Origin of the sequence: Emticicia sp. TH156 (assembly GCF_002855535.1) — a bacterium.
Lineage (GTDB): Bacteria > Bacteroidota > Bacteroidia > Cytophagales > Spirosomataceae > Emticicia > Emticicia fluvialis.
Map to the genome: position 1 here is coordinate 57,672 of NZ_PKRS01000004.1, position 230,686 is coordinate 288,357.

The following is a 230,686-nucleotide window of genomic DNA, read 5'->3' on the forward strand; positions in this document are numbered from 1 at the left end:
GTAGCAGCGATAAGACGGCCCGCTTTTTTCTGCACGCAAAGGTAGAAACTCCTCTGCTGGCATACAATATTTTTAAAAATTATTCTTATATCGGTGGGTGGGTCATTAACGGTTTCACGACGCATTAAACTTCGCCAAAAATAAACTAATCAATTTTTATGCGATACGCCACCTTACATTCCGTCTACCTTCAATTCTACTTTTCCTTTAGCAACAACCACTGCAACAATGCTTGACGGTGTCAGATAAACTTTATCTGGCGTTACGCTTTCAATCTTGCCGGCCAGCTTCACTCCTTTTTTGTACTCGGTATTCATGGCAGACTCAACGTTTTGTTTGGCATAAGCAAGCAGCTCATCTATTGGCAGGCCATATTGTTCTTCAATCATTTTCACCATTTTGCCTTCTAACAGCCATGATGCCGCCTTGGCCAATATATTCTTGGTTTTGATATCAAACTGGGTATTGCTCAACACTATGCTTTTTCTGGCCGGGCTGTAAACCGGGATACCCTTTATATATATAGTGCCTTTCAGTTTGCCTTTTATCATGGCCTTTATAACCAGATATTCTTCACTGCCGTAAATATCAAGATCGGTTACTTCTATTTTATATTTACCGTCTTTGAAATCATACACCTGGCCTACAAACATTTTTTTGGCAATGGCGGCGGCTTCTGTAAATGGCACGTCACTCATTAACCCCACCTGAAAATCGTTTGGTATGCTCTGCACCAGTTTCAGATTAGGTATAGTACTTACAGAAAACGGAGCGAATGGCTTTTCGCCGGTAATGGTTTCGGTGTAAGCCTTTAAACCAAGCACCGACCTTACGTTTCTTCCGGAGGTTACCAGTGGGGTCATCAGCACCTCAAGCGGCGTTATTTTAACCCAGGTTCTGTATTCTGCAGATACCTGATACGGTTGCAGGGCGGCGTTCCATGCCTGTATAACATACGGCTTGATTGACAGATTTTTGGCTACGGCATCATCTATTGAGCGCGCAAAACCTGACTGATTGTTATCTATGATTTTACCAATAATGAAGTCTACCGGAATATCTATGCCCAGATTAACTTTAGGCTTGGTAATCCACTGGTAACCGTTGGGCGATGTTGAGGTCTGAACAGCCCAGTCTGGCCTGATGGTAAATCTTGTTGAGAATTTCATGTTGATTTCAAACTCAACAGGAATATACTTTTTGAAACCAAAGGCGCCAATACCCTGCTCTGCCCATACTTTAAGCGGAACCGTGAAATCAAAAACATCATTGGTGGCTGCGGTAATAATAATGTTAGATTTTTTCCAGACCTTACATTTAAAGTCGTCATTATTATTATCGGTATAGCTGTTATCTTCGTAAATAAGCCCGGCGATACTGGCATTGATTTGCTTTTCGATGTCGGCCATCGAAATATTAAAAGGTATGCTAATATTTGATAAGACTTTTTCCACTTTTACTGAATCTTGCAGGTATTTTTCTACCGGGGCTTCGGGTTCTGCCGTTTTTTGGGCAACGGCTTCATGATTTGAATACAAAAGTGCGCTTACAAACAAACAACAGACAATTGTTAGCTTCTTCATAGGGTATTGTTAATTGTACTTTTTTGAGCAAAACGTTTTTGACAACGAAAAAATTATGAGGTTTAAATCTATTTTATCTTGATACGGGTGGCACCATAACCAAATTTTTCTTTCTGGGCGTCTTCAAACCAGGCTACATTCTTATGGCCTGACAACCGGCGTTGGATTTCCTGCCTTAAAACACCGTTGCCCACACCATGTATAAACGTAATATCGTCCATACCGCTGGCTATGGCTTGTTCAAACTTGCTCAGAAAAGTATTCATCTGTAGCTCAAGCATCTCGGCGTTGTTGAGTGTCCTATGGTTTTTGGTAAGCTGCTCTATGTGTAAATCTACCATTGGCGCAGGCTTTTCGTAGGTTTTAGGCAATGTATCAACCGACTTCTGGGCCATCATGCTTTCTTTCAGTTTGTTGGCATCTATTACCAGTTTTGGCTGAGGTTCTGCTTTTTCTGTGGGTATGGCTTCTGCGTCGTCGCTGTCAAGCTGGTACAAATACGATTCTCTTTCAAGAATGGGTGTTTTACTTTTATGATTAGGCCAGGTGTTGGCTCTGATTCTGAGCTTTTTAAACAAAGGCGCGCGCTCATCAAACGGCCCATTGTTAAAATAAAGCACACTGAAAGTGAAACTTCCCCAGGTTTCCATATCTTTAATCAACAAATCAAGGCTTGATTTCTGATAACTTTTTGCTTTAATTAAGCCGCCTGCAAGGCCTACATGAATGCGGTCTGTAGTTAATGTAAGCGCAAAGGGCAGGTCCCAGTCTGTATTATTAACAATATTAACTGAGACTTCTTTTTCATTAACCGGCACAAATGCCAGAAAAATACCTTTGTCGGCCTTAATGGTGGGTTTGGTTTCTTTGGGTTTGTTATCTGCCGCAACGGGTGCAGGTTTAAAAAACTGTGTTTCTGTTTTTGATACAACGGCCAGTTCTCTCTTTAAAACCGGCAATTTAAAGCCGGCTTCAATTTCTACCTCAACTACGTTATCTTTTAAAAATCTGGTTATGATGCCTTCTTCTTTCGAATGTAATAATCTTACCTTGTCTCCTATATTCATACTTGCTTATAATTAATGAAACGCCATGCTGATTGCAAAATAACACGACAAACTCTATAACAGCATTATTAAAGAAAAAATTTCACAAAGTTTACATAATTGAGCGCATTTCTCGCGGAAAAATGCTATTTCCTTCAAGCTTGATATCTTTTAATTATACAAAAAAATACCTGCCGGAAACGCAGTTAAAAAAACTGATTCCTGGCATAAAACTACAAGAAAAAGTACCGAATAATGAAAATATAAAATTTGATAGCAATCTAAACGAAACTTCGTTTTATAATTTCCTATTTCATGAAAGAAGAAATTAATCTGATAAAGGTCAACAAATAACTCATTTAAAAAAATGAAGCGGTTGTCATGCCTGATAAAGATATTTGAAGGCTGCATTTAAAGGCTGTGCTGAAGCCATTAATGCCAGACCGATAGTACCGGAATTGAATAGGTTGAACTGCCATTAGACTAAAAAAAATACAATACACCAAGCAAGACTGGTATAAATAAAATACAACAACTTATTAAAAACTTAAAAACAGGAGATTTTTCTCCTGTTTTTAAAATTCAATTTTCGCTAATAAAAAATAAAAATAATTTATTACGAATAAACGAGATTTTCAGTAAGTACCCAGATACTTGCGCGACACCCATTCTACACTGGCCAGAACCAGCAGCACAAAGAACACCCATTTTAGATTAATGAACTCATTCATTTCTTCAATACTGCTTATTTTATCGGGGCTTTGGTTAGTTGATAAATACTCAGTCAGGTTGTTTAGGCGGCCTGCCTCATAAAATTTACCCTTGTTTTGCTGCGCCAGCGTGCGCAGTAAATTGAAGTCGGCGGTATGGGTGAGGTCTTCTAAGTCGGTATTTTGTACTACAAACTGGCCGCTTGCTTCTTCGCTTTTGCCTAGTACCTGCGTTGCCGCCTTGTACCGGTAAACGCCCTCGCCCAGGCCTGAAATTTCAAATCGGGTATTGTCTTGGCTGATGGTATAGTTATAGTTTTTGGTAGTACCTTTTTCGTCGGTTATTTCCAGTGTGATGCTCTGGTTATATATCCGCTCGTAGATATCATTATAGGCTTCATTTTCAAAAACAATTTTTTCATCTACCGAAAACTCTCTTGACACCGGATACACCCTTAGTTTACGTTTATCGTCTTTTATAGAAATCAATTGCAGGGTTTTCATAAATACCTCGTCTACAATTTCCTGCTTTTCGGTCAGGGCAAACTCTTCCAAACGCCATTGCCAGATGCCCTCAGCCGTTAAAACAGCCGATTTACGCGCATTAGCAGTATTGGCAATCAGCAACGGTTTAGGTGTAACCACAGCGCCTACACGTTGGTAAAGAATAATTTCACTGCCGGTTCCTGCCCGGTATTCGCCAAATGGCGCCAGCAGAGGCGGTAATTTTTCAAGAATACTTAGTTTATCGCCATCCAGATTAAAAAGGTTAAAGCTACTGTTGAATTTTGCGTTCACTTTATCTGCCCTGCCAGCCTGCGCCAGAATGCTAAGCGTTTGTTGCATGCCATTAAAACCAGCAATATTGGATTGATTACCCAGAATAAACAAAGTGGGCTTTGCCTGCGCCATCAGGCGGTTCAGCAGGTTACCGCCTGCACCGTAGAGGTCTGGTAGCTGGTGGAGAATGAGCACATCAAATGGCTGGGTGCCAATTTCATTAATATTATCGCTCTGAAGTACCTTTACTGTTAGTTCATACAGCTCATTTTTCTCAATTATGGCCCTGATAGCCTTAATATCGGGGTGCGGAGCCAATGCCACCATAAGAATTTTCTCTTTGCCGTCTACTACATCTAGGTACACATCGCGGGCGTTGTTTCTGGTAGTAAATTCTCCATTAAGCGGCACCACTTCAATTGTATAGCGCTGCAAGCCCTTTTGTTCTGCATTGCCATAAAAAGTTATCTGTTTCAGGTCGGTGTCCTTATCAAAACTTACGGTTTGGCGGTCTATTATTTTTCCACCCTGTTTCAGCAGAACCGAGGTTGTTTTACCTATATACCCATAACTTGAAATTTCGGCCTGTACAGGAAACTTATTGCCAAGATAAGCTATCCGGTTGGCATAGATGGCGTTCAGCTTTACATCTCTTCTCAGGGTGGTATCACCCAGGCCAATGGTATGTACGTTAAAACTATACTTGCCATAGGTAGGCGAAACACCCGAATTGGCTATGCCATCAGACACCAGTATTACATCTGTCAGGTTTCGGCCTTCATAATTATTCTTTATACCGGCCAGTAAGCCAGATAAATCGGTAGTTTTTTCATTAAATTTTAAAGAATTGATGTCGCCGTTTACATCAGTTTCACTCAATGTTTTAATCTCTACATTATTACCCTTGCTTTCAATTGCCTTTATCAGTTTCTGCAGATTCGCTTTCAGTACATTTATTTTTTCTTCGCCACCTTTAGCCATTGAGGCAGAGTTATCAATTGCCAGCACCACGGTAGGTTTCTCGATACTTGTTTTATTGCTTCTCAACAGCGGGTTTACAAGTAAAAAAGCAAGCAGGGCAACCAGAATACCCCTGGCAACGGCCAAAAGCCGGTTTTGAAGCGTTGTAAAGTTTGATTTTTTCTGATAAAGTAGAAAGCTGTATACACCACCTGCCAGTAAGCAAAGTAAGATAAACCAAGGAGAAGACTGAAAGATTAGTTCGGATTTCATAAACCCCGGCCCATTCATAAACGGGAAATTCTTGTTAAAAAATGTTACTACTAAAACAACACCATTGGTGGATAATTATTTTGCCAAGATACAAAAAAATATCGTCAGGGACTATGTAAAACATCCCTGACGATACAAACTATAATTGATTATAAATGCGGCTTACATTAGCATACCGCCATCGACCTGTAATACCTGGCCTGTAACGTATTTTGACATGTCAGACGCCAGAAACACGCAGGCATTGGCCACTTCTTCACCCTGGCCGGCACGTTTTAATGGTATATTTTTTAACCAGTCTTCCAATGCTTTTTCGTTCAGTTCGCCGGTCATTTCGGTTTCAATAAAACCAGGGGCAATGGCATTTGAACGGATATTTCTTGAACCCAGCTCTTTAGCTATTGATTTCGTAAAACCAATGATACCTGCTTTTGAGGCAGCGTAATTAGACTGACCAGCGTTACCCATTAAGCCAACTACTGAAGTTACGTTGATAATTGAACCCTGTTTGGCACGCATCATAGGCTTGGTTGCAGCTTTGGTAAGGTTAAAAACCGACTTCAGGTTTACACGCAGCACTTCATCCCATTGGTCTTCAGACATTCGCATTAAAAGTGTATCACGCGTAATACCCGCATTATTTACTACAATATCTAGTGTTCCGAAGTCGGCCACCACATCGTTAACCAGTTGCTCAGCTGCCTGGTAGTCTGAGGCATCAGAGCGGTACCCTTTGGCCTTTATTCCATAAGCTGCCAGTTCGGCTTCTAAAGCCTGGCCTTTCTCAACGCTAGACAAGTAAGTAAAGGCTATATTTGCACCTTGTTCTGCGAACTTTTTGGCGATTTCTCTCCCAATTCCTCGCGAAGCACCGGTTATCAGGGCTATTTTGTTCTCAAGTAATTTCATGTATGATTAGATAATTAATGAATTAAGTGTTCTGTGTCTTTTCTTTTTCAAGATCTGCTCTTAGTTCCTTACTGGTTTTGGTGCTGCCGTCATGCGACCAACCCGGGGGCTTATACATATATTTGAGCTTTGTTGTAAAATTAAGTGGTTTTCTGAGGTCTTTAAAAAGTTTTACCCACTCATGAAAAACAATATTGACGGCATTCCGGTTTTCTAAAGGTGAAACCAGACCATATTTAATAGGCAAATCGTCTATTTCTTCTTGAAAAGTACCAAACATTCTGTCCCAGATGGTTAGACACATACCCATGTTTTTGTCAAGATACTCTATATTAGAAGCATGATGAACCCGGTGCTGAGAAGGTGTTACAATTACGTATTCTAATAATATCCAGGGCATTTTACGAAATTTTGGTATATAACTGGTATGAACCAGAATACCGTAAATCTGGGTGATTGAATACATAACGGCGATGTCGGCCACCTTGAATCCGAATAGCGACAACGGTAAAAAATAAATAAACCTGTAAAGCGGCTGAAACACTGATGAACGGAAACCCACCGTTAAATTAAACTGCTCTGACGAGTGGTGTGTAACATGAGCCGCCCAGAAAAACCTTGAGTGATGATCAACATAGTGTAACACATAAAACACAAAATCTTCAGCAATAAAAAGTAAGCCCCAGTAAAGAACCGGATTCTGGATTTCAAAAAAACGGTATTGAAACGCCCAGGCCAATATGAGCCAGGTAATACCCCTTGACAGTAAATCTATACCTCCGTTCAATAACATGAGGTAAATATTAGTTAGCGTATCTTTAACAGTATAAAACCTGCGGTCCTGAATATTGCTGAGAATGATTTCCCCAAGAATCAAAACTGTATATAAAGGGGTAGAAAAGATGATAATTATCTGCTCAACAGTAAACGCTTTAAGACTCTCGAACATAAAACAAACAATTAAAACTAAATAAATAGAAGCCGCAGGCTTCATAAATTGGTATTAGCTGCAACCCTGCACTACAATTACTATCTCTCCTTTAATGCTTCGGGTTGCAAAATTAGCAATAATTTCCGACAAAGTACCTCTCACGGTTTCTTCATACATCTTCGTGATTTCTCTGGAAACACTGGCCTGGCGCTCTGCGCCAAAATATTCAACGAAGTTTTCCAAGGTTTTAAGCAACCTGAACGGCGACTCATAAAAAATCATGGTCCTTTCTTCTGAAACGAGCGATTTGAGGCGTGTCTGCCGACCTTTCTTTACTGGAAGAAAGCCCTCAAAGGTGAATCTGTCGCAAGGTAAACCAGAATTTACCAGTGCAGGTACAAAAGCGGTGGCGCCTGGCAGGCAATCTACCTCAATTCCGTTACGGATACATTCTCTTACCAACAAAAAGCCCGGGTCTGAAATGGCGGGAGTTCCGGCATCAGAAACCAGCACTATTTTTTCGCCTTTTTTTAATCTTTCTACAATTTTACCTATCGTCTGGTGCTCATTAAAGGCATGATGGCTCTGCAGTGGTTTGGAGATACTCAGATGCTTCAGCAAAAAACCAGTATTTCTGGTATCTTCTGATAATATTAAATCAGCGTCTTTCAGTACATTAATGGCTCTTAATGTAATATCTTCAAGGTTTCCTATCGGTGTTGGAACAAGAACGAGCTTCACTATACTTTTTTTCACAAAAGTAAGCAATTAGGTACTGAACTGGAAGCGTATTGATAATTAAAAGCGCATTAATACAAATCTGCACCAGCATTAAGAATAAAAAGTGATGATACCTGAATCATTCACTTAATATCTTTCTTTCAAAAATTTCTGAAAATACTTGACATATAATATTTATATACATATATTTGAGAAACAATAAACCTAAAGTCCATGATTCTAGCAGCCATAGCATTTGCAGTCGGAGGTTTAATGATGACAAAAATGCGCGAAACTAACGAGCTTTACGCCCCAAAAGGATATATGATGAGCCTTCAGTCACGTCCGAGAAGTGTTTTTTCGTATTGATCAATAGCCTATAAAAATAAGATATTGTGCAAGTTTAATTATCAACTCACCTGTCTTTTTTGAATATTTTTGCTTTTTTTAACTAAAATCTACTGCAATTGGCATTATTTCGGGATAAAATTATCCGAAAGCCGACCGAAGTTTTTTTTAGTTCTTGTATTGTTGAAGTATTTTGAGAAATTTGAACTGACTAAACGTGCTAAAACTATGTTACTACTTACTATCGCATCGCTGGCATTTGGCGGTTTCTTAATGACCCGAATGAATGAAGAGAAAGAAATGTATGCTCCTAAAGGTTACTTAGCAAGCTTACAGAGTCGTCCTCGTACTTATTCAACAGCGTGGTAATTTCTTTTTTTTATTGATTTCCGTTGCTTCAAATGTGTTAATATACATTTGTTGATATTGATATGACATATCGGTTACATAAATTTTCTTGCCTTTTGTAAGATACGCTTTTTTTATGTGCCTCAATATACAGCACCTGCTTTGTTTACAGAGTTGCTTGTTTTGTATTGTGCATAATAAAACTTAAAGAATCAATTCATTTCTGATAGCGGTTTTGCTTGTTTTAAGCAATTCGCTTTTGGCTCTTTTTCTGTTGTCTGCTGTTTACTCTATACTTCTATTTCGACTTTCTTTCAATCATAAAAATCATGACGGCCTTTTGAGCAATGATGGTCTTCAGATTTCTGTGCCTATTCTCTCCTGCCAGCCCGATACCATTTGAAGCTTAATTTTAATTACAAAATGGTTTAAAAATACTCTAAAGCATTTACTTCAAACTATAATAAACAACAAACCTCAAATATTCACTTTCAGGATTTTTTTATCCTATTTTATACCTTTTAATAGTCTTAATTGAATCAGAAGGTTAAAAGCCATTTATATAGAAGGCTTAAAATTGAGGATACCGACTATTTTCTGCATTTGTAATCGATTTTTATTGAGGCTGAGAATTAAATATACTGCACTATATATCAACTCAGTGCCAAATATTCAATTCTCAGGCGGTATCAGTTTTAATATTAGCCCCTACTTTTTCTCAAAAAAACAAGCATTCTATAAAAGCGAATAGGTGCGTTATAAGCACCTATGAAACTATCATTATCTATTTACTTACCAATTCGTCAATGCCTTTGGCCAGGTCGTAGTCTTTTCCTGTTACTATATTTCCGGCATCATGGGTTAATAGCGAAATGCTTACTTTGTTCCAGGAATTTGACCAGTCGGGGTGATGCCCGTGCACTTCAGCCAGCATGGCTACTCGTGTCATAAAAGCAAAGGCCTCTGAAAAATCTTTGAACTGAAAAGTTTTGGTCAGTTTATTGTTTTCTTCTTTCCACATAGCTTTAGGTGTTTTGGTACGAAATTTAATAACAAAAAAGCCGAATCAAATGATTCGGCTTCCGCAGAGAGAGAGGGATTCGAACCCCCGGACCTTTAACAGTCAACGGTTTTCAAGACCGCCGCATTCGACCACTCTGCCATCTCTCTGTGTCTCTCAATTGTTTTGCAAAGATACGGCTTTAAGATATAAATGTCAATGCCTGACGAAATAATTTTTCATTTTTTTTTCCTTTCACAAGCCCCCGAAAAAACGTAAATTTGTAAAAAATATACGAATCTTCTTTTTGTGGAAACAATCGAACAACTTCCAACTTTCGAAACCGCCAAGAAACTTGGCCTATTGCCCGAAGAATTTGAAAAAATAAAACAAATTTTAGGACGCACTCCCAACTTCACTGAGCTATCAATTTTCTCGGTTATGTGGTCAGAGCACTGTTCATACAAAAATTCAATTGTATGGTTGAAAACTCTTCCGCGCGATTCTGACCGTATGCTGGCAAAAGCCGGTGAAGAAAATGCAGGCCTTGTTGATATTGGTGATGGCCTGGCTTGTAGTTTCAAAATTGAATCTCATAATCACCCATCTGCGCTTGAACCTTATCAGGGAGCAGCAACCGGAGTTGGTGGTATCAATCGCGACATCTTTACTATGGGTGCCCGTCCGATTGCGCAGCTTAACTCACTACGGTTTGGCAATATCAATTCGCCCAAAACGCAACGCTTGTTGAAGGGTGTAGTAAAAGGTATTGGTGATTACGGTAACGCTTTCGGGATTCCGACCGTAGGTGGTGAAATCTACTTTGATGATTGCTACAATACCAATCCATTGGTAAATGCTTTCTCTGCAGGTATAGTTGAAGTGGGCAAACAGGCATCGGCCACCTCTTATGGTGTAGGTAACCCTGTTTTCATTGTTGGTTCTGCCACTGGTAAGGATGGAATACACGGAGCCACTTTTGCTTCTGAAGATATTACTGATAAATCAACCGAGAAACTTCCGGCTGTTCAGGTAGGAGACCCATTCATGGAAAAACTTCTTTTAGAAGCTACACTTGAAATCATCAACACTGGATATGTAATTGGTATACAGGATATGGGTGCTGCGGGTATCATCTGCTCAACTTCTGAAATGAGCGCCAAAGGTGAACACGGCATGATTATAGATCTTGACAAAGTACCAACCCGCCAGGCCAATATGCACGGATGGGAAATTCTACTTTCAGAGTCACAGGAGCGTATGCTGGTTGTGGTTGAGAAAGGCAAAGAAGATTTAATAAAAGGCATATTTGATAAATGGGATTTGCACTGCGCACAAATTGGTGAAGTAACAGATACCCAGCGCTTGCATTTCTACCAACACGGTAAATTAATTGCAGATGTACCGGCAGAAGATTTAGTGTTAGGTGGCGGCGCGCCTCAATATCATAGAGAGTATCGCGAACCGGCCTATTACCAGGAGTTCAAAAAATTTGATATCCAATCAGTGGCTGATATTCAGGATAAAGCTGAACTGGTTAAAGTGGCTGAGCATTTGTTGTCTCACCCGAACATCTGTTCAAGAAAATGGATAACCGAGCAATATGACTCAACCGTTGGTACCGCAAACCGCAGCACCAATCGTCCGTCTGATGCCGCAGTGGTAAGATTGCGGAATCCGGAAAAAGGAGAATTGAGTAAATCAATTGTTATTACGGTAGACTGTAACGGAAGATACGTAAATGCAGACCCGGAAGTTGGTTGCCAGATTGCCGTTTCTGAAGCAGCCCGGAATATTGTCTGCACCGGAGGCGAGCCATTGGCCATTACCAACAACCTTAACTTTGGTAACCCATACAACCCAGAGGTTTACTGGCAATTTGTAGGAGCCATTAAAGGGATGAGCAAAGCCTGCCTGAAATTCAAGACACCGGTTACAGGTGGTAATGTAAGTTTTTACAATCAGAGCTCAGACGATGGCCCGGTGTTTCCGACACCAACCATAGGTATGCTAGGTTTGATGGAAAGCTCGGAGAATCACATGACCCTGAATTTTAAAAATGCAGGCGACCTGATATATCTGGTTGGAGAATCGAAAGATGACATTGCCTCGTCTGAGTATCTTTACTCATACCGTGGCGTTAAGGCTTCTCCTGCTCCGGCCTTTGATCTGGATACAGAATATAATTTGCAGGATGCCGTGAAAGAATTAATTATCAGCAAACTGGTTGAGTCGGTTCATGACTTATCTGATGGCGGGCTGTTTATTGCATTGGCCGAATCATCATTCCCGAACGAACTTGGTTTCAAAATTAAAACGGATGCAAAGTTCAGAACAGATGCCTTCCTTTTTGGTGAAGCACAAAGCCGGGTTGTGGTTTCTGTGAAAGCAACCCAACAAGAGGCTTTTGAGAATTTGCTAAAAAATAAAAATGTTAATTTCTCTCAGTTGGGTGAAGTGTCAGACGGTAGCTTCATTATAGATAATGAAGTAGTTATTACTACCAAAACAGCCAAAAACATTTATGATAATGTAATTGGAAAAATAATGAACTAAGTATAATGGCTTATAAAAAATAAAGACCTCTTAATGGAGGTCTTTATTTTTTTACCATGATTAAAAAAAGAGAGCTTCCAAAAATGCCCCTCCTGAATAGCTGTTCTTCCAGCTTTACTATTTTGTATAAAGCGTTGTTTACAAAATTTACGGGTACGCTTACATCAGACCTAATGGCGGCTCTGTCAATCAGATTAAATTTTAATTGAAACTGCTGTAGTAACCTTACTAATAAAATAAGCGGCGACAATAACAGACTCCAATAAGTATGACGAATAATTTTCAGATTTGTAGTTAATAAATATTTCTCAAAGTCAGATATTGTAAATCGCTTCATCCCTCCTACTGCCAAATCATGCGTGCCATAAAAAATTTGAAACGCATTGTTGTTTGAAATCAGTATTCCATCGGGCTTTAGTTTTCGTTCCAGATTTTTTAGGGCCCTTACAATTACTTCATCTTTAAACTGATAAAGCACATCATTATTTATGATAACATCAAAACTTGCATCTGCAAATTCAGTATTAAAATCTGTAATATCAATTTTCTGAACATTCAGTTTTCGTTCTTTACAGAAATCAACGGCATCGTCAGAAAAATCAAAACCTTCTATATTCACATAACCTTGCTTAATCAGCAATTGCATCAGACCACCAGTACCACAACCGGCATCAAGAATTTTTATATTTTTTTTACCAGCAAATTTGCTGGTAATGGCATTTAGAATTTTTTCGTGCAGAATTTTATACCACCAAAGTTGGCCTTCGGCTTCATACATCATCTGGTATTCTTGTCTACTGCTTAGCATTTAGCGAATTGTATTTTTCAACATACTGAGGTGTTCCGTTTTGGGTCAGGAAAAATTTACCTATGTACTCGCCTACTATTCCCAGCGCACTTATCTGAATACCACTAAAAAAACACAAAGCAGCCAACCCCCAGCCATGTAGCACGTTTATAAAAAACAAAATGAAGAGAAGCGCCGACACAGAGGTTAGAATAAGACCTGTGGCCTGAACAAACCTGATGGGCAGATTTGAATAACCAAAAACGATTATCATAAAAAGCCGGACGAGTTTTTTTACTGTGTAGTTTGACTCTCCCTCCAGCCTGTCGTTGTGTTCAACCTGAACACTGCTTACCCGGTTGGTTGTTCTAAAAACCAAAGCATCAATATATGGGTACGGACCTTTGTACTTAACAATTTCGGTAATCAGGTCTTTGCTCATCAACTTGAAACTTGACAAGTATAAATCCTGTGGCTTATGTATAAGCCAGGTAGTAATCCGGTTAACTACCCAGCTTCCGATGTTCCGAACCACGTGATGCCTCTTGGTTGTATAATAACTATACACTACATCGTAATCTCCTTCCTGCCCTTTCGTTAACAATTTTAAAATTTCTGAAGGCGGATTCTGGAAGTCATCATCAATTATAACGGCATAGTTACCATTCGCATAATTCAATCCGCACATGACAGCGTTGAACTCACCAAAATTTTTCCGGAGTGAAATAAAATGAACCTGCTCATAAATTTTCGCCAGCTCAAGGCAAACCTTTTCAGAATTATCAGGGCTGCCATCATTAACCAGGATGATATTAAAATCGAGATGCTTTAGTTCATCATGCAATTTAGCAACGAGTTTTGCAATCGTTTTTTCACCTCTATACACAGGTATTACCACCGACAAAAGCATAGTGTATCAATAATGGTTAATTTTTTCGATGATGTAACTAACCTCTTCGTCAGTCAATGTCTGGTTCAAAGGTAAGCTTAGCACCTCATTATGAAGAAGTTCTGAAATCGGGTATGAGTCGGCATTCCATTCTTTATAGGCTAGCTGCTTATGCGGTGCCACCGGATAGTGCATATCTGAACCAATCAGATTTTCGTGCAGATACGCTTTGAATCTTGCTCTGTCTTTCAGCCGAACCACAAATAAATGCCAGGCATCTGAACTTACAGACTCAGCAGAAGGCAAAATTATTTCCGGATTATTGATTTCAGAAAAATACCTCTGGGCAATTTGCCGGCGTCTTTCATTTACAAGTTCTAAAACCGGTAACTTAATGTTAAGTATAGCTGCCTGTACTTCATCAAGCCGGCTATTGATTCCCTGTTCGTTAAAAATATATTTTTCGGCCGAGCCATAATTTCTTAATGCACGTATCCTGCCGGCCAATTCATCATCATTGGTTGTAACAGCTCCGGCGTCACCCATAGCGCCCAGGTTTTTTGTAGGGTAAAAACTAAAACCTGCCCCGTGCGATAAATTTCCGGCTTTTTCCCCTTCGTAACTTGCCCCATGCGCCTGAGCTGTATCTTCAAAAACTTTCAGGTTGTATTTTTGGGCAATGGCATTGATGGCGTTCATATTGCAACATTTGCCATAAAGATGCACTGTTAAAATTGCCTGGGTTTTTGGAGTGATTTTTTCTTCAATTTTCTGAGGGTCAATCAGATACGTATTCAAATCGGGTTCTACCAAAACAGGTATCAGGCCCGCCATAGACACCGCAAGTATAGTGGCTATATACGTATTTGAAGGTACAATTACCTCAGAACCTTTCGGAAAATCAGATGCTTTGAGTAATAATGCCAGTGCATCAAGCCCATTTGCAACACCAATACAATGCTTTGTTCCACAATATTCTGCAAAAGATTTTTCAAAATGTTTGACCTCATCGCCAAGTATATACCATCCTGAAGAAACTTTCTTTGTCAGAATTTCAATAATCGGTGTTTCATAAGGTTTATTAATGCGCTTGAGGTCAAGAAAGGGAATAAAATTGGTGCGTGTGTTCAAAGTGTTTACAAATTGTGAAATTCATCGGCCGCATATTCCTTTAAAATCACACCTTTCACAAACGAGCAGATCATTTGTTTGGGCAAACGGAACATCCGGATTCAGCATTTCTTTTATAATGTTGGCTAATATTTGCTCTGTTTTTTCAATAAAACCAAAGATAGTGGGGTTATCAGTAAAACTCAAATTTACCTCAAGATTTTCTTTCATATTTCTGAACGAATAAATCTTTGCTTTTATATCATGGTTTTCGAGCGTTTCGCCACCTATGGTAAACATTTTATTGGTGGCCATATTTTTTAAAATCAGATACTGATACAGCCATAACTGGCGTAGCTTTTCTTTGTCGGGGTCAATCAGAGCTTCTTCAAGTATCTGGTCGCGGCTTTTTTCAAGCTCTTTTTTTACAACTTTTCCGGTTTTGTAGTCAACCACTTTTATTTCATTTCCGGCTTTTTCTATTCTATCTACCCGGCCTGCAATTTTTACTTTTTGTACATTTCCAAGATTTGGCATTTCAAAAGAAGCCTCAATCTGCTTCTCTGAATCAAGTATCCGGTACGGAAAAACCTGTGTTTCTTTCTGCAGATTAAAGAAGTCGGCCAGTAATTGTTCGGCTACATGCTTCAACAAATAGTTCATACCAGAATCAATTACATACCCCCCGAATTTTTCTTTATAGGCTGTGTCGAGGCGCTCAGGTATCTGCTTTAAAACGGCATCTAATACATCCTTCGTTACTTCTGTTCCAAAATCGTTGTCAATTTTCTCGAGGGTATTATGCAGCCAGGTACCAAAAATATCAGCGCCGAAATTCTCGTCCACTTCTTCGCGCTTAGATATACCGGCAATTTTATTGAAGTAAAACTTTAAGGTACAGTGCAGGTACTCATTAAGGTTTGTGGGATATATGCCACCATCAGCCAGCAGACTGCTTACCGCAGCCAGAATGTCATTATTCTTTTGTACTACAACCTTATTAACTACCTCATTATCAATAGTTTTATTGTAAGCAATTTTAGGATACGTAATTTTTATTTGCTTATTGTGCCTGGCTAGTTCGTTTTCAATCTGTAAAATAAACCTGCTTTTTTCTGTGGCTCCGCCACCAAGCCCTTCGCCTGTGGGTATTACATACAGCAGGTCAATATCTTTGGCACGTTGTAAAAGCCTGAAAAAATGATAAGCCATTATTGCGTTCTGGTCTGACTGCAACGGCAGCCCAAACTCAAGCGAGGCATCAAAAGGGATTAATGAATTGAGATGCTTGGCCGAAGGCAACACACCCTCGTTAACAGAAAGAAATATTACCCTGTCGAAATCAAGGCAGCGGGTCTCCAGCATACCCATTATCTGAAGGTCGGCCACGGGCTCGCCACTGAACGGAATTTTTTCCTGCCTGATGAGTTCATACAAAAAATGTCTGAAACTTTTCAGGTTCAACAGCCTGTTGTTAAATAGGATTTTTTCAAGACGATTCAGAATCGTAAGAAACAAATACAGGTATTCAATTTCAATAGCGTCGTTCGATTCATGATACACTCCGCGCAGCTCGTCAATTAAATCATAAAATGCTTTCAGCGCTTTTCTGGGGTCGTTACCCCAGCGAGAAAACAGAACCTCAAAGAGCCTGTCGCCTTTGCCGAATGCAAGCATTTCTTCCTCGCTCAGATACACCAGATTCCCCCTTACTATTTCTGTCTGCGTTTCTGAAAAAACATTCGCTTTACCCTCTGTACTGGCATCTGTATAATTAATCTGCTCATATTTACGGCAAAAAGGGTGATTCAGCACCTTAAATACATGCCTGTGGCTATACTTGGGTATCCGGATGGTCTCGCCGCTTTTGGTTTTAAAATCAACAATATTTTGTTGCAGCTCAAAAACTGAGTCGATAAGCGTAAAAAGCATGGACCCCCTGAGCGACAAACCCATGGTTATGTTGAAGTCTGTAACCAGATTATCGAGCGAATAAATTAAAGGCGAAAGCAGGTTTTCGTCGCACAGAACAATGGCCGTAGGTACGCCCGGATTAACCAACAGGCTATCAGCATAAATGGCGCCTGCTACTTTTGCCTGTAGTGTGGCATTTTCAACACCTATAATTCTGATATTTTTCTCTTCTGTCAGCAGGTGGTTGGTCTGCCAGTTCCATTTACCAAAAGTACCCTTCGATTTATATTTTCTAAGTGTGCTTCCCGCTTTCTGGTTATAGAATGGGTTCATGAAAAACTCATCGGTGTCCCATAACATCTCTGCTTTTCCGGCCTTCACCAGTTTTTCGATAACTATTTCTTCAGACCTGCTGAAAGCATTAAAGCCTACAAAATAGTATTTTTCAAAGTTTTTGTTCTCAATCAGCAGTGTCTCTACTTCTTCTGCCAACAACCTGTAAGACATGCCCCGGTAGGTAAAACCCTTCACCCGCAGCTCGGTTTGCAGGTCTACATATACCTGATATATATTCTCAAAAAGTTTAAAGTATTTATCAAGATTTCCGGTAGTTTCAACAAACGGTTTGTTTATTTTTACCATATCTACATTCCAACGCTTCAGGGTCTCTGCCTCACTGATGTAATCAAACAAAGCTTTTGGGTCGCCGATGAAATACTGGTCTATGGTGTCAAAATCCCGCAGCAGCGTAGGCGCCCACGAAATAAACCTGTCGAAATCTACCTGTGCATCATATTTTCTGAAAGTTTCGTAAAGTTCAAAAAGTAGTCCAACCGAATCAATGGTTTTGAAGCCGGACATTTCAGCGACAAAGTCATCAATTGCACAAACTTCAGGCGAAAGAAACGGAACATCAGATAGTTTACCCAAAAAGCGCTTAAAGAAAAAAACCGACCGCCTGTTAGGCAATATAATACAGACATTTTTCAGCTGAGCCAAAGAATGTCTGTCAAATACATATTGCGCCGATTTCTCTAAAAATGCCATTGGTTAACAGGCTTATGGGGTAGCCCGGTTTTGGTAAAACAGGAAAACAACTGAAGATTATACAAAATAACAACTAACTATCGGATTTTCCTGCTAAAAAATTATCAATGGCTTATTATTTATTTTTAAGCAACACTGTATAAAAATATAACAAAACCAAGATTACTCCTTAGGCATTTTGTCTCCCAGTGCAGCCTTATAGGTACTCAGGGCGCGATCACGGGCAAATGCGTGGTCAACCATTGGTTTAGGATAACTGAAAGAGTTGAGTTCAGGCACCCATTTTTTGATATATTTCAGATCTGCATCAAATTTTTCTGTCTGTGCCGTCGGACTAAATACCCTGAAATACGGAGCCGCATCGCAGCCGCTGCCTGCCGCCCATTGCCAACCGCCATTGTTGGCGGCAAAATCAAAGTCCAGTAGTTTTTCAGCAAAATAGGCTTCGCCCCAACGCCAATCAATCAGCAGGTGTTTAATTAAAAAACTGGCCGTTATCATTCTTACCCTGTTATGCATAAAACCGGTAGCGTTCAGCTCTCTCATACCTGCATCTACTATCGGGTAGCCGGTTTTGCCCTGGCACCACCGTTTAAACTCTTCTTCATTGTTCCGCCATTGAATGCCGTCATACTCTTTTCTAAATGCCTGCCCGTCGTTTACGTGCGGAAAATGAAAAAGTATGTTCATATAAAACTCTCGCCATATCAGTTCGTTCAACCAGGTAGTGCTTAGAGGTATGGCTTTCCGAACCAGTTCTCTGATGCTGACCGTACCAAACCTTAAATGAATGCTCAGGCGGCTGGTAGCCGGTAAGGCCGGAAAATTCCGCAATTCACCATATTTTTCAACAAGACTGTCAGCCACAACCGGAGGCGGAAACTCAGCCCCTGATTCTTCAAAACCGATGTCGTTCAACGACGGTATATTCAGAATATCTATCTGATAAAACCTATTAAAGTATTTTTCTGTCGGATAACTTTTCAGATAAAAATCGTTCAGCTTCTCTTTCCACTTTTTGCTGTAAGGCGTAAAAACCGTATAGGGTTGGCCGGTGCCTGTTAGCACTTCGTTTTTTTCAAAAATTACCTGATCTTTAAAGGTGTAAAAACCAATGCCATGAAAGTTGAGCAAGCCGCGTACTTGCTCATCGCGGTTTATAGCATACTTTTCGTAGTCGTGGTTGGTATATACCTCGGCAATATCGTATTCCTGCATTAATTTTGGCCACACATCTATGGGGTTTCCATGCTTAACCAGCAAGCCAGACCCTAGCAAATTTAACTGCCCGTGCAGGCTGGCCAGTGTTTTATGAATAAAATGAACCCGTGCATCTTTTTTGTTGGGTAGTTTGTCGAGAATCTCGGTATCAAAAATAAAAAGTGGTAGTACCGGATGCTCGCTTTTTAGGGCATAATAAAGGGCGGCGTTGTCATTTAGCCGTAAATCTCTCCTTAACCAAAATATACTCAATCTTTGCTTTATCTCCATTTAATGAGGTTTTATCTTCGCTATGTTTTTATTAATCTACATGTTGATAGAAAAACTTTACTTTTGGGTTAATTGTTTGTCTAAACGTAAATCATTTGAAAAAACATATCATACAAAAATGAAAAGATTATTTGTAAGCCTATTTTCATTCGTGGCTATGAGTTCTTTTGCACAAAGTACACCAACAGCCGACGCCATTCTGGACAAATACATTGCAGCCATTGGCGGTAAAGATGCCATTGCTAAAGTTCAGGATATAACCATTAACAGCACCAGCGAAACGCAACGGGGTACGTCAGAAACGGAAGTGAAATACAAATTTCCGGACAAGTATTCTTCAAGTATGTATTTCAACGGAAATGCAGGCATGACAACCGTATTTGATGGCAAAAATTTTAAAAGCAGTGGCGGTTTCGGCGGTCGCGGTGGCTTTGGCGGTGGTAACGGCGCCGGAGGAAACGCAGGCGGCGGCAATGGCGGAAACGGCGGAGCCCGCCAGCAACCGGAAGGGCCGGCAGCCAAAATACAAGCTATGCGGTCTAACCCGTTTTTTGAGTTAATGTATAAAGAACTAGGCATAACGGCTACGGTGCAAGGCACCGAAAAAGTAGGCGACAAAGATGCTTACAAAGTGGAGGTATCAACACAGGACGGAAGAAAATGGACCGATTATTTTGATGTGGCGTCTGGCCTGAAAGTAAAAACTTTCTCGACCAACGAAACCCCCAGAGGTAAATTTGAAAGTACGGTTACTTACGAAAACTACAAAAAGTTTAAAGGAACCGAGTTTCTGATTCCGGCTGTAACCAAAAGAACTGCAGGCCAGATGGGCGAGATTGTTACGGAGGTTCAATCAGTAAAAATAAACAAGGGCTTGAAAGACTCTGAGTTTGAAATTAAAGAATAACAAATGTTTACCGATACAAAGAGGCAGCACGAAGCAGTTCGGCTGCCTCTTTTTGGTTTACCGGAAATATGTAAATTTCTGATATATTTTCTCATAAAATCCATTTCATTTTCGTTTATTCGCAAATAAATTATCCATCAAAGCAGTACTGTTTACCGATATTCAACCCATGAGAAAATCCATTCTTCTTTTATTTTTACCTGTTATTACGCTGATTAGTCAGCTACTCCGGCATGACCGTGCTTCTGAAAGCCAGCCGGTAACTTTAACTGCCAAACCAAAAGAAATTATAACAGGCGCCGACCAGCTAAAGGCCTATGTGCCGTATCTGAAAGGTAAAAGAGTAGGAATGGTTATTAACCAGACATCAATTGTGGGTAAAAAACCCAGTGTGGATACCCTGATGGCCCTTGGCATAAAAATAACCAGGATTTTCGGGCCTGAACATGGTTTCAGAGGCAATGCCAGCAATGGCGCCAAAGTTGCCGACAATGTAGATGAAAAAACAGGCATACCCATTATTTCGCTGTATGGCAAATATAAAAAACCAACCAGGGAACATCTGGCTGACGTAGATGTAATGGTATTTGATATACAGGATGTTGGCGCACGCTTTTATACTTATATTAACACGCTTACGCATGTAATGGAGTCTTGCGCCGAAAACGGCAAAGAGCTGATAATATTAGACAGACCCAACCCGAACGGCTATTGTGTTGACGGCCCCATGCTTGAAGACCACCTGCATTCGGGCATTGGTATGCACAAAATACCCATTGCACATGGCATGACCATGGGCGAATTTGCACAAATGGTAAACGGCGAAGGCTGGCTGCCCAATAAACTGCAATGCCGTGTGAAAATAATTAAAGTGGCCAATTATAACCATGATATGCCCTACCAGCTACCGGTGTTTCCGTCGCCGAATTTAAATACACAGCAGTCAATACTTTTATACCCAAGTATTTGTTTGTTTGAGGGCACCATTCTGAGCCAGGGACGCGGCACCTACATGCCATTTACGGTTTTGGGCGCACCTGCTTTAAAAGGCAAATATGAGTTTCACTTTCGCCCGGTCAGTATTCCGGGTATGAGCGAAACCCCATTGCACCAGAACGAAGAATGTTACGGCCTTGACCTGCGCAACTATGATGTTAATGAATTGAGAAAAACTAAACGCCTGAATCTGCATTGGCTGATAGAATTATACAATGCCTACCCCTACAAAGAAAAGTTTTTTGATATGAGCCAAAGCAAACAAATGAACAGCTTTGATAAACTGGCCGGAACCGAAAACCTGAAGAAACAGATAATTGCAGGCGTACCTGAAGAAGAAATACGCAAAAGCTGGGAGCCCGGCCTGAGCCAATACAAAACCATGCGCCTGAAATACCTGTTGTATCCTTAAACAGAGGCATAATCTGCCCGGCATTAAACCAATGCTGGCAGGGTTTGTCAAAAACACTAATAAATATTTGTCCCAAAGAAGTAAATATAAAATTTAAACTTTTTAAAGCTATGAAAAACCTGATTATTGCCATTTGCTTGTCCGGATTATCTGTTGCCGGTTGTGTACCGGCACGACCCACAGGCAGCACACCCAAACAAACCTCAGAAGCGCTTAATGCCCCTCTTAAATTGAATGGTATGTGGGAACTGGCCGAAATACCCGGGGCAAGGGTATCTTTAGCGGGTTTGTATCCGGATAAAAAACCAACAATTAATTTTGATGTAAACGACAACAAGTTTACTGGCAATACCAGTTGCAATAGTTTCAGTGGCCTGCTGGTGGCTTATGGTAACAAAATTACGTTTAACAAGTCTATGGCTATGACCAAAATGGCTTGCAAGGGCGATGGTGAATCAACATTTCTTGAGTCGCTAAAAAAAGTAGATTCATACACTGTAAATGCTAACAATACCTTAAGCCTGAATGCCGGTGGTGTTGAGGTACTTAGAATGGCCAAACCTGTGCGATAATTGCACCTCTATAAAACAGGTGGGGTTAAACAGTAAAAGACGCAACAGCCTTACTGTTTAACCCCATTTTTATTAAGAGGCTTAACCGTTAAAAAAGATACGCAAATGGGATGCACATACTATGTATTCTTAGTGTATCTTTGCGAAAAAAAGCTTCTTAGTGAGATTCGATAACAGAAAAAAACTGGGCATTCTTGGTGGCGGGCAACTGGGCAGAATGATTATTCAGGCCGCCATTGATTTTGATTTTAACATTAAAACGCTGGACCCGGACAGCGACGCTCCCTGTAAGTACCTGTCGCACGAGTTTGTGAACGGGTCATTGAACGATTATGATACCGTAATGGCATTCGGGCAGGATTGCGACATACTAACCATAGAGATAGAAGCCGTTAGCATTGAAGCGCTTGAAGCCCTTCAAAAACAGGGTAAAGCGGTGTTTCCGCAGCCTTCTGTGCTACGTATTATTCAGGACAAGCGGGTTCAGAAACAATTTTATAAAGACAACAACCTGCCTACTGCAGATTTTATTCTGACAGAAAACAGGGCTGATACAGCCGGGCATACAGCGTTTTTGCCTGCTGTTCATAAACTGGGCAAAGGCGGCTATGATGGCAAGGGCGTGCAGGTATTGCGCACCGAGGCCGACCTCGGCAAGGCATTTGACCAGCCGGGTGTGCTTGAAAAAATGATTGACTTTGAGAAAGAACTGGCCGTAATAGTTGCCCGCAATGAAAACGGCGAAACCAGCACTTTCCCGCTTGTTGAAATGGTTTTTCATCCGGAAGCCAATCTGGTTGAGTACCTTTTCAGCCCGGCTAACGTTGCCACCGGAATTGAGAAAAAAGCGCAGGATATTGCTATACAAACAGCCAACGCTCTGGGCATAATTGGCTTGCTGGCCGTAGAGATGTTTCTGACCAGAGACGGAGAAATACTGATAAATGAGGTAGCCCCCCGCCCGCACAACAGCGGCCACCAGACCATCAGGGCTAATGATGTATCGCAGTTTGAGCAACATCTGCGAGCCATACTCAATCTGCCTCTGGGTAGCACACGTGCCCACTCAAAAGCAGCAATGGTGAATCTGCTGGGTGAAGAAGGCCATAACGGAGAAGCGGTTTATGAAGGAATGGACGATGTACTGGCCATAGAGGGTATACACCCTTTTTTATATGGCAAGCGTTTTACTAAACCATTCAGAAAAATGGGGCATATTACTATTGTAGACCAGGACTTTGAAAAATTAAAAGAAAAAGTGATTTTTGTAAAAGAAAAACTCAAAGTTGTAGCCAAAAACTGATAGTCGGATTTACATTTAAAAATTTAAACTGTAGAAGATGGTAGGTATTATTATGGGCAGTTTCTCTGACTGGAAAATTATGGCAGGGGTTGCAGAAATTTTAGACGAATTAGAAATTCCATACGAGAAAGAGGTGGTTTCGGCGCACCGAACACCGCAAAAGATGTTTGATTACGCCCTTACGGCTCGTCGTCGTGGTTTAAAGATAATTATTGCCGGTGCAGGTGGCGCGGCTCATTTACCGGGTATGGTGGCATCCAGTACAACCTTACCTGTTATTGGGGTCCCTATTAAATCGAGCAATTCTATTGACGGCTGGGACTCCGTACTGTCTATTCTTCAAATGCCAACGGGTGTACCGGTAGCTACTGTGGCCCTTAATGGCGCCAAAAACGCTGGTATTCTGGCAGCGCAGATTCTGGGTGTGAGCGATGAAGAAGTGGCAAAAAGACTGAGAAACTACCGCGAAGCCCTGAAAGACCTGGTAGATGATATGAATGAAGAACTTAAAAAAAGTATATAAGTTTAAACAATTAAGTAAAAGCTGATTTTGTAAGTTTAAGCTGAACAGAAGCCTGTTTTGTGTTACTTGATGCGTAGAAACCTAGTTTTCCTAATATAAATAATTAAAATTTACTGTTACCATGCAGTTCGAAGACCGCGAACAACGAAATGAACGCCCAAAAGAGGCCTCACGAAATTTACCAATGGTTGTACTTTTGGTTTTAGTGAGTATAATCTGCGCATTGCTTTACATCGGTTGGAAATATATGTCTGACGACACCTCAACTGCCGATGATCTTACCGCCGCTCCGGCAGACACCGTCGCCAATGCTATTAGAGTACAGCCAACAGACGAAGAAACCGAGGCAGAAGAACAAAGCACCTCTGAAGCCCTGCCCGAGATTTCAGTACCAACCGTAGGCAATAAAGAGCAAGCATCTAAGCCTGCCGATGAAACTGATGCAAAAAAAGAGAAAACAAAAGAAGAAAAGCCAAAAGAAGATAAAAAAGTGAGTATTCCTACGGGTGGTGAAACCTACACACATACAGTGGGAGAAGGTGAAACTTTCTTTGGAATTGCCAACAGATTTAATGTTAAAAAGGAAACCTTAAAGGCTATGAATCCGGGTGTGGAAGAGAATGGTATTAAAGTAGGCGTTACCAGGCTTAAAGTAAGAATAAAAGCGGTACACACCGTAGGCCCGGGCGATATTTTAAGGGTGGTGGGTAATAAATATGATGTGCCTGTTAACCTGATTATGCAAGCCAATAAAAAGACCAAGAACTTTGCCGAACGAGGCGAGAAACTGATTATTCCATATCCAACAAAAGAGTAATAAATGTAAAAGGGCCTAACGGCCCTTTTTTATATCTAAACTTTTTAAGAAGCGATAATTCTATACCAGAAAATTAACAACCAATAAAGTAATGGTAAGGATTAACAATACAATTGACTGTATTCTGTCTGTTTTTGGGTTTCGTTCAGTGCTGCTGCTTCCGCCGATGGCCATGCTAATTAATTGAAAAAGCAGGCAAATGGAGCCAAACACAACCAGAATGATATGTCTGGTAGACGGCGATTGAATCATACCCGGCAAAAGTATGATGCCCAGAAAACTCAGAACGATAATCCATACAAAAGAACGCTTAGAAAAAATTGCCATATCAGTTCAGATTTTTAAATCAGTTATTAACTTTATCATTTACCTGCTCATCTGTATTGGATGCAGAAGGCTCTTCTGTCGGTATGTCTGCCATAGGTTCGTTAACCGGTTCGCTGCCAGTAATGGCACCATCTTCATTAGCAGGCGCTGCGGTATTCTCTTCTACAGGCAAACTAGTAGACTCGGTTGATACTTCTTCTGTACTTTCAGCCACTGGTTTCTGGGGCATTTCTTCATGAATAAAGAAACTCTTCTGAAAAACAAGGATACTCAACACCCCACAAAAAATACAGGCATCGGCAAAGTTAAAGATAGGCGTTGTGTTGTATTGCCCACCCAGAAAAGGAATCCAGTCGGGGTAGTCGCCGTCAAGGCCATAGGCGTAAAACATATCAATTACCTGCCCGTGAAACCAGGGAGTAGGTGAATCTATCGGAGAATTACCCAAAAACACACCATAGAAAGTACTATCAATTACATTACCAATGGCACCCCCTAAAACAGCAGCAATAGACCAAAGCAAACCACTATGCGCATTTCTTTTTGCCAGATGAACCAGATACCAGCAGATACCCACCATGGCTACCAGTCTGAAAGCCGTAAGCATGAGTTTGCCGTATTCTCCGGCTAGTGTCCAGCCAAAGGCCATACCTTTGTTTTCAACATAGTGTAATTTAAAAAAACCGGGAATGATATCAATTTCGCCATAGTGGTTAGGCAAAACATCGTAGTACATCCACAATTTAATTGCCTGGTCGGCGATAATCAAAAACACTGTCAGTAACAAAAACTTATATGGAGATTTCCCTCCGTACAATTCACTGCTTGTAGTCATTTATTATTGTGTTTAACGCAAAAGCCCCTGAAACTGCTTCCGTAATTAGCAAATCTGGCCCGTTGTGTTTTTAGGCCGTATAAAGTTATTAAAAATATTCGATGCCCGCTTCATTAGCAACCTCTTCTTCTTTGTTTTTCCTTTTTAATGAGCAAAAACTCACGGCTGCTCTGGCCCGCAATAGAGGTGTTTTCTTCAGCTCTTCTAAAGAGGTAAGGCATTACTGCCTCAACAGGCCCGTAAGGCACATATTTGGCTACATTGTAGCCTGCATTGGCCAGGTTGTAAGAAATGTTGTCGCTCATACCCAGCAACTGTGCAAACCAGATTCGCTCATCGCTTTTGGATATATTGTGCTGAGTCATTAAATCGGCACATAACAAAGAGCTTTCTTCATTGTGTGTACCCAAACAAATAGATAAAACATCCAGATTATCAACAGAAAAATGAACAGCCTTGTTAAAATCAGCGTCGGTGTCTTTTTTTGAAGCATGAATCGGGTCTTTGTACTCCAGCTCTGCCGCCCGGCGTCTTTCTTTTTCAATATAAGCGCCACGTACCAGCTTTGCCCCTACCCTGTAACTTTCTTTTCTGGCCAATGCACAGGCATCAGCCAGGTGTTCAAGGCTTTCCCATCTATACAACTGAAAAGTATTGTAAACAATTGTTTTACCGGCGGTATTGTACTTCTGCATCATGTGGTAGCTCATTTCGTCTATCACGTCCTGAATCCACGACTCTTCTGCATCTATAAAAATCCTGACATTAAGGCTGGCAGCGTAACCGCACAATTTATCTACTCTGTTCTGCACCCGCTCAAAAGCGCTCTTTTCTTCTGTTGTTAAATCTTCAGGGTGTTCTTGTACTTTTTCAAGAAGATCAACCGAACCTATACCGGATACCTTAAAAACCGAGAACGGAATTTGCTGCGGTTGCCCTGCGGCTTTGTCTATCGTTTTCAGAATCTCTGAGGTAGTTGCATCAAAGGCATTTTCGTTGTCTTCGCCCTCTACCGAGAAGTCCAGAATTGTACCAACTTTGCTTTTTGCCAGGCTATTGATGGTTTTCTGGCAGTCTGCTATACTTTCGCCCCCACAAAACTGAGAAAAAATGGTATTACTAATGAGTAATTTTACAGGTAATCCTAATTTTATTGCGAGTTTTATAAAAAAAGTTCCTATCTTTACAACCCAGTTTTGATTCATCAACGCAAAAATCAAATAAGTTTTACGAAGCTTACTGTCTGATTGATGAGCAAAGGCAATAGAAGTATCATCGAAATTTAACGAGCGGTTTTGAATAGCCGTTTTCATTATTTCAAGTATTGGTTTCTTTTTAATCTTTTCAGTTTTTGATGAAGAATTGTACTATTTAAAGAGACTAAGTCATTTTACCGAGACTTACCCCCGTAAATAGTTTGCAAATATACGCCAAAGAAAAGACATTCAACGAAACAATATCAATAATTCGGTAATATGTCCGGTAGTCAATGCTCCGCTTCAGTGGCTAAGTAGAAAGATTTGACAGACCTTAGAAGCATTGAAAAAATTGACAAAACAAATTTTAGAATAGAAATGAAAGCAAATTTAGATGTACTACCGCTGAACAGTTGGGTAGATACAAAAGGAAAACCCTTAATTATTGCCGGTCCGTGCAGTGCCGAGACAGAAGAGCAAGTTACCGAAACCGTAACCCGTATTGCAAAAGAAGGTTATGCGCACGTGATTCGTGCGGGTGTTTGGAAACCGCGTACGCGTCCGGGCAGTTTTGAGGGTATGGGAGAAGCAGCATTGCCGTGGTTGGCTGCGGTAAAAAAAGAAACAGGCCTACCAATTGCAGTGGAAGTAGCTACGCCTCAGCACATCGAATTGGCTTTAAAATATGGTATTGATATTCTCTGGATCGGCGCCAGAACAACCGTTAACCCGTTTAACGTGCAAGACCTTGCCGATGCCCTGAAAGGTGTTGATGTACCAGTACTTATCAAAAACCCTGTGAACCCAGACCTTGCCCTTTGGGTAGGTGCATTTGAGCGTATAGCCGGTGCAGGTATTAAGAAAATGGCGGCTATCCACCGTGGTTTTTCTAATGCACAGGAAACCAAATACCGTAACTCGCCTATGTGGCAGCTGGCTGTTGAATTAAAAACGCTTTTCCCTCAGTTGCCTATCATCGGCGACCCTAGCCACATGGCAGGTAAGAGAGCTTATTTATATGAACTGGCACAACGTGCACTTGACCTGAACTACGACGGCTTGATTATTGAGTCGCACCGTAGCCCTGACGACGCATGGTCTGATGCCTCTCAACAATTAACACCGGAAGCGCTGGGTGAAATGCTTCGTGAACTGGAAGTTCGTAAGGCTTCTTATGGCGAAGATTTCCAAAGTGAACTGGACAGATTGCGCCAGAAAATTGACAACATTGACCGCGAATTGCTTGAAGTACTGGCAGCCCGTATGGCAGTAGTTGAAAAACTGGGTGAATACAAAAGAGATAACAACGTGGCTGTGCTTCAGCTGGATCGTTGGAAACAGGTTCACACCAGCCGTGCCGAACAAGCTAAGAAACTAAATCTTTACCCTGAAATGGTTGAAGAATTATTCAAGCTGATTCACATGGAGTCAATCCGTAAACAAACAGAAGTAATGAACCAACAACCTGCCTGAGCAGATTGAAGGAGAATACGAATAGAAAATGAAAATTGCAAAAGAGTGTCGGGCTTTGCCTGACACTCTTTTGTTATTTAAAATAGCGCCACATTTTCATTTTATAAAATAGTTGCTTCGTTCGGTTTCGGCTTTGTTCAAGATTAAAGCTGGTAGTGGCAGGGTTTAAAGCAGCCATTGCGCCATCAGCCAGACTGAGCGGTCGGAAAGCGCTTTTATCTGGAATATACCTGGAGAACAAAAGCCTTTTTTTCAAAAACAGCGTATCAGGCAGGCGTTCAGGCAAACTGAACCTTCCTTGTGGTTTCAGCATCTTTTTATTGATAAGTAATGGCGACGGCCCATTATTAGTATCGTAAGCCAGCTGCGCCCGCACATGTTGTACTAAGCCGATGGTTATGATCAACAGCAAGGGTATTTTCATTCTGAATGAAAGGTTTAGACCTCTCTTTAACGTTTATTAATACCCTAAAATTTGATAAAGCCGGCGTATGATTTCAGAAAGGCATAATTTTGATGTAACTTTGTAGCGGTGCAGCCAACAGCACACCATAAACCAGATTCAGCAACCGGCCTAAACCTGATTGAAAGCCGGATAAAAGTTACCGAGCGCGTCTATGAGCAAATACGCAACAACAGAAATTACCAGTGCAGAGATACCTTCAGATAACCCTGTTCATCAAAGATTATATTTTCCGTATACTGAAGCAGCCAAAATAATTCATGGCAATGTGCTGGAACTCGGCTGCGGCTGGGGCCGTGGTGTAGAAACCCTGATTGAAAAATGCGACCACTACACAGGGCTTGATAAAAACGAACCCCTGATTGAGCAGTTGCAGGCCGCACACCCGCGCCATACGTTCAGAACGGCAGATTTACCCCACCTGAGCGCTTTTAAAGATAATACTTTCGATTTTGTTGTTACCTTTCAGGTAATTGAACATATACAAGACGACCACCAATTTTTAGCCGAAGCCGCCCGTGTGCTCAAACCCGGTGGTAAAATATTATTGACCACTGTAAACCGCCCTTACAGTCTGAGCCGGAACCCTTGGCACATCAGAGAATATGATACAGCCGAGTTGAGAGGCCTGATGCAGAAGTACTTCTCTAAGGTTGAAACCTTTGGTGTGGGTGGCAACCAGAAAGTTTGGGACTACTACGAAGAGAACAAACGCTCGGTAAACAAAATTATGCGGTTTGATATTTTTGACTTGCAGCATCGCCTGCCGGCTTGGGTGCTCAGGATACCTTATGAGGTGCTGAATCGGTTCAACAGAAATAAACTGATGACCGAAACGGGTGGGCTTGCCGCCGAAATCAGATGGGATGACCACTACCTGTCTGACGAACCTGAAAAATGTATTGATTTCTTTTTTGTAGGGACAAAATAATTACTCGGGCGGTTGATGAAACCGCCCGATTTTCATTTAAGCATTGCACTTATATATTCACATACCGTTTTGCCGTAAGGCCTGTCATTACTGCGACTTCCATTTCAGCACTAATCTTAACATGAAAGCTGAAATGGCTGCTGCTATATGCAAAGAAATTGAATTGCAGGCAGGGTATCTGAGCCAGAAACACCTTGAAACCATCTATTTTGGAGGTGGCACTCCGTCATTATTAAGTCCGCAGGAATTGGGAGATATTTTTGATACAATTAAAAAGTATTATACAATTGCTGATGATGCCGAAATTACGTTGGAGGCTAACCCGGACGATATCAGTCAGCCCCTCCTTAAAAACTTACAGGCTTTAGGGTTTAACCGCCTCAGTATTGGCATACAGTCTTTTTACCCCGACCATCTGCTGAAACTCAACCGCATACACAATGCCTCAGAAGCCGAAAACTCTGTAAAACTGGCACAGGACATGGGTTTTGAAAACCTAACCATCGACCTGATTTATGCCATACCCAGCGAGAGCCATGCGATTTGGTTGAATGATTTAGAGAAGGCCCTTGCCCTCAACGTACCGCATATATCATCTTACTGCCTTACTATTGAAGAAAAAACTGTTTTTGGTAAATGGCTGAAGTTAAATAAGATACCGCCCATTAATGAAGACTTTGCCTCAGAGCAATTCAGGATTCTGGTTGATACCCTTGAAACAGCCGGATATGAGCAATATGAAATATCAAATTTTTGCCGCAACGGCCGGTACTCGCGCCATAATTCTTCGTACTGGAAACGGCATGAATATCTGGGTGTTGGGCCGTCGGCTCATTCATACAATGGTGTTTCAAGGCAATATAACATAGCCAATAATGCTGCCTATCTGCGGGCCATTCAGACAGGCACTGTACCTGCCGAATATGAATTGCTTAGCAAAGCAGACCAACTGAACGACTACCTGCTTACCGGCCTGCGTACCAAATGGGGCTGTGCAATAGCAGAAATCAATAAGCTGGCGGGCAATAACTGGCAGCAAACCAACCGGTATACGTTAGATAAGTATCTGACCCAACAGATGCTAACAATTGAGAATGAAACCCTTACACTTACCAAAGCAGGCAAACTATTTGCCGACAGAATAGCCAGCGACCTTTTTATGGTCTGAAACGCATCCCGATTAACCAGTATTTTTTTGCCTGTATTTTATTATATTTGTTTCTTTCAGGAAGATGAACATCCTGTAAAAATCAGATTATATACAAATGTAGATAAACCTTTCTCTGCCTATCTGTGTTGCCTAATTAATACCTTTACAAAAATGCACTACAATTTACTTTTAGTTTTATCGCTATTGTTTGTCGTTTTCATGCTGGTCATGTTAGGGCAGAAGTTCAGAATATCAGCGCCAATTTTTCTGGTGCTGGCGGGTTTGTTCATCAGCTTTGTTCCGAATATCCCACAGATAGAAGTAAACCCTGAACTCATCTTTCTAATTTTTCTGCCACCGCTGCTTTATGAGGCGGCCTGGTACACATCCTGGAACGACTTCTGGAAATGGAAACGCCCCATTGGTCTGCTGGCATTCGGGCTGGTTTTGTTTACCTCTACCATTGTGGCGTATGCCTCACAGGCCATGATTCCCGGCTTTACGCTGGCGATGGGCTTTTTGCTGGGGGGCATTATCTCTCCGCCTGATGCCGTTGCGGCATCGTCGGTACTGAAGGGTATCAAAATGCCCAAAAGAGTGATTACCATTCTGGAAGGAGAAAGCCTGATCAATGATGCATCGAGCTTAATAGTATTCCGCTTTGCGTTGGCAGCGCTTCTTACCGGGCAGTTTTCTTTACAGCAAGCCGTTGGCAGCTTTTTTGTAGTGGCTGGCATGGGCATTGTGGTTGGTCTGGCCATAGCCCATGTGGCGTACGTTATACACCGTTTTTTACCAACCACCCCCAGCATAGATGCAGCACTAACATTGCTTACCCCCTACTTTATGTATATAGTAGCCGAGCAGTTTCATTTTTCGGGTGTAATGGCGGTGGTGAGCGGCGGTTTGTTTTTGTCGTATCGCTCGCATGAGATACTAACTCATGGCTCAACGCGCTTGCAGACAACCGGGGTTTGGTCTACGCTAATTTTTGTACTTAACGGGCTGGTATTTATACTGATAGGCCTTGAACTGCCAACCATCATTAAAGGACTAGACGGTTACTCAATTGCTGAAGCCGTTAAATACGGCCTCATTATTAGTGCCATTACCATACTTATACGCATTATCTGGATTTACCCTGCGGCGTTTATACCTCGCTGGTTGTTCAGGAGCATCCGTGAAAATGAACCGAATCCGGGTCTCAGAAATCCGTTTGTTATTGGCTGGGCAGGTATGCGGGGGGTAATATCTCTTGCATCGGCGCTGTCGGTACCTTTGTATCTGAATAACGGTGAGGCATTTCCGCACCGAAATCTGATTCTGTTCATTACTTTTACCGTTATTTTGGTTACATTGGTTTTTCAGGGCTTAACCCTGCCATTAATTGTCAAATGGCTGGATGTAAAAGAGGTTGACCATGCCGCGCCAGAGGTAGAACAGGAGGCAGGAATTAAACTGCGAATTATGAATGCCGCGCTGAAACAACTGAACGAAAAATATGCCAGTGAACTGGAAAACAACGAATTGTTGAGTTTTTTAAGAAACGAAATAGAAAACGATATCTCCGTAACTAATCAGCGGCTTAACTCCCTGGAATGCCAGGCTTGCCAGGTTAAAGAAATTGAGCAGTATAACCAGGTTCTGAAAGATTTATACAGCACCCAGCGCAGAGAACTGTACACCCTCAGAAAAGAGTTTGCTTATAGCGACGAAGAAATCAGGAAACAGGAATTACAACTTGATTTCGACGAAGCCAAGATATCAACCCGTGTCCATTAAAACTATATCAGTTGATTATTATGCGTTTGCCCATCTGTTTAGGTATTGTTATCTGGTTAATTGGTTCATCTGCCTGTATGCAGAAACCCGGTGCGGGGCAGTTGCCGAAGTCTGCCTATGTGCAGGCACGTGGCGGTTTAAACAATTTTTACAGGGCCGTTGCACAAAAACAAAATATAACGGTGGCCTACCTGGGTGGCTCTATTACTTACAATAAAGGCTGGCGAGACAAAACCAGCAGTTACCTGAAAGAGCAATTTCCGCAGAAAGACTTTACGTTTATCAATGCCGGGATACCGTCGCTGGGGAGTTTGCCGCATGCTTTCAGATTCGAACAAGATGTGCTAAATAAAGGCATTCCCGACCTGCTTTTTGTAGAAGCAGCCGTAAACGACCATACCAACGAAACCGACAGCCTGATGCAGATATGGGCGCTGGAAGGAATAGTGCGCCATGCAAAAAAAGCAAATCCGGCCGTTGCTATTGTGATGATGGCATTTGCAGACCCCGACAAAACAGCCGATTATGCCCAAGGCAAAGTGCCGCTTGAAGTACAAAATCAGGAATTGGTGGCAGCACATTACAAGCTGCCGTCTATTAACCTGGCCAAAGAAGTGGCAGACAGGCTTCAGGCAAAAGAATTTAGCTGGGAGAATGACTTTAAAGACCTGCACCCTTCGCCATTCGGGCAGGAGCTTTATTACCAGACCATCCGGTTTTTGCTTGATTCGGCCTACAAAAGCTACCAGACCGCAAAGCCGGGCTCAAAAAAAACTACGCATTTGCCCCAAGCCTTAGAAGGCATCAGCCTAGATAAAGGCAGGTATGTTTCGGTAAAAGAAGCCCACATACAAAATGGCTGGCAACTGATAGAAAACTGGAAACCGGCTGACGGCGCAGGAACCAGAGAAGGATTTGTGAATGTACCTGTGTTAGAAGCAACCAGTCCGGAGGCATTACTAACTTTTGAGTTTACAGGTAATGCTGTGGGGCTTAGCGTTGTGTCAGGGCCTGATACCGGAGAAATTGGTTATAAAATTAACAATGGCCCCTGGCAAAAAATGGACCTGTACACGCAATGGAGCAGCGGGCTGCACCTGCCCTGGTATAAACTGCTTGCAGCGGGCTTAATTAACAAAAAGCATACGCTTTACCTGAAAATGAGCGAGTCAAGGAATCCAAAAAGTAAAGGTACGGCATGCCGTATTGTGCATTTTTTGGTGAATGATGGACAAAAATAGCTTATATTTGAAGCTGAATTTTAAAAATCGATTATTAAAATACAATACCTTTTAGAATTGAATGAAGAATTTCAATCTTAAATCTTATCATGTCAGGGCTATGAATGCAGCCACAGAAGAAGAAAAAGCAAGCATAAATCAGGAATTGAAAGACTTGTACGACAGCCTGACAGACGCAGATAAGAAAGATTTTAACGAACAACTGCAGACATTTCTGGTTAAAGAAATGGCTGCTATAAACTCAATGTATCAGGCCACACAAGATGACAATCTGAATTAAAAACCTCTTGTACTACCCCAGCTTAAACTTACCTCTGTGAAACAATCCTTCAGTTTTTTTATAAGCCTTTTCATTTCTTTTGTGTGTTTTTCGCAGGAAGACCGCACCAGCGTTATTAAAGTAAACGCTTCGGCGCTTGCCTTTAAGACCTACAACATCCAGTTTGAAAAAGCATTCAATAAAAAATTCAGCTTTGCATTGGGGGTTTCGCACAGGCCGGAAGATCGTATTCCTTTTGCCACAGCCATCAGAAAATACGTTGATGCCGCAGATGAAGGTATTGATTATGTGAGTTTAAAAAACGTAAGAAAAGGTGAAGCCTCTATGGGTTTGTTTAAGATAACCCCCGAATTAAGGTTTTATCCGGGTAATAAGTCAAGCGCGCCAATTGGTTTTTATATTTCTCTGTTTGGCCGGTACGAACGCTTCTCTGGAACACTGCCGGTTGATGTTGATATGGTATATAAAGGCCAGCCCTTAAGAGTTGAACTACCGGTAAAAACAGAGTTTAAAACGCTGTCAGGTGGTTTAATGCTGGGCAGGCAGTTCAGGTTGGGAGAAAGATTTACGCTCGACTGGTATATCATAGGCGGATACTTTGGAAATGTAACGGTGCATGGCGAGTCGAATCAGGATTTATCTAAATATGATGATAAATTTATCAGCGATTTGCGCCAGAATATTCTGGATACTTTCCAGATCAATGAGGCCTATCTGGCATTGCAGGTAGATAAACAAGGCGTAAGAATTGATAACGCCCGTAGACTGAAATACCTAAACCTGAGAGGCTTCGGCCTTAACCTGGGATACCGATTTTAATCGGGCTGTTTACGTAAAAAAATCTCCCCCTTCAGGGAGGAGATTTTTTCTGACAAACCATGTTAAATTTTAGATATTACATATTCTGATACCCGCCTGATAGCCCATCCAGGAGGCAAGATTTACCCGCTCGCCAAAGTATCTTCCCTGTTTTTCATAGAATTTGAATCGACTCATATTACCCAGATTCACCTCCGGCTGCTGCGTTGCGTGGAAATTGATGGTTGGCGCGGCAAACAGTGCGATGCGCGGGCTAAGGTGTACTTCAAGCCCCAGGCTGCCACGGAGCAAATTGTTGGTTTCCCATTCTTCCACATCATTTTGCAGGTGCGAGCTTATCACATCAAAATTCAACCACAGCGTTTTGTTAAGTTTCCAGGCAGTGCCAAGGCCATAGCCTAAGCTAAGCACAGGTTTGCCGGGTTGGTCGAAACCATAACCCACAGTAAATATATTATAAAGCCTTCGCACACCAGTTTTGAAAGTAAGGTTACCCGGGCTTACCTCGTCGGTGCTTAGCTCCAGTCTTTTGTAGCCTCCGCGTTTTACAAAACTAATCAGACCCACCGGTATAGAATTAGACTCCTCGGCCACGTTCATCACCCCAACCTGCAAGCCGTTGTCTACCCTGTAAGCCATATTTAGTATGCCTGCCTGCACACCGCTGAAAACATCAGATACCTGATTGAGGAATCCGGATGCCTGAACACCTTTAAAACTGCCACCCACAAGGTTTACAAACCCGGCTGCCTGCACACCGCTTCCGCTTTTAACGATAGCATTGGCAAAACCTGCCGCCTGAACCGAGTTTCGGGTATTATTACCGACAAAATTCACAAAACCCGAGCCTTGCACCCCACTGAAATTACGTAAAACCACATTGGCAAAACCTGCACCCTGCACGCCATAAGCCGACTGCCCCACAACATTGACAGTACCTGCTGCCTGCACACCATTTAATTTGCCTGCTACCAGATTGGCGAATCCGGCTGCCTGAATACCGTCTACCCTGCCCCTTACCATGTTGAGCACCCCTCCGATTTCAAGTTTTCTTACACCAAGCGAGTATCCGGCTATGATGTTGAAAGAGTAATCGTTGATGACGTTACCGCTCATATAATGGTTGGTACCAATAAATGGCAGGATAGATACCTGAGACTGGCGGTAGAGGGTATCTTCAATATTATTGAGGTGGATATTCTGGCGGGCGGTTATCAACCAGTCTGTCAGTTTTTTATGCGCATCTTTTAAAGCGTCTTTGGTTTCGGCCCAGTACTCATCATAATCAATAGGCTTTTTTGATGTGCTGGTAATAGTTGGCTCTTCAATTACCGGTGGCAAAACCGCTACTTTAGGCAGGCTGTCGAGTTTTTTTGCAGGTAAGGTATCTCTGTAAATTACCGGCAGCGTTTTTCTGGCAGCTACCTGAATAGGTTTGCTGGGCAGCAATGAAACATTAACGGTGGCGTCAGTTTTGGCTTTTACCGCCACTTCTTCATGGCGATAATTCTGTTTTCTTACCTGCAGGTTTACGTTTTGCAGCGTGGCAGGTATTTTAAGGCGATAATAACCATACTGATTAGTGACGGCCGAAGCAAGCGTGACAGGCTCGTACACACTGGCTTTTTCAATTTTCAAGCCCGTCTCCCCGTCTGAAACGTAGCCCATTACGAAAAAATCTTTTTTCGGCTCTTCAATGTTTCTTTTCAGAATAATGTAATTGCCCTTGTTTTTAAAAGTGGCCGTATTGCCGAAAACAGCATTCAGGGCCTCACGCACGGGCTGGTTCTGAACTGACACCGAAACGCGCCTGTTGATATCAAAGTCGTCAGGATTATACGAAAAGCTGAAACTACCCGCATCAGAAATCATCTTAAGGGCTTTATCGAGTTTTTCGTTTGTGAATTTAACCGTGATTACACGTTCAAGCGGAGGTGTATCTTGTGCAAATGATTGGGACAGATGCAATAAAAAAATAAATGTTAATAGCTTTTTCATACTTAATCTCTTTTTGTAGCTATGACATCCGAAAACGATTCCCCCCCTATCTGAAAATTATTTTTTTTCTGCCCATTTCGTGTTGGCTTATTCCGCGCAGCCTTGTCCGTCTAAAACATAAGCACCCTCTTTTGCAGATACAGTAAGGTTAAGGGTTTCGGCTATAATATTGAGCGCATTGGGTAGCGACTCGTTGTTGAAACGGGTAGTGAGCCTGCAGGTTTTAATGCGGTTGTTAGTCAATACAATATTTGTATGGTAGCCATCGGCCAGCGCTTTCGCTATTTCTTCAAGGCTCTGGTTTTCAAATACAAATACTTTGGTTTTATACGCAAAAGCGTTTTTATCGGCACTGAGTTTTTTAATAGTATCGTTTTCAAAAGTGGCTTTTTCACCTGCCACCAGCAGTGTGGCCTTCTTCTTGTTTTTAAACTCTACTTTTCCGGTTTCAACACTCACCTCTACATTTTTATTATAGGCTTTCACATTGAACGACGTACCCAGCACGCGGATGTCGGACCCATTGGCATGAATCACAAATGGCTTGCTTTCGTTTCTTTTTATGTCAAAAAAAGCTTCGCCTTTCAGGGTTATCTCACGGGTTTTGCCCTCAAAATTTTCAGGATAAACAATAGAGGTATTATTGTTCAGAAAAACCACCGAGCCATCGGGCAAAGTTTGTTGCAGCGTGTTGCCTGTGGTGGTAAGGGCCAGCATTTCCGGTTGGGGGGTGCTGAAAAAATAAGCCAGCAACCCTGCTGTCAGCACTACCAGAATACTGGCAGCAATACCCAGGCTAAAAAATCTTTTAGGTTTAGGTGCAGGTTTAAAGTCAATTACTTTTGCTTTGGGCGTGGCATCCATCCTTGCTTTTACTTTCAGCCAGGCGGCATCGGTATCAACGGGTTGGGTATTCTGCTCTTTCAGCAGGTCAGCCTTATCCCATATAAAAGTATAGTCGTTTAGCTCTTTCTGATGTGCATCGTTCTCCTCCAGCCACTTTTCAATCAAAGCATCTTCATGGGCATCAGTTTCCTGAGCCAGATACTTGCCTAAAAGGTCTTCGTGGTTATCTGAACGATTCGTATTCAAGTTTAGCGTATTCTTCTTATAGGTACCAATATTCTATGTTCAGCTTTACTATGCCGTCTAACAGTAAAATCAAGATTGGCAGGTACTCGGCCAGTTCGGTTCTTAAAATTTTTAGTGCCTTGCCTACCTGGTTCTCAACCGTTTTGGGCGAAAGCCCCAGTTGGTCGGCTATTTCATGATACTTCAGTTCTTCAAACCGGCTCAGCTTAAAAATCACCCGGCATTGTTCAGGCAATTTTTCAATGGCTTCGTGTATGCGTTGTTCAAGTTCGTTTTTCATCACTGTCTGCCCAACCGACTCATACGAACTTTCATAATAACTGGTGGCGTACTCCTGATACTCTTCACGAATCTTCAGGTGTTTTATGCGGTTCAGGCAGTGGTTATGCACCGCCCTGTATAAATAAGATTTCAGCGAAATGTTAATTTCCAGGTCGCTTCGTTTTTCCCACAAGCCTGAAAACAAATTCTGTACAATTTCTTCGGCCTCTTCCATCTCTTTCAGTATTGAGTTGGCATAATTGCAAAGGCTCTGATAGTACTTCCGAAAAACCACTTCGAAAATACGTTCATTTCCCTGCCTTATTGCGCCAACTATTTCCTGCTCTGTTAACTGCACCGAATAAAGTTTAAATTTTATGCAAACATAGCGGTTTCTGTTGAAAGATTAAAAAATCAATTTGATGAACGGTCTGTGTATATGACAACCCACCAGCGTTTTACCCCCAATTACTAAAGTAAAATTTTTTTATGGCGTGCAGCCGTAAAAAAAAACAAAGAATTTCAGGATAAGCAATGGGGGTAATGGAAGGCTGGTTTGTCATGGATTCAAAAACAAAAAATTAATAATTATGAAAAAACTAACCGTTTATTACTTGTTAGCCACTCTATTGATGGCATTTGGACTGAGTTCGTGTGAAATTATTGAGTCTGGTCTGGAACCGCGGCATCCGGAAGACAAGCACTTTAACCTGAGTGGTTTTGATAAGCTTGAAATGGGCGATGGTTTTCAGGTTGAGGTAAAGCAAAGCGCCAATTACAGAATTTTTGTAAAAGGCGACCGCCGCGACATAGACGACCTGGTTGTGCGCGTTAGTGGCGGCCAGCTAAAAATGTATTTTTCTAAGTGGCGGACAAAACGTTACCGCATGGAGGTAGAAATTGAAATGCCAGACCTGAAAGAGACCGATTTCTCTGGTGCAGTAAATGCTTATGTAAGGGGTTTTAATAACCTGGACCAACTGTACATTGATTTGTCGGGTGCATCAAAGGCTACTTTTGTAACCCAGGCTAAAGGCTATGACATTGACTTGTCGGGCGCATCAGACCTGACTATTGAGGGCAACGGCAAAAATCTGGAGGCCGAGATATCGGGGGCGTCTAAACTGTATGCTTTTGATACCGACATAGAGAAAGCTAACCTGGATGTATCAGGGGCAAGCTCGGCAAAAGTTACGGTAAGCAACAATCTGCGCGTAAGTGCCAGCGGAGCAAGTAAAGTTCGTTACCGCGGCAACCCGGTTGTTAGTTCTAATACATCGGGCAGCAGCCATGTTGAGAAAGATTAATACGCCAACAAAATTTCTAAATCCAACCAGTAATCCACCAACCAGAACAATAGCCTTCATACCGGAAGGCTATTTTCATTTTTCCCTTTTGCCCAATAAAAATCGCCCCGATTTTGATTTTTGCCTAAAAAAGGGGTTATTCGTGGTGCAAAAACAAGAAACACTTTTTTAAACCATACACATAGTATTATGTCAGAATTTATCAGTGGTATTCAGCAGGTCGGGATTGGCGTTAAAGATGCAGGCGAGGCTTTTCGCTGGTATAACAGAACACTGGGGCTGAATGTGCCGCTTTTTGATGATGTAGCTGAAGCTAAATTAATGACACCGCATACCAACGGGGTAGTAAGGCAACGCCGTGCCATTCTGGCCCTTAACATGGCCGGTGGTGGCGGAGCGGAAATCTGGCAGTCGAATCGTCCGGCACCTTTGGCGGCCGAATTTACCCCGGAATTAGGCGACTACGGTATCTTTGCCCTGAAAATTAAATGCCAGAATGTAAAACAATTTGCCGGCAGGCATAGTTTAAAAGTAGAACTTTCGCCCGAAGGCAAAGAACACAGCTGGTTGCAGGACCCCTACGGAAACCAATTGCAGATAGTGCCTGATGGCTCGTGGTTTAAGCCTAAAGAGAGCAATACGGGTGGCGTTTTGGGCGTGATTATTGGTGTGAGCGACATTGACAAAGCGCTGCAACTCTATAAAGATACGCTGGGTATCAGCGAAGTGGTTTATGACAAAACCGGTAGTTTCAATGACTTTGAAACCCTGGGCAAAGGCAATGCACGTTTCAGAAGGGTGCTTTTGCGTAAAAGTATGCAGAACCGTGGGGCGTTCAGCCGGTTGCTGGGCAATGTTGAAATAGAACTGGTGCAGGCACTGGATGCAGATGTAAAACCTAGAACCATTTTTGCAGGCCGTAGCTGGGGAGACCTGGGTTTTATTCACCTGTGTTTTGATACACTGGATATGGACGGACTGAAAGAATTTTGTGCCGGAAATGGTTTTCCGTTTACGGTTGACAGCAGCGATACCTTTGATATGGGCGAGGCCGGTGGCCGATTTACCTATCTGGAAGACCCCGATGGCACACTTATTGAGTTTGTAGAAACACACCGTGTGCCTATTCTGAAAAAAATAGGCTGGTATCTGAATCTGAAAACCAGAAAAACACAAAAACCATTGCCAGACTGGATGGTGGCCACCATGGGTTGGGGCAAAGTAAAAGAGAGAGAATAGCAGGTAACGAATATATTTATACGAAATTGAAAAAAAATTATATTTTTTTTTGTTGGCTATTTACCTGAGTAAAAAATTTCACTATATTAGCATCAACAAAGGCAACAAATGAAAAATCTGTTCGTTTTTTGGATTTTACAGTAAGATTTGTTAATTTTGCACTCCGGTTAGGAGAATGCTGGGTTTGTACGATTCAGCCGCTTCACTAAGCGAGTAAATTAATAATCAGGTAAATAATAAAACAATGGATTTGATTAAATTGGTTGAAGCAGAATTTGCTACCAAAAGAGACAACCAACCCGAGTTTAAAGCCGGTGACACAGTAAACGTTCACGTGAAAATTAAAGAGGGTAACAAAGAACGTATACAGGTTTACACAGGTATGGTTATTCAGCGTCGTAACGCTGGTACAAATGGTGAAACTTTTACAGTACGTAAAATTTCAAACGGTGTAGGTGTAGAAAGAATTTTCCCTATCCTTTCACCAAGTATTGATAAAATAGAGGTAGTGCGCTTCGGTAAAGTACGCCGTGCAAGATTGTTCTTCCTACGTGGAAAACAAGGTAAAGCTGCCCGTATTAAAGAATTAAAGAAATAATGTATATCCGGCTGCCGGTTAAACTTTCGGCAGTTTGAGATGTCTAAAGATAAAAGTAATAGCTTTTTCATAATTTTGTATGGGAAAAGGTCGCTTCTTTGAAGCGGCTTTTTTTGTGCCTAAAAACCGGTAAAAATAGAGAATCATTAGGGTTACATGACGAAAATAGCGTGGTACCCTAAAGAGCACCACCAAAGCGAATTGATTTTTCCGTATAGCCGGGCTGCGTATCTTTGAATTTTGAAGCAGTAAAAGAAAGAACCAAACAAAAGAATTAACTTAGATATTTATTTGTTGACGTGTTATGAGCAACCAGAGATATACAGGCAGTTTTTATAAGTACCAGGGTACCGGTAACGATTTTGTAATGATTGATAACCGCGACGGACAGTTTCCGGTTGAGCAGCCCTTTATTGAACACTTATGCCACCGGCGATTCGGAATTGGTGCCGACGGTCTTATTCTGTTAGAAAACGACCCGGACTATGATTTCAGGATGGTGTACTTCAATGCTGATGGCAGAGAAGGCAGCATGTGCGGCAATGGTGGGCGTTGCACCGTAAGGTTTGCCGAAGACCTGGGTATTTTTAGTGGCAGCACTACCTTTATTGCCGTTGATGGCGAACATGAAGCCAAAGCAAACAGCACCGACATATCGTTGAAAATGGGTGAAGTACACAGTATTGAGCATCATGAAAATTATGATTTCATGAATACAGGTTCGCCGCATTATGTGCGCTACGTGGCCGACATACACCATTATGATGTGGTAGCAGAAGGAAAAAAAGTAAGATATGCTGATGATTGGGTAAAACGCGGCGGCACCAATGTAAACTTTGTAGAAGTAATTGACAGCGAAACCATCTATGTACGCACTTATGAACGCGGTGTAGAAGATGAGACCTATTCATGCGGTACAGGTGTAACGGCCTGTGCGTTATCGGCTCACATGAAGCATGGTATGCCCAGCCCTATTAAAGTACGAACCAACGGTGGAAATCTTCAGGTTTCGTTTGACGAAGGCTTTCAGAATGTGTACCTTACAGGCCCTGCCATTAGGGTATTTGTAGGAAATCTGAAAGCCAGCTAAGGTTTTAACCTGCTTAATTGAGATACTATCCGAAGACCGGAGGCTTAGCCTTCGGTTTTTTTATGACTAATTGAATAAACGCATCATTATTGCCTCATTAAGCGCTTAAGTAGTATCTTCGCAGTAAATAATATTTGCATCGCAGGGTTTATAATGCAGATGTAACCCATACAAAGGCCCGATATGAGCAATATACCTTTAAACATTATATGAAGGCTTACTTTCTACGACTTTTTGAGCATGAACATTGGGCAAATGCAGAAGTGCTTGCTTCTTATTTACAGGTTGAGCAACCGCCGGCCAGGGCAATTGAGTTACTTTCGCACATGGTTTCGGCGCAGAGAATCTGGATTGAACGCTTACAAGGCGTCAGCTCTGCTACCAAAGTTTGGGAGTTGTATAAAAAAGAGCAACTTAAAGATTTACTGGCAGCCAATTTTAATGATTTGAATGCCTTGCTGGAAAGCGTAGATTTTAACCGTATGGTAACCTATCGTAATTCGCTGGGTGCAGTGTTTACCAGTTCTGCCAGCGATATCCTGACACATCTGGCATTGCACGCGGCGTATCACAGAGGGCAGGTAGTACAACTCCTGAAAGGCCATGTATCACCCTTACCTGCTACCGACTACATATTTTATTACAGATAAACCAGCCACAAGCGAATGAATCAAATACCTACTTTTGACTACATCAAAGAAACGCACGAAAAAATAAAACCGTACATACGGCACACACCAGTGCTTAGTTCTGAGTTTATCAATGAGCTGGCTGGTTGCCACGTTTTCTTTAAGTGCGAAAACCTGCAGAAAATTGGCGCGTTCAAAGCCCGTGGAGGTATAAATGCCGTACTTAGGCTTAGCAAGGAAGAGCAACAAATGGGTATTACCACGCACTCGTCAGGCAACCATGCACAGGCCATTGCACTGGCAGCCAAAGCTGTGGGTACTAAGGCCTATATTGTAATGCCGGGCAACGCACCTGATATCAAGAAAAACGGAGTAAAATATCTGGGAGCTGAGATAATTGAATGCGAACCAACGCTTGAAGCCCGCGAAAGCGCCGTACAGAAGATAATTGATGAAAAAGGGGCAACATTTGTTCATCCTTTTAATAATTATGATGTAATAGCCGGACAGGCCACTGCTACGGTTGAACTGATAGAACAGGCGGGTTTGCTGGATGTAGTGATGGCTCCTGTTGGTGGTGGTGGATTGCTAAGCGGTACAGCCCTGGCAGCGCATTACCTGCAGCCTGATGCTGAGGTAATAGCCGGAGAACCCGAAGGTGCAGCCGATGCGGTGCTTTCGTTCAGGTCTGGGAAAATAGAGAAAGCTCCGTATATAAAAACCATTGCCGATGGCCTGCTGACTAATCTGGGAGATAAAACGCTGGAGATAATCAGGAAATACGTTAAGGATATCATCACTGTAAGTGATGATGAAATTGTGGAAGCCATGCGCCTGATTTGGGAGCAACTGAAAATAGTGATTGAACCCTCGGCAGCAGTGCCTTTTGCTGCATTGCTGAAACACAAAGAACACTTTGCTAATAAGCGCGTGGGCATTATACTAACCGGTGGCAATATTGATTTAGGCAAATTGCCGTTTTAGAAACTTCGATTGAGCAGGCAACGTTTTCTTTCAGTTTGTTGATAGGCTCATTTGCTATGTATTATTTCACCACGAAGTTTCACCAAGTTGAATTACTGAGTAGCACTGAGTTAAAATATACTTCGTGCAACTCTGTGTGCAACTTAGGGTAACTCCGTGGTAAAAAAACAGTTAAGCTACTCCGCTTGAAACAACTCAGTAAATTTAAAGTCAGTACCATCAAACAAGCCTAAGTCGCTTAGCTTCAAAGAAGGTATTACTAACAAGGCCATAAAAGACAGGCTCATAAAGGGAGACGTAAGCGTACTTTTAAGTACCTCTTTTGTAAATTTATCTAACCTTGTGTAATCTTCGGCCACCTGATAACCGTCTTCATTGCTCATCAGGCCTGCCACGGGTAAAGCCAATACACCTTTTTGATTACTGCTAACGGCCGACACCCCACCCTGTTCTCTCACAATCAGGTTTACGGCATCACAGATGGCTTCATCTTCAACACCAATAGCCACAATATTATGCGAATCATGGGCTACCGATGAGGCTATTGCGCCTTCTTTTAGGCCAAAATTACTGATAAATGCCACGGCCGGAGGGGCATCTGAATACCGGTTGTAAACCACCATTTTCAGAATATCTCTTGCTGTACCTGCCACCACGTTTCCGTCAAGTATGAAGGGGTTTACCAATTCTTCGCGGGTAATCAACTGGCCGTCAATGGCTTGTATTACCCTCAGAAGACTTCCTGCTGAGGGTGCCTTTACGGTTATTTGCGCCGGTTTAAGAGGTGCACAATTAAAATTATTAACCACCTCGCTTCTGATGTTTTCAATCAGCGATTTTCCGTTTTCGGCAACTTTTTCACCATCAATATAAGTTTCCAGTATTTCAAAATTATCCAGATTGTCCACCTTTATAAAATCGGCCCAGTCACCTTCACGCAGCAAACCTATATTCATACGGTAATGCAACACCGGATTAATGGTGGCCATTCGCAACACCTTAAATTTATCGATGCCTTTGGCAACTGCCCTTTTTATCAGCTCGTTGATATGGCCTTCTACCAGATTATCAGGGTGCTTGTCGTCAGAGCAAAACATCATAGCTGCATACCAGGTGTCTGCCAACGAAATAAGTTCTTCAAAATTTTTGGCAGCGCTGCCTTCCCGAATCAGAATTTTCATTCCCATCTTCAACTTATCCAAGGCCTCACCTTTCGTGAAACACTCATGGTCGGTCTCTATGCCTGCTTCAATGTACTTCTTGGCCGACGCCCCTCTTAAACCAGGCGCATGACCGTCAATGGGTTTGTTAAATGCCTTGGCAACAGCCAATTTCTTCATTACAGCGGGGTCATCGTTCAGCACCCCGGGGAAATTCATCATTTCAGCCAGATACCCGATTTCCTTATAACCAAACAGCTCGGTAATGTCGTCAACTGTTACTTCTGCCCCTGCTGTTTCAAAAGTAGTGGCAGGTACGCATGACGGCGCCCCAAAACAGAATTTAAAAGGCACTTTGCGGCCATCTTCTATCATGTATTTTACACCGGCTATACCCAGCACATTGGCAATTTCGTGCGGGTCAGACACCGTCCCGACCGTTCCATGTACCACCGCCAGCCGGGCAAACTGCGCCGGCGTAAGCATAGAACTCTCTACATGTATATGCGCATCTACCAACCCGGGTAAAATATAGGGTTCACCAGTTTTCTCTTCACCCAGAATTTTTATTTGCTGAATCCGTCGGTTTTCAACCGTTAATTCTCCAAAAGCTATCGTTCCGTCAAAAACGTTTACAATATTGGCTATAAAATTGGTCATAATCCTCAATGCTTATTTACCCGTTTCTGTCAATCATCGGTTCTTTACCGACAATGCCTTAAAAATAGTCAATTTTCTGGCAAACAAAACCATTCATAAAAAACTATTAACAGCCACGACACTTTTTAAGACATTTTACGTTTAAATGATTAAAGCACCAAATGCGACAGAAATGAAAAGAATTGATAAAGAACTGGAAGCAAAGTTTGCTGAAAAACAAAAATTTGACCTGCTGGCCAGCCTTGCCATTGATGCACTGGGGATGTCTACCTACCTGATACCGGCTTTAGGAGAGGGTTTCGATCTGCTGCTGGCACCCGTTATATCAGGGCTGATTTACGCGGTTCATCGTACTACTTTCGGAGCGGCATTCGGGTTTGTTGAAGAGATTATTCCGTTTACAGATATTATCCCCACGGCCTCTATCCTTTGGGTGTATCGCTATGTTTTCAGAAAAAAACAAACCCGCCAACAATTTGCAGATGCGTTTAATAAAAAGAAAATAATTGTGATTCCGGTAGATGAATAAGTTCTGAAACAAACGCCTATTCAGTTAATATGTAAATCGGTACTTCAGCAATGGGTACCGATTTTTTATTTGCTCTTTGTTAAAATCACGGCTAAAAAAGCCTTACTATTATCGTCTTTATGTCCGGTTTTGTATAGACAATTGTCCGTTTCCGGACACCTGCATTTTCATAAAACACATAAATTATACCCAAAACAATCATTTTTGTAATTGGCATTGTATTTGATTTACAAAATTGTATCTAATAAAAGCGTATAAACAGATTATGAAAAAGACGATTCTGGGTGAGTTAGAAGAACTGGTGCTACTGGTAGTAGCCGCAAGTAGTGAATCGGTGTACGGTGTACCTGTAATGGAACAGTTGCAGGAACTTACCGGGCGAGACTTCACCATCGGTGCCGTGCATACTACCCTATACCGATTGGAAGAAAAAGGCTTCCTGGTTTCTACTGTTGGTGGGGCAACGCCTGAACGCGGTGGCCGCCGCAAGCGCCTTTTTGCCCTGACCGCATCGGGCGGACAGGCCCTTTTGGAAGTTCAGCAGATGCGTTCGCAACTATGGCAGACTATCCCTCAAAGCAAATTAAGTTCTTTGGGTTTATCCACCAATTTACTATAAGCCCGGATATGAAAAAGCAAAGGGATACACCTCAGCCGCCTTCGTGGGCAGACAAACTACTGGAATGGTTTGTGGCTCCTCACCTGCTTGAATACGTGCAGGGAGATTTACACGAAAACTTTTATAAACGGGTTGAAACAGTAGGTATTACCCGCGCCCGCCGAGAATACCTTTGGGCAGTGTTGAACTGCCTTACACCTTTCTTTTTTAAACGAAAAAAGGAAGTGCATTTAAATAGCTATTACAAAAAAGATTCTAACACCCGCTTTACCGACATGCTCTCAAATTACCTCACCGTTGCGTTCAGAAATCTAAGGCGACACAAAGCTTTTACCGCCATTAACATTGTTGGGCTGGCCGTAGGGTTAGCCACCTGCCTGCTGATTGTGCTTTTTGTAAAACACGAACTTAGCTACGACCGCTACCATGCCCATGCCGACAGAATCTACCGGATGATTATTGACGCCCGGGTGGATAAAAAAGATATCCGGCTGGCTTACGCCAGCGAACCGGCCGGGCCTGCCCTGATGCGCGACTACTCAGGAGTTGAAGCTTTTACCCGCCTGCGCGACGACGGCGCTTTTCTGGTAAAGCATGGCACCGAAGTTTTTAAAGAAGAGAACATCGCCTTTGTAGATTCTAACTTCTTTTCTTTTTTTTCCCTTCCTATCATAAAAGGTAATGCAGTTACGGTATTGATTGAACCTAAAACGCTGGTACTGAGTGAATCAAAAGCAAAGAAATACTTCGGATTTGCCGACCCTATCGGTAAAACTTTGTCTATCGGGCATCTGGGCGAATTCCGTATTACAGGTATCTGCAAAGACGTACCTTCTAACACGCATTTCCATTTTGATATGTTCGGTTCTGTCAAATCTGTCAATGCGGGTACTAAATGGATGGCCAGCGGCGCTCATACCTATCTGCGCTTAAGAGAAGGTTATACTCAAGAGCAACTGGCCATGCAATCAGACCGTTTGGTTAATAAGTACGTTAACGCCGAAATCAAAGAGTTTTTCGGTATTACCATGTCTCAATTCAATGAAAACGGTAACCGCTTTGGGTTTAGCTTTCAACCTGTTACCAGTATTCACCTGCATTCAGACCTGGATGATGAGCTCGATACCAACAGCAATATCAAATATGTTTACATTTTTTCTGCTATAGCTGCCTTTATATTGCTGCTTGCCTGTATCAACTTCATGAACCTTTCTACGGCTGGGTCTGCCGGGCGTTCCAAAGAAGTAGGTATCAGAAAAGTGCTTGGCTCGGTGCAAAAACAGCTCATTAGACAATTTCTGACTGAATCGGTGCTGCTTACCTTGCTTTCAATGGTACTGGCACTCTTAATGGTACTCCTATTAATGCCCGGTTTCAATAGCCTGACGGGCAAAGAGTTTACAATCTCTGATGTGTTCAATATACCTATGCTGGGTGTAACCATACTTGCGTGCCTGCTGATTGGTATATTAGCAGGGTTTTATCCGGCCTTTGTTCTTTCGGCGTTCAAGCCTGTTGCGGTACTGAAAGGAAAAATGCAGGCCAACCTTCGTAGTGGTTGGCTACGCGATACATTGGTTACCGGACAATTTGTGGTATCAATCTGTCTTATAATTGCTACCATTATTGCCCGCCAGCAACTCAGCTTTATGCAGACCAAGAAACTAGGCTTTAACAAAGAGCAGGTTCTGGTTTTACATGATACGCACGTGCTGGGCGGTAAGGTAAAAGTATTTAAAGAAAATCTGGCAAAAATGGCTCAGGTTACTAGCGTAACATCGGCCGGATTTTTGCCTGCGGGTCATTCCAGCCAGAGTGTTGATGGTATTGTAATACAGAATGGCACGCAAACGGGCATTCACCGGACCAAAAGTTATTTTATCAATGAAGATTATCTTCCAACACTGGGTATGCAGTTGGCACTTGGAAGGAATTTCTCGAAAGAATTGGCCACAGACAGCTCAGCAGTATTGCTAAACGAAGCGGCTGTGAGGGTTTATGGTTTCAAAAACCCAATTGGAAAGCAGATTTCTACTGTTGGCGACGGTACTAAAGGAAGCAAGCATACTTATACCATTGTAGGTGTAGTAAAAGATTTCCATTTTGAAAACATGCGCCAACGCATTGCCCCATTGTTGATGTTCTATGGTGGCGACAACAATCAGCTGGCTTTACGAATCAAGACTAATGACTTGCCCACCTTGCTGAGCAATATAGAAAAACTATGGAAAGCTGAAACAGAAAATCCGTTTGCCTATTCATTCTTAAACGACAGGTTCAATAGCATGTATGATTCTGAACATAGAATCGGTCATATATTCAGTGTCTGTGCCGGGCTTGCCATATTCATTGCCTGTCTGGGTCTGTTTGGCTTGGCGGCTTTTACCACTTATCAGCGCACCAAAGAAATTGGTGTACGTAAAGTATTGGGCGCTTCTGTTACCAGCATTGTAGGGTTATTATTGACCAATTATCTTAAATTAATATTAATTGCCATTGTCATCGCCTCTCCCGTTGCCGGTTATAGTATGTCGCATTGGTTGCAGGATTTTGCCTATAAGGTAAATTTATCGTGGTGGGTTTTTGCACTGGCAGGCGGACTGGCTGCATTGGTTGCAATATTAACAGTGAGTTATCAGGCTATCAAAGCTGCACTAGTAAACCCCATGAAGAGTTTGAAGACGGAGTGAGAAATAAAAGATTATTATCAAATTTGGTAGAGCCGCATTGCATGCAGCTTCAAGGGCATTTGTGTACAATGAATTGATTTATGATGGAAAAATACATAAAAACAATCTGTTAAATCCTTGAATCAATGAAATATCTCAATGTTAGCGGCTTCAGGGGCATTTGTGTACAATAAATTGATTAGTCAGGTATTATAATTGGAAACCCATTTTAATAATTAAACTTGTTCTACGCTGAAGCCGCAAGCATTGCGGCTTCAGGGGCATTTGTGTACAATGAATTGATTTATGATGGAAAAATGCATAAAAACAATCTGTTAAATCCTTGAATCAATGAAATATCTCAATGCTTGCGGCTTCAGGGGCATGTCTGCACAATGATTTGATTAGTCAGGTATTATAATTGGAAACCCATTTTAATCATTAACCTTGTTCTACGCTGAGCCGCAAGCATTGCACCTCTACAAACAAAAAATCCTTTCCGGGTTGGGAAAGGATTTTTATTGTCGGCTATATCACCAATATCTATATCTAAATCTTAAAAATGTCTTTCGCCTGCTTCGCGTTTGCCTAACATTACGGCACCTGCCATAGCAACCAGAAATAGCACTGAAACCAATTCAAATGGTAAAAGGTATTCTCCATAAAGCGTTCTACCCAAAATCTCTACCATACCTGTCTGCGAATTATAGGTTAAGGGGTTAACCGGTTCGCGATCTGCTCTGCGTAAGAAAACAATGAGCATACCTCCTAAAACAACAGCTGTAATAACGGCAGCATAAATAGTTTTCTGCTTCTTCATTTCTTCACTTTCTGTTCTCAGGTTCAGGAACATGATAACAAACAAAAACAATACCATGATAGCACCTGCATACACTATAATGTTTACAGCAGCCAGAAACTGTGCATTTAACAAAATATAGTGCGCTGAAAGCGAAAAGAAGGTTACAATCAGATAAATAACACTATGCACAGGGTTGCGCGACATAACGGTACCCAAGGCCCCGAAGAGGGTGAGTATCGACAGAATGGCAAATGTGTAATAGATAGGAGGCAAATGTAATAAGTTTTTAAAAAATTCCATATCAGTATTTTCTCGATAGAATTAAGCGTTTTTCCAAAGTTTCATTGCGTCTTCTTTTGTCCAGGCATCACGGTGATAACGTTCGTTAGGGTCTTCCACCAGTTTGTCTTTACCAAAAATTACGTCTTCACGCTCAGTAAATACCGGCACAAATTTGTCATGACGCAAGTAAATGGCTTGTTTCGGGCAGGCCTCTTCGCAAAGCCCGCAGAAAATACAACGCAACATATTTATCTCATATACCGCTGCATATTTCTCTTCACGATACAGATGCTCCTCGCCTTTCTTTCTCTCCTGAGCCACCATTGAGATAGCCTCAGCCGGGCAAGCCACTGCACACAAACCACAGGCGGTGCAACGCTCGCGACCTTCGTTATCTCTTTTCAGGATATGATGCCCGCGAAAAACCGGCCCCAGGTATCTTTTTTGTTCAGGATACTGAATTGTCGGCTTCTTCATGAAGAAGTGACGGATGGTAATTCCTAAACCTGCCGCTAAAGAGGGTAAGTAGCTGCGTTCGAACAAACTCAGCTCGGTCTTATCTGTTTTTTTAGCTCTATTAGTTAATTGCATAATGTTAGTATTTCAATGCAGGTATGTCATAACAACCTGACTTTTTAAGCACCTAAAATTGCCTCTTTCTTTCTCGGACGTAAGGCCCAGAAAGCAGAGATGATCAGAATCATTACAGCCAAGCCAACCCAGATTCCTACCAGTCTGTAGCCTGAAAGCATAGCTACTGCTGTAATTACAAGATTAGCTACTGCTAAAGGTATCAGGCCCTTCCAGCCCAGATTCATTAGTTGGTCGTAACGGAAACGAGGGAGTGTCCATCGTACCCACATGAAGAAGAAGATTCCGAAAAGAATTTTCACAAACATGCTGCCAATACCAATGAAAGTAGCCAGATTATAGCCTACTGTCTGGCCAAACCAGCCTATCAAAGCATTTTGAACGTAGTCCATACCCGGATAATTGTATCCGCCAAAGAACAAACAGGCAGTTACCGCCGATGAAGCAAACATATTAATGTACTCGGCAAACAGATAGAAACCCAGTTTCATTGAGCTATACTCTGTATGGTAGCCACCCACCAGCTCGGTTTCACACTCTGGTAAGTCGAACGGTGTACGGTTACACTCTGCAAAAGCACAAACAATAAATATTAAACAGCCCAATGGCTGATAAAAGAAATTCCAGTTGAAACCATGTTGCTGCTCAACAATGGTACGGATTGACAAAGAGCCGGTAAGCATCAGGATAGCGATGATTGACATACCCATAGCCAACTCGTAGCTGATATTTTGTGATGCTGCACGGATGGCACCTAATAAGGAAAACTTATTGTTAGATGCCCAACCGCCTATCATTACACCATAAACACCTAAAGAAACCACACCGAATACATATAGAATACCGATATTAATTTCAATGGCCTGTACTGCTACAAATTTACCGTCAATCAGAAAAGAATTTCCGAAAGGTACTACTGCACTTGACATCAAGGCTGTGAACATAGACAAACACGGGCCCAGAATAAACAACCATTTATCTGCCTGCGCCGGAATAAAATCTTCTTTGAAGAACATTTTACCAGCATCGGCCAATGGTTGCAACAAACCACCCCAACCGGCACGGTTAGGGCCGGGTCTGTCCTGAATATATCCGGCTACTTTACGCTCAGCCCATGTTGAATAAGCCGCAATGCCCAACGTAATTGCAAAAATCACTAAAATTATGAGGGCTTTCCAAAGAAACATTGTTTCGTTTGCCCATTGAATAAAACCGTTCATAGTTTGTTAATTACTTATGCCCAAAATATTTTTCATCCTTTGCCATCAGCGCCTTATAATCTGCTGACTGCTCAATTTCACTCATTTCGTGCAGATATTCACGTTTATCATCAATTTTTTTGTATTGAGACTCAGCCAGTTTCAGTGCAAAATCAGGTTTTTTAACCAGATTAGCTCCATATTTATTGGCCGAAATAACCGACGCCCGCGCTACTTTAGTTGGGCCTTCGATTGTCCACTGGCTGGTTTGTTTTCTTTCAAAACGGCAGGTGTTGCAGATAAACTCTTTCACTTCTCCCCACTCGTTTTTGCGTGCCGTTACACGAATCACCTCATCGCCACGATACCATAGTTGTACTTTACCGCTACATTTCTCACATTCGCAGTGTGCATCAACCGGTTTAGAGAACCACACACGGTTTTTGAAACGATACGTTTTATCGGTCAGGGCGCCTACCGGGCATACATCAATAACGTTTCCTGAGAAATCGTTATCAATAGCTTTACCGATATAGGTTGAAATCTCGGCGTGGTCGCCTCTGTTCATTACGCCATGTACGCGATTATCCGTAATCTGATCGGCGGTGTAAACACAACGGTAGCACAAGATACAGCGTGTCATGTGCAACTGAATATATGGGCCCAGGTCTTCTTTTTCAAAAGTCCGGCGGTCTTCCTCGTAGCGGGTATTACCTACACCATGCTCATAAGAGAAGTCCTGCAGGTGGCATTCACCAGCCTGGTCACAAATGGGGCAATCAAGCGGGTGATTGATTAAAAGAAACTCAACCACCGATTTCCTTGCATCTACTACCTGAGCATTGGTGTAGTTTTCAACCACCATACCATCCTGAATAGGTGTAATACAAGAAGCCACCAGCTTTGGCATTGGGCGCGGGTCTTTGGCTGAACCGGCTGTTACTTTTACAAGACAGGCACGGCATTTACCACCCGAGCCCTTCAGAGGCTCATAATAACACATAGCCGGAGGTGCAACTTCAGGACCAATTTTACGGGCTGCCTGTAAAATGGTTGTTCCCGGTGGCACTTCTACTTCCACACCATCAATGGTTACTTTAAATAATTGAGGGGCTGTATTTTCCATAAAATCAAATTTCGTAAATCAAAAACAGGATGCTTAAACCAACACGCTTTCTTTCATATATACTGCACCGGGTTTTGTGGCCTCTATCGGGTGTTTTACATGCCACTCAAATTCGTCGCGGAAATGGCGGATAGCCGAGGCCACCGGCCATGCGGCGGCGTCACCCAACGGACAAATCGTATTACCTTCTATTTTCTTCGATATATCAACCAGCAGGTCAATATCATGCATAGAGCCTTTCCCGTGTTCAATGCGGTTCAGCACTTTTTGCATCCAGCCGGTACCTTCGCGGCAGGGAGAGCATTGTCCGCATGATTCATGTTCATAAAAACGGGCAAAATTCCAGGTATTACGTACAATACAGGCTGTTTCGTCAAACACAATGAAACCCCCAGAACCCAACATGGTTCCGGTAGCAAAACCACCGTCTGACAACGACTCGTAGCTCATCAGGCGGTCTTCACCGTTAGCGGTTTTCAGAAACAGATGCCCCGGTACAATTGGTACTGAAGAGCCTCCTGCCACAACGGCTTTCAGGGTATGTCCTTTACGAACACCGCCACAGTACTCGTCTGAGTTCAGGAATTCATCACATGGTAAACCCAGGTTAATTTCGTACACGCCAGGCTTGTTGATATGCCCGGAAGCAGAAATCAATTTGGTACCTGTACTTTTACCAATACCGTAAGTGGCATAAGCTTCACCGCCGTTATTGATAATCCACGAAGTTGTGGCAATAGACTCAACGTTGTTTACAACCGTAGGACATTGGTAAAGCCCCTTAACGGCAGGGAAAGGCGGCTTGTTTCTGGGGTTTCCTCTTTTACCTTCTAACGACTCAAGCAAGGCGGTTTCTTCTCCACAAATATAAGCGCCACCACCCGGGTGCACTACCAGTTCTAAATCATAACCGCTTCCTAATATGTTTTTTCCTAAAAAGCCTTTTGCTTTTGCTTCTTCAATGGCTTTTTCAAGAATGCGAATCACGTACATTAACTCGCCCCTCACATAAATGAAAGACTTATTGGCACCCAACGCATAACTTGAAATAATCATACCCTCAATCAACAGATGAGGCAGGTTCTTCATCAGGTAATGATCTTTGAACGTACCAGGCTCTGACTCATCGGCATTACAAACCAGATAACGAGGCACCCCCTCTGGCTTTGCCAGAAAAGACCACTTCATACCCATTGGGAAACCCGCACCACCACGGCCACGCACACCCGATTTCTTTACTTCTTCCACCACTTCATCGGGGGTCATTTTCTTTAGCGCCTTCTCAACAGCCGTATAGCCACCTTTACTGCGATAAACATCAAAAGTGTCAATACCCGGGGTGTTAATATGTTCGGTTAATATCTTCATGATACTCTGTTAAAAAATCAAATTCTTCTGTTAATGAACAGGGCTTAAAACAGCCTTATTTTATTTAGATAATTCTTCAATTATCTCGTCAACTTTATCTTTGGTAAGGTGCATGTAGTATTTTTCACGAATCTGGAAACAAGGCCCCCAGCCACAAGCAGCCAGACACTCTACTTCTTTGAGCGTAAACAGGCCATCGGCGGTTGTTTGTCCTTTTTTCACGCCCAGCTTCTGGGTCAGATGCGCATACACTTCTTCACCGCCCATCAACACGCAAGGGCCTGTGCGGCAATACTCTATAACGTGCTTACCAACTGGCTCGAGGTGGAACATGGTATAAAAAGTGGCCACCTCATACACCTCAACCGGTGTAATGTTCAATAAAGAAGCCACGTAATCCATTACATCCTGACTCATCCAGGCAAATTGCTCCTGCGCCAGGTGCATAATAGGCATCAACGCCGACTTCTGCTTTCCTTCAGGATACCGGGCTATCATTTCCTGGGCTTTGGCCAGGCGTTCAGGTGTAAAAGCTACTGTATTTTTAGTTTCAGTCATTTTAGGTAATCAAATTTTAGGCGTCTAGTTCTCCGGCAATTACGTTAAGGCTACTCATAATTGCTATGGCATCTGAAATGGAAACACCTTTACACATTTCAGGGTAGGCCTGGTAATAAATAAAACAAGGGCGACGGAAGTGCAAACGATATGGAGCACGGCCTCCATCGCTTACCAGATAAAATCCTAACTCTCCGTTTCCGCCTTCAACTGCATGATAAACCTCACCAACGGGGGCATCAATCTCACCCATCACAATCTTGAAGTGATAGATAAGTGCCTCCATGCTGCGGTAAACTTCTTGTTTAGGTGGCAGGTAGTAATGGTCTTCGTTGGCATAGTATGGGCCTTCGGGCAGGTTTTCAAGCGCCTGTCTGATAATCTTCATACTCTCCCACATTTCCTGATTCCTAACCATGAAGCGGTCGTAAGTATCGCCGTTATGGCCAACCGGAATATCAAACTCGAAGTCCTGGTATGACGAATAAGGCTCCATTACACGAACGTCGTAATCAACACCGGCAGCACGCAGGTTTGGCCCTGTAAAGCCATATTCAAGGGCGCGTTCAGCCGTTATCGGGCCTACGTTCACTACCCTGTCGATAAATATTCTGTTTCTGTTGAAAAGCTTTTCAAACTCAGCCAGTGTTTTTGGCAGGTCGGTATAAATCAATTGCTTGATTTTATTCAATGCGGTTGGTGATAAATCACGCTCCATGCCACCGATACGACCCATATTGGTAGTCAGGCGGGCACCGCACATTTCTTCGTAGATTTCGTATATTTTCTCTCTTTCCTGAAACAGGTACAAGAAGCCTGAATAAGCTCCGGTATCTACCCCAAGAATAGAGTTACATATCAGGTGGTCGGCAATACGAGCCAGCTCCATCATAATTACCCTGATGTATTGGGCACGTTTAGGTACCTCTACACCCAGCAGTTTTTCAACCGTCATGTGCCAGCCCATGTTATTGATGGGAGACGAACAGTAATTCATGCGGTCGGTGAGGGTGGTAATCTGATAGAAAGGGCGGCGCTCGGCGATTTTCTCAAAAGCCCGGTGGATATACCCGACGGTTTGTTCTCCTGATACAATTTTCTCACCGTCCATTTTCAACACGTTCTGAAAGATACCGTGTGTAGCAGGGTGAGTAGGCCCCAGATTAAGCGTAGTATATTCTGTATCTTCAACAATTGGCCTGTTAAGAGCCAACGCATCAGTGGTGTTTTTTGGGATAATCAGTTCTTCTGCCATTGTATTCAATTTTCAATTAATCGGCTATTGTAAAACAGTCTGACCAATTGGTAAAATTTATATTATCTGCCGAAAAGCGCATCAATCTTATCGTTTCGGGTAGCATCTTCCAAAGGATATTCTTTTCGCATCGGGAAGTAATCCATTTCTTCAATATTCAAAATACGCTTCAGATTCGGGTGACCATCGAAGATAATACCGTAAAAATCGTACGTTTCTCTTTCAAGCCAGTTAGCCGTTGCATAAAGTGTAGTTGCCGTAGGGATGTGGATATCGTCTGCAGGCAGAAACACCTTGATACGGATGCGCACGTTGTTTTCAAGACTATGAACATGGTAAATTACGCCAAACTCTTCGCCCTTGTTGTCAGGTAAGTGAATGCCGCAGATGTCGGTCAGGAAACGGAAACGGAAAGTTTCGTGCTTATTAAGATAAACCAGCAGATTGATAATATTCTGGCGATTGGTAGTAAAGGTGAGAAGACCATGAGGTTCTTCAAAATTCTTCACTTGCTCACCAAAATGAGCTAATAAATCTTCTGCAATTTGTTGATTACTTAACATGTAATTCTATTAATGGTTGTAGCTATTTAGTGATTTAGTGGGTTTGTGAATGCGTGATCAGTAAATTATTAAAAATCAAATAATCACACACTCATTCGCTAAATGTTCTACTGTATATTATAAGACTCTAACAAAGCTGAGTATTCCGGGGTATTTCTGCGGCGCAACGACTCGTTTCTTGCTAATTCCTGTATCTGCATCAAACCGTCAAGAATCTGTTCCGGGCGCGGAGGACAACCGGGTACGTACACATCAACCGGTATAATGCGGTCTATGCCTTGCAAAACCGAGTAGGTATCAAAAATACCACCGCTTGATGCACAGGCACCCACGGCAATTACCCAGCGGGGTTCTGCCATTTGCAGGTACACTTGTTTTACAACAGGCCCCATCTTTTTAGCTATTGTACCCATCACCATTAACAGGTCTGCCTGACGTGGAGAAAAACTGGGTCTTTCAGAGCCAAAGCGAGAAATATCATAGTGAGACCCCATGGTTGCCATAAACTCAATTCCACAACAAGATGTGGCAAAAGGAAGCGGCCATAGAGAATAGCTACGCGCCATACCAATTACTTTATCTAGCGAGGTAGCAAAAAATCCTGCTCCTTCAAATCCTTCCGGTGCTTCCACCATTTTAACTGAACTCATATATCTGGTAGGTGTTTAAAGACTCAAAATAAAACTTAAGCCCAAACATTATATTAATTGTTGAGTAATTTAGCGATGGAGTGCCTGAGCGGTAAATCTGATTCTATTGAACTGGTCAATAACCGAACCAACCTATCATATACACCTGCACGCTGCAAAATAAAAGTGTCGGACTACCAGCCCGACCTACGCTCGCTTATTCTTTTTCCCAGGTTAATACACCTTTTTTTATGATGTAGTAAAAACCGGTCATCAACAAACCCAAAAACAATACCATTTCAACAAAACCAAACCAGCCGAGTTTCATAAAGTTGACGGCCCAGGGGTACATGAAAATGATTTCAACATCAAACAGCACAAACAGAATGGCTATCAGAAAGTACTTGATTGAAATGGGAGTTCGGGCATCACCCTTTGATTCAATACCGCACTCGAAAGGGTCGTCTTTTTTGACGCTGTGTCTTTTCGGGCCGATTGAGTGGGTAACAATCATGGTAAAAACTATAAATCCAACGGCAGCGATTAACTGCACCAAAATCGGGAGAAAATCTGAGGGCAAGTATTCTTTCATAATAACTGTAATAGTATCAGTAACACAGGGCCCGGGATTAACGACCCTATATCAGTAACGATTAATTCGTATGTAAAGGTACAAATAAATTGCGTTTCAAAATTACTAACGTAAAGTTTAGAAACAAAATAAAAAAGGGTTGAATCTTCAACCCTTTCAGTATTTTATGAAAACTTTTTTTTTAATCTTCTGCAGCCCGGCACTGCCTTTGAAAACGCCACATTTGGTTTACAATCATTCAGGTGTTCGGAAGGCCTGATTTTATGGCTTTTATTGAACCAGAACCCGCTTGATTATTTTGTATTCGTTGTTTTTTACGATTACCTGATACCGCCCTTTGGGCATACCAGCCAGGCTTAAGGTTTGCCTGGGGTTAAGCTCGCCCACATAAAAATCCCTGACAATGCCTCCTTTGGCATCATAAAACTGAACCCGAACGTCTTTTAAGGTATAAAAAGATTCAATATGCAGCAAATTATCAGAAACGGGGTTCGGAAAAACCTTAGCAAAGTTATCTGATGGCTCAAAAACAAAATTGAACGCCTTGGAAACAGGCGACGAGCAAGTCAGTGACTGTCGGTTGGCAAATGAATAAATGACAGACTCTTTTACGGTGTACGCGCCAGACTGCCCTACCCTGATGAAACTTTGCGAATCAGATAGCTTTACGCCGTCGCGGGTCCATTCAAAAACAGAACCGAAACGACCCTGATTGGTGGTAGCTAAAACATAAGGCCCCGTTTGTGCTATGGCCGTTTCGGGCGGGCTTTCTCTTACAATAACTTCTACCTCGTCTGATGGTTGAGAATAACAGCCGGTTTCATCTTTTACCTGCACATAAAAAACACCAGAGGTGGTTACATTAATGCTACGGGCTTTGGTTTTATTGCTCCAGACGTATTCAAGGCTTTGGGGGGCTGTCAGATTCACATTGCCTCCTTCGCAAAAAGTAATAGCGCCGCTGGCACTGATAACCGGCTTGGGCGGCCCCTGCCTGGCCTCTATCATAACGGGGTCTGACACAGCCTTGCAGCCGTTAATACTGTAACTGGTAACAAAATATGTCCCGCTGTTTCTAATAATCAAATTCTGGCCTGTTTTACTATTGTTCCAGACATTACCCGTTAAAGAAGAAGATTTCAGAACGATACTGTCGGAGTCGCAGAATATAGCCGCCCCCATAACCGAAACAACCGGTTTTGTTACCGTGTTCTGTTCGGAAATATTAACCGGCTGAGAAATATAGATATTTCCTGAAGCGTCATGTACCTGAACCGAATAACTGCCGCTATTTACAACAATTGACTGAGCAGTGCTGCCGTTGCTCCAGAGGTAATTACTGTAATTGCCAGCCACTTCAATTTTAAATTTACCATTCTGGTCGTTGGCATTACAAATTACATTGAGCGCTACAGAGGTGCGGGCGGGTAATGGACTTGAGCTGGTCAGGATTCTGTTATCAAGGGCATTGTTCCAGTATTCAGCTGCCATATTCAGGCCTTCTTTATGAAAATGGATACCATCTGCCCGGTAGTCTGTGCCCACTATCTGGTCTGTAAAAGGCCCGGGGAAAACATGAGGGACCTGAACAATAATCATATTCTGGCCATTAATAACATTAGGTTGTTCAACCGGATTACGCGACGACCTGGCCATTACCCATGCCAGGTCTTCTTTACCACTATCTTTCCTGCTGGTTTCAATAACGGTCTTCATATACTCAAGGTACTTTTCAGAAGGCGTAGATTCGTCGCTTTCGCCCTGCTGCCATAGCACGGCACGTACACCGGTGCGCGGTACATAGTATTGCAAGGCGGCTTTCATGGCACGATACGGCATGCCGGGTACGCCAATAAAGGTAGGCAGCTCTTTAGTGAGATCTTCACCTTTAGCAGACCGTTGCCAGGCACTGGCACCTATACCGCCCAGAGCGGCACCATAAAACAAAACAGGTACATTGAGCCTCTGGGCCAGCTTATCACCCAGCCTGCCCCAAAACCAGGGAACATAATTATAAGGAGCCATGCGGGTTGCATTGCCCATTTGAGTAAAACTGAAAGGAAGAATGGTTTCGTCCAGCAAATTCTGGTAGAAGTCAATGGTTGACACCCGGTCATCAGTCGCGCCTATATCCCCACCTGCAAATTTGGCATCTCCCTGAGCATTTGACTGACCAGCCACTATAAATACTTCACCAACACCTACTTTTTCTATGGTAGCGCTAGCCACTACCTGATTATTTAGAATGCCTCTTATTTCAAGGTTATACCATCCGCCGCTCAGCTCAAAAGCCCCATTAAAAATTCCTGTGGTTAGCGTGTTGCCGATGGGGGTCCAGCCCAGTTCCTTGCCTTGCCCCTGTTTTACCGGAATCGCCCTTGCCTCTATCCGGTCAAGGAAATTAAGGTAGCTGCCGTTAATATTTACGGTAGCTACATTATTATTGTTTCGTTGAAAAACAATTCTTGAAACCGGAAAATTAATCTGAATTTGCGAGTAACCGCTAAGTGTAAAAATACAGAAGATAACAGCGAGCCATTTCTTATGCAGCATAAAAGTCAGGTTAAAAAAGATTTATACTCAGATTTATACACTTTTTTAATAAAAAACGTACACTTACCTAATTGTTTGTTGCATTTACTGATGGCTAAAACAAAAATAAAGGACATGGCCGTTATTCAACAATAACACGTTTTTGTATCTGGTAATCTTTGCTTACAATTCTTACCACATATAAACCTTTTGCCAGGTTTTTCAGGTTTAAGGTTTGGCGTGTATTTAAATTACCAATATAAAAAGCCAGAGCGTTATTGCCTTTCATATCAAAAAAAGTAACATTAACGTTGGTATAGTCTTTCAGAGTTTCAATATTCATTAGTCCGTCAACCACGGGATTAGGAAAAACTATAGTACCGTTATCAGCCGGGTCTATTACATAATACAAAGGAGCCGAATACGGAGAATAACATTTTAGCGAAGCCCCTGTATTAACAATATAACTTATTGAACCCCTTACGGTATAATTACCTGATGACCGGCCTTTGATTATTTTTCCGGTGTCTGATAACCTAACGCCATCCTTGAGCCATTCAAATTGTGAATCAACACTACCTGTGGGCAGGGCTTCCAGTGAATAAGGTCCAGACTTCGCAACCGTAATAGCCTGAGCATTAGGTTTTACATCAACCTGTACTTCGTCAGAAGCCGGAGAGATACAACCGTTTTCATTTCTGGTTTTAACAGAAAACACGCCTGAAGTAGAGGTATTAACGGTTTGTGCTGCTGTAGAATTATTCCATATATAACCATTAGCACTTGTTGATGACGTAAGGATTACACTCGAGCCCTCGCAAAAAGTAGTAGGGCCACTTGCAAAGATGGTTGGCTTTGCCGGTAGAGGATTTACCTGAACAGCCACAGGTTCAGAAACCTGCTGGCACCCAAAAGTGTTAGTGGCTGTTACAGAATAATTACCTGTCTGGTTCACAATGATTTCGTACCAGGATGCCCCGGTGCTCCATTGAATGCCTTCACGGACATCTGAAGTAAGAGTTACGCTGGCATCGGCGCAAAAAACTGTAGGCCCACTTGCTGTCAGAAAAGGTTTCGCCGGTTTTGGGTTAACCTTTACCGTCAGTTTGCTTGAAGTAGTTTCACAACCGAATTCGTTTTTAACTTTCAGGGTATAATCACCTGAATTACCAATAGTAATACTTGGGGTATTTTGACCCGTACTCCACAAATTGCCATTTGCGGCGACAGAACGGAGCGTAACGGTTTTATCCTGACAGAATGTGGTTGGTCCATCGGCTATAATTCTGGCCTCAGGGTTAGGAAACACTGTAATATTGGTGGCTTCTGATACCGCACTACAGCCCAGATAATTAAATTTGGTTACTGTAAATGAGCCTGCGCTATTGGCTACTATAGATTTGGTATTTGCACCTGTTGACCAATAGAAGTCTTCATCGACATTAGTTGATAGCCTTACGGCCCCTCCATCACAAAAACTGGTGGCGCTTTCGGGTATAATCAACGGCCTGCCGGGTATCAACTCACCTGAGTAATTAATTCCCTGGGTAAAATAAACATTACCCAGCGCATCGGATACTTTCCCTCTGAAAAAACCATTACCAACTGCAATATTCCTGTTATTGTTGAGATCAATAGAACCGTTGGTCCATTTATAATTGATATAGCCATCCTGCATACTCATATTAAGCGGCGCACCGGTATTCTGAACATTGCAGTTTACACTGAAATTTACCAGCGCAGAAGCCTGAACAGGGGTTGACCGGCTAAAAAAATCGGTATTCAGTTTATCATTCCAGGCATTGGCAAGGTCAATTAATCCCTGCCCGAAAAAATGGACGCCGTCAATTCTGGTAGTAATACCATCTGTTTCGGGGCCTCTGAATACGTTGCTGTAATTAACAATAACTGCTTCCTGTGCAGATAAAATTGTTGGAGAAGTTGCCCTATCTTTAGTGCGAGACACCTTACTGACAACCCAGCTAAGATTTTTTCCGCTATCTGTTCTGCTGCGCTGAATCAGGTATTGAAGGGTATTACGGTAAACGTCATAAGAAGTGCCTTTATCGCTGTCGGTTTCACCCTGATGCCATAATACCGCCCTGGCACCAAACATATTTACGTAATTATAAAGCGATTTACGAAGGTTGTCGTATGGATAACCGGGTAATGCATAATTGCCAGAGTAATAATCATAGCCTCTTCCACCGTCGGCACTTACCTGCCATGATTCAACACTCATTGACTCCATGGCCGTATTAAAAAATAACACAGGCACACCCAGCTTAGAAGTAAGAAGGTCGCCCAGCCTGCCCCAACACCATGAACTACCCCCTAAGGGAGCTATTTTTGTATTTTCGTCGAGGTGACCAATAACAGGATATGGAACTTCAGGTAGCTGACCAAAAGAGTAGTAATTTGTAACCACATTGACGCGGTCATCAGTTGCCGGGGGATTCCCGAAACCTGCGTACCCCATGGCATTAGACTGCCCGGCAATCACAAATACTTCACCTATCCCAACTTTATCTAATACGGCAGTTGTTACAATCTGTTGATTTTTAATGCCTCGTACTTCCAGCTGATACCAGCCACCCCAGGCAGAAATGCTGCCATTGAAAGTGCCGGTATTAGGATTAATGTTTATGGTTGCCCAATCAGTAGAGGCGCCACCATTGATGGCTAAAACGCGTGCGTCTACCCTGTCGAGTTTCGACTGAAAAGAACCTGCCACAGGAATCACTCCTCCGCCAGAACTGTTTCTTTGAAAAACAGCACGGCTCATGGGAAAAGTAATCTGGAGTTGTGCCAAAACACTTGAATTTACAAACAAAAATAAAATTACAAGTACTTTCTTCATGGTTAAATTAAATAGAAAGCGCCTCTGGGGTCTAAAATTTTAAGGGCACACACCTCAATGCTTTCATCTTAAAAAAGCTTTTGCCAATTCAGGAAAAAACTAGTCTGTTTATATTTCTGGCAAAAGAACCTTATTCTTCGTTCAGATTTTGCCAGATTAAATCTTTTAGCTCGTCGATTCCCTGGTTAGCCAGAGAAGAGAAAAACACATAAGGTAAATCAAGCGGTATTTTCTTCCTGATTTTGGCCAATTGTTTGTCGTCTATCAACTCAGATTTTGATATACCCAGAATACGTTTTTTGTCGAGCAGTTCGGGGTTATACAGTTTTATTTCTTTCAGAAGTGTTTTATACTCTTTCAGGGGGTTTTCGCTATCGGCGGCTACAAGAAACAGCAAAATCGAATTACGCTCAATGTGTCGCAAAAAACGCAGTCCAAGACCCTTGCCCTCTGAGGCGCCTTCTATAATACCGGGGATATCGGCCATAATAAAAGACCTGTAATCTCTGTATGACACCACACCCAGATTTGGCACAATGGTAGTAAAGGGATAATCGGCAATTTCGGGCTTTGCAGCGGAAACCACAGACAAAAGTGTTGACTTACCGGCATTCGGGAAACCCACCAGACCTACATCGGCCAGCACTTTCAGTTCCAGTATTATCCATGACTCTTCACCTTCTTCACCGGGCTGGGCATATTCAGGCGCCTGATTGGTTGAGTTTCTGAAATGGTAATTTCCTAAACCACCCCGGCCACCTGCCAGTAAAACAATTTTTTCGCCGTCTTGTGTTACCTCACCTAGTATTTCACCGGTTTCGGCATCTCTGGCTACAGTGCCTAATGGCACCTCAATAATTTCATCTTTACCCTGGGCACCGGCTCTTCTGCCACCTTCACCTGCTACACCGTGTTCAGCCTTTATGTGCTTACGGTATTTCAGATGCAGGAGTGTCCAGTGCTGGGCATTTCCTCTAAGAACAATATGGCCACCGCGGCCGCCGTCTCCGCCGTCTGGCCCGCCATTAGGTACATGCTTTTCTCTTCTAAAATGTTTAGACCCAGCCCCACCATTGCCCGAACGGCAATTTATTTTCACATAATCAATAAAATTACTTGTCATAATCTTTGGGTCGTTTGAACAATTGTATGATTTAGTGAATGAGTAATTGCCTGATTAAAACCAGATAATCTGTGCAGCGGCAAAAGTAAAACCGCCAATGTTCTCAAGCACTAAATGGTTTTCAATGAACCATCGCGGAGTCAATTGCTTCGCAAATGGCACCGAATATGGCTTCTATTTCACCAATACCGTTCACCTTTACCACTTTGCCTTGTTGCTGATAGAACGGCAGCACGTGGATAGTCTTGGTAAAATATTCGTCTATGCGTTTTAATAATTTATCTTCGTCGTCATCGGCTCTGCCGCTTACCTTCTTTCTTTCGGCAATGCGGTTTTTAATTTCTGCCTCTGTTACGTCCAGCTGCAAAACCAGGTCTATCTTTTCTCCTTTACTCTCCAGGAATTTATCAAGCGCTTCGGCCTGATTAACCGTACGAGGGAAACCATCAAAAATAAAGCCGCTGGCATCGGGGTTACGTTGTACCTCTTCTTCCAACATATCAATGGTGATAGAATCAGGCACCAGCAATCCGTCGGCCAATATCTGCTTTACACGCTTACCAAGCTCGGTATCCTGGCTGATATGCATTCTGAACATATCGCCTGTTGAAATATGAGCTAGCTTGTATTGGTTAATAATCTTAGCTGATTGTGTGCCTTTTCCGGCACCGGGAGGTCCAAAAATTACAAGATTAAACATAGATAAAATTAATGGTCATAACTGTCCCTTTCAGGTTTGCGTAAAGAGCAGGACGACAAAAATAAAATCAAATTTTGTAAGATGCACATTTTCAATGCAAATAATTTGAAACCAATAAAAAAATGAGGCCCGCTTCTGACAGAAACGAGCCTCATTTTTTTTACTTTATTTTAAATCATCATCCTTTCGGACCACCATTTGCAGGATTATTGTTGGCCGGCGCGGCTGTTCCACCCGGAGCAGCAGTACCATTACCACCATTAATAATTTCAAGAACTTTGATAGCCTGCTGATTGGTTGGGTCGTAGACTAACACCAGGTTCATGTATTCTTTAGCCTTGGTTGTGTCTTTATCAAGCAAAAGAGCCTTTGTACCCAGATATCCATAAGCCTCAGCCAGGTATCTTTTTGTATTATCTTTCACTTTGTCAGCCTCTGGCACTAATGAAATGTATTTTTCATAAACCTTGGCAGCTGAGAAAGTTGAGTCGTTCGGATTTGCGTATTGTTTTGCACGTGCTTTGATGATATAAGGTACCAACCAGGTATCACGATACAATTCAATTGTTTTAGACAAAGCTGAGTCTGCTTTTACATATTCTTTTGAACGCATGTAGGCGTCAGCAAGGTTATAGTAATCCGGTGCTCCTGCTTTTTTAGAAGCTGCAATTGATTTCTCTAAAGTCTGAGCCAGTTTATCCCATCTTTTAGCGGCTTTATAAACATTGGCTATATCGTTCAGATAATTGGAAGTGGTGTCGCCCATTTCTATTGCCTTTTGCATGCTCAGGATACCCAATGAATCGTTCAATGCTTTATTTGCATCATCTTTGATACAGATATAACCTTTACCGATTGTACCGTAATCAGATGGCAGGTGGCGATCTTTTGGAGCCTTGTTTAAAAACTCCTGGATATTTTTGATACCCTCGGCACACTCACCTTTTTCAACTTGCGTATAACCTCTCAAACGATATTTAACAGGGTCCTGGATTTTATCGAAGATAGAATTCAACACGTTTGTAGCGCCATCATAATCTTTAACGGTAAATGCAAGTTTTACGTAATTAAGTTTAGAAGCGTCTGATGCCTCACTTTTTTCAAGATACAATTTGGCGTTTTTAGCAGCCAGGTCATATTTACCGAAAACGGTATAAAGGTTACCTAAATATCTGTAAGCTGGTGCGTGGTCAGGGTCGGCCGTGATAGCCTCAGTAAATTCTTTTTGTGCTGAAGGATAGCTTTTACCCTGAAACCATACTCTACCCATTTCTGTGTGAATAATAGCCGCTTTCTGACCCATTCCCAGGGCGTTTTCAAGGGCTGTCATGGCTGGGCCACCATCGTTTTTCAATAAATAAGCTTTTGCAAGCGCAAGGTAATAATCAGGGTTGTTCTTTACTTTCAGCAGGTCAAGGCCAGCCTGAATATTCAATACTGCTTCGGCAGGGTCGTTCAGTTTCGGATTATCTGAAATAGCATACGCATCTCCGATTCTGAATAAAACTTCAGCGTTTTTGTTTTTTGTATCTTTTTTAATTAAATCAAAGTCAGCTTTTGCACCTGCTTTATCGCCAGACAATAATTTAACTGCACCTAAACCTACGCGGTTCAGAGGATCAGGTCTTTTATCAACGGCTGTTCCTTTAGTAAAAGCATCTTTGGCTTTTTCAAGGTCTGGCTCAGGCAAGTTAAGATAATAGTAACCCTGATAAAAATAATTTTCTGCCGTTGGAGCAGAGCTTACCAGTTGATTGAAAATAGTTCCTGCAGCGTTGTAGCGCTCGGCCTCCAAATTTCTCAATCCGTCCTGCACTGTTTGTGCCAAGGTGTGGAACGACAACGCCAGCACCGCAACTGCTGATACTGACAAAGATCTCAAAATCTTGTTCATTTTCACTCTGAAGTTAGGTTTACGATTCTTTGTATTAAAAAAACATTAAGCAAAATTAAAAAACAATTCCGATACAGAAAAAAATTTGTTCATATCGGGCAATACTTTTTAAATCTTTTGCTATTGATGATTAAGACAAAATCTTGTATTTAAGGTTTATTAATAATTTGTTAATGCTGATTTGCCTGCATCCCTTAGTTGTAAAACAAAAAAAATAGGTGCAGGGTTCTATTTGGGCTGTTCTCTGTTGATGACCACCCCTTTTGGATAGACATAATAGGGTATTAATCCGGACTTTTCAACCACCAGCTGGCCAATCTGGGCACAGCAAAAGCGGGTAAATGCTTTGGTTAAACCGAAGTGATCCATTGTGTGCAGATAAATGCGTCTTTCAAGCGGATATCTTCTGGCACGAAGCGATTCAGTTGTTGGCTTATAATAATCAGCGGCAGCCGGGCTATCTGAAGCAGCAACCCCAAGCACCTTGATACTAGATATAAAAACCCTGCTGTTCTGGTCGTCAAGGTCGCTAATCCAGTTACCACCAATGATACCAATAGCCTTTGGATTCTTCTTAATATACTCTATTACATCTTTATTGCCATTGGCAGCAAAGATATTGGCGCGGTTCAAATCTTTTATCTGTAATTTCTGCATCATGTAATTCAGGTTGCTTGAATTACTGTTATCAAAAACCAGTTTATAATCTGAATGCGCCTTGCCGTCAAAAATATCTTTCAGCTCTTTCAGCGAAATATTTTCAATCGGGTTTTCAGGGTTTACAATCAAAGCCACACCATCAAGCGCCATTTTTGCGGGCAGGTAGGCTATTTTTTTCGACGCAAAAAAAGACTGTTCATTTTGCGTTGCTTCACGGGTTGTAACAGCAATATCAACTGAATCACTTAGCATCAACGACATCGCCTTTTGCTCAGGCATATATCTGACATGTAAAATGGCTTTCGGATAATGCGCGTTGTAAGCCATTACCTGAGCATCAATAATAGGTTTAAGTGATTCGTCGGCTGCAATTGTTATTTCCCCATCGTTTGGTAAATCCGGCTTGTCGGGTTTAGAACACCGCAAAAAAAGCAAAGCACAGATAGCCAAGAGAATTAACTTCCTCATTGTAGTAATTCTATAATAGTTTAAGTTTGAACAATGTAAAAATACTATATAAACAACGAAAAAAAAATAACAGACCGTATATTATTAAAAAATAATTAAAAAAAATATGCCACCCTGTTACACAAAGTGGCATGTTTTTATAGAAAAAAATCAGTCATTCATCGTGTCTTTGATTGACAGATAGGCTCTGTATGCTCTGAAAATACCATAGGCTATCAATAAAGCGCCCATTGCATAAGCGAGCGTATCTGAAAGCGGTACCATCAACCATTTCAACTTAATTACAAAGTATCCTAAAACCATGTAAACCAGGGCAAACAAGCCCATTGACAATTGTAAGACCCTTTGAAATACCTGACGCTGCTTGTCTGATGAATTACGTCGTGCTGCCATTATTACTCAAGTTGGAAATTAATCGGCATGGTGAAGAATACACGCACGCTACGACCATTTTGTTTACCCGGATTCCATTTTGGCATCGACTTAATCACTCTTTGCGCCTCTTCGTCGCAACCAAATCCAATACCTTTCAGAATTTGTACGTCGCCAATGCGTCCGTCTTTTTCAACAACGAACTTAGCAAATACTCTACCTGAAATATTGGCTCTTTGAGCTGCAGACGGATATTTAAGATTTTTACCAATGAAGGCATACATCTCTTTAAGACCGCCCGGAAACTCCGGTTGCTGTTCAACCGTAGTGAAGATTTCATCTTCTTTAGGTTGAGCGATTTCAGCTGGTTTAGGCGCTTCTACCGGTGGAGGTGCCGCTGCAACTTCTTCAGTTTCAACACCTTCTTTGTTTACGTTAGAAATAACCTTATTTTCAACCTCTTCCACTTTTGGTGGTGGTTCTTCGTTCTTTACTTCTTCATCGGCCTTAGGTTCAGGCGGAATGAATTTAATTTGCGCTATCTCCTGCTTTGGTGGTTCAGGCTCTGGAGGCGGAGGCGGAATATCAGGCTTTTTCTCTTCCTGTTTTTCTTCCTTTAACTTAGAGAGGTCAATTTCGACGGTTTGAAGCTCTTCTTCTTTATTACCGCCAAATTTATTAACACTCCAAGCCGCTAACAATGCTCCACCAAATATACCAATACCAATAACAGAAGCTTTGGTAAGGTACCTTGAGTAGTTCTTCCTTAGTGAATATGCACCGTATTCTTTGTTACGTCCTTCGAATACAATTTCATCTAAGGTGATGTTACTAGCATTTTTTGCTTCCATTGATTTGTTTGTTTTTTCCTTAGATTACTTATTTTTTAGGTTCTGCCAGCTTTTGGTCAAGCAATTCCTTCTCTTTCGGAGCCAAATCAACAATTGCGTAGCGGTCTGACTTCGTAATTGCCATTTCGTCCAAAATATCTACAGTATTCTTCCAGTTAGCTTCATCACTTGGTTTGATGATAACAGTAAACTTGTTTACATCAAGTGCATTGGCCTTCTTAACTAATACAGCTTTTCTGATACCTTCGGCAGAGTAATCTGTTTCGGTAATATCTGCTACGGTTAAATCCGTAAGAGGCTTCTGATACCAAAAGATTCTGTCATCTTTCCCCATCAAAACGGTAATGGTGTTGGTTACCTTTACCTCTGGTGGTGGCGGATCATCAGGCTTTGGTTTATCAGGCATGTTCAGCTTCATCATGTTGGGCTTGCCGAATGTAGTGGTATACATAAAGAAAGTAATCAACAAGAAGCCCAAGTCCACCATGGGTGTCATATCAGGCTTACCACCTGCTTTCTTGGACCGTACCTTATCGCCTTTCTTACCACCACCACCGGACTCCTGTATTTCTGCCATTTTATATCTGGTAATTTAAGGGTTCGAAAATTTACTATTCTTTCGTTTCAGAATCGGTAATTAACTGAAATTTGTTAATATCGTTTTTACCAAGTTCTGTAAACAATTTTTTGATTGCAGGGTACTGCGTTTTCACGTCGCCACGAACAGCCAGTTTCGCTTTTTTGTTGATGTCTGACAAATAGGTTTTCACCCAGTCAACCAACTCACTTTTTGTACTGTCGTTTGGAATACCTGCAATTTTCACCTGACCTTTCTGTGCATCCGGAAGTGCAAGATATTGTTTTAGAGAAGTGATTGAAACACCGGTTTCAGATAACTTTGTAAAACTAGCCTGCTCAGATTCCGAAAGGCCGGCGCTATACTTCTCATTCATTTTCTGAATAAGCGCGTATCTGTCAACCGGATTAGTAACGCCAAAATAATATTTGCCGTCTTTATCAATGGTAATCGTAGCCATATCTTTGTCTTCAACTTTAATTTCTGACACTGATGAAGGCGTATCTACTGTTACAGACTCCTGACTTTTGAACTGGGTTGTCATGATGAAGAATGTAAGGAGTAGGAACGCAACGTCACACATCGCAGTCATATCCATTGATGGACTTTTTCTGGCTGGTTTCGGTGCTGCCATAGCTTTTGTTTAAAAATTTAAAAGTTTAAACTACTGTTAACTTTACTGCTTTTCTTAGTGGTGAGCAGCGAAGTTTTGCTGAAGGCTCATTCCGATTTCGTCAATCTTGTAAGTAAGCGTATCTATTTTTGAGGTAAATAAGTTATACATGATGATTGAGATCGCTGATGTACCGATACCCAAGGCTGTGTTAATCAAGGCCTCAGCAATACCAGTTGCAAGAGCAGATGCATCAGGGGCACCACCACCAGAACCAAGCGCAAAGAATGAACGAATCATACCGATTACAGTTCCTAATAGGGCTACAAGGGTTGAAACTGATGCTAGTGTTGAAAGAATAGTAAGGTTTTTCTCTAACATTGGAAGCTCAAGTGTTGTTGCTTCTTCAACTTCTTTTTGAAGTGCAACCAATTTCTGATCTTTCAATAATGAAGTATCAGCGGCCAATTGGTTATACTTTTGTAGAGCGGTTTTAGTAACGTTACCTACTGAACCTTTTTGTTTGTCACACTCTTTGATAGCTTCTGCAATGTTGTTTGAGTCTACTAACGAACGTACTTTACGAACGAAGGCGTCCAAATCACCTGTACCAGAAGCTTTGTTGATTGTAATGAAACGCTCAATAGAGAATACCAATACTGAAAGCATGAAAGTTAACAGGATAGGTACGATGATACCTCCTGAATAAACTATACCCATAGCAGTAATTGGTTTGTGTTTAGTTTCAGGATCTGAGAAGTTGGCTGAGTCACCTAGGATGAAATACCACAAACAAAAACCGATAACTAATAAAATTGGGATAACGAACGCTGGATTTAATCCACCACTTGAAGACTTAGGGGCTGCTGGTTTTGCTGCTGGGGCTGTAGTCTTTTTTTCCATTAGCTTTGAAATTTTTAGGGTTTTAAAAAATGATACAATGAATTTTTTGGTAAATAAAAGTTAAAATTTTAAAACAAAGAATATTAATAATAGAAAATTTTGTAAAAACCTGCTAAATATTCTTTTTCAATCGTGGGACAAGTTTAAGCAAAATCGGTGAAACAAAAAATATCAAACCTTATAAATTTTTATCATCAGAATATACTTTTGCATTTTTTAAAGATTGATTATATCTATTTTCCGTATGGGCTAAAAACATAACTTTTTCATTATCAGATAGTTAAATATTATGCTTCCGGCCATATAACTAAAACTTTCGTTCTCAATTTTTTTTCACAGAAAAATACTATTTTTTTAAAAAAAACCGGCCGGTCAGGGCTTATTACTGTCAACTTTCAGTCTTTCGTCACGATTCGCCACCCCCCATGCTGTATGAAATACCAGTTCTGTAATCTGTCTGTATTTAGGAAAAAGGATTTTCTCTACGTCGTCACCCGGGCGATGGTAGTCTGCATGCACCCCTGTAAAGTAGAAAGCAACGGGTATCTTATGCTTGGCGAAGTTGTAATGATCTGAACGATAATAGAATCTGTTTGGGTCTTTGGGATCGTTGTATGTATAATCTAACTGAAATTTAACCGAATTATTGTTGGCCTCTTCACTTATTTGATGTAACTCTGAAGATAATTTATCAGAGCCGATGATATACACGTAGTCTTCGCGCGGGGCGTGTTCTTTGTCTATGCGGCCAATCATGTCGATGTTCAGGTCACACACGGTATTAGCCAGCGGAATAACGGGGTCTTTGTCGGCATAGTACTGCGACCCCAACAGGCCTTTTTCTTCGCCTGTTACTGTCATAAACAAAATACTGCGGCGAGGCCCGAAGCCGTCTTTTTTTGCCTGGCTGAATGCCCTGGCCAGTTCAAGAACTGCACAGGTACCTGAGCCGTCGTCATCGGCGCCGTTATGTATCTGCCCGCCCTGAATACCCACGTGGTCGTAATGTGCGGTTATCAGCACCACTTCATCTTTTTTGTCGGTTCCTTCCAGAAAACCCATTACGTTCATCGTTTCAACGGGTACTTCTCCCCTTTCGGCTTTAACCGATACCTTCGATTCTTTAACCGAACCCGCACTGCTAACGCCACTGATTACCATTTTATTAACCAGTTTATCAAATTTTTTAGGCTTGATATCGAGCATTTCGGCGGCCATGGCTTTTGAAATATAAAAAACCGGGTTTGTGGTAGGCTGTTCTGGCGTTGTGGCCTGGCTGATGCTCATGCGGTTGAAACGCGACAACACCACACGTCTTTCGGCTGCCAGACTTTTGAATCCGGTCTCGTCTGAGGCCGACACCACAAAAAGCATTCTGGCACCTTTGCCAGCCGCCAGTGAGGTTTTTCTGGTGAAGCCGGCTTTGTCATCCCACTCCGACTTCTCTCCGTCTTTTGTTACATAACTTTTGCCGGCAGCATCTTTGGGTTCGCCTTCCAGAATTACAACAGCTTTATTTTTTACGTCAATATTTTTGTAGTCGCTGTAATTAGCGGCCTCTACCCCATAGCCTGCAAAAACTACCTGCACCGATTCTTCCTGCGGTATGCTGGTAAGGCCATTGGGGTAATAATCTTTAAAAAATTCTTTCTTTTTGTTGCCTATTTTGATGTAGGCGTCTTTCCAGCCCTTTTTGTATAGATTAAAATGCTGAAAATAGCCTTTGCCGCCTTTGCCGTCAGATGCTACAGGCTGCAGGCCAAGATCTGCAAAGCGTTTGGCAATGTAATCGGCGGCTTTTTTTTGTCCTTCCGAGCCGGTATCGCGGCCTTCCAGTTCATCAGAAGCAATGTAGGTCAGGTCTTTTTTGAGGTTGTCGGCAGAAATAGTAGCTGCGTAGATTTTTGCTTTGTCGAGGGTGTTTGGGTTTTGTGCATATAAAAATGAGCACGAACTAAAGAGAAAAACTGCTAAGATGTTTTTTTTCATACGGTAATACAAGTTTGTTGTTTATTCTTTTGTAAAAATACAAGATATTTGTGGAGATAGCAGAGTTATGCATTATTTTGTTGCAAAAGACCAGTTAAAACTTAATATACCATTAGCTGCGTTTGATAGTAAAATTGATTTTTAAGTCCTGCAGGGACGAAATGTTTAAATATACCGTCCCTAAAGTAAATAGAAAGCATCAACAAGGTTAAAGTTTCTACTGATATTTCGTCCCGAAAGGGACGCTTACCGCAACCACTTAAAGTTTAATAGAAGATTTAATTGTGCTCATGACTAAAGAACAGGTTCTTAAGAAGTATTTTGGCTACGATTCCTTCCGACCGTTTCAGTCTGAAATCATTGATACCATACTGGCCGGGCAGGATTGCCTGGTGCTGATGCCCACCGGAGGCGGTAAGTCGGTTTGTTTTCAGGTGCCTGCTATGGTTTTTGAAGGATTAACGCTGGTGATATCTCCGCTTATTGCACTCATGAAAGACCAGGTGCAGGCATTGCTGGCCAATGGTATTCCGGCTGCGTTTATTAATAGTTCTTTATCGCCCACCGAACAAAGGGAAATTGAAATACAGTGTCGCTCGGGTGCATTGAAATTACTGTATATTTCGCCGGAAAAACTGCTAAGCAATAATTATCTGGAATACATAAAGACCCTGAAAGTTTCGCTGATTGCCGTTGATGAATCTCATTGTGTTTCAACCTGGGGGCATGATTTCAGGCCTGAATATACCCAATTGCATATATTGAAAAGTGTCTTTGCCAATACCCCAATGGTTGCCCTTACTGCTACGGCCGACAGGGTAACGCGCAAGGATATTCTGAAACAACTGGGCATTGCCGATGCCACTACTTTTATTGCCTCTTTTGACCGCCCCAACCTGAGCCTCGCGGTGTCGCCGGGAAGAAACCGCCTGAAAGTGATACATCAGTTTATTGCCAGCCGGCCGGGGGAACCGGGCATTATTTATTGCCTGAGCCGCAAGAATACAGAAGAGGTGGCCGAAGGACTACGCAAACTGGGAATTAAAGCCATGCACTACCATGCCGGTGTTGATGCGCAAACGCGCTCGGAGGTGCAGGATGCTTTCATTAAAGATGAGATACAGGTAATGGTAGCAACAATAGCCTTTGGTATGGGCATTGATAAGTCGAACGTGCGGTTTGTGATACATTATAGCCTGCCATCTAATGTGGAGAGTTTTTATCAGGAGATTGGCCGGGCAGGGCGAGACGGGATGCCATCTGATACGCTGTTGTTTTACAGTTTTGCAGATATTGTAACGCGGAAGGAAATGATTGAGAAGTCGGAGCTGCCACCAGACATGAAAGAGGTGCAACTGGCAAAGCTGGACCGCATGAAGCAATATGCCGAAACAGAAATTTGCCGCAGGCGTGTACTGCTAAGCTACTTTAATGAAGAAGTACATCAGGACTGCGGTAATTGTGACGTTTGCCGGAACCCACCCGTAAGGTTTGACGCCACCGTTTTTGCACAGAAGGCCTTATCGGCCATTGCACGTGCGCAAGAAAAAGTAGCGATGGGGCTGCTGATTGAGATTCTACGCGGTGCGCAAACCCGCCAGATATTTGAGCATAACTACCAGACCCTGAAAACCTTTGGGGCTGGTAAAGAACTGAAATATGAAGAATGGGCCGACTACATAACACAACTGCTGAACTCGGGTATTATAGATATTGCCTACGACGAAAGACACGCCCTGAAACTGAATGCGCGGTCGTGGCAGGTGCTGAAAGGTGAACGAAAAGTAGAACTGGTGAGATTTGAGCCTTTTGAAGTAAAAAAAGCCCGACTGGAGGCCGAGGCTCCGAAAGAGAAACCGAAGAAAGAAATTATACGCGATGCCCTGTTTAACAAACTGAAGCAATTACGCAAAAAACTGGCTGATGAGCAGAATCTGCCACCGTTTGTGGTGTTTTCTGATGCTACGCTGTCTGACATGGCGCAGAAAAGACCCGTTAACCGACTACAGATGCTGACAGTATCTGGCGTGGGAGAACAGAAATTCAGGCAGTATGGAGAGGCGTTTATTAATGAAATACTCGATTTTGCCAGAGAACATTCCGAACAAGGTAAAACCATACTTGTAAAGGGTTTTACGTTTGCTGCAACACTGGATATGTATCAGAAAGGGATGTCGGTAGAGGAAATTGCTCAGGAACGTAAGCTAAACCAGGCAACCATTTTGAGCCATTTAGTAAAGCTGCACGAAGAAGGAAATGATATTAACCTGCACGATTTATTACCTGCCTACGAATACAACCAGATAATTGCCGCCGCCATGCGACTGAACATCAAAAAAACCGACCCTCTGAAACCACTCTTTGAGGACTTGGAGGGGTTGTATGACTACGGCAAACTGAGGATTGCTTTTGCGTTGTGGGATGAGGAAAAATAGGCCTTATTATCAAAAAATTGTTTAAAGATTTTCTAAAGTAGTAATCCATGCATTAAATCGTGGTGCTTTTCGCCTTAAATTTTCAAGCCCAATATATTCAGCTAACATACTCCCGTATAAAGTCTTATCATATCCTTTTATGATTCTTTTCAAACGATTTGATGGAGCCGTTTCAAAATGATTATTTATCATTTCTGGGTTTTCATACTTGATAAACACATTTTTCAATTCTTCTTTTCCAACTATTTCTTCATCGTTAAAAAAATTGGAAAAGACATTAATATCATTAAACAAAAGCCCTTCAAATTCATGCAATTGAATGTAAGGGATAAATCTTCTACTGGATGATTCTTCAATATCCTCTTTCATTCCATTCTCTAACTCAAGTATTCTCTTACTCACATCAGTTTTAGCCTGAGCAATCTGCCAATTTGGAAAACTATGTCTGGCCTCCAACCCATAATAATCAATTAATGTTGTAATTAAAGATTTTGGGTCAGATTTTAAAAGATTTTCGATATCCTTTTTTAGAAACTTCCAACTAACAATTCTCCCATTTGACTGCTTGATTTTTGGGGCGGAAATAATTATCCCTTTTGAATAAAAATGCGGATAAAGAAGTGTTTGACAAAATTGTTGTTCTGTTTCGCCTTCGCAAATAATAATTAGTCTTTTCATAAGATTTAACTAAAATTAGGTTGGCCTGTTTCAATTATATTCCTTTTCCACAAATCATCAATGGTGTAATCTTCTAACCATAAGTGCAATGTTTCAGAATCTAGTCTCTTGAAAATACTTTCACCATTTATTTGGTCTACTGTAATAATATCTTCCGGCTCAAAATGACTTATTAAATCAGTAGATTGAGTTGCCAATATTACCTGACAGTCTTTAGAAGCAGCAGATTTCACAAGCCCTGCTAATTTTGCAATGGCAGTTGGATGTAATCCCAACTCTGGTTCATCAATAATTATTGTTTGCGGCAGATTAGGCTGCATGAAAAGTACCGTTAAAGCAATAAACCTTATTGTTCCATCTGACAAATCATTAGTGCCAAAAATTGTTGAAGTAAATTTACTTTGCCACCTTAGCTTTAAATTACCATTTGTCTCAGGTCTAAAAAAGAAATCAAGAAAATAAGGAGCAATTGACTGAATAACCTTTATGATTCTATTGTAAACTATTTTGTTTTCGCTATATATTCCAAATAAAAAAGACGCAAGATTATCCCCCTTTTCGTAAAGAAAGAACTTATCATTATCAATATTAGATTCTTTGTTAAATGGTGAACTTTCACCAGTGTCATGAAAGTGATATTTGAAAAGCTGATCTAAATACTTTTTTAAATAAGTTGCCCTTGGTTTTGTTTGAAACCTTAGCTTTGAATCACCATTTAATGAAGCAATATCTATAGGATTATCTGAAAAAGGATTATTGTCATACCACATTCCCTCTTTGGTAAAAACAAAACCAGCCTCTCCTTTTTTTATTGTAAAAGAATATCCATTGGTAAATTTAGCACCCTTAAATTCTAAATGACTTGATATTTCACTTGTTACCTTATCCCCTTTATGCAAAAAAGTGTCAATACCTTTAAGCGCTACATACTCTCTCAGGCTTCCCCTATATATATGCTTCAAGAAATCAAAAAAAGAAAGAAAATTACTTTTTCCACTCCCATTTGCGCCAATTAAGATATTAATTGGGCGAAGCGGGAGAGATAATTCTTTTATTGATTTGTATCCTTTTATTTCTATTTTTTCCATCTTGATTCTTTTTACTTGAAATTCGCATGCAAGTTTCAAATCTTAACAAATATATAAATTGGCATACATTCTTGCGCAATCTTCAACTTTAAATTAACAGGTGGTGTAATATCCTACCTGTACCCCTCTGCCTGCAAGTAAAACAGCTCGGCATATCTGCCATTTTTCTCCAACAATTCTTCATGGCTGCCTATTTCCAGCATCTGGCCTTTATCAAGTACCAGAATGCGGTCTGCCATGCGGACGGTTGAGAAGCGGTGCGAAATAAGCACGGCCGTTTTGCCCTTGGTGAGTTCTGCAAAACGTTTGAAAACCTCAAATTCAGAACGGGCATCCAGGGCTGCTGTGGGTTCATCAAGTATCACCACGTTGGCTTCTCGCAAGTAGGCGCGGGCCAGTGCAACTTTCTGCCATTCGCCGCCCGACAATTCAATACCTTTGGCAAACCTGCGCCCCAGTGGCTGGTCATATTGCAAAGGTAGTTTTTCAATTACGGCATCTGCCAGACTTTGTCCGGCGGCGCGTTGCAGTTCGGGCTTGTTTTCTAAAGAATCAATATCACCTACGGCTATGTTTTCACCGGCCGTAAACTGAAACTTCTGGAAGTCCTGAAATATCACTCCTATCTGCCGGCGAAGGTCTTCCAGATCATATTCTCTTAAATCATATCCATCCAGTAAAATTCTACCCTCGTCAGGGTCATACAGGCGGGTTAACAGTTTTACCAACGTAGTTTTACCAGAGCCGTTCTCCCCTACCAGTGCCAGTTTTTCACCCACATGCAGCGTAAAACTCAGATTCCGGTTTGCCCATTTGTCAGACCTCGGATACTTAAACCCTACATTCTCAAAAACAAAACCATCTTTAATAGGATTCGGAACAGGTCTCGGATTCGTCGGCGACACAATGTGCGGCTCCATACGATAGAAATCGAACAAATCATTCAGATAAAGCGCTCCCTGAGAAATAGAATTAAACCGGCTCAGAAAGTTCTCAAGAAAAGACTGCAACTGCCTGAACGACCCAGTAAGAAAAGTAAGTGTACCAACCGAAATGGCACCTTTGATGGTATCAAAGACGATAATGCCATAGGCAGAAAAATAGCCCACCGTGCCTATGGTTACCAACAGCGCCCCCCATACCGCGCGGCTGACAGCGAGTTTTTTAGATTCATTAAAATATTGAGTCGACAAGCTGCGGTATCTGTCGACCAGAAAGCCAGACAAACGAAAGAGTTTTATTTCTTTGGCGGTGTCGTCGCTGGCGCCAATGTATCTGAAATAATCGAGCGTTCGTCGCTGGGGTGTCCAGCCTCTTTGTAAAAAATAACTTTTGGCGTTAAAATACAGTTCACCCATAAAGGCCGGAATAACCGCCACCAATAAAAGCAGAATGAGCCAAGGATTAAAAGCCGCCAGCCCCACCATTAAGCTGCCCATCGTTACCAGATCCTGCGCCTGCGTGAAAGTCTGCGATAGTAGCGCCGTTCGTCCGTTTACCTGTTGGCGGGCTCTTTCCAGTTTATCATAAAAGGTGGCGTCTTCAAACTGGGCCAGGTCTAGCGAAGCGGCGTGCTCCATCAGCTTTATTGAAGTTTTGTTGGCAAACATATCACCCAGCAGGCCATCGGTAAGTGTAATGCCCCTTGCCAGTATATCACTAATAATTACAAGGCCGAATTCTGATAAAATAATTAGAATGAGGTGTTGATAATCAGTAGCATGCGTGTTTATTAATACGATAACCTCATCAATAATCAATTTGCCCAAGTATAGCACCAGCAACGGAATAACAGACCGCATGGCACGAAGTACAATATTTCCGACTGTTAATGCAGGTGAGGTTTGATATACTTCTTTAACAAACACAGGCAGGTTGCGGAGCGATTGTAGTCTTTGCCGAAAATTAATTTTCTCTTCTTCTTTCCGTACTTTTGGCATATATATCCTTTAGCTATTTAGTGATTTAGTGAATGAGTGATTTAGCGATTTAGCGGGCAACGTTTGCTGATTTAGTGATTCTAATTTAACGATATGAATGATAAAAAACTACAAAATGTATTTTTTGATTATTTTAAAACTTATCAGCTTGCAATCACTCATTCACTCAATCGCTCATTCACTCAATCACTAAATCACTAAATCAAATAAAAATGCTTACATTTGTTTTATAACCTGATTTGCCAATAACTTTCATCAAAATTCATGAAAATCCTGGTCAGTTGTATACTGATGTGCTGTTTTTCTTCGGCTAAAGCCCAAAGCAACGCCACCGAAACCGAAATCAACGAGCAGGTGTGGTTTCCTTTTATTCAAGCGTATCAGGATATGAATGCCGACAACCTGATGCGTTTGCACGCAAAAGACCTGGTGCGTGTACCGGTTGATGCCGGCAAAATTCTTACCTATCAGGAATACGCCCTGGGGAATAAACAAAGCAATGCATATCAACAGCAGCAAAAAAGAAAACAAAGTATTGCATTCAGCTTTGAAAACCGCATCCATAACGCAACCACAGCCTACGAAACCGGATACTACCGCATAACGTCTACGGAAGCCGACGGCAAAGTAAATCATTATTACGGCAAATTTACAGTGGTACTAAGAAAAACCGAAGGGCAGTGGAAAATTATACTGGATAGCGACACAGGAAAAAATATAACAGAAACCATGTTTCAAAGCGGAAAACAACTCTAATGAAAAAACTTTTTACCAACCTTACTTTCTGGGTACTTACGGCCATTATCTGTGGTGTTTTACTGGGCCATTATAACCCCGGCTTTGCCCTGAAACCCATTCTTGAAAAAGGCATAAAAATAAACCTCTTTGTTTCTGAATTTGAAATAAAAACCACGTTCTGCGAAATGATGAGCAGTGTTTTTATCAGCACCGTAAAACTCTTCATTAATCCTATTATATTTCTTACCATTACGTTGGGTATTATATCGATGGGCGACCTGAAAAAAGTAGGCAAGGTTGGCGCCAAAGCATTGATATACTTTGAGGTAGTAACCACCATAGCGCTGATTGTAGGTGTTTTTGTTGCCAACATTCTGCGCCCCGGCGACGGCGTGGTAACTGAAAACATTAAGGGAGGCGATATCTCTAAATACACCCAAAGCGCGGAGCATTTCAGCTGGATAAAATTTTTCTGGGACAACGTAACCCTGCAGGTGCTGGTAGTTGCCATTGCGCTGGGGGTGTTGCTGAGCAATTACTCCGGCAGGCAGGCAGTGGTTAATTTTTTATCGCCCATTTCAAAAAAAGTTTTCTGGGCGTTGCATAAGGTAATGCTCTTTGCGCCCATCGGGGCATTTGGGGGCATGGCCTTTACCATTGCCAGGTATGGCATTAAAACGCTGCTTCCGCTGGCCAAGCTGATGGCCACAGTTTATACCACCATGGCCATTTTTGTATTTGTGGTGCTGTATTTTATACTAAACCATTACAAAATAAGCCTGTTGAAGTTTCTGAAGTATATCAGAGAAGAACTGCTGATTGTGCTGGGTACATCTTCATCAGAAGCTGCCTTGCCTTCGCTGATGGAGAAACTCGAAAAAATGGGGTGTTCAAAATCGGTGGTGGGGCTGGTGGTTCCGGCAGGGTATTCGTTTAACCTTGACGGCACAACTATTTATTTATCAATGGCCGTAATCTTCCTAGCGCAAGTATTTAATGTGCATCTGGATATTCAGCAGATATTGACCATCATTGGCATCCTGATGGTAACCTCCAAAGGAGCGGCGGGTGTAACGGGCAGCGGCTTTATTGTGCTGGCCTCTACCCTGACGGCCATCAAGGTGATTCCGGTAGAAGGGCTGGCCCTGCTGCTGGGTGTAGACAGGTTCATGTCAGAAGCCCGCGCCATTACCAACTTTATTGGCAATGGTGTGGCAACGGTTTGGATATCGAACAATGAAAATGAGTTCGACCGCAACAAAATGAATCTGGCGTTTAGCAACATCGATAAATTTGAAGACATATTAACCGATAACATCAACAATAAATGAGTAGAAACCACTATGTCCGCCACAAAATGAAAAACGGCAGCCTGGCATCAGGCCTAAAAACCCGATTTTCTTTCCATCAAACAATTAACATTGCTTACCTTTGCCGCCAGAATCAAAATTTATTCGAAATATGAGTTCTAATAAAACACTGAAAGAAGAAGCCTTGCATTACCACGCCAAGGGGCGTCCGGGCAAAATAGAGGTGATTCCATCAAAAGAAACTGCCACACAAAGAGACCTTACCCTGGCGTATTCGCCGGGTGTGGCCGAACCATGTATGGCTATTTATGAGAATCCGGAAGATGTTTACAAATATACCGCCAAGGGAAACCTTGTAGCCGTAATATCTAACGGAACAGCCGTTTTAGGGCTGGGTGATATTGGGCCGGAAGCCGGAAAACCCGTAATGGAAGGCAAAGGCCTTTTGTTTAAAATATATGCCGATATTGATGTATTTGACATAGAACTGAACACCAAAAATGTTGACGAGTTTGTAAGAACCGTGAAGATTCTTGAACCCACTTTTGGTGGTGTGAACCTGGAAGACATTTCGGCCCCTGAGTGTTTTGAAATTGAAGAACGGCTGAAAGCCGAGCTGAATATTCCGGTAATGCACGATGACCAGCACGGCACAGCCATTATTTCGGCCGCTGCGTTAAAAAATGCACTGGAACTGGTAAACAAAAAATTTGAAGATGTAAAGATTGTGATCAATGGCGCGGGGGCTTCGGCCATTTCATGCACGCGTTTGTATAACAGCCTTGGGGCGCAGAAGAAAAACATTTTCATGTTCGACAGCAAGGGGCTTATTCACCCCAGCCGTACGAATCTGGATGGCAAAAAGATTGAATTTGCCAACGATAACCTGCCTGCTGAAACCACACTGGCAGAAGCCCTGAACGGCGCAGATGTTTTTATTGGTTTGTCTAAAGGTAATACACTGAAACAAGAAATGGTGAAGGTAATGGCTAAAGACTGTATTGTGTTTGCTATGGCCAACCCAACGCCTGAGATTTCTTATGAAGAGGCCATGGCTGCCCGTGAAGACATTATTTTTGCCACCGGGCGGTCAGACTACCCCAATCAGGTAAATAATGTGCTGGGTTTCCCATATATATTCAGAGGTGCGCTGGACGTACGCTCGAAAATCATTAATGAAGAAATGAAGCTGGCGGCCGTACATGCCCTGGCAGACCTGGCCAAAAAGCCTGTGCCGGATATTGTAAATATGGCTTATGGCGAAAACAACCTGATTTTTGGCAAAAAGTATATTATACCAAAACCAGTTGACCCCCGCCTGCTTACGACGGTTGCACCGGCAGTTGCCAAAGCGGCTATGGATACCGGCGTGGCCAAGTTTCCGATTAGTGACTGGGAGGCCTACGATACCCAATTATCGAAACGTTTAGGGCAGGATAACACACTTACCAAGGTGATTATCACAAAAGCTAAACAGAATCCGAAAAAACGTGTGGTTTTTGCTGATGCAGAAAACCTGACGGTACTGAAAGCAGCCCAGCAGGTAATAGATGAAAACATTGCCATACCTATTTTGCTAGGTAACGAAAACCGGATTAATCAGCTGGTATTAGAAAACCACATTGATATTGCCGGGGTTGAAATCATAGACCCGCGCGCTGCCAAGCAGGAGCCAAACCTTAAGAAATTCGGTGAGTTATTCTACGAAAAACGCAAACGCAAAGGGTTTAATAAGTTTGAAGCCACAATGGTTATGCTAAACCGCAATTACTACGGTGCCATGATGGTAGAAACCGGCGAAGCCGAAGCCATGATTGGGGGTATGACGCGTAATTATCCTGAGACAATTCGTCCGGCATTGCAGATTGTGGGTCGCCAGGAAGGCTTAAAGAAAGTATCAGGTATGTATATTCTGATGAGCCGTTTTGGTCCGTTGTTCCTGGCTGATACCACTGTCAACTTCAACCCGACTACTGATGAGATTGTAGAGATTACCGAACTGGCCGCTAAAGAGGTAGAGAAGTTTAATATTAAACCCCGTATTGCTTTGCTCACGTACTCTAACTTTGGCAGTGCCGACGGCGAAGATGCAGCCAAAATGCAGAAGGCGGTGTCTATTCTGAAAGAAAAGCACCCGACTATGATAGTAGATGGCGAAATGCAGGCCCACTTACCGTTTGACCTGGACTTACTGAGAGAGAATCATCCTTTCTGCGACCTGGTTGAGGGTGGTGCTAACACACTTATTTTCCCGAATCTTTCGGCTTCCAACATTGCTTATAACCTGGTAAAAGAAATTGCGAACATCGAGAAAATCGGGCCGATTCTTTTAGGTATGAAAAAACCGGTTCACGTGTTGCAGTTGGGTAGCTCTGTACGAGAGATTGTGAATATGGTGGCTATTGCCGTTGTTGATGCGAAGTAGTAAGTTATTTTTGATACGAAAAGTTGTTATCTTTACTGGTAACAACTTTTTTTTATTGATGGTCCTCATCAATTATACTCTATTGAATTTTTTATTCCTCTGTTGTTACTTTTTGCGGAAAAAGTAACCAAAAACCCTCATCATTTAAACTCGCAGACTAGCCGTCCGCCAATAAAAATCTGAAGTTTTTTTGCTTCTTCCATAAATACATTTCCCGATTTTTAATCTTGCTCAGACAGAAAATGATGTTTTAAGGTTGGTAATTTTAGCTGTTATCTCTTTTTCTGCGATTCACTTACTCAGTGAAACTCCGTGCCTTAACTCAGTGCAACTCAGCGGTAAAAAGAAAATTATTCAGCAGGAGCCAGATAATGAAAAGGGGGAATGGGGATATTTCTGAGAACTGTAAAAACTATTACAAACACCACTAAAGGCAATAAAAACCTGCATGAGTAGAAAAACAACGGAAAGGTTTTTCTGCCGGTTATTTCTTCCAGAAATTTTAGGCCAACCAATGGCACAACTAAAAAAACAAGCAGGTTATTTTGTGCGGCTACAGCAAAATGGCCGTGCAACAAGGCATGAAATGCCCGTTGCCCGCCACAACCCAGGCAATATAAACCAGTTACCCGGTGAAAAAGACACTGGAAGTCTGGCAGGAAATTTATGGAAGGAAAGAAAAAATAATAGGTGGTAACGGCCAGTGCCAATACCACCAACAATACTTTAACTGTTGAAGAACCCATATTTTTAACTTTCAACTACAAAAGTACGGGCGGCCAGGTCGTGCAGGTTTTGTTCTTCTTTATTAAATAAACAAATCAGAAACAGCAAACCGCAAAACTGCCCCGTAACAAATTTCACCAGGGCCCTGATAAAGGCGTCGCCCATGGTAAGCGGCTGGCCATTCTCTTTTACTACTTTAATACGCATTATCTGCATGCCCGGTGTGCCCTGTTTAGAAGAAGCAGTAAAGAGGGTATCATAAATTATAGGCGCAATTAAGGCCAGCAAAATAATACCAAATATGCTGATACCGGCAACTGCCAGAGAAGCAATTTCGTCGGGCGATATATCCTCGCTGTTATAAAAACTGCCGTTAAAGCCTAAAAAGGCAAATATTCCACCAAAGGGGATGAGCAGCAAAAACAGACCCATACCGAGTATGAAGCCATCCAGCAAATACGCTACCAGACGTTTGCCAAAGCCCGCAAACTGTACGTTTTTCATAGTAAAAAAGATTTATAGTTCAGATAAGTACTATTAAAAGCCGGAATCCGGGGTACTGTGGTTTCATTGAGCTAACCGTTGGCCACAACCAAACCTAAAGATATAATTTTATATTTTACGTATTCGCTGCAAAATTCTATTTTCAGGTAGCAGAGAATAGAATCTTGTTTATCATTCATCCTCTATAACCAGTGTTCTAACTGCCCTGTCGTGCAGGTTTTGCTGGTTTTTATCGAACATACAAACCATCATCAGTAAATAACACATGGTTGCGGTAATATACTTTACAATAGCCCTTAAAAACGAGTCGCCGAAGTTAACTCTGCCGCCGTCTTCTCTGATTACTTTGATGCGCATGATACGCTTGCCAAAAGTAGCCTGATAAGAGGAAGCCGTAAGAACGGCGTCATAAATAAACGGAAGCAATAAAATAACACCAACCAAACCTAAAATACCAAAAGCAAAAAGGATATCCAATGGCGAGTTGATGCTCTCTGAGTAGTTGTCATAGTCTTTTTTTAATGGAGCCAGCATACCAAAGAACATAATGGCGGAGAAAACCAGCACAATGAAAAAAACAAACATGATGAGGCGGTCAATAAGATGGGCAACCAAACGCTTGCCCAGACTGGCTAATTTAACATTTTGCATTGAAACGGCAGGTTAGTGTTTAGATTCAATAATCTGTAACAGATTCACATAAAAGATGCCTGAGTATGGGGTAGTCACAGTTTTTCAATGCTTCAAAAATAAACAAAAAACCCGGAAATCAAATTTCCGGGGCTTAAAATCTTTCGGTTTTATCAGGCTATATCTTTTACCTTTATTTTTCTGAAAACATCAACGTAGCTTCTGGCGCTGGCATTGAAAACTTTTACACCCAATGCGTTGGCATAGCGTGCCAGTACCTCATAACCATAAAAAGCTTTATGAAGCGAAAAAAACTGTTGGCTCATGTATGATGTTTCGCGGGCGCCAATGGAATAATCTTCATTACCATAAAAGTGGGTGTCGCTTACCAGGAGGTTATTGTTTTCGTCGAGCCTGATGGCCTCATGCCAGGAGTGGTCGGCACCAAAGAGGTAAATCTCCTGATACCCTTTATTAAGTGCATAATATAGCGCTGCTACCAGCACGTTCTGGCATTGGGGCATGGCCAGGCCGCGCTTAAATAAACCATGCACCAGCCACTTATAGCCTGTGGCAATGGTATAATTATAAGGTATAGGTTTGATATTCGGGTTTTCGGCCACCTGACTTCTGAAATAGGCCGACTTCCACATTCTTTTGGGTATGTACAAATTAAGCGGCCAGGTAGTGTTGTCTACAATGCCTCTTAAACCGGTGCGGCCATGCCAGTGGTCGGGGTTCATAAACGCCCAGTCGAGCAACAAATAATTGGCCGGCTTCAGTTGTTTATACTGTTCTGTTACCGAAAACAGATTAACGGCAAAGAGGTCTAGCTGCTGCAAAAACCGGGTGTCTTGCTCAAGTGTTGTTGTAAGCGACGGCCCATTGCCCAATATACCGCAGCGGGTGGCTGTGGTTTTATCTGTTTTCAGGGTGAAATCAGACATAAACAGCACTTTAAAAACAGATACTACACTGCTAAAAAACAAACCGGCTTTTTGCTGAACCGACAATAGGAAGTGAATCATAAACACAAATTTGCCACGAAAGTAGGGCTATTATCAGATTAAATCAAATAAATCCTTCACGCCCAGCATTCTGGTTCTTGTAAAACCCTCACCGAACCTGGCACCGATAGGATGCCCCATTTCCTGCGAACGCGCCTTCAGAAACTCAAAAAACTCAGGGCTGGTGAGGTATGATTCCGGCTCGGTGCTGTTGGGGTCATAAAACTGGCTTTTATACGCACGGATTGACGCCTCTTTGATATCCCAGTAATCAGAAATATCAACCACAAAATCGGGCTTTATGTGGCGGTCCTGAATATAGTTATACAAGTGCTTGGGCCGCCAGGCAGCCTGTAGATTGCCGGTGGCATCGGTAGTTTGTATCATACGCAGGCCCGACAAAAAGCAGGCATCTAATGCCAGAGCCGCGCCTTTGCCGTGGTCGGGGTGGCGGTCTTCAACGGCGTTGGCCAGCACAATATCAGGTTGGTATTTACGGATAACCGATATCAGCTTCATTTGGTGTTCTTCGTCATTTTTATAGAAACCGTCTCTGAAACCCAGGTTTTCACGTGCTGATATTTTCAATATTGCAGATGCTGCTGCCGATTCTGCCGCCCGTATTTCAGGTGTGCCACGGGTGCCCAGTTCGCCACGGGTAAAATCTACGATACCCACTTTTTTGCCTTTGGCAATGGCTGCCGCCATTGTGCCAGCGCATGACATCTCTGCGTCATCAGGGTGCGCAGCCATTACAAGTATATCTAATTTCATCAGGTAGTATTTTTATCATTTAGTGATTTGTTCTTGAACTTTTACTGGCTAGTCTGCCACAGTGGCTGAGTGAATGATTGATTTGATGCTGTTAAATTAATAATCCGGTGATACAAAAAACATAAAATTATTGAAATCAATCTGGCAAAACATCAGTGCAAGCAGGGTAATGTCAGTTCAGGATACACATAGATATAAAAAAAAAGCGGCGCAAATAGTTTCACGCCGCTGCAAATTCTATGTTTTGATGCCTTATCTTATTCTTAGTCTGTAACCAACTCTTAGTTTGGTTCGGGTTGTGATGCGGTTCAGGCGTGTTAGGTTGCTGATGGTAGTATGGTTACGGCCGGCTATTTCAGACAGGGTATCGCCGGGGCGCACCCGTACCCATGCTTTGCGTGTTACCTCTTGCGGCTCTTCAAATTCAAAGTCGCCTTTGCTGGCTCCACCTCTCAAGTAGTCGTACACACGAGAGGTTAAAACAAACTCTGCCGAGTTAATATCAATTTTCTCAGGATTGAAGGTAAAGATATTTTTGGGGTCGAAGGGATTACCCTCATATCGTGTTTCGAAATGCAAATGCGGCCCTGAACTACGGCCGGTACTTCCACCCTTGCCAATTTCGTCGCCTGCTTTTACAACTGTATTGGGTTCAAAATTAATTTTAGACAAGTGTCCGTAGAGGGTTTCAAGGCCATTATAGTGGCGCACAACCACACACCTGCCATAACCACTATGGTAACCAGCCACCCGAATAATGCCATCAAATGCCGCATAAATAGGCTCCCCTGTATCCAGGTCAAGATCTATACCAGTGTGCCAACGGCGCCAGCGCCAGCCAAATTGCGAATTGGTAATACCCTTGCTCATAGGCCCGGCCCAGTATCTGCCCTGTGCAATATCATACAGTTGGATAGGCACTACTTCTTCGTAGTCTTTGGCATCAATGCCATAAGGGTCTATTACGTTGGTGTTCCAGACAGAAAAATAGCTGGCAATACTTACCATGTCGTCGCTGCCGGCAAATTTGGCTACCTCTTCAATTTCAACAATCTGCACTTCACCTTCATCAATGCTTGATGTATCTTCATGCACGGCGGTGTTCAGCTCTTTGATAGGCTCAATTTTCAGGTTTGAGGCCTTCTCGTTTTTTGAGGCCTGAAACTCATTAATAAAGCGCAGCTTAGGTTCTTCCTCAAAGCTAAACTCGTCGTCCTGTTTCTGATTTTTACTCTGATTTTTGCTTTTGGCATCCTTCTGAGATGAAGGAATATTGGGTTTGTTGATTTTAACGCCCCGCTCACGCGACTGGCCGAAGCTAGCAACAGCAAATAACAGTAAAGTGGGTAGGGTAAAAAATGCCTTCTTCATTTGGGAGTAAATTTTAGGTAGCCCTATCATACAGGCCGGGCTTTGAAACCCGGCCTGTATGCAAGAACAATATTAGGCATTTCTGATTTTTAATGCAAATCTTTCTCGGCCAAATATCGCTCGGCATCAAGGGCTGCCATACATCCTGAACCGGCTGCCGTTACCGCCTGACGGTAGATTTTGTCTTGCGCATCGCCACAGGCAAAAACACCTTCAATGTTGGTTCTGGCACTGCCTTTAATTGTTTCAATATATCCGGCTTCATCCATATTCAGAAAACCGTCAAAAATTTGCGTATTAGGCTGATGGCCAATGGCCACGAAGAAACCGGTTACATCCAGTACTGATTCTACCTGTGTCTGGGCATTTTTAATTCTCACCCCGGTTACGCCGTCAGTTCCTAAAACTTCAAGGGTTTCTGTATGATACAGAATTTCAATGTTAGCTGTATTTTCAACACGCTTCTGCATAATTACCGAGGCTCTGAACTCGCCCTTACGCACCAGCATGTACACTTTTTTACAAAGTTTTGATAAGTAGTGTGCTTCCTCGCAGGCGGTGTCTCCACCCCCTACTATGGCCACTGTCTGGCCTCTGAAAAAGAAACCGTCGCACACGGCACAGGCCGAAACCCCGTAGCCGTTCAGGCGTTGCTCAGACTCCAACCCCAGCCATTTGGCTGAAGCGCCCGTTGCAATAATAACGGTTTTAGCCACAATTTCGTGTGTGTCGTCAATAATAACTTTATGTGCCAGCGGCGTTGAGAAATCTACTTTGGTAGCCATACCCCAGCGGTTGTCGGTTCCGAAGCGCTCTGCCTGTTTTTTAAAATCTTCCATCATTTCAGGGCCCATAATGCCATCAGGATACCCGGGGAAATTTTCAACATCTGTGGTAATGGTTAGTTGACCTCCCGGCTGACCACCCTGATACATAACCGGTTTCAGACCTGCTCTGGCTGCATAAATTGCGGCTGTATAACCAGCAGGCCCCGAACCTAAAATCAACACTTCTACTTGTTCTTGTGCCATTCTATTGTTAATCGTGAATTGTAAAACTTAGTATTTTTTCAGCAGCCATTTCAGCCGCTGATACATGAACATTGATTGAAAGGCACAAAGTTCATCAAATTTGGTGTGATAGGCAAGTTTAGAGAATTTTCATTTCAATACGGCGGTTCTGGCGGCGGTTTTCATCGGTATCATTAGGCATCAGCGGCCTTGCTTCGCCGTAGCCTACTGCTTTCAGCCTGGTGGCGGCTACCCCTTGTGCCGTAAGATATGCCACCACTGCCATAGCTCTTTTTTCTGAAAGCGCCTGGTTGTCTGAGTCTTTTCCTATGTTATCGGTATGCCCGGAAATCTCAACCATCAGACCGGCGTTCTGTTGCAGCAGCTGCAGCAATTTATTCAGTTCGGCAAAAGACTCGGGCTTTAATGTGGCCTTGCCCGAATCAAAAAACAGGTTGTTCAGCACTATATTTACTGCTTTTCTGACAGGCACAAGCATTATCGTAATTTGTTTACCGTCTGCCTCTGTTTTCTCCGAGAAATCGAACGAAAGGCTTTTGCTGAAATAGCCAGGCCTGCTTACAAACAAACCAAAATGGCTGCCATTGGGTAGCACGGCCGTGAAATCGCCCGTTTGTTTGTCAGCTTTTAGGCGGTTTACAAGGCTGTTGGTTTTTAAATCTATCAGTTCAATATCGGCATCAATGGTTTTTTCGGTGGTGGCATCCTGCACAATCCCTTTTACATAATTTACCCTGCTGAATTTACGGCTTAGTTCGTCGGGTATTTCAAACTCAACCAAACGCGTAGACCGCTGGTTGTCGGTAGAATAATAGCCTTTTTTGCCGTCGGAGGCAATAAATAAAGCGGCCTGGTCAAGATGATTATTGAGCGGATACCCCAGGTTTTCGGGATGGGTGAAACCATTGGCTTTTCGTTCGGTAAGGTACAGGTCAAAGCCTCCCATGCCTATGTGGCCATCTGAAGCAAAAAACAAGGTATGCCCGTTGGCATGTATAAACGGCGACACCTCGTCTCTGGCTGTATTAACCAGAGCTCCCAGATTGACGGCGGGTGTCCACTGATTATTCATAAATTCGCTCATCCAGATATCTTTTTCACCAAATCCGCCTTGCCTGCGCGACGAAAAAAACAAAACGGTGCCGTCATTTGACAGGCTGGGCTGAGACTCCCACTCGCGGGTGTTAATGCTCATGCCCATGTTTTCAGGGGTGCTCCAGTCGTTGCCGGTTTTTCTTGCTATATATAAATCACAGCTTCCGAAACTGTCTCGGGCATCGCAGCTGGTAAAAACCAGCGTGCGGCCGTCGGCAGATATACTGCACGTACCCTCATTGGCAGCGGTATTGATACGGGCCGATATACTTTGCGGCTTGCTCCATTGGTTGTTGGCCAGCGTAGAAAAATACAGATTTTCGTCGCCGGATTCAGACCTGGCCGTAAAAATGAGGGTTTCGTTATCGGCCGTCAGTACCGGAAAATACTGATTACTGCTGAAATTGACTACATTGCCCATATCTGCAGTTTTGATGTTGATTTTTTTGCTTTTGGCAGCAAGTGCAAACTGGCAGGTTTCAAGCTGGCGGTTTAGCTGTTTTATTATCAGGCTGCCGGATGGCGTATTTTTAAGGGCAAATTCGAGCAAAGTGCGTGCTTTTTCGTAATCGCCGCTGCGCAAGGCCCGCGTGCCTATGTAGGTATGTGCTTGCCTGAAGGCGGGGTTGTCAGGTTTAAAATGAATGGCTTTTGTATAATATTGCAGTGCAAGTGCCTCTTTTCTGGCTACTTCATTGATTTGCCCCAGCTTAAACCAGGCATCGGCATAGGTGGAGTCTTTTTCTGTGGCTTTCAGAAAGGCCGTTGCGGCCTCGTCAGTTTTTCTGGCTGTGTAGCTCTTAAGTCCTTTGTCGAACCATTCTTTTGCCTCCTGACTTTGTGCCGACAGCGTTTCAGTGAAGCCACAAAAAAACAACAGTAAAATCCACCGATTCATTTTAAAACAGTTTTATACATAAACGTATGGTTTTGTTGCTTATTTTTGAGGGCTAAAAATTACCTGACTATTTACGGTTAAATTTAACAGAATGCTTCATTTATATCTTAAATCAATACATATTATAGGTTTTGTGTCGTGGTTTGCCGGGCTGTTTTATCTGGTGCGTATGTTTGTTTATTACGCAGAGGCCGAACAGAAGCCCGAACATCTGCGCGAGGCTTTCAAGCAGGAATACATACAGTTACAAAAAAGAGCCTATAAAATTATTTGCAACCCGGCCATGATGCTCACCTGGACGTTCGGTATCCTGATGCTCATTAACTCGCCGTATTTTTTACAACAAAGCTGGTTGCACGTAAAACTTACACTGCTGGTATTGCTGACAGGCTACCACATTTTTTGTAAAAAAACCGTTGAGCGCTTAGAAAAGGGCGAAAAATATATGGTTTTCAACTCTTTTCAATACCGCTTGTTAAATGAGCTGCCTACGCTGTTTCTGGTAGCTATTGTATTGCTGGCCGTAGTAAAAAACCTGCTTAATTTTTTATATCTGTTTGGGGGCGTGCTGGCCTTTGGGGTTTTGCTGTTTGTGGCGGTAAAGGCCTACAAGAAGCACCGGGAAGGGAAAGTTTGAAGTTTATTGAAAATATGAAATAAACAGAGGCCTCTCAACCCTTTAAAAGATTGAGAGGCCTCTGTTTATTTGACAATGTCTTTTATTTAATCGGGAAACTGACACCTACATTAATGGCCACGCCAGTATTACGGAAAGTGGTTGATGGCTCTTTGGTTACGTCAGTAAATCCATGCATATAGCGTACGTCTGTATTAAGCCATACCTGGTTTTTAATGCGGAAATTGAAACCTGCACCTACCTGTCCGCCGAAATCTACCTCATTGCGCACGTCCATACCGTTCGAAAGTTTTTTACCATTGTTATCGGTAGCAGAGGCAAGGAAGCCCAGATACGGCCCGATAAACAACTTAGGGCGAACGGCGTCGCCGTATTCACCAAAATAATATACCCCTGATACCGGCACCTGTATGTAGTGCAGGCGCTCAAGATTCGAGCCGTTGTTTACTTTTGTACCCAATTGCGAGTAAGCGGCCTCGGCCATTACTCCCCAATGATTTTTGGCATAATTCAGAAACAGGCCGGCGTTAACCCCGGTTAACATATCAAAAGTTTCAACTTTAGGGTTATACGTTGTAAAGTTTACACCCACCTTTGGCCCCCATGATAAGGTTGTTTGAGCAAAGCCCGTAAAAGACATGGTAAGTAAAGCACCTAATTAAAACAATCTGGTTTTCATGACAAGTAAATTTTAATGGTTTATTCATATTTGTTTTAACCATTAAAAAGGGTATTCCACCAGCAGATGAATTTACACTATCTCTTCATTTATAAGCTGTTAACCCCGCACAGACCGTAAGAGAAAAGACAAAAACGTAGAAATATTTCTACAAAACATACTTAATCAGTAAACAGCCAGCTGTTTTCAATAAGGCCGTTACGATAAAACTGTATAAAAGCCTTTAGTTTATCGGCATAAACTTGGCCGTTTTTGATTTTAACTTCCTGCTGGTTGCGGGCATCAAATGCCTTGACTTTGTCGTCGGCAGACATCTCAAAATAAACCAGATTTTTATTGTCAATTTTTGTAACCAGACGAGCCACCTGCGAATTATAATGAAGCGCCATACCCTGCGTGGGCGCAAAAACAGATTCGCCAAAAGGTAACACACCTGCCTGCTCCAGGTGCAGGTAGTCTAATATGGTTGGCATAATGTCTGTATGCTGGCATACCTTGCCTGGCCTGGCCACCCTGCGCAAACCGTTTAACTGTTGCTGGTCGGGATGAAAAAGAATTAAAGGAACACGGTATTCGCCAAGTGCCGACGCATAAGCAGGTTCGGTGTTCATCTGGGTGTGGTCGGCGGTAATAATAAATAAGGTGTTCTTATACCAGGGCTGCTTAGCGGCGGTTTCAAAAAAACGGCGAAGTGCGTAATCGGTGTATCCGATGCTTTCGTGTACGTCGGCAGTTCCTTTCGGAAACCTGCCCGTATATTGTGCCGGAATGGTATATGGGTGGTGCGAACTGATAGTAAACACACAGCTCACAAATGGTTTGGTTTCTTTAGATAACTCACCGGCAAAGTATTGCAGGTAGGGTTCATCAAAAATACCCCAGTTGTTATCAAAGTCACGTTTCAACAATTGCGCCGGGTATTGGTCCATACCACAGTATCTGCCAAACCCCGCCTGTTGAGAGAAACCCTCAAAACCCATTGAGCCGTTTCGGGCTGCATGAAAAAAAGAAGAGCTGTAATTGGCTTTTTCAAGCATATTACCTAATCCATAAAAATTGTTCGACTGATAAGACGTGGTAATGAATGGTTCGTCAATGAGCTGCGGAATAGCTGATGTAATGGCAGGCATGGCAATGATTGACTCGCGCCCGTTGGCAAAGCAGTTTTCATAAAAAACACCCCCGGTAGCCAGTGAGTCAAGAAACGGCGTGTAGCCCTTGTACCCGTTTTTGTAGCCCATGTATTCGCGGGCGAAACTCTCAAGAATAATCACCACCACATTCTGCTGAGGCCGGCCGCCAATATTGGCGGCATCTATATTAAACCCTCTGGCGCGTTGTATTCTGCCAGCAAGCTGTTTTTCGGTTTCGTTAAAAAAGTTTACCTTTTCAGTTCCTTTGGCGTCAATGGTGGTCAGAAACGTAAAGGTGGTGTTGAGTGCCAGGTTGCCCAGACGGTTATTATGCTGGCTGAAAGCCTGGTTTATCCGCAGGGGTTTCTCCTGAAACCCACCTCTGAAAACAATAATGCTGATACCCAGTGTAAGCACCCAGACAGCCACTTTTACGTACTTGTTTCTGAATATGACGTCGTTTTCGGCATATACCCTTACCATATTGATGCGGGCGGTTGTTGGGGTACCTTTTATAAACAGATAGCTGACAACACCCCAGATAAGCAACAGATACCAGTAAGCGCCCATGAGGTTAAAAGCCTGCTGGCCGATGTCGCGGATGATTCCAAAAACATCAAAAATAGTGCGGCGGCCAATGAATTTGTAATATTCAAAGTCGGCAATATTTATCCAGAAAAAAACGATGTTGGGTATCCAGTAAAGGTATTTTAAAAAGACCTGATACCTGGGCGTATCTACAAACCTGAAAGGCAAGAGCGAACACAGGGTTAGCAATGAGTTGCTGATAAAAATAGCCGACAAGTCAAACGGCAGGCCAACCAGAAAAGATTCTCCGATGGCGCCAAAGCCAAGATTCTGAAAAGCATACAGATTAAAAACTACAAATAGTACTCTTAAAATAGTGTAAATAACCAGCAGCCAGGCCAATCGCTTGAACCAGACAATTAAATGTAAAAAATTCATAGTGGTTTTGTAAATTTGAGCAAAAATACCGGTTTTTTATTTCTGTATTACCAACCAAATCAAAACCGGCTAAAGAAACATTTATGGACCTTCAGACATTTAAAAGCACACTTTCGGCAACAAAAGTTCCGGAAGGTATATCTCCGTTGTTAAAAGCGCTCTGGTACGACTATAACAGCAACTGGGAGGCCGCCCATAATGTGGCCCAAAGCAAAGAAGGCACCCGCGATTACGACCGCCTGCACGCTTACCTGCATCGCAAGGAAGGCGACCAGTGGAACGCCAATTACTGGTATCGGCGGGCTGGCGAAAGTATGCCTGCGGTGTCGCTGGAAGCCGAATGGGAATTACTGGCAGAGAGATTAACCAAAAAATAAATGTACTTTTGCCATCACAACCGAAAACGAGGGGATTTAAAAGATTATGAATTATTTATCGGCTGAAAACATCGGCAGAAATTTAGGAGAACGCTGGCTGTTCAGGAATCTGACATTTGGGATTCTGCAAGGCGAAAGAGTGGCTTTGATTGGAGCCAATGGCTCGGGGAAATCGTCTCTGCTGGATATGATTGTAGGCAAAACCGACATAGATGCCGGGCAAATAAGCATCAGAAAAGACATAAGAACCGGGTATCTTGACCAAAGCCCCGACTTACCCGCAGGCAAAACAGTGCTTGAAACCATTTTTGCTTCTCAAAACGCACTAACGGCGGCCATTAAAGAATATGAGCTGGCACTCAACCTGCATGATGATAAACGGCTGGCCGATGCCATAGAAAAGGTAGATACCCTGAAAGCCTGGGACTACGAGGTAAAAGTAAAGCAGATTCTGGCCAAGCTGGGTATTACAGATTTTGACAAGCTGATTGGCAATTTGTCTGGTGGGCAACAAAAACGCGTGGCGCTGGCACGAGTGCTGATTGAGGAACCTGATTTTCTGATTCTGGATGAGCCTACCAACCACCTTGACCTGGACACCATTGAATGGCTGGAGGGCTATCTGTCGTCATCAAATATTACATTGTTGCTGGTAACGCACGACCGTTATTTTCTGGACAAGGTGAGTAACCGGATACTTGAGCTTGCCGACAACCAGATTTATAAATATACGGGTAATTACAATTATTACCTTGAAAAAAAAGAAGCACAGGAAGCCGTTAATGCAGCTACTCAGAAAAATTACCGGAATTTGCTGCGCAAAGAACTGGAATGGATGCGCCGCCAGCCCAAGGCAAGGGGTACGAAGTCGCAGAGCCGAATTGATGCTTTCTATGACCTGAAAGACAAGACAGTTAAGAAAGGGCCGGAAGAAAAACTGGAACTGAGCATGAAAATGGAGCGCATGGGTAGCAAGATTATTGAGATAAACCATGTGAGCAAAGCATTTGATACCCATAAGGTAATTGAGGAGTTTTCTTACACCTTTAAAAGAGGCGACAGAATAGGCATTGTAGGCAAAAACGGTATGGGTAAAACTACCCTGCTGGAAATAATTACCGAGAAAATAAAGCCCGATATGGGGCGGGTTGTAAAAGGTGAAACCATAAAAATTGGTTATTACTCGCAGGAAGGGCTTGATTTTAAAGACGACCAGCGCGTTATTGACGTAGTACGTGAGATTGCCGAATATGTAAAAATGGCCGATGGCACCGAGCTTTCAATCTCTAATTTTCTTACCTTGTTTCTGTTTCCGCCTGCTATGCAATACAGCTTTGTGCATAAACTGAGCGGCGGCGAAAAAAGACGCCTGCAATTGCTGAAAATACTGGTGCAGAACCCGAATTTTCTGATTCTGGATGAGCCAACGAACGACCTGGACATATCGACACTGAATGTGCTGGAAGATTTTCTTATGAATTTCGGGGGTTGTTTGCTGGTGGTATCGCACGACCGCTACTTTATGGATAAAATAGTAGAACACCTTTTTGTTTTTGAAGGCAAGGGGTACATTCGCGATTTTCCCGGTAATTATACCGACTACCGCAACTGGAAAGAAGAACAACCTGAGCCGGAAACCGAAGGCGCAGCGGCATCTAAAACTCAGGCCACCCCTACTGCCGCACCCAAACCTGAAGTAAAGCGCAAACTGAGCTACAAAGAACAGAAAGAATATGAAGGGCTTGAAAAAGAATTAGAAAAACTGGAGCATACCAAAGTTCAATTGCTTGAAAACATGAATTCGGGTGGTGGGTCTCATGAGCAACTGGCACAATGGGCCAAAGAATTTGAGAATATAAACGAAACCATTGCCGAAAAAGAAATGCGCTGGCTCGAGCTATCAGAACTGGCCTGAAAGAAGCATTATTCAACCATTATATAATTATTACCTATGAATTTTTCCAAATTTATTCTTGTTCTTTGCTTAGGCGTTTCGTTTGGCAGTTTCGGGCAGGCAAAGGGTATACCGGTGCAGCAATACAACCACGTGGGTTTGTATGTAAAAGACCTGCAGGCCAGCGCTAAATTTTACCGCGAAATAATAGGTCTGCAACCTTTAGGCGTGCCAGACAACCTGGTGGCTATCCGCCGGTGGTTTCAGATTGCACCGGGGCAAGAGCTACACTTATTATTAGGCAGAAACGAACCTGTTACCAATAACGATAAAAACGGAGGGCATTTTTCATGGACTATTCCGGCCAAATCTGCCGACAGCATTGAGGCATATCTGAAAGAAAAAGGGGTGCCGTATCACCGGCAGCAACGATTCGACGGCGCTTTTCAGATTTATATTACAGACCCCGACGGCTACGTTATTGAACTGAACGAGCCAAAGGCACAATAAATATCCACTAACGATTTAGTACAACCAAAAAGAATTTCTGATGGAGCAGATAAATGAATGGTTTAAGTATTTGATGGATTCGGAAGAGTTAATCCGAACGGGTGGCCTGGTAGCAATAACCATGATAATCTTTATTGAAAACGGTTTTTTCTTCGGATTCTTTTTACCGGGCGACTACCTGTTGTTTCTTTCGGGCGTCTTTTGTGGTACCCGAACGCTTGAAGTGCCGCTTCCGTTGTTACTTACCTGCATTTTTCTGGCGGCAGTTTTAGGCTCTTTTGTAGGGTATTTCTCGGGCTGGTATTTCGGAGACCGGATTCAGGCCAGGCCAGATTCGCTGTTTTTCAAGAAAAAACATATTGAAAGCACCCGTAAGTACTTTAATAAATATGGTAGCCAGACCCTTATCATTGCACGCTTTCTGCCTGTGGTGCGCACATTCTCGCCGATTCTGGCTGGTATTGTAAAAATGAAGTTTTACAAGTTTACCATTTTTAATATTATAGGTGGGGCTATCTGGACTCTTACGCTGGTAGGCGGAGGCTTTTATTTTGGAGAGAAATTTCCGGGTATTGTCAACTACGTAGAATACATAATTATTTTCTTTCTGGCCATTACCACTTTTACTGTTGTGCGTGGCTACTTAAACGCCAGAAAAGAAATGACAGAGACTAAAGAATAAAAAAACTGTTGCCCCGGCCAGGCAACAGTTCATAAAATTGTGGCAACATTTTGCCGGTTTATTCACAGCTAGTCGTTTTGAGGGACTTTTGATTTTTAATTGTGCGGACATTCTATTTAAGTTGCCCGCACTTTTTTGTGTTCATTCTAAGGCACTTCAAGCCCCAAAATTAACACGGGGTACATTCTGGAGTATTCTTTTTATGGCTACACTCCTACGCCGGGCTACTTTTATTTCGTAGCCATTAGTAAGGTATATTCTCACATCTTTATGGTGCGCCCTGTACTGACCAATGTACAGTTTGTTGACCAGATATGATTTACTTACACGTAGAAAATCTTTCAAACGCTCGTCAGCTTCATGGTGTTTCAGCGTAGACGTCGATAAAATTTTTTTGCCGTCTACCATATAAAATTCGGTGTAATTAATATCCGCCTTCAGATATACAATATCCTGCGAATAGCTTTTAAAATCCTTCAGCATGTTTTACGGTCTTTTGGGTTCTTTTAAGTATTTTTAAAGTCACCGCATGCCAGTTTCAGCAAAAGAAAAAGGTTTAAAATATGGCCTTAACCACCCCGTTTCATTACTTCAAATTTCCAGCGTTTTCTTCCCTTTAGAAATACCATTTTTACAGTATTTTTAATGACTCATCTACTGTCCGGACAGTAGATGTGCGGCAGATTCTTCTCATGCCAGGCAAACCGTAAACAAATTTTTTATTAATACGCATAGTGCATTAAAATCAGGGCATTTAAGCTACCAATGCCTGCAAAAAGGAAATTGGGCATCCGGTAGGGATTCAGTTTCAAAGGGGGGTTATCTATTCAAATCCAATCATCTTGAATTGGTGCTAATTTGAAGATTATGACTGTATTTATCATACATCTACTAGTGGTTATGATTAGAAAGGTTTCTGCCAAACAAAATGCCCTGCCCGTTATAGTTTTTAATTTACTATACCAGACAGGGCTGCTTGTCTTAACTTTTATTTTTTATTGGCTATGAGGTTTCTAAGTATAAAAAACCTGACTTTCTAAGCAAATAATTGACTTAGCTCGCAAACAAGGCCAATTACAGTTATTGAGCGTTTTTTATTGCTTTGGCTGCCTTTTGGGTAGTTGCTTTAATGGCCTCTACCTCGCTTTGCTTATAAACAGAGCCATCAGGCCTGAAAATATCATGGAACCACAAGGCAGGTTCGCCACCCTGCGGCATTGGCTCGTCCCACGCGTAAATGGTGTTTGATTTACCCATTACCAGCCCCCAGTTAATAGCGCCAACTTTGTATTTTTCAAATACAGGCAGGCAGGTTTCAAAAGTGCTTTTGTGTTTGCGGGCCATGTATTCGGTACAAATAACCGGCCTTTTGTATTTGGCCTGCAATTCTTTTATCTGATCTTCCAGGTTTTTCGGGTCTTTGTAGTTATGAAAAGTTATGATGTCTGAATTACCCAACATAAAATCGTTGCTCATGGGGTGGTCTGTCCACCAGCCTGCCGTTATGGGCTGCGATGGCTTAGCGGCTCTTGCCCATTCGAACGATTTACGCAACAACGGCATAACGGCGTCATTATAACCTGAGTTACTGGGTTCGTTGAACATATCCCAAACTATTACGCGTTTATCATTAGCAAAAGTACCAATAATACCTTTGGTGTAGGCCTCAAGGCTACCCCAGGTTCTTGAATCAAACAGCATTTTTGTGCCGGGTATTCTTACCCAGCCAGAGTTATGCTTGCCCACCACAGGTTCCATTTGTTTGCCTGCTTTGGGGTTATCGTTCCAGCAGGAGTCAAACAAAACAAACATAATTTTGATGTGGTGCTTGTCTGCAATGGCTAAAAACTGATTGATGCGGCTGATAAACCCTTCTTTATCGGTTTCATAAGGAATATTGTGCAAAAAAACGCGCATGATATTCATACCCAGGCCTTCGGCCCAGCCCAATTCTTTGTCTATAGTGGCGGGGTCAAAAGTATCGGCCTGCCACATTTCCAGTTCATTAATAGCAGTGGCCGGAATATAATTGGCACCTACAAAAAGGGGCTGTTTGCTGTACCAGGCATTGGCTTTTTCAACCGACCACCGCTGGGCGGAAGCCATAAAAGAGATAAAAAATAATAGCGGTAATAAGCCTTTTTTCATACAATAGTTAATTTATGGAAGAATAGATTGTTTACAGATTATAACCGTTGGGCTTTCATTTCTTTAACGGCGTAGTCTACCGCGCGGGCAGTAAGCGCCATATAGGTAAGCGACGGGTTCTGAGTAGACGTTGACGGCATACAGGCGCCATCAGTAACAAACACATTTTTGCAGTTATGCATCTGGTTCCACTTGTTCAGCATAGATGTCTTCGGGTCTTTGCCCATGCGCACGCCGCCCATTTCGTGGTTTTCGCTGCCGGGGTTACGTTTGGTGTCATGCACCTGAATATTACTGAAGCCGGCCTTGCTGTACATTTCAGAATACTGTTCCCAGAAATCTTTCAGCATCTTTTCGTCATTGTTGTCATATTCAACAGATACATGCAGCTGCGGAATCCCGTACTTGTCTTTCAGGTCTTTATCCAGCCAGACACGGCTGGCTTCTTTAGGTATGGTTTCGCCCATCATGTGCGAGTTTACCTGCCATAGCCCCCATTGAGGCTTCATCAGGCTGTTTTTTAAGTCTTCTCCTACCCCGCTGGTATCCGGCGCATACCCTCTTGAAGTGCTGAAACCCGCTGCATAACCGCGTATGAAGTCGGTTTCCTGCTTATATACGTTTCTAAAACGTAGTACATAGCTGCTGTTGGGGCGCTTGCCGTCGGTGGTTGAATCAAGCAGGCCGTCATATTCGGCTGTGATACGGCCTCTGAAACTATGAAACGCCATGTATTTACCCAACAGGCCGTTGTCATTACCCAGCCCGTTCGGGAACCGGTCTGATACCGAGTTGAGCAATATCAGGTTTGAATTAACTGTTGAGGCATTTACAAAAATAATTTTTGCGTAGTATTCAATCATTTCGCGCGTGTTGGCGTCAATGATTCTTACCCCGGTGGCTTTCTGCTTTTTGTTATCGTAGATAATTGAGTGTACAACCGAATGCGGGCGAAGTGTGAGTTTACCCGTACGCATTGCCCAGGGAATAGTAGCAGACACACTGCTGAAATAGCCACCATAAGGGCAGCCGCGCTCACATATTACGCGGTTCTGGCATTGCGCTCTACCCTGCTGGTAATGTATGGCTTTGGGCTGGGTAAGATGCGCCGCACGACCAATGATAACGTACCGGTCTTTATAATGCTTTGCCATTTGCTGTTTAAAGTGTTTTTCAACACAGCTCATTTCGTGCGGTGTCAGAAACTCCCCGTCGGGCAGTGTGGGTACGCCGTCACGATTACCGGTTATACCGGCAAATTTTTCAACCTTACTATACCAGGGTGCAATGTCGGCATATCTGATGGGCCAGTCTACGGCGTAACCGTCACGGGCAGGGCCTTCAAAATCAAAGTCGCTCCAGCGCTGGGTTTGCCTTGCCCATAATAAAGAGCGCCCTCCTACCTGGTAGGCGCGCATCCAATCGAAGGGTTGGTCCTGAATATACTCCTGCTCTTTGTCTTTTACCAGAAAATGCAGGGTGCTTTCACCAAAAATATAATGTCTGCTAGGTATTTTGTATTCTTCCTTTATATGATTGGGCACCTGACCCAGATGCTCAAACTCCCAGGGATTTTTAAGTGTAGTGGGATAATCTTTGATGTGCTCAATATTACGCCCGCGCTCAAGTACCAGTGTTTTCAGACCTTTCTCGGTAAGGTCTTTGGCGGCCCAGCCGCCACTCATACCAGAGCCAATCACAATGGCATCAAATGTGCGTTCTTTTATACTGTCAATTATCAGATTAGACATCCGGAATTTTCGGTTAGGGTGATATGAAAGTACAGGCGTGCTTTAAACGCCAAATACTTTGTAAATATTCTAAAATTCCGGTAAAAGGTCAATACTTTTTCTTGAAAAGATTCAATTCCTTTCCAGGCGTTTTAAAACCTGTTTGCCAATGGCTGTACCCTGCTGCTGGCCTCGCTCAATGGCATCCATAAAATGTATGCCTCCGTAAAAACGCGAGATGGCAGCCTCGCTGGCAGCATCATTGAATGATTTAAAAGCGCGCGGCGGAAGCCCGAAACGAACCTCAACGGTGTCGGTGTAGCTGAAATTGTCGCCAAAATAACTGGTAAGTATAACCGCCGAAGCCGACGAAATGGTTGAATGCCCGCTGAGGTACTCAGGGAATGGCGGCGTCTGCAACATGGGTTTCCACTTAGGGTCTATGTGCCTGCGGATAGCCGTTTCAGGGCGCACACGGTTGCTGCGGTATTTTTCTCCCCAGCAGCCAATGAATCCATCCATCAGGCCAATGGCCACGGCCGTGTGTATCTGTAAGGTTTTTGCGAGGCTCAGTTTTTTTTGCTGGCACACAATACCCGTAATGCCCATCCAGTGTGCACCGGGCGATATCTTCTTCATGCCCACCATCAGGTGGCCGTTGTCTTGCAGGGCAAAGGGGTTGCAATCCCAGAAGGCGGCCATTTCTCTGTGCTCGGGCGTTAGTTTTTCGTCATACAAATTGCGCATGAGTTTGAAAAACTCAGAGTTTTTGTCGGTCGAAAACGACACCGGAGGCGCAGGGTTAAACTGATTGGCGGAGTCTAAGGTGAATGATCTTACAGTATGAAAATAAGGCTCAACCGGCGGAAAATACGCAGGGGGGGTGGGTATCCAGGTGCTGTCTTTACCACCGGGCGTGTACCTTTGATAATTACTTATTTTATTATACTGGTCTGCTTTAGCGTAGGCCAAAATCTGCTTGCTGATGTCTTGTGCATAAGCCACTGAGTTTTCTAGTACTTCGGCAGAGAAGCCCAATGTGCTGCATGAGTCTAGCCATTTTTGCTTGTAGTCGGCCATTAGCTTGCCCGAGGGCTGCATCTTTGCCGACACCTCCATCATGGCCACAATGGCTGCCACATCTGCCGAAAAAGCGCCATCTACTTTTGGTTTATTGATCTCGGGGTAGTTATTCAGTTTGCCCTTCATTGATGGCAGGGAGTCGTTGTTCTGTGCCATTACTTCGTATCCGGCCAGGCAGGCATAAGAAAAAAAACGGCTTGCCAAGGGTGGGTTAGACACATCATGTATCATGATGTCGGTCATACGGGTAATAACATTGCTCACTTCTTTGTTATCAAGCCGGGGTAGCTTTTCTTTTTCGTTTTTACAACCCAGCATGATAGAGGCACAGGCCAGTAGGATTACTATTACTCTCATAATTGAGTGAATGAGTGATTGAGTGAATGAGTGATTATGTTAGCTGAAAGGCTGCTATTTACTGCCGGTTTGTGAAACTTTGTAACATTAGGATACTCTGTGGCCATATTAGTTAGCCACCAAGTACACAATGACTCACCATTTTTCACAATTTTGAAATAACGATTACATAATAGGCAAATCATTGCATTCAGATATGGTTTTTTTAATGCACTGTCTGTTTTTCATTATTTACCAATTCGATACGCTTTGATGCCTTTCTGATTAATACCAAACAACAACTGATTGTTGACAACTGTAATGCTACGTACATCGCCTTTCAGGTTCAGGCCTGAGGTAGTTTGAGGCAATGCCACGAACTGTCCGTCTCCGTTCCCTTTTAAGACCAAGCCCAGATTCGCATCATATTTACCGAATCTCAAACGGCCACGGTTAATGTTTCCGGCCAGTACCAGGTCTTTTTTACCGTCGGCGTCTGCATCAACTGCTGCCAGCGCAAAAACTGGTGCAAACTGTGCTTCAACCGGCAGTTCTTTTGGCTGAAACCTGCCTTGTTTGCTGCCCATAAACAAGGTTGTTTTCAGGGTGTTTATTTCCAGTTTTCCGGCGTTTTCTAACTCCTCTTTTGTGAAAATATCTGCCATAGTGGCATCGGCGTAGCTGGCATAATCTGGGAAACGCGTACGCATGATACTTATCTGGTCAAGCAGTTCGTCGCGGGTTACGTAAGGATAACTTTTACCCTGGATATAAAAACAAAGAATAGGGTCAAGCGAACCGTTATCGTCAAAATCTTTATAAAACAACTCTGCGGGTTCTTTTTCGGTGGCTTTTAGCTGCGAGTTAGTACCCAAATTACCCACCAGTAAATCAGTGGCGCCATCGCCGTTCACATCTTCCAGCAGTAGTTTATTCCAAAGCCCTGCATAATTTTTGTCGAAATAAGTGCTGGTGGCATTAACCAATTTGCCGCCTTCAGGGCTAAAAACCTGAATCGGCATCCAGTCGCCCACAATAATTAATTCAGGTTTTTTGTCATTATTCAGGTCATGCCAGGCCGCATCGGTTACCATGCCTATATGCTTCAGCTCAGGGGCAATTTTATCGGTCTGGTCAACAAATTTGGGTGATGCCCCGCTACCCTGATTAATTAATATAAAGCTCTGTGGTGTTTGGGGATATAAACCCGGAATCACCCGCCCGCCTACAAATAAATCTGGTTTGCCGTCCTGATTAATATCTGCCACACGTACACAACCTTTGCTTGCCTGCATAGCCGGAAGCGCCGCGGCGGCCTTTGTAAAGTTACCTTTGCCGTCGTTCAGGTAGAGTCTGTCCTGCAAAAGTGGTGAGTCAGGCATCAGATTGCCATACCCACCCGATGCCACATATAAATCGGGGTAGGTGTCGCCGTTGGCATCAAAAAATACCGCGTCGGCATCTTCGTTCTGCTTATCGGCATCCAGTGCCGATTGCTTTTTGGCACTGAAAGTACCACCTTTGTTTTGGGTGTACAATACACCTGCCTGCCCGGTGCCACCACCTACAAATATATCCTCCAGCCCGTCGCCGTTTACGTCAGCTTTAGCCATGCAGGGCCCTGCAAATGACAGCGGGTTTACCAGTAAAGTTTGTCTCTTGAAGTCGTTAATGGTATTGGTAGCCAGTGTTAACGAAATACCAGCATTGGTTTCCTTTAATAAAGGTGCCACTAAAGGCGTTGAGGTAAGGCCGGGTCTGGCATCTTTTTCGTTCAGTTCAATCATTTTATCGGCGGCCACCCGGGTAAGCATTTGCTGCTTGCCGCTGAGCCAAACCACTTTCAGCGAGTCGGCATTGGTAAAGCTGCCTAAACCAAAATGTAAGACCGGAGAAACACTTGATTGATATCCGCGTGTGGGCATTTGTTCAAGAAACTGAACCTTTCCATTTTTATAGAGTGTCAGTTTGGCGCCCAGTCCGTTTTTATTAAGCCCGTCGCCATTCAGTTTTACTTTCAGGTAATGATGCCCGGTTTGTTTTTCAGCGTCGTTTCGGTACACAAACGCCGGTACATTAATATTGTTTACAACCAGGTCGAGGTCGCCATCATTATCAAGGTCGGCATAAGCTGCGCCATTGCTATTGGCATTCTGGCTAAGCCCCCAGTTTTTAACTACATTTTTAAACTGAAGGTTCTGCCCGTTTTTATAGATATAATTGGTAAGATTGGAAGACGGCATTTTCATGACCATATCGAGCACGTTTTGCCGCTGGATATCTGCCTGATTGTTCTGCACGTAATCGCTCATATATTTCAGGAAATCCATATTGGTGTAGTCGCGCAGGTAACCGTTGGTAATGAACAGGTCTTTCCAGCCGTCGTTATCATAATCGGCAAAGAGTGCGCTCCAGCTCCAGTCGGTATTCGAGATACCTGCCAACTGGCCGATTTCAGAAAACTGAGGCGTTTGAATGGCCGAACCACTATGATGCACCCCCTGGTTTAGCTGCAACATATTGCGCATATACTGATGCCCAAAGCCCACTTTGAGGTTGAAATCAAATTTCTCGTAGTTATCGGGTGCCATCAGCAATTTTTGCCGGCGGTTGTCTTCCGGCAGCATATCTAAGGTAAAAATATCTGTAAGGGCATCGTTATTGATATCGGCGGCATCGCTACCCATTGAAAAGTGCGAAAAATGGCCAATACCCTGCTCTATCTGATTTATAAACCCACCTTTTTTATTATTAAGGTAGAGAAAGTCCGGAATGGTGTAGTCATTAGATACGTATATATCCTGCCAGCCGTCATTATTGTAATCGGCAATGGCAATTCCCAGGCCGTAAGACAGGGCCGAGCTAAGCAGACCTGCCTGTTTGGTAATATCTTTAAAAACGGGTTCGCCGTTTTTTCCTTTATCGTGTCTGAAAAAACGCATTCCGTTAGAAGCGTCATCAGTTTTTAGAATATCTGCAGTGGTGGATTCGTCAAGTACTGGTAATGATTTAGGGTTGTGGTTCAGCAGAAACATGTCCAGGTCGCCGTCTTTGTCGTAATCAAAAAAGGCAGCCTGCGTGCTAGTGGCCGGGCTGTCAAGGCCGTATTCATGTGCTTTTTCGGCAAATACAGGCACCCCGGCAGCATTTTTACCCTGGTTAATAAACAACTGATTGGTGCGTTTTTCTGGCAGTAAATTGCCCGAATAACACACGTAAATATCAAGAAGACCGTCGCCGTTTACATCTGCCATAGTGGTGCCGGTTTTCCAGGGGCCTTCACGGCCTGCTACTCCTGCGGCTGTGGTTATGTCTTCAAAAACCATATTGCCTTTGTTTAAATAAAGGCGGTTTTGCTGCATATTACTTGTAAAATAAATATCATCCAGCCCATCGTTGTTCACATCGCCTACGGCCACGCCACCGCCATTATAGAAGTATTCATACATTAAAACGTTGGTATTAAGCCCTTCATTAATTACGTTCTGAAAATCTATGTGGGTTTTTTCAGGCTCCAGCAGGGTAAACAATTGTGGTTCGTCTGAGGCTTCGTCGGGTAGTGTGCCGCCAGCCTGGTCTTTTTTGCTGCAGGCTTGTAATAGTAATAATAAGGTTAGCGAAACTAGGGTCTGGAATTTCATTGGTAAGTGATTAGGCTTCAAAACAAAAATTTGGGTAGCTGTGCGCTTCTTGAAAAACGCGCAACTACCCAATTTATAAAGAGGTTAATTAATACCCCGGATTCTGAACCAGATTTTTGTTACGGTTCATTTCGTCGCGGTGGATAGGAAGGAAATACATCTTATCCAACCATGTACGGTTTTCTTTACCAGGGTCAAGCTCATTTACAATGTATTCGTAGTTGTAGTTATCACGGTCATACTTATACAATGAAACGGTTTTACCTGGTTTAAGCGTACCTAAAATGGTAATGATGTTTGCTTTTCTGCCTAAGGTAGAAGGGGCAATCATCCAACGACGGGCATCAAAATAACGGTGTTCTTCAAAAGCCAACTCAATGCGGCGTTCGTTGCGATAACGTTGACGAAGCGCATCGCCCGACTCAGTAATGGCAGGCATACCTGAACGGAAACGGATTTTGTTTAACCAGGTGCGTGCTTCTGCATCTTCGCCCAATTCAATACAAGCCTCAACATAGTTTAATACGGCTTCGGTGAAGCGCAAGTGAGGCCAAGGTACTTGCTGCCATGTGTTCTGGTCAACAATTGCCGGGCTAGGGTCAATAAATTTACGCATATAGTAGCCAGTGTAGCTACCGTTCCAGTCTTCAACGGTACTCTTACGGGTATCTAAACCAAAGTATGCGGTTTTGGTACCTGAGCCATTGCCTAATTCGTACTGACCAGTTTGAATCTGATTAGCAGGGTCTTTAGAGGCAACGTCAGCCGTACGTGGTTTCCAGGGCGCTCCGTCATAAAGAATAGAAGCATAGAAACGTGGGTCACGGTTTACGTAAGGATTGCTTTTCTGGTCAGGATTGCTCCAGCTGAACTTCGTTCCATCCATCATTTCATAGTCATCAACAAAGTGTTGAATAGGTGCATTACCAGCCCAGTTGTGATATCCGTTAGGACCGTTGAACAGACCCTGACGACCACCGTCTTCCTGCTTGGCATTGATAAAGTAACGGCCGAAAAGCATTTCTTTTTCGCCGCCGTTTCTTGAAAGCGATATGTTCATGTAGTTCTGCGTACCTTCTGCTGCACTTACAGGTGCAGAAAGGTTAAGCGCATAACCATAACCAGACAAGTCTAATACTGCTTTGGCAGCAGCTTTAGCTTTTGTCCAGCGCTCAGTGCGGCTACCAGAAGATACAGCAAGCACTTCAGGTTTACTAAAAGCACCCATTACCAATGATTTGGCTTTAGCTGTGTTTACATCATACAGGTCGCTGGCAGCATACGTAAGGATACGTGCTTTAAGCGCCAGAGCAGCAGCCTGAGAAGCGCGGCCAGACGCCATTGATCTACCCGCAAGTAAAGTAGCTGCCTCGTCGCAATCTTTTGTAATAAAGTCAATACACTCCTGCATGGTATTACGCGGAGCAAGGTAATCTGCTTCACCTAGCGCATAAGGGCGGTTAACCAAAGGTACACCACCATAAACACGCACTAACTGATGGTAAAAATAAGCACGCATAAAAAGCGCCTCGCCTTTCAGGCGGTCGGCAATTTTGCTGGTGTTATCAAACTTAGGGCTTGCAAGGTTGGCAAGGGCCAGGTTACAGGCTCTGATACGCACATACAGGTTACCCCAGCTAAAGCTACGGTTGTTACCGGTAGCGCTGGTACCTTGTCCCCAACCGATATCAGCAGGGTTTGAACGGGCTTCGGTAATAGTTGTGATACCACGGCCAGGGTGAGTAAATGAGGTTTCATCAGTTAATGATGCCTGCATTTCTTCACTAAAACCACCCATTTGCAAACCACCGTAAATTTCGGTTACGAATGCCTCTGCCAAAGCGGCGTCAGTCCAAACGGCTGTTTCAGACACCTGGTCCAGCGGACTGGTGTTCACAAAATCATCATTACAACTTGCTACAACTAAACCAGCTATAACAGTTGAAGCGAATATTTTCTTAAATTTATTCATTGCTGTTCGATTTAATTTTTTAGAATGTTGCTGTTAGACCTACGTTAATAATTTTCGACTGAGGATAGTACTGTCCTGTTGAGTTATCAGTCTCTGGGTCATATACTTTCAGTTTGTCCCAAGTCAACATGTTTAGTCCGTTTACATAAACTCTAAAATTACTAAAGCCAACTTTTGAACCAATTGCTTCAGGAATGGTATAACCAATCTCGAAGTTTTTCAGACGGATATAGTCTGTGCTTCTCAACCAATAAGTATTACCATTTGAATAATACTGGTCGCTACGGTTAGCAATACGTGGGTGAACACTGCTAGGGTTGTCGATTGTCCAGCGGTTTTCGTAAATATCTAACAAGTAGTTACCAATGTTACCAGACTCACCTGCACTTACGTATTGTTTAGCGCCAGCGGCACCCTGGAACAACACGGCAAGGTCGAAGTTTTTGTACTGGGCTGTCAGGTTAGCACCACCCTGGAACAAAGGAAGGTTAGTGTTATCTGTACGTACCTGGTCATCAGGGGTAATTTTACCGTCGCCGTTGTAATCTTTGTATTTCATATCACCAGGGCGTAGCTGGTTTACGATAGCCTTGTAGTTGATTGGGTTAGCGTCAATTTCAGCCTGGTCTTTGAACACACCGTCATAGATATAAGCCATGTAGGTATTCATAGGACGGCCGGTAGTACGTTGCCAGTCTGGTGCACCCGGAGCTTCGTCCCAGAACACAACTTTGTTTTTAGCGTATCCGCCGTTAACACTGGCGCTGAATTTCAAATCGCCCACTTGTCCGCGGTAACCTACGTTAAACTCCCAACCTTTGTTTGATACCTCACCGATGTTTTCAGCAGGCAATGTTAAACCGGTTGATTGCGGAACTGATGCATTTCTGAACCAAAGAATGTTGGTACGTTTGTTTGAGAACACATCAAATTCGAACGATAATTTACCGTTGAACAACTGACCTTCCAAACCTAAGTTTGAGTTATTGGCAACCTCCCAGGTAATGTTGTTGTTAGGGATACGTGTTTCGTACAAGGTTTTAGTTTCAGTGTTATTGATGATATAACTACGGAAACCATAAGTAGACAGGTACTGATAAGTAGCAGGTGTAGAAGTATTAGGCAGGTAAACGTTATCGTTACCCATCTGACCCCACGATCCGCGTAGTTTCAGGTAATTAACCACAGGTAGCGCATTTTTGATGAAGCTCTCTTCTGAAAGCACCCAACCCATCATTACACCCGGGAAGAAACCGTAACGGGTCTCTTTCGGGAAGATATCTGAACCATCATAACGCCACAAGAACTCAGCAAGGTATTTTTCTTTATAGTTATAGGCAGCACGACCGAAGTAGTTCAGACGGGCACTGTTATAAGCGCCACCACCATTGTTTTTCTCAAGGTCACCACCGGCAAAAATCTGGTCGATAGCAGTTGAGATAAAGTAACGACGGAAAGCATTGAAGTTATCTCCCTGAATAGTCTCACGGTTAGTACCAGCCAATACAGTAAGGCCATGCACACCAAATTTACGTTCGTAAGTACCAATGGCACCCAATAGAATGTTCAACTGGTTTTCGTTACCCAAAGTAAGACGTGGCTCGGCAGGGCCGCGTTTGCTTGGTACCAATACTGGCGTTCCGTCCGGGTTTGTACCAGAACCTTTTTCGTAAAGTGTCCAAGGTGTCTCCCAACGTTTCGTGCTGCGGATACGTTTGTCAATAGCGGCTGTACCTGTAAATTTCAAACCTTCAATACCAGGTATTTTGATATCCAACTGTCCGTTTGTCTGGAAATAGTCTTGTTTGTCGCGGTCATAACCTGTCTGGTTAGTTGTAATAACCACAGGGTTTTCACCGTTTTCAATATCAGGGCCCGGTAAGCCATTTGGCCAGAAGGCAGGTTGGTGAGGTTTACCACGCATCTGCATACGGAAAATAGCTCCGGCAGATTTGGTAGGGAATTTACGAGCCTCTTCACGTGCTAATAAACCAACCTGAAGGTTTACGTATTTATTGATTTTGGCATCAAGGTTTATTCTGATGTCATATTGCTCGTAACCCGTTGCTGAATTTTTGTAGAAAGCATCCTGTTTCTGATAACCAAGAGATGACAAATAACGGAAGTTCTCAGTTCCACCTGTTACCTGAAGGTTATGGCGAGATTGTGGAGACCAGTCTTTCAAAGTAGCTTTGTACCAGTCGGTGTTTGGATATAACCAAGGGTCTGAGCCATCGGCATATTTCTGGATATCGCTAGGCGAGAAAGGCGCTTTTCTGATGTCGCCGTTTGGTCTTGTGTACACGCCATTAGTTTTATATGCCTGATTGGCGGCAGCCCATTCTGTTGTTGGCAAACCGTAGATGTCAAGGTCGTTCAGCATACTTACATACTGAGCAGCGTTAGCCAGTTTAGGCACAACGGTTGGTCTTGCAAACCCCTGGTTGAAAGAGTAAGAAAGCTCTGGCTTACCGGTTTTACCTCTTTTGGTTGTGATAAGGATAACACCGTTAGCCGCACGAGAACCATAAATTGCTGCAGAAGCATCTTTCAATACAGAGATGGTTTCTATATCAGCAGGATTCAGACGAGACAAACCACCGGCACGGTTAGGGATACCGTCAATTACAATCAGGGCTTCACTGTTGTTAAGCGTGTTTGCACCACGGATACGGATGGCTGAGTTATCATAGCCTGGCTCTCCACTTCTGTTGACGGCAACAACACCGGGAAGACGACCAGCCAATGAGTTTGAAAGGTTAACAGCAGGTGATTTTACCAGCTCTGTTCCTTTTACACTAACAACCGAACCAGTTACAGTTTCTTTTTTCTGAACACCGTAACCTACAACTACCACTTCGCCCAGCGTTTTTACGTCTGACTTCATGGCGATATCAATTACAGAGCGGTTACCTACAATTACTTCCTGTGGTTCAAAGCCTACAATGCTAAAAACCAATACCGCCTGGTTGTCTGGCACTACAAGGGTGTAGTTACCGTCGCCGTCGGTGGTGGTACCTTTGGTAGTACCTTTAATTGTAACGCTTACGCCCGGCAAACCTTCGTTCTTATCGGCTTCGGTTACCTTTCCTTTTACTGTTTGTTCTATCACCTCACCATCCTTCATCCGAAGCTCATCGATATGAGACATTTTTTGTAGTTGAGATTTCTTTCTAAGTAAAATCCGGTCACCGATAACCTCATAAGAAATTTGCAATGGCGTAAACAAATCGTCAAGTACCTCAGAGAGCTTGTTGCTCATCATGATAGATACTTTCTGATTCAGCCGTATAGTATTTGAACTATACACAAACTTCACATCAGCCTGTTTTTCTATCTGGCTAAGAATTTTCTTGACTTCCAGTGACTCTATCCTTAAAGATACGTTAGTGTTGAGGACTTCCTGGCCGTTTACATCGTAGGCGTAGGAGAGTCCGCTAAAAAGAGAGACCATCAAGAGTTGAATAAACGTAATTTTCATTGCTTTAAGCAAAAAATGTTTGCTACGTACGTCTTTTTTCATACATTTAGGTTGTTTTTATACTTAAGATAGGTAAAAACTCTGCTTCCTTTCAACCGAATTGCCGTTCGGCAGGAAGCGATTCGGAGCCGATAATGTGACAGCATTGTCGGCTTTTTTTGTTCATGTTTTCATTGTGATTACTGAAGTTTTGTTTTTAGTGATTATTATAATTTGTAGGTTAAAATAGTATTCAAAATTTTACCTGCAACCTTCGCCGCTGACGAAGTAGCTGGTTCCGCGCTGCTCAAACCGGGCATTAATGGTTCTGCATATTAATTCAAGTTGTGTGGCTAGCGGCAGGTCGTTTAAATCGGCCGTAATAACGCAATGTTCCAACTCCTGATTCTCCAGAATAATTTCAATACCATACACGTTTTTCAGTTTTTGTAACACCTGCGGTAACACAGTATCTTCAAAAGTAAAGTCGACGTGGGTAGTTGCGGGCAACAGCACAATGGGTTTTTCAACAATGCCTGTCATAATTTTTCTTGATGCCTTGTCGAAAGTTACCTTCTGATTCGGCGTTAATATCACTCCGTTCTTTTTTCTTCCGGCATTTTCCGAGGCTTCATAAACCGACACACGTCCGGAAGTAACCGAAACCTCGATGTCGCTTACGTTGTCGTATGACTTAATGTTGAAGCTTGTACCGAGCACCTCGGTTACCAGGTCTCCGGTATGCACCATAAATGGCGCATGCGGGTTTCTTTTTACGTTAAAAAAGGCCTCGCCTTTCAGATACACATGGCGGAAACGGGTTCCAAAATGCTTGGGGTAGCTGATACTGCTGTTGCTTTTCAGTTTTACAACGGTACCGTCTTCCAGTTTAATGTCGCTGTCGGTGTCTGACGTATTCCTGATTTCAATGTCTGTTGATTCTTCGGTTTTGGCCGCCAGGGCTATTGTCTTCAACTCATTTTTGTTAAAGTACAGCACGCCGTTTACCAGACCAATTACCAACATGGCGGCTACCCCCCATTTTAGCAATTTGAGCATCCGCCCTTTTGACGAGTGGTATTCTTCCTCTACCACACCGATGGTGTTGTTGTAGATGCGGTTCCAGAGGCGCTTTCTGATAGCCTCTTTTTCTTCAGGGTTAAGTGTTACCCTGGTGTTTTTCAACATATTTTCCTGCCATTGCCAAATCAGCCTTTCTTCTTCAGAATTACACTCGCCGGCCAGGTATCTTTCTAATAGTTTGTCGAATTCATGCTGGTTCATAAACCCTGCACCGTAGCTAACGGCATTTTTAATTGCTAATTAATTATCTGTATGATAAGCCTTCAACTGTTCTTTTAAAACCTTGAGGGTTTTGGTAAGGTGGTATTCAACGGCTTTTTCAGACAGGTTCATCTGATTGGCGATGTCTTTTACCGACCTGTTTTCGAAACGGCTCATCTTGAAAATCTCTGAGCTTCGTTCCGGCAACGACTTCATGGCTTCTTCTACTGCCTTGGCCAGGTCAGTAAAGTTAACGATTTCGTCGGTTGAGTAAGATTGTTGTATCTGATTAAATATCAGGTACTCCTGGTATTTTCTCTGTGTAATCTGCGACTTTATATAATTGGTTGACAAATGCTTGATAGACACAACCAGATAAGAGCTGAGGTGGCGGATAACACTTACCTGCCTGCGGTTCCAGAGGCTCTCAAACAAATCATGCACCAGTTCTTCTGCTTCTTCTCTGGTTCCGGTTTCGTTAAAGGCAATGCCAAACAACTTCAACCAATAACGGTTATAAATTTCTTCAAAAGCGGTCTGGTTATCGCTTTTCAAGAAAGATACCAACTCTTCATCACTAAGTTTCTGGTACTGCATTTTTTAGGATAGGTCTGAATTCAAACGTATTTGTTCCTGAAATATATAGTCAACTAACGCACTAAAATCCCTAAATCATTTTACATATTCTTTGAAAAATACAACTTAAAACGGTTTAGCGGATTCCCTGTATTTTAATTCTCTCAAAAAATCGAGAACTAAAAAGTTGGGCACAAACAATCAGATAATTCTACAAATCAAACAGTTAGCTTTTGCAAAAATGAATGCTAGCGGGGTACTTTGTAATTTTTAAAAACTTTTAAAAATTCTTGGTATAATACTATTCTTCGTGGTTAGGTTAAATTATCTTTCAGATTGGTGTGAATAAATTCTTTAGATGGTTAACCTTTTCTTTTTGTAAATAAAAACCGAATAAATACTGAAACAGTGCTGGCCGGTTTCAGAGGGTTGAAAGGATTATCATTGTAAAATTGTAAATATTATTAAAGAATTAAAAAGTAATTAATAATTTTTTTAAAAAATGCTGCCATTTGAACAATTGTTTATTTCTTTAAGTTTACGTTTATTTTATATTTTTAAATAGTTTATGCCCACCTCCTTTTCTGAATCAAAGCCCGGCAATTACCGGATAGGCCCGGCTCGACTGGCTACCTCATTGTATTTTCTTGTTTGTGGCATTGGCCTGGCCAGTTGGGTGCCTATGGTGCCGCTGGCAAAAATAAGGTTGCAACTGAACGATGCCGGCCTGGGCCTTATTTTGCTTTGCCTGGGCGCCGGAGCCATGACCATTATGCCCTTTACTGGTGGTTTGATTAATAAATTTGGCAGCAGGTTAATTATGCTGGTGTCTGGCCTGCTTACGGCAGCCGTGCTGCCGCTTCTGTTGTTTGCCAACAGCAGCCTGGCGCTGGCCGGGGCATTGTACCTGTTTGGCATAGGTATAGGCGCCATTGATGTTTCTATGAACGCGCAGTCGGTTGTGATACAAGACAAAGTAGGTAAGTACATTTTATCGTCTTTTCATGGTTTGTTTAGTGTAGGCGGGCTGATTGGCTCAATGGGTCTGGGCTTTTTGCTTGAACTGGGGCTGTCTCCTACCCTTGCCATTTTTAGCATATCGGGTCTGCTGGTACTTATTTGTATAAGCCAGTATGGCTCTTTGCTGCCTAGAGCTGCCGAAAACAAGATGGACGTAGCCACATTGATAATACCCAAAGGGCCGGTGCTGGTACTGGGGCTGATGTGCTTTGTGGCTTTTCTGGCAGAAGGTGCTATTCTTGACTGGAGCGCGGTTTTTCTGAAGTTTCACCGGAATTTTGATGAGTCGATGTCCGGGCTGGGTTTTGCAGCTTTTTCGGTAGCTATGGCCATTATGCGGTTGTCGGGCAATACTATTATTAACAGGTTCAGCCAGCAAAAAGTAGTAATGGGTGGTGGCATAATAGCCGCTGCCGGTATTTTGCTGGCTGTAAGTGTGCCTATCGGGGCGGTAACGGTTTTTGGTTTTGTGCTGGTAGGTATAGGTTGCGCCAATATTGTGCCGGTGTTTTTTAGCACCGCCGGCAGTATGCCCGGTGTACCTGCCAGCGCAGCCATTGCCGGTGTTACCACCTTAGGTTATATAGGCCAGTTGGCTGGCCCTGCCATGCTGGGTTTTGTGGCCGAAATAACAAGCTTATCTTTTGCACTGGGGCTGGTAAGTATTTTGTTGCTGATAGTGGCTGTTAGGTTTAGAAGTTCTTCTGAAGTTTGATTTTTCTGTCTTGAACTGTGATTGAGCTGATTTAATGATTTCACTGACTTGACCCATTACACCGACTGAAGTCGGTGGCTAATCAAACAGCGGAATGTTTGATGTATATGTGCCAACTTAACCGACCGCCGCGCGGTCGGCGCTGCTAAAATAAATACCCTTGTTTAGATAGACAGCGACTTCAGTCGCTGAACGAAGTAAGAGGCACAATCGCTTTACACATTAACAATATTGCTTAATAAATCAGCGAAATCATCAAATCAGCTAAATCACAGTTCAGACAAAATCACAGTTCAAGGCGAAATCAATTCTTCACCACCGTAAATATATGCTTCCCTTTATCAGATAATAACTTGCTGGTCAGGATAATCCGTCGAACGGGCCGGCTATCCCATTTGGTTTTGAAGCTGTTGTATTCCATACCTTCGGTTGAGGGAAGGTCGGTTGATACGGCCCAGTTTTTAGCTGCATAATTAACCGATAACTGCTTACCTTTAGGGGTAGTAAGCACAATTTTACCCGGTGTTGTGGTATCAATATCACAGATGGTCATAAATACCTGTTCTATTGAGTCAGGTTTTTCTGTCAGCACATAATCATCGGTAATCTCTACCACATTTTTCACCTTGTTTAATTTTACGATACGGTTCCAGTTTTTTATACCTGCTGTTTTATCATAAGCGGGGGCGATATCCATGCTGAGCGACGCCTCCTTATCGTTAACAGAACTTTTTACGTTGATGCCTTCAAATGCTTTACCTGCCAACTGGCCTTTGCCGTTAACAATGGGCAGGTTATGGTATTGCGACTGCGTGAACCATAACTCATAGCGTTTTGAAGAAAAAGTGCGAGCCGTGTAATTACCACGTCCGGCATCAATGATAACGGGTTCACCTTCTGAGTAAATCAGGAAGTCACCTACATCGTTATGATTATGGCTTTCGGCATTGTGCCCGGCATGGGTAGCCAGATAAAGACCATTGGCCGACCGCGTGGTTAGTACCTGAATATCTACAAACCAGGCATCGCCGCCCGGCTGATAGGTAACAGGCATTGCAGGTATTTTGGCAACTGTTAATAAATTGGCAATGCGGCGCATCCGATGGAAACTATTGTTGGATGACACCGTGGATGGGAAACGCTGATTTGCCCACAAACCAAACTGTACAAGGGTGTTGTCGTTAATTGCCCTGCCAAATCGGTAGAGCATCAACCCGTCCGGCCGAAGTTTAGGGTCGGCATCGGCAAAGTTCACGAAGTAGTCGTCTGCAATGTGTGTTTTGTAAACATAAGACGCCATGTTTTTTATGAGCGGCTCGTTATAAATATCAATTTTACCGTTAGAGGCGCTTTGAAGGGTTTCAAGGGCATCAAAAACACAGGCACCCGCCGCAAACCAGTAGCTGGGGCCTTCGTCGCAGCCGCCGTCATCGCCCAGGCTGTTCAGGTAGGCATCCATCAGTACCGAGTAGGTATGGGCGTTTGTGGCGCGTTTGGTTTCATCGGTTTCAAGCAGTAAATCAGCCACCAGAAGGTTAGAGACTATCCAGGGGTTCCAGTTGTTAACGGGGTTGGTTCTGCTCAGGTATCCGTAGCGGCTAACTTCTCTTATCGGCTCAAAAATCTTTTTGCTGGTTTCAGAATAGATTCTTTTACGCAACAAAGGAGAAATTTTGTCCAGCTTGTCGCCCACAAAATAATCGGTAAGTGCCAGTACCGCGGCGGTTTCGGCTCCGAATAAATCAACGGTCGGGTCTTCGGCGTCTGGCAGGCCGCTTCTGGCCTTCTGAACACCCAAATGTGCAGGTACGCCCCAGTAGGTTTCTTCACAAATGGCCCATACGTAATTCATGATGGCTTCGGTGAATCGCCCTTTATTTTCTATCGACTCTGCCAGCGCCAGGTCTATCAGATTAACCCGGCGCGCATAAGAGATTTTTGAATGCTTTTCTCTGTCGCCGGAGCGGACGTACTCCATCAGCAAGCTGGCTGACAACTGCGGCATCTCTTTTTTTTCGGCTGCTTCGCCTGCATTTATCAGCCCTTGTATCAATGAATCAGTCAATGCGGCCTTCCATTCATCCGGTGTTCTGGGGTAGGGTCTCCATTGGTTTTTAGGTACAAGCGCCTGTTTGTACGCATTGGCTGTGTACTTGTTAGCCAGAATATTGCGCTGGTTAACCTGTGCATTAGCGGTAAACAGGCCTATTAACAGCGCAATGGTGAGTATGTTTTTCATAGAGATTAAGGTTGAATAGCTATTGTTTGTTCCAGTCTTTTAGCGGGCGCACAGATTTATCTGCTTTGGCACCTTCGGGTATCAGTAAAACGGTAAGGGCCGCGGTGGTATTGGCTGGCAGGGCTACTTCAAAACCTACCAGCGTAGTGCCAGGGTTAGGCGCATCGTAATCATGAGGAGGCACGGTAGACCATGTTTTAATACTGGCACCGGCGGGTTCAAGAACTTTCAGTTGCATTTTTTTACCTTTTTGTACCAGGGTAGCGGTGCCGTCTTTTTCAAGAGATACTTCGGCGGGAGTCAGCATGGCCCAGCGAACAGTAGTTGCCTGTTTGGCAGATGTAATTTCGTCTCTTACGGCTACGTATTGCCCTTTAATAATGGCTACACCTCTTAAAGCCTGCTGAACCTTGTTTTTGTAAACGACAGAGATGTCGCTGTTGGCGCTTAAAAACCCCGGCTTATCTGTCCAGTGGTCAATAGCGGCGTAACCTTCAACCCGCTGAAACTCACCATCAAAACTTAAGGTACTATGAGCCAGGTTGTTATATCTGTACACCTGCCAACGCTCTGCGTCTTGCTCTCTTCCCCAAATCTTTACACCTTTTGATTCAAGGGACTCATACTCCTGCATACCGAAGTCCATCGACCAGCGTTCGCCGTTGGCATCCATAACAAATGAGCCAACATCCATGTGTCCATGATTAACCGAAGGCGAACCTGCTTTAAAACCTACATAAATGGCGTTGGGGTTGGTCCAAGACGTGCGCATGAGGGCAACCGGGTTTTTACCCTGCCCTACCCATATCAGTTGTTTGGGTGTAGTGGCATTGTCAAGGCTCATGTTTTTGCCCCATATCATGGCTGCCGGTAAAAGCCTGTCGCGCCCTAAACTCCGGGTATCGCCCTGCAGATAGTTTTTTTCGTTAAACAAAAGGCTGTTGTCCTTGTTGCGGTGGGCGAACCAGAACATAGCCGGGCTTAGGCCGGCACCATTACCGGCGTCAGAATAATTAAAGTTTTTGCCCGACGAACCCACCATCTGTTGAAAATAACCTGCTGTTTTCAAAAATCCAGGGGCAGCAGATAAGTCGAAGTCAGACCCGAACACCTGTTGAACAGCGCTCAGAAACATAACATTGAAACTGGTGCCATAGCCCCAGTAGCTGTAACCTTCGGGGTAGGCTCCTTCGGGTTTGTAGTCTTGCATGGGCAGTCTGATGGAGCCAATGGCACGGTCAATGATTTGCGTAGCTAAAGCGGTATGGTCTTCAAAAATGGCCAGTGCGCCGTAGCTAATGCCCGCGTTGCATACCTGGTTCCAGTTATGAGAGGCTTTCAGCCAGCTGTTATACCGACTGTCTAAAGACGGTTCGATACCTTTTTTAAGAATGGCATCTTTGATGACATCTTTTGATGAAGCCTGCAAATCATAATACAGCCAGTCGTAGCCAATGGCTACGCCCATGGTCATTTCGGCCACGTCTAAAAAGTGGCTGGGGTTCCAGTCGCTGAACTGCGATACTTTCAGCAATTCCTGCTCAGCTCTTGCCAGGTATTTTTTATCATTGGTGGTTCGGTAGGCATAAGACAGGTAAAATACCCGGCTAATACACTCACGAGATGTGGCCAGCAACCTTCGGCCTATTTGAATGCGTTCAAGGGTGGGTTCGGCAAGCATGCGGTTACTTTCGTCGATAATCACCTGGTGTATTCTGGCCCAGTTTTTATCGGCAGCTATGTTGTCAAGAATTTTTTTCTCTTCACCTTTTGCCCATAAAATACGCGGATGCGCAGGCATGGAAACGTTTGGTTTCAGATAGCTTAACTGCTGGCCTGATACCCCGAAAATGCAAAACAGTGAAATTATAAAAATGAAGGATGTTTTTATCATAGGTTTTTCAGTTGAGGTTGAATGGTAATTTTTTTTAGGTGTGAATTGTCTCTTATAGAACCCTATTGAATTGTAGTGCGCATGGTTTATAAATGTCAGAATAGATGTTTTATTTTTGGTAATATCAATCAAAACGGGTTAGCAGGATGGCATTGGTATTATACCCGTTTGGATAAATTTATCGCTTTTGTAGAGACGCATGGCATGCGTCTTCAGAGGCCAATCCTTGTAATATAACCATTTCAGCTATCAGGTCTGGCAAAATCAATTTTCGAAGAACCCTATTCTACGATTAGCCGCAAGCATTGCGGCTCAAGAGAGATAATGAATAATCCCGAAATTAATCGGGATTATTCGTTGCTTTACATCACCACTTAGGGTTTTGTTTCAGATTTGAATTAAGCGATATTTCGTTGATAGGCAATGGCCACAGGTAATCTTTGGCAGGATCAAACTTACGGAAGCTCGCCGCCTGCACCAATATTATGTTATCTGCCGTTACGTTTACCGTTGTGGTAGTACCGAACTCAGTTTTAAAGAAATAATTACCCAAAATAGGCTTAGGCAATTCGGTTTCGGCGGTTTTCCAGCGGATAATATCCCAGTATCGCAGGCTCTCCTGTGCCAGCTCAACGCGGCGTTCACGGCGTATTTCGTCGCGCATATTCAGGCCATTGGCAGCTACAAAAGCATTGCTGAGGCGGGCTACTTTACCACGGTCGCGCAAGCGGTTTACCGACAGGTCAAGGTCTGCATCGCTTATCTGGCCTTCCAGTTCATATCTGGCTTCGGCATAAGTAACCAAAACCTCTGCATAACGCAAAACCACACGGTCTATTAACGATGCCTGCGTTACCCAGTCGTCAATATTTGAATACTTACGAAACGTGAAACCCGTTTTGTTAAATACCAGCGGCGCAATGTCATACACAGGCTTGGTACCCATGTAGGCATCGCCCTTTTTCATAACCGTGGCGCTCAGGCGTTCGTCGCGATTGGTAAATACATCGGTAGATACCGCAGGCTTGGTATAAAGCGGAGACTTATCGATGGGCAGGCCGTCTTTCATCAGGTAGGCATCAACCAGGCTTTTGGTTGGGCTCAGGTTTCCGTTTTCCAGGGTACCTCTGTAATAGGCGTGCGTGCTAACGCGGTCTGTAACGGCAACCCCATACTGGCGAACAATGATGTTTTCACGGTTCTGGCGGCCTTCTCCTTCATACTGAAAAAGGTTGAAATAGTTACCAAACAAATCATGCTGCTTGCTATCCATTACAGCTTTGGCTGCTGCCACCGCCAATGTAAGGTGCTGGTTGGCATCGCCATAATTATGGAATTTCGAGCGGGTGCCCTCAAATAATGCCACTCTGGCTTTAAATGCATAAGCCGCTGTGTTTGATATACGCCCGTAGTCGGCGGTACCAAGGGCAGTTGGTGTGGGTAGTTTAGCCGCTGCAAAGTCAAGGTCGTCATAAATCTGTTTGTAAATATCTGCTCTCGGGCTTGCTGCTGCGGTAAGTTCAGGCGAGGCGTCGGTTAGGGTTTTCAGAATCAACGGTACATCGCCGTACTTCTGAACCAGAGAGAAATACGCCCACGCCCTGAAAAAACGTGCCTCGGCCGAGTAGCGGTCTATGGCTGCCTGGCCGGCTGCGGTAGCTTTAGGGGCTTTTTCAAGTATATTGTTAGCGGCCCTGATAAGCTGGTAGGGTGTGCTATAGTTGCCGTCTGTTGCCGGAGCGAGACGAGAGCCGTCGCTGATGCTGTTGGAAGCAAGGCCCACGGCGTCGTCAGACCAAACGTCTTCTGCATTGAAAGCAGGCAGAAATGTGTACAGGTAATTGGCTGCGGCTTTCAGGTCAGACTCTGACCGCCAGAAGGTTTCATCGCTGATGCTGGTTTCCGGAAGGCGGTTAACGTCGCAGGCGCTTAAACCTAGCGAAACCGCCACAACAAATGATATATGTTTGATGAATGCTTTCATGAGTTTTTAAATAAATGGTGAATGAGTGAATGGCAAATGAGTGACTGAATGAAAAGTGCTTTCTTTCAAGCTAATTCATGTTACGTCAACGTTCAATAATTTACAATTCACTATACATCTTCCTTATTGCTGATTAAAACGAAAGGTTCAGACCTACTGATGCGGTGGCAAAGAACGGATAATCGTTATCTACGTTATCGCGGTTTTCAGGGTCAAACAATCCCTTAAATTTACCCAATGCCGAAACCGTGAGGAGGTCCTGACCTGAGAAGAACAATCTTGCTCTTGAAATATTAATCTTTGAGGTCCATTTAACCGGCAAGGTATAACCCACCTGAATGTTTTTCAGACGTGCATAGCTGGCATTGAGCACCCATTTGTCAGACGGCAAGAAGTTGTGCGTGGCACCCACATACGGTCTTGGGTAAAGCGCATCCTGGTTTTCAGGAGTCCAGTAGTCGCGGTGCACGGCAAGTGCCTGTTTCCAGGTTACCAGCAAAGGGGCTATGTTTTCGGCGTTCGGTCGGTAGCTGCGTTTACCTACCCCCTGCACAAAGGCGCTGAAATCAATATTTTTCCATTGAAAGCCCAACGTAACCCCAAAAAGGTAACGTGGCTGCGTAGTACCCAGCAGCACAAGGTCGCCGTGGTTGTCAATATTACCGTTACCGATGGTCAGCCTGCCATCGCCGTTCTGGTCTATGTATTTTACGTCTCCGGGGCCTGTGCGGTTATCCTGAAACGCCCAGTTTTTTACCTGATCAACGTCAGTAAAATATCCGGCTGTCTGGTAACCCCAGATGGTATTAAGCGGATACCCCTCAATAATGCTGTTGGTACCTGCACCAATTACCCTGCGGCCCGAGAAGTTCAATAGTTTATTCTGGTTGTCGGATAAGTTAGCTGCTACGTTATAAGAAAAGTTTGAACCGATAGTGCCACGGTAGCGGGCTTCCAGCTCCCAGCCCCACGATTTCAGCTCACCGTTGTTTTTACGGGGCGTACCGATACCTATTACGGCTGGTAATTGCTGAGGCGTAAGCATATTGCGATTGTATTTTACGTAATAGTCGCCGCTGATTTGCAGTTTATTCTGAAAGAAACCCAGGTCGGCACCAATATTAGAGGTTTCGATGGTTTCCCAAGATAATTGTTCAGATGGAATTGAACTCTGATAAATGTAAGAGGTGCGCGAGTCGCCCAGTACAAGCGAAGCGCTGCGGCTAAGCTGATTGAGGTAGTCGTAGTAGCCGAGTGTATTACCCAAAGCGCCACCCAGGCGGCCCCATGAAGCACGGAGTTTGAGTTCGGAAACGAATTTGAGCTGATTGGCGAACCATTCTTCGCGGTGGATGTTCCAGCCAGCCGAGGCCGAAGGAAATACCTTTACACGGAAGCCCGGCGCCAGCCTTGAGCTCTCGTCAGAACGAAGCGTACCTTCAATCAGGTATTTGTCGGCATAGTTATAATTAACACGGCCAAATACCGACTGGTACGCATAAGCATAAATATTCTGGCTGTTTACTTTGGTTTTGTCGTCGCCCAGGTTCAAAGTCGGTAAATCATTGCTTACCAGGTTAGAAGCTGCCGAATAATTAGAAGAGAACCGGAAAGACTCCCACTGATACCCTGCAAACAAGCCCAGGTTGTGCTTACCGCCAAATTTTTTATCGTAGTTTGCCAACAACTGTATATTGTTGTTGGAGGTTAGCTCATTTGTTACATTGAATGAGTTAACCTGATTGAGATAACTTAATATTCTTGACTTACCCCATAATGGCACAGTGCGGTTAAATACTTCTCTGTCGCCACGGCGGTACTGAGTACCCACCACTGCTCTCAGGTTCAGTCCCTTAATGATTTCTGATGCTTTAAGGGTAAACACGCCATCAAAATAGTTACGGCGGTATTCGTTATACCCACCAGCTTCCATAGATGCATAAGCAGTGGCGGCAGAACCGGCTCCATTATAACGGCCTTCAGGGGTAAAGAATGGCGTGCGGGTACGCAAGCGGTAAATCTGGTACAGCAGCCCCTGGCCGTTTACACCGGCAGACGAGCTCTCGGTTTTGTCGTTTGTATAAGAAAGACGAGAATCTAAAGATAAAATACGGGTTAGCTGTGCACCCAGATTCATGCGCAGGTTGTAGCGGTCGTAGCTGTCTGGCCCTACTTTAAAAACACCGTCTTTGCCATAATAACCACCTGAAATCAGGAAGTTCAGTTTATCTGTGCCGCCTCTCATAGACAGGTTGTGGGTACGCATAGACGAGTATTTTCTAAGAATCTGGTCGGTAAGGGGTTTCTGATTATAGTACAGATAGGTGCTGGTATCAACCGGGTTTACCACATACGGAATACCATCTTTTATGCGCTGAAGATCATCAGCGTTGTACTCAGGGCCACTGCCCGAGTTGGCACGGGCCAGATTGGCATATTCAGCTTCTTCAAGCAATGACATTCTGCCGGGTACGTTAATGGCCCAGTCGGTTCCTTGCTGAGCCAGGTAATCGAAAGAAATTTTACCCGATTTACCCTTTTTGGTAGTTACCAATATTACACCACCCGCAGCCTGTGCGCCATAGATAGCGGCCGCAGCGGCGTCTTTCAGCACGCTGATGCTCTCAACGTCGTTGGGGTTCATGGTTTGCAGGGTATTGCTAGGCACGGCTACACCGTCTAGTACTACCAGAGGGCTTACGCTACCATTGGCCGTGGTAGCACCACGTACCTGAATGCCGATGTCTTCGCTACCGGGCTGGCCACTGGTGCGGGTTATGATAAGCCCGGGGCTCATACCCTGCATGGCTGTGGCCAGGTTACTGGCCGGGCGGTTTTCAATCGCGGCGGCGTCAATGCTTGACACAGCGCCTGTCAGGTTTGCTTTTTTCTGGGTACCGTAACCTACCACCACTACTTCGTCGAGCGATTTCATGTCAGACCCCAACACGATATTAATAGCCGTGCGGTTGCCAACGGTTACTTCCTGTTTTTCGTAGCCCAGAAAACTAAACACCAGCACCGAGCGCTCGTTTGGTACATTAATACTGAAATTACCCTCGGCATCGGTAGTTACACCACGTGTGGTGCCCTTAACGGTTACGTTTACGCCCGGCAGGCCGCCACCTCCGTCTTTATCGGTTACTTTTCCTTTTACGGGCTGGTCTGCTACGGCTGCTTCGTTGGTGCTTTCTTCCATTTTAGCAGCCTCAATATTTTCAAGAATGGTTTGTTTTTCTTCCCAGTTCAGAATAATCTGCCCGCCTATAATGCGGTAATTAACCTGCATAGGTTTTAATAATGTTTCCAGTACGTCTGATAGTTTCCGACCAGATACCGCAAAATTTACCTTGCGGTTGGCATGGATTAATTTTGAGCTGTAGACAAATTTCACATCGGTCTGCTCTTCAATCGACTCCAGCACCATACGCAAGCTTTGGTTTTCGGCATTCAGAGACACCGACTTATTGAGGAACTCCTGTGCTCTGGAGTCATAAGCGTATGTAACCGAAACGAAAACCATTGCCAATACAAGCTGAACAGCAGATATTTTCATAGCAAGTAGCAAGAGTTTACTTGTTTGTAATCTTTTTTTCATACATTTGAACAATTTTGTTAGAGGTAAGAATTTGGCAAAAGGAACCCTGGTTTTCACGCACAGCGAAAACTATCCAGGGCTTTAGGGCTGACAATGCTGGTACCATTGTCAGCTTTTTTTGTGGTCGGGAGGTTAAAATTTAATCATAATTATGTACGTATAGTTTGCGTTAAATAGATTGTAATATATTAGGTTGAATAGATAGCCCGGTTAGTTCAGGAGTACACCTCCGGTTGCTGGGCAACAATTGGCATACTCCTGTGTCGATAGATGGTATAGTTTATATTAAGTTTGAATAGATACGTTTTAAATACGACGGCAACTTACTCACAACCTTTCCCGCTGATCAGAATCGTAGTTCCTTTCACTTCATATCTGCCATTAATGGTTGCACAAATGATATCCAACTTTGTATATAGCGGCTGAGCCGTTATATCTGCTGTTATAGGGCAATCATTCAGTTTTTCGTTTTCTAATACAATTTCAATTCCATACACTTTTTTCAGCTTGTCAAGTACCTGGCTGATGGGTGTGTCGTCAAATTCAAATTTTTCAGGCTTGTTGTTGATGGGCTTTATCTGAGGTAAAGGCTTGGCAACCAGACCGGTTATAAAATGCTTTTCAACAGCAAAAAATGTAACCTTGTGGTTGGGTGTAAGTACTACACCCCTGTTCTGGTTGTCTGCTCTTTCTTTTTCGTACACCGAAACCTTGCCCGAAATTACTTCTACTTCGGTTTTTTGTTTGGCCTCTACGGTGCGAACATAGAAACTTGTACCCAAAACTTTGGTAACAAGTTTATCTGTAATTACATAAAATGGTTTGTCAGGATTTTTACTTACCTCGAACAGGGCTTCTCCCCTGAGGTTCACTTCCCGTTTAGTTGCAGCAAAATGTTTTGGATACTGTAGCTGGCTGTGTGGGCTTAGCGTTACGGTGCTTCCGTCTTCCAGCTTAATTTTTACGGGCTTAGAAGAGGTGTTGTCCATTAATTGCATTTCATGGACAGAACTTTGTAAAGTTGATTTAGTAGCGGGATTGGAATGTGCGTTGATGTACCACCAGGCGCCTGCACCCAGTAAAATGGTAACAGAGGCGGCAATACTGAGGCGGTAATTACGCCAGAAACTGATTGACGGCCGGGCTTCTGTTTCAAAAAGACCAGCTTCTATTTTTTGCCATAGTTTATATTCAAGTGCCTGCCACTCCTGCCCGGTGTAATTCTGTCTGGGTTCTTCATCAATGAGTTCATACCACTGCTCAACGAGTTGTGATTCTGATTCACTGCATTTCCCATCTAAGTACTTCTGAAGGAGCTGACTAAACGCTTTACGGCTTTTCATCTGAGCGTAATAGATTCTTTGTTTAATTACTATGTCGTACAAGCCCCCGATTAACCGCAAATAGTTTTGTAATTTCTATAAATAATACAACAAAAAAGGGGTTTTTATAAAAAGTTCTTTGATAAATTATATAAAATTTATAAATAAAACGGTGTAGTAAATTTGGTAAAAATGGCAAGCGAAGAGGCAAATGAAAATGAAGGCAGGCATTTTACTTAAGAAAAAACAGCAGGCACCAGGTAAGAAACTCTTTCAGGTGTTCGCGCATGAATCGGAGCGACTGCGAAATGTGGTATTCAACAGTACGCTCAGGGATATTCAGCATTTCAACAATTTCCCGGGTACTTTTGCCTTCCAGGCGGTTCAGGCGGAAAATATGCCGGGTTTTCTCGGGCATTTGCTCCATTGCCTGCTGGATAGACCGCGACAGGTCATGATACGCAATGGTTTCTTCAAGGCTGTTTATCTCGTCGTTGCTTTCGGTGGCGGCATAAGCGGCAAACTTTTCTTCCTGCAGTTGTTTTCTGATATGGCTGATAATCTGGTACTTAAGGGCTGTAAAAAGATAAGGCTCAAGGGTTTGAATCTGCACGGTGGCTCGTTTTTCCCACAGGTTAATGAAGATGTCCTGCACCAGCTCTTCCACAATTTCTCTGGCATACACTTTTCTTTGGGCTTTCTGAAATAACTTACGCCAGTAACGACGATAAATCTCTTCAAAAGCTTCTTTATCACCCAAAGTCAACAATTTTACCAGTATGTCGTCACCAATGCTTGCGTACTCCACCCTATGAGACTTTTAAAAGAACAAATATAGATTTATTAAGAAAAATAATAGCAGCAAACATGCAATTTTAAGACACATCAACAGATATGTATCGGTTTGTGTCAAAATATGAGCAATTGTATTACTGATTGGCTGAATCCTGAAACCACCCGGCATACATTACGTAGTTGTTGGCCGTACGCATGAAGACCTCTTCGAGTTCAGGCGAGACTGCTTTCAGGAATCTGGCCGGATTACCGGCATAAACAGAGTTAGGTGGTACGATGGTATTCTGGGTGATAATGGCTCCGGCGGCAATGATAGACCCTGTGCCTATAACGGCGCCGTCCATGATAATGGCTCCCATGCCAACCAGTACTTTGTCTTCAATGGTGCAGCCATGCACAATGGCATTGTGGGCAATACTTACGTTATTACCAATTATTGTTTTGGTTTTCTGGTAGGTGCAGTGTATAACGGCGCCGTCCTGGATATTCACCCTGTCGCCCATTACAATGGCGTTCACGTCGCCGCGCACAACGGCGTTAAACCATACGGTGCAGTCTTTGCCCATGGTAACATCGCCGACGATGGTTGCATTGGGCGAAAACCAGCAATTATCGCCCCAGGTGGGGCTTACGCCTTTAACAGGTAAAATAGTAGCCATTATGATATAAAAAAGTGCCTGATTGAATGTCAGGCACAAAATTATACAAACGCTTCAATATTTAATGGATAAATTCTAATGTGGCACCGAACGTTTTTTTATCATGCCGCCTTTGGTGTCTTTGATACTGGTCATGATAACAAAAGCGTTGGGGTCTATCTTTTCAATTTCGAGGTTCAGCTTACTAACCTCCAGACGTGTAATAACGGTATAAACTATCTTCATATCGCCCTCGGTGTAGCCGGTTTTGCCAAAGCCTCTTTCACCTTTGTAAACGGTAACCCCACGACCCATTTCTTCAATAATCATTTTTTTCATTTCCATGGGTTTCAGCGATATGATGGTTACGCCGGTGTACTCTTCAATACCCTCAATTACAAAATCGACAGTTTTTGAAGCCGCCAGATAAGTAAGCATTGAGTAAAGCGCGGTTTCAATAGACAAAACATAGGCCGCCACCGAGAAAATAACCACGTTGATAAGCAGGATTACGTCTCCGATTGTAAGGCTGGTACGGCGGCTAAGGGTAATGGCCATTACCTCGGTGCCGTCAATAACGCCACCACCCCGCATGGCCATACCGATACCAAGACCAAGGAAGAAGCCGCCAAAAACGGATGTAAGCAGTTTGTCGTGTGTGATTTCAGGATAAGGTATCAGGGCTACGGCCAAAGCAAGCGCAACAATGCCGAAAGCTGTTTTAATGGCAAATTCTTTACTGACAACCCTTAAGCCCAGAATAATAAACGGAATGTTGACAAGTACCAGAATGAGCGAAAGCGGGTAGTCGGTAACGGCCCGGATAAGGAGCGAAATACCTACTGCGCCACCATCGATGAAATCATTGGGTAACAGGAAGCCATCGAGGCCGAAACCGGCCGACAAAACCCCCAGAATGATGAGAAAAGAATCTTTAAATAAGCGGCGGATAGTAACTTTTACTTCGCGAATTTCTTTGGCTTGCTGGTATTTAGAGCGGTCGTTGTTTTTGCTGCCGTCGTCAATAAAAAAAGACAAGAACAGATTAAGTAAGATTTTTGGAAGTCGGAGTAGAACATTTTCTTTTTCTTTGCGCATATATTATATATTTGGTGGTAAAAGCGAAGATACTCAATTGAGGGCGCTTAAGCAATTGAAGCAAATTAATAAATTCTTAAAAATCAGGCAGTTTAGTATAAAAAACACCTATAAAATAGGTAAATTGAGCCATAAAGTCAATGCCCGATTTGTGAAAATTATGTTGTTTTAGTGCCACTGGCAATGGTTTTTTGTATTTATATCATAAGCCCAAATCAAAAAGTATGGCTAGTAAAAATTCAGGCAGGCTAATCTGTACAAAATTTATGTTGGTTTTGTTGATGACTTTAATTGCACAGCAGATTTATGGCCAGAGCCGTTTCAGAGTGCTGGCCCTGGCCGAAAGCACCGGGCATCATATACAGTATTCCGCCCGTGCCAAAGTCTGGCTGAACCAACTGGCAGCCGACAGCAACTTTACCATTGACTACCTACAAAATACCGATACCATAGACGAGGATTTGCTGAGCCATTACCAGCTATTTATTCAGTTAGACTACCCACCTTATGGCTGGAGAGAGAAGGCAGCAGCGGCATTTGTTAAGTATATAGAACAAGGCAAAGGCGGCTGGATTGGTTTCCACCATGCTACTTTACTGGGTGAATTTGACGGCTACCCGATGTGGCAATGGTTTTCTGATTTTATGGGGGGCATCAGATACCAAAACTACATTGCCACATTTGTGGCCGGTGAGGTAAACAATGAAGACAAACAGCACCCCGTTATGAAGGGTGTGCCGGGTAATTTCAGAATCAGTATGGAAGAATGGTACACCTACCATAAAAGCCCGAGACCCAATGTGCATGTAATAGCCAGTGTAGACGAAAACTCATACACCCCCAACACCCCAATAAAAATGGGCGACCACCCGGTGATATGGACAAACCCAGCCATGAAAGCCCGTAATGTGTACATCTTCATGGGCCATTCACCCGAGTTGTTTGATAATGAGGCATATAAGACTTTATTTAAGAATGCTGTTTTTTGGGCGGTTGGGAGGTGAGGTGAATAGTTCTTTTAAAACAAAATTATAATTTTATTTCTTAGCCTTTACTGTTCAAATTGTTGAATGTTTTGTAATGTCAACTCAAAGAATATATGCTTTTGAGAAGAAGTTACAATCTCTAAACATCTTCAAAACTTGTGATATTATGTTTAATACTCGAGAAATTGCTTATTTCATATGGGGATTACTATTTGTTTTATTCCTTTTTTACAATAAAGATACTAGACTATCTTCTTTAGATCTAATAAATAAATTCTTTAATAAGTATTTTGTATATGCTTATTTGATCGCAATTGCTCATACTTTCTTGTGCATTGCTATATTGTATAAAATCAAAATATGGGATGCTTCACTAATCAAAGACACAATAATGTGGATAATATTTGTTGCTCTTCCATTGATGTATGAAGCTGTTAAAACCAATAAATTTAAAAAATTCGTAGAACAAATAGTTAAACCTTTAGTAACATTTTCAGTGATATTTGAATATATAACAGGACTTTACACTTTCGATTTATGGATAGAGTTGCTAATAATACCATTATCGATATTTATAGGAGGAATGCTTGCGATTAGCGCACTTAAACCAGAAAAAAAACAAGTTCAAAGTTTTATAAATAGAACTGTATCGTTTATGGGATTAATGGCATTAGTAGTAATAATAATTCATTTTTATTATAATTATAAAGACTATCTTAATAAGCTTACTTTCCTTCAATTTTTTGTTCCATGGTTGTTATCAATAATGTTTCTACCTTTATTATACGGCATATCAATGTTCACTCAATATGAAAGCACCTTAAATTCGCTAAAATGGCACTTAAAAGATCAGAGTGTCTTCAAATATACAAGGCTAAAAATAATGCTTAAATTTAACGCTGATTTAGACGGAGTAGAGCGATGGAAAAATATGATTTTTGGGAAAAACTTACAAAGTCGTCAGGAAATTGACCAAGCAATAATTCTAATAAAAACTCTACAAAAGGCAGAAAGAAACCCTCCAAAAATTGATAAAAGTATTGGTTGGTCGCCTTATAGAGTTAAAGATTTGTTAAATTCGAAAGGAATACAAATGTCCGATTATAATAATAATTATGAAGATGAGTTTTATTCAATTTCAAACTATCTAAATCTAACTGATGATTTCTTCTTTCCAGATACTATAATCTATTCTGTGCTTAGCAAGCAATTGGTAGCAACAGAGCTCCATTTAGGGCTGAAAATTTTCAATGGGACTATTAATAATGATTCTTCTAAATTGAAATTATTAGAATTTTCTGAAATAATTTATGAAAGTGCATTTGGAGAATCATTGCCAAAGAGAGTTCAAGACGCAATAATTAACGCCCATAACTACATTACGAATAATTCCTTGGCAAAGCTATCAGTGGAAAAGCAATTATGGACAAATGATAAGAAAGGATATAACTTAAATTTTAAGATAACTCATACTCAACATTCTCTTAAGTATTAGAATTCACTCTTCAAGGTTTAGTACAATTTAATTCAAGCAAATAATTGAAATTATTAAATCAAAGACACTAAATTTACTTTGTTAACAAGTTTTTTCGTTGAATTGAGTAAAATAATAAATTTATGAGCGTCGCAGAGATTTTATATGAGCAATATAAGGTTCTTCCTGAAAACATTCAGAAAGAACTAAAAGCGCTTATCAATGGAAAAGATGAATCGGTATCGGTTTCTATCAAAGCATTAAAAGGAGCGGTCAAAGAGGTTAAAAAATTGAAAGAAGGTAAAACACAGGGTCGTCCGATTTCTGAGCTTTTTATGGAACTGGAAAATGAAAATTGAAATTCAGACGATTCCCAGATTTGATAAAGAGTTTAAAAGGCTTTCAAAAAAGTACAAGTCCTTACTTAATGATTTGCGTACTTTATCAGAGTTGTTAACAGATAATCCTCAAATGGGTACTAATTTGGGTGCCGGACTTCATAAAATACGTTTGGGCAGTGAAAGTAAAGGCGGCGGCAAAAGTGGAGGTTTTCGGGTAATAACCTATTTTACAGAACAAAAGCAAGACACAGAAACTGTCTATTTGATTACTATTTATGATAAATCAGAAGAAGAAAATATTACCAAAAAAGAACTTCTTAAAATTTTAACAAACGCTTTTGATTAGCATTTAGGTTGGCCTCACAACTTTATAAAAGTATATTTCTTGCCTTACTAAAATTCAATCATTTTAACTTTTCTATTCTATATTTGTGGGTCTCAGGTTTTGAGGTAATAATTCCTATCAAGTAGTTTGCACACCCAAATAATGAAAACAATCCTGATAATAGACGATGAAGAAAAACTGAGAACCTTGCTGGCGCGTGTATTGAAGTCGGAAGGGTTTGAGGTGGTGGAGGCTGGTGATTGCCGGGGTGGATTGAAAAAACTGGAACAACAGGCGATTGACGTGGTGTTGTCGGACGTGAAGCTGCCCGATGGAAACGGGGTTGATTTACTGTACAGAATAAAAGCTTTGCATCCGCTGGTTGAGGTAATTTTGTTAACGGCATACGGCAACATCGGCGATGGCGTGCAGGCCATGAAAAACGGCGCTTTTGACTATATAGTAAAGGGCGACGACAACGAGAAGATTATCCCGCTGCTGCACCGGGCTATAGAGAAAGTACAACTGCAAAAGAAAGTAAAAGACCTGGAAAAACGGGTGGGTGAAAAGTTTTCGTTTGATGCCATCATCGGAAAGTCGAAAGCCATTCAGCAGGCCATTGATTTAGCCAGAAAAGTAGCGCCAATAGATACCACCGTTTTACTGACAGGTGAAACCGGCACCGGTAAGGAAGTATTTGCACAGGGAATACACCAGGCCAGCCAGAGGGCTGGCAAGGCCTTTGTGATGCTTAATTGCAGCACTTTCAGCAAAGATATTATGGAAAGTGAGCTGTTTGGGCATAAGCAGGGGGCATTTACGGGGGCTATAAAAGATAAAAAAGGACTAATTGAGGAAGCCAACGGAGGGACGCTCCTACTGGATGAAATTGGTGAAATGCCGCTGGAACTACAGGCCAAATTGCTGAGGGTATTAGAGACCAGTGAATTTATTAAACTGGGCGACACCAAACCCACCAAATCAAATTTCAGGCTGATAGCAGCCACCAACCGCGACCTAAAGCAGGAATACGAAGCAAACCTCTTCCGGTCGGACCTCTATTTCAGGCTCAATGTATTTGAAATTCATCTGCCACCCTTGCGCGAAAGAGTAAAGGATATAGAACTGCTGGCTAAGTATTTTATGCGCCAGTTTTCTGAAAAAACCAATAAGCGAATTGAGAAAATAGATGAAGAATGCCTTGAAAAACTGGAAAGTTACCAATGGGTGGGTAATATCCGTGAGCTGAAAAATATCATTGAACGTGCCGTAATTCTGGCAGATACCGACACCCTTACTGCCGATTTATTACCTTTTGATGTTCAACAACCCCGCCAAACCCACAAAGGTACGTTATCGGCGTTTTCAATGGCCAGTGTAGAAAAACTACATATTCAGAAGGTATTAAACTACACCAAAGGCAATAAGGCCGAAACCGCCCGCCTGCTTGAAATCGGTATTGCAACGCTGTATAGGAAAATTGAAGAGTATGGTTTGTAGATATTTAACAGTCAATGTTCTATTCGTGTAAAATCTTTGAAATTATCCTGATAATTCGTAAAATCCTGATTTGAACAGATAACTCTATCATTCTTATAAGTGAATCGAAAATTAATGTTTCCATTTGATTCAGAACCCACTTTATTCATTTCAAAGTGGTCTAACAAAACATCTTGAGGTATGATTACTGGCCTCAACCATTTGTCATTGTGTCTTACAACAAAAACATAATGCACCAGTATGGGTAAAATATTCCGGAGATTTTTTACAGATACACTGAATTGGGCATTAAATGCCATTGTCTTTTTACTTTCAGCAGCTCTTGCCGTTTTGACCTGCACCTTTTTCAGAGTGCCAGTGGCATCTTGCACAACAAAAATATCATCACCAATATCTACTTCAGGAATCGCAACGTTCCAGCCAAGCATTAAGAATTCTGACATGACAGAAAGTTGTCCTGCTTTGCCTAAATATTGGTTAAATTTTTTAGTCACCTGGTGTTATTTTATGCAATTCTTTACCTGTAAATGTATCAATAAATTCAATTTGACCAAGTTTGTTTAAATCATTTTTATCATCAACTCCCAATAACGCCGGATAAATGTAAGGCTCTAATCTGCCAATTTCCGTTTTAAAGTCAGAATAGTTATCATAACCCACAAAAATATTGCTTGCAGGATGAGCATTGGGAAACATTCTTTTGATAAACTCACGAATAGATGGGCCTATGCTAAAAGTTACACCATCCATTTGTTTATTGACCCTTATTGTTATCGCGTTCATAGATTACTATTTTTCTTCGAAACCAGCATTCTCATTTGAAAGTTCTAAAATATTATTCAGACTTCAAAATTTATATCACGAACATTCGCCTAAGACAGACATAAAATTCAATTTAATAAAGTATGGTTCATACTTCTTATACCAAGCCCACAACCTAGTTGGCAACCCCAAAAAATGATGAGAATAGCATAATACCTATAGAAAGTATGTAACCAGTGTACTGCCTAAAAGATAGCCATTTGCACCTGCAACCAGCTAATCAAAGCGAAAGCAGTGTAGATGCTAAACGAACATGCCCAATGCACGTCGCTGAAAAAATTCAATCTCTCTGCAATGGGAAGCGCTGTCTTTATATATAGAGCTATTGCCAGAAGGCAGGGCACAATTTGCAGTACTGTAACCAGAATAATGCCCGGAATTAGAAAGTTTTTAAACGGTGAATTGGCTATTTTAGACACCGGCATTCCCATTAAACTTCCATCCGGCGAGATTTTCAATACTCCCCTACCTCCTATGGCACCTATGCCTAAGCATATCAATAAGATTATAAAGAGGTTTTTGGTTGATTTCATTGGGTAGTTTTTGTTTACGACACGAAATTAAATGAGATAGAGGTTACAAAAAATGCGATTCATCACCAATTAGTTCAATTTTGTAGAGACGCAGTGCCTGCGTCTTCAGGAGCCCGCAAAATCGGTGGTTTAGTTTTGGCAGGTTAAAACAAATTCTATCATAACCAGATTCGTCGATGAGACGCAAGCATTGCGTCTCTACCAAAATCACATATTCATTTTGAGAAAAGCTTATCATTTTGATAGGCTTTTTTTGTTGGCATTGTGACACACTTCAACTATAAACAATTCATTTTCAACTACTTATAAAATTCCCAAACAATCAGGCATAAAGATTGGCATAGGGGTATCAGAACTAAATTAATAATACAATGGTAACGCTCATTTTAATCGTCGTCGGTGCAGCCCTGTTTGGCTTGTGCTACAAATCCATTCACTTCTTTGAAAAAATCTAAAACCATGACAGCACTATTCATTTTATCGATTTTGGTTTTCGGATACCTCGTGTATGTATTGCTTAAACCTGAAAAATTCTGAATCTCATGAACACTGAAATATCGGGCATCATTGCCCTCTTTGTGGTCACGCTATTGCTGGCCATCCCCTTCGGAAAATACATTGCCCGGGTTTATTCAGGCGAAAAGACCCTGCTCGACCCGGTGTTTAATCCCATCGAAAAACTTTTCTATCGTTTCAGTGGCATTGATGCCAACAGAGAAATGAACTGGAAAGAGCACCTCACAGCCATGCTGGGCATCAACTTTGTTTGGTTCTTCCTCAGCATGTTTTTGCTGATGAATCAGGGTTGGTTGCCGTTGAATCCAGATGGTAACCCGTCTATGTCGCCCGATTTGGCATTCAATACAGCTATTTCATTTATTGTTAACTGTAACCTGCAACACTATTCAGGTGAAACAGGGGTTTCTTACCTCACCCAATTAGTAGGGTTAATGTACCTGCACTTTGTATCGGCAGCTACGGGTATGGCAGCAGGCGCTATTCTGTTCAATGCCATGCGCGAACGCCAGGCCGACAAGCTGGGCAACTTTTATAACTATTTTCTGAAAAGCTGCACACGCATTTTGTTGCCGTTATCAATTGTTGTAGCCATCATTCTTACTTTCAATGGCACACCAATGACCTTTGAAGGAAAAGACACCATTACCAACTTACAGGGCGAACCGGTGCAGGTTTCAAGAGGCCCGGTGGCGGCTTTTGTGGCTATTAAGCACCTGGGTACCAACGGTGGCGGCTTCTTTGGGGCTAACTCGGCGCATCCTTTAGAAAACCCCAATTATTTGACCAACGCCGTTGAGATGGTATCGCAGATGATTATCCCTTTCGCATTCATTTTTGCATTGGGTTATTACCTGAAACGTAAAAAACTGGCCTGGAGCATCTTCGGCGTTATGACAGTCGGCTTTCTGTTGCTTACCATACCAACAGTAATTGCCGAAATAAACGGCAGCCCGGCTATTCAGCACCTGGGCGTAGCACAACCAACCGGAAACATGGAAGGCAAAGAAGTCAGGTTTGGTACGGCCGCATCAGGCTACTGGAGCATCGCCACTACGGTTATATCAACTGGGTCGGTCAATAGCATGCACGACAGCAGTATGCCGCTGTCAGGCGCTATGCAGTTGCTGGCCATGATGGTAAACGCCTTTTATGGCGGTTGCGGGGTTGGCCTGCTCAACTACTACGTATTTATTATTCTGGGTGTGTTTATTTCCGGTCTGATGGTCGGCCGTACACCTGAGTTTTTGGGTAAAAAAGTAGAAGCCAGAGAAGTAAAAATCGCAGCCATCATCGCCATTCTTCACCCTTTACTTATTCTGGCTGGTACAGCCATGGCCGCCTACTTTGCAGCCCATAACACGGCTATGGGCTGGTGGTTTAATGGCAACGCCACAGGCTGGCTCAACAACCCGGGGTATCATGGTTTTTCTGAAATGCTTTATGAATATACATCCAGCGCGGCCAATAACGGTAGCGGTTTTGAAGGCCTGGGCGACAATAACCCTTTCTGGAACATCAGCACCGGCATTGTGCTGCTAATGAGCAGATACCTGCCTATTATTGGCCCGGTGGCTATTGCAGGCCTGCTGGCTGGCAAAAAGTATATACCCGAAAGTGCCGGAACGCTTAAAACAGATACCTCGACTTTTGCTATTATGACCTTTGCCGTAATAGCCATCATTGCTGCGTTGTCGTTTTTCCCTGCTTTGGCTTTAGGGCCTTTGGCAGAACATTTTACGCTATTTAAATAATTAATCCAATGACCAGAAATAATAATATTTCATTGTTCGACCGCGAACTGGTAAAAGAAGCCATCGGGCAGTCGTTTATCAAACTTAATCCGCGTGTCATGTTCCGTAACCCTGTTATGTTTACGGTCGAAATCGGAACACTAATTATGTTGTTTGTTTGTATAGCCATCTTTTTTGGTGCAGCCAATCAGGGCAGCCTTACCTACAACATTATTGTTTTCCTGATTCTGCTGGCTACCTTGTTGTTTGCCAATTTTGCCGAAGCCCTGGCCGAAGCCAGAGGTAAAGCCCAAGCCAACAGCCTGCGCAAAACCCGAGAAGAAACACCAGCCAAACTGGTGCAAACGGTAGGCGAAATGTATCTGAACGAAATTCAGATGGTACCTTCATCACAACTCAAAAAAGGTGATGTGTTTATTTGCGAACCGGGAGACATTATACCAACCGATGGTGAGATTGTAGAAGGCCTGGCTACTATTGATGAAAGCGCCATTACGGGAGAATCGGCCCCGGTGATACGTGAAGCAGGTGGCGATAAAAGCAGTGTAACGGGCGGCACCAAGGTATTGTCTGACAAAATTAAGGTATTGGTAACCACACAACCCGGCGAAAGTTTTCTGGATAAAATGATTGCGCTGGTTGAAGGTGCCAGCCGCCAGAAAACGCCTAATGAAATTGCCCTTACCATTCTGCTGGCGGCTTTCACGCTCATATTTATAATTGTTTGTGTTACGCTGAAACCCTTTGCCGATTACGCCCAGACACCCATCACCATAGCTGCGTTTATATCGCTCTTTGTTTGTCTGATACCCACTACCATCGGCGGGCTGTTGTCTGCCATCGGTATTGCCGGAATGGACAGGGCTCTTCGTGCCAATGTAATTACAAAGTCGGGCAAAGCCGTAGAAACCGCCGGAGACATTGACGTGCTGTTGCTTGATAAAACCGGTACCATTACCATTGGTAACCGTAAGGCCACACATTTTTATCCGGTAGCGGGCGTTGACGAACAGCATTTCGTTAGGTCGGCTGTGTTGAGTTCAATGGCCGATGAAACCCCCGAGGGTAAATCCATCATTGATCTGGCAGGTGTGAATCCGTCAACCTACAAAATCGGCAAGCCTGTTTTTATCAAGTTTACGGCCGAAACACGTAGTTCAGGTATCGACTTTGAGGGAACAAGCATCCGCAAAGGCGCTTATGATTCTATCAAAAAGATGGTCGAAAAAGCCGGAAATGAGTTTCCTGCTGAAACAGCCGAACTCGTAAAGGCTATCTCAAGCAACGGTGGTACGCCGCTGGTGGTATCAGAAAACAACCAGGTACTGGGGGTAATTGAGCTACAGGACATCATCAAGACCGGTATTCAGGAACGTTTCGAACGGTTGCGCAAAATGGGTGTTAAAACGGTGATGGTAACAGGAGATAATCCTTTAACCGCCAAATACATTGCCAAAAAAGCCGGTGTAGACGATTTTATTGCCGAAGCCAAACCGGAAGACAAGATGCAGTATATCCGCAAAGAGCAACAGGCAGGCAAATTGGTAGCCATGATGGGCGACGGCACCAACGATGCCCCAGCCCTGGCACAAGCCGATGTAGGCGTAGCCATGAACAGTGGTACACAGGCAGCCAAAGAAGCGGGTAACATGGTAGACCTTGACAACGACCCAACCAAACTGATTGAGATTGTAGAGATTGGTAAACAGTTATTGATGACACGTGGTACGTTAACTACCTTCTCTATCGCTAACGACGTAGCCAAGTATTTTGCCATTGTTCCGGCCTTGTTTATTGCCACCATACCAGCCTTGCAGGGGCTTAACATCATGGGGCTGCATAGCCCTGAAAGCGCCATACTTTCGGCTGTTATTTTCAATGCCATCATCATTCCTTTGCTTATTCCATTGGCTTTGAAGGGCGTAGCCTATAAACCCATAGGTGCCAGCGCCATTCTTCGCCGCAACTTATTAATCTACGGTTTGGGGGGTATCATTGTGCCATTCATTGGCATCAAATTAATTGACCTGGCCGTTTCACTTTTTATCTGATACTATCATGAAAACCATATTTTCTGCCGTACGTCTTACATTGATAAGCATGGTCTTATTCGCGGTCATTTATCCGCTTGTTATTACAGGTTTTGCACAATTAGCGCCCCACAAAGGCAAGGGTGAAACCGTAACTGTTAACGGTAAAACAGTTGGTTACAAACTACTGGGGCAATCGTTTACAGCAGACAAATACTTCTGGAGCCGCCCGTCGGCAGTTGCCTATAACTCGGCCGGGTCTGGTGGTAGTAACAAGGGCGCAACCAATGCCGAATACCTGGCCACCGTGCAAAGCCGCATTGATACGTTTATGGTGCATAATCCGGAGGTTCCTAAAGCAGCTATTACGGCCGAAATGGTAACGGCTTCAGGCAGTGGCCTTGACCCGGACATATCGCCTGAATCGGCCAGAATACAGGTAAAACGTATTGCCGCCGCAAGGCATATTGGCGAAGACAAGATTTTAGCCCTTATTCAGTCCAAAACTCAAAAACCATTGTTAGGTCTTTTCGGCCCTGAAGCCGTGAATGTTTTAGCTTTGAATGTAGCTTTAGATGAATTGAAGTAATCCAATTTTTATTTAAGCACAGAGTTAACCACCGAGTTGCAAAGAGTCTTTTCTCCGTGGCACTCCGTGCAAAACCCGGCGAAACTCCGTGGTTAAACATGCCTTAATGCAATGCTTAAACCAAAGAAAAACAAGTACAACAAAAAAAATGAAAAAAATAATAGCAGCGGCATTGATGCTCATGGTTTTAAGAGCCCATGCACAAGAAAACAAACCACTCACTTTTTCGGGCTATGTAGAAACGTATTACAGTTATGATTTCAGCAAGCCCGGTAATCATGAAAAAGCGCCATTTTTATATAACCACAACCGCCACAACGAACTGAATCTGAATCTGGGTTTGCTGAAAGCAGCTTATGCCACAGATAAAGTAAGGGCCAATGTGGGCATAATGGCGGGAACTTATGCGCAGTATAATATGGCGGCCGAGCAGGGGTTGCTAAAAAATGTATATGAAGCCAACGTGGGTGTAAAAGTATCGGGCAAAAACAACCTGTGGTTAGATGCAGGCATTGTGCCGTCGCACATTGGTTTTGAGAGCGCCATCGGTAAAGACTCCTGGAACCTGACCAGAAGCCTGCTGGCCGAAAACTCGCCTTATTATGAATCTGGTGTGCGGTTGTCTTATACCTCAGCCAATGAAAAATGGTATCTGGCCGGGTTGGTACTGAACGGCTGGCAGCGGATTCAGCGTGCGCCGGGTAACCAGACACCGGCTTTTGGTACACAAGTTACCTATAAACCCAGTAGCTCGGTTACTCTTAACTGGAGCAGCTATGCTGGCAATGAGCAACCCGATAGCCTGCGCCGCTGGCGGTACTTTAATAATGTTTACGGACAGTTTCAATTGAATGAAAAACTGGGTTTAATAGCAGGTTTTGACTTTGGTATCGAGCAAAAATTCACTGAAAGCTCCCAGTACAACCATTGGTTATCTCCTGTTGCCATTGTGCGCTATTCGGCAAATGATAAATTAAGACTGGCTGCCCGTGCCGAATACTATCAGGATAAAAACGGCGTGATAATTGCCACTGGTACAGCCAATGGTTTTCAGACGCTCGGTTACTCATTGAACATGGATTATGCCCTGGCCAATAGTCTTTTATGGCGCGTGGAAGGCCGCCTGCTTGATAGCAAAGACAGGATTTTTGATAATAAAAGTCAGGTAGTTTATTTAACCAGCGCTTTGTGTTTTAGTTTTTAAACATTTTAACCACGTAGGAACGCGGAGTTAAGGCACGGAGTATCACTGTGGAAAAATTCAGAGATACTCCGTGAAAACCCCGGGGCAACTCTCTGGTAAAACAAAATTACATCATGCCTAACAAAGAAGAGAACGTACAGCATTTTCTGGATTTAATCAGGAAGTCGCGTCAGGGGAAATTTAAAGTTTACATTGGTATGAGTGCCGGTGTAGGCAAGACTTTTCGTATGTTACAAGAGGCCCATTCTTTGCTTCGTAACGGCATTGATGTAAAAATTGGCTATATTGAAACCCATTTACGGAAAGAAACACACGATTTGCTGGACGGCCTGCCGGTTATTCCGCGCCGGAAGATATTCTACAAAGGTAAAGAGCTGGAAGAACTGGACGTGCAGGCGGTTATTAATCTGCGGCCGGAGGTAGTAATAATAGACGAGCTGGCACATACCAATATTGAAGGCAGCAAGAACGAAAAACGCTGGCAGGATGTGCTGGAAGTGCTGGAAGCGGGCATTAATGTAATAAGCGCTGTAAATATACAGCACATTGAGAGCCTGAACGAAGAGATAAAAGATATAACAGGCATTGAGGTAAAAGAGCGCATTCCTGACAGTGTGCTACGGATGGCCGATGAGGTGGTGAATATAGACCTGACAGCCGATGAACTGATAACCCGCCTGAAAGAAGGGAAAATATACACGCCAGACAAAGTGCCGATGGCGCTGAACAACTTCTTTAAGGCTGATCAAATTTTACAACTGCGCGAACTGGCACTGAAAGAAGTGGCCAGCCAGGTAGAAAGAAAAGTTGAAACCGAAATACCCAGAAGTACCGCTATACGCCACGAAAAATTTCTGGCCTGTATCAGCAGCAATGAAAAAACAGCTAAAAATGTAATCAGAAAAACCGCCCGGCTGGCCAGTTATTACAATAGTAAATGGTATGTTTTGTATGTGCAAACGCCCAAAGAAAGCCACGATAAAATAGCGCTCGACAAGCAGCGGCACCTGATTAACAACTTTAAACTGGCCACACAATTGGGGGCAGAGATTATAAGGGTAGAAGACCGCAACATTGCGAAGTGCATTATGGAAGTGGCCGAACAAAGGCAGATTACCACCCTTTGCATAGGCAAGCCGCACCTGAACCTTTTTAACGTGATACTATCAACCAATATATTTAATGATTTGCTCAACAAATTATCGTTTGCAGAGGTAGATGTGGTGATATTGTCGTAAGGAAACCCCTAGCCCCTAAAGGGGGAAGAAACAGATTAGCAGAGCCGCATTGCATGCGGCTTCAGGGGTTTATGAGTACCAAAAAACGTATTTGAAAATACTTTATTACTCTATTAAAATAATGAATTTTGAAGAAAGCCACATGCCATGTGGCTCTACCAAAATTTTAAATTTATCAATTCTATTGATATGAAAATAAGAACCAAACTGACCCTGGGTGTAGGACTGCTTTTTATACTCATTACCCTGCTTACATTTGTAGGGGCGCGGTATATTAATGCCCTGAAAAATGATACAGAGAATATTCTGGAGGCCAATTACATTACCCTTGAGTATGCTCGTGATATGCTGATGGCCCTGGACGAAGTAACCGCAGACTCCACCGCCATGAATATACTTGAAGAGAACCTGGAAAAGCAACAGGCAAACATTACAGAAATTGGTGAACGAGAAGCCACCCGGCAATTACTTGGGCATTTTAAAATGTTGCAGGCCAACAGGGCTGAGGAGTCTGTTCATTTACTGATAAGAAAAGACATTGCAGAAATTATGCGTCTGAACATGGAGGCCATTCAGCGCAAAAGCAATGTGGCCAAGCAAACGGCAGCCTCAGCTACCATTTGGGTAGCAACTACTGGTACGCTTTGTTTTCTGATCGCGTTTACCTTACTCATTAACCTGCCCGGAAATATTGCTAACCCCATCCGCGCGCTTACAGATAGCATCAAGCGTATAGCGGCCAACGATTACTCGCAAAGGGTGTATTTTGAAGACCACAGCGAGTTTGGAGAACTGGCGCTTTCGTTCAATACAATGGCCGAAAAGCTGGAAGAATACAATAACAGTAATTTGTCGAAGCTGCTGTTTGAAAAAAAGCGGATTGAAACGCTTATCAACAACATGCACGACCCGGTGATTGGCCTGGACGAAAATAAAAAAATACTTTTTGCCAACGACGAGGCCCTGAAAGTAACCGGACTAAAACCCGAACAACTGATTGGCCAACAGGCACAGGATGTGTCGCTGATGAATGACTTACTGCGCTCGCTGGTAAAAGATCTGGTACTGACAGAGAGTACCGATACCCAGAGCAAAAAGCAGCCCATCAAGATTTTTGCAGATAACAAAGAGAGCTATTTTGAAAAAGAAATAATTGATATTGCTATTGTACCTACCGGCGAAAAAGAAAAACGGCAGATAGGCCACGTAATTGTGCTTAAAAACATCACCCCATTTAAAGAGCTTGATTTTGCCAAAACCAATTTTATAGCTACCATCTCGCATGAGCTGAAAACACCTATTTCAAGTATAAAAATGAGCCTGCAATTATTAGAAAACCAACAGACAGGCGCCATTAATGAAGAACAAAAACAACTGATTGACAGCATAAAAGAAGATAGCCGCCGGTTGCTGAAAATAACCGGAGAACTGCTCAATCTGTCGCAGGTAGAAACGGGGAATATCCAGCTTAATATTCAGAGAAGTACACCCTACGAAATACTGCATTATGCCACCGAGGCCGTAAAAACTCAGGCAACACAAAAGAAAATAGATATTCAGACTGACGTACCAGAAAACCTGCCTGCTGTAAAGGCCGACACCGAGAAAACTGCCTGGGTGCTGATTAACTTCCTGACCAACGCCATCAATTATTCACCGGAACAAAGCCGGATTACCATCAGAATCAATCAGACAGACAAGCACGTTAATTTTTCGGTAAGCGACCAGGGCAAGGGCATCGAAAAACGCTACAAAGACAAGATTTTCGACAAGTATTTTCAGGTACCGGGCAGCAATAAATCTGGTACGGGGCTGGGGCTGGCCATTAGCAAGGAATTTATAGAAGCGCAGAATGGTAGCATCGGCGTTGAAAGTGAGATTGGTATGGGCAGCACTTTTTATTTTAATCTGGCTGTGGTGGAGGGGTAGAACATTTCTGCCGATACAGTGAATGAATTCGGTGAAGAAGTGGCACAATTTCACCAATAAACCGCCCATTATTCCCACACAATCTTTATTTTTACTGCCTGTAATTCAACCCACATTGTATGAAATTCACCTTGCGTTTAATTGGACTGGCATTGGCCTTGCTGGCCGCCGGTACTCATTGTTTTGCTGCCAACCCTCCACAGCCATCCGGCTTAAAGTGCGAATACCTCAAAAACCCGCTGGGTATCGACAACCCCAATCCACGATTCACCTGGTTATTGACCGATAATCGTAAAGGAGCCAAACAAACAGCTTACCAAATTGTGGTAGATACCGACTCCGCCAAAGTGGCTCGTGGCACAGGTACTGAATGGAATACTAAAAAGGTAGTTTCAGGCAATACACTGGCGGTTTACAAAGGCAAAACCCTGCGCCCCTTTACCAAATATTACTGGGCCGTTACGCTTTGGGATAAAGACGGCCAAAAAACCACACTGGCAGTGGCGAGCTTTGAAATGGGCATGATGGATAAACAAAACTGGCGTGGCGCCTGGATAAGCGACACCCGTGATGTAAACCTGAAACCTGCCCCCTATTTCAGAAAAACTTTTGCAACAGATAAGAAAATAAAATCGGCACGGGCTTATGTAGCCGTGGCAGGTTTGTATGAATTATACATTAACGGGCAGAAAATCGGCAACCATCGCCTTGACCCGATGTACACCCGTTTCGACCGTCGAACGCTCTATGTAACATATGATGTAACCGCCGCACTGCAAAAGGGCAAAAACGCCATTGGCGTGTTGCTGGGCAATGGCTGGTATAACCACCAGTCTACGGCCGTTTGGTATTTCCATGAAGCGCCGTGGAGAGGAAGACCCACTTTTTGCCTCGATTTACGAATTACCTATGATGACAGCACCACCGAGGTTATCTCTAGCGGCAAAGGCTGGAAAACAGCCCCGAGCCCTATCATTTTTAACAGTATTTACACGGCAGAGCATCAGGATGCCAGGCTGGCACAAGTGGGTTGGAACCAACCGGATTTTAACGATAAAGACTGGAAAGATGTCATTTTCAGAACATCTCCGTCTCAAAACATAGTGGCGCAGGCCATGGTGCCAATTAGAAATGTGGAAGAAATACCGGCACAGAGCCTAAAAAAACTGAATGACACAACCTATCTGTTTGATTTAGGCAGAAACATTTCAGGTGTCAGCCAATTAAAAATAAAAGGAGATGCCGGAACGGTAGTAAGATTGAAGCACGCCGAGCGACTGGGTGCCAATGGTTTCGCCGATATGTCGAACATTGATATTCACTACCGACCTACCGATAATCAGGACCCTTTTCAGGTAGATGTGTACACCCTTAGCGGCAAAGGTGAAGATACTTTCATGCCGCATTTCAACTACAAGGGTTTTCAGTATGTTGAGCTTACCTGCGCTAAACCTCTGCAATTGAGCAAAGAAAGCCTGACGGGCTATTTTATGCACAGCGATGTGCCACCTGCTGGCCAGGTAACAACCGCTAACCCCACCATGAACAAACTATGGTGGGCAACTAATAATTCCTATCTGTCTAATCTTTTCGGGTACCCGACCGACTGCCCGCAGCGTGAGAAAAACGGCTGGACGGGTGATGCGCACATTGCCAGTGAAACCGGACTGTATAATTTTGATGCCATTACGGTTTATGAAAAATGGCTGGCCGACCACCGCGACGAGCAGCAGGCCAACGGGGTTTTACCTTCAATTATACCAACAGGGGGTTGGGGTTATGAGTGGGGCAACGGGCCAGACTGGACCAGCACCATTGCCATTATCCCCTGGAATATCTATTTGTTTTATGGCGACACCAAAATACTGGCCGATAACTACAGCCACATGAAACGCTACGTAGATTATATACAAACCATTGCACCAAAGCACCTGACCACCTGGGGCCTGGGCGACTGGGTACCTGTGAAATCAAAATCGCCGGTTGAGTTTACGTCATCAGTTTATTACTTTGTTGATGCCACCATCGTTGCCAAAACGGCTGCATTATTGGGTAAAGCTGCTGATGCGGCTTATTACAGTAGCCTTGCAAAAAACATTAAGGATGCCATCAATACCAAATACCTGAACCGCGAAAACGGCATCTATGGAAGCGGCACACAAACCGAGCTGAGCGTACCGCTGCAATGGGGCATAGTGCCAGAAGACATGAAAGCCAAAGTAGCGGCCAATCTGGCTAAACGGGTACAGGCAGATGGTAGCCATATAGATGTGGGTTTACTCGGCACCAAAGCCATATTGAATGCACTGAGCGAAAACGGCTATGCTGATTTGGCCTATACTGTTGCCTCACAGGAGACCTACCCCTCATGGGGTTGGTGGATAAAAAACGGCGCTACTACGCTTTATGAAAACTGGCCGATTGATGCCAAGTCAGACATATCTATGAACCACATTATGTTTGGTGAGATTGGCGCCTGGCTCTATAAGGCTTTAGGAGGCATTAAACCAGATGAAACCAAACCGGGTTTTAAAAATGTGCTGATTGAGCCGCATTTTGTACGCAGCCTGTCTGGTTTCGAGGCCAGTCACGACGGCCCGCAGGGAAGAATAACTTCGGCATGGAAAAGAACTGAAAAAGGTATTAAATATAGATTGGTGATTCCGGCCAACAGTACGGCTACTTTAAAACTGCATTTGCCAGACGGCAAACAATTGTATGAAAACCGAAAAGTGATAAAGCCTTTACCGAATGCAAAATCTGTGGTGATGAGTTCGTTGGCAGCTGGTGAGTATTTGTTTGAGATAAGGTAAATAAAACAACCGCAGCGGCGGCCGCCCCATTCTCTAAATCTCTATCCGCGCGGCGTCCTCTCTCCACTGTTGGGGCGACCGCCGCGCGGAAGGGTTAAGATGGGGTTCTTTGCCAAAGATTATTTGCCTAAAAATACTTTTTACCCCCCCCTTGTTTTATGGATTTAATTTCTACTGATATACCATCCCTACAGGATAAAAAAACAGTTCAACATGAAGAAATCACGTCTGAATCTTGTCAATCCTCTTTGTTGACTTACAAATTTGTCTGATTTGCAGTCTCCTTTAAGCATTTTTCTGTTACTTAAACCTGTATGCCAGACTAAAGCTCACCATTGGCCATAGCTTGTCAAGCGGCTTGGGTAATACGTCTGTCAGAGCATCATTGCTAACCTGCACGGCTTCTCCAGATGCGTAGTCACTGGAAACATTGTATTTGCCCTGATAAACCGCCCCTGCTTCAAATTTAAAACTAACCCTGCGCTTAGGCATGGCTCGGCCTAAGCCAATCCCGAAATACGGTTTTACCTGCTCGCCCATTGTCAGCAGGGCATCAAAATACCCGGTTTTGGGGTCAGGGCTTATCACAATATCCCCAAATTCAAACTTTTCAGACGCGTAGCCTTCCATCTTTATGGTGTTTTTACCTATATAAGCGCCACCCGTAAAGCTGAAAACACCGTTTTTCCACGGATAAAAGTCAAGTAGTATTTTGGCATTCGGAAACTTAAGATTAAAAGACTTAACCTCGGCCTCTAAATCTTTACCCATATACGCCACATCCATTTTCAAATCCTCCGGTTTATAGGTGTAGGCCGCGTAGTCAAACCCTGCACGAAGCACCCAATGCGGATACACCCGGGTAATAACAGACCCGCCCACGCCGTATGTACCGGCATTAATGCCTATTGCCCAGGCGGTAAAGAATTTTTTACCGGGTGCGGCAGTATTTACCGTATCCTGCCCGAAAGCAACCATTGCCATGCCCAAAAACAGAAGACCAAATGTAAATTTTTTGTTCATATTTTCTTTTGTATTGTTTTTTTGTCCTGATAAACAGTATTAAGTTTAGTACCATCGGGCATTCTATTGCTAACCTATCCTGCGCGAGAGAAAACAAATCAGGGTACACGGGGTTATACAATTGGGCGAACCAATCATTTAACCGAAAAATTTTATTAAAAAAATGCAGGCTGAATGAGATTCCTGATAAATTTAACCCATGAAAAGCAGTAGCCGGGTTAACCATCAGCAACCCAAATATATTGGTTATTAGGGCTATTGCCAAATATAATTTAACTGTGCAGGCACCGGTTTCTAATTGCCAACCGGTGTTTTATAAACTTTGAAAATCACACTTACTGAAACCACCCGATCAGGGTACGGATAAATGCTTACAATTATGAAAAAAACAGTTCCTGTTTATCTTCAAAACATCGATTCTCTTTTTGAATTATTCAATACCTCAAAAAAAGGCCTGACCGATGCAGAAGTAAAGCATCGTCAGCAAAAAGAGGGCTACAACGAATTGCAGGAAAAAAAACGAATGCCCCCCTGGCTTTTATTTCTTAATCAGTTTAAAGATTTCATGATTCTGGTGCTGGCAGTGGCAGCGGTGCTGTCAGGCATTTTTGGCGATGTGGCCGACACCGTTATCATCTTTGTGATTATCATTCTGAATGCCGTGGTAGGATTTATACAGGAATACCGGGCCGAAAAAGCAATGGAAGCATTGAAAAAAATGAGTGTAACACAAACACAGGTGATACGTGATGGCGAAACGAGCGTGATAGAGTCGAAGGAACTGGTGCCGGGCGATATTGTGCAACTGGAAGCCGGAAATGTGGTGCCGGCAGATATACGTCTTTTTGAGGTAAATGCGCTGCGCATTGATGAATCGTCGCTAACTGGCGAGTCTGTTGCGGTAGACAAAATAAATAATGAACTACACGAAGAAAATATTTCTTTAGGCGACCAGCTCAACATGGCTTTTAAAGGTACGCTGGTTACTAACGGCACCGCCGAAGGACTGGTAATTGGCACGGGCATGCAAACCGAACTAGGCAAAATTGCAGGTCTGTTGCAGGCAAAAGAAGCCGTTACCCCGCTTCAGGCCCGTATGACAACCTTTGGCAAAAATCTGTCTTATATTATACTGGGTATTTGTGTGGTGCTTTTTTTGTCTGGTCTGTTACGGGGCGAAGACCCCTTCAGTATCCTGCTTTTGTCGGTTAGCCTGGCAGTGGCGGCTATACCCGAGGCCTTACCGGCTTTAATAACAGTAGCCCTATCAAGGGGGGCATCCAGGCTGGCCAGGCAACATGTGCTGGTACGTAAATTACCCGCCGTAGAAACCCTGGGGTCGGTTACGTTTATTTGCAGCGACAAAACCGGAACCCTGACCCAAAACAAAATGCACCTGACCGAGAAGCATGAACAACCCATAGAAACACCGGAAGACGGGGTATCAATGCTTAAACTGGGTATATTGCTGAACCATGAGGTGAAGTTTGAGAAAACCGACAAGCCCATTGGTGAAGCAACCGAACTTGCCCTGACAAGCCATATTATTGAAGACCTGGGTTTCAGGAAATACCACTCGCTTTTTAAAAAATATAAGCGGGTTGGCGCTATTCCGTTCGACTCAGACCGTAAGTGCATGACTACTATTCATCAGTACGGCGATAAGTTTCTGGTCATAAGCAAAGGTGCCAGCGAGGCCATAACTGATATTATAAGTGGTACGAAAGATGATGCGCTTATCAGCCGCATTTCGGAAGAATGGGCGGCGCGTGGCATACGCGTATTGGCGTATGCCTATCGCATACTTGATAGCCTGCCGCCACAGATTAACCCTGAAAATACAGAAAAAGACCTGATTTTTGCCGGATTAACAGGCCTGGTAGACCCTCCTCGCGAAGAAGCGAAAGCGGCCATTGCCCTGTGTAAATCGGCAGGTATAAAACCTGTTATGATTACCGGCGACCACCCCGCCACCGCCCAGGCCATAGCCAGAGAAATTGGGATTCTGGACGAAGATGAACTGGCTCTGACGGGGGTAGAACTGGAGAAATTATCAGACAGCAAATTTAAAGCGCAGGTAGAAAAAATAGCGGTGTATGCCCGGGTATCGCCAGACCAGAAACTCAGGATTGTAAAAGCCTTGCAGGCCAAAGGCCATTTTGCTGCCATGACCGGCGATGGCGTGAACGATGCCCCCTCTTTACGAGCAGCTAATATTGGCATTGCTATGGGTATTAACGGTACAGATGTAAGCAAAGAAGCAGCCCACATGATATTGCTCGACGATAATTTTGCCACCATTGTAAAAGCCATTAAAGAAGGCAGGCGGATATTTGATAACATCAGGAAGTTTGTAAAATATATAATGACCTGTAACAGCGCCGAAATACTGGTGATAGCCGTGGCTCCGTTTCTGGGTCTGCCAAACCCCTTACTGCCGATACACATATTATGGATAAATCTGGTTACAGACGGCCTGCCAGCGCTGGCACTGGCTAATGAAAAAGCCGAGGCCAACGTCATGCAAAGGCCGCCACGAGCGCCTGGCCAGAGCCTGTTTGCCGATGGTGTAGGGTATCATATTGTATGGATGGGCATTCTGATGGCTTTAATAACTCTGGGTGCTGAGTATTGGGCAACGAACCAAAAATTGGAACACTGGCAAACCATGGTATTTACGGTATTGAGTCTGTCTCAATTGGGGCATGTTATTGGTATCAGAACCGAACGATCTGTCTTTCAGCAAAGGGGTTGGTTTACTAATCTGCCGTTGATAGGCTCGGTTTTGCTTACTTTAATTCTGCAGCTGGCCGTAGTGTACCTGCCATTTATGAACAGGGCCTTTAAAACCCAACCGTTAACCTGGCAGGAACTGGGTATCTGTGCCTTAATGGCCTTTGGAGTTTTTGCAGCCGTTGAAGCCGAGAAATTGGTAAAGATCTTGTTTAGGAAACATTAAAATTTGTTAATTCTGGTAGTGACGCAATGCTTGCGTCTCATCGCAGAATATGGTTATTATAGAATCAGGTTTGATAGATTTATTGCCCAAAATAATTACATCGAATAGATATGCCATCGGATCCGCAGGCACTGCGGCTCTACGAAAGCACAAAATCCCCGCCGGGGCAGGGATTTTGTGCTTATCTATCTTGCAATTTATTATTTCTTTCTTGGCAGTTTCTCGTCGCGCATGGCTGCGTTGTAAACAAACGATGCCACAATGGTTGCTGCCTGTTTCAGGTCTTCTGGTTGCAGGTGGTCGTAAGTATCCATGTTCGTATGGTGCGTGCGGGTGCTGTATTCAATTTCATCCTGAATGAACTGAAAGCCCGGTATGCCCACACCTGTAAAGGCCAGGTGATCGGTACCGCCAGTGTTGCGGATGGTAACTGTTTTGGCGCCTAAATCATGGAACGGCTCTAACCATTTGCTGAATATAGGGCGGCAGGCATCATTACCCTGCAAATAAATACCTCTTATTTTTCCGGTACCGTTATCAACGTTGAAGTACGCCGCCACGTTATCGCCTTCGGCATTACTTTTCTTGGTGTTGGGGTCTGTCAGATGATTTTTCACATAGTTTCTTGAACCATGCAAACCTTGCTCTTCAGCGCTCCATAGGGCAATGCGGATGGTTCTGCGAGGTTGAACCCCCAATGTTTTTAGGATACGAACCGCCTCTAACATTACGGCAGAACCGGCGGCGTTATCGGTAGCACCGGTTGCACTGTGCCACGAGTCCAGGTGAGCGCCCAGCATTACCACCTCTTCTTTCAACTTAGGGTCTGTTCCCGGAATTTCAGCCAGCACGTTATATCCCTGTAAATCCTGTGTATAGAATTTGGTTTTTACGTCAATTTCCAATTGAACCGGGATACCCGCTTTGGCCAGACGGCACAACGAAAGATAATCTTCTGCCGACAGCATAATATCAAGCAGGTTTTCAGGGTCTGTTGCCTTGTACGGCCCACCACCCTGTACAAACAAGGTACCGTCTTTACCACGGGTGCTCATGCTCAACAATGCCAATGCCCCTTCTTTTTTGGCCATATCCTTGGTTTTGGTTGAAAGCAAAGTGCTTCTGCGCATGGCTGCCATCATTGAACGGAAAGCCGTGTCTGGCTGAGAACGGTTGGCCGAAGCCGGGGCGTCATTAGCCATTTTCTCCAGTTCTTCGTCTGTGTAACGGGTAGCATCCGCCTTGAACGAAGGCGTGATTCTATCGCTTTTATATAACAAAATAATTTTATCTTTCAGCTTGCCTTTATAGTTTTCAAGGCCCAGGGTGTCGGTTTCGTCAATCAGCAATATTTCCGCTGTTTTTAATTTACCTTTTGTTCCGGCTGTCCAGGTTTTGGGGTAGGCCAATAACGGGCGGTAGTACGGGGCTGTCATGGCCAGATAACTTTTTTGCAGCTCCCAGCCTTTACCAAACTCTCCCCAGGGCTCTAGTCTGGCCTGGTTAAGGCCCCATTCGTCAAGTTTTCTTTTAGAATAATTGGCTGCACGTGTAAAACCCGGAGAACCCTGCAGCCTTGGGCCGCTTACATCAGTAAGATTAAAGGCGATGTCCATTACCTTCGAGTTTTTCAGGCCTTCCTGACGGATTTTTTTAACCATTTCCAGGTCAACTTTTTCTTCCTGAGCCGTAAGTGCCAACGATATAAAGAAGAAGGCAACAACAGGTAGTAATTTTTTCATGAGGAGATGTTTAGTTTGTTTTTGTTTTTATTAAAATAGCTTTGAAGGAACTAAAGGTAAAAATTCAAGGTCGTGATTCCAAAATATTGCGATTAATATGCAGTTTGAGGCGATTAAACGGGCGGAAAGGGTGATGTGTCGAGCATGGTAATCAAAATGGTGAACTTTAATTGTTTGAATTTTTTACACAACTAGCCTTACATTTCATATCCGGGATATTATTATTTGGTCTTAAATTTCTTACTTTTGGTTTTGGAAAAAAACCTGAATTACTGTTACAAAATAGAACCCAAAAATGAAACAACTGCCCCTGAAATTCAAAGCACTTTTAGTTATTTTCTTTTTTTTCAATGGAAACCTCATAGCAAAAGACATCCATATTTTAACTAATGACCTTTTCGGTATTGCAGGTTATGTTAAAATTTATAACGGTGACGAAAAGTTAATGGAAATCACTAAAAATCAATCTTTAATTTTAAAAGTTAACGATGATTTAGCAACTATAGAATTGACATTTAAATGGGGGCTAAGATTAACTAAAAAACTGGAAGTATATCTGTTCAATAAAGACCTCATTTTTGTATATATTCATCTTGACCCAGCAGTATGGGCTGTTTACGATGGCGATCACCACACGGTGGTTCCGGAGTATATAAAAAAGAAATATCAAGAAAGACGAGAAGCAATAGAGCTGGCTTATAGAATAAAGAAACATCCGCTAACAAATTATACAAAAGCCGGCTTAATAAAGTATCTTGAAAACCCTAAAACTGTTAATGAAGGTTTTTATAAAGCTGCAATTATGACTTCTTATGCTTCGGAAGCAGAGGTTGGTGTTGTAAAAACTGACGAAGGATACACGGTAGTATATTTGAGCGGCGGAAATAAAGATGTCTGGAAAGAAGGCGATTTGAAAGGATATTTTACTAAAACTGCCAACGACAACATTTTCAGAGCGAAATGGTACTTTGAAAATAAGAAATCAATTGAAGGTTTATATTTTACGTTTGAAAACTCAACAATCAAAATTATAGGTGAAAATGGCAATCCGGACCAGATATTCATCAAGCACTACCCCATGTCTTCTCTAAGCGGAGCACCATCAAAGACAGTTACCAGTACCAATACCGGATTTGCCCTCTCTAATGATGGCTTAATAATAACGACCTACGAGATTGTGAAAAATTCAACTAATTTAACTATTAAAGGTATAAATGGGGATTTTTCAACGCCATATAAAGCTAAGGTGGTAGTTTCTGACAAAAATAATGGTCTGGCTATTATTCAGGTAGACGAGGCTAATTTTAAAGGCTTTTCTCAGGTACCTTATGTTCTAAAACCGACCTCGGCAGATGTTGGTGAGAATGTATTTGCACTGGGGTATCCCGTAAACGCTTCGATGAGTGATGAAATTCGATTAACCAATGGCATAATAAGTTCTAAAACCGGTTTCCAGGGTGACATCACGGCTTATCAGATTTCTGCTCCGGTTCAAGCCGGAAATAGCGGAGGGCCTTTATTTGATAAATCCGGCAGTTTAATTGGGGTAATTCAATCAAAACAAAGTGAAACTGAAAATGTGTCTTATGCCATAAAGGTAGGTTATATTAAAAACCTGATTGATTTATTACCAGCCGCACCCAAATTTAGTGATTCGAATATCTTGGCCGGCCTTTCATTATCAGAACAAATTAAGACCCTGAACAAATACATTTACCTTATTGAAGCAAAATAGTATAAAAATATATTTATATTGATTTGCCCTGATTTATATGGGGTTGTCTACTATTAACTTATTGACAGCCCCATTTTTTCCCCTCACGCCATTACCGCCAGCATATCCAGTATTTTTTCTCCTGTTTCCTGATTTCCTACCAATTGAATGTAGTGACGGGCTTCTTGTTTAGATATGCCTTTGGTCAATAATCGCCATGCTATGGTACCTTCAATTGTAACAATTGCCAGCGGGTTAATGCCTGGCTCTTCTGCCAGTATCCAGGTGTTATTGTAATAATAAAGATTCCATTCTCCCCCACCCTCGCCAGTTACCACAAACCGGATGTTGTCTCCCTCATTGGCTGATACATGGCGGTAATGGTGGGGCAAGGCACGCATGGAGGTGGCAAGATGCGGCCAGTAAAATTCAGGTGTATAGAGCTCCGCTTCCTGCCCCACAGCCAGCCTGATTTGCTGCTGGTGGTGCCATTTCTCGGTGTACTCACGGGCTACATGAAACCAGTTTTCTGATTCCGCCTCGCCTGCCCATGCCACCGGATATATGGCTTTATCAAATGGGTTCAGGGTACTGATGTAGCTACAATATTGTTTGCCGGTAATAGCCAGCAGTTCAATCAATACATGCGGGCTGACTCTTTGAAAGGCGCTCACCCAGTCGGCATTGAGTTGGTTCAGGTAGCTGATTAAATCCTGATAAGATTGAATATCCCTTGGCGGGTCGCCCGTATGCCCATCGCGTGCCGCAGAAAGCGTTCTGATATTGGTATCGAGCAAATGCGCCGCTATGTCTTTTACTTTCCAGAGCGGGGCAATGGTTTGTTTATGCCAATCGGCTGGCGAAAGAGATTTTAATACCTCAATCAGTTTTTCATCTAATTTATAGAAAAGGTCAGTTATAATTATTGGTCTGAGAGGTGTCATATCAGAGATGGTTTGGTTGGGTATAATTTAACCCCATCCCGACCTTCCCCAACAATGGGGAAGGAGCTAAATGTCTCTCTCCATTGATTGGGAGATTTAGTAGGTGATGTATAATGTAAATCCATTCCGTAGGGGTTCAAAATTTTGAACCCCTACGGAATGGTATAAAAATTGATTTTATCAACGTTTAAAATCCAGATCCTGAAAATCGAAGCTGAAATCGGTAAGAGGCGATATGGCCAGCATCTTAAACCCTGAGCCCTTGCCGTCTTTGTCTAGCTCAAAGGTTACGTAGGCGTCTGCATCCAGGCTGCGGTCTACCCATTTTACAATAAAAGTATTACCCTTGTAAGGAAACATCTCGCCATTGAGCAGGTACGAGCGCTTAGAGGTAAACCATAGTTTGCCGTTTTTTATTCCTATTTCGGCATCGCCAAACCACTGGTCGTGGTAAGTGCCTGTAAAAAGGCTGTTATCTATTCTGGTGGCGTTCTTTTGTTGGGCTTCAATGTCTTTCCAGATATCGTCGGTTATCTTTTTGGCGTTTGCCAGGCCTTGTAAAACGCGGTCGTAGTTTTCTCTTACCCGGTCTATGCCTTTTACACCCAGATAACTGTCTTTAATGGTATTGGTAACAGAAACAAAAGCTGCTCCCTGCTGCTGGTTGGTAAATACAATAATACCCAGTTTCAGTTCTGGTATCAGTGTTACCTGCGTTACTATACCTGCCAGCCCGCCCGTGTGCGACGCCTGCTTGTAGCCTTTTACATCTACCAGACCCCAGCCCAGGCCGTAGCTCGAAAAATGCGTATTATATGAGTTAGTACCTCTTACCGGAATTATGGTCTGGGGTGTCCACATTTCATCATGCACTGCCTCGCTGAACAACTGCTTGCCATTGCCATACTTCCCGTTGTCCATCTGCATAATTATCCATTTGCTCATGTCGGTAATGTTGCTGTAAAGCCCCCCGGCCGAATTGGCTACGTCGCTCCAGTCTCTGCGAATCACCTTAACCGTGCCGTCCACAGGTGCGTGTGGGTCTATCACGTTCGATTTATCTTTCAGCCTGCGGAACGAAGCCGCCGTCTGTGTCATTCCCAGGGGTTGCAGAATCCGCTTTTCAATGAAATCTTCCCACTCCATACCAGAGGCACGCTTCACCACTTCTCCGGCTACTATATACAGCAGGTTGTCATAATCATATTTGGTACGGAAGCTCGACACCGGTTTCAGATAACGGAGATTATGAATGATATCCTGCCTGGTAAAATTATTAGAATCGGGCCAGAACATCAGGTCACCGGCACCCAGGCCTAGTCCGCTACGGTGTGTCAGCAGGTCTTTTATGGTAAATTCTTCTGTTACAAAAGGGTCATACATCTTAAACTCGGGTATAAAATCCCGCACTTTATCGTCCCATTTCAGTTTCTTTTCGTCAACCAGCATGCCCAAAGCAGCAGCCGTGAAAGCCTTGCTGTTAGAAGCAATGCCGAAAAGCGTATTTTCGTCAACCTTCTTTCCGGTATTCAACGAACGCACACCATAGCCTTTGGCATGAATCACCTTGCCATCTTTTACTACGGCCACGGCAATGCCGGGTACATCAAAAGTTTTCAGGGTGCGCTCAACCAGATTGTCGATTTCGACAGAAGTAATGGCTTGTGCCAAGCTGTGGCCGAAAGAACCGAGCAAAATACAAACAAGCAGGAAGAAAGGTAAAGTCTTCTTCATAAGGGGCATTGGTTTAAGATTGGAGATTGATGAACGGGCGAAAAAGCCCTGTGAACAAAGATGGCCTAAAACCCCCTAAATAGCAAGCAAAACCTTGATTTGTAAAAACAACCGCCATGGCTGTTACCGCTTATTGTAAAAATATGTCATTTAACAATTATTAACTATGCGGGCTAAAGCCGTTGCCCTACTTTTGTTTGGTTAATGGCAGCATTAACCATTTATGAAAAAGCTATCTTATAAAACGGAGTCCTGTTTTGTGTGGTTAATTAAAAATCATATAAAACAGGATTCTTTGTTTTGCCCCTCATACTGGTTTCTTACAGCACCCAATGGCCATTGAATCAGCGATTCAGCCCAAAGCTGATTGCCAGTATAGCCAATGCACCATTAATGACATTGCTCATAAATGGCATTAAAAACAAAATAATTTAACCTACTTTACGTGTTATAATTTATATTTGCAGCAAAATGTAAGATACTTGAGAAAAGCAATTGCCATATTACTCCTGTTTTCGGTAATGGTTCGCCCTTTTACTCAGGCTTATTATTTGATTGATTATCAGCTTCGTCAGGATTTCATCGCCAGAACTTTATGTATCAACAAGGCGAAACCCCAGCTTAATTGTAATGGGAAGTGTTATCTGGCCAAGCGCCTTCAGGCCGCTGAAGAGCGCGATACCAAAGCCCAACATCATATTCTTGAAAAATATGAGCTGCCTGCGCTGATATGCCACGACCTGCCGGTGGCGAATTTCCAACCTCCGTTTACCGAGAAACTGACTGCTGCTTACAACTACGCCAACTTGTATGCAGGCCGGTTTGCCATTTCTGTTTTTCATCCACCTTGCCAGGCTTAAGATGCCTTATCCTGTCTTTTACCAGCACTGGTAATATTGCCTGATGCAATGCCTCATTGCCGGTGCAAAACCAGCTGCTAACCCAAAAACCCAATTTAATCTATACCATTTATTGGCCAAATGGCATTTGCAAGGCTTTTAATGCCTGTGCATTAGTGTTATGGCGGCCAGTAGTGGGGTAATTAATTACCAAACCAATCATATTTTGTGTTGAAACATCTGAAGCAAATAGGAACCCTGCTGCTTTGTGGCCTGCTGTTTATGCGGGTTATGGTAGCGCCTGTTATCTTTTTGCAGTATGAGTTCAACAAAGAATATATCATCAAAAATTACTGTATCAATAAAAGCCGCCCTGAAATGCATTGCGACGGCAAGTGTTATCTGGCAAAAAAACTGAAGGCTGCTGAACAAAATGAAGATAATCTGTCGAAAATTCAGGTTTTCAAACTGATGATCGAGGTTTATCAGCAGGCCTGCGCCAGCTTTTCTCCGCTTACTACCGTCACAACATCACACACACTTGCTTGTTTTGTTTACAGTAATGTTTATCAGTACGATTTTCTTTTTTCAATGCTGAAGCCTCCGGGGGAAATTGTTTAGTGAATTAGTGATTGAAAGCATGAGTGATTATTTGTTTCAACAGCTTTTTAGCAGAAATACCGCCACCTGCATTTTAAGGTGTTCGCATACATTCCTGCTGATAATCTGGTCTATTCTTTAATCATTTGATCACTGATTCCCCCAATTACACAATACAAACCTTATTCATTGAAAAAGAAACCGTAATGAAACTACGTATAACATTATTTTTCCTGTTTTTAGTTATTCAGCATACCCGGGCGCAACACCTTATTAAAGGCAAGGTTTATGACGCCCAGACCAAAGAGGCCATAACCGGTGCCAGCATTAAAGCCAAAGGACAAACCAACGGTACGATTACCGATAATCAGGGAGGGTTCAGTCTGAAAGCCGATACCGACGAGATACAGATTTCGATGATAGGTTACAGGCCTTTAACCCTGCCCGTAGGCACTAATCAAAATATAACAGCCGCCCTTGAAACAGCCGTTGAAGACTTGCAAACCGTAGTAGTAACAGGAAACCGGGAGGCAAGCCTGCGCACAGAAACACCCATTGCGATATCTAAACTTACGCCGAAGCAAATTGAAGAGGCCAAGCCCATTGCCATATATGAGGTAATTAACAAAATGCCGGGCGTAATGATGGTGAACCTCAACAACGAGCAACACATGATGGCCATACGCCAGCCCATGACCACCAACGGCTATTATCTGTATATGGAAGACGGCCTGCCCATACGCCCGATGGGGGTGTTTAACCACAACGCCCTGCTGGAAATGAACCAGTTTACCGTGAGCTCAATTGAGGTGGTAAAAGGCCCGGTTTCGTCTATTTACGGGCCAGAGGCTGTGGGTGGTGTGGTAAACTTTATTACCCAGCGGCCGACAGCCGTACCCACCGCCCGCATTGGTATACAGGCCGACCAATGGGGCTTTAAAAGAATACAATATGGCGCAGGGGCAACGATAGGCAAGTTCGGCATTTATCTGGGTGGCCTGGTAGCCGACCAGAAGGATTCGTGGATGGCCAGTTCAGACTATACCAAAAACGCACAGTATGCCCGTCTGGAGTATCACTTCAACCCAAAAACACGCCTGATTTATACTTTATCGTACAGCGATTACAACTCGCAAACCAGCGGTAGTGTAGACAGCGTGGCGTTTTTCAGCCGGAAATACGTAAGTACAACCGACTTTACCTACAGGAAATCATACTCGGTGCGTACGAGGCTTACCCTTGAAAAAGACTGGGCTGCCGGCGGGCAATCTTTTGTTACCGTATTTGCCCGCGACAATAAACTGGGGCAGAACCCAAGCTATGGTATCAGATGGACGAGCGGCGCAAGCACGGCACGAGGGGAAATCAATTCAAGCAATTTCAGAAGCCTGGGGGTAGTGGCACAACATACGCAGCCGTTCAGATTCCTGAACTCAAAGGCCATTATTGGCGCCAGCATGGACTACTCGCCTACCGATTACTGGTCGTACCAGATTGATTTGAATGCCCAGCTACGTGCCGACAAGAAATCGGTAGAAAAATATACCATTGCCAAAGAAAGACCAGATATTAAAATTGCAGATTACGATGCCAACATCCGCAATTCGGCGGTGTATCTGCAATATGATTTTGAGCCACTGAAAAACCTGCGGGTTTCAGCAGGCTTAAGATACGACAACCTTTCGTTTGATTACGTAAATAATCTGGACGTTGACGCCAGCGGTAATGGCATTGGCGGAGCCAAAACTTATACCAAAACCACACCGAAAATAGGTATAACCTATGACCTCGGCAAAGGTAAAGGGCTGTATGCCAATTACTCAAAAGGTTTTGCGCCGTCTGGTCTTACGGCTATTTTCCGCAAAAGACCAACCCCTGCTCCTAACGGAGATTTGTTTTATTATAACCTGATTCCGGCTACTTTTAATAATGCCGAAATTGGCGGCTGGGCCTCATTGTTTAAAAACAAGGTGTATGTTGATGCCTCATTATACCAGATGCTGGGCTTCAACGAACTGCTGAACATTCGCCAGCCGGATAACTCGACCGACTATCAGGCAGCCGGAAAAACCCTGCATAAGGGTATTGAGCTGGGTATCACCTACAAGCCTGCGGCGCAATTGTTTATACGTGGTGGCGGTACCTATGCCATACACCGTTTTGAAGAGTTTATACTAAGCCAGCGGGCATCTGACGCCATTAAAGACGTAAATGGTAAAGATATGCCGTCTGCACCACGCTGGTTATGGAATGCCGAAGTAACCTATTACCCCAAATGGCTGAAAGGACTACGAAGCGCCATTGAATGGCAGCATGTGGGCCAATGGTATCAGAACCAGATTAACACGGTGAGCTACGGCGGATATGACCTGCTGAATTTCAGAGTTGGGTATCAATGGCAGGGCATTGAGGTATTTACCAATATCATGAACCTGACCGACGCTCTTTATGCCACCAATGCCAGCAGAGGCAATGCCTTAACCGACCGCACTACTTTTACCGCTGCCGCCCCCCGGACATTTGTAATGGGCGTGCAATATGGCTTTACCGGGAAACGGAAAGAAAACAAATAGTCTAACGAATGGTTTGGATGACCTGCCATTGGAGGGTCGGCTTATTTATGGTCGGCCTTCCGTTTTCCACTTCATTTATTCAAAAAATTAAACTCTATGAAAAACGTACTCATTTATCTGGCAATCATTGGTTTGTTTTCTTTCCGGAAGGCAAACGACGACAATCAGATTTCAAGCCCTGCCAATGCAGGGGCCATACCTTCGTTTACAACAACAGCCAAAGGCGATATTGTTTTAAGCTGGGTAGAGAAAGATGCCCAAAAGAAAGTATCGTTTTATTACAGCCTTTTTGATGGCACAGGCTTTGGCAAACCCCGCCGGGTACCCATTGTAGATTCGGCGGCTACACATGCTGAAGGCATGCCGAGGCTGAGTATCAAAAAAGATGGAAGCATGATCGTAAGTTTTGAGCTGAAGAAAGACAACCCTACATCCAGATTCGGGTCTGATTTGCTCTATGTTTATTCGGCAGATGGCGTTAACTGGTCGGCGCCTATGTATGTGCAGGCCGACAGAGACCCTAAAAAAAGCCATTCGTTCAGCAGGCCGGTACGATTGGCTGATGGCGAAATAGGCATTATATGGCTTGATGAAAAACTGACCGCCAAAGGCCGAAGTGTAAAATTTGCCAGAACCACACCCGGCAAAGGCTTTGGTGAAGAGAAGATTATAGATAATCAGGCTTGCGAATGCTGCCGCATTGAGGCCATAACCGACAAACAGGGAGGTTTGCACATATTTTACCGCGATATGTATGAAGACGGCTCACGCGATATGAGCTATATACACTCTGCCGATAACGGGCTTACGTTCAGCAAACCGAGAAACGTTTATCCGGACAAATGGCAGATAGACGCCTGCCCGCATTCGGGGCCGTCGGCCACTGAAACTCCCAACGGGGTGTGGCTAACCTGGTTTACAGGCAAAGAGAAAGCAGCTGGTGTAAAAGTCTGCGATATTGCCACCGGCAAAATTATCAACGCCGAGCTGACCGATGGCGTAAAGCAACCGCAGCTAACCACCACCACAGCAGGCCTGCCACTGCTGGCCTTTGCCAGGGGCAGAAACCAGGGCGAAGCGTTTTTTCACTCTATTGCTTTGCGTAAGCTGGGGGCAAAAGTAAGTACCACTTACATTACAGAGCCGCTGGCCGACTGCAGCTACCCTGCCCTGGCAGCAAACGGCAACAGCGTATTGGTGGCTTTTGAAAAACGTATCGACGGCCAGCCACAGGTTATTGCATGGAAGAAAATTCAATTTTAAAAATCAATCAGATGAAAAAAATAGTATTCTTTTTACTTTGTGCGGCCAGCATGGCAAATGCACAAAAGAAAGGCTCATTCAGTTTACATTTCGACAATTTTGTTGGCGCAGAGCCATTGGCTTTAAAAACTGCCCGCTATACTAATGCCGCCGGAAACGAGTTTTCTGTTTCGCTTTTTCAGTATTATATAAGTAATATAAGCCTCATCAAAAAAGACGGCTCTATTTATACCTTACCGCAAGACCAGTCGTATTTTCTGATTCGTGAAAATAATGAAGCCACAAAAACCATTACGCTTACAGATATTCCGAAAGGGAAATACAAGGGCATCAGCTTTACAATTGGCATAGACAGCGCCAGAAGCGCATCAGACATCAGCCAGCGCAAAGGTTGCCTTGACGTGGCCGGCGAAGCACGAGATATGTACTGGGCCTGGAACTCAGGTTACATTTTTGTAAAAATGGAGGGAACTTCTCCACAATCTACCGGGAAGAACAACATTTTTATGTACCATATCGGTTTGTTTGGCGGCATAGGAGATAAAAAAACGCTAAACAACATTAAGCAAACCACACTAAGCTTTGGTGGCGAAGAGCTGCGCATAAAAGGGGGTGCCACCCCTATGGCAATATTCATAAAAGCCGATGCACTTAAACTGATGAACGGCCCGAACAATGTTGATATGGCCAAAAACGCAACGGTTATGGGTGGGCCGTACTCGGCGACTATTGCCAATAACTACCAAACGATGTTTTCTTTTGGTGGCCTGAAACCCGTGCCGGTTGCCGTGGCAGATCAATCAGTAACCACAGGAACGAAATAAGACATGAAACCTGGAATCAGAATCGGGTTGCTTTTTGTGGCTATTATGGCAGTATTTCTGTCTTTCAGGGGTGCGCAAGACCCCGGCCTGTTTTCGGTTCCGTCTAATTTTCCGGAGCCGCGCTACCGCTTTGCCGATAATCCGCTCACAACCGCAGGTGTTGAGCTGGGCAAAACGCTGTTTTACGATGCGGTGTTATCAAGCGACAACACCGTCAGCTGCGGCAGTTGCCATCAGCAACCTGCAGGGTTTACACAGCATGGGCATGAGTTTAGCCACGGCGTAGACGACCAACTCACCAAGCGCAATTCAATGCCGCTCTTTAACCTGGCCTGGGCCGATAGTTTCGGATGGGATGGCGGCGTGCATGACCTGGATCTATTTGCGGTTTCGCCCATTACTAATCCGGTAGAAATGAATGAGTCCATCGGTAACGTATTGCTTAAACTTCGCCAAAACCCGAAGTACCCGGCTCTGTTCAGAAAGGCTTTCGGGAGCGAAGAAATCAGCACTGACAGGTTTCTGAAGGCGCTGTCGCAATTTATGCTTACCATGGTTTCTGCCAATTCAAGGTATGACCGTTACATGCGCAGCGAAGGCGAAGAGCTGACACCCGTTGAACTGGAAGGAATGGCACTCTTTAAACAGAAATGCGCCGGATGCCATTCTGGCGAACTTTTTACAGATTACAGATTCAGAAACAACGGCTTACCTGACCTGAAACAAGACGACCAGGGACGATTTGAAGTAAACCAGAATGAGAACGACAAATTCAAGTTCAAGGTACCTTCACTCCGGAATCTTTCTTTTACATCGCCCTATATGCATGACGGCCGGTTCAGAACGCTGGAAGAAGTGTTGAATCACTATGCGGGAAGCGTACAAAAAACACCATACCTGGACCCCCAACTGTTACAGGATGGTTTACCGGGTATTACGCTGGGGTTAGCAGAACAGCAAAAAATAATTGCTTTTCTGAAAACGTTGGACGACCCCGACTTTATTGCCAGCCAACGGTTTTCTGAAAGCAGTTTGGCAACGGCTTTGGTTAAAAAGGATATTCATACCGAGGTGGCTGATTTTAAATTGCAATCGGCTGCAGACAAAAGAGCTTTTGCAGAGTTAGTTGCCATTTACGGGCAGGTAAAGGCGGCTATCAAAAACAAGCAGACCAGGCAGGCCGCTCTAGCAGCAGGCAACCTGGCAACGCGTGTAAATGCGCTGGTTTTGTCTCAGAATCAGGAGCCAAAAGAGGCTTTTTTAAAGAAATATAAAGCGAAAATCAGTTTTGATTGCGAGCATATTATTGAAGGCGAATACTCAACAGAACACCAGACCGACCACTTTTATGAATTGTCTAAAAGTATGTTTGTTTTGCTGGCCTCTTTTAAGGCAGGCCATAACAAACTTTATTATTTTACCTGCGCGGGGTCTGACCAAAACTGGCTTGGAAACCAGGCAAGTGAAAGAATGGGTAATTGTGAGTCGATAAAAACAGAAAAACTATGAAAACTCTTATTGTAGTAACCATGCTGCTGGCTGGGCAAGCCGCGGCTTTACAGCAAACACCAACAGCACAACAAGCACAGCCTGAGGAGGCACAAAAAGACCCCGTTTGCGGCATGAAGGTAAAGAAAGACGCCAAGTTCAGGTCGGTTCATAGAGAAAAAGAACATTTGTTTTGCAGTAAATCGTGCAAAGAAAGGTTTGATAGCAACCCCGAAAAATATGTAAAGAAATGAATCGCCAGGTATTTTTATCGGCACTGGTTATTGCTTTATCAACCCGTGGAAATGCCGATAACCTGAAAAAATGCAGTTTCAGCACCAGCCGTGTGTGCCAGAAATGTAAATACGGGCTTGGCCGTAATATCTATTTCGAAAAAGGCGTGAAAGCCGTAGACATAAACCCTGAGCAAAAAACGATTACCATTACGTTTGACACACGCAAAACCACAGCCGAAAAGCTGAAAAAGTATATTGTATCTTTAGGCTTTGATGCAGACGACCAAAAGGCCGACATCAATAACCGCGAATTGCTGCTGGCATGTTGTTATGCAGATATAACGATATGCAAATAACGGCAGATAAATATCTGGCCGTTTATCAAAAAACAGCGCTTTTTTTTGGTAGATGACCTCTACGGAATTAAATTTGTTTTAAATAAACAATGCCTGACCTTTTGGTTGGGCTGCTGTCAACAATCTAAGTCCGGATAATGCTAATGAAAAAGTTGTTTCTGTTAATTTTTCTGGTAGTGGCAGGGTCGCTGGGTGCGCATGGTCAGAAAAAGAAATTCATCATAGCTGAGAAAATCAACTATGACGAAAAGACCGAAAAGGAGAAAAAAGAAAGCGATAACGAACTGAAAGACGACATGACCACTTTTCTGGGGTTTGGTTTCAGAGTATCGGTAACCAATGTGGAAGAAAAACTAAAAGACCCGGCCAATCAGGATAAAAAGAAAATGGGTTTCAGGTTACAGATAGGGCTTCAGATGCCCAAATTTATCAAAACCGACCCGCCTCAGAAACTCTTTAAAGCCGGTATGGATGTGGGAATTGTGAAATAAGCGTTTTAACCTGCAGGTTAACACAAGAAATGAGAGCCGGGGCTGTGCCCCGGCTCTACCTATTTTAGAAGACAGGTAAAATTTCTCTCGCTTATTTTGTCTTCAATTTTTGCTCAAGCACTTTCATGTAATAACCGGCCACTACACTTCTGGCCTGAAAACCCACCATTTTTCCGTTGGTGGTTTCGTGCCAGTCGCTCAAAGGTACTCTGCTTGGTGTTTGGGTGGCATATTTAAACATGGGCGTTATCAATGCCTCAAAATCCTGCTTGTTGTCGGCAAGAACGGATGTCCAGATTACCCAGTCAGATTTTGTATAAGTTTTGCGGCTGTCGAGCGGTAAGCCGAAGGCGTTCTGCCTGGTCAGGTAATAGGCCACTTCTTTGTTATAAACATCTTTCGGAAACAGGTTCATCTTCAACAGTTTATCCCATACCAGATTATATTTCTGGCTCCAGGTGCCTTTGTCGTTAAAGGTAAGGGCGTAGTGGTCGCCGTCTTCTGCCATCTGCATCCATTTCTTTACCATTTCCCGGGTTAAAGCTCGGTATTTCTGGGCTGTTTGCTTTTCGCCCAGTTGCTCTGCCAGCTGAGAGTATCCACCCAAAGCCACAATGGCCTTAACAGACAAGTTGGCGTTGCGTGCCAGATGCCCGGCGAAATCGTCGGTGCAGAGTTGCAAAGCGGGGTCAAGGCCTTCTTTGCTCAGGTAGTCGGCCCAAACTGACAGGGTTTTCCAGTGTTTTTTGGCATATAAGGCGTTGCCTTCCACACGGGCAATGGCGGCCGTCAGTATTATCATATTACCGCACTCTTCCACAGGCATATCTTCTCCGTAGGTTTGTCCGTTAGCCAGTGGGTATGTGCCGAGGTCGTGGGCTGCAAAAGGTTTGGCCCACTTGCCGCTTTCGCTGTAATAAAAAATGCCGTTCAGCATACCTTTCAGCAAATCGGGGTTATAGGCCAGAAACAAAGGCGCCGACGGGTAGGTAACATCAACTGTATTAATAGACCCGTTACTGAAATTTTCTTTCGATAAGAAAAGAATATCGCCTGTCGGGCTTTTTACCAGCTTATGAGCCGCAATACTCTGCCGATAAGCCAGCTCGCACAGGCGCGCGTATTGTTCTCCACCTGCTTTCAGGGCATCGTTATAAATTTTACTATTTAATGCTTTACATTTACCGATAACTGCCGAATAGCTGCTCCATGCCTGTTGCAATTGGCCTTCAATGGTTGCACCTTTGGTTAATCGCCACCAGGGAGAAAGGTTGGTTTGAAAATATTGGATTGACTGGATGTCGTCATAACCAATCATAAAAACCTGCTCTTTGGCAGTGCTGCCTACCTTGCCTGCGTTTAATACTGTGTTGAGCATCAGGTTTTTGCCGCCCAGGTTATTGTTGGGCGCAGCGCTGAAAACATTGCCCATATCGGTATTTTTGGTGATAGACTGCACCACATTGCCCGTTTCAGGAACAGCAATATACAGGTATCCCCAGTCGATGCGTACATCGTCGCCTTTCAGTTTCAGTACCTGCTGGCTGGTGGTACCGGCTTTCAGAATGGCCAGGCCATTAGCGCTGTATTGCTGAGCCTGCACCGCCTGCGCCGGAGTATTAACGGCGATATCGGTTGATGCCCCCAGATACAGGCGCACGTCGTGCAGCAGGTTATCGGTAGCTTTTACACTGGCCGAAATATAAGAAACCGGACGAGCCAGCAGATTTAAATCGTTTATCAACAGCGGTGAAGTAAAAGTAAGTGTAAGATTTACCTTACCGCAGCTAAATTCATAAATGGTTTGTGTGGCATTTACGGTTACCTTTTTTTGTTCGGCCGTAAAAACTTTGGGGTCTGGTGTTTCTACTATTTTTTCAACAATGCCCGCATCCAGCATTGAGCCGCCTCTGTTGTTGGTTACGTGCACAGCCAACAGGTTTTTGCCCACTTGCAGCCTGCTTTTAACGGTTTCGCTCAGCGGAATATAAATGTATTTGTGTGTCCAGCCTTTAATGCTGTAAACTGCCTCGCCGTTGATAAACACCTCTACATCATCATCATGGTTCAGTTTCAGGTAAAGTGCATCAGAGTTACGGTCTTTCAGGGTAAAGGTACGCCTTGCCCAGATATCGCGGGTTTTCCATTCGGTTTTACAAATGCCCGGATTATCGCCAAACGGAGCCAGTCCTTTCTTCCAATCGGTATCGTTATAAGACGCGTTCATCCAGTTGGCACCGGGGTCTTTTTCTGTGTACAGGGCTTCATAATTCTGCTCGTCTCCGGCAGGAACAAGGGTTTCATAAGCGTCTCCCTTTTTACCCAGAAAACGGTATTGGTTGCCATCTACCTCTATAATACCCAGTAAAGAGTGGTTGGCGCCTGTCCAGTGTCTGGTAGTAGAAGCCGTAAGGTCGTCTGTGTTTGACCAAATGCTAAAGTTGGGGTCATGTGTGATAAGCGGAAAAGCCGGGGCTTTGGTGCTTTGCGCCTGTATAAACTGCCAATTGAAAAACAGCAACAGGCTTAGAAGTAATGTTCTCATGCTAAGATTTTAAATATCAGGTGAATAGAAATAGAAAAAGCCTGTATTACAAAACAACGCACAGGTTTTGGAGGTAGAGCCGGAATGCACTCCGGCTCATCTGCGAATCTGTTTTTTTACGGCCATGCACTAGCCGGTTTAAGGACTGATTATAATTTTACCGATAAACCAATGCCCGGAGCCTGAATTACATTATTCAATGTAATCTAAGTCTCTGTTAAAAGTTTCATCTATGTTCCAGAGTGCAAAGAGCGCAATGGCCGAGGTGCTAACGCCTATAATAAGTGCAGCTGTCATAATACCCATGTCGGGTTTCAGCCATTTAAAAACTGCCAGTAGCGGAATGGTGGCTCCGCGCACAAAATTAGGCACAGTGGTGGCCACGGTGGCACGCAGGTTGGTACCAAAAAGCTCGGCAGCAATGGTGATGAAGAGTGTCCAGTAACCATTGCAGAAACCCAGAAACGCACAGGTTATGTAAAACACTGAGGCACTGCCGGCAGGAATAAGTAAATAAACCAGCACAAAGGCCAGTGACATAAGAATAAAAAGCAATATCACTTTTTTGCGGCTTTGCATAAACTGGCTCAGGAAACCACTTACAATGTCTCCGAACACCTGCCCGGTAAAGGTAAGCATTACGGCTTTGCCTGCATTGACAGGCTCGGTGATTCCGGCTGCTTTGGCAAATTCTGGCGAGAAAGTAATGAGAATACCCACCACAAACCAGATTGGCAAGCCTACCAGAATAGACATCAGGTATTTTACGAATCGGGTGCGGTTATTGAACAACATAAGCAGGTTACCCCGTTTGATGTGCTTGTTTTTGGCTTCGGTAAATATCTTCGACTCAAAAATATTGATACGCAATAAAAGTAAAAGCAGGCCCATGCCGCCCCCTACATAATAAGATATGCGCCACTCAAAAAGCTCGGCTACAAAATAGGCGCCTATGGCACCTACCAGCCCCAGCGTTGCCACAATGGTGGTGCCATAACCCCGTATTTTTTTAGGCAGAATTTCGGTTACCAGTGTTACCCCGGCGCCCAGCTCTCCGGCCAGCCCAACCCCGGCAATAAACCGGCAGGCAGCATATTGGGGCACTGTAGTTACCAGCCCGTTGGCAATATTAGCCAGTGAGTAAATGATAATAGACCCAAACAACACCGACAAGCGGCCGCGTTTGTCGCCCATTACTCCCCACACAATACCGCCAATGAGCATTCCGGCCATCTGATAGTTAAGCAGCGAGGCGCCGTGTTCAAACAATTGGTCGCCCTCAAAGCCCAGTTCTTTCAGGCTGGGTACACGCACCACATTGAACAGGAAGAGGTCGTACATATCAACCAGATAGCCCAGTGCAGCCACCAGTACCGGCAATTGCAGCAGTTGCCTCAGTGTATTTTGGTTGTCAGTATCTGAATGTGTCATGAAACAGTTTTTAAGGGTTGAATCAGGTTTGTCCAATCTCAGCAAACCCCAGTATTCTGAAGTTCGTGATAAAGGGATTTTAAGTATTAAATATATCATCCCTACGGGATATCAGAGCTTTGGAAAAGCTGAGCACTCTACTGATATATCGTCCCTCCGGGACTTCAATATCAGCACATAGACTGCGCCAGAGATTTTAAATCCCTTAGGGATGATATATCTTTAGCAGTATAATCCAAAACCTGTGAAAAGTCCTATCTGGACGATATATTAAATCATTTTTTCAATATTAATTAAACCTTGGCAGGCACGGTATATGGTGCACGATATTTACGGGTAAGCATAGCGTTGGCTTCTTTGTCACCCGGGAAAGTTTCTGTTTTAGGGTCAAACTTCAGCGTTCTGCCCAGGCGATAGGCAATATTGCCCAGATGCGCAATGCTGGCCGAAAGGTGTCCTGTTTCAATAGGGCCGTTTAGCAAGGCTTTGTTTTTGGCTCTTACGGCATCTACAAAGTTTTTGTAGTGGTCGCCGCCTGCGTTGCGGGCAGGGCCCGGCTCACGGTTACGGCCCAGATAGGTTTTGTAATCGTTGTATCCGTTGATAACCATATAGCCTTTGTCTCCATAAAAAATATTGCCTACCTCAACGCCGTCTTCTTTGTTGGTCATCCAGGGGCGCACTTCAAATTCTATGATTTTCCCCTCTTTGGGGTACTGATAGGTTGAAGTAAGCACTTCGGGCGTTTCTTTGCAGTCGTTCCAGAGGTATTTACCACCTGCCGAGGTTATTACTTCGGGCAAGCCGACATCCAGCCCCCACATGGCCAGGTCGGTTTCATGCACGCCCTGATTGCCGATGTCGCCATTGCCGTAGTCCCAGAACCAGTGCCAGTTATAATGCACATAGTTTTTGCTGAAATCACGTGCCTGAGCCGGGCCTTGCCATAAGTCCCATTCGAGACCTTCCGGCACCGGCGATTTACCCAGATTACCGATATCGGGTCTCCATTTATAGACAGTTCCGCGTGCCATGTACACTTTGCCAATCAGCCCGTCTCTGAGGTGCTGAATAGCCTCCTGTATTGCTGCCGAACTACGCAGCTGCACCCCATGCTGCACAATGCGGTTGTATTTTTTGGCTGCCTCTACCAATTGCCGACCTTCAAACAGGTTGTGGCAGGCGGGTTTTTCTACATATACATCTTTGCCAGCCTGGCAGGCCCAAATAGCCGCCAGCGCATGCCAGTGGTTAGGGGTGGCAATGCTTACGGCATCTATAGATTTGTCTTCATATACCCGGCGTAAATCTTGCTCGATGTGTATTTTCTTAGCATATTTTTTTTCAAAATCTGCCGCTCGTTCATTCAGCACCACTTTGTCGACATCACAAAGGGTGGCTACTTCAACGTTATCTAGCTTTGAGAAGCCCGAAATGTGGTCTTTCCCACGGCCATTCACGCCTATTACTGCCACCCGCAGCCTGTCGTTGGCTCCGAAAGCCGTAGACGGAATAAGGGTAGGAATAGACATAACAGCCAAAGAGCCGGGAACGGCCGTTTTGAGCATGTCTCGTCTGGTAAATTTTTTCATTGTTTTTTTATAGTTAAAAGGTTGAAAGACGTTAAAAAATTAGTGAATGGTGAATTAGTGAATGAGTGATTTAGTGAATGTATGATTGATGGAGTGAGCGATTTAGTGGTTATTTGGGTTAAAACCCACCCAAATTTGATAATCAACAATCCTCAATGGTTAATCACTCATTCAGCGAAACGCCGCCCGCTAAATCACTAATTCACTAATTCACTAAATCGCTCAATCACTCATTGACTAAAGCCTCCCCAAAGTCAGGCCGCCGTCTACCTTCAGTACCTGGCCTGTTGAGTAGGGAAAATCTCCTTTGGCGAGGGCGGCAACGGCTTTGCCGATGTCGTCGGGGAAGCCCCAGCGTTTTTGTACGCAAAGGCCGTTTTCTATCAGTTCATCGTATTTGGCGGTAACTCCGGCCGTCATGTCTGTTTTTATAATGCCCGGCCTTACCTCATAAACAGGTATGTTATATTCGCCCAGCCTGACGGCAAATAATTGCGTTGCCATGCTCAGCCCGGCTTTTGATACACAGTATTCGCCTCTGTTGACAGAAGCAATAGTGGCCGAAATTGACGACACATTGATGATACAACTGCTGAAACCTTCGGTACTGGTTTTCTGAGCTATCATCCAGTTGGCAACTGCCTGCGTCAAAAAATAGGTACCTTTCAGATTAGTTGATAGCACGTAATCGAAACTTTCTTCAGTGGCCTGTAAAATATCGTTTCGCTCTTTGGGCGCTACTCCGGCGTTGTTGACCAGCACATGCAGGCAGCCGAAATGCCCTTTTATATGGGCCAGCATCAATTGCCTGTGCTGAGCAGAGGCAATGTCTCCGCGGCAATAAATAACCTCTGCCCCCAGCCCGGTTAACTCATCAAGCACCTCCTGTACGGCTGTTTCCGGCCGCATACCATTAATGGCCAGATTAAAACCAGCCTTTGCCAGATGCACGGCAATACCCAAGCCTATACCCCGGCTTCCGCCTGTTATGAATGCAACCTTTCTCACTTTTCTCCTTTTAATTGTTTCAGTTGGTTAGCAATATCCATGCTTTTATAGTAAGGGTCAAGCGGGAAACAGCCTGAAATTAGCCCGTTACGCGGTGCGGTGGTGCAGTCGGAGAACGTGCGGCAAATCAGCTTGCGTTGCAGCGGCTGGTTGCTCAGTATGTCGGCAGGCATGGTTGGATACGACAGCACCATACGACCCAGCCCTACAAAGTCGGCCATGTTGTGGCGCAACACATATTGCCCGAAATTAGGCAGCCAGTCTTGCAGGTAAGAATACCCTGACCCCACAATCACCATATCCGGAAAGGCCTCTTTCAGCTCTTGCGTAACGGCCAGATGCCGGGCTACCCCCAATAATGGCTCTTCAGGCGGCTGGTACCCATCAGAAGGCGGAAAAATAGCCGGCCTGGTAAGATGCGGGTTATAATACGGGCTACCGGCAGTAATACATATTAACTGAATACCCAGCGACTGCGCCAATGCCAGAAAAGCCTTGGGTTCGTCGAGGTCGATGGTGGTTCCATTACCAGCACCTCCAAAAGCATATCCGTAGTTTTCAGCTGACAGGTAATCCGGTTCGCCCTGGCCATCCTCTCCTTTTTTGAACGGTACGAAATCAAAAGCGCTGAGGCGGATGCCCATTTCAAGGCCGGGGGCCTCGCGTTTAATGCCCTCTACAATATTGCGGAGGAAACGCGTGCGGTTTTCGAAACTGCCGCCGTATTTGCCTTCCCGGTTAAAAGAACTCAGAAACTCATGCCCCAGATACCCGTGGCAGTGCTTTAAATCAACAAAATGATAGCCCGCCTTTTGTGCCATTACGGCCGCTTTTACGAAATCGGCTACCAGTGCATCAATATCTTCGTCGGTCATTAACGGGTAATCATCTTCGATACCGAATTTTTTATCTAGTAATGGATGATGATATAATATTTTAGACTCAAATTTTTTATGGCTATGAGGTTTGCAGAAACGGCCGGAATGTGTAAGCTGCAGCCCTACCATCAGATCATCGGTATTGCCAAATTTTTCGGCGTGCTTGTTCATTACCAGATTAAACAAGTCAACAAAATCCTGAAAGTTGGCTTCGTTTATACATAGCTGGTTGGGGTTTGCCCTGCCTTCATGCCTTACGGCTACGGCCTCGCAGCCCCACAAAAGTTTGGCGCCGCTTATGGCAAAGTTCTCCCAGCGGCGTTTGGTAAATTCGGTCGGGCGGCCGTCTTCGGTGCCGTCCCAGCCTTCCATGGGTAAGATGCAGAATCGGTTGCCGATATACCTGCCCGACTGCAAAGAAATTCCCTGAGCAAAGGGCGATTCGGCCGCATCTACCAGTTCATCATCAAAATCAAGATCAACCTGGTTGTCTGCCAGATACTTACGTAAATCGGCGGTGGTTTTTAACTGGGCAACTCTTGAATATTTCGGTTTACTTTTGGTACTCATAATGGGGTGGTCGGGTTTAGCTGTTCAGACAGTTATAAAAAGTGTAGTAAGTGCCATTATCAATCAGCTTCTGCACATACAAAGCCACTTCTCTGATATGATAATCGCCCCACATACTAGATTCGCCGCAGGCAATTTTGCTTCCTTCCGGCACGTAGTCCCAGCCATTAGGTTGGTGATAAATTGAATGCAACAAAATGCCCTGATGCGCGTGGCTGGTGCTCAGGTAGGGTTCTTCCAGCAAACGGTTCAGTACAGTCAGGCCTGTCTGCCAGTATTTTTCTCCGGCGTCGGTTTCTCCTTTGTTGCTCAGGTACTTGCCCAAACGCAATAAACCCTGCGCCGCAATAGCCGCTGCCGAGCTGTCAACAGGCTCGTAATCATTAAACGGATTAGCGGGCTGGTCAAGGTAATTGCCCAGTTTATGCAGGTTGGGTGCGCCGGTATCCCAGTAAGGTATGCCGTCAACGGGGGTATGTTCTATGTAAAAATCGCAGGTAGCGCGGGCGGCTCTCAGCATATAATTTTCTATTACGTGGCGCCCACCGAAAGGGTCCAGCTCGGCATCGTGCAGGGTACTGATAAACTCAAGCTCTTCGGCAAAGCCGCAGATAGCCCAGGCGAGTCCGCGGGTCCAGGTTGTGAAACCTGTATAGCCCTGTTGAGAATTAGGACAGCGGAAATTGCCGTCGGTAGTATTAAAAACACTTTCGTGCGCTGTGCGCCCCCAGATATCGTAGGTATCGCGGCCTTCGCCGTAAAACACCGAGTAATCGGCGGTGGCTTTTATATGAGATAAGGCCCTGCCCAGTAAACTTATTTTTATATCGTTTTCTGCCTGAAAAACATGTCCCAGCTTGTAGCTGAGCATGAGCGCACGGCACGAGCGGATGGTATCTACAAACAAAGAATGAGGCCCGTTGAATGAGTGAATAAAGCCCCCGTTTTTAATGGGTGTCCAGCGGCTGGCCTGCACGGCGCCTGATATTTTAAGTGCCAGTTCGTAAAAGTTTTTCTCCCAGGGGTTGTGCACAATTTTGCCTTCCTGCATCAGCCGTAACAGGTTGCCGTAGGTACTTACGTTATTGAAGCCGTGGTCGTGCACACCAATATGGCTGATGTGCGGCGCCATTAAATCAATGGTTTTCTGGCGGCCCATTTCCAGAAAACGGGTGTCGCCCGTTGCATCAAACTGTAAAATGGCCGAACCGAACTGAAAGCCCTGTGTCCACTCTGTCCAGCCACGGGTGGTGTATTTACCGGCGGCAGTAAAAACAGGCGAACCCTTTGAAACATCATAATTATACTCAATAGAAGAGATTTTTTCGCCTGAGAGCTCCCAGAACTTTTTTAGTTTATTGCTTAAATCGGTTGGTTGAAGATGGTAATCAATGCGAATCATTAGCGGTGGGTTTTATTTTTTTTCAGATTTTTTAAATAGGTTATGGTTTGTGGTACCTGTGTGGCAATATTTGCGCTTTCGTCTTCTATATAATAATGTTCTACACCGGCTTTGCGGGCGGCATTTAACACGGCCGGAATATCTATCTGGCCTGTGCCCAGTGCCACATCGTTTTCTGGAGAAGTACCGCCCGACAGATTACCCACCACGCCTTTTTTCAGGTCTTTGAGGTGCATCAGCTTAAAACGGTTGCCGTATTTGTTAAGCAATGCGGCCGGGTCCTGACCGGGGAAGAATGTCCAGAGGATATCCATTTCAAAACTTACGTATTCCGGGTCGGTGTTTTGCACGATGTAGTCAAACAAGGTTCCGTTTTCATGCGGTTGAAATTCGTAGCCATGATTATGGTAGCAGAAGGTCAGCCCGTACTTATCTTTCAGAATTTTGCCGAAACGGTTGAAATCCTCTACCGTTTTTTGGGCAGTTGCCAAGGTAAAAGGCGCCTGATGCGGAATCCAGGCCACGCGCACAAATCTGGCGCCGAGGGTTTGTGCATTTTTGGCTACTTCGTCAATTTTATTGGTCAGGTCGGTGTAGCCTACACCAAATGACGAGCATTTTATACCGCGGGCATCCAGCAAGTTGCGTAATTCCTGCGATGTTTTACCAAACAGGCTCGAAAACTCCATATCTGTTATGCCCAGAGCCTTGATGGTGTCCAGCGTTGCGGCTACATCTTTTCCCAGACTTTTGCGATAAGTATAAGACACCATGCCCGGTTTGTCAGGAAAAAGCGCTTTGCCTTTCTGCGCCATCAGCGGGGCCATGCCTGCCAGTAATAATACAAAAGGGTAGAGTAATTTCTTCATTTCTGGTTTTGGGGTTTTATAAACCATTATCTTTCATCCAGCCTTTCAATACCATCAGGTCTTTTTTCATGGCTGAGGTAACAACGCCTGGTTCAACGGTGATGGTTTTAGCGCCGTTTTCTGCACCACCGAGCTTGTACTCAAAGTGCATGGTAACAGGTACAGAAACATTGTATTGTTTCAGTAAAGACAGGTATTTGCCGTAGTTGACAACCCCCTGCCCCAGCGGACAGCCCTCTTTTACTATCTTGTCGGCATTAGGCACACGTCTGAAATCTTTGATGGCTATTGACTTGATATAGGGCCGGATGATTCTGAAACCTACCTCCCACGATGTCTCGCTTTCATGCGTGGCATGATGCACATCATACTGGCAGCCCAGAAAAGGCGAGTTGATTTTTTTGAGTATCGGTTCGAAGTCCCATACGGCGGCACCCAGAAAAAGCCCGGCGTGGTTCTGGTATTCGGCAGAGATATTATACTTTTTGCTCATTTGTGCCACGCCCCTCATTTTTTCTTCAAAGGTTGCCACCTGCGCCAGGATATCCTTTTTCATATCGAACTGATACCAGCCCATCCGGAAGTGCTTAATGCCCAGTGCCGATGCCGTGCGTAATACGTGCTCAGTAAGGGGGGTGGCTTCCAGAATATTGGTAACAATCATGGGCATACCAATACCGGCCTTTTGGCAGGCTTCAACTGCTTTGGGCAGGTCTTCTTCCACGCGTTCGGGTATTACGTGGCCATCAGGGCGAACGGTTAAATCAATGCCATCAAAACCAATGGCAGCCACGGTTTCGGCTAATTTGTGGTAGTCGGGTATCCAGTGGAGCGTCTTTGAAAACACGTTGATTTTCGGCTCCGTTGTGGGCTTTGCAAAAACTATATTACTTTTTGCAAAAATACTACCAGTAATGGCAGTACCTATAAAATGTCGTCTGTCCATGCTTAAAATTAGTAAAATAATTCTAACAGAAGTACAATTTATGAGGTGAAAAATTATGATCAGGAAGATAAAATTCTGGCAGACCCGAAAGCAGTGCGGCTAAGCGAAGAATTGAGATGCCTACGAGCTAGTTTTATGATTTAATTCAAAACAATCATTTTATTGTTTTCATTTGCCTTCTAAGCCACAAGCAATGCGGCTCTGCGAGAAAAAATAAAATATTACCCGCCCCGCTAATTAATAAATATTTGGGTAAAATACAGATTGCCGTTTCTGGCGCGTGCTATGCCAACACCTGTGAGGTTATAATTACCTTCAATATTGGTGCGATGACCAGGGCTTTTTATCCATTCTTTTACCACTTCTTTGGCTGAAAGCTGCCCGAAGGCTACGTTTTCGGCGCTGGCATTGGCATTACTGATAGTTTTCATGAGCCTGGCTACACGTTTATCGAATCCGCCATGCCCAAACCTTACCTTGCCCATTGCCATGTTGAGGCTGTGTGTGGTGGCTTCATCGGATATCTGCGGCATGAGGCGAAGGGGTTTCAGGTGCCGGGTGGCGCGGTAAGCATTTACTTCAGTATTGATGGCAAGCTGCATACTTTCAAGGTCATTAGCTGTATGGCGGTTTTGCGCGGGTAAATTTGTGCGGCAGCTGAGCCAAAGCATGGCGGCCACACCAATCAAGAGCATCCGTTTCATTTTGTGTTTTTTCAAGCATTAACGTTTGCAACGGGGTAGTATATTGTGCTGGTGCCTGATGTAGAAAAACAAGTTGTGCAGAAATAAACCAATAAAAGCTTTTAAAAGAGTGGCCTCCGGCTAGTGCCGGAGGAACTTCTAATTTATAATTCTGTATGGGAACAATTTATCTGGCACGACGGATATAAATATTGCCGTGCATGTTTTTCATCATTATTTCGCTGCCTCCGGCGTTTACTTTACCCTGAATCCAGTCATCAATGTTTACTTTATACATGCCGTTCTGAGCAGTTTTATTAGACTTAGGAGCCGTTTTATCTACGTCGATATCAAAATCGCTGTACACTTCTCCCCGGTCTGACCTCACCTTTACGTTGAACTTGGCCGTTGCCGGAAACGTAACATCCACATTGCCATTAAGGGTAGTGAAGGCCATCGGCGAATTAGCAACCGATTTAAAATTGGCTTTTATGGCTCCGTTTGTTGTATTGGCCACGGCAGAGCCGGATACATTGCTTAGCACTATGCCTCCGTTTACGTTATTCACTTCCATATCGCCCGCAACGTTTTCAATGCTGATTTCGCCATTGTTGATGGTACTGACTTTCAGAGAAAAGTTATGAGGTACTTTTATGGTAAGGTTAACCTGCTGACGGACGCTTTGGGCTGATACCTCTACTTTGTTATTTTTTTCTTCGGCTGATATTTCAAGCCCGCCGCGAGGGGTAATCCGTTTCATGCCCTGGCTGTTTTCATCTGCTCTTTCTTTTCTGGTATTAATCACCGACTCGGCATCTATCACAACGTCTTTGCCTGCATAACCCACCACCTTAATAGAGCCATTAATTAACCCTACTTTTAAAGAACCTGGTTTGGCGGGGTCTGTCAATGGTACTACCAGTTGTTCTTTGACTTCGTTTTGTGCAGCTACTGTATGGATAGTTATGACTGATACCAGCAGCATCATTCCTAAAATTGATTGGTAATTTTTCATTTTACGATTGCTTTTTAATATAAATGTTTCCGTTGAACGTTTCGAATCTGAATAATCTGCCACCTTTTCCGATTCGGATGGATGACCGTTTGTCGAGCTTATAGACTGTTTTTTCGCCATTATGCTCCGTATTTTTTATTACTTCCGGGGCCAGTAATTCGGCATCAGGGAAATCGGTATAAAACCCGCCATTGAAACTCTTGAACTGCAAGTCGGCCGAAAATGAAGCCGGATATGTTACCCTGATGTTACCATTAAGTGTGTAATAAGACGATTTCTCGGGCGGGCTGCTGAGGTAATTGATGGTTACGTCGCCGTTAATGGTGTGCACATCTGTTGTTCCTCTGGCGTTTTCAAGCGCAATACCGCCATTAATATTATGGGCCTTTATATGGCCGCTCACATCTTTTACATGCACTTCGCCATTATTAATGGTTGATACATCAAGATTAATATCTGCCGGTACCCTTATGATAAAGTTAAGATTGCTCCGGTATTCAATCCGGCGTTCCCGGTTGTTGTTTCTTCTTTCTTCATGAGGGCGGGTGTAATAAGGCGCTTTAATGTAAACCAGAATGCTGTCGCCGGTTTCTTCAAACTCAAGTTTAAACTCTTCTTTGCCTTCGTCTACAATGGCCTGGGTTTTGCCCGAAATGGTTTTATCAATTTCTACCAGAACCTTTGTGCCTGTGTAGCTCTCAACCTTAATTGAGCCGTCGATATTATAGACACCGACGACTGTCTGGGCGGCAGGCCTTTTTAACTCAAATTGCTTGCTGATATGCTCTTTAAATTCGAGCTTCTGCGCTGCAGCAGGGGTACAGCCAAGCACCACACCTGCTAAAAGTAGGATAACCAATTGTTTCATAATTTTGTATGTTTATGCTGAAAACGCTACGATAAAGCCTTAATGGTTTCTTTGATTTTGGTTTTTACGATAATGTCAACATTATCCTGTTCCAGCAACCGTTGCAGCGGTTTGATAGAACGTTTCTCTTCCAGTTTCACCATTACATCGGCCAGGGCGGCCTGAACCAGCGGGGTGTCCTGCTTCAGTATAGAATGCACCAGCCCTTCTCTTACTTTGGGGTGGTCGGCCAGTTGCACCAGGGCTTCCAGCGTTACCAGCCGCACGTTTACGTTAGAGTCGTTATTGAGGGTGCTAAACAGGGCATCTACTACTTTTTCGTCTACATCGCCTATTTCTTTGGTATAGCTGACGGCACGCAGGCGTTCGTTAGCCGACGAATTTTGCAGCAGCGAAAGCACCACTTTCTGGTTCATGTCCTGCACCTGAGCCGAAAGCACCTCAATCTGCTCTTTATAATCTGGTGTGCGACGGTCGTTGAGCCAGTATCCGCCCACCAGGCCCACAAAAAGCACACATAAGCTATAGGCCAGCCTGACTACATTGCGCGGAGCAAAAATCTCTTCTATGCCTTTGCGCAGGGTTTCCCATACGGTTGGTTTATGTTCCTTCTTCCGGGCATCGGCCTTGAAGGTTTCCAGCATGGTATAAAACTGTATCGGCAGGTTGTGGCTGGGGTTTGGTACATTTACGCTTCCCATAGCTTCCCACAGTTTACGGGTAGCCTGTAATTCTGCCTGGCAGTCGGGGCACTGATTCAGGTGCATTTCAAAAGCTGCCCTTTCATCTGCCTGCAACTGGTTATTCAGCCAGTCCAGCATTTTATCTCCTGCTTGTTCACAATTCATGAGCTTTGCCTCCATTTTCAATTTTTAAATAATGTTTCTTCAGTTCATTCATGGCACGGTGCACACGCACTTTAATGGCGCCTTCGGTGGTATTCAGTATGGATGCGATTTCATCATATTTCAGTTCCTGATACCTACTCATAACCAGCACCTCTTTGTGCTCGGGGCTTAGTTTATCTAAAGCTATTTGCAGTGCCTCGGTTTGCTGTTTTTTCTCCAGTTCGCCATCGGCAGTGGCATCTCCGCTTATCTTTTCGGCATAGGCTTCCACATCATAATGCTGCTGCGACCGTTTGTTTTGCCTGTACGCATCTTTGATTACATTTCGGGCCAGGTGATACATCCAGGTATGAAACTCACCCTCTGCGGTAAACGTGTGCCTGTATTTCAGCATCCGATAAAACACATTCTGCACCAGGTCTTCGCTCGTTTGTGAGTCGCCTGTCATGTGATACAGGAACCCATACAGGGGGCGATGGTAACGCTCAAAGAGCAGTCCCATTTTATCGAGGTCGCCCGCTTTTACCTGGAGCATCAGTAGGTTATCTTGTGTATTCACACGTTTATAAATGTAATGTTGTTATCAAATTCGTAGTGGAAACCGCGCTGTATCTGAAAGGTTACAGGTAAATTAAAAAAAAATTGAAATATTTTACAATAGAACAAACAAAGCATTGAAAATCAATAAAATACACTCATCATAATCATATTTTTTCGTAAAGCTGCAATGCTTTCGGCTACTATGGCCCGTAAAAGCCACGAATTTTCAAATTCATCATCTTTCAAAAACCAGTTGCTACGATTAGCCGCGTAAAACGAGGCGCAACCGAAAATTTTGTCTATTTTCGCAACTATACCATCAACAGGGTTTATTCATGAAATATCTTACATTTAGCAATGGTGATTTAATGCCTGCGCTGGGGCTTGGCACCTGGAAATCGGCGAAGGGCGAAATCTATAGCACCATCAGAACCGCGCTGGAAATTGGTTACAGGCATTTTGATTGCGCATTTATTTATGACAACGAACGCGAAATCGGGCAGGCTTTTGCCGACGCTCTGAAAAATAATGAGGTAAAGCGTGAAGACCTCTGGATAACTTCTAAGCTATGGAACAACCGCCACCGCACAGAAGATGTGCAACCGGCCATTGAGAAATCATTGCGACTTTTGCAGGTTGAATACCTGGATTTGTACCTGATTCACTGGCCGATAGCGCTGGTTCGTTCTGTGAATTATCCGCAAAAGGCAGAAGATATGATAAGCCTGAATGACTTACCATTAAGCCAGACCTGGCAGGCCATGATTGACATGAAGACAAAAGGACTGACACGGCACATTGGGCTTTCTAATTTCAGTATTAAGAAAATAAGCGCTTTAAGAGACGAAACAGGTGTAATGCCCGAAGCCCTTCAGATAGAACTGCAACCTTTTCTGCAACAAAAAAACCTGCTAAACTATGCCCAACAAAATAATATAGCCTTAACGGGCTTTTGTCCGCTGGGTTCAGCCGACCGTCCGGCCAGTAGAATTTCTCCTAATGAGCCTAAATTGTTTGAAAATGAAACCATTTTAACTTTAGCTCAGGAGAAAGACTGCACACCTGCACAAGTAATGCTGGCATGGGCCGTGAACAGAGGTACTTCTGTAGTACCAAAATCAGTACATGAGCATCGGCTAAGGGAGAATCTGGCAGCGGCAGAGATTGTGCTTTCTGCCGAACAAATGGAAAGAATGACGCAACTGGACCAGCATTACCGATACATTAAAGGTGATTTCTGGTGCCTGGAAGGAAGCGATTATACCGTTGAGAATTTGTGGGATGAATAAGGGCTACACCTCCATTTCCAACAATGCATAACTTAAGGCCTTGCCGTGAGGGTCAATCGCTAATGAGGTGGTTACGCCTCCCAGCAGGGCGTTCTGGCATACAAACAGTAAGGAATGTATATTGGGCATTTCGTGCCTGATGATTTCTCCGGACACTACGTCTTTCAGATGGGTTTTTACTTTTTCGGCCGTAATGGTTTTGCAAAGCATTTCGTAGTCTGACTCCCTGTAAGGAATCAATGACAGTGTAAGTGTGTTGCCTTTGTCTCCGGCACGGCTATGGGCTATGTTGTAGAGTTTCATGGGTTGTTTTTGATTGAGCAGCCGCCGGAGCGGGGTGGGGATTGAGTGATTGAGTGAATTAGTGATTGAGTGAATGAATGATTGAGCGGGTGGCGTTCTGCTGATTGAGTGATTTTTGTTATGAACTTTGATTCAGTGGTTCTTAGCCGTGGCTTTAATATATATTTTACTGGTTGCATTTGTTAAACTCCATTAGTATTTGGTGAAGTCAGTTAAATAAGTGTTCATTACAATCAAAGTTCAAGACAATTAAACTTCAAAATACTCAACCAGCGGTTTTATGTTTTTTCTATCTATCAGTGTTGAGACGATACCTACTACTTCGGTTACGGATTTTCTTACGCCACCGCCGCCAGCAGGGCCATTGGTATAAAGTGCTTCTACTTCTTCGCCAATCAGGGCGGCATCAGCAGGGTTTGCGGCTTTTGCTGCTGCACGCAGGCGGATTTCGTAAGGCTCAGCTTCATGACCAAAATTCGTTCGATGGATGGCGTTGCTGCCGATGTAATCAATTCTAAGTTCTGGAAATTGGTTTTTTAAGCGCTTCCTGAGAATCTCGCCTGCCAGTTCGGCACGAGCCAAAGCAGAGGCTCCGGCATAGGCAATTTCTCCTTCACCCATATAAAATGCTTTGCAGCCTACACTTACCTTATAAGTTTCGGGACGGGGCTTGCCTGTTCCTCCGGTTACCTGTACCTGATTAGCGCCAATTTCTTTCAGATAAACAGTTGTGAAATCTGCTACTACATCGGGTGTGTAATATTCGTAAGGGTTAACAACTTCATACAACAGCTGCTCTTTGGCTGTTTGCAGGTTTACTACACCGCCAGTGCCTTCTACTTTACTGATAATGGCAGTCCCATCGGCATCAATGTCGGCAAAAGGATGTCCGAGCTTGTCCATATCAGGCACGGGTTTTTTGACGGGGTCTGCAAAGTATCCTCCGGTAATATGGCCTGCGCATTCAAGCAGGTGGCCAATTACAGTGCCTTTACCCATCAGGTCATAATTATCTGTCGCCCAACCGAACTCGTGAATCATAGGCGCCAGAAATAGCGAGGGGTCTGCTACCCTGCCTGTAACGATAATCTGCGCGTCAGCCTGCAGGGCATCCAGGATTCCTTCTACACCCAGATAAGCATTGGCAGAAATCAGCTCTCCACTTTTTTGAAGTGGTTCGCCTGTTTCAAGAGCCGGGGTATCCGACGATATTTCTGCAAATACATCATCACCCAACACAGCAGCTACTTTTACTGATAAGCCGAGTTTTTGGGCTATTTCAACAATTTTATTCGCCCCTGCAACCGGATTAGCCGCCCCCATATTGGTAATAAGGCGGATGTTATTCTTTACCAGCAATGTTAAGAGGCTTTCAATGCGGCGTTCCAGCAGTGGGTCGTAGCCTTTACTGGGGTCTTGCAGTTTGCGTTTTTGCGCTAATGCTATCGTCCGCTCTGCGAGGCATTCTAAAACCAGATAATCCAGGTTTCCTTTTTCGGCCAGTATAATGGCTGGCTCTAGCCTATCGCCGGAAAATCCTGCTCCGCACCCTATTCTTATTTTTTGTTTCATTGCTTAATGGATTTACAGGCAGTATGTGCTCAAATAAGACCTATCGACATTTCTTATTCCATGGTCGTTACTTTTTTTAGCTGAAAAAAAGTAACCAAGACTGGCCGTCCGCAAAGCGGCCATCATTTAACTCGTACAATTAAAAATCCGATATTGCTCTTAGAAATCCTTAATCTTTCTCACGATTTTTAATCGTACTCAAACAGAAAATGATGTTTTAAGGTTGTTAATTTTTAGTTGTTATTTCTTCTTTTTTCTCTCAATTAAACTTATTATTAAAAGCTTTCATAGCTAGTTTTTCTCCTTAAATATGCAAAGACCCCGTCAGTAATGCCACTATTGTCATTACAATAGTAGTGCCCCAGGCCCATTTGAAGACGAATTTCTGGTGTTCGCCCAGCTCAACTTCTGATAAGCCAATCAGTAGAAAGGTTGATGCCGTAAGTGGGCTGAGGGGGAAACCAACCGTCATTTGTCCGAGCAGGGCAGCCCTGCCGATTTCCAATGGGTCGATACCAAACTGCGTGGCTGTCTGGCTCAGAATAGGTACCACGCCAAAATAGTAGGCATCGGGCGTAAAAAGCATGCTGGCAGGCATACTGGTAATGGCCGTAAGTGTAGGTAACCAGCCGGCGTGTTGCTGAGGGATGAGCGACACCAGACTGGTAGCCATGGCCTCAATCATTTTTGAGCCTGTGAGAATACCCGAAAAAATGCCAGCGGCGAATATCATACCCGATACCAGAAAGATATTAGTGCCGTGGCTCTTCAGCACTTTCTGCTGGTCGGCCGGTTTGGTGTAATTGATAAGCAGGGCAATCATGGCGGCCACCACAAACAACACCGGTGCCGGAACCCAACCCATCATAAGGGTAATAATCACCCCGGCGGTCATCAAAGCATTTATGCCTATCAGTTTGGGCCTTCTCAATTCACGCTGTGCGTTTGTCAGGTTGGCGTGGTGATCGTACTGAAAGTCAAGCACACCCAGTCTTTTGCGCTCTTTTTTGCCGAAAATGTAAGCCACAAACAACACCCAGGCAATACCGCCCAGAATTGCCGGTATGTTAGGGTTAAATAGATGCACGGCGTCTGACTTAAGTGTTGAAATGGCTCTGGCTGACGTACCCGACCACGGCACCAGATGCAAAGGCCCTACGCTAAGGGCTACAATACCCGAGAGCATGAGGCGGTTGATTTTCAATTGCTTGTAAATAGGCAGAAAGGCCGACAGCACAATCATAAACGTAGCGGTGCCGTCGCCATCGAGATGCACAATCATGGTAAGAATGGCCGTACCTACCATTACTTTCAGGGGGTCTCCTTTTACGGAACGGACAATAAACGCAATAACGGGGTCAAAAAGTCCGGCATCCAGCATGGTGGCAAAGTACAGCACGGCAAACATCAGCAAGATACCCGTTGGTGCTACCTGTTTGATTCCGGCCAGCATCATATCGCCCAGTTCTTTGGGTTTAATACCTGCCAGCAGCCCGAAAACAACAGGTACCAGAACCAAAGCCGTAATAACCGACAGCCGTTTGGTAATTATCAGCACAAGAAAAACCACAATGGTGGCAAAGCCTAACAGAGCAAGCATAGTTCAGGTGTTAGTAGATTATTTTGTTCAGGAATGCTAATATCATAGTGTATGCCGGAATGCCCCCTTGCAGGCTTTTGCAACGCTGTTAATAATTAAATATCGTTAGTTGCTCAGCCTTTTTTATTTCGCGTTCGGCGTCTTCGGGCAGCATCAGGCGTTGTTTTACCAGCCCGGCTGCTGCTGCTTTTACTTTGTTCACATAGTCGGTATGGTTGGGGTAACGCTCTTCTAACGACAAGCGGCTGTCGCCCGCTGCTATGCGTTCGGCTTTGGTTTTGGCAAACGGAATATACATCCCTTCCAGAACGGCCAGATCGCCTTCGCCATAACCTGCTTTCCGCAGGCTCCAACCTGTATAAGTGCCCAGCGGCACCTGATGCGTGAGGGTTTCAAGGCCTCCGAGTTCGTTGTTATCGGCATTTACTTTGGGCACCAGCACCACATAGCGTTTATCTTTTTTGCTGACGGGGGTTTCTGCCAGCACACCGCTCATCATTTTTTCATCAAACTGTGGGCCGAAGTCACGCACATACATTTCGTTCAGCAGACCCCTGAAAGGTATATGCGCTACCGGTTGCCAGCCAATACCGGCACCTTTGGCCAGGGTATTGTTTGTCAATTTCGGGTAGATACTTGGTGGTGGCATGGCGCCAACTAATACCCATTGCTCCAACGCTACCTGCAAGGCCCGCCAACTGTCGAGATATGAATTAGTATTAGCCATAAACCCGGTCAGTTTATTGATATTGCTATTAAAAGCTGGTGTATGTTGTGTACCTGAGAACAGGTAAATGCGCACGTTGTCTGGTATTTCAAGGTCTTTGGTACCGTAAACATCGGTAGTGCGGAGCGACATACGCGACTGCCAGTATTCGGTAGAACTAAGCGTATGCATTATTTTAGGCATAAAGCCCTGCTTCTGGCAGGCGTCCAGTATTCCACCGTCGGTTCCCGAAAGCGGGTCATACGTTTTTGACCATGTAAACGGCGCTTCATTACCCGGAAAAACCACTTCTTCGTGCTGCATTCCTCCCCCACCCGGCCTGCCGAAACGAACATTCAGCGTGATTCGTCTGGCGCCTATGTGCACATTCAGCCCTTCAAAAACAGGTTGATTGTCTTCGTCGGCATTGAAACCCAGATGCAGGAAACTCCGCAAAAAATTACCACACTGCGACACCCCAACGCCTATGGCTGCCTTTACCTGATTGGCCAATGGGTTATCAGCACTTTCAGAATGCCTCATAAATGCCACTATGTCTCTCGTGGCAGCAAAGCCCAGCCCCAGCACCAACGGATTTTTAGCCGTGTAGTTCAACTCATAAATATAGTTAGGGTCAAATCCGCCTTTTACTGAAATCCGGGTAGTACTGGGCTGGCCCGGAAAAGCCTCTTTTGAGCAATCGGCAAAGGCCCAGTCGGTATGTGGCACCACTTCAGGTTCGTCGGCGGCGCGGATGCGTCTGGTTAATGTGGCTGTTTTGTTATCTGAAGATACGGTTTCATACGGTGTATGGTACTGTGCACTGAAAGCCCCCGCGCTCAGGTTTTGGGTAGGCACGTTTTCAGACACTATAAATTCGGTATGCAGGCGGCCAATAATTTCTTTGCCGTTTTCGGTGGCAACAGGTACTTTTATTTTCAGTTTGTTGTCGCCGTAAATATCGCCCTGCCAGCCTCCCCACAGGTAAATGTAGCCTCTTTTCAGCAAGGTGGTATCGGCCGGAAAAGCATTGCCGCGGTTAGGTACATTATAGAATAACAGGTGGTTACTTTTGTTCATATCGACAGGCTTCAGCAGAATAAACTCCATCTCGTATTCAACCATCCCGCGCGCATTGCGCGGTGCCAGTGCGATATCCTGGATGTTATTATTGTGGGTATCAGAGGGGTTTACTTCACCATAAGCCCTGCCTGTCAGACGCTGGTATTGCCCGGCCGCTCCGAAAACCCTGCCATTGGCATAAGATTCGGCCTTGTCTATTACAACCCTGACAATTCTGGCCTCAGTAACCGAAACACACAAGCTAAAAAATAAGAGTAATGCTGTTAGTTTTTTCATGTTCAGGTGGGTATTAATTAGTAAGCCGGTTGGGTACCCGAATAACCAGCCACATTACCGATTGTTTTCGGCGGTAATCTACAAAAATAACTCTCTGGCAAAAAATTGCAGAGAGTTATTATGACAATTTAGGCTGATTATCCTGATAAAAAATAATTGTTGACGGAATACACCGCCAACATTATTTATATCTATTCAACCAAGCGTATAAGTTACAATTAATAATGGTGAATTAGTGAATGAGTGAATTAGTGATTGAGTGAATAACTATTCGCTCAATCACTAATTCACTCATTCATCATTGTTTAAGGCTGCGCGGTTAGTTCCAGCAACTCTTTATCGTGGTGATAACTGATGGTGCTGGTGTTGTTGAACATCATGGTGGCGCCTTTTTCTACCGTATAAGGTTCCCATTTGGGTAATCCCGGGGCATTAGGGTTTCCGGTTCTGGCAAAGTTGATCCAAGCCTGGCTCATTTTGGCAGCCAATGCGTGTGCATCTTTTCCGCCGCCGGTCATTTCTTCGCAACGAGCTATATTATTAAACACAAAAGGGATTTCCATACAATGCAGGGCTTTGTATTTGCCGTCTAACACCGGCGACTGCCACGTAAACAGGTACATATATACCGGAGCGCCGCCTGCAGCCGCTTTGGCTTTGGCCTGAACCACCGCACCCGGGCGGAACATCAAATCAATATCCATCAGGTCTGTTGGTTTGGTATCTGCCGGATACGCTTTTTTCACGGCTGCTATATAAGCATCTGCTTTATCTTTATATCTGTTCTTGATGTATCCATTCACTTTTTCGGCATCGGCATTAGACATACCGCTGAACAACGAAGCCATGAACTCATTTTTAACTGTACCTATCATTAAAGGTATGTTTTTAGATAATTCAACGGCTGAAGGGTCTGTAAACTGATGCGGCAGAAACTCGCCGTCGCGGCTTGGGCCCCAGCTTAGTCCGAAACCACCCGGGCTGCGGCCTTCTGCTTTCATTTTGTCGGCTACTACTTTCAGGGCTTTGTTTCCGGCGTCAACCAGGGTGGCGTATGGTATTGTTTGTAGTTTATCTACTTCGCCGGGTTGCAGGTTCAGGGCTTTCAGTACCTCGGCACCTATCAGCTGGGTATCTGCTTTTTCAAGCAGTGTGGTGCGGAAAGCACCACTCTGGTTAACTGCTTTATGGAATAAACCTTTAGCCGACGGAGCCGCCATAAGTGTATTTACCTTAGCGCCACCACCCGACTGGCCAAAGATGGTAACATTGCCGGCGTCACCGCCAAAGTTACCGATATTGGTTTTTACCCACTCAAGCGCTGCTACCATGTCTATAATACTGAGGTTAGCCGATTGCTTGTATTTTTCGCCAAAGGCTGACAGGTCAAGATACCCCAGAATATTGAGGCGGTGGTTGATAGATACTACTACCACATCGCCTTTTTTGGCCAGGTTTTCTCCGTCATAAGAGGGTAGCTCCTGCGATGAACCGGCTGCAAAGCCCCCACCGTGAATCCAGAACAAAACCGGGCGTTTTTTGCCGTCGTTGATGCCGGGTGTCCAGATATTAATGCGCATACAGTCTTCGTTGGTGTAGCCCCAGTCGTGATGGAAAACGAACTCGCTTTCATCTTGTACGGTTGTAGTTGGCACCATTAAAGGCGATACCGGGCCATAGGTTAGTGAGCTGCGCACACCCGACCAGGCCTTGGGTTTATGTGGGGCTTCAAAACGTTTGGCTTCGGCATAGGGTATGCCCTTGTAGGTATATACGCCGTTGTGCACATATCCGCGCACCTTGCCCGACTCCGTGCTGGTAACAGCTACGTTTTCGCCGGTTACTAATTGTGCCGAAGCACCTACTGCCATGCCTAATGCCAGCAGCGATAAGAAGATTTTTTTCATAGATATAGATAATCGTGAATTAGTGAATGAGCGATTTAGTGAATGAGTGAATTAATGAATAAGTTTTGAGGCGAAGCATTACAATTATCTGTTACTCGCTAATTCACCATTCGTGATTCTTTATTTGTTATTCCCATAAGCTTTGTCTAAAAACAGATAGCGGGCGTCGTCTTTTGCTTTTTCGGCCTTCGATTCTGTGTTTAGTATCATCACCGGTGGGGTTCCATCACCTGCCTTGGCCGACGGCCAGTCAGGTAATTTAGCCCCGTTTGGATTCCCGGTTTTGATAAAATTAGCAAAATAGTTCATCATAGTTTCTGATACTTTGTAGTCGTCGGCCGTCCAGGCATACTCTTTAATGAGGTGCAGGTTACCCATGCAATATTCAATCTCGCAGGCATGAGGTGCGCCAACAGCCTCGGGCATTTTTGGGGCGTTGCCTTCTTTTTTAACAGTGCCACCTGCCAGACCTGAAGCCAACGACTGGTCGACCAAAGCCGGGCGTAATTTACTGTATAAATAACGGTAAACCGGTTGTGTGCTGTTGTTGCGGTGGAGGTCGAACCACTTCCAGGTGCTGTAAGCAATGAAGCGGTCAGAGGCAAGGGCAGTGGCCGATAATTCAATTTCTTTTTCTGAACCGTGCGGGTAGAGTTTCAATACTTCTTCGTAATCGTTCGGGTATTCTTTTTTCACACGGGCAATGTAGGCTTCCTCTTTATAAGACGGACCAAACATAAAGGCCTGGCCGGGGATTTCGGCTGAGTTCCAACCCAAAAGCAAAGGCACCTGTGCCTGCTCTTTGGCATTGAAAATCTCGGTAATGGTTTTAGGGTAAAAATAGCCATCAATAACGGTTGGGAAGCCAAAGCGCTTCGATTCGTTGTAAATCTCGTAGATTTCGCGCGTGCTTAGTGCTCTTAGTTGTGCCAGCGTTTTATAACCTGCTTTTGTGGCAAATTCTACCCCGGTTTTTTCGGCCTCTGCTAAAGGCACAGGAGACAATGTAGGATTGATACCCGCGCCGCTTTCACCAATGGCACCGGCTATCAGGTTTCTTGACAATGGCGATGCCATCTGCGCACTTACAGAAATTGAACCTGCCGACTCGCCCGCTATGGTTACTTTCTTAGGGTCGCCACCAAAGGCTGCTATGTTTTTTTGTACCCATTTCAGGGCAGCGGCCTGGTCAAGCAAGCCGTAATTGCCCGATGCCTTGTAAGGTGCCTCGGCGCTAAGTTCAGGGTGAGCAAAGAAACCGAAGATATTAAGGCGGTAATTAACCGTAACTACTACAATGCCTTTTTTGGCCATGGCCTCGCCGTCATAACGGGGTTCAGAGGCATCGCCGGCTACAAAACCGCCACCGTAAAAATAAACGAGCACGGGCAGGTTTTTAGTGTTGCGCAGGGCGGGTGTCCAAACGTTCAGGTACAGGCAATCTTCGCTAACACCGTTTGAACGGGAGTTCATATCGCCGAACACTACCGTTTGCATGGGGCGTGCCGAAAATTGTTTGGTTTCTTTTACGCCTTTCCAGTTATCAACGGGTTGCGGGGCTTTCCAGCGCAGGTTACCCACCGGCGGCTTGGCAAATGGAATGCCAAAGTAGGTCTGAATACCCGTTTTTGTATCGTAATTTCCTTCTATTATACCGTTGGCAATAGTAGTTTGCACGGCAAAGGCATTGTTGCCCTGTGCCTGAACCGCCGGAGATGCCAACAGCAACAGACTAAGAAAATAGCATATTTTTCTCATTTTTTTAGGTAATATTAAGTTATTGTCTCATTTTGTGACAATAATAATTGGTTTTTAGAAATAATCATACTTATTTTTAAAAAATTTATATTTGCAGCCGAATAAAATACCTGACCCTATGGAAAACAAAGAATATTTACCACACATAGCCTATGACTCAGTGATTTTCGGATTTTCGGGCAACAAATTGAAGATTCTGATTATGGAATACCACAACACGGGCTTTTTTGCACTGCCCGGTGGGTTTGTAGGAATTAAAGAAGACCTGAACGCGGCTGTAAGAAGAGGTTTGAAAGAAAGAACCGGCCTTGATAACATTTATCTGGAGCAGTTTTATACTTTTGGCGATGTGGCGCGTTTTCAACCGCATTTTATGAAGACCATCATGGAAGCGAACGGACATAACCTGCCCGAAAACCACTGGATGCTCGACAGGTTTATATCTGTGGCCTATTATGCACTGATTGATTACTCTAAGGTAGTGCCGACACCCGATGCGCTGTCGGACTCGTGTGAGTGGTATCCGCTTGATGAGTTGCCCCCCCTGATGCAGGATCACCGCCAGATAGTAGACAAAGCCCTGCAAACCCTGCGCGATAACCTGGAACGCAAACTGGTGAGCGTAAACCTGCTGCCGCCGTTGTTTACCATGAACGAATTACAGAAAGTATATGAAGCCATATTGGGTGAAAAGCTGCGCCGGACGACCTTCCAACGCAAAATTCTAAGCCTAAATATACTGCTACGCCACGACAAGCAATATAGCGGAAAAGCCCACAAGGCACCGTTTTTGTATAGTTTTAAGGTGATGGAGGGGTGAGGGTTTGGGGCCAAGGGCAGAGAGTATAGGGGCTGAAATTAGTGAATATTAAGACAATTTGTGGTTAGAACATTTTGTTCGTGATACGCCATTGTGTTATGAAAAGTAATTTGGAGGTAGAAATTTTGCCGTGTAGGGGTTCAAAATTTTGAACCCCTACACTACGGCTATAAATTTAGAGATGATTTTATTTGCAACGGCATAGAATCATTGGGGTAATCCTGATTTCATTTCGTTGCCATAATCCTAATTGATTTAAACATTTCCAATTTAGCTTTTTGTGTATCTTCATCCACATCTTCGGCGAGCATGCTAATCTAAAATGCTTTTGCAAGGCTAAAGCTCATCGTCTTACCTGCTCGGCTGACTGGCCTGTATATCGCTCACCTACTATTTTTATCTCGTTAATCCGGGCTGTTAATTGAGCCAGTTCATCGGGTGCAAAATTATAACTGGCTGCCCATACGTTTTCTTGCAGATGCGCTTGCTTAGTGGTGCCGGGTATGGGTACAATAAACGGCTTTTGTGCCAGCAACCAGGCCAGAGCCACTTGCGTTACTGTAATCCCTCGCTGGTCGCCAAAGTCTTTCAAAAGGTCAATCAAAGGCCAGTTGGTAATAATGGCTTCGGGCTGATAACGGGGTAAAGTCTGGCGGTTGTCGTTGGCAGGGTTGTATTTTGTACGCTCGTTTATATAGCCTGTCAGTAAGCCCCTGCTAAGTGGGCTGTATGGTACAAATCCTATGCCCAGTTCTTCGCAAACTTTAATTACATCTGTTTCGGGCTGCCTTGTAAACAATGAATACTCACTTTGTAAAGCCGTAACAGGCTGCACTGCATGTGCGCGGCGGATGTTTTCAGGGCCTGCTTCGCTCAATCCAAAATGCTTTACTTTTCCGGCAGTAATAAGGTCTTTCACTGTGCCTGCCACATCTTCAATAGGTACGTTGGGGTCTACGCGGTGCTGGTAAAGCAGGTCGATATAGTCTGTTTTGAGACTTTTCAGCGAGTTTTCTACAACCTGTTTTATCCGTTCAGGGCGGCTGTCGAGTCCGAGACCCGGTTTACCCTCTTTAAAGCCGAATTTGGTTGCCAAAATTACCTGCTTTCTGATAGGATACAGGGCTTGGCCCACCAATTGTTCGTTTACCAATGGGCCATACGCTTCAGCAGTATCAAAGAAATTGATGCCCAATTCAGGGGCTTTACGAATCAGCGCAATCATAGCTTTTCTGTCTGGCACAAAACTTCTATGATAACTCATGCCCATGCAGCCCAGGCCCATTGCCGATACCTGCATACTATGTTTGCCGGTTCCTAAAATACGCATACTCAAACCAGCGGCATTGATGCGCTGAGAAGCCACCTCTGAATTTCCGTAAGCCTGCCAACCCAGCATTGTACCGCCCATAATTATTCCATTTTTTAAAAAGTTTCTTCTGTTCTGATTTTCCATTTTTTTATTGTTAAAAATCCAATCGTTTTAAGTATGGGGTAATGTGTTGATGCCATACACGCAAACACAAGGCAATACCACCAGATGTACTGGGTACGTCTGTCATTCAGGAATGATTTATTTGTTGAGAAAAAAGTTTACCAGTTATAAGCCTGTAGATTTTTCCATGGCTTCGGTGTAACGCGCTCCGGTTACTTTTATTTGTGCCGATGCAGCCTCAATCTCAGCCAGCTCGCTTTCAGTTAACAAAATGGCCGCTGCGCCATTATTCTCTGTCAGCCGGTGAATTTTGGTGGTGCCGGGTATGGGTACTATCCAGGGTTTTTGCGCCAGCACCCAGGCCAGCGCTATTTGTGCCTGTGTAGCATTTCTTTTTTCAGCAAACTGATGCAGCAGGTCTAGCAGTGCTTTATTGGCCACGCGGGCTTCTTCGGTGTAGCGGGGCAAAACATTCCGGATATCTCCATCGGCAAACCGGGTGGTTTCGTCTATTTTACCAGCCAGAAAACCTTTACCCAAAGGGCTGAAAGCCACAAGACCGATGCCAAGCTCTTCTATTGTTGGTATAATGTCTGTTTCATGCTGGCGTGTCCAGAGCGAGTACTCACTTTGCAGCGCTGCAACCGGTTGCACGGCATGCGCTTTTCTGATAGTGGCGGCTCCGGCTTCTGACAAGCCGAAATGCTTCACTTTACCTTCAGCAATTAAATCTTTTACGGTTCCGGCCACTTCTTCAATTGGCACTGAGGGGTCAACCCTGTGCTGATACAGCAAATCTATTGCCTCAACCCGAAGTCTTTTCAATGACTCCTCAGCCACTCTTCTGATGTTTTCTGGGCGGCTGTTAAGACCTGTATGTTTATGCTGTGTACGGTCTATATTAAAACCAAACTTGGTAGCAATTACTACTTTACCTTTAAATGGCTCAAGCGCTTCGCCAACCAGTTCTTCGTTTGCAAAAGGACCATATACCTCGGCGGTGTCAAAAAAGGTTACCCCCTGCTCTGCTGCACTTCTGATAACCTTTATCATTTCGCTTTTTTCGCCGGCAGGGCCATAACCGAAGCTCATTCCCATACAACCCAGGCCCATTGCTGATACTTCAAGACCTCCCTTGCCTAATTTACGTGTTTTCATGGCTATATTGTTTTATAATATACTGATGCAAAATTAGCCTGGCTGGAGTTATTAAGATAACGAAAATCAAAGGATAGCTTACGAAAATCAAACATTTCTGAATTTACCCGGACTCTGCCCCGTGTGCTTCCTGAAGAAATTATTGAAGTGCGTTACCTCAGTAAAACCGAGGGCATCGGCAATTTCAGAAACATTCCAGTTACTGTGCCTCAGCAACACTTTGGCTTCGCGCAGTACACGCTCGGCAATCAGCTGAGAGGTGGTTTTTTGTGTTATTTCTTTAACTGCCCTGTTCAGGTGATTGACGTGCACATTTAACTGACTGGCGAAGTCTGACGCTGAACGGAAGTTGATTCTTGGATGCGCTTCTTCTATGGGGAACTGCCGTTCGAGAAGCTCAACAAACATGGCTGAGATACGCTGAGATGCTTTCGCAGGTTGCCGTGCTGAAAGATTGTCTGATTGCATTTTCATGGCAAAGTGCATCAGTTCAAAAACCAGGTTTCTCAGTACATCGTATTTGTGTATATATTCAGAATTGAGTTCTTCAAACATACGTTCAAAAATGCCTTTCAGTTTAAGTACCTCTTCATCAGTAAGTTCAAAAACATGGGTGCCATCAGGCTGAAATACCCTGTAGTGGTCTGGATTACCGAATTGATTGAAGAAGTGCTTGTTAAAAATGCAATAGGCGCCATCGCGTATGTTGTCGAGATGTTCCCATTTATACGGTATCTGCGGATTCGAAAACGCAAGCGCCTGCTTCTTGACTTCAATTATTTTGTCGGCATAATGAACCTTACTGTTACCCACAACCAGCATTATTTTATAGAAATCTCTTCTTCTGTAAGGAATCTCCCTTGGTTCATTATCCGAAAGTGGTTCCAATCTGAAAATATTGAAATGCCCTATTTCATTCCGTAAATTTTCGGGCATCCAATTAAACTTTCGTTTGTAAAGTTCTTCAATGGTCTCGCTGGTATCCATCGTATTCTATTTTGGCTGATAAAAATCAAAATTAACTGGTGCGGGCTGTTCCCGATAAACAAAAATCAAATGTAAACTTACGAATTTCAAACAAAGCCTGAAATAGCAGGCACCATGAAGTCTGCTATTTTCGATCTTATACTGGCGATTAAACCTGATGCTTCACTCTATCGAATGCCATTTAAAGCCCTTTTATCATGTTTTTAAATTTGCCTGGCTTATTAACTAAATACAGGCCTGCCTGCAATCAGTTAATATTATGGTATTTGTTATTTTCTACTTATCTTTGAACTATGCAAAAGAAACTTCTGATAGTTATACTTGTTTTTGATTGGGCTGTATATTAAAAATACCAGGGTCTTTGCTGGCCTCAGATTGCCTCATTGATACTAAAAATAACTGCAGCAGGCAACAAAAGGATGCCGTTTCAGCGAGGTCCGGTGAAATCAGTATTTGAGTCGCGGGCACATCATTCAATAAAAATCAACCATATCTTTTTTGGTTTTCAGCAATTTCAGGATGCTGTGTACAGCAGTGGCACGGCATCAAACGTCTGTATTATAAGCATACAAAATATAGGTTCTAACCCTTATGAAGCCATTACTTTTACTTTTTCTGATAACCCTTAGTCTGCCATTACAAGCCCAGATACTTTCCGGAACCATACGCGACTCGGTTGATAATGCTCCGCTACAAAAAGCCGCCGTGGTGCTTGACTACGAAAAGATTTTAAGAGGCACTTATACCGACACAGAAGGGAAATTCAGTTTGCTTCTTCCGCCGGGGCAGCACGTGCTTATTGTGCGCCATGTTGGATATTTACCATACCGGGTAAACATTTCAGGAGGGCAGAATGCCAATCTGGACATCCGGCTGCAGCGTGTATCTGCTCAACTGGAAGAAGTGGTGGTGTCTGACAAAGGCTACGACCGCACCGTGCGCGAGCCGCTGCTGGGTGTAAGCCGCATAAATATTAAAACCATAGAACGGATGCCCGCGGCGCTGGGCGAGGTTGATATTCTCAGAAGCCTGCAACTGCTGCCCGGTGTTACCAGTGTGGGCGAGGCCGCCAACGGTATCAACATCAGAGGGGGTAATACAGACCAGAGCCTGATACTGATGGACGAAATGCCCATCTTTAACCCCACACACATGTTCGGGCTGTTTTCGGTGTTTCCGGCTGATGCCGTGCGGGGGCTGGATTTATACAAAGGCAATGTTCCGGCGCGATATGGCGGGCGGGCGGCGTCAGTACTGGATATTTCGTTAAAAAACCCCAACTTAACGCAGTTTTCTATGTCGGGGGGTATCAGCCTGGTGTCTAACAAATTAACGGCCGATATTCCGCTGATAAAAGGCAAACTCGGGTTGATAGTCTCGGCAAGGGGGTCGTTTAATTCTTCAATTCTGCCCATTATCTCAAAAAAACTGGATAGCATCAAGGCCAATTTCGGCGACCTCGCAGGCAAGCTGTTCTGGCGTATAGACCAGAAAAATACCATGACAGCCAGCGCCTATTTCAGCAAAGATATTTTTCAGACCAACCTCATTGGCGGTCTGGCCGACATCAATTCTGTAAACACCCAATACAGGCACCAGACCCTGAACGGCATGGTGCAGTGGTTCAGTGCGCTTACGCCTAAACTCAATTTACAGACCACCGCCGTTTCGGCCGGTTACAGACCTGATATCCTGTCGGTTGAATCAGGCACCGGCAGTGAAGTAATCTTGCGGCAGGAAATCAGATATAAACAACTGAAGTCTAACCTGAATTACCAGACAGATAACGCCAAATCAGAATTCGGTATCAGCGCCATCCATTATGGCCTAAACCCCGGAGAACTGATGCCGGGCGGCAGCGTGAACATAGCGTATGTGAAAACGCCGGACGAAAACGCGCTGGAAACCGCCATTTATGCCGACCACGAGAGGAGTATCTCCGATAAACTGGCGGTATCGGCTGGCTTGCGTTATTCTTACTTTATGAATCTGGGGCCGCGTGTGGTTAGACAATATGCAGCCGGAGAAACCATGAGCGAGAGCAGCATTATAGATTCGGTTAGTTATGGCTCATGGAAAGTAAGCAAAGCCTATGGCGGGTTTGAGCCACGGCTGGGTATCAGGTATGCCATCAGCCCCGATATGTCAATCAAAATTGGGTATAATATGATGCGCCAGTATATGCAGGCCATTACCAATACCACTACGCCTTTGCCAACCGCGCGCTGGAAAACCAGCGACGCCAACATTAAACCGCAGATAAGCCAGTTATTTACCATTGGCTGGCTGCGTAACCTGAAAGGAAACACATTTGAGGTGTCGGCAGAAGCCTACTGGAGAACCACCAGCCATACACTGGATTACAAATCAGGGGCCGATTTTATGCTGCAGCCGTATCCGGAAACCCAGTTGCTGCCCGGCAAAAGCAAAGCATACGGTTTAGAAATGATGCTGAGCAAGAAAAAAGGAGAACTGACGGGCTGGCTCAATTACACCTATGCACGCACGCTGAACCGGGTAGATGGCAGTATTGATTTCAGCCAGCAAATTAATAACGGCGAATGGTACAAGGCGAATTATGACCGCCCCCATAGCCTGAATCTGAGCATCAATATCAACCAGGGTAAATACCATAGTTTTTCTTTTAACTTTGTTTACAGCACCGGCAGGCCGTTTACTGCTCCGGAAGGGCAGGTGTATTACCGTGACCGCCTCTACCCCTATTATGGCGAACGGAACCAGGCCCGCCTGCCCGACTACCACCGGCTTGATTTTGCCTGGAACATCTACAACCCAAGCATGAAAAACAGACGCTGGCAGGGCCATTGGGCATTTACGGTTTATAACCTGTATGGGCGCAAAAATGCCTATTCTATTTATTTCAGCGGCTCTGAGCCTAACCCTTACAGGCTGGCTATTTTTGCCACGCCAATTCCGTCGTTATCATACAATTTTCAGTTTAAGTAAACATTCAAAACCATCAGATTCAGGTGCGGAGTATCAGGAAAATATTGAGTTTTATAACCTTAATGCTGGCAGGGTTGAGCTGCATAGACCAGATTGAATATGATGCTGCCTATAAAGTGGATGTGCTTTCGGTAGAAGGCAGGGTAACCAACGGCCCGGGCGAGCAAATGGTAAAGATTCACCGGTCTAAAGTACAAAACGGGCGCGCTGGTATTATAGTAGTAGAAAAAGCCAGGGTTGAACTGGTGGTGAATAATACCGAAGTAATACCCATGACCGAAAAAGAACCCGGCGCCTATTATTTACCAGCCAGTTTTAAGGCCAGAATCGGAGCCGCGTATCAGCTTAGATTTGAGCTGGCCGACGGAGGCAGGTATGAGTCGACCATAGAAGTAATGCCTGCCGTGCCAGACATTGCCCAACTACATATTAAGTATAATGCCAATGAGCCTTTTGACAAGCCCGAAGGCTATAAAGGAGTACATTCTATATACGTGGATGTGCAGGACCCCGCCGACCAGGAAAACTATTATAGCTGGGAATACACCATCTACGAAAAGAAACAATGGTGCCGCACCTGCGAAAACGGCATTTATGCCGTAAATGAAGTTATACCGGGGCAATACCCGTTTAACAGGTTTTATCAGTCGGGCAGTAAACCTTATGAAAACTGTTTTACCCAGCCTGCCGAACGCAAGCCCGGAGCACCCGCCTTTGTAAGCAAGCCCTGGATATACGATTACGAATGCCGCGATGGCTGCTGGGAAATTTTTAACAGCGAAACCATGAATCTGTTTGAAGACCGCCTCACCAACGGCGGCCGGATTATAGACCGTAAAATTGCCCGGATGCCCTATTACCAATGCACGGGGGCATTGATAGAAATCAGGCAGTTTTCTTTAACCAAAGAGGCGTTCAGGTATTTTAAGCACTTTCAGGAACAAACCGAAAACAATGGCGGCATTGCCAGTACACCGCCTACGGCACTAAAAGGCAACATCAGAAATATTGCCAACGACCGCGAAGTGGTAGTAGGGTATTTTGCGGCGTCGGCGGCCATACATGTACGGCAATTTGTAGACCGGAAAGATACCGGCGACCTGGTGCCGCCGGGTTTGTTTGAGATTTTAAACCAGCGTAAGCCTAATGCAGAACCCGAACCGCCTGAAGTAGCCTTTATGCTTATTTGGGATGGCCCGCCCAGAGTACCCAGGGCCACCTGCCTGGAAACCAGACATAGTACCGGAAAAAGACCCCTTGGGTGGATTGACGAACCAGAACCAACTAAATGCACACCAACAAAAAAATGAAACCTCAAAAACAAGGTTTATGCCTACCCTCAGCTTTAATACTGCTGGTTTTACTGGTGGCGGCAGGCTGTGTAGACCAGATAGCATTTAATGTAAACAATAATCTGAATGCCATTATTGTTGAAGGCCGCCTGACCACCGCCGACGAGCCGCAAACATTGAAGCTATTCCGTGCCAGAACCGATGCGCTGTCTGGGCTGGTATCTTTGCCTCTTACCGGTGCCACGGTGCAACTGCTGGTTGATGGCTCGGAAACGGTAATCTATACAGAAGATAAAAACCGGCCGGGTTATTATGCGCTGCCGGAGCATTTCAGGGGGCAGACCGGAAAGACTTATCAGTTAAAATTCAGACTTACTGACGGTGCCGACTATGCGTCGGAGCCGGAAAAACTGGAAGCTGTTGCACCAATGAAAAACGTGAATGCCACATTTAACCCTGCTGCTGAAGCCATAAACGGTATTGGTTTTAACGGTTTTCATGAACTGTATGTGGATACTCAAGACCCTGCCGACCAACGCAATTTTTATAGCTGGGAGTGGGTGCTTTATGAAAAACAGGAATGGTGCAAAAGCTGTGTGAGAGGCGTTTATGCGGTTAATAAAATATTGTCGGGGGTGTACCTTGAACAAAGGTACTTTGTATCGGGTAATGAACCTTTTGAAGATTGTTTCAGCCCACAATCTAACTGGAACAGCGACTGGAGAATGCCTCCGGTGCCTACCACCGAATGGACCTACGACTACCAGTGCCGCACCCAATGCTGGCAGGTATTTTATAGCCCCACCCTAAATCTGTTTGAAGACCGGCTTACCAATGGCGGACAGATTTTGCAAAGAAAAGTTGCCAAAATACCTTATTACCAGTATCAGGGTGCATTGGTTGAATTACGCCAGTTATCGCACACCAAAGATGCGTATGCGTATTTCAGACTTTTTCAGCAGCAGACAGAAAACAATGGCGGCATAACAGACACGCCGCCAACGGCTCTGCGCGGCAACATCAGTAATGTACGTGATAAAAAAGAAACAGTAGTGGGCTATTTTGCCGTATCTGATGTTTCAATAATCAGATACTGGCTCGACCGCCGGGATACGGGCAATGCCGTTCCGCCCGGACTCTTCAATGCCCTGATGGCCCGTGCCCCAAGCCCTGAACCCTCACCATCTGGCGGCGGCCCAGGTGGTGCGGCCAAGATACTCATCTCCGGCGGCCCGCCGAGAGTACCAACGGCTTTGTGTATCAGGAGCGACTCGCGTACGCCCGAAAAGCCCCTGGGCTGGGTAGATAACCCATAGGCTGCTGACTTAATGAATTATGCTGAACAATCGTTTCCAGCGTACTTTGTTGAAGAACGTACCGTTTTTATCGAACGACATCCAAACAAATATGGCCTTGCCCACGATGTGGTCTTCCGGCACAAAGCCCCAGAAACGCGAGTCGTCAGAACTATGGCGGTTGTCGCCCATCATAAAATAATAGTTCTGTTTAAAAGTATAAGTGCTAATGGGCTTGCCGTTTATTAATATTTGTCCGTTTTCGTAGCGGGCATCATCGTTGCCATCAAAAGTGGTAATAATACCCTTATAGAAAGCCAGGTTTTTTTCAGTTAGCGCAATTTTCATACCCTTTTTGGGTACAGTAAATGCCTCCATGTTATCCTGATTATTCGGAAAAAGCCGCGTATTATGCGGAAACGTAACATAATTCCGGTTGCTGGTATCACCTTTAGCCAGTAATATCTGTTGGGTGCGCTTCACAAAATCCTGGCTCTGCAAATCTTTAATGGCTTTTTCGGTGGCTCTTACATCATACACAATGGTGTTTTCAGGGCTTACCAACTGGCTGAACTCAGTAATACCGTATTTCCTGAAAACCTTTTCGTTCACCAAATCACTGGTTTCAACTTCGTATTCCATCTGTACCGTTGCCGGGCTTATAAAAGGCTTGCCGTTTATGGTTATTTGTCCGGCATTCAAGGCCACCACGTCTCCTGCCACGCCAATACAACGTTTAATATAATTGGTGCGTAAATCAACCGGGTACTTGTCATAACCGCCAAACTCATCGGGCCGCTCGGGGCAGCCGGGGTAATTAAAAACCACCACATCGCCATTTTTAACATGCGTAAAACCCGGCAAACGGAATTGCGGAAGCTGAATCCAGTCGAGAAACGAGGGGATTTCGGTACCCCATATTTTCTGATGCGTTAGCGGTACCTGCAGAATTGTTTTGGGCGTTCGGGTGCCATAATGAAATTTGCTTACAAAAATAAAATCGTCTGTCAGCAGGCTGGCTTCCATAGAGCCACTGGGGATGGTATAAGGCTCAAACATCAGCCAGCGTATTAATGAGGCCGCCACAACGGCAAACAAAATGGAGTCGAACCATTCGCGCAGGGCAGATTTCTTTTTTTGGGCTTTAGGGGCAGAATCAGGCGTTTTTGTAGTGGTAGTTTTATCGGTCATTCGCTTTTAAATAAGATTGCCCTGCTTTGACCTGAAAACCTCGCGGTGGTTTATTTGCCATCTTTATTTTTTTACCTACCCCCTACACAGCCTATTGGCAGCATTGATTTTTTAGCTCTGCCACATTAAATTTTCAAAAAGTTGGTGCCGGGTAAACTTTATTTACTAAATTTGCATCGCAAGCGATTTAATTTTAAACGACTAAATTTTTTAATAAATGAAAACTTCACGCATACAAAACCTGTCCAGAATTCTGTTGGGTGCATTGATGACCCTGGCAGGTATTGGTCATCTTACTTTTCAAAGGCAGGAGTTTCTGGCAAAGGTGCCCCGCTGGTTGCCTACTAACCCCGCATTTATGGACTTCGTGGTGCTTTCTTCCGGTCTGGTTGAAATAGCACTGGGGCTTTCAATGATATTTCTGGTTAAGCAACGTGCCAAAGTGGGTATCGCGCTGGCCATTTTTTACATCCTTATTTTTCCGGGTAATATATCTCAATACACCAACGGCATTGATGCCTTTGGCCTTGATACCGACCAAAAACGGTTAATCCGCTTATTTTTTCAGCCGGTTTTGGTTCTCTGGGCCTTGTGGTCTACAGGTGGTTTAAAACTTTTATTCAGCAAAAAAGCAGACAGAGCACCTAAGAATTTTTATGATTTTGAAGCCAAAGCGCTTTCGGGCAAGCCCGTTTCTATGAGCCAGTTTAAGGGCAAAACCGTAGTGGTAGTGAATACAGCCAGCAAATGCGGCCTTACCCCGCAATACGAAGGCCTTGAAAAACTATACCAGGCCAATAAAGACAAGGGGCTGGTGGTGCTGGGTTTTCCGTGTAACCAGTTTGCCAATCAGGAAGCTGGCAGCTCAAAAGATATTGAAGAGTTTTGTCAGTTAAACTACGGTGTCAGTTTTCCTATGTTCGAAAAAATTGAGGTAAACGGCCCTAACGCCCACCCGATATTTGACTACCTGAAAGCCGAGCAAGGTGGTTTGCTGGTTGATGACATCAAGTGGAACTTCACCAAATTTGTAATCGACAAAAACGGTAAGGCTGTAAAAAGATTTGCGCCCACCACCAGGCCCGAAAACATGGAAGCCTACATACAACAATTGTTATGAAAACCGAACAAGATTTTACGGCTCTGCACCTGGACAAACAGCTTTGTTTTCCGCTGTATGCGGCTTCAAGGCTCACCACCCAATTATATGAGCCGTTTCTGAGCGAACTTGATATAACCTACCCCCAATACCTGGTTTTACTGGTGCTATGGCAACACAATGGCCTGACAGTAACCGAAATTGGGGCCAGGCTGTATCTGGAATCTAACACTTTAACGCCTTTGCTTAAACGGCTGGAACAAAAAGAACTGGTGTTAAGAAAACGTTCAAGCGAAGACGAACGCAAAGTGGTGGTTTCGCTCACCGAAAAAGGCGAACAGCTAAAAGAAAAAGCGGTGCTGATACCTGAAAAAATACTGAGTAGTTTCTCTGACGATGCTGTTGCACTTGAAGAAATTGCGGGTTTTCATAAAACGCTCAATAAGCTATTGGGGCAACTGAATACCAAGTTAACCTCTGCCTGATTTTACCGGAAGCGGGGTGTCTAAAAAGTATTTTGAGGCAAATATTCTTCGGCAAAGATTATTTGGCAGCAATTGGCTTTTTATACATCCTGTTTTTTTTACCTTTCCAATTGGCACTCTACTACTCTAAAGTATTGATTATCAGCAAAAAAGAGAACCATTACATTTTTTTAACAATTTACTTTTAAATACAAAGTACTTTCATTTACTTTGTTTCAGAATTCTGAAGCAGGCAACTGCAGCCATTAAAAATGAGTATGAAAAAGCTATTGTTAACAATTATCAGCTTCTCACAAGCAGGCTTTGTTGCTGCCGTATGGAAGAGCAACGCCGACAAACATTTTTAATTTCCGTTAGCAAAATCAATTAACACCAGAAAAACATTAAAAGAAATGACATCACAAAACACATTCAAATCGGTATTTAGCTTTACACCCCAATTGGTAAAGCGGGTATTTACAGGCCTTGCCGTTGGGCTGGCTGTAATTCTGTTTTTTGTATTAAGAGTGAATCCGAACCACCCGGACTGGGGGCCATACTGGATGATACAGCCACTATTAATAACACCGCTGGCCGGGGCAGCCGCCGGATTTTGCAACCATATTTTGGATATATTACGCATACAAGGCGGGGCAAAAAAGGTACTGGCTAATGTGCTGGCTGTGCTTATCTATGCAGTAGCACTTTGGTTGGGCATAGTGCTGGGCCTGAACGGCACCATGTGGAATTAATTGAATGGAATAAACGTACATTAAGTTTTGATATTAGTTTGGGTAAGGTTTAAAAGCGCTCTTGTTTAAGGGCGCTTTTTTTTGCCATACATTTACCACCTGAATGGCGGCCGCCTCACTATTCTTTGCTCTATCCTTGCGGCCGCCCTCATGTGGCAGTTTTTTTGGGTTATTCCCTATTTTATTTCCGGCCGGTTACCTGCAGGTAGGTTGTAACGGCCAGTTTGTACTGTGTTTGTGCTTCTGTCAGTTTATTGGCGGTTTCTGTTACCAGGGCCTGGGCTTCCAGCAGGTCAGATAGTGTTACCAAACCACTGGCATAACCCGACTGGCTCACTTTCAGGTTTTCTTCTGCCTGAATGGCCGTTTGTTTAATAATGGCTATCTGCTTCCATGCTTCGTTCAGGTCTGTCCAGGCCTTTTCCATTTGCAGTGTCAGCAGGCCCTTGGTATCCTCAAAGCTGTTGGCGGTTATCTGCTCTTTTATTTTAGACTCTTTGATACTGTGAGACCCACCCCACCAGTCAGATATCGGAACAGAAACCGAGACATACGCCAGCCCGTTGGTAAAATTCTTGGTGCCGCTTTCCAGAAAATTAAGATGGTAACCCGCCAGCCCCAGTGCGGCAGTTGGCATATACTCTCCTTTTTTCATTTTAGTTTGCAGTTGCGCCGCTTCTACCGATTTCTCCAGTAGTTTATATTCAGTGCGGTTGGTTAAAGCCCCGCCATGATTCACATAATAGGCCATCGGGTTCCGGCTTATATCGGGGGTTTCCTGCAATGCCAGGGTGCTGTCATATACAATGCCGATGGTCTGGCAAAACTGCATGGTTGCCAGTTTTTTGCCGTTTTGCAGTTTGTTTTTGTTGGCCGCAAACTCACTTTGTTTAATCTGCACTTTCAGCACATCGTTTTTAATAATTAACCCGGCTTTGTGGGCATCATCTACCTGCCTGCGTACATCATTCAGCAACACCTCATATTTTTCTAGTGTCTTTTGTTTTTCCTGTAACGATATTAACTGCCAGTATTGCTGTTCTACTTTCAGCAGCACTTCGTTTTGGCTTAGCTGTTGTTGTTTTTCTTTTACATCTACATTAAGTGTGGCCAGCTGGTTGCCGGTTGTAAGCCGCCCGCCGGTATACAATGGCTGGGCAATATTCAGCACTCCGGCCGCTGTGCGTTGCATCATGCGCAGGTCCATACCCGGAAAATACGCAAACTGTGTGGCACTGGCCAGGTTGGCCGGGTTGCCGTCATACACAGGCAGGTTGCCGCCATCCATCTTGAATTTTACGAGCGGGTCTATGGCCTGCATACCAAAAACATTGGCGCTTACCTTCGGAAAATAATTGGTATAAGCATTCTGCTGCATTTCTCTGGCTGCTTCAATTTCAAGTGCCGTGTTTTTATACGCCTTGTTGTTTTTCAGAGCAAGCGTCTGGCTTTGCTCAAGGGTAAGCGTGGTTTGGCTAAAGGCTGCTGCCGATACGCACACAGCCGCCAATAAGAGGGTTATATATCTCATTTTCAGATTTTTAAGCGTAGTTCTTTTTAAATAATTGCTGGTACAACACCGGCACCATAAACAGGGTGAGTACCATAGACACCAGTAACCCGAAACATACCACCGCGCCCAAAGGCCCCCACAGGGTAGAGCCGCTCAGTATCATGGGTACCACACCTACGGCGGCCGCAAACGAGGTCAGGAATATAGGCCGCATTCTGCGTTTACCGGCTGCTACGGCGGCGTTCAGGAGTGTCATTCCGTGGTGGGTTCGTAATTCTTCGGCATAATCAATCAGGATAATCCCGTTACGTACTACAATGCCCATCAGGCTCATAATACCCAGAAACGATGTTAAACCAAAAGGATAACCCGTAATAACAATACCTAAGGCTGCACCAAGAAAACTCAGTGGCATGGTGGTCATTACCAACAGCGCCAGCCTGGGTTTTTTGAACTGAAACAGCAGGATAAAAAAGATAAGCAGGATACCGGCCACCAATGCCTTGGCCATTGGAACATAGTTTTCTACTTCGCTTTCTTCTTCTCCGCCATAAGACAGGGTTGTCTGGCTGGGCAAAGGAATGGTTTTTATAGCAGCCTTAATATCAGCCAGTACCTTGTAAGCAAGGGCGCCGCGTTTCACGTCAGCCCTTACGGTAATGGTTCTGGTACCGTTGCGGCGGATAATCTGCCCTTCGCTCCAATCGTTGGTAATGCCGCTGGCTATCTGCCTTACCGGAACAGTTGCGCCTGTTATTGGCGATGTTACATTCTGATTGGCGATGTCGTCAAAGCTGTTTTTTTGGCCCGGGGTGTTCATCAGTTTGATATTAACGGGGTAGTCGCCCTCCCAGATGGTACCCACAGGCATGCCAGACATACCGGCAGCCAGCGATGCCGCCACCGTACCTTTGGTTAAACCAAGCCGGTTGGCAATCTCATCATTGATTTCAACGCTTATTCCCTGCCGTGGATTAAGGTAGTCGGTTCTGGCCCAGATAACGTTTTCATTTTTATTCATGGCTGCCTTTACCTGCATGGCCACAGTCTTGATGCTGTCGAGGTTATCGCCGCTGATACGTACCTCTATAGGTGCAGTAGTGCTGAGCATATCCAGCTGTTTCATACGCACATAGGCATTCGGGAAATGATTCCGGTACCTGGCTTCATATTCTGCCAGCAGTGCGATGGCATCATTGGCTGTCTGGGTATTAACCACCAGCTGGGCATAATTTCTGGATGGAAAATTGGGCGCATACGTGGTATGAAAACGCGGAGAGCTGGTACCTACAAAGGCCGCCACATTGGCAACGCGTTTGTCTTTTATCAGCATTTTTTCGAGGCTGTCAGACACAAAGGCCGTTTGTTCCAGGGTGCTGCCTTCCGGCAGATAAATTTCTACTGCAAACTGGTTACGGTCTACTTTCGGGAACAACTGGCGTGGCACCGTTGCAAAAATAGCTATACCTGCTACTACTGAGCCAATACCGGCCAGAATAGTAGTTTTGGGGAATTTAAAAGCCAGTTCAAGCGTTTTGTCATAACCATATTGAATCACATCTAGCAGCGATTTCCTTCCCGGTTTAGCGGTTTCTTTCCTGATTCCTTTTTTAATAAACACATAGCTTAAGTACGGAACCAGAAAACAGGCAATAAGCAAAGACGTAATAAGGGCTACACCAATGGTTATGGGCAATGCGCCCACGAAATCGCCCACCATGCCGTCAAGAAAAAACATCATAGGCACATAAGTGGCAATAATAGCCATAGTGGCCGAAAACACCGGTATAAACAGTTCTCTGGCGCTTTTCCAGGCGGCGTTCCAGGGGGTTTCACCGTGGTCAAGTTTTTCAATGTGCCCGTCAAGCACTACAATGGCGTTGTCTACCACCATACCCAGCACCACAATTAACCCTGCCAGCGACACCGTGTGCAGCTCAATGCCTAAGGCATATAAAATACCAAGGGTAATAAAAATTGAAATAGGAATGGTAGCCCCTGCTACCGCAGCTACCCTGAATGGCAACAGCAGCATGGTAACAACAATAACGGCTACAATGGCAATGGCAAATTCTTTCAGAAAGTGCGTTATGGAATGCTCGACGGCCTGTGGCATATCGGCTATTTTGGCAATCTGCACATCAGGCGATATTTTGCCCTTCAGCGATTCAAGCGTTTCGTCTACCGTTTTACCAAAAGAAACAATGTTGTTTCCGGGTTGCATTTCCAGCGATATCAGCAGGCTGTTTGTGCCGTTGTTTTTGATGATGGCGTCTGGCTTGGGATATTCTCTTACCACGCGCGCTACGTCTTTTACCCTGATTACATTACCGTTGGGATCGGTATAAACTATCTGGTTTTTGATGTCTTCTTCCGATTGATAGGTTGACGGAATGTGTATCGGGGTTATCAGCTGGCCGTTGTCCAGCTCGCCGCCATAATAAATAGAGCCTTCCAGTTGTGCAGCGGCCAGTACATTAACGGGTTTTACACCGTAGTAAGCCAGTTTGTCGTTGTCAGGATAAACGGTTATCTGCTCCTGAACCAAACCAAAGTGCTTCACTTTAGAGACCGACTTTATTTTTCTGAATTCAGTTTCAATTACTTTCAGTTCGCGGTCAAGTTCTTTGTAGCTCTTGGTGTCTGACTGCACCGTAAGTAATATGGCCGACGTATTTCCGAAATCATTATTGGCAACCAATGCAAGTACCTGCGGCGGCAGCTCTGATTTAAGATTGTTTAAGCCAAACTTAATTTTGTCCCAGAATGCGTCCGGGTCTTTCACGTTATTATTTACCTCTACAAAAACAATCAGCATTCCTTCTTTAGAGATAGAATAGGTTTTTTCGCGGTTTACTTCCTGAAAACCATACAGAAAGCTTTCAACTTTGGTGGCTAGTTTTTCTTCCACCTGCGCTGAACTGGCACCGGGATACACCCCGATAATTAAACCCTGACGAATGGTAAACTCAGGAAACTCGTTCCGGGGCATTATCATCAGCGACACCACCCCTGCAATAGAGAGTATCACTGTAATAATGATGGCTATCTGCTTATGCTTCATAGCCAGTTCGATAATATTCAGTTTCTGTTTTTTCATGATTAACGCGCAATTTGAACTGTTGAACCATTACTTAATTTTTGCTGCCCGGCCACAATAATGTTGGCAGCGGGTGGCACATCGCCCTGCACCAGCACCTGGTTGTCTATCAGCTTCAGCGTTTTTACGTTTACTCTTGTGGCTTTACCGCCCTGTTCGAGGTAAATAAACTGCTGGCCGTCTACATCTTTCTGCAAGGCTTTGTTTGAAACCAAAACGCCGGTGCGCTGGTCATGAGCCGTGGTCTGCACCGAGCAAATCATGCCGGGTTTAATTTCGGCTGCCGAATTCTGTACTTCTATTTTTACCGGATAAGAATGCGACAGGATGTCGGCCGTTACACCAATTTCTTTTACCGTGCCGGTAATGGTTTTACCAATGGCATTGATGGTTATTTCGGCGGTTTCGCCTTTTTTGAACATGCTGATTTCGTCTTCAGGAACAGGTATTTTTACATAAACCGTCTGGATGCCCAGTAGCTCAAGCACCGACATTGACGGAGCCACGTTCATGCCGGGCTGTACATTTTTTTTGCCTATTACTCCGCTTACAGGCGCATACAGGTTGCAGTCGCTGATGGCTTTCTGAGCAATTGCCACTGCCGACTTTGCCTGTTGCAAGCCTGTTTCTATATCTACCCATTTAATTTCAGGCAGGGTGCCGTTTTCTTTCATGGGTTTCATTCTTTTGTAGGCGTCTTCGGCTTGTTTCTGACTTGCCAATGCGGCCTGATACGCGTTTTGTGCAGTAGAGGCGTCTAGCCTGGCCAGCAACTGGCCTTTTTTTATGTTCTGGCCTTCGGCCACCAGTATATCGGTTACAGTGCCCAGGGTGGCAAAGCTCAAAGCGGTTGTTTTCTGCGCTTCTACCACGCCCGAGTATCTGGCCTGCACTACGCCGCTGTAAGGCATTGGTTTTTCTACCTGCACCTGATTATCTTTTTTGGTTTCTACGGTTTTGGCTGGCTCGTGTGGGGCGCATCCTGCTAAAACCAGCAGGCCCGAAGCCGCTAATACATTTAATCTGCTTGTCATTGGTTTGTTTTGTTTACTGTTTGACTAAAATCGTTTTTTGGTCGAATTTGGGCACTAAAAAAATGCTCCTAGAAGCATTGTTTTGGTGTGCTTTACCTGCCCATTCCTTTAATTACCATATCCACCAGCAGGTCTGCCTTGTCGGCCAGTGCGGTGTTTTTCTTGCGGGCTATCATATCCAGTTCAATTCCTCTGATACAACTCACCATTAAATCGCTTATCAAATCAAGGTTTTCCAGAATCTCTTCTTTCATTATCCCGGTTTCTACGCCTTTGGCAAATATAGACTCCAGCAGTTGTTTTTCTTCGTGGTCATACCTGTTGCGCAGGTTGGCACATTCTTCATTTAATCTTCCGGCCAGGTCGTTTTCAACCACCAGGCTGTAAAGGTTTACCTTTTCTTTAATGGTTTTAACCTTTGTTACAATGTAGGCTTTCAGCATACGTACGGCGTCAGGCTGTTCATTAACTGCGGTTTTAACGGTATAAAAAAACTCGTCGATTTCAAGGTTGATGACCCTGTCAAATATCTCTTCTTTATCTTTAAAATAATAATACAAGGTACTTTTGCTTTTGCCGGCAGCTTTGGCTATGTCTTCCATGGTGGTTTTTTTCAAACCATACTGCTGCATTAATTTTTTGGCTCCTTTTATAATATCCTGAATAACCAGTTCGTCTTTCTCCATAGCTTCAAACTTTTCGACTAAAATTGTATTTTGGTCGACAAATGTAAAATCGGTTTTTGAATTTGCCAAATGTTTTCTTAAAAATTTATGATTAACCCTTTATTACCCAGTCGAAACCGCTGATGCCTACCGATTTGAGCCGCTCTATGATTTGGGCGGTATGGTGCTGAATATGCCTGATGTTAACCAGGTGCAGCTCAAGCCTGCTTACGGGATACCACTCAAAGCCCGAAGGCGCATGGAGGGGCAGTTGAGAAAGGTCATGTGCCAGGCTGGCTTGTATATCATCTATAAAGCTGAGTATTTCTGAGGGTGTATGAGCGGTAGTGGTGGGTTTATTGCTGAGGTTTTCGGCGCCGCGATGGGCATTTTGCCACGGAGTAAATGACCACGGGTTAGCCGAAAGATACATTTTTGCTGCCCAGAGAGTATGAAAAGTGAGCTGCCAGAGCGGGGGCCGGCTAGTGTGGGTATGCCACAAATTGGCGGGTACTTTTACAATAGCAGCGCGCAGCATGGCAAACGCAGCTCTGTATTGAGACTCCAGCACTGTAATTATGAGGTCATTATCGGCGGCCATAAATACATTTTTATACAATACTCGCGCAATTTTTGATGCTTTGCAAAAGAAAAAGGCATAAAAAGGCTTCAACCTATATAAAGCGGGCAGAGTAGTACTGCAATGAGGCGGCCCGTAAGGCCGCCCGTGCAGATCGCGTAAAGGTTGCCGCAATGCAGCGGCGGACTCAATCAAAAAATCGTGGAGGTTATTAAACAGCCTTGTACCAGAGTGGTTTTTGGGCTAAAACCTGATGGTATATGTGGCAGTTGGTATCGTGCGCACCGGGCAGATAGCCAATGCTCATCAGAAATTCATTTACAATTTCTCCGCCTGTAAAGCGGAAAGTTTTCTTAAACAATTTCACCCATTCGTCTTTGGTACGTGGGTGGTGGGCTTCCAGCCATTTTTCAAACGACCCATGCGACGCCTGCAAACCTTGTATGGTACGGGCGTTTTCAATGGCGGCGTTAATTTTCAGTCGGTTTCTGATAATGCCCGCATCGGCCATCAGGCGTGCGCGGTCGGCCTCGGTATAATTGGCTACCTTACCGATATTGAAGTTATCGTAGGCCGTGCGGAACGACTCTTCCTTGCGCAGGATGGTTTCCCAACTTAAGCCTGCCTGGTTGATTTCCATCAGCAATCGCCCGAAAAGCTCGTTATCGTCATGTATCGGAAAACCATAATGGTTATCATGGTAGTTTTTATGAAGCGCCTGTTGCGCGCCCGTCATGCGGTCAATGTAAAAGCAATATGACATCAGGCTGATTGTTTGATACAGCAAAGATAAAATGCAAACTACACAGGGTAGCTACACAAAATGAAGAGTTTCAATTGAAAGCGGTTTTCAGGAGGAATTAATCTGGTTTTGGTACGGATACAGCGCAGTTTAAATGCTCTTATACTTTTAACAACCCGCGGAAACCTCTGGCGGCGTAGTAAGAGTCGGCACCGTTATGGTAGGTCCAGACATGATTATACCGGCAGTCGCCAAAGATAGCCCCGCCATGCTTTCTAATCGCATCGGGGGTAAGCAGCCAGCTGGAAGTTTTGGTATCAAATTTACCAAGGGTTTGCAAATGGCGATACTGTTCTTCATTCAATAACTCAATGCCCATTTCCTCAGCCATATTTATGGCACTGTTGGCGGGTTTATACTCCTTTCTGGCATTTAATGCAGGGTGGTCGTAGCAGATACTCCGGCGGCCCTTCGGGCTTTCAGCCGAACAATCGCAGAAAATACAGGTGTTGGTGTTGGCGTCGTAACCAATAACATCTGGCTCGCCTCCGGTTATTTCCATTTCGTTTAACGACCACAATTTGTCAGCATCAACCTCCAGCTTCGCCCTTACAAGCTCCCAGCCTATTGCTTCATGCCGATTCTTATTTTTTTCAAAACGGGTTTTCAGGGTTTTGAGCAGTTCGGTGCGTACTTCGGTGGGGAGTTGTTTTGATTGGGTCATGGATTTTGTTGATTAAAGGTTGGATGGTAGTTTACTTCAAAAGCCTCCTATCAAATGGAAATTTCTCAATTTTGCTTATCTCAATTCGATTAAAATCTTTATGATTAGGATTGATGAGCAGGTTAAAATCTCCTTGTGTAACGACAGAGGGGATTCGTAAAACACAGAACTGGTTGTCAAATACAAACTCATCGCCGAATTTCTGAGTAGATACCGGATGTGGAAAGTCTTTCCAGTTAGCCGGTAGTGCTCCCTCTGCCACCTCTTTTATGGCTATATCATCCGGAATGTCGATACTTATCATCACATAATCGTCCGGCAGCGTAGCCCATGTAAAATGCACTGCCACTTCGGCCATAGCCAACGAACGGTTGGCTGCGGTGTATATTAGTTCCACTCCTGCTGAATTCCACCTTGCCCCTTTCATGGCTGCCCCTTTGCCCGACAACGGACCGGCATATTTCTCGCGTGAAAGTCGGTAAACTTCCATTTTACACCAATATACCGTGATTAATACGCACCAGCTCACTTATCACCAATTCTTTGCCATAAGAATCGCGCAGTAATTCAATCGGCTTCTGGCTTCCAAGGGCATAATTGGGGGTATTGAGCCATAGACGCAACTTATCCATGTTACTGAAAACATCCAGCCCTACCTTTGTAACTTCAGCCAGTTCAATGATTTTCTCAGAATGTATTGGCTTGAAATGGTGATTGGCAGATGTTTTGTATCTCTGCAAAGACTTGGTAGAAATATCAAGAAAACCTGCCCAGTCAGTTTCTGAAAAAGGTGTGTAGTCCTGAATCAATCCGAAAAGTGAATAAGGAATACCTGCCCTTATGACCGCAATGATAAGCATTTTGTTGGCAAGGAAATCCTCATAGGTAACTGATTTAGTATCAATACGAGCGTGTTTCAGAAATGAAGTAATTTCTTTGCTGAGCTTAATTTCTATATTTGGTTTTGTCGTTGTCAAAGTTTTACATTCAGACATTTGTCTGTAAATATACGACAAATGTCTGAACACGCAAATTATATACACTATTTCTGCAAATCAATTACTTTTCTGTTGGCAGGTCTGAAATACCATGAGGTTACCGTAAGCACAACCAATAGTAATGGCCCAAAGAAAGCCTCAAAGGCGGTGTCGCCCACGGCCAGGTGCGAAAACAGCGCGCCTGTCATGGTTACGAAGAACCCGGCATAAGCCCATTCTTTCACTACCGGGAATTTCGGCACGAGTACTGCTACCACGCCGAGCAATTTCCAGACACCAATAATGGTAAGGAAGTAATCAGGGTACCCGAGATGGTTGAAAAGGTCTACCTCTTCTTTCAGGTGTATGAGCTGCACCACGCCGCTTGATACCATACCCAGCGACAGCCAGATGGTGGCTATCCAATAGATAATTTTGTTTCTTTTGGCTGCTTTTACGGTTGTTTCCATTGTTGTAGCGTTTATTTAAGTATTGAATGCTATAAAAATCCGGTTATTTTTATTCGAAAATCAATCCTCCAACCCCTTGCCTTCCAGTATTTTCGGCATAAATTTTTCTACCCTTGCCAGGCGGGTTGATGCCTGCTTGGCCTGCCCGAAATGAAACAGATAGGCCTTTTGTCGGCCGGGTGTAAGGGTTTCAAAGGCGGTTTTCAGGGCAGGGTTTGTATCCAGTTTTTGCTGAAACTCATCGGGGATGGCATAATCTGAAGTCTTTTTTAGAGTTACTTTCAGTCCGGCCTTTTCAATTTCAATAGCTTCATAAATATGTGCTTTAATGATTGCCTCCTGCGTCGCTACCTCACTTAAACTGGTAAACCGCATTTGCCTTGCCGACTGCACGTTTGCTGTCTGTTGAATCAACAGGCCGTCGGCATTGCCCATCAGAGCGCCTTTAAAAAACAGTAGTGCGCAATACTCTTTAAAGCCGTGTATCAGCACCACATTATTGCCCTGATGCGTGTAACAGGGGCAGCCCCATTTCAATTCTTCTGCCAGCCCGCAGCTAAGGGTAAGGGTACGGAGTTTTTCGTATTCTTTCTTCCATTGCGTGGCTTTGCTGAAGAAGAAATCAACTTTCGGGTTTAGGTTACCTGCTTCCATCGGTTTTGTGTTGATTCATGATTTCCTGCAAGCGGCCGTGCGCCATATTCAGGCCAAACTCAAACGGCATTTTCAGTTGCAGGTCGCGCAATTCAACCGACCTGTAAATGATGTGCATGCTGAAAAGGCTGCTGGTATCGGTCAGTTTTTTAAAATCCAGAAACTCAAGCGTTACATCAAAGGCGGCGTTATCCATCTGGAACGTACGCACAATCTGTTGGTTGGGTTCAAAGGCATGAATAGTGCCATGCGCCTGAAACAGAATATTACCGGCGGCATCGGTAGTTCTGAAATGCCAGCCGCCATACTTGTGGTTATCCAGTTTCAGAACTTTATTGCCCATCCATTGTTCCACAATTTCGGGTTCGGTATAGGCCTTAAACAGCAGGTCTACCGGCAAATCAAATTCCCGGGTGATGACAATCTCCTGCCTGCCTGCTTCGGCACTTACTTTGGTTTTACGTTCCATCAGGTATTATTTTTAGCTTGATACTGTTTCAGAATGGCCTCCAGTTTATTAAACCTTTCGTCCCATATCTGGCGGAAAGGCTCTATAAAGTCGGCAATCTCTTTCATTTTCTCGAGGTTAATTGAGTAAAAAATCTCCCGCCCGCTTTGTTCCTGCGCCAGTAGCTCGCATTCAGTCAGTATCTGCAGGTGCTTCGAAACGGTTGGTCTGGCGGTATCAAAATTAGCGGCAATAGCCCCGGCTGTCATGGCTTGTGTGGCTACCAGAAGCAGTATGGCACGTCTGGTGGGGTCGGCTATGGCCTGAAAAACATCTCTTCTTAAATTCATTGCGTAGTTATTTGACTACAAATATACGCGTAGTTATTTGGCTACACAAATTTTGGCGGCTTTATTTTTCCTTTATTTTACAATCACCTGCTTATTTGGTTGTAGTTACATTATTCTACGTTTAATAGCCTCCATATTTCTCAAAGGCATTACGAGGCAACGAATCAGTTCTTCTGATAAACAAAATTTAATACACTATTGTATTGACTTAACTCCCTGACGCTTAACTTTATAACAGCAACTCAGAGCATAACGGTGCATCAATCCTATCAAACATCATAGACAAAATCTATAAAACCATAGATTTATTCGATTTTGATTATTATACGCAACCCCATACCTTTACATCATCAAAAATTGATTTCAACATTATTCATTCAATCATAAAAACTTTTTAGATTCCATGGAAAAAGAAACAGGAGATATCAGCAAATGCCCGTTCCATAACGGCACCCTGAAAAGCAACACAGGCGGTGGCGGCACCAGAAACCGCGACTGGTGGCCCAATCAGCTAAAACTGAATATTTTGCGCCAGCACTCGCAGTTGTCGAACCCGATGGACCAAGATTTTAACTATGCCGAGGCTTTTAAAAGTCTTGATCTGGCAGCGGTAAAACAAGACCTGCACGCCCTGATGACAGACTCTCAAGACTGGTGGCCGGCAGATTTTGGTCATTACGGCCCTTTGTTTATCCGTATGGCATGGCATAGTGCAGGTACCTACCGTGTTACAGACGGCCGCGGTGGCGGTGGCTCTGGCCAGCAACGTTTTGCTCCGCTAAACAGCTGGCCAGATAACGTGAGCCTTGATAAAGCCCGCCGTTTGTTGTGGCCTATCAAGCAAAAATATGGCAATAAAATTTCATGGGCCGATTTAATGATTCTGACAGGAAACGTGGCGCTGGAATCGATGGGATTTAAAACTTTTGGCTTTGCAGGTGGCCGTGAAGACGTGTGGGAACCGGAAGAAGATGTGTACTGGGGCTCTGAAACTACCTGGCTGGGCGGAGACCTGCGCTACGGGCATGGCTCTGAGGGTGTAGCTAAAGCGCACGGGGTGGTGTCGTCTGACGATAACGCCGATGGCAAAATTCATAGCAGAGATCTGGAGAATCCGTTGGCAGCTGTACAAATGGGCTTGATTTACGTAAACCCTGAAGGCCCCGATGGCAACCCCGACCCGATTGCAGCGGCCAAAGATATACGCGATACTTTTGGACGTATGGCCATGAACGACGAAGAAACCGTGGCTCTGATAGCCGGTGGGCACAGCTTTGGTAAAACACATGGTGCCGCCCCTGCCACCCACGTTGGCAAGGAGCCGGAAGCGGCCGACCTTGAACTGCAAGGCCTGGGCTGGAAAAGCAGCTACGGCAGTGGCGCAGGCCCTGATGCCATTACCAGCGGACTAGAGGTAACCTGGACAACCACCCCTACACAATGGAGCAACAATTTCTTTGAAAACCTCTTTGCCTTTGAATGGGAACTAACCAAAAGCCCGGCAGGTGCGCACCAATGGGTGGCCAAAAATGCCGATAACATTATACCGGATGCATTTGACGGCAGCAAAAAACACCGCCCGTCTATGCTGACAACCGACCTTGCGCTAAGGTTTGACCCAGCTTATGAGAAAATATCACGCCGTTTTCTTGAAAATCCGGATGCCTTTGCTGATGCTTTTGCCCGTGCGTGGTTTAAATTAACCCACCGCGACATGGGGCCGCGTGCTCGTTATCTGGGTCCGGAAGTGCCGGAAGAGATACTTACCTGGCAAGACCCGATTCCGGCAGTAGACCATGAGCTGGTAAATGAAAGCGATGTGGCTGCGCTGAAAGCAACCATTCTGGCATCTGGCCTGAGTGTCTCCGAGCTGGTTTCAACGGCCTGGGCATCTGCTTCCACCTTCCGTGGGTCTGACAAGCGCGGCGGTGCCAATGGCGCCCGTATCCGTCTGGCTCCGCAAAGATACTGGCAGGTAAACAACCCTGCGCAACTGCAAAAAGTGCTGGGCGCGCTGGAAGGTATCCGGAAGGATTTTCAGGCCGGTGGCAAGAAGATTTCAATGGCCGACCTGATTGTGCTGGCCGGTGCGGCTGGTGTTGAGAAAGCGGCCAAAGATGCCGGACACGACGTTACCGTGCCATTTACTCCGGGACGCATGGATGCCACGCAAGAGCAGACAGATGTAGAATCGATAGGTTTCCTTGAGCCACTGGCTGACGGTTTCCGCAACTACCGCAAGGCGAATTTCAGGGTTTCAACTGAAGAATTATTGATTGATAAAGCCCAATTGCTGACTCTCACAGCCCCTGAATTAACCGTTTTGGTGGGTGGTATGCGAGTGCTGGGTACTAATTACGACGGCTCTAAACATGGCGTATTTACGCACCGCGTGGGTGAGTTAACAAACGATTTCTTTGTGAATCTGCTGGATATGAGCACGGCCTGGAAGGCGGCATCGGCAGATAAAGAGTTGTATGAAGGCACCGACCGCGCCACCGGCGACTGGAAATGGACTGCCACCCGCGCCGACCTGGTGTTTGGTTCGAACTCAGAACTAAGAGCCATAGCCGAAGTTTACGGCAGCTCAGACGGACAAGCCAAGTTCGTAAAAGACTTTGTAGCCGCCTGGACAAAAGTAATGAACCTTGACAGATTTGATTTGGTTTGATAATAGTGGTTTTTGGAGAAACGAAAAGCAGCCTGATGGGCTGCTTTTTTTTGTATTCATTCGTTTATCAATAGTAGAGGCGCCATGCACTTCGCCTCATGGGTTCTATCTTAACCGAAAGATTATCCAATTTCAATTTACTTTCCCAAAACTCTGTTTTTTTTCCATATGCCCCCGAAGCATTGGAAACAGATGAGTTACGCAAATCATCTGTCTCTTATGCCCATGATTGATTGCGATGTGTTAACTGTTTAGAAGCAGTGTTAAGACAAAACAATAACTCCTCTATAATATGGTTTGCACGGTTGTATAAACTCATATCTGCCAGCCCATTCATCAAATCCATCCGCTTTTACTTCGGCACCGACTGCTCGTAGGTGGGGCCGTATAAGCCTGGTACTTTGTTGCCGGTGGCGCGTAGATACACAATCATTTCGCCGCGATGGTGGTAAATGTGGTTAAAAACAAAACCTCGGGCTATGGCGCCTTTCGGAAATGGCCCCAGCATAGTTCGGTCGCCGTTTTTCATGGTCCACAGGTTTTGCAGGCTCTCTTCAGTGGCCAATTGCAGCGCAGCCCGGGCCTTTTCCACATTGGTTTCAAACAACACAAGGGTAGCACCTATATCGGCAGGGTTGCCGCGTTCCAGTCGGTCGGTGGCCATGTCATACACATCGGTGGTAAATACGCCGGTATACCAGTAATAAATAGTGGCTATGTGCTGGGCAAGCTCGCCCATTGTCCATGAGGTGGGTGAAGGCCTGTACGCCAAATCTTTTTCCGGAATGGCCGTCAGCAGTTTTCTGGTATTTTGAACTTCCTGCTCAAACTCGGCTATTAAAGATTGTAAAAGCATATTTTCTTCCTTTTTATTAATGATGAGCAAAAACAATTGATTTTTTATGACTCTATTTTGAAGAGGTCTCGGATAGTTGACAAAGTTATTAAAAACTATAAAACTTTAATGGTCAGAAAATAATTTACGGGGTAAATGCCACATCGTCTGTCTGTGGCTGAAAAGAAGTTATTAGAATAAAATAGGCTGAAGGATTGATTATTTTAAAATGGTGCTGGTATGGTTTAGTGTCTGCAGACCCTGACGGGTGGTATCTTTGTGCGTAGTATTGTTAACCACGGAGTGTCGCGGAGTGATTGCACGGAGAAGCACGGAGTTTTTTTACTCAGTGAAACTCAGTGCCAAACTCTGAGCAACTCTGTGGTAAAATTAAAGGATTGAGAAGAAGAAGTTTATAAACGAGAAAACCCCGCCAGGCTGGCAGGGTTTTGGTTGTATTACAAGACTTATTAGGACTTCGTGAACCCGGCAGGATTCGAACCTGCGACCCACAGATTAGAAATCTGTTGCTCTATCCAACTGAGCTACGGATCCGAATTGTGGGTGCAAATATAGCAGTTTGAATTTAAAATTCAAAAATGCTTTAAAAAATTGTAAAACAAACTCATTGTTTTTATCCACCGCCGCTTGTCGGTTCTCCTTTCTGTGGTATATCTTGCAGGTAATTTCATCAAAAAATCTTCACTCAATCAAGTTTCTGTATAAAAATGCCTTTGAAACTTTGATAATTACACAGAACTTTGAAACTTGATTCGCTAACAAACCAAAACCTGAATGCTGTTTAATTCTCTGCAATTTGTTTTCTTTTTTATTGTTGTTACACTTGCCTATTTCAGCCTGCCGCATCGGGGCCGTATCTGGCTGCTTTTGCTGGCAAGTTGCTATTTTTATGCGGTTTTTAAGCCTATTTATATATTAATTCTGTTTGTTACCATTGTGGTTGACTACTTTGCGGGTATTCTTATTGCAGATGCCACAGGTAAAAAACGAAAATGGCTGCTTGTTATCAGCCTGATTACCAATATCGGATTTCTGGCTTATTTTAAGTACTACAATTTTCTGAACACCAATCTGGCCATTATCCTGTCGAAATTCGACACCCCCACTCCATTCCCTTTTCTTGATTTCGCACTCCCTATCGGGTTGTCGTTTCATACGTTTCAGGCCATGAGCTACACCATAGAGGTGTATCGGGGCAATCAGAAAGCCGAAAAAGACTTTGTCATTTACTCGCTCTATGTCATGTTTTACCCTCAGCTGGTGGCAGGGCCTATTGAGCGGCCACAGAATTTGTTATGGCAGTTTCATAGTTATTTCAAGTTCAGTTTCCCCAACCTGAAAGAGGGCCTGATGCGGATTGCCTGGGGGATGTTCAAGAAAGTTGTCATTGCCGACCGGCTGGCTATGGTGGTAGATTATTGTTACGATAACCCGCAAGACCACAACGGACTAACGCTGCTGATTGGTACTATTTTCTTTACTTTTCAGATTTACTGCGACTTCTCGGGTTATTCAGACATCGCCATTGGCACAGCGCGGGTAATGGGCTTTAAACTGATGGAGAATTTCGATACCCCCTATTTTTCAACCTCCATATCCGAATTCTGGCGGCGTTGGCATATATCATTATCGGGCTGGTTCCGCGATTACCTGTATATTCCGCTGGGTGGTAACCGGGTAAGCGAAAAACGTATGTATTTTAACCGTTTTTTTGTGTTTATGATGAGCGGTCTTTGGCATGGCGCAGCGTGGACCTTCGTTATATGGGGGGCTTTGCATGGCGTTTACCTGATTTTAGCCCAAATACGCGACAAATATTTTAAACTGAAAACCAGGCCTCTGCCTGCTTTTTTGAGCCAGCCCTTTAATCTGTTGTTTACTTTTGTGCTGGTTATGCTTACCTGGGTGTTTTTCAGGGCAAAGGGTCTTACCAATGCCAGGATAATTCTGCAAAAGATATTCTCTTTTGGCAGCTATGGTAATACCATTGATGCGCCTTTTAACAATACAGAAATGCTATTGTGCTGGCTGTTAATTGCCGGCCTGCTGCTGAAAGAAAAGTTTGTAAAGGTGATAGATGTTACCAGCACGGCCCGATTCTATGTTGTATTTTTGGCACTACTGGTGGCTTGTTATTTTCTGGGTGTGTTTGACTCCAACCAGTTTATATATTTTCAGTTTTGAATGAATTGTGAAACATAGTGTTTTAGAGTACATTGTGGAAAAGAAATACTTTTATAATAGCCACTAAGTACACAATGGATGCACAATGTTACACTATTTTCAATATCAAATTTGTGGCAAGAAAATAAAGAGGAATGAATTTAAAAATATTAAAATATACCGCCCTTGTTGTTTTTGCTCTGCTTTGGTTGCCGGGCTTTTCGCCCAATGTAGCCAGATGGCTGGCGCAGAAAGGCTTTGTAAAAGACGAATACCGTTACGGCGATTTGTACCGCTTCTCGAATCTGGCGCAATTCAGGGTTCCTAATCAGCAGTGCGTGCCAGCACCCGTGAAGGTTACCAGCCCCAACACGGCGCTATATCTGATTGGCGACAGCTTTACCGAACCTGCAAGGATGACCGCCGCCGACTTTAAAACCGGCACTTTTCAAAGATTTTTTATTGGGGATACCAGTTTTATTAAACTAGACCGAACAAAGAAGAACATTCTGATAATTGAAACTGTAGAGCGGCATTTCAGAGAAAGGTTTGCTCAGCCCTATACTAACCTTGTAACAGGCAAACCCAGTACCCGGCAAGCCGCCAGAAAAATGCTGCTGAATGCCCGCGACGTGTTCTGGTATAGCACCGAACGACACGAAGCGGTGCTGTTTTCGTCTGATTTTTTTCTGAAAATAAAAGAATGGAAGGCAGGTTTGAACGAAACATTTTTTAACCGCACAGATAGCCACGTGGTGTTGTCGGCAGATAAAAAGCGTATTTTCTTTGAGATGGATGCCCGCCCCGATGGCATTACGTCTTCTTTTGATAGGGTTTCTGACAGCGAAATCAGCAGGCTGGTTGAAAACGTAAACCGCACTTATGATTTCTACAAAAAAAACGGCTTTGATGAGGTGTATCTTTCTATTGCCCCCAATAAGAGTTCGGTACTGGGCAAAGACCTGGGCAATTATAACCGGCTGATAGAGCGGGTTCAGCAGCACCCGGGCCTGAAAGCACCTTATTTTGATATTTACACGCCGTTCAGCTCGTCAAAAAAAATGCTGTATGATGTGGGCGACACCCACTGGAATTGCGAGGGCAAGCAAATCTGGCTGGATGCCGTAAATGACAAATTATAATGCCTTTTATAAAACAAATAGATTTTTTAGATTTGTATTTTACTGCGACAAAAAATATTATAACAATCTACCAAAACTAAAAATATGAAAAAAGCACTTGTTTGCGGAGCCGGCGGCTTTATTGGTGGCCACCTGGTTAATAGACTAAAAAGTGAAGGCTATTGGGTAAGAGGCGTTGATATTAAACATAATGAATACAAAAATGGTAACGCTGATGAGTTTATCATCGGCGATTTAACCGACCCTTTGGTGTGTAAACAAGTACTTGAAGGCGGTTTTGACGAGGTGTATCAACTGGCGGCCGACATGGGCGGTGCCGGTTATATATTTACCGGCGAAAACGACGCAGCCGTTATGCACAATTCGGTGCTTTGCAATGTTAATATGCTGCATGAGTCTCAAAAAGCAGGTGTAAAGAAGATATTCTATTCGTCGTCGGCCTGTATGTATCCTGAGTACAACCAGAACGAACCTGAAAACCCCAAATGCTCGGAGGAGTCGGCTTACCCCGCTGCGCCTGACAGCGAATACGGCTGGGAGAAACTTTTCAGCGAGCGTTTGTATCTTACCTACCAACGTAATTTGGGCATACAGGTAAAAATAGCCCGTTTTCATAATATATTCGGCCCGCAAGGCACCTGGAAAGGCGGTAGAGAAAAAGCCCCCGCTGCTATATGCCGTAAGGTAATAGAGGCAGAAGATGGCGGTAGCATACAGATTTGGGGAGACGGCAAACAAACGCGCTCATTTTTGTTTATTGACGAATGCATTGAAGGTGTGCGCCGACTGATGGAGTCTGATTTCTCGGGTCCGGTAAATATTGGTTCGGAAGAAATGATATCTATCAACGATTTTGCAAGAATGATTATCGGCATTTCGGGCAAAAATGTTTCTATCAACAATATTCCGGGGCCGCAAGGCGTGCGCGGGCGAAACTCAGACAATGCTTTGATACAGGAGAAACTGGGCTGGGCGCCATCGTTACCACTGAAAGACGGTATTGCCAAAACCTATAACTGGATTGCCCAACAGGCCGCCAAAGAGGTAGAACTGGTTTAAGATACTGAAGGCATAAGAACCATGAAGTGGCTGAACTACCGTTCGGCCACTTTTTTTTGTACCTCCTTATGCCAGGCTTTCAATACCTATGCCAGGCAAGCTCCAACTGTACAGGTCTAATCAGCCAGCAGGGCTTTTATAAAGGCTTCGGGGGTATGTCTGGCTACAAATTCTGCTGCTCGGGCAGGATATTTGGGCTTAGAGTGGTGCAGAAAAAACCTGAACGCCTCTTTTATTTCTTCCGGTTTGTGGCCGTCTACAGCTACACCTAATTCATACTCAGCGGTTATATTGCCCACAACACCAAATCTGGTGGCAATAATTGGCTTGTTATGCCGGCAGGCCAGACCAATAACCCCGCTTGACGAATAGAAATTGACATAAGCCAGCGAAACGATGTCGCTCTGGTTAATGAACGACTCCATCTCGTCGTCGTCCACAAAGCGGCTTTCCATTACAATTTTCAATTCGGGGCGTAGTTTCCGGGCTTCTGCAATGGCCTCAGCCAGTGGGGTTTCATAAACCTGCGAAACCTTACCTACTATCAGCAGGCAGGCATTGGCTGCTTCGTCGGCTGTTAAATCCTGCAAGCCGCGTACCAGGTTCACCACATTCTTTTTCTGGTCTATCATACCAAAGGCCAGCAAAATTTTGCGGTGTGGCTCTATGTTAAATTGCTCACGTATTACCAGCCCCTGGCGCATAGGGTAGTCATAAACGGGGTCGGGCAGGTAGGTAAATGCCTGCGTGCCCAGGGTTTCGTTCATGGTTTTGATGGTTTCGTAATCATTAAAAATGAATACTTTTTTCAGCTGCTTGTTGCGCAGCATCCACCAGGTGGTAAACAATTTGCGGGCTTTGGTAACTTTGGTTTTTTGCCGGGCTTTCAGCGAGTTATCGACCGGCATTAACCTCGGGTACGGATTAAACATTATGCCGTGTATAGTACAAAGCGGGCGGCTGCTGCCAATGGTATGCTGAAACATATCAACCATCATTAATAACAGCCTGTCGGCTTTCAGGTCTGTTACATACCGGCTGATGCTCTTCCAGAGCAGCTGGGTTGATTTTATGAGGCTCATGCCCGACAACTGCGGCGCAAACTCTTCATCGGTAAAGAAAATAATCTTTACATTTTGGGCAGCGGTTTGCACAGAAGGAATGGTTCTGGCCTCGGGGTTCAGCAGAAATATATATTCTCTGTCAGAAGGATTCTTTTCTAAATAGCGTAAGATATTCTGGATGTGTCCTAAATTATGCCCTACAAGTTTTACATAAATATCACAAATGATGATTCTCATAAAAGGCCGTTTGAAAAACGCCGGTATCAGATTGGCCCCGGCGGAAGTGGTTTTATCAAAAAAGGTTCAAGTGGTATCTCCGGCTGCAAAGTTACAATTAAATTTTATTTTTTCAGCCTGCCTGTGGCAATCAGGCCATTACCTGCCTGCTGCTTTTTTGTAGACCTCCAGCGTTTGAATGGCCGTAATGCCCGGCGAAAAGTCTTTCAGGCGGCTGTAACCCCTGGTTACCAATGCAGACCGCTGCTCTGAACTACTTACCACACGGCTGATAACAGCGGTGATGTCGGCCGGAGAATCGGGGTTGAAGTAAACGGCGGCATCCTGCGCTACCTCGGGGAAACAGGAACGATCGCTCAGCACAACGGGGCAACCACAGGCAAAGGCTTCAATAACCGGAATACCGAAACCCTCGTATAAAGAAGGGTAAACAAAGCAAAGGGCTTTCTGGTAAAGCCTGTACAACTGAGCGTCGCTCACAACGGGTTGGTACCACACCGCATCAGCAATACCTTCTGCCTGCAGCCAATGCAGCTCCACCGCTGTAAAAGGGCAACTGCCCGCGCATATCAGTTGCAGGCCGGGGTTTTGTTTCAGCACCGGAGCCACTCCTTTTATAAAAACATCAAAATTCTTGTAGTTTTCGCGGGTGCCTACATACAGCAGGTAGTTTTCTGGTGTTTCAATATCAAAATCATCAGCAGGCTTGAATGTTGAAAAATGGGTGGAATGATACACCACATCTACCTTGTCTGGCGACAGGTCAAAAATCTCAATGATATCGTTCTTTGTGTTTTCAGATACGGCAATGATGCCGGCCGCATTGTGCAGCAGATTTCTTTTATGGTCTTTACTGAAACCATCAAGCAAACCATATTCAGTACCGAATTTTTCGGGTATGGCGTCATGATAAGTAATTACATAAGGCTTATTACCCAAAAAAGGTGCAAAGTAATTGTTGAAAAAAGTAGGATGAAAAACGTCGTAGTTTTTAATACTGATCTGCAGGGCGCTGTTGAGGCGGTTAAGGTGCGAAAACATCAGATTGGTGTAACGGCTGCCTAGAAAATAACTGAACGGATAAACCGTCCTGATGTCTCCTTTTTTGAGGTACTCGTTATTTGAAAACAGCAGGGAAAGGCTTACGTCAACTCCCTGGTGATATTTCAGGTTATGCATCAGGTCATAGAAATACCGGGGAACACCTCCGTATCTGGCACCTGTAAACGTCTGATGATCATAGAGCACTCTCATAAAAGCTAGGTTCAGATATTCAGATAAACCATACAGTTACGTGATATCCTGAATTTAAATTAAGAACAGACCGGTGCTCTGGTTGGGGGTAAAATGGTTTTACCAAAACCGAGTACTGACGATTAGGAATAAATTTGCCGGGCATTTAGCACATGTAAGCACGCACCCGTTAATTGCTGCAAAAATAGTAAAATGCAATGATATAAACCTTATAGTAAAATTTATATTAGGCTTATCCCTTATAAATATTCTTCGACGGAATACGCATCAGCAATAAAAAGCCGATAATAAAAAACACCAGTATTACCAGCACCGAATTGCGCATGTCGCCGGTTAGCTGTTCTGCCACACCAAACAAAAGCGTGCCAAGGGTAATGGCTATTTTCTCGACGATGTCGTAAAACCCGAAATAAGAGGCGGTGTCTTTGGTGTCGTCGGGTATCAGTTTGGCATAAGTTGAACGCGACAGCGACTGTATGCCACCCATTACCAGACCCACCACGGCGGCTATCACATAAAATTCATTGGCGGTGGTGGTAAAATAAGCAGCCAGCGGCATAAGCGACCAGATGAATATCTCTATCAGCAGGGCTTTGGTATTGCCGAATTTGCCCGATAACCAAGAGGCCAGAAATGAACCCGGAATAGCAATGAGCTGAATGAGCAATAAAGTAACAATCAGCCCGGTTTTTTCTATGTGCAATTCTTTATCGGCAAAAATGGTGGCCACGTAAATGACCGTCATTACGCCCATGTCATAAAACAGAAATGCCAGCAGAAAACGCTTGATGAGGTTGTTCTGGCGAAGCTCGCCCAATACTTTTCGTAATTCTCTGAAACTACTGCTGAACACCTCTCCTTTCAGCCTTTTAACGTTGTCTTTGGGCAGGTAGTAGAACGGTATCTGTGCAAACAAGGCCCACCATAAACCCACAGTAAGAAACGTAATGCGTGCCGTAAGGCCAGACTCCGTATCAGCCTGCGAAAGCCCCACCATTTCGGGTTTCATGATCATAACCAGATTAAACACCAGCAATAGTACGCTGCCAATGTAACCCATCATAAACCCGCGGGCGCTGAGGTTATCAAAACGGTCTTCGGTGGCAATTTCAGGCAGGAATGAGTTATAGAAAACGATGCTTCCGCCCCAGCCAACTATTGA

At 43.9% G+C, this 230,686-nt stretch carries 190 protein-coding genes, 2 tRNA genes and 1 other RNA gene (2 of these 193 only partly in view); 71 read left to right on the forward strand and 122 right to left on the reverse strand.

The genetic code is table 11. The features are described from left to right. The 3 genes from rnpB to C0V77_RS08820 form a co-directional block, all read right to left on the reverse strand. An RNA gene (gene rnpB, locus C0V77_RS08810) (RNase P RNA component class A) lies at positions 1–26 on the reverse strand; it reaches 368 nt to the left of the window's first position. A gap of 147 nt (positions 27–173) precedes the next feature. Continuing rightward, positions 174–1,583 (reverse strand): DUF4403 family protein, encoded by a 1,410-nt coding sequence (locus C0V77_RS08815; RefSeq protein ID WP_101725995.1) that lies wholly within the window; start codon positions 1,581–1,583, stop codon positions 174–176. Positions 1,584–1,651: 68 nt separating this feature from the next. Beyond that, the gene (locus C0V77_RS08820) at positions 1,652–2,650 is read right to left on the reverse strand and encodes a Smr/MutS family protein (protein ID WP_101725996.1); all 999 of its coding nucleotides are present in this window, start codon (positions 2,648–2,650) and stop codon (positions 1,652–1,654) included. A gap of 32 nt (positions 2,651–2,682) precedes the next feature. Here C0V77_RS08820 and C0V77_RS23055 point away from each other — a divergent pair, with 32 nt between their 5' ends. Further along, on the forward strand, positions 2,683–2,961 hold the full coding sequence (locus C0V77_RS23055) for a hypothetical protein (protein ID WP_158237916.1): 279 nt from the start codon (positions 2,683–2,685) through the stop codon (positions 2,959–2,961). A 303-nt stretch (positions 2,962–3,264) separates the two neighbouring features. Here C0V77_RS23055 and C0V77_RS08830 read toward each other — a convergent pair whose 3' ends face one another. From C0V77_RS08830 to rsmI, 4 genes are all read right to left on the reverse strand, one after another. Then, a complete protein-coding gene (locus tag C0V77_RS08830; protein ID WP_101726272.1) occupies positions 3,265–5,352 on the reverse strand; it encodes a VWA domain-containing protein in 2,088 nt (695 codons plus the stop codon). Positions 5,353–5,514: 162 nt separating this feature from the next. Then, a complete protein-coding gene (fabG, locus tag C0V77_RS08835) occupies positions 5,515–6,261 on the reverse strand; it encodes a 3-oxoacyl-[acyl-carrier-protein] reductase (protein ID WP_101725998.1) in 747 nt (248 codons plus the stop codon). Between the two features lie 22 nt (positions 6,262–6,283). Next, a complete protein-coding gene (locus C0V77_RS08840) occupies positions 6,284–7,210 on the reverse strand; it encodes a sterol desaturase family protein (RefSeq protein WP_101726273.1) in 927 nt (308 codons plus the stop codon). Positions 7,211–7,264: 54 nt separating this feature from the next. Beyond that, positions 7,265–7,933, reverse strand: coding sequence for a 16S rRNA (cytidine(1402)-2'-O)-methyltransferase (rsmI, locus tag C0V77_RS08845; protein WP_101726274.1), 669 nt, complete (start codon positions 7,931–7,933; stop codon positions 7,265–7,267). Between the two features lie 213 nt (positions 7,934–8,146). On the opposite strand from rsmI, the gene C0V77_RS23465 reads away from it, so the two are divergent. Then, positions 8,147–8,281 (forward strand): hypothetical protein, encoded by a 135-nt coding sequence (locus C0V77_RS23465; protein WP_255408962.1) that lies wholly within the window; start codon positions 8,147–8,149, stop codon positions 8,279–8,281. A gap of 1,111 nt (positions 8,282–9,392) precedes the next feature. Here the strand turns inward: C0V77_RS23465 and C0V77_RS08855 are convergent. Beyond that, positions 9,393–9,629, reverse strand: a complete 237-nt coding sequence (locus tag C0V77_RS08855) for a 4a-hydroxytetrahydrobiopterin dehydratase (protein WP_101726000.1) — start codon at positions 9,627–9,629, stop codon at positions 9,393–9,395. Positions 9,630–9,693: 64 nt separating this feature from the next. Beyond that, positions 9,694–9,778: transfer RNA gene (locus C0V77_RS08860), tRNA-Ser, on the reverse strand. 139 nt (positions 9,779–9,917) lie between these two features. Between C0V77_RS08860 and purL the strand changes: the two genes are divergently transcribed. Continuing rightward, positions 9,918–12,164, forward strand: a complete 2,247-nt coding sequence (gene purL / locus C0V77_RS08865; protein WP_101726001.1) for a phosphoribosylformylglycinamidine synthase subunit PurL — start codon at positions 9,918–9,920, stop codon at positions 12,162–12,164. 43 nt (positions 12,165–12,207) lie between these two features. Here the strand turns inward: purL and C0V77_RS08870 are convergent, their stop codons facing one another. The 5 genes from C0V77_RS08870 to C0V77_RS08890 form a co-directional block, all read right to left on the reverse strand. Further along, positions 12,208–12,972 (reverse strand): bifunctional 2-polyprenyl-6-hydroxyphenol methylase/3-demethylubiquinol 3-O-methyltransferase UbiG, encoded by a 765-nt coding sequence (locus C0V77_RS08870; RefSeq protein ID WP_101726002.1) that lies wholly within the window; start codon positions 12,970–12,972, stop codon positions 12,208–12,210. Next, positions 12,959–13,861 carry a glycosyltransferase family 2 protein gene (locus tag C0V77_RS08875; protein WP_101726003.1) on the reverse strand — a complete coding sequence of 301 codons (903 nt, stop codon included), beginning with the start codon at positions 13,859–13,861 and terminating at the stop codon, positions 12,959–12,961. The genes C0V77_RS08870 and C0V77_RS08875 overlap by 14 nt, the downstream gene beginning before the upstream one ends. 6 nt (positions 13,862–13,867) lie before the next feature. Then, the gene (locus tag C0V77_RS08880; protein WP_101726004.1) at positions 13,868–14,971 is read right to left on the reverse strand and encodes a DegT/DnrJ/EryC1/StrS aminotransferase family protein; all 1,104 of its coding nucleotides are present in this window, start codon (positions 14,969–14,971) and stop codon (positions 13,868–13,870) included. Between the two features lie 21 nt (positions 14,972–14,992). Then, the gene (locus tag C0V77_RS08885) at positions 14,993–17,911 is read right to left on the reverse strand and encodes a PD-(D/E)XK nuclease family protein (RefSeq protein WP_101726005.1); all 2,919 of its coding nucleotides are present in this window, start codon (positions 17,909–17,911) and stop codon (positions 14,993–14,995) included. 162 nt (positions 17,912–18,073) lie between these two features. Next, positions 18,074–19,402 carry a deoxyribodipyrimidine photo-lyase gene (locus C0V77_RS08890; protein WP_101726006.1) on the reverse strand — a complete coding sequence of 443 codons (1,329 nt, stop codon included), beginning with the start codon at positions 19,400–19,402 and terminating at the stop codon, positions 18,074–18,076. Positions 19,403–19,520: 118 nt separating this feature from the next. Here C0V77_RS08890 and C0V77_RS23060 point away from each other — a divergent pair, with 118 nt between their 5' ends. The 6 genes from C0V77_RS23060 to C0V77_RS08925 all read left to right on the forward strand — a co-directional run bounded on the left by C0V77_RS23060 (position 19,521) and on the right by C0V77_RS08925 (position 24,932). Then, complete coding sequence (locus C0V77_RS23060) at positions 19,521–20,309, forward strand: hypothetical protein (RefSeq protein WP_158237917.1); 789 nt, start codon at positions 19,521–19,523, stop codon at positions 20,307–20,309. 169 nt (positions 20,310–20,478) lie between these two features. Then, the gene (locus tag C0V77_RS08905; protein WP_101726009.1) at positions 20,479–21,717 is read left to right on the forward strand and encodes an exo-beta-N-acetylmuramidase NamZ domain-containing protein; all 1,239 of its coding nucleotides are present in this window, start codon (positions 20,479–20,481) and stop codon (positions 21,715–21,717) included. 110 nt (positions 21,718–21,827) lie between these two features. Beyond that, the gene (locus C0V77_RS08910; RefSeq protein WP_101726010.1) at positions 21,828–22,289 is read left to right on the forward strand and encodes an META domain-containing protein; all 462 of its coding nucleotides are present in this window, start codon (positions 21,828–21,830) and stop codon (positions 22,287–22,289) included. 160 nt (positions 22,290–22,449) lie between these two features. Further along, the gene (locus C0V77_RS08915) at positions 22,450–23,592 is read left to right on the forward strand and encodes a 5-(carboxyamino)imidazole ribonucleotide synthase (protein ID WP_101726011.1); all 1,143 of its coding nucleotides are present in this window, start codon (positions 22,450–22,452) and stop codon (positions 23,590–23,592) included. Positions 23,593–23,629: 37 nt separating this feature from the next. Further along, the gene (gene purE, locus C0V77_RS08920) at positions 23,630–24,115 is read left to right on the forward strand and encodes a 5-(carboxyamino)imidazole ribonucleotide mutase (RefSeq protein ID WP_101726012.1); all 486 of its coding nucleotides are present in this window, start codon (positions 23,630–23,632) and stop codon (positions 24,113–24,115) included. Positions 24,116–24,236: 121 nt separating this feature from the next. Continuing rightward, a complete protein-coding gene (locus tag C0V77_RS08925; protein WP_101726013.1) occupies positions 24,237–24,932 on the forward strand; it encodes a LysM peptidoglycan-binding domain-containing protein in 696 nt (231 codons plus the stop codon). 60 nt (positions 24,933–24,992) lie between these two features. Here the strand turns inward: C0V77_RS08925 and C0V77_RS08930 are convergent, their stop codons facing one another. From C0V77_RS08930 to C0V77_RS08940, 3 genes are all read right to left on the reverse strand, one after another. Continuing rightward, entirely contained in the window at positions 24,993–25,259 is a 267-nt protein-coding gene (locus C0V77_RS08930; RefSeq protein WP_101726014.1) for a hypothetical protein, read from the reverse strand. Between the two features lie 19 nt (positions 25,260–25,278). After that, entirely contained in the window at positions 25,279–26,094 is an 816-nt protein-coding gene (locus C0V77_RS08935) for a lipoprotein signal peptidase (RefSeq protein WP_101726015.1), read from the reverse strand. A gap of 113 nt (positions 26,095–26,207) precedes the next feature. Next, entirely contained in the window at positions 26,208–27,407 is a 1,200-nt protein-coding gene (locus C0V77_RS08940) for a proline dehydrogenase family protein (protein WP_101726016.1), read from the reverse strand. A 261-nt stretch (positions 27,408–27,668) separates the two neighbouring features. On the opposite strand from C0V77_RS08940, the gene C0V77_RS08945 reads away from it, so the two are divergent. Next, positions 27,669–28,763 carry a chorismate mutase gene (locus C0V77_RS08945; RefSeq protein ID WP_101726017.1) on the forward strand — a complete coding sequence of 365 codons (1,095 nt, stop codon included), beginning with the start codon at positions 27,669–27,671 and terminating at the stop codon, positions 28,761–28,763. 73 nt (positions 28,764–28,836) lie between these two features. On the opposite strand, the gene C0V77_RS08950 is transcribed toward C0V77_RS08945, so the two are convergent. Next, a complete protein-coding gene (locus tag C0V77_RS08950) occupies positions 28,837–29,187 on the reverse strand; it encodes a hypothetical protein (protein ID WP_101726018.1) in 351 nt (116 codons plus the stop codon). 193 nt (positions 29,188–29,380) lie between these two features. Here C0V77_RS08950 and C0V77_RS08955 point away from each other — a divergent pair, with 193 nt between their 5' ends. The 6 genes from C0V77_RS08955 to C0V77_RS08980 all read left to right on the forward strand — a co-directional run bounded on the left by C0V77_RS08955 (position 29,381) and on the right by C0V77_RS08980 (position 35,429). Next, positions 29,381–30,157 carry a bifunctional 2-polyprenyl-6-hydroxyphenol methylase/3-demethylubiquinol 3-O-methyltransferase UbiG gene (locus C0V77_RS08955; RefSeq protein WP_101726019.1) on the forward strand — a complete coding sequence of 259 codons (777 nt, stop codon included), beginning with the start codon at positions 29,381–29,383 and terminating at the stop codon, positions 30,155–30,157. A 43-nt stretch (positions 30,158–30,200) separates the two neighbouring features. Further along, positions 30,201–31,325 (forward strand): radical SAM family heme chaperone HemW, encoded by a 1,125-nt coding sequence (gene hemW / locus C0V77_RS08960; RefSeq protein ID WP_101726020.1) that lies wholly within the window; start codon positions 30,201–30,203, stop codon positions 31,323–31,325. A 153-nt stretch (positions 31,326–31,478) separates the two neighbouring features. Then, entirely contained in the window at positions 31,479–33,089 is a 1,611-nt protein-coding gene (locus C0V77_RS08965) for a Na+/H+ antiporter (RefSeq protein WP_101726275.1), read from the forward strand. A 20-nt stretch (positions 33,090–33,109) separates the two neighbouring features. Next, on the forward strand, positions 33,110–34,330 hold the full coding sequence (locus tag C0V77_RS08970; RefSeq protein ID WP_101726021.1) for an SGNH/GDSL hydrolase family protein: 1,221 nt from the start codon (positions 33,110–33,112) through the stop codon (positions 34,328–34,330). Between the two features lie 61 nt (positions 34,331–34,391). Continuing rightward, entirely contained in the window at positions 34,392–34,610 is a 219-nt protein-coding gene (locus C0V77_RS08975) for a hypothetical protein (RefSeq protein ID WP_101726022.1), read from the forward strand. A 36-nt stretch (positions 34,611–34,646) separates the two neighbouring features. Further along, positions 34,647–35,429, forward strand: a complete 783-nt coding sequence (locus C0V77_RS08980; RefSeq protein ID WP_101726023.1) for a DUF3575 domain-containing protein — start codon at positions 34,647–34,649, stop codon at positions 35,427–35,429. 69 nt (positions 35,430–35,498) lie between these two features. Here the strand turns inward: C0V77_RS08980 and C0V77_RS08985 are convergent, their stop codons facing one another. From C0V77_RS08985 to C0V77_RS08995, 3 genes are all read right to left on the reverse strand, one after another. Further along, complete coding sequence (locus C0V77_RS08985; RefSeq protein ID WP_101726024.1) at positions 35,499–37,427, reverse strand: STN and carboxypeptidase regulatory-like domain-containing protein; 1,929 nt, start codon at positions 37,425–37,427, stop codon at positions 35,499–35,501. Positions 37,428–37,514: 87 nt separating this feature from the next. Then, complete coding sequence (locus C0V77_RS08990) at positions 37,515–38,519, reverse strand: FecR family protein (protein WP_101726025.1); 1,005 nt, start codon at positions 38,517–38,519, stop codon at positions 37,515–37,517. A 16-nt stretch (positions 38,520–38,535) separates the two neighbouring features. Beyond that, entirely contained in the window at positions 38,536–39,138 is a 603-nt protein-coding gene (locus tag C0V77_RS08995; protein WP_101726026.1) for an RNA polymerase sigma-70 factor, read from the reverse strand. Between the two features lie 232 nt (positions 39,139–39,370). Here C0V77_RS08995 and C0V77_RS09000 point away from each other — a divergent pair, with 232 nt between their 5' ends. The 6 genes from C0V77_RS09000 to C0V77_RS09030 all read left to right on the forward strand — a co-directional run bounded on the left by C0V77_RS09000 (position 39,371) and on the right by C0V77_RS09030 (position 44,627). Next, entirely contained in the window at positions 39,371–40,087 is a 717-nt protein-coding gene (locus tag C0V77_RS09000) for a head GIN domain-containing protein (protein WP_101726027.1), read from the forward strand. Positions 40,088–40,276: 189 nt separating this feature from the next. Next, positions 40,277–41,326, forward strand: a complete 1,050-nt coding sequence (locus C0V77_RS09010; RefSeq protein WP_101726029.1) for a VOC family protein — start codon at positions 40,277–40,279, stop codon at positions 41,324–41,326. A 244-nt stretch (positions 41,327–41,570) separates the two neighbouring features. Further along, positions 41,571–41,924 (forward strand): 50S ribosomal protein L19, encoded by a 354-nt coding sequence (gene rplS / locus C0V77_RS09015; protein ID WP_101726030.1) that lies wholly within the window; start codon positions 41,571–41,573, stop codon positions 41,922–41,924. 304 nt (positions 41,925–42,228) lie between these two features. After that, a complete protein-coding gene (dapF, locus tag C0V77_RS09020) occupies positions 42,229–43,014 on the forward strand; it encodes a diaminopimelate epimerase (RefSeq protein WP_101726031.1) in 786 nt (261 codons plus the stop codon). 209 nt (positions 43,015–43,223) lie between these two features. Continuing rightward, positions 43,224–43,664, forward strand: coding sequence for a DinB family protein (locus C0V77_RS09025; protein ID WP_101726032.1), 441 nt, complete (start codon positions 43,224–43,226; stop codon positions 43,662–43,664). A gap of 15 nt (positions 43,665–43,679) precedes the next feature. Further along, positions 43,680–44,627, forward strand: a complete 948-nt coding sequence (locus C0V77_RS09030) for a threonine/serine dehydratase (RefSeq protein WP_101726033.1) — start codon at positions 43,680–43,682, stop codon at positions 44,625–44,627. 176 nt (positions 44,628–44,803) lie between these two features. Here the strand turns inward: C0V77_RS09030 and ade are convergent, their stop codons facing one another. Then, positions 44,804–46,447: an adenine deaminase gene (gene ade / locus C0V77_RS09035; RefSeq protein ID WP_101726034.1), complete on the reverse strand. Its 1,644-nt coding sequence runs from the start codon at positions 46,445–46,447 to the stop codon at positions 44,804–44,806. 172 nt (positions 46,448–46,619) lie between these two features. On the opposite strand from ade, the gene C0V77_RS09040 reads away from it, so the two are divergent. The 3 genes from C0V77_RS09040 (at position 46,620) to C0V77_RS09050 (ending at position 50,285) form a co-directional block, all read left to right on the forward strand. Then, positions 46,620–46,976 (forward strand): hypothetical protein, encoded by a 357-nt coding sequence (locus C0V77_RS09040; protein ID WP_216824422.1) that lies wholly within the window; start codon positions 46,620–46,622, stop codon positions 46,974–46,976. Between the two features lie 265 nt (positions 46,977–47,241). Then, positions 47,242–47,595, forward strand: coding sequence for a PadR family transcriptional regulator (locus C0V77_RS09045; protein WP_101726035.1), 354 nt, complete (start codon positions 47,242–47,244; stop codon positions 47,593–47,595). 8 nt (positions 47,596–47,603) lie between these two features. Continuing rightward, positions 47,604–50,285 (forward strand): ABC transporter permease, encoded by a 2,682-nt coding sequence (locus C0V77_RS09050; protein WP_101726036.1) that lies wholly within the window; start codon positions 47,604–47,606, stop codon positions 50,283–50,285. Between the two features lie 535 nt (positions 50,286–50,820). Here C0V77_RS09050 and C0V77_RS09055 read toward each other — a convergent pair. From C0V77_RS09055 to C0V77_RS09160, 22 genes are all read right to left on the reverse strand, one after another. Continuing rightward, positions 50,821–51,366, reverse strand: coding sequence for an NADH-quinone oxidoreductase subunit J (locus C0V77_RS09055; protein WP_101726037.1), 546 nt, complete (start codon positions 51,364–51,366; stop codon positions 50,821–50,823). A 21-nt stretch (positions 51,367–51,387) separates the two neighbouring features. Then, positions 51,388–51,939 (reverse strand): NADH-quinone oxidoreductase subunit I, encoded by a 552-nt coding sequence (locus C0V77_RS09060; RefSeq protein WP_101726038.1) that lies wholly within the window; start codon positions 51,937–51,939, stop codon positions 51,388–51,390. Between the two features lie 44 nt (positions 51,940–51,983). Then, a complete protein-coding gene (nuoH, locus tag C0V77_RS09065) occupies positions 51,984–53,159 on the reverse strand; it encodes an NADH-quinone oxidoreductase subunit NuoH (RefSeq protein WP_101726039.1) in 1,176 nt (391 codons plus the stop codon). Between the two features lie 10 nt (positions 53,160–53,169). Beyond that, positions 53,170–54,264 (reverse strand): 2Fe-2S iron-sulfur cluster-binding protein, encoded by a 1,095-nt coding sequence (locus C0V77_RS09070; RefSeq protein ID WP_101726040.1) that lies wholly within the window; start codon positions 54,262–54,264, stop codon positions 53,170–53,172. A gap of 33 nt (positions 54,265–54,297) precedes the next feature. Beyond that, positions 54,298–55,632 (reverse strand): NADH-quinone oxidoreductase subunit NuoF, encoded by a 1,335-nt coding sequence (nuoF, locus tag C0V77_RS09075; protein WP_101726041.1) that lies wholly within the window; start codon positions 55,630–55,632, stop codon positions 54,298–54,300. A gap of 60 nt (positions 55,633–55,692) precedes the next feature. Continuing rightward, on the reverse strand, positions 55,693–56,190 hold the full coding sequence (nuoE, locus tag C0V77_RS09080) for an NADH-quinone oxidoreductase subunit NuoE (RefSeq protein ID WP_101726042.1): 498 nt from the start codon (positions 56,188–56,190) through the stop codon (positions 55,693–55,695). A 16-nt stretch (positions 56,191–56,206) separates the two neighbouring features. After that, positions 56,207–57,445, reverse strand: coding sequence for an NADH dehydrogenase (quinone) subunit D (gene nuoD / locus C0V77_RS09085; RefSeq protein ID WP_101726043.1), 1,239 nt, complete (start codon positions 57,443–57,445; stop codon positions 56,207–56,209). Between the two features lie 62 nt (positions 57,446–57,507). Further along, a complete protein-coding gene (locus C0V77_RS09090) occupies positions 57,508–58,008 on the reverse strand; it encodes an NADH-quinone oxidoreductase subunit C (RefSeq protein WP_101726044.1) in 501 nt (166 codons plus the stop codon). Positions 58,009–58,115: 107 nt separating this feature from the next. After that, positions 58,116–58,658 carry an NADH-quinone oxidoreductase subunit B gene (locus C0V77_RS09095; protein WP_101726045.1) on the reverse strand — a complete coding sequence of 181 codons (543 nt, stop codon included), beginning with the start codon at positions 58,656–58,658 and terminating at the stop codon, positions 58,116–58,118. Positions 58,659–58,854: 196 nt separating this feature from the next. After that, positions 58,855–59,232 carry an NADH-quinone oxidoreductase subunit A gene (locus C0V77_RS09100; protein WP_101726046.1) on the reverse strand — a complete coding sequence of 126 codons (378 nt, stop codon included), beginning with the start codon at positions 59,230–59,232 and terminating at the stop codon, positions 58,855–58,857. 267 nt (positions 59,233–59,499) lie between these two features. Then, on the reverse strand, positions 59,500–61,782 hold the full coding sequence (locus tag C0V77_RS09105; RefSeq protein ID WP_101726047.1) for a sialate O-acetylesterase: 2,283 nt from the start codon (positions 61,780–61,782) through the stop codon (positions 59,500–59,502). A 121-nt stretch (positions 61,783–61,903) separates the two neighbouring features. Next, positions 61,904–64,621, reverse strand: a complete 2,718-nt coding sequence (locus C0V77_RS09110; RefSeq protein ID WP_101726048.1) for a sialate O-acetylesterase — start codon at positions 64,619–64,621, stop codon at positions 61,904–61,906. Positions 64,622–64,751: 130 nt separating this feature from the next. Further along, positions 64,752–65,747, reverse strand: coding sequence for a GTPase ObgE (obgE, locus tag C0V77_RS09115; RefSeq protein ID WP_101726049.1), 996 nt, complete (start codon positions 65,745–65,747; stop codon positions 64,752–64,754). A gap of 118 nt (positions 65,748–65,865) precedes the next feature. Further along, positions 65,866–66,444: an adenylate kinase gene (locus C0V77_RS09120; protein ID WP_101726050.1), complete on the reverse strand. Its 579-nt coding sequence runs from the start codon at positions 66,442–66,444 to the stop codon at positions 65,866–65,868. 178 nt (positions 66,445–66,622) lie between these two features. Next, the gene (locus tag C0V77_RS09125) at positions 66,623–68,338 is read right to left on the reverse strand and encodes a lipopolysaccharide assembly protein LapB (protein WP_101726051.1); all 1,716 of its coding nucleotides are present in this window, start codon (positions 68,336–68,338) and stop codon (positions 66,623–66,625) included. Positions 68,339–68,566: 228 nt separating this feature from the next. After that, complete coding sequence (locus tag C0V77_RS09130; protein ID WP_101726052.1) at positions 68,567–69,466, reverse strand: PstS family phosphate ABC transporter substrate-binding protein; 900 nt, start codon at positions 69,464–69,466, stop codon at positions 68,567–68,569. A gap of 150 nt (positions 69,467–69,616) precedes the next feature. Then, positions 69,617–69,859 carry a hypothetical protein gene (locus C0V77_RS09135; RefSeq protein ID WP_216824423.1) on the reverse strand — a complete coding sequence of 81 codons (243 nt, stop codon included), beginning with the start codon at positions 69,857–69,859 and terminating at the stop codon, positions 69,617–69,619. Between the two features lie 2 nt (positions 69,860–69,861). Continuing rightward, complete coding sequence (locus tag C0V77_RS09140) at positions 69,862–70,689, reverse strand: energy transducer TonB (protein WP_101726054.1); 828 nt, start codon at positions 70,687–70,689, stop codon at positions 69,862–69,864. 28 nt (positions 70,690–70,717) lie between these two features. Then, a complete protein-coding gene (locus C0V77_RS09145) occupies positions 70,718–71,266 on the reverse strand; it encodes a biopolymer transporter ExbD (RefSeq protein ID WP_101726055.1) in 549 nt (182 codons plus the stop codon). Between the two features lie 34 nt (positions 71,267–71,300). Beyond that, on the reverse strand, positions 71,301–71,900 hold the full coding sequence (locus tag C0V77_RS09150; RefSeq protein ID WP_101726056.1) for a biopolymer transporter ExbD: 600 nt from the start codon (positions 71,898–71,900) through the stop codon (positions 71,301–71,303). A gap of 54 nt (positions 71,901–71,954) precedes the next feature. Next, positions 71,955–72,782 carry a MotA/TolQ/ExbB proton channel family protein gene (locus tag C0V77_RS09155; RefSeq protein ID WP_101726057.1) on the reverse strand — a complete coding sequence of 276 codons (828 nt, stop codon included), beginning with the start codon at positions 72,780–72,782 and terminating at the stop codon, positions 71,955–71,957. A 372-nt stretch (positions 72,783–73,154) separates the two neighbouring features. Then, positions 73,155–74,771 (reverse strand): M28 family peptidase, encoded by a 1,617-nt coding sequence (locus C0V77_RS09160; RefSeq protein WP_101726058.1) that lies wholly within the window; start codon positions 74,769–74,771, stop codon positions 73,155–73,157. A gap of 290 nt (positions 74,772–75,061) precedes the next feature. Between C0V77_RS09160 and recQ the strand changes: the two genes are divergently transcribed. Then, positions 75,062–77,206, forward strand: coding sequence for a DNA helicase RecQ (gene recQ, locus C0V77_RS09165; protein ID WP_101726059.1), 2,145 nt, complete (start codon positions 75,062–75,064; stop codon positions 77,204–77,206). A gap of 21 nt (positions 77,207–77,227) precedes the next feature. Here the strand turns inward: recQ and C0V77_RS09170 are convergent, their stop codons facing one another. The 3 genes from C0V77_RS09170 to C0V77_RS09180 all read right to left on the reverse strand — a co-directional run bounded on the left by C0V77_RS09170 (position 77,228) and on the right by C0V77_RS09180 (position 80,912). Next, positions 77,228–77,884, reverse strand: coding sequence for a DUF4276 family protein (locus C0V77_RS09170; protein ID WP_101726060.1), 657 nt, complete (start codon positions 77,882–77,884; stop codon positions 77,228–77,230). Positions 77,885–77,889: 5 nt separating this feature from the next. Next, a complete protein-coding gene (locus C0V77_RS09175) occupies positions 77,890–78,972 on the reverse strand; it encodes an AAA family ATPase (RefSeq protein WP_101726061.1) in 1,083 nt (360 codons plus the stop codon). A 113-nt stretch (positions 78,973–79,085) separates the two neighbouring features. After that, positions 79,086–80,912 carry an ABC transporter ATP-binding protein gene (locus C0V77_RS09180; protein WP_101726062.1) on the reverse strand — a complete coding sequence of 609 codons (1,827 nt, stop codon included), beginning with the start codon at positions 80,910–80,912 and terminating at the stop codon, positions 79,086–79,088. A 264-nt stretch (positions 80,913–81,176) separates the two neighbouring features. Between C0V77_RS09180 and C0V77_RS09185 the strand changes: the two genes are divergently transcribed. The 3 genes from C0V77_RS09185 (at position 81,177) to C0V77_RS09195 (ending at position 85,385) form a co-directional block, all read left to right on the forward strand. Continuing rightward, positions 81,177–81,668: a DUF4440 domain-containing protein gene (locus C0V77_RS09185; protein WP_101726063.1), complete on the forward strand. Its 492-nt coding sequence runs from the start codon at positions 81,177–81,179 to the stop codon at positions 81,666–81,668. Beyond that, on the forward strand, positions 81,668–82,981 hold the full coding sequence (locus C0V77_RS09190; RefSeq protein ID WP_101726064.1) for a cation:dicarboxylate symporter family transporter: 1,314 nt from the start codon (positions 81,668–81,670) through the stop codon (positions 82,979–82,981). The genes C0V77_RS09185 and C0V77_RS09190 overlap by 1 nt, the downstream gene beginning before the upstream one ends. Positions 82,982–83,111: 130 nt before the next feature. After that, the gene (locus C0V77_RS09195; protein WP_101726065.1) at positions 83,112–85,385 is read left to right on the forward strand and encodes an NADP-dependent malic enzyme; all 2,274 of its coding nucleotides are present in this window, start codon (positions 83,112–83,114) and stop codon (positions 85,383–85,385) included. A 350-nt stretch (positions 85,386–85,735) separates the two neighbouring features. Here C0V77_RS09195 and C0V77_RS09200 read toward each other — a convergent pair whose 3' ends face one another. The 8 genes from C0V77_RS09200 to C0V77_RS09235 all read right to left on the reverse strand — a co-directional run bounded on the left by C0V77_RS09200 (position 85,736) and on the right by C0V77_RS09235 (position 93,421). Next, entirely contained in the window at positions 85,736–86,131 is a 396-nt protein-coding gene (locus C0V77_RS09200; RefSeq protein WP_143706039.1) for a DUF2752 domain-containing protein, read from the reverse strand. A gap of 4 nt (positions 86,132–86,135) precedes the next feature. Continuing rightward, complete coding sequence (locus C0V77_RS09205) at positions 86,136–86,615, reverse strand: RDD family protein (RefSeq protein ID WP_101726067.1); 480 nt, start codon at positions 86,613–86,615, stop codon at positions 86,136–86,138. A gap of 171 nt (positions 86,616–86,786) precedes the next feature. Then, positions 86,787–87,266 (reverse strand): RDD family protein, encoded by a 480-nt coding sequence (locus tag C0V77_RS09210; protein WP_101726068.1) that lies wholly within the window; start codon positions 87,264–87,266, stop codon positions 86,787–86,789. 152 nt (positions 87,267–87,418) lie between these two features. After that, complete coding sequence (locus C0V77_RS09215) at positions 87,419–88,273, reverse strand: hypothetical protein (RefSeq protein ID WP_101726069.1); 855 nt, start codon at positions 88,271–88,273, stop codon at positions 87,419–87,421. Positions 88,274–88,306: 33 nt separating this feature from the next. Then, the gene (bshB1, locus tag C0V77_RS09220; protein ID WP_101726070.1) at positions 88,307–89,026 is read right to left on the reverse strand and encodes a bacillithiol biosynthesis deacetylase BshB1; all 720 of its coding nucleotides are present in this window, start codon (positions 89,024–89,026) and stop codon (positions 88,307–88,309) included. A gap of 252 nt (positions 89,027–89,278) precedes the next feature. After that, positions 89,279–90,397: a M23 family metallopeptidase gene (locus C0V77_RS09225; protein WP_101726071.1), complete on the reverse strand. Its 1,119-nt coding sequence runs from the start codon at positions 90,395–90,397 to the stop codon at positions 89,279–89,281. 89 nt (positions 90,398–90,486) lie between these two features. Next, positions 90,487–91,428 carry a thioredoxin-disulfide reductase gene (gene trxB / locus C0V77_RS09230; protein ID WP_101726072.1) on the reverse strand — a complete coding sequence of 314 codons (942 nt, stop codon included), beginning with the start codon at positions 91,426–91,428 and terminating at the stop codon, positions 90,487–90,489. A gap of 118 nt (positions 91,429–91,546) precedes the next feature. Beyond that, a complete protein-coding gene (locus C0V77_RS09235) occupies positions 91,547–93,421 on the reverse strand; it encodes an OmpA family protein (RefSeq protein ID WP_101726073.1) in 1,875 nt (624 codons plus the stop codon). Between the two features lie 91 nt (positions 93,422–93,512). Between C0V77_RS09235 and hemJ the strand changes: the two genes are divergently transcribed. Next, complete coding sequence (gene hemJ, locus C0V77_RS09240; RefSeq protein WP_101726074.1) at positions 93,513–94,058, forward strand: protoporphyrinogen oxidase HemJ; 546 nt, start codon at positions 93,513–93,515, stop codon at positions 94,056–94,058. 82 nt (positions 94,059–94,140) lie between these two features. On the opposite strand, the gene C0V77_RS09245 is transcribed toward hemJ, so the two are convergent. Together C0V77_RS09245 and C0V77_RS09250 are read right to left on the reverse strand one after the other, a co-directional pair. Continuing rightward, entirely contained in the window at positions 94,141–94,698 is a 558-nt protein-coding gene (locus C0V77_RS09245) for a porin family protein (protein ID WP_101726075.1), read from the reverse strand. 200 nt (positions 94,699–94,898) lie between these two features. Then, positions 94,899–96,836 (reverse strand): LTA synthase family protein, encoded by a 1,938-nt coding sequence (locus tag C0V77_RS09250; protein ID WP_101726076.1) that lies wholly within the window; start codon positions 96,834–96,836, stop codon positions 94,899–94,901. Between the two features lie 83 nt (positions 96,837–96,919). On the opposite strand from C0V77_RS09250, the gene C0V77_RS09255 reads away from it, so the two are divergent. The 4 genes from C0V77_RS09255 to C0V77_RS09270 are packed head-to-tail and all read left to right on the forward strand — an operon-like array spanning position 96,920 to position 100,299. Next, entirely contained in the window at positions 96,920–97,213 is a 294-nt protein-coding gene (locus tag C0V77_RS09255) for a hypothetical protein (protein WP_101726077.1), read from the forward strand. 46 nt (positions 97,214–97,259) lie between these two features. Beyond that, positions 97,260–99,128 (forward strand): ABC-F family ATP-binding cassette domain-containing protein, encoded by a 1,869-nt coding sequence (locus C0V77_RS09260; RefSeq protein WP_101726078.1) that lies wholly within the window; start codon positions 97,260–97,262, stop codon positions 99,126–99,128. Positions 99,129–99,164: 36 nt separating this feature from the next. Beyond that, complete coding sequence (locus C0V77_RS09265; RefSeq protein ID WP_101726079.1) at positions 99,165–99,617, forward strand: VOC family protein; 453 nt, start codon at positions 99,165–99,167, stop codon at positions 99,615–99,617. A 40-nt stretch (positions 99,618–99,657) separates the two neighbouring features. After that, positions 99,658–100,299, forward strand: a complete 642-nt coding sequence (locus tag C0V77_RS09270) for a DedA family protein (RefSeq protein ID WP_101726080.1) — start codon at positions 99,658–99,660, stop codon at positions 100,297–100,299. Between the two features lie 156 nt (positions 100,300–100,455). On the opposite strand, the gene C0V77_RS09275 is transcribed toward C0V77_RS09270, so the two are convergent. The 9 genes from C0V77_RS09275 to C0V77_RS09315 all read right to left on the reverse strand — a co-directional run bounded on the left by C0V77_RS09275 (position 100,456) and on the right by C0V77_RS09315 (position 116,550). After that, positions 100,456–100,782: a LytTR family DNA-binding domain-containing protein gene (locus tag C0V77_RS09275; RefSeq protein WP_101726081.1), complete on the reverse strand. Its 327-nt coding sequence runs from the start codon at positions 100,780–100,782 to the stop codon at positions 100,456–100,458. 597 nt (positions 100,783–101,379) lie between these two features. Continuing rightward, the gene (locus tag C0V77_RS09280) at positions 101,380–102,447 is read right to left on the reverse strand and encodes a glycoside hydrolase family 2 TIM barrel-domain containing protein (protein ID WP_101726082.1); all 1,068 of its coding nucleotides are present in this window, start codon (positions 102,445–102,447) and stop codon (positions 101,380–101,382) included. A 38-nt stretch (positions 102,448–102,485) separates the two neighbouring features. Continuing rightward, positions 102,486–104,198: a GMC oxidoreductase gene (locus C0V77_RS09285; protein ID WP_101726083.1), complete on the reverse strand. Its 1,713-nt coding sequence runs from the start codon at positions 104,196–104,198 to the stop codon at positions 102,486–102,488. 111 nt (positions 104,199–104,309) lie between these two features. Then, positions 104,310–105,617: a vanadium-dependent haloperoxidase gene (locus C0V77_RS09290; protein WP_229236244.1), complete on the reverse strand. Its 1,308-nt coding sequence runs from the start codon at positions 105,615–105,617 to the stop codon at positions 104,310–104,312. A 227-nt stretch (positions 105,618–105,844) separates the two neighbouring features. Beyond that, positions 105,845–109,237, reverse strand: a complete 3,393-nt coding sequence (locus C0V77_RS09295; RefSeq protein WP_101726085.1) for a VCBS repeat-containing protein — start codon at positions 109,235–109,237, stop codon at positions 105,845–105,847. An 88-nt stretch (positions 109,238–109,325) separates the two neighbouring features. Next, positions 109,326–111,209 carry a RagB/SusD family nutrient uptake outer membrane protein gene (locus C0V77_RS09300; RefSeq protein ID WP_101726086.1) on the reverse strand — a complete coding sequence of 628 codons (1,884 nt, stop codon included), beginning with the start codon at positions 111,207–111,209 and terminating at the stop codon, positions 109,326–109,328. A gap of 19 nt (positions 111,210–111,228) precedes the next feature. Then, positions 111,229–114,336, reverse strand: coding sequence for a TonB-dependent receptor (locus C0V77_RS09305; RefSeq protein ID WP_229236255.1), 3,108 nt, complete (start codon positions 114,334–114,336; stop codon positions 111,229–111,231). Positions 114,337–114,930: 594 nt separating this feature from the next. Next, entirely contained in the window at positions 114,931–115,953 is a 1,023-nt protein-coding gene (locus tag C0V77_RS09310; protein ID WP_101726087.1) for a FecR family protein, read from the reverse strand. A 39-nt stretch (positions 115,954–115,992) separates the two neighbouring features. Then, positions 115,993–116,550, reverse strand: coding sequence for an RNA polymerase sigma factor (locus C0V77_RS09315; protein ID WP_101726088.1), 558 nt, complete (start codon positions 116,548–116,550; stop codon positions 115,993–115,995). Between the two features lie 547 nt (positions 116,551–117,097). Between C0V77_RS09315 and C0V77_RS09320 the strand changes: the two genes are divergently transcribed. Further along, positions 117,098–118,264 carry an MFS transporter gene (locus tag C0V77_RS09320; RefSeq protein WP_101726089.1) on the forward strand — a complete coding sequence of 389 codons (1,167 nt, stop codon included), beginning with the start codon at positions 117,098–117,100 and terminating at the stop codon, positions 118,262–118,264. 304 nt (positions 118,265–118,568) lie between these two features. Here C0V77_RS09320 and C0V77_RS09325 read toward each other — a convergent pair whose 3' ends face one another. The 8 genes from C0V77_RS09325 to C0V77_RS09360 form a co-directional block, all read right to left on the reverse strand. After that, complete coding sequence (locus tag C0V77_RS09325; RefSeq protein WP_101726090.1) at positions 118,569–120,503, reverse strand: heparinase II/III family protein; 1,935 nt, start codon at positions 120,501–120,503, stop codon at positions 118,569–118,571. Between the two features lie 19 nt (positions 120,504–120,522). After that, a complete protein-coding gene (locus C0V77_RS09330; protein WP_101726277.1) occupies positions 120,523–122,397 on the reverse strand; it encodes a heparinase II/III family protein in 1,875 nt (624 codons plus the stop codon). 367 nt (positions 122,398–122,764) lie between these two features. Continuing rightward, positions 122,765–124,381: a RagB/SusD family nutrient uptake outer membrane protein gene (locus C0V77_RS09335; protein ID WP_101726091.1), complete on the reverse strand. Its 1,617-nt coding sequence runs from the start codon at positions 124,379–124,381 to the stop codon at positions 122,765–122,767. A 133-nt stretch (positions 124,382–124,514) separates the two neighbouring features. Next, positions 124,515–127,979 (reverse strand): SusC/RagA family TonB-linked outer membrane protein, encoded by a 3,465-nt coding sequence (locus C0V77_RS09340; RefSeq protein WP_229236245.1) that lies wholly within the window; start codon positions 127,977–127,979, stop codon positions 124,515–124,517. Positions 127,980–128,302: 323 nt separating this feature from the next. Beyond that, positions 128,303–129,322 (reverse strand): FecR family protein, encoded by a 1,020-nt coding sequence (locus C0V77_RS09345; protein ID WP_101726092.1) that lies wholly within the window; start codon positions 129,320–129,322, stop codon positions 128,303–128,305. A gap of 211 nt (positions 129,323–129,533) precedes the next feature. Beyond that, positions 129,534–130,109: an RNA polymerase sigma-70 factor gene (locus tag C0V77_RS09350; RefSeq protein WP_101726093.1), complete on the reverse strand. Its 576-nt coding sequence runs from the start codon at positions 130,107–130,109 to the stop codon at positions 129,534–129,536. A gap of 121 nt (positions 130,110–130,230) precedes the next feature. Further along, positions 130,231–130,755, reverse strand: a complete 525-nt coding sequence (locus tag C0V77_RS09355) for a gamma carbonic anhydrase family protein (protein ID WP_101726094.1) — start codon at positions 130,753–130,755, stop codon at positions 130,231–130,233. A 75-nt stretch (positions 130,756–130,830) separates the two neighbouring features. Then, the gene (locus C0V77_RS09360; RefSeq protein WP_101726095.1) at positions 130,831–131,832 is read right to left on the reverse strand and encodes a YitT family protein; all 1,002 of its coding nucleotides are present in this window, start codon (positions 131,830–131,832) and stop codon (positions 130,831–130,833) included. Between the two features lie 224 nt (positions 131,833–132,056). Between C0V77_RS09360 and C0V77_RS09365 the strand changes: the two genes are divergently transcribed. From C0V77_RS09365 to C0V77_RS09385, 5 genes are all read left to right on the forward strand, one after another. Next, the gene (locus tag C0V77_RS09365; protein ID WP_229236246.1) at positions 132,057–132,836 is read left to right on the forward strand and encodes a ThuA domain-containing protein; all 780 of its coding nucleotides are present in this window, start codon (positions 132,057–132,059) and stop codon (positions 132,834–132,836) included. A gap of 148 nt (positions 132,837–132,984) precedes the next feature. Next, positions 132,985–134,313 (forward strand): hypothetical protein, encoded by a 1,329-nt coding sequence (locus C0V77_RS09370; RefSeq protein WP_143706041.1) that lies wholly within the window; start codon positions 132,985–132,987, stop codon positions 134,311–134,313. Positions 134,314–134,435: 122 nt separating this feature from the next. Then, positions 134,436–134,651, forward strand: a complete 216-nt coding sequence (locus C0V77_RS09375) for a hypothetical protein (RefSeq protein ID WP_101726097.1) — start codon at positions 134,436–134,438, stop codon at positions 134,649–134,651. Then, the gene (locus C0V77_RS09380) at positions 134,641–134,979 is read left to right on the forward strand and encodes a type II toxin-antitoxin system RelE/ParE family toxin (RefSeq protein WP_101726098.1); all 339 of its coding nucleotides are present in this window, start codon (positions 134,641–134,643) and stop codon (positions 134,977–134,979) included. The genes C0V77_RS09375 and C0V77_RS09380 overlap by 11 nt, the downstream gene beginning before the upstream one ends. 141 nt (positions 134,980–135,120) lie before the next feature. Then, positions 135,121–136,458: a sigma-54 dependent transcriptional regulator gene (locus C0V77_RS09385; protein WP_101726099.1), complete on the forward strand. Its 1,338-nt coding sequence runs from the start codon at positions 135,121–135,123 to the stop codon at positions 136,456–136,458. 11 nt (positions 136,459–136,469) lie between these two features. Here the strand turns inward: C0V77_RS09385 and C0V77_RS09390 are convergent, their stop codons facing one another. From C0V77_RS09390 to C0V77_RS09400, 3 genes are all read right to left on the reverse strand, one after another. After that, positions 136,470–136,952: a hypothetical protein gene (locus C0V77_RS09390; RefSeq protein ID WP_143706042.1), complete on the reverse strand. Its 483-nt coding sequence runs from the start codon at positions 136,950–136,952 to the stop codon at positions 136,470–136,472. Then, positions 136,945–137,241, reverse strand: coding sequence for a hypothetical protein (locus tag C0V77_RS09395; RefSeq protein WP_143706043.1), 297 nt, complete (start codon positions 137,239–137,241; stop codon positions 136,945–136,947). Before C0V77_RS09395 ends, C0V77_RS09390 begins: the two co-directional genes overlap by 8 nt. Before the next feature lie 224 nt (positions 137,242–137,465). Then, positions 137,466–137,813, reverse strand: a complete 348-nt coding sequence (locus tag C0V77_RS09400; RefSeq protein WP_101726102.1) for a hypothetical protein — start codon at positions 137,811–137,813, stop codon at positions 137,466–137,468. Positions 137,814–138,272: 459 nt separating this feature from the next. On the opposite strand from C0V77_RS09400, the gene kdpF reads away from it, so the two are divergent. The 8 genes from kdpF (at position 138,273) to C0V77_RS09440 (ending at position 149,886) form a co-directional block, all read left to right on the forward strand. Further along, positions 138,273–138,350 (forward strand): K(+)-transporting ATPase subunit F, encoded by a 78-nt coding sequence (gene kdpF / locus C0V77_RS09405; protein WP_101726280.1) that lies wholly within the window; start codon positions 138,273–138,275, stop codon positions 138,348–138,350. Between the two features lie 5 nt (positions 138,351–138,355). Next, complete coding sequence (kdpA, locus tag C0V77_RS09410; protein ID WP_101726103.1) at positions 138,356–140,083, forward strand: potassium-transporting ATPase subunit KdpA; 1,728 nt, start codon at positions 138,356–138,358, stop codon at positions 140,081–140,083. 8 nt (positions 140,084–140,091) lie between these two features. Next, on the forward strand, positions 140,092–142,134 hold the full coding sequence (gene kdpB / locus C0V77_RS09415; RefSeq protein ID WP_101726104.1) for a potassium-transporting ATPase subunit KdpB: 2,043 nt from the start codon (positions 140,092–140,094) through the stop codon (positions 142,132–142,134). A 7-nt stretch (positions 142,135–142,141) separates the two neighbouring features. Further along, on the forward strand, positions 142,142–142,702 hold the full coding sequence (locus tag C0V77_RS09420; protein ID WP_101726105.1) for a K(+)-transporting ATPase subunit C: 561 nt from the start codon (positions 142,142–142,144) through the stop codon (positions 142,700–142,702). A gap of 148 nt (positions 142,703–142,850) precedes the next feature. Continuing rightward, on the forward strand, positions 142,851–143,906 hold the full coding sequence (locus tag C0V77_RS09425; RefSeq protein ID WP_101726281.1) for a porin: 1,056 nt from the start codon (positions 142,851–142,853) through the stop codon (positions 143,904–143,906). 113 nt (positions 143,907–144,019) lie between these two features. Further along, on the forward strand, positions 144,020–145,144 hold the full coding sequence (locus C0V77_RS09430) for a histidine kinase (RefSeq protein ID WP_101726106.1): 1,125 nt from the start codon (positions 144,020–144,022) through the stop codon (positions 145,142–145,144). A gap of 189 nt (positions 145,145–145,333) precedes the next feature. Next, positions 145,334–147,073, forward strand: a complete 1,740-nt coding sequence (locus C0V77_RS09435) for an ATP-binding protein (RefSeq protein ID WP_101726282.1) — start codon at positions 145,334–145,336, stop codon at positions 147,071–147,073. A 119-nt stretch (positions 147,074–147,192) separates the two neighbouring features. Beyond that, positions 147,193–149,886: an alpha-L-rhamnosidase gene (locus C0V77_RS09440; protein WP_101726107.1), complete on the forward strand. Its 2,694-nt coding sequence runs from the start codon at positions 147,193–147,195 to the stop codon at positions 149,884–149,886. Positions 149,887–150,186: 300 nt separating this feature from the next. On the opposite strand, the gene C0V77_RS09445 is transcribed toward C0V77_RS09440, so the two are convergent. Next, on the reverse strand, positions 150,187–150,909 hold the full coding sequence (locus tag C0V77_RS09445) for a hypothetical protein (RefSeq protein ID WP_101726108.1): 723 nt from the start codon (positions 150,907–150,909) through the stop codon (positions 150,187–150,189). Positions 150,910–151,288: 379 nt separating this feature from the next. Between C0V77_RS09445 and C0V77_RS09450 the strand changes: the two genes are divergently transcribed. Further along, positions 151,289–153,868 carry a cation-translocating P-type ATPase gene (locus C0V77_RS09450; protein WP_101726283.1) on the forward strand — a complete coding sequence of 860 codons (2,580 nt, stop codon included), beginning with the start codon at positions 151,289–151,291 and terminating at the stop codon, positions 153,866–153,868. 200 nt (positions 153,869–154,068) lie between these two features. On the opposite strand, the gene C0V77_RS09455 is transcribed toward C0V77_RS09450, so the two are convergent. Beyond that, a complete protein-coding gene (locus C0V77_RS09455) occupies positions 154,069–155,610 on the reverse strand; it encodes a M20/M25/M40 family metallo-hydrolase (protein ID WP_101726109.1) in 1,542 nt (513 codons plus the stop codon). Between the two features lie 295 nt (positions 155,611–155,905). Between C0V77_RS09455 and C0V77_RS09460 the strand changes: the two genes are divergently transcribed. Then, positions 155,906–157,345: a S1C family serine protease gene (locus C0V77_RS09460; RefSeq protein WP_101726110.1), complete on the forward strand. Its 1,440-nt coding sequence runs from the start codon at positions 155,906–155,908 to the stop codon at positions 157,343–157,345. An 83-nt stretch (positions 157,346–157,428) separates the two neighbouring features. Here C0V77_RS09460 and C0V77_RS09465 read toward each other — a convergent pair whose 3' ends face one another. Both C0V77_RS09465 and C0V77_RS09470 read right to left on the reverse strand, forming a co-directional pair. Continuing rightward, positions 157,429–158,268 carry a maleylpyruvate isomerase N-terminal domain-containing protein gene (locus tag C0V77_RS09465; RefSeq protein WP_101726111.1) on the reverse strand — a complete coding sequence of 280 codons (840 nt, stop codon included), beginning with the start codon at positions 158,266–158,268 and terminating at the stop codon, positions 157,429–157,431. 180 nt (positions 158,269–158,448) lie between these two features. Then, positions 158,449–160,002 carry a serine hydrolase gene (locus C0V77_RS09470; RefSeq protein WP_101726284.1) on the reverse strand — a complete coding sequence of 518 codons (1,554 nt, stop codon included), beginning with the start codon at positions 160,000–160,002 and terminating at the stop codon, positions 158,449–158,451. A 482-nt stretch (positions 160,003–160,484) separates the two neighbouring features. Between C0V77_RS09470 and C0V77_RS09475 the strand changes: the two genes are divergently transcribed. From C0V77_RS09475 to C0V77_RS09515, 9 genes are all read left to right on the forward strand, one after another. Continuing rightward, entirely contained in the window at positions 160,485–160,862 is a 378-nt protein-coding gene (locus tag C0V77_RS09475; RefSeq protein ID WP_101726112.1) for a hypothetical protein, read from the forward strand. 207 nt (positions 160,863–161,069) lie between these two features. Then, positions 161,070–161,462: a hypothetical protein gene (locus C0V77_RS22930; protein ID WP_143706044.1), complete on the forward strand. Its 393-nt coding sequence runs from the start codon at positions 161,070–161,072 to the stop codon at positions 161,460–161,462. 185 nt (positions 161,463–161,647) lie between these two features. Further along, a complete protein-coding gene (locus C0V77_RS09485; protein WP_101726114.1) occupies positions 161,648–164,014 on the forward strand; it encodes a TonB-dependent receptor in 2,367 nt (788 codons plus the stop codon). Between the two features lie 96 nt (positions 164,015–164,110). Beyond that, positions 164,111–165,277: a sialidase family protein gene (locus tag C0V77_RS09490; RefSeq protein WP_101726115.1), complete on the forward strand. Its 1,167-nt coding sequence runs from the start codon at positions 164,111–164,113 to the stop codon at positions 165,275–165,277. An 11-nt stretch (positions 165,278–165,288) separates the two neighbouring features. Further along, the gene (locus tag C0V77_RS09495; protein ID WP_143706045.1) at positions 165,289–166,101 is read left to right on the forward strand and encodes an MbnP family protein; all 813 of its coding nucleotides are present in this window, start codon (positions 165,289–165,291) and stop codon (positions 166,099–166,101) included. 3 nt (positions 166,102–166,104) lie between these two features. Next, on the forward strand, positions 166,105–167,610 hold the full coding sequence (locus tag C0V77_RS09500) for a cytochrome c peroxidase (protein ID WP_158237918.1): 1,506 nt from the start codon (positions 166,105–166,107) through the stop codon (positions 167,608–167,610). After that, a complete protein-coding gene (locus C0V77_RS09505) occupies positions 167,607–167,843 on the forward strand; it encodes a YHS domain-containing protein (RefSeq protein WP_216824424.1) in 237 nt (78 codons plus the stop codon). Before C0V77_RS09500 ends, C0V77_RS09505 begins: the two co-directional genes overlap by 4 nt. Beyond that, positions 167,840–168,181, forward strand: a complete 342-nt coding sequence (locus tag C0V77_RS09510) for a heavy-metal-associated domain-containing protein (RefSeq protein ID WP_101726117.1) — start codon at positions 167,840–167,842, stop codon at positions 168,179–168,181. The genes C0V77_RS09505 and C0V77_RS09510 overlap by 4 nt, the downstream gene beginning before the upstream one ends. A gap of 143 nt (positions 168,182–168,324) precedes the next feature. Next, positions 168,325–168,672, forward strand: a complete 348-nt coding sequence (locus C0V77_RS09515; RefSeq protein ID WP_143706046.1) for a hypothetical protein — start codon at positions 168,325–168,327, stop codon at positions 168,670–168,672. A 91-nt stretch (positions 168,673–168,763) separates the two neighbouring features. Here the strand turns inward: C0V77_RS09515 and C0V77_RS09520 are convergent, their stop codons facing one another. From C0V77_RS09520 to C0V77_RS09580, 13 genes are all read right to left on the reverse strand, one after another. After that, positions 168,764–171,217 carry a glutaminase family protein gene (locus C0V77_RS09520; RefSeq protein WP_101726119.1) on the reverse strand — a complete coding sequence of 818 codons (2,454 nt, stop codon included), beginning with the start codon at positions 171,215–171,217 and terminating at the stop codon, positions 168,764–168,766. Between the two features lie 192 nt (positions 171,218–171,409). Beyond that, positions 171,410–172,648, reverse strand: a complete 1,239-nt coding sequence (locus C0V77_RS09525) for an MFS transporter (RefSeq protein ID WP_101726286.1) — start codon at positions 172,646–172,648, stop codon at positions 171,410–171,412. A gap of 293 nt (positions 172,649–172,941) precedes the next feature. After that, the gene (locus C0V77_RS09530) at positions 172,942–174,240 is read right to left on the reverse strand and encodes a Gfo/Idh/MocA family protein (protein ID WP_101726120.1); all 1,299 of its coding nucleotides are present in this window, start codon (positions 174,238–174,240) and stop codon (positions 172,942–172,944) included. Positions 174,241–174,477: 237 nt separating this feature from the next. Then, positions 174,478–175,248 (reverse strand): 3-ketoacyl-ACP reductase, encoded by a 771-nt coding sequence (locus C0V77_RS09535; RefSeq protein WP_409012787.1) that lies wholly within the window; start codon positions 175,246–175,248, stop codon positions 174,478–174,480. After that, entirely contained in the window at positions 175,245–176,696 is a 1,452-nt protein-coding gene (locus C0V77_RS09540) for an NADH:flavin oxidoreductase (RefSeq protein ID WP_101726122.1), read from the reverse strand. The genes C0V77_RS09535 and C0V77_RS09540 overlap by 4 nt, the downstream gene beginning before the upstream one ends. A 16-nt stretch (positions 176,697–176,712) precedes the next feature. Then, positions 176,713–178,098: a glycoside hydrolase family 88 protein gene (locus tag C0V77_RS09545; protein ID WP_101726123.1), complete on the reverse strand. Its 1,386-nt coding sequence runs from the start codon at positions 178,096–178,098 to the stop codon at positions 176,713–176,715. Beyond that, entirely contained in the window at positions 178,098–178,967 is an 870-nt protein-coding gene (locus tag C0V77_RS09550; RefSeq protein ID WP_101726287.1) for a sugar phosphate isomerase/epimerase, read from the reverse strand. The genes C0V77_RS09545 and C0V77_RS09550 overlap by 1 nt, the downstream gene beginning before the upstream one ends. Positions 178,968–178,983: 16 nt before the next feature. Then, entirely contained in the window at positions 178,984–179,913 is a 930-nt protein-coding gene (locus C0V77_RS09555; protein ID WP_101726124.1) for a sugar phosphate isomerase/epimerase, read from the reverse strand. A gap of 233 nt (positions 179,914–180,146) precedes the next feature. Continuing rightward, a complete protein-coding gene (locus C0V77_RS09560; protein ID WP_216824425.1) occupies positions 180,147–180,617 on the reverse strand; it encodes a CAP domain-containing protein in 471 nt (156 codons plus the stop codon). A gap of 166 nt (positions 180,618–180,783) precedes the next feature. After that, positions 180,784–181,611 carry a DUF4097 family beta strand repeat-containing protein gene (locus tag C0V77_RS09565; RefSeq protein ID WP_101726125.1) on the reverse strand — a complete coding sequence of 276 codons (828 nt, stop codon included), beginning with the start codon at positions 181,609–181,611 and terminating at the stop codon, positions 180,784–180,786. Between the two features lies 1 nt (position 181,612). After that, positions 181,613–182,479: a hypothetical protein gene (locus tag C0V77_RS09570; protein ID WP_101726126.1), complete on the reverse strand. Its 867-nt coding sequence runs from the start codon at positions 182,477–182,479 to the stop codon at positions 181,613–181,615. 26 nt (positions 182,480–182,505) lie between these two features. Then, complete coding sequence (locus C0V77_RS09575; protein WP_229236247.1) at positions 182,506–183,327, reverse strand: HEAT repeat domain-containing protein; 822 nt, start codon at positions 183,325–183,327, stop codon at positions 182,506–182,508. After that, positions 183,317–183,862 carry an RNA polymerase sigma factor gene (locus tag C0V77_RS09580; protein ID WP_101726128.1) on the reverse strand — a complete coding sequence of 182 codons (546 nt, stop codon included), beginning with the start codon at positions 183,860–183,862 and terminating at the stop codon, positions 183,317–183,319. The genes C0V77_RS09575 and C0V77_RS09580 overlap by 11 nt, the downstream gene beginning before the upstream one ends. 340 nt (positions 183,863–184,202) lie before the next feature. Here C0V77_RS09580 and C0V77_RS09585 point away from each other — a divergent pair, with 340 nt between their 5' ends. Beyond that, on the forward strand, positions 184,203–185,156 hold the full coding sequence (locus tag C0V77_RS09585) for an aldo/keto reductase (protein WP_101726129.1): 954 nt from the start codon (positions 184,203–184,205) through the stop codon (positions 185,154–185,156). Positions 185,157–185,159: 3 nt separating this feature from the next. On the opposite strand, the gene C0V77_RS09590 is transcribed toward C0V77_RS09585, so the two are convergent. From C0V77_RS09590 to C0V77_RS09615, 6 genes are all read right to left on the reverse strand, one after another. After that, positions 185,160–185,459: a hypothetical protein gene (locus tag C0V77_RS09590; protein ID WP_101726130.1), complete on the reverse strand. Its 300-nt coding sequence runs from the start codon at positions 185,457–185,459 to the stop codon at positions 185,160–185,162. 249 nt (positions 185,460–185,708) lie between these two features. Beyond that, on the reverse strand, positions 185,709–187,031 hold the full coding sequence (locus C0V77_RS09595) for an acyclic terpene utilization AtuA family protein (RefSeq protein WP_101726131.1): 1,323 nt from the start codon (positions 187,029–187,031) through the stop codon (positions 185,709–185,711). Positions 187,032–187,335: 304 nt separating this feature from the next. Then, positions 187,336–188,631: a CitMHS family transporter gene (locus tag C0V77_RS09600; protein ID WP_101726132.1), complete on the reverse strand. Its 1,296-nt coding sequence runs from the start codon at positions 188,629–188,631 to the stop codon at positions 187,336–187,338. Between the two features lie 88 nt (positions 188,632–188,719). After that, the gene (locus tag C0V77_RS09605) at positions 188,720–190,696 is read right to left on the reverse strand and encodes an alpha/beta hydrolase domain-containing protein (RefSeq protein ID WP_143706047.1); all 1,977 of its coding nucleotides are present in this window, start codon (positions 190,694–190,696) and stop codon (positions 188,720–188,722) included. 305 nt (positions 190,697–191,001) lie between these two features. Then, the gene (locus C0V77_RS09610) at positions 191,002–192,603 is read right to left on the reverse strand and encodes a carboxylesterase/lipase family protein (RefSeq protein WP_101726134.1); all 1,602 of its coding nucleotides are present in this window, start codon (positions 192,601–192,603) and stop codon (positions 191,002–191,004) included. 120 nt (positions 192,604–192,723) lie between these two features. Then, positions 192,724–194,361 carry a carboxylesterase/lipase family protein gene (locus C0V77_RS09615; RefSeq protein ID WP_101726135.1) on the reverse strand — a complete coding sequence of 546 codons (1,638 nt, stop codon included), beginning with the start codon at positions 194,359–194,361 and terminating at the stop codon, positions 192,724–192,726. Between the two features lie 118 nt (positions 194,362–194,479). On the opposite strand from C0V77_RS09615, the gene C0V77_RS09620 reads away from it, so the two are divergent. Then, positions 194,480–195,181 carry an NrtR DNA-binding winged helix domain-containing protein gene (locus C0V77_RS09620; RefSeq protein WP_101726136.1) on the forward strand — a complete coding sequence of 234 codons (702 nt, stop codon included), beginning with the start codon at positions 194,480–194,482 and terminating at the stop codon, positions 195,179–195,181. 343 nt (positions 195,182–195,524) lie between these two features. On the opposite strand, the gene C0V77_RS09625 is transcribed toward C0V77_RS09620, so the two are convergent. The 3 genes from C0V77_RS09625 to C0V77_RS09635 all read right to left on the reverse strand — a co-directional run bounded on the left by C0V77_RS09625 (position 195,525) and on the right by C0V77_RS09635 (position 198,761). Next, positions 195,525–196,511: an aldo/keto reductase gene (locus tag C0V77_RS09625; RefSeq protein WP_101726289.1), complete on the reverse strand. Its 987-nt coding sequence runs from the start codon at positions 196,509–196,511 to the stop codon at positions 195,525–195,527. Between the two features lie 270 nt (positions 196,512–196,781). Beyond that, complete coding sequence (locus C0V77_RS09630) at positions 196,782–197,774, reverse strand: aldo/keto reductase (protein ID WP_101726137.1); 993 nt, start codon at positions 197,772–197,774, stop codon at positions 196,782–196,784. 87 nt (positions 197,775–197,861) lie between these two features. Further along, complete coding sequence (locus C0V77_RS09635) at positions 197,862–198,761, reverse strand: AraC family transcriptional regulator (protein ID WP_101726138.1); 900 nt, start codon at positions 198,759–198,761, stop codon at positions 197,862–197,864. A 591-nt stretch (positions 198,762–199,352) separates the two neighbouring features. On the opposite strand from C0V77_RS09635, the gene C0V77_RS09645 reads away from it, so the two are divergent. Genes C0V77_RS09645 through C0V77_RS09655 form a run of 3 tightly spaced genes read left to right on the forward strand, consistent with a single transcriptional unit; the run spans position 199,353 to position 204,336 of the window. Continuing rightward, entirely contained in the window at positions 199,353–201,728 is a 2,376-nt protein-coding gene (locus C0V77_RS09645) for a TonB-dependent receptor (RefSeq protein WP_101726140.1), read from the forward strand. 44 nt (positions 201,729–201,772) lie between these two features. Beyond that, complete coding sequence (locus C0V77_RS09650; protein WP_143706048.1) at positions 201,773–203,038, forward strand: DUF4249 domain-containing protein; 1,266 nt, start codon at positions 201,773–201,775, stop codon at positions 203,036–203,038. Next, entirely contained in the window at positions 203,035–204,336 is a 1,302-nt protein-coding gene (locus tag C0V77_RS09655) for a DUF4249 domain-containing protein (RefSeq protein WP_158237919.1), read from the forward strand. The genes C0V77_RS09650 and C0V77_RS09655 overlap by 4 nt, the downstream gene beginning before the upstream one ends. A 9-nt stretch (positions 204,337–204,345) precedes the next feature. Here the strand turns inward: C0V77_RS09655 and lepB are convergent, their stop codons facing one another. Continuing rightward, the gene (gene lepB, locus C0V77_RS09660) at positions 204,346–205,506 is read right to left on the reverse strand and encodes a signal peptidase I (protein WP_101726143.1); all 1,161 of its coding nucleotides are present in this window, start codon (positions 205,504–205,506) and stop codon (positions 204,346–204,348) included. Positions 205,507–206,095: 589 nt separating this feature from the next. On the opposite strand from lepB, the gene C0V77_RS09670 reads away from it, so the two are divergent. From C0V77_RS09670 to C0V77_RS09680, 3 genes are all read left to right on the forward strand, one after another. Then, positions 206,096–206,626: a glutathione peroxidase gene (locus tag C0V77_RS09670; protein ID WP_255408964.1), complete on the forward strand. Its 531-nt coding sequence runs from the start codon at positions 206,096–206,098 to the stop codon at positions 206,624–206,626. After that, the gene (locus C0V77_RS09675; RefSeq protein ID WP_101726144.1) at positions 206,623–207,090 is read left to right on the forward strand and encodes a MarR family winged helix-turn-helix transcriptional regulator; all 468 of its coding nucleotides are present in this window, start codon (positions 206,623–206,625) and stop codon (positions 207,088–207,090) included. The genes C0V77_RS09670 and C0V77_RS09675 overlap by 4 nt, the downstream gene beginning before the upstream one ends. 392 nt (positions 207,091–207,482) lie before the next feature. Beyond that, positions 207,483–207,821 carry a potassium transporter KefB gene (locus C0V77_RS09680; protein WP_229236248.1) on the forward strand — a complete coding sequence of 113 codons (339 nt, stop codon included), beginning with the start codon at positions 207,483–207,485 and terminating at the stop codon, positions 207,819–207,821. A 181-nt stretch (positions 207,822–208,002) separates the two neighbouring features. On the opposite strand, the gene C0V77_RS09685 is transcribed toward C0V77_RS09680, so the two are convergent. From C0V77_RS09685 to C0V77_RS09745, 13 genes are all read right to left on the reverse strand, one after another. Then, positions 208,003–209,352 carry a TolC family protein gene (locus C0V77_RS09685; protein WP_101726145.1) on the reverse strand — a complete coding sequence of 450 codons (1,350 nt, stop codon included), beginning with the start codon at positions 209,350–209,352 and terminating at the stop codon, positions 208,003–208,005. A gap of 10 nt (positions 209,353–209,362) precedes the next feature. Further along, the gene (locus tag C0V77_RS09690) at positions 209,363–212,434 is read right to left on the reverse strand and encodes an efflux RND transporter permease subunit (protein WP_101726146.1); all 3,072 of its coding nucleotides are present in this window, start codon (positions 212,432–212,434) and stop codon (positions 209,363–209,365) included. A 2-nt stretch (positions 212,435–212,436) separates the two neighbouring features. Further along, positions 212,437–213,468: an efflux RND transporter periplasmic adaptor subunit gene (locus C0V77_RS09695; RefSeq protein ID WP_101726147.1), complete on the reverse strand. Its 1,032-nt coding sequence runs from the start codon at positions 213,466–213,468 to the stop codon at positions 212,437–212,439. A gap of 92 nt (positions 213,469–213,560) precedes the next feature. Further along, positions 213,561–214,154, reverse strand: a complete 594-nt coding sequence (locus C0V77_RS09700; RefSeq protein ID WP_101726148.1) for a TetR/AcrR family transcriptional regulator — start codon at positions 214,152–214,154, stop codon at positions 213,561–213,563. A gap of 91 nt (positions 214,155–214,245) precedes the next feature. Continuing rightward, a complete protein-coding gene (locus C0V77_RS09705) occupies positions 214,246–214,752 on the reverse strand; it encodes a DinB family protein (RefSeq protein ID WP_158237920.1) in 507 nt (168 codons plus the stop codon). A 172-nt stretch (positions 214,753–214,924) separates the two neighbouring features. Continuing rightward, a complete protein-coding gene (locus C0V77_RS09710) occupies positions 214,925–215,476 on the reverse strand; it encodes a DNA-3-methyladenine glycosylase I (protein ID WP_101726150.1) in 552 nt (183 codons plus the stop codon). Between the two features lie 139 nt (positions 215,477–215,615). Beyond that, positions 215,616–216,179 carry a DUF4256 domain-containing protein gene (locus C0V77_RS09715; protein ID WP_101726151.1) on the reverse strand — a complete coding sequence of 188 codons (564 nt, stop codon included), beginning with the start codon at positions 216,177–216,179 and terminating at the stop codon, positions 215,616–215,618. 31 nt (positions 216,180–216,210) lie between these two features. Then, positions 216,211–216,669, reverse strand: coding sequence for an RES family NAD+ phosphorylase (locus C0V77_RS09720; RefSeq protein WP_101726152.1), 459 nt, complete (start codon positions 216,667–216,669; stop codon positions 216,211–216,213). Position 216,670: 1 nt separating this feature from the next. Continuing rightward, a complete protein-coding gene (locus C0V77_RS09725; RefSeq protein ID WP_229236249.1) occupies positions 216,671–217,156 on the reverse strand; it encodes an antitoxin Xre/MbcA/ParS toxin-binding domain-containing protein in 486 nt (161 codons plus the stop codon). Between the two features lie 65 nt (positions 217,157–217,221). Further along, the gene (locus C0V77_RS09730; protein ID WP_101726154.1) at positions 217,222–217,626 is read right to left on the reverse strand and encodes a DoxX family protein; all 405 of its coding nucleotides are present in this window, start codon (positions 217,624–217,626) and stop codon (positions 217,222–217,224) included. Positions 217,627–217,686: 60 nt separating this feature from the next. Beyond that, the gene (locus tag C0V77_RS09735; protein WP_101726155.1) at positions 217,687–218,280 is read right to left on the reverse strand and encodes a YdeI family protein; all 594 of its coding nucleotides are present in this window, start codon (positions 218,278–218,280) and stop codon (positions 217,687–217,689) included. Then, the gene (locus tag C0V77_RS09740) at positions 218,267–218,749 is read right to left on the reverse strand and encodes an SRPBCC domain-containing protein (protein ID WP_101726156.1); all 483 of its coding nucleotides are present in this window, start codon (positions 218,747–218,749) and stop codon (positions 218,267–218,269) included. Before C0V77_RS09740 ends, C0V77_RS09735 begins: the two co-directional genes overlap by 14 nt. Beyond that, positions 218,749–219,078 (reverse strand): helix-turn-helix transcriptional regulator, encoded by a 330-nt coding sequence (locus tag C0V77_RS09745; protein ID WP_101726157.1) that lies wholly within the window; start codon positions 219,076–219,078, stop codon positions 218,749–218,751. The genes C0V77_RS09740 and C0V77_RS09745 overlap by 1 nt, the downstream gene beginning before the upstream one ends. A 403-nt stretch (positions 219,079–219,481) precedes the next feature. Between C0V77_RS09745 and katG the strand changes: the two genes are divergently transcribed. Then, positions 219,482–221,749: a catalase/peroxidase HPI gene (gene katG / locus C0V77_RS09750; protein WP_101726158.1), complete on the forward strand. Its 2,268-nt coding sequence runs from the start codon at positions 219,482–219,484 to the stop codon at positions 221,747–221,749. Between the two features lie 352 nt (positions 221,750–222,101). Here katG and C0V77_RS09755 read toward each other — a convergent pair whose 3' ends face one another. Both C0V77_RS09755 and C0V77_RS09760 read right to left on the reverse strand, forming a co-directional pair. Further along, positions 222,102–222,605 carry a DinB family protein gene (locus C0V77_RS09755; protein WP_101726159.1) on the reverse strand — a complete coding sequence of 168 codons (504 nt, stop codon included), beginning with the start codon at positions 222,603–222,605 and terminating at the stop codon, positions 222,102–222,104. A gap of 460 nt (positions 222,606–223,065) precedes the next feature. Next, positions 223,066–223,139, reverse strand: a tRNA-Arg gene (locus C0V77_RS09760). Between the two features lie 240 nt (positions 223,140–223,379). On the opposite strand from C0V77_RS09760, the gene C0V77_RS09765 reads away from it, so the two are divergent. The 3 genes from C0V77_RS09765 to C0V77_RS09775 all read left to right on the forward strand — a co-directional run bounded on the left by C0V77_RS09765 (position 223,380) and on the right by C0V77_RS09775 (position 226,969). Further along, a complete protein-coding gene (locus C0V77_RS09765) occupies positions 223,380–224,789 on the forward strand; it encodes an MBOAT family protein (RefSeq protein ID WP_101726160.1) in 1,410 nt (469 codons plus the stop codon). A 134-nt stretch (positions 224,790–224,923) separates the two neighbouring features. Beyond that, positions 224,924–225,910, forward strand: a complete 987-nt coding sequence (locus C0V77_RS09770; RefSeq protein ID WP_101726161.1) for a hypothetical protein — start codon at positions 224,924–224,926, stop codon at positions 225,908–225,910. A gap of 84 nt (positions 225,911–225,994) precedes the next feature. Further along, positions 225,995–226,969: an NAD-dependent epimerase/dehydratase family protein gene (locus C0V77_RS09775; RefSeq protein ID WP_101726162.1), complete on the forward strand. Its 975-nt coding sequence runs from the start codon at positions 225,995–225,997 to the stop codon at positions 226,967–226,969. A gap of 116 nt (positions 226,970–227,085) precedes the next feature. Here C0V77_RS09775 and C0V77_RS09780 read toward each other — a convergent pair whose 3' ends face one another. The 3 genes from C0V77_RS09780 to C0V77_RS09790 all read right to left on the reverse strand — a co-directional run. Then, positions 227,086–228,270, reverse strand: a complete 1,185-nt coding sequence (locus C0V77_RS09780) for a glycosyltransferase (protein ID WP_101726163.1) — start codon at positions 228,268–228,270, stop codon at positions 227,086–227,088. 138 nt (positions 228,271–228,408) lie between these two features. After that, complete coding sequence (locus C0V77_RS09785; RefSeq protein WP_101726164.1) at positions 228,409–229,524, reverse strand: glycosyltransferase family 1 protein; 1,116 nt, start codon at positions 229,522–229,524, stop codon at positions 228,409–228,411. A 232-nt stretch (positions 229,525–229,756) separates the two neighbouring features. Beyond that, positions 229,757–230,686: the 3' portion of an MFS transporter gene (locus tag C0V77_RS09790; RefSeq protein ID WP_101726165.1), read on the reverse strand. Its footprint extends 390 nt past the window's final position; 930 of the gene's 1,320 nt are visible here — the last part of the coding sequence; its start codon lies beyond the right edge, outside the window; the stop codon is at positions 229,757–229,759.

Excerpts from the sequence above, each read along its gene's own strand:
- C0V77_RS09715 (WP_101726151.1), bottom strand. The coding sequence starts at position 216,179 with ATGACCCAATCAAAACAACTCCCCACCGAAGTACGCACCGAACTGCTC.
- C0V77_RS09745 (WP_101726157.1), bottom strand. The coding sequence starts at position 219,078 with ATGAATTTAAGAAGAGATGTTTTTCAGGCCATAGCCGACCCCACCAGA.
- bshB1 (WP_101726070.1), bottom strand. The coding sequence starts at position 89,026 with ATGAAATTAGATATACTTGTAATGGCTGCGCACCCTGATGACGCAGAG.
- C0V77_RS09045 (WP_101726035.1), top strand. The coding sequence starts at position 47,242 with ATGAAAAAGACGATTCTGGGTGAGTTAGAAGAACTGGTGCTACTGGTA.
- C0V77_RS09435 (WP_101726282.1), top strand. The coding sequence starts at position 145,334 with ATGAAAATAAGAACCAAACTGACCCTGGGTGTAGGACTGCTTTTTATA.
- C0V77_RS09755 (WP_101726159.1), bottom strand. The coding sequence starts at position 222,605 with ATGCTTTTACAATCTTTAATAGCCGAGTTTGAGCAGGAAGTTCAAAAT.
- trxB (WP_101726072.1), bottom strand. The coding sequence starts at position 91,428 with ATGGCACAAGAACAAGTAGAAGTGTTGATTTTAGGTTCGGGGCCTGCT.
- C0V77_RS09590 (WP_101726130.1), bottom strand. The coding sequence starts at position 185,459 with ATGAAACTCTACAACATAGCCCATAGCCGTGCCGGAGACAAAGGCAAC.
- C0V77_RS09140 (WP_101726054.1), bottom strand. The coding sequence starts at position 70,689 with ATGGAAGCAAAAAATGCTAGTAACATCACCTTAGATGAAATTGTATTC.
- C0V77_RS09400 (WP_101726102.1), bottom strand. The coding sequence starts at position 137,813 with ATGAAATCAACCAAAAACCTCTTTATAATCTTATTGATATGCTTAGGC.
- hemJ (WP_101726074.1), top strand. The coding sequence starts at position 93,513 with ATGCTTCATTTATATCTTAAATCAATACATATTATAGGTTTTGTGTCG.
- C0V77_RS09275 (WP_101726081.1), bottom strand. The coding sequence starts at position 100,782 with ATGCTGAAGGATTTTAAAAGCTATTCGCAGGATATTGTATATCTGAAG.
- fabG (WP_101725998.1), bottom strand. The coding sequence starts at position 6,261 with ATGAAATTACTTGAGAACAAAATAGCCCTGATAACCGGTGCTTCGCGA.
- nuoE (WP_101726042.1), bottom strand. The coding sequence starts at position 56,190 with ATGACTGAAACTAAAAATACAGTAGCTTTTACACCTGAACGCCTGGCC.
- C0V77_RS09570 (WP_101726126.1), bottom strand. The coding sequence starts at position 182,479 with ATGAAACAATTGGTTATCCTACTTTTAGCAGGTGTGGTGCTTGGCTGT.
- C0V77_RS09595 (WP_101726131.1), bottom strand. The coding sequence starts at position 187,031 with ATGAAACAAAAAATAAGAATAGGGTGCGGAGCAGGATTTTCCGGCGAT.
- C0V77_RS09305 (WP_229236255.1), bottom strand. The coding sequence starts at position 114,336 with ATGAAGGATGGTGAGGTGATAGAACAAACAGTAAAAGGAAAGGTAACC.
- katG (WP_101726158.1), top strand. The coding sequence starts at position 219,482 with ATGGAAAAAGAAACAGGAGATATCAGCAAATGCCCGTTCCATAACGGC.
- C0V77_RS09785 (WP_101726164.1), bottom strand. The coding sequence starts at position 229,524 with ATGAGAGTGCTCTATGATCATCAGACGTTTACAGGTGCCAGATACGGA.
- C0V77_RS09150 (WP_101726056.1), bottom strand. The coding sequence starts at position 71,900 with ATGGCAGCACCGAAACCAGCCAGAAAAAGTCCATCAATGGATATGACT.
- C0V77_RS09145 (WP_101726055.1), bottom strand. The coding sequence starts at position 71,266 with ATGGCAGAAATACAGGAGTCCGGTGGTGGTGGTAAGAAAGGCGATAAG.
- C0V77_RS08970 (WP_101726021.1), top strand. The coding sequence starts at position 33,110 with ATGCGTTTGCCCATCTGTTTAGGTATTGTTATCTGGTTAATTGGTTCA.
- C0V77_RS09675 (WP_101726144.1), top strand. The coding sequence starts at position 206,623 with ATGAAAACCGAACAAGATTTTACGGCTCTGCACCTGGACAAACAGCTT.
- C0V77_RS09375 (WP_101726097.1), top strand. The coding sequence starts at position 134,436 with ATGAGCGTCGCAGAGATTTTATATGAGCAATATAAGGTTCTTCCTGAA.
- C0V77_RS09460 (WP_101726110.1), top strand. The coding sequence starts at position 155,906 with ATGAAACAACTGCCCCTGAAATTCAAAGCACTTTTAGTTATTTTCTTT.
- C0V77_RS09555 (WP_101726124.1), bottom strand. The coding sequence starts at position 179,913 with ATGGACAGACGACATTTTATAGGTACTGCCATTACTGGTAGTATTTTT.
- C0V77_RS09445 (WP_101726108.1), bottom strand. The coding sequence starts at position 150,909 with ATGAACAAAAAATTTACATTTGGTCTTCTGTTTTTGGGCATGGCAATG.
- C0V77_RS09055 (WP_101726037.1), bottom strand. The coding sequence starts at position 51,366 with ATGGAATTTTTTAAAAACTTATTACATTTGCCTCCTATCTATTACACA.
- C0V77_RS09130 (WP_101726052.1), bottom strand. The coding sequence starts at position 69,466 with ATGAGGAAGTTAATTCTCTTGGCTATCTGTGCTTTGCTTTTTTTGCGG.
- C0V77_RS09775 (WP_101726162.1), top strand. The coding sequence starts at position 225,995 with ATGAAAAAAGCACTTGTTTGCGGAGCCGGCGGCTTTATTGGTGGCCAC.
- C0V77_RS09520 (WP_101726119.1), bottom strand. The coding sequence starts at position 171,217 with ATGAGAACATTACTTCTAAGCCTGTTGCTGTTTTTCAATTGGCAGTTT.
- C0V77_RS08870 (WP_101726002.1), bottom strand. The coding sequence starts at position 12,972 with ATGCTAAGCAGTAGACAAGAATACCAGATGATGTATGAAGCCGAAGGC.
- C0V77_RS08950 (WP_101726018.1), bottom strand. The coding sequence starts at position 29,187 with ATGAAAATACCCTTGCTGTTGATCATAACCATCGGCTTAGTACAACAT.
- C0V77_RS09370 (WP_143706041.1), top strand. The coding sequence starts at position 132,985 with ATGTTTAATACTCGAGAAATTGCTTATTTCATATGGGGATTACTATTT.
- C0V77_RS08875 (WP_101726003.1), bottom strand. The coding sequence starts at position 13,861 with ATGCTTTTGTCGGTGGTAATACCTGTGTATAGAGGTGAAAAAACGATT.
- C0V77_RS09315 (WP_101726088.1), bottom strand. The coding sequence starts at position 116,550 with ATGCAGTACCAGAAACTTAGTGATGAAGAGTTGGTATCTTTCTTGAAA.
- C0V77_RS08855 (WP_101726000.1), bottom strand. The coding sequence starts at position 9,629 with ATGTGGAAAGAAGAAAACAATAAACTGACCAAAACTTTTCAGTTCAAA.
- C0V77_RS09550 (WP_101726287.1), bottom strand. The coding sequence starts at position 178,967 with ATGAAGAAATTACTCTACCCTTTTGTATTATTACTGGCAGGCATGGCC.
- C0V77_RS09210 (WP_101726068.1), bottom strand. The coding sequence starts at position 87,266 with ATGCAAAATGTTAAATTAGCCAGTCTGGGCAAGCGTTTGGTTGCCCAT.
- C0V77_RS09090 (WP_101726044.1), bottom strand. The coding sequence starts at position 58,008 with ATGTTAAGTAATCAACAAATTGCAGAAGATTTATTAGCTCATTTTGGT.
- recQ (WP_101726059.1), top strand. The coding sequence starts at position 75,062 with ATGACTAAAGAACAGGTTCTTAAGAAGTATTTTGGCTACGATTCCTTC.
- C0V77_RS09215 (WP_101726069.1), bottom strand. The coding sequence starts at position 88,273 with ATGATTCACTTCCTATTGTCGGTTCAGCAAAAAGCCGGTTTGTTTTTT.
- C0V77_RS08930 (WP_101726014.1), bottom strand. The coding sequence starts at position 25,259 with ATGGCAATTTTTTCTAAGCGTTCTTTTGTATGGATTATCGTTCTGAGT.
- C0V77_RS08830 (WP_101726272.1), bottom strand. The coding sequence starts at position 5,352 with ATGAAATCCGAACTAATCTTTCAGTCTTCTCCTTGGTTTATCTTACTT.
- C0V77_RS09610 (WP_101726134.1), bottom strand. The coding sequence starts at position 192,603 with ATGAAAAAAATCTTCTTATCGCTGCTGGCATTAGGCATGGCAGTAGGT.
- C0V77_RS09290 (WP_229236244.1), bottom strand. The coding sequence starts at position 105,617 with ATGAGAGTAATAGTAATCCTACTGGCCTGTGCCTCTATCATGCTGGGT.
- C0V77_RS08885 (WP_101726005.1), bottom strand. The coding sequence starts at position 17,911 with ATGGCATTTTTAGAGAAATCGGCGCAATATGTATTTGACAGACATTCT.
- C0V77_RS09365 (WP_229236246.1), top strand. The coding sequence starts at position 132,057 with ATGGCTAGTAAAAATTCAGGCAGGCTAATCTGTACAAAATTTATGTTG.
- C0V77_RS09170 (WP_101726060.1), bottom strand. The coding sequence starts at position 77,884 with ATGAAAAGACTAATTATTATTTGCGAAGGCGAAACAGAACAACAATTT.
- C0V77_RS09280 (WP_101726082.1), bottom strand. The coding sequence starts at position 102,447 with ATGAAAAAAGGCTTATTACCGCTATTATTTTTTATCTCTTTTATGGCT.
- C0V77_RS09300 (WP_101726086.1), bottom strand. The coding sequence starts at position 111,209 with ATGAATAAATTTAAGAAAATATTCGCTTCAACTGTTATAGCTGGTTTA.
- C0V77_RS09430 (WP_101726106.1), top strand. The coding sequence starts at position 144,020 with ATGCCTAACAAAGAAGAGAACGTACAGCATTTTCTGGATTTAATCAGG.
- C0V77_RS09585 (WP_101726129.1), top strand. The coding sequence starts at position 184,203 with ATGAAATATCTTACATTTAGCAATGGTGATTTAATGCCTGCGCTGGGG.
- C0V77_RS09235 (WP_101726073.1), bottom strand. The coding sequence starts at position 93,421 with ATGAATCGGTGGATTTTACTGTTGTTTTTTTGTGGCTTCACTGAAACG.
- C0V77_RS09060 (WP_101726038.1), bottom strand. The coding sequence starts at position 51,939 with ATGCAATTAACTAATAGAGCTAAAAAAACAGATAAGACCGAGCTGAGT.
- C0V77_RS09270 (WP_101726080.1), top strand. The coding sequence starts at position 99,658 with ATGGAGCAGATAAATGAATGGTTTAAGTATTTGATGGATTCGGAAGAG.
- C0V77_RS09195 (WP_101726065.1), top strand. The coding sequence starts at position 83,112 with ATGAGTTCTAATAAAACACTGAAAGAAGAAGCCTTGCATTACCACGCC.
- C0V77_RS09770 (WP_101726161.1), top strand. The coding sequence starts at position 224,924 with ATGAATTTAAAAATATTAAAATATACCGCCCTTGTTGTTTTTGCTCTG.
- C0V77_RS09385 (WP_101726099.1), top strand. The coding sequence starts at position 135,121 with ATGAAAACAATCCTGATAATAGACGATGAAGAAAAACTGAGAACCTTG.
- C0V77_RS09355 (WP_101726094.1), bottom strand. The coding sequence starts at position 130,755 with ATGGCTACTATTTTACCTGTTAAAGGCGTAAGCCCCACCTGGGGCGAT.
- C0V77_RS09260 (WP_101726078.1), top strand. The coding sequence starts at position 97,260 with ATGAATTATTTATCGGCTGAAAACATCGGCAGAAATTTAGGAGAACGC.
- dapF (WP_101726031.1), top strand. The coding sequence starts at position 42,229 with ATGAGCAACCAGAGATATACAGGCAGTTTTTATAAGTACCAGGGTACC.
- C0V77_RS09740 (WP_101726156.1), bottom strand. The coding sequence starts at position 218,749 with ATGGAACGTAAAACCAAAGTAAGTGCCGAAGCAGGCAGGCAGGAGATT.
- C0V77_RS09730 (WP_101726154.1), bottom strand. The coding sequence starts at position 217,626 with ATGGAAACAACCGTAAAAGCAGCCAAAAGAAACAAAATTATCTATTGG.
- C0V77_RS09470 (WP_101726284.1), bottom strand. The coding sequence starts at position 160,002 with ATGAAGAAGACTTTACCTTTCTTCCTGCTTGTTTGTATTTTGCTCGGT.
- C0V77_RS08945 (WP_101726017.1), top strand. The coding sequence starts at position 27,669 with ATGAAAGCAAATTTAGATGTACTACCGCTGAACAGTTGGGTAGATACA.
- nuoH (WP_101726039.1), bottom strand. The coding sequence starts at position 53,159 with ATGAACGGTTTTATTCAATGGGCAAACGAAACAATGTTTCTTTGGAAA.
- C0V77_RS09510 (WP_101726117.1), top strand. The coding sequence starts at position 167,840 with ATGAATCGCCAGGTATTTTTATCGGCACTGGTTATTGCTTTATCAACC.
- C0V77_RS09255 (WP_101726077.1), top strand. The coding sequence starts at position 96,920 with ATGGACCTTCAGACATTTAAAAGCACACTTTCGGCAACAAAAGTTCCG.
- nuoD (WP_101726043.1), bottom strand. The coding sequence starts at position 57,445 with ATGGCAGAAGAACTGATTATCCCAAAAAACACCACTGATGCGTTGGCT.
- C0V77_RS09605 (WP_143706047.1), bottom strand. The coding sequence starts at position 190,696 with ATGAAAAAACTAACAGCATTACTCTTATTTTTTAGCTTGTGTGTTTCG.
- kdpA (WP_101726103.1), top strand. The coding sequence starts at position 138,356 with ATGAACACTGAAATATCGGGCATCATTGCCCTCTTTGTGGTCACGCTA.
- lepB (WP_101726143.1), bottom strand. The coding sequence starts at position 205,506 with ATGACCGATAAAACTACCACTACAAAAACGCCTGATTCTGCCCCTAAA.
- C0V77_RS08840 (WP_101726273.1), bottom strand. The coding sequence starts at position 7,210 with ATGTTCGAGAGTCTTAAAGCGTTTACTGTTGAGCAGATAATTATCATC.
- C0V77_RS09515 (WP_143706046.1), top strand. The coding sequence starts at position 168,325 with ATGAAAAAGTTGTTTCTGTTAATTTTTCTGGTAGTGGCAGGGTCGCTG.
- C0V77_RS09440 (WP_101726107.1), top strand. The coding sequence starts at position 147,193 with ATGAAATTCACCTTGCGTTTAATTGGACTGGCATTGGCCTTGCTGGCC.
- C0V77_RS08975 (WP_101726022.1), top strand. The coding sequence starts at position 34,392 with ATGAAGAATTTCAATCTTAAATCTTATCATGTCAGGGCTATGAATGCA.
- C0V77_RS23465 (WP_255408962.1), top strand. The coding sequence starts at position 8,147 with ATGATTCTAGCAGCCATAGCATTTGCAGTCGGAGGTTTAATGATGACA.
- C0V77_RS09700 (WP_101726148.1), bottom strand. The coding sequence starts at position 214,154 with ATGGAGAAAGACGAACTGGTTATTCAGGATATTATAAAAGGAGCCAAA.
- C0V77_RS09530 (WP_101726120.1), bottom strand. The coding sequence starts at position 174,240 with ATGAAAAAATTTACCAGACGAGACATGCTCAAAACGGCCGTTCCCGGC.
- C0V77_RS09110 (WP_101726048.1), bottom strand. The coding sequence starts at position 64,621 with ATGAAGAAAGTACTTGTAATTTTATTTTTGTTTGTAAATTCAAGTGTT.
- C0V77_RS09490 (WP_101726115.1), top strand. The coding sequence starts at position 164,111 with ATGAAAAACGTACTCATTTATCTGGCAATCATTGGTTTGTTTTCTTTC.
- C0V77_RS09495 (WP_143706045.1), top strand. The coding sequence starts at position 165,289 with ATGAAAAAAATAGTATTCTTTTTACTTTGTGCGGCCAGCATGGCAAAT.
- C0V77_RS09695 (WP_101726147.1), bottom strand. The coding sequence starts at position 213,468 with ATGACAAGCAGATTAAATGTATTAGCGGCTTCGGGCCTGCTGGTTTTA.
- C0V77_RS23060 (WP_158237917.1), top strand. The coding sequence starts at position 19,521 with ATGAAAAGATTATTTGTAAGCCTATTTTCATTCGTGGCTATGAGTTCT.
- C0V77_RS09505 (WP_216824424.1), top strand. The coding sequence starts at position 167,607 with ATGAAAACTCTTATTGTAGTAACCATGCTGCTGGCTGGGCAAGCCGCG.
- C0V77_RS09155 (WP_101726057.1), bottom strand. The coding sequence starts at position 72,782 with ATGGAAAAAAAGACTACAGCCCCAGCAGCAAAACCAGCAGCCCCTAAG.
- C0V77_RS09690 (WP_101726146.1), bottom strand. The coding sequence starts at position 212,434 with ATGAAAAAACAGAAACTGAATATTATCGAACTGGCTATGAAGCATAAG.
- C0V77_RS09615 (WP_101726135.1), bottom strand. The coding sequence starts at position 194,361 with ATGAGAAAAATATGCTATTTTCTTAGTCTGTTGCTGTTGGCATCTCCG.
- C0V77_RS09560 (WP_216824425.1), bottom strand. The coding sequence starts at position 180,617 with ATGAAACGGATGCTCTTGATTGGTGTGGCCGCCATGCTTTGGCTCAGC.
- C0V77_RS09295 (WP_101726085.1), bottom strand. The coding sequence starts at position 109,237 with ATGAAATTCCAGACCCTAGTTTCGCTAACCTTATTATTACTATTACAA.
- C0V77_RS09160 (WP_101726058.1), bottom strand. The coding sequence starts at position 74,771 with ATGAAAAAAAACATCTTAGCAGTTTTTCTCTTTAGTTCGTGCTCATTT.
- C0V77_RS09465 (WP_101726111.1), bottom strand. The coding sequence starts at position 158,268 with ATGACACCTCTCAGACCAATAATTATAACTGACCTTTTCTATAAATTA.
- C0V77_RS09095 (WP_101726045.1), bottom strand. The coding sequence starts at position 58,658 with ATGAGTTCAGTTAAAATGGTGGAAGCACCGGAAGGATTTGAAGGAGCA.
- C0V77_RS09565 (WP_101726125.1), bottom strand. The coding sequence starts at position 181,611 with ATGAAAAATTACCAATCAATTTTAGGAATGATGCTGCTGGTATCAGTC.
- C0V77_RS09780 (WP_101726163.1), bottom strand. The coding sequence starts at position 228,270 with ATGAGAATCATCATTTGTGATATTTATGTAAAACTTGTAGGGCATAAT.
- C0V77_RS09735 (WP_101726155.1), bottom strand. The coding sequence starts at position 218,280 with ATGGAAGCAGGTAACCTAAACCCGAAAGTTGATTTCTTCTTCAGCAAA.
- C0V77_RS08905 (WP_101726009.1), top strand. The coding sequence starts at position 20,479 with ATGAGAAAATCCATTCTTCTTTTATTTTTACCTGTTATTACGCTGATT.
- C0V77_RS09120 (WP_101726050.1), bottom strand. The coding sequence starts at position 66,444 with ATGTTTAATCTTGTAATTTTTGGACCTCCCGGTGCCGGAAAAGGCACA.
- C0V77_RS09185 (WP_101726063.1), top strand. The coding sequence starts at position 81,177 with ATGAAAATCCTGGTCAGTTGTATACTGATGTGCTGTTTTTCTTCGGCT.
- C0V77_RS08925 (WP_101726013.1), top strand. The coding sequence starts at position 24,237 with ATGCAGTTCGAAGACCGCGAACAACGAAATGAACGCCCAAAAGAGGCC.
- C0V77_RS09245 (WP_101726075.1), bottom strand. The coding sequence starts at position 94,698 with ATGTCTTTTACGGGCTTTGCTCAAACAACCTTATCATGGGGGCCAAAG.
- C0V77_RS09310 (WP_101726087.1), bottom strand. The coding sequence starts at position 115,953 with ATGAACCAGCATGAATTCGACAAACTATTAGAAAGATACCTGGCCGGC.
- C0V77_RS09455 (WP_101726109.1), bottom strand. The coding sequence starts at position 155,610 with ATGAAAAAATTACTACCTGTTGTTGCCTTCTTCTTTATATCGTTGGCA.
- C0V77_RS09380 (WP_101726098.1), top strand. The coding sequence starts at position 134,641 with ATGAAAATTGAAATTCAGACGATTCCCAGATTTGATAAAGAGTTTAAA.
- C0V77_RS09545 (WP_101726123.1), bottom strand. The coding sequence starts at position 178,098 with ATGATTCGCATTGATTACCATCTTCAACCAACCGATTTAAGCAATAAA.
- C0V77_RS09655 (WP_158237919.1), top strand. The coding sequence starts at position 203,035 with ATGAAACCTCAAAAACAAGGTTTATGCCTACCCTCAGCTTTAATACTG.
- C0V77_RS09320 (WP_101726089.1), top strand. The coding sequence starts at position 117,098 with ATGCCCACCTCCTTTTCTGAATCAAAGCCCGGCAATTACCGGATAGGC.
- C0V77_RS09625 (WP_101726289.1), bottom strand. The coding sequence starts at position 196,511 with ATGCGTATTTTAGGAACCGGCAAACATAGTATGCAGGTATCGGCAATG.
- C0V77_RS09105 (WP_101726047.1), bottom strand. The coding sequence starts at position 61,782 with ATGCTGCATAAGAAATGGCTCGCTGTTATCTTCTGTATTTTTACACTT.
- C0V77_RS09000 (WP_101726027.1), top strand. The coding sequence starts at position 39,371 with ATGAAAAAACTAACCGTTTATTACTTGTTAGCCACTCTATTGATGGCA.
- C0V77_RS09135 (WP_216824423.1), bottom strand. The coding sequence starts at position 69,859 with ATGGCAGCACGACGTAATTCATCAGACAAGCAGCGTCAGGTATTTCAA.
- C0V77_RS09580 (WP_101726128.1), bottom strand. The coding sequence starts at position 183,862 with ATGCTCCAGGTAAAAGCGGGCGACCTCGATAAAATGGGACTGCTCTTT.
- C0V77_RS09175 (WP_101726061.1), bottom strand. The coding sequence starts at position 78,972 with ATGGAAAAAATAGAAATAAAAGGATACAAATCAATAAAAGAATTATCT.
- C0V77_RS09025 (WP_101726032.1), top strand. The coding sequence starts at position 43,224 with ATGAAGGCTTACTTTCTACGACTTTTTGAGCATGAACATTGGGCAAAT.
- C0V77_RS09710 (WP_101726150.1), bottom strand. The coding sequence starts at position 215,476 with ATGTCATATTGCTTTTACATTGACCGCATGACGGGCGCGCAACAGGCG.
- C0V77_RS08910 (WP_101726010.1), top strand. The coding sequence starts at position 21,828 with ATGAAAAACCTGATTATTGCCATTTGCTTGTCCGGATTATCTGTTGCC.
- kdpB (WP_101726104.1), top strand. The coding sequence starts at position 140,092 with ATGACCAGAAATAATAATATTTCATTGTTCGACCGCGAACTGGTAAAA.
- C0V77_RS09425 (WP_101726281.1), top strand. The coding sequence starts at position 142,851 with ATGAAAAAAATAATAGCAGCGGCATTGATGCTCATGGTTTTAAGAGCC.
- C0V77_RS09340 (WP_229236245.1), bottom strand. The coding sequence starts at position 127,979 with ATGAAAAAAAGATTACAAACAAGTAAACTCTTGCTACTTGCTATGAAA.
- C0V77_RS08820 (WP_101725996.1), bottom strand. The coding sequence starts at position 2,650 with ATGAATATAGGAGACAAGGTAAGATTATTACATTCGAAAGAAGAAGGC.
- C0V77_RS09720 (WP_101726152.1), bottom strand. The coding sequence starts at position 216,669 with ATGGAAGTTTACCGACTTTCACGCGAGAAATATGCCGGTCCGTTGTCG.
- kdpF (WP_101726280.1), top strand. The coding sequence starts at position 138,273 with ATGACAGCACTATTCATTTTATCGATTTTGGTTTTCGGATACCTCGTG.
- C0V77_RS09070 (WP_101726040.1), bottom strand. The coding sequence starts at position 54,264 with ATGGAAAATACAGCCCCTCAATTATTTAAAGTAACCATTGATGGTGTG.
- C0V77_RS09500 (WP_158237918.1), top strand. The coding sequence starts at position 166,105 with ATGAAACCTGGAATCAGAATCGGGTTGCTTTTTGTGGCTATTATGGCA.
- C0V77_RS09030 (WP_101726033.1), top strand. The coding sequence starts at position 43,680 with ATGAATCAAATACCTACTTTTGACTACATCAAAGAAACGCACGAAAAA.
- C0V77_RS09645 (WP_101726140.1), top strand. The coding sequence starts at position 199,353 with ATGAAGCCATTACTTTTACTTTTTCTGATAACCCTTAGTCTGCCATTA.
- C0V77_RS08815 (WP_101725995.1), bottom strand. The coding sequence starts at position 1,583 with ATGAAGAAGCTAACAATTGTCTGTTGTTTGTTTGTAAGCGCACTTTTG.
- C0V77_RS09205 (WP_101726067.1), bottom strand. The coding sequence starts at position 86,615 with ATGAAAAACGTACAGTTTGCGGGCTTTGGCAAACGTCTGGTAGCGTAT.
- C0V77_RS09420 (WP_101726105.1), top strand. The coding sequence starts at position 142,142 with ATGAAAACCATATTTTCTGCCGTACGTCTTACATTGATAAGCATGGTC.
- C0V77_RS09285 (WP_101726083.1), bottom strand. The coding sequence starts at position 104,198 with ATGTCTAATCTGATAATTGACAGTATAAAAGAACGCACATTTGATGCC.
- C0V77_RS09190 (WP_101726064.1), top strand. The coding sequence starts at position 81,668 with ATGAAAAAACTTTTTACCAACCTTACTTTCTGGGTACTTACGGCCATT.
- C0V77_RS09200 (WP_143706039.1), bottom strand. The coding sequence starts at position 86,131 with ATGGGTTCTTCAACAGTTAAAGTATTGTTGGTGGTATTGGCACTGGCC.
- C0V77_RS08985 (WP_101726024.1), bottom strand. The coding sequence starts at position 37,427 with ATGAAAAAGCTATTAACATTTATTTTTTTATTGCATCTGTCCCAATCA.
- C0V77_RS08890 (WP_101726006.1), bottom strand. The coding sequence starts at position 19,402 with ATGGAGATAAAGCAAAGATTGAGTATATTTTGGTTAAGGAGAGATTTA.
- C0V77_RS09050 (WP_101726036.1), top strand. The coding sequence starts at position 47,604 with ATGAAAAAGCAAAGGGATACACCTCAGCCGCCTTCGTGGGCAGACAAA.
- C0V77_RS08940 (WP_101726016.1), bottom strand. The coding sequence starts at position 27,407 with ATGAAAACGGCTATTCAAAACCGCTCGTTAAATTTCGATGATACTTCT.
- C0V77_RS09485 (WP_101726114.1), top strand. The coding sequence starts at position 161,648 with ATGAAACTACGTATAACATTATTTTTCCTGTTTTTAGTTATTCAGCAT.
- C0V77_RS09620 (WP_101726136.1), top strand. The coding sequence starts at position 194,480 with ATGGAAAACAAAGAATATTTACCACACATAGCCTATGACTCAGTGATT.
- C0V77_RS09765 (WP_101726160.1), top strand. The coding sequence starts at position 223,380 with ATGCTGTTTAATTCTCTGCAATTTGTTTTCTTTTTTATTGTTGTTACA.
- C0V77_RS09225 (WP_101726071.1), bottom strand. The coding sequence starts at position 90,397 with ATGAAGAAGGCATTTTTTACCCTACCCACTTTACTGTTATTTGCTGTT.
- C0V77_RS09265 (WP_101726079.1), top strand. The coding sequence starts at position 99,165 with ATGAATTTTTCCAAATTTATTCTTGTTCTTTGCTTAGGCGTTTCGTTT.
- C0V77_RS09325 (WP_101726090.1), bottom strand. The coding sequence starts at position 120,503 with ATGAAAAACATACTCACCATTGCGCTGTTAATAGGCCTGTTTACCGCT.
- C0V77_RS09630 (WP_101726137.1), bottom strand. The coding sequence starts at position 197,774 with ATGAAAACACGTAAATTAGGCAAGGGAGGTCTTGAAGTATCAGCAATG.
- C0V77_RS09395 (WP_143706043.1), bottom strand. The coding sequence starts at position 137,241 with ATGAACGCGATAACAATAAGGGTCAATAAACAAATGGATGGTGTAACT.
- C0V77_RS09575 (WP_229236247.1), bottom strand. The coding sequence starts at position 183,327 with ATGAATTGTGAACAAGCAGGAGATAAAATGCTGGACTGGCTGAATAAC.
- C0V77_RS09360 (WP_101726095.1), bottom strand. The coding sequence starts at position 131,832 with ATGCGCAAAGAAAAAGAAAATGTTCTACTCCGACTTCCAAAAATCTTA.
- C0V77_RS09635 (WP_101726138.1), bottom strand. The coding sequence starts at position 198,761 with ATGGATACCAGCGAGACCATTGAAGAACTTTACAAACGAAAGTTTAAT.
- C0V77_RS08935 (WP_101726015.1), bottom strand. The coding sequence starts at position 26,094 with ATGACTACAAGCAGTGAATTGTACGGAGGGAAATCTCCATATAAGTTT.
- C0V77_RS09010 (WP_101726029.1), top strand. The coding sequence starts at position 40,277 with ATGTCAGAATTTATCAGTGGTATTCAGCAGGTCGGGATTGGCGTTAAA.
- C0V77_RS09330 (WP_101726277.1), bottom strand. The coding sequence starts at position 122,397 with ATGATAAAAACATCCTTCATTTTTATAATTTCACTGTTTTGCATTTTC.
- C0V77_RS09685 (WP_101726145.1), bottom strand. The coding sequence starts at position 209,352 with ATGAGATATATAACCCTCTTATTGGCGGCTGTGTGCGTATCGGCAGCA.
- C0V77_RS09525 (WP_101726286.1), bottom strand. The coding sequence starts at position 172,648 with ATGACACATTCAGATACTGACAACCAAAATACACTGAGGCAACTGCTG.
- ade (WP_101726034.1), bottom strand. The coding sequence starts at position 46,447 with ATGACCAATTTTATAGCCAATATTGTAAACGTTTTTGACGGAACGATA.
- C0V77_RS09335 (WP_101726091.1), bottom strand. The coding sequence starts at position 124,381 with ATGAAAGCATTCATCAAACATATATCATTTGTTGTGGCGGTTTCGCTA.
- C0V77_RS09250 (WP_101726076.1), bottom strand. The coding sequence starts at position 96,836 with ATGAATTTTTTACATTTAATTGTCTGGTTCAAGCGATTGGCCTGGCTG.
- nuoF (WP_101726041.1), bottom strand. The coding sequence starts at position 55,632 with ATGAAGATATTAACCGAACATATTAACACCCCGGGTATTGACACTTTT.
- purE (WP_101726012.1), top strand. The coding sequence starts at position 23,630 with ATGGTAGGTATTATTATGGGCAGTTTCTCTGACTGGAAAATTATGGCA.
- C0V77_RS09540 (WP_101726122.1), bottom strand. The coding sequence starts at position 176,696 with ATGAGTACCAAAAGTAAACCGAAATATTCAAGAGTTGCCCAGTTAAAA.
- C0V77_RS09450 (WP_101726283.1), top strand. The coding sequence starts at position 151,289 with ATGAAAAAAACAGTTCCTGTTTATCTTCAAAACATCGATTCTCTTTTT.
- C0V77_RS09600 (WP_101726132.1), bottom strand. The coding sequence starts at position 188,631 with ATGCTTGCTCTGTTAGGCTTTGCCACCATTGTGGTTTTTCTTGTGCTG.
- rplS (WP_101726030.1), top strand. The coding sequence starts at position 41,571 with ATGGATTTGATTAAATTGGTTGAAGCAGAATTTGCTACCAAAAGAGAC.
- C0V77_RS09125 (WP_101726051.1), bottom strand. The coding sequence starts at position 68,338 with ATGAACAAGATTTTGAGATCTTTGTCAGTATCAGCAGTTGCGGTGCTG.
- C0V77_RS09180 (WP_101726062.1), bottom strand. The coding sequence starts at position 80,912 with ATGCCAAAAGTACGGAAAGAAGAAGAGAAAATTAATTTTCGGCAAAGA.
- C0V77_RS09345 (WP_101726092.1), bottom strand. The coding sequence starts at position 129,322 with ATGAAAAGCCGTAAAGCGTTTAGTCAGCTCCTTCAGAAGTACTTAGAT.
- C0V77_RS08955 (WP_101726019.1), top strand. The coding sequence starts at position 29,381 with ATGAGCAAATACGCAACAACAGAAATTACCAGTGCAGAGATACCTTCA.
- C0V77_RS09040 (WP_216824422.1), top strand. The coding sequence starts at position 46,620 with ATGAAAAGAATTGATAAAGAACTGGAAGCAAAGTTTGCTGAAAAACAA.
- C0V77_RS08965 (WP_101726275.1), top strand. The coding sequence starts at position 31,479 with ATGCACTACAATTTACTTTTAGTTTTATCGCTATTGTTTGTCGTTTTC.
- C0V77_RS09680 (WP_229236248.1), top strand. The coding sequence starts at position 207,483 with ATGACATCACAAAACACATTCAAATCGGTATTTAGCTTTACACCCCAA.